At 35.2% G+C, this 230,686-nt stretch carries 196 protein-coding genes, 3 tRNA genes, 2 other RNA genes and 1 pseudogene; 112 read left to right on the forward strand and 90 right to left on the reverse strand.

The features are described 5' to 3' along the window. Positions 1–505 precede the first annotated feature (505 nt). On the forward strand, positions 506–1,456 hold the full coding sequence (locus DSM00_RS07395; RefSeq protein WP_128757406.1) for a LysR substrate-binding domain-containing protein: 951 nt from the start codon (positions 506–508) through the stop codon (positions 1,454–1,456). A gap of 52 nt (positions 1,457–1,508) precedes the next feature. Here the strand turns inward: DSM00_RS07395 and DSM00_RS07400 are convergent, their stop codons facing one another. The 3 genes from DSM00_RS07400 to DSM00_RS07410 all read right to left on the reverse strand — a co-directional run bounded on the left by DSM00_RS07400 (position 1,509) and on the right by DSM00_RS07410 (position 3,175). Beyond that, positions 1,509–1,706, reverse strand: coding sequence for a hypothetical protein (locus DSM00_RS07400; RefSeq protein WP_128757407.1), 198 nt, complete (start codon positions 1,704–1,706; stop codon positions 1,509–1,511). 136 nt (positions 1,707–1,842) lie between these two features. After that, positions 1,843–2,643: a TIGR00266 family protein gene (locus DSM00_RS07405; protein ID WP_128757408.1), complete on the reverse strand. Its 801-nt coding sequence runs from the start codon at positions 2,641–2,643 to the stop codon at positions 1,843–1,845. A 64-nt stretch (positions 2,644–2,707) separates the two neighbouring features. Then, entirely contained in the window at positions 2,708–3,175 is a 468-nt protein-coding gene (locus tag DSM00_RS07410) for a DUF4442 domain-containing protein (RefSeq protein WP_128757409.1), read from the reverse strand. A gap of 143 nt (positions 3,176–3,318) precedes the next feature. Between DSM00_RS07410 and DSM00_RS07415 the strand changes: the two genes are divergently transcribed. From DSM00_RS07415 to DSM00_RS07455, 9 genes are all read left to right on the forward strand, one after another. Then, complete coding sequence (locus DSM00_RS07415; RefSeq protein WP_128757410.1) at positions 3,319–3,828, forward strand: DUF4870 domain-containing protein; 510 nt, start codon at positions 3,319–3,321, stop codon at positions 3,826–3,828. Between the two features lie 68 nt (positions 3,829–3,896). Beyond that, positions 3,897–4,241 carry a PadR family transcriptional regulator gene (locus tag DSM00_RS07420; protein ID WP_128757411.1) on the forward strand — a complete coding sequence of 115 codons (345 nt, stop codon included), beginning with the start codon at positions 3,897–3,899 and terminating at the stop codon, positions 4,239–4,241. Then, positions 4,234–5,967, forward strand: coding sequence for a PspC domain-containing protein (locus DSM00_RS07425; RefSeq protein WP_128757412.1), 1,734 nt, complete (start codon positions 4,234–4,236; stop codon positions 5,965–5,967). Before DSM00_RS07420 ends, DSM00_RS07425 begins: the two co-directional genes overlap by 8 nt. A 25-nt stretch (positions 5,968–5,992) precedes the next feature. After that, the gene (locus DSM00_RS07430) at positions 5,993–6,727 is read left to right on the forward strand and encodes a head GIN domain-containing protein (protein ID WP_128757413.1); all 735 of its coding nucleotides are present in this window, start codon (positions 5,993–5,995) and stop codon (positions 6,725–6,727) included. A gap of 80 nt (positions 6,728–6,807) precedes the next feature. Beyond that, entirely contained in the window at positions 6,808–7,719 is a 912-nt protein-coding gene (locus DSM00_RS07435; RefSeq protein ID WP_128757414.1) for a geranylgeranylglycerol-phosphate geranylgeranyltransferase, read from the forward strand. A gap of 31 nt (positions 7,720–7,750) precedes the next feature. Beyond that, positions 7,751–8,332 carry a Maf family nucleotide pyrophosphatase gene (locus tag DSM00_RS07440; protein WP_128757415.1) on the forward strand — a complete coding sequence of 194 codons (582 nt, stop codon included), beginning with the start codon at positions 7,751–7,753 and terminating at the stop codon, positions 8,330–8,332. 150 nt (positions 8,333–8,482) lie between these two features. After that, complete coding sequence (locus tag DSM00_RS07445; RefSeq protein WP_128757416.1) at positions 8,483–10,981, forward strand: PIG-L family deacetylase; 2,499 nt, start codon at positions 8,483–8,485, stop codon at positions 10,979–10,981. 108 nt (positions 10,982–11,089) lie between these two features. Further along, a complete protein-coding gene (locus DSM00_RS07450; protein ID WP_128757417.1) occupies positions 11,090–12,817 on the forward strand; it encodes a sodium:solute symporter in 1,728 nt (575 codons plus the stop codon). After that, the gene (locus DSM00_RS07455) at positions 12,817–13,788 is read left to right on the forward strand and encodes a Gfo/Idh/MocA family protein (RefSeq protein ID WP_128757418.1); all 972 of its coding nucleotides are present in this window, start codon (positions 12,817–12,819) and stop codon (positions 13,786–13,788) included. Before DSM00_RS07450 ends, DSM00_RS07455 begins: the two co-directional genes overlap by 1 nt. Before the next feature lie 50 nt (positions 13,789–13,838). On the opposite strand, the gene DSM00_RS07460 is transcribed toward DSM00_RS07455, so the two are convergent. After that, the gene (locus tag DSM00_RS07460) at positions 13,839–14,678 is read right to left on the reverse strand and encodes a DUF2911 domain-containing protein (protein WP_128757419.1); all 840 of its coding nucleotides are present in this window, start codon (positions 14,676–14,678) and stop codon (positions 13,839–13,841) included. A 279-nt stretch (positions 14,679–14,957) separates the two neighbouring features. Here DSM00_RS07460 and DSM00_RS07465 point away from each other — a divergent pair, with 279 nt between their 5' ends. Genes DSM00_RS07465 through DSM00_RS07475 form a run of 3 tightly spaced genes read left to right on the forward strand, consistent with a single transcriptional unit; the run spans position 14,958 to position 17,503 of the window. Beyond that, complete coding sequence (locus DSM00_RS07465) at positions 14,958–15,467, forward strand: SRPBCC family protein (protein WP_128757420.1); 510 nt, start codon at positions 14,958–14,960, stop codon at positions 15,465–15,467. Between the two features lie 3 nt (positions 15,468–15,470). Then, a complete protein-coding gene (locus DSM00_RS07470; protein WP_128757421.1) occupies positions 15,471–16,169 on the forward strand; it encodes an SDR family NAD(P)-dependent oxidoreductase in 699 nt (232 codons plus the stop codon). A gap of 29 nt (positions 16,170–16,198) precedes the next feature. Beyond that, positions 16,199–17,503, forward strand: a complete 1,305-nt coding sequence (locus DSM00_RS07475) for a cryptochrome/photolyase family protein (RefSeq protein ID WP_128757422.1) — start codon at positions 16,199–16,201, stop codon at positions 17,501–17,503. 22 nt (positions 17,504–17,525) lie between these two features. Here DSM00_RS07475 and DSM00_RS07480 read toward each other — a convergent pair whose 3' ends face one another. Continuing rightward, positions 17,526–18,212 carry an ATP-binding cassette domain-containing protein gene (locus tag DSM00_RS07480; protein WP_128757423.1) on the reverse strand — a complete coding sequence of 229 codons (687 nt, stop codon included), beginning with the start codon at positions 18,210–18,212 and terminating at the stop codon, positions 17,526–17,528. Continuing rightward, positions 18,190–18,489 (reverse strand): hypothetical protein, encoded by a 300-nt coding sequence (locus DSM00_RS07485; RefSeq protein ID WP_128757424.1) that lies wholly within the window; start codon positions 18,487–18,489, stop codon positions 18,190–18,192. The genes DSM00_RS07480 and DSM00_RS07485 overlap by 23 nt, the downstream gene beginning before the upstream one ends. 122 nt (positions 18,490–18,611) lie before the next feature. Between DSM00_RS07485 and DSM00_RS07490 the strand changes: the two genes are divergently transcribed. Next, entirely contained in the window at positions 18,612–19,133 is a 522-nt protein-coding gene (locus tag DSM00_RS07490; protein WP_128757425.1) for a 5' nucleotidase, NT5C type, read from the forward strand. Between the two features lie 78 nt (positions 19,134–19,211). Here the strand turns inward: DSM00_RS07490 and murA are convergent, their stop codons facing one another. The 3 genes from murA to DSM00_RS07505 form a co-directional block, all read right to left on the reverse strand. After that, complete coding sequence (murA, locus tag DSM00_RS07495) at positions 19,212–20,525, reverse strand: UDP-N-acetylglucosamine 1-carboxyvinyltransferase (RefSeq protein ID WP_128757426.1); 1,314 nt, start codon at positions 20,523–20,525, stop codon at positions 19,212–19,214. Positions 20,526–20,543: 18 nt separating this feature from the next. Then, positions 20,544–21,182, reverse strand: a complete 639-nt coding sequence (locus tag DSM00_RS07500) for a DUF4290 domain-containing protein (protein ID WP_128757427.1) — start codon at positions 21,180–21,182, stop codon at positions 20,544–20,546. A 120-nt stretch (positions 21,183–21,302) separates the two neighbouring features. Beyond that, positions 21,303–21,593 carry a DUF493 family protein gene (locus tag DSM00_RS07505; protein WP_128757428.1) on the reverse strand — a complete coding sequence of 97 codons (291 nt, stop codon included), beginning with the start codon at positions 21,591–21,593 and terminating at the stop codon, positions 21,303–21,305. Between the two features lie 136 nt (positions 21,594–21,729). Here DSM00_RS07505 and DSM00_RS07510 point away from each other — a divergent pair, with 136 nt between their 5' ends. From DSM00_RS07510 to DSM00_RS07530, 5 genes are all read left to right on the forward strand, one after another. After that, positions 21,730–22,272 carry an AAA family ATPase gene (locus DSM00_RS07510; protein ID WP_128757429.1) on the forward strand — a complete coding sequence of 181 codons (543 nt, stop codon included), beginning with the start codon at positions 21,730–21,732 and terminating at the stop codon, positions 22,270–22,272. Continuing rightward, a complete protein-coding gene (locus DSM00_RS07515; protein WP_128757430.1) occupies positions 22,263–24,170 on the forward strand; it encodes a RecQ family ATP-dependent DNA helicase in 1,908 nt (635 codons plus the stop codon). Before DSM00_RS07510 ends, DSM00_RS07515 begins: the two co-directional genes overlap by 10 nt. Next, entirely contained in the window at positions 24,163–25,122 is a 960-nt protein-coding gene (gene fmt / locus DSM00_RS07520) for a methionyl-tRNA formyltransferase (protein ID WP_128757431.1), read from the forward strand. The genes DSM00_RS07515 and fmt overlap by 8 nt, the downstream gene beginning before the upstream one ends. 185 nt (positions 25,123–25,307) lie before the next feature. Then, positions 25,308–25,580, forward strand: a complete 273-nt coding sequence (locus tag DSM00_RS07525) for an HU family DNA-binding protein (protein WP_128757432.1) — start codon at positions 25,308–25,310, stop codon at positions 25,578–25,580. Positions 25,581–25,692: 112 nt separating this feature from the next. Further along, on the forward strand, positions 25,693–26,253 hold the full coding sequence (locus DSM00_RS07530; RefSeq protein WP_128757433.1) for a YqgE/AlgH family protein: 561 nt from the start codon (positions 25,693–25,695) through the stop codon (positions 26,251–26,253). A 5-nt stretch (positions 26,254–26,258) separates the two neighbouring features. Here the strand turns inward: DSM00_RS07530 and DSM00_RS07535 are convergent, their stop codons facing one another. Further along, the gene (locus DSM00_RS07535; RefSeq protein ID WP_128757434.1) at positions 26,259–27,098 is read right to left on the reverse strand and encodes an aminotransferase class IV; all 840 of its coding nucleotides are present in this window, start codon (positions 27,096–27,098) and stop codon (positions 26,259–26,261) included. Positions 27,099–27,150: 52 nt separating this feature from the next. Next, positions 27,151–27,543 (reverse strand): START-like domain-containing protein, encoded by a 393-nt coding sequence (locus tag DSM00_RS07540; protein ID WP_028375975.1) that lies wholly within the window; start codon positions 27,541–27,543, stop codon positions 27,151–27,153. A 175-nt stretch (positions 27,544–27,718) separates the two neighbouring features. On the opposite strand from DSM00_RS07540, the gene DSM00_RS07545 reads away from it, so the two are divergent. The 4 genes from DSM00_RS07545 (at position 27,719) to DSM00_RS07560 (ending at position 30,525) form a co-directional block, all read left to right on the forward strand. Further along, a tRNA-Met gene (locus DSM00_RS07545) sits at positions 27,719–27,792 on the forward strand. 362 nt (positions 27,793–28,154) lie between these two features. After that, positions 28,155–29,303, forward strand: coding sequence for a mechanosensitive ion channel family protein (locus DSM00_RS07550; protein WP_128757435.1), 1,149 nt, complete (start codon positions 28,155–28,157; stop codon positions 29,301–29,303). Positions 29,304–29,602: 299 nt separating this feature from the next. Then, a complete protein-coding gene (locus DSM00_RS07555) occupies positions 29,603–29,836 on the forward strand; it encodes a hypothetical protein (protein ID WP_128757436.1) in 234 nt (77 codons plus the stop codon). Between the two features lie 230 nt (positions 29,837–30,066). Further along, positions 30,067–30,525, forward strand: coding sequence for a GNAT family N-acetyltransferase (locus DSM00_RS07560; protein WP_128757437.1), 459 nt, complete (start codon positions 30,067–30,069; stop codon positions 30,523–30,525). 2 nt (positions 30,526–30,527) lie between these two features. Here the strand turns inward: DSM00_RS07560 and DSM00_RS07565 are convergent, their stop codons facing one another. From DSM00_RS07565 to DSM00_RS07620, 12 genes are all read right to left on the reverse strand, one after another. Beyond that, complete coding sequence (locus DSM00_RS07565; protein WP_128757438.1) at positions 30,528–31,418, reverse strand: transglutaminase family protein; 891 nt, start codon at positions 31,416–31,418, stop codon at positions 30,528–30,530. After that, the gene (locus DSM00_RS07570; protein ID WP_128757439.1) at positions 31,418–33,976 is read right to left on the reverse strand and encodes a circularly permuted type 2 ATP-grasp protein; all 2,559 of its coding nucleotides are present in this window, start codon (positions 33,974–33,976) and stop codon (positions 31,418–31,420) included. The genes DSM00_RS07565 and DSM00_RS07570 overlap by 1 nt, the downstream gene beginning before the upstream one ends. 16 nt (positions 33,977–33,992) lie before the next feature. After that, positions 33,993–37,340 carry a transglutaminase family protein gene (locus DSM00_RS07575; protein WP_128757440.1) on the reverse strand — a complete coding sequence of 1,116 codons (3,348 nt, stop codon included), beginning with the start codon at positions 37,338–37,340 and terminating at the stop codon, positions 33,993–33,995. Between the two features lie 261 nt (positions 37,341–37,601). Next, a complete protein-coding gene (locus DSM00_RS07580; RefSeq protein ID WP_128757441.1) occupies positions 37,602–38,621 on the reverse strand; it encodes a threonine aldolase family protein in 1,020 nt (339 codons plus the stop codon). A gap of 26 nt (positions 38,622–38,647) precedes the next feature. Further along, positions 38,648–39,454 carry an SDR family oxidoreductase gene (locus DSM00_RS07585; RefSeq protein WP_128757442.1) on the reverse strand — a complete coding sequence of 269 codons (807 nt, stop codon included), beginning with the start codon at positions 39,452–39,454 and terminating at the stop codon, positions 38,648–38,650. Next, entirely contained in the window at positions 39,448–40,515 is a 1,068-nt protein-coding gene (locus DSM00_RS07590) for a type III polyketide synthase (RefSeq protein ID WP_128757443.1), read from the reverse strand. Before DSM00_RS07590 ends, DSM00_RS07585 begins: the two co-directional genes overlap by 7 nt. Continuing rightward, positions 40,491–41,192 (reverse strand): methyltransferase domain-containing protein, encoded by a 702-nt coding sequence (locus tag DSM00_RS07595; RefSeq protein WP_128757444.1) that lies wholly within the window; start codon positions 41,190–41,192, stop codon positions 40,491–40,493. Before DSM00_RS07595 ends, DSM00_RS07590 begins: the two co-directional genes overlap by 25 nt. Beyond that, positions 41,189–42,313 carry an NAD(P)/FAD-dependent oxidoreductase gene (locus tag DSM00_RS07600; protein WP_241652371.1) on the reverse strand — a complete coding sequence of 375 codons (1,125 nt, stop codon included), beginning with the start codon at positions 42,311–42,313 and terminating at the stop codon, positions 41,189–41,191. Before DSM00_RS07600 ends, DSM00_RS07595 begins: the two co-directional genes overlap by 4 nt. A 106-nt stretch (positions 42,314–42,419) precedes the next feature. Next, entirely contained in the window at positions 42,420–43,124 is a 705-nt protein-coding gene (locus DSM00_RS07605) for an OmpA family protein (protein ID WP_128757446.1), read from the reverse strand. 86 nt (positions 43,125–43,210) lie between these two features. Then, entirely contained in the window at positions 43,211–43,693 is a 483-nt protein-coding gene (locus DSM00_RS07610) for a lipocalin family protein (RefSeq protein ID WP_128757447.1), read from the reverse strand. A gap of 24 nt (positions 43,694–43,717) precedes the next feature. Beyond that, a complete protein-coding gene (locus tag DSM00_RS07615; RefSeq protein ID WP_128757448.1) occupies positions 43,718–43,876 on the reverse strand; it encodes a DUF1328 family protein in 159 nt (52 codons plus the stop codon). Between the two features lie 145 nt (positions 43,877–44,021). Next, a complete protein-coding gene (locus tag DSM00_RS07620; RefSeq protein ID WP_128757449.1) occupies positions 44,022–46,031 on the reverse strand; it encodes an alpha-ketoacid dehydrogenase subunit alpha/beta in 2,010 nt (669 codons plus the stop codon). 152 nt (positions 46,032–46,183) lie between these two features. Here DSM00_RS07620 and DSM00_RS07625 point away from each other — a divergent pair, with 152 nt between their 5' ends. From DSM00_RS07625 to DSM00_RS15525, 7 genes are all read left to right on the forward strand, one after another. Continuing rightward, a complete protein-coding gene (locus DSM00_RS07625) occupies positions 46,184–47,134 on the forward strand; it encodes an isopenicillin N synthase family dioxygenase (protein WP_128757450.1) in 951 nt (316 codons plus the stop codon). Between the two features lie 3 nt (positions 47,135–47,137). After that, complete coding sequence (locus DSM00_RS07630; protein ID WP_128757451.1) at positions 47,138–47,470, forward strand: translation initiation factor; 333 nt, start codon at positions 47,138–47,140, stop codon at positions 47,468–47,470. Between the two features lie 10 nt (positions 47,471–47,480). Further along, complete coding sequence (locus DSM00_RS07635) at positions 47,481–48,437, forward strand: DUF1835 domain-containing protein (RefSeq protein ID WP_128757452.1); 957 nt, start codon at positions 47,481–47,483, stop codon at positions 48,435–48,437. Then, positions 48,418–49,290 (forward strand): nucleoside phosphorylase, encoded by an 873-nt coding sequence (locus DSM00_RS07640; RefSeq protein WP_128757453.1) that lies wholly within the window; start codon positions 48,418–48,420, stop codon positions 49,288–49,290. Before DSM00_RS07635 ends, DSM00_RS07640 begins: the two co-directional genes overlap by 20 nt. 70 nt (positions 49,291–49,360) lie before the next feature. Continuing rightward, positions 49,361–51,412 carry a polyphosphate kinase 1 gene (ppk1, locus tag DSM00_RS07645; protein ID WP_128757454.1) on the forward strand — a complete coding sequence of 684 codons (2,052 nt, stop codon included), beginning with the start codon at positions 49,361–49,363 and terminating at the stop codon, positions 51,410–51,412. 3 nt (positions 51,413–51,415) lie between these two features. Beyond that, entirely contained in the window at positions 51,416–52,267 is an 852-nt protein-coding gene (locus tag DSM00_RS07650; RefSeq protein WP_128757455.1) for a substrate-binding domain-containing protein, read from the forward strand. An 87-nt stretch (positions 52,268–52,354) separates the two neighbouring features. Beyond that, positions 52,355–52,516: a hypothetical protein gene (locus tag DSM00_RS15525; protein ID WP_164916310.1), complete on the forward strand. Its 162-nt coding sequence runs from the start codon at positions 52,355–52,357 to the stop codon at positions 52,514–52,516. 71 nt (positions 52,517–52,587) lie between these two features. Here the strand turns inward: DSM00_RS15525 and ung are convergent, their stop codons facing one another. After that, positions 52,588–53,253: a uracil-DNA glycosylase gene (ung, locus tag DSM00_RS07655; RefSeq protein ID WP_128757456.1), complete on the reverse strand. Its 666-nt coding sequence runs from the start codon at positions 53,251–53,253 to the stop codon at positions 52,588–52,590. A gap of 140 nt (positions 53,254–53,393) precedes the next feature. Between ung and DSM00_RS07660 the strand changes: the two genes are divergently transcribed. The 3 genes from DSM00_RS07660 (at position 53,394) to DSM00_RS07670 (ending at position 56,743) form a co-directional block, all read left to right on the forward strand. Then, entirely contained in the window at positions 53,394–55,568 is a 2,175-nt protein-coding gene (locus tag DSM00_RS07660) for an endonuclease MutS2 (protein ID WP_128757457.1), read from the forward strand. Then, positions 55,569–55,967: a thiol-disulfide oxidoreductase DCC family protein gene (locus tag DSM00_RS07665; protein WP_128757458.1), complete on the forward strand. Its 399-nt coding sequence runs from the start codon at positions 55,569–55,571 to the stop codon at positions 55,965–55,967. It begins immediately after the preceding gene. A 113-nt stretch (positions 55,968–56,080) separates the two neighbouring features. After that, the gene (locus DSM00_RS07670) at positions 56,081–56,743 is read left to right on the forward strand and encodes a haloacid dehalogenase type II (RefSeq protein ID WP_128757459.1); all 663 of its coding nucleotides are present in this window, start codon (positions 56,081–56,083) and stop codon (positions 56,741–56,743) included. On the opposite strand, the gene DSM00_RS07675 is transcribed toward DSM00_RS07670, so the two are convergent. The 3 genes from DSM00_RS07675 to aroC all read right to left on the reverse strand — a co-directional run bounded on the left by DSM00_RS07675 (position 56,723) and on the right by aroC (position 60,725). Further along, a complete protein-coding gene (locus tag DSM00_RS07675) occupies positions 56,723–57,847 on the reverse strand; it encodes a lamin tail domain-containing protein (RefSeq protein WP_128757460.1) in 1,125 nt (374 codons plus the stop codon). The genes DSM00_RS07670 and DSM00_RS07675 overlap by 21 nt on opposite strands. A 141-nt stretch (positions 57,848–57,988) precedes the next feature. Continuing rightward, a complete protein-coding gene (locus DSM00_RS07680) occupies positions 57,989–59,434 on the reverse strand; it encodes a dicarboxylate/amino acid:cation symporter (RefSeq protein WP_128757461.1) in 1,446 nt (481 codons plus the stop codon). A 226-nt stretch (positions 59,435–59,660) separates the two neighbouring features. Then, positions 59,661–60,725 carry a chorismate synthase gene (gene aroC / locus DSM00_RS07685; protein ID WP_128757462.1) on the reverse strand — a complete coding sequence of 355 codons (1,065 nt, stop codon included), beginning with the start codon at positions 60,723–60,725 and terminating at the stop codon, positions 59,661–59,663. Between the two features lie 158 nt (positions 60,726–60,883). Here aroC and DSM00_RS07690 point away from each other — a divergent pair, with 158 nt between their 5' ends. Next, positions 60,884–61,708, forward strand: coding sequence for a UDP-2,3-diacylglucosamine diphosphatase (locus DSM00_RS07690; protein ID WP_128757463.1), 825 nt, complete (start codon positions 60,884–60,886; stop codon positions 61,706–61,708). A 90-nt stretch (positions 61,709–61,798) separates the two neighbouring features. On the opposite strand, the gene DSM00_RS07695 is transcribed toward DSM00_RS07690, so the two are convergent. After that, on the reverse strand, positions 61,799–64,126 hold the full coding sequence (locus DSM00_RS07695; RefSeq protein WP_128757464.1) for an ATP-dependent helicase: 2,328 nt from the start codon (positions 64,124–64,126) through the stop codon (positions 61,799–61,801). Between the two features lie 197 nt (positions 64,127–64,323). Between DSM00_RS07695 and DSM00_RS07700 the strand changes: the two genes are divergently transcribed. From DSM00_RS07700 to DSM00_RS07730, 7 genes are all read left to right on the forward strand, one after another. Further along, positions 64,324–64,869, forward strand: a complete 546-nt coding sequence (locus tag DSM00_RS07700) for a DsrE family protein (RefSeq protein WP_128757465.1) — start codon at positions 64,324–64,326, stop codon at positions 64,867–64,869. Positions 64,870–64,878: 9 nt separating this feature from the next. Then, the gene (locus DSM00_RS07705) at positions 64,879–66,159 is read left to right on the forward strand and encodes an amidohydrolase (RefSeq protein ID WP_128757466.1); all 1,281 of its coding nucleotides are present in this window, start codon (positions 64,879–64,881) and stop codon (positions 66,157–66,159) included. Positions 66,160–66,328: 169 nt separating this feature from the next. After that, positions 66,329–67,942 (forward strand): FMN-binding glutamate synthase family protein, encoded by a 1,614-nt coding sequence (locus DSM00_RS07710; protein WP_128757467.1) that lies wholly within the window; start codon positions 66,329–66,331, stop codon positions 67,940–67,942. Positions 67,943–67,945: 3 nt separating this feature from the next. Then, the gene (locus tag DSM00_RS07715; RefSeq protein ID WP_128757468.1) at positions 67,946–68,464 is read left to right on the forward strand and encodes a DUF7935 family protein; all 519 of its coding nucleotides are present in this window, start codon (positions 67,946–67,948) and stop codon (positions 68,462–68,464) included. Positions 68,465–68,597: 133 nt separating this feature from the next. After that, positions 68,598–69,116 carry a DUF3124 domain-containing protein gene (locus DSM00_RS07720; protein ID WP_128757469.1) on the forward strand — a complete coding sequence of 173 codons (519 nt, stop codon included), beginning with the start codon at positions 68,598–68,600 and terminating at the stop codon, positions 69,114–69,116. Positions 69,117–69,203: 87 nt separating this feature from the next. Continuing rightward, positions 69,204–70,664, forward strand: coding sequence for a potassium/proton antiporter (locus DSM00_RS07725; RefSeq protein ID WP_128757470.1), 1,461 nt, complete (start codon positions 69,204–69,206; stop codon positions 70,662–70,664). Positions 70,665–70,764: 100 nt separating this feature from the next. Next, complete coding sequence (locus DSM00_RS07730; protein ID WP_128757471.1) at positions 70,765–71,163, forward strand: hypothetical protein; 399 nt, start codon at positions 70,765–70,767, stop codon at positions 71,161–71,163. Between the two features lie 5 nt (positions 71,164–71,168). Here DSM00_RS07730 and DSM00_RS07735 read toward each other — a convergent pair whose 3' ends face one another. Both DSM00_RS07735 and DSM00_RS07740 read right to left on the reverse strand, forming a co-directional pair. Next, a complete protein-coding gene (locus DSM00_RS07735; protein WP_128757472.1) occupies positions 71,169–72,092 on the reverse strand; it encodes a patatin-like phospholipase family protein in 924 nt (307 codons plus the stop codon). Then, positions 72,092–74,161, reverse strand: a complete 2,070-nt coding sequence (locus DSM00_RS07740) for a M1 family metallopeptidase (protein ID WP_128757473.1) — start codon at positions 74,159–74,161, stop codon at positions 72,092–72,094. The genes DSM00_RS07735 and DSM00_RS07740 overlap by 1 nt, the downstream gene beginning before the upstream one ends. A 111-nt stretch (positions 74,162–74,272) precedes the next feature. Here DSM00_RS07740 and recG point away from each other — a divergent pair, with 111 nt between their 5' ends. The 5 genes from recG to DSM00_RS07765 all read left to right on the forward strand — a co-directional run bounded on the left by recG (position 74,273) and on the right by DSM00_RS07765 (position 81,000). After that, positions 74,273–76,378, forward strand: coding sequence for an ATP-dependent DNA helicase RecG (gene recG, locus DSM00_RS07745; protein ID WP_128757474.1), 2,106 nt, complete (start codon positions 74,273–74,275; stop codon positions 76,376–76,378). Between the two features lie 165 nt (positions 76,379–76,543). After that, entirely contained in the window at positions 76,544–78,970 is a 2,427-nt protein-coding gene (gene pheT, locus DSM00_RS07750) for a phenylalanine--tRNA ligase subunit beta (RefSeq protein WP_128757475.1), read from the forward strand. A gap of 69 nt (positions 78,971–79,039) precedes the next feature. Continuing rightward, positions 79,040–79,762, forward strand: a complete 723-nt coding sequence (locus tag DSM00_RS07755) for a hypothetical protein (protein WP_128757476.1) — start codon at positions 79,040–79,042, stop codon at positions 79,760–79,762. Further along, positions 79,759–80,265 carry a putative signal transducing protein gene (locus DSM00_RS07760; RefSeq protein ID WP_128757477.1) on the forward strand — a complete coding sequence of 169 codons (507 nt, stop codon included), beginning with the start codon at positions 79,759–79,761 and terminating at the stop codon, positions 80,263–80,265. Before DSM00_RS07755 ends, DSM00_RS07760 begins: the two co-directional genes overlap by 4 nt. A gap of 144 nt (positions 80,266–80,409) precedes the next feature. Next, positions 80,410–81,000: a hypothetical protein gene (locus tag DSM00_RS07765; RefSeq protein WP_128757478.1), complete on the forward strand. Its 591-nt coding sequence runs from the start codon at positions 80,410–80,412 to the stop codon at positions 80,998–81,000. A 59-nt stretch (positions 81,001–81,059) separates the two neighbouring features. Here the strand turns inward: DSM00_RS07765 and DSM00_RS07770 are convergent, their stop codons facing one another. Continuing rightward, complete coding sequence (locus tag DSM00_RS07770; RefSeq protein WP_128757479.1) at positions 81,060–82,685, reverse strand: ABC-F family ATP-binding cassette domain-containing protein; 1,626 nt, start codon at positions 82,683–82,685, stop codon at positions 81,060–81,062. Positions 82,686–82,856: 171 nt separating this feature from the next. Here DSM00_RS07770 and DSM00_RS07775 point away from each other — a divergent pair, with 171 nt between their 5' ends. Then, complete coding sequence (locus tag DSM00_RS07775) at positions 82,857–84,272, forward strand: TlpA family protein disulfide reductase (protein ID WP_128757480.1); 1,416 nt, start codon at positions 82,857–82,859, stop codon at positions 84,270–84,272. A 78-nt stretch (positions 84,273–84,350) separates the two neighbouring features. On the opposite strand, the gene fsa is transcribed toward DSM00_RS07775, so the two are convergent. The 3 genes from fsa to ffs all read right to left on the reverse strand — a co-directional run bounded on the left by fsa (position 84,351) and on the right by ffs (position 86,078). Further along, positions 84,351–85,007: a fructose-6-phosphate aldolase gene (fsa, locus tag DSM00_RS07780; protein WP_128757481.1), complete on the reverse strand. Its 657-nt coding sequence runs from the start codon at positions 85,005–85,007 to the stop codon at positions 84,351–84,353. Positions 85,008–85,129: 122 nt separating this feature from the next. Then, complete coding sequence (locus DSM00_RS07785) at positions 85,130–85,933, reverse strand: SDR family oxidoreductase (protein ID WP_128757482.1); 804 nt, start codon at positions 85,931–85,933, stop codon at positions 85,130–85,132. A gap of 45 nt (positions 85,934–85,978) precedes the next feature. Next, positions 85,979–86,078: signal recognition particle sRNA small type (gene ffs, locus DSM00_RS07790), an RNA gene on the reverse strand. Between the two features lie 89 nt (positions 86,079–86,167). Between ffs and DSM00_RS07795 the strand changes: the two genes are divergently transcribed. The 18 genes and pseudogenes from DSM00_RS07795 to DSM00_RS07880 all read left to right on the forward strand — a co-directional run bounded on the left by DSM00_RS07795 (position 86,168) and on the right by DSM00_RS07880 (position 106,088). After that, positions 86,168–87,226 carry a glutaminyl-peptide cyclotransferase gene (locus DSM00_RS07795; protein ID WP_128757483.1) on the forward strand — a complete coding sequence of 353 codons (1,059 nt, stop codon included), beginning with the start codon at positions 86,168–86,170 and terminating at the stop codon, positions 87,224–87,226. A gap of 6 nt (positions 87,227–87,232) precedes the next feature. Then, the gene (locus DSM00_RS07800) at positions 87,233–88,777 is read left to right on the forward strand and encodes a hypothetical protein (protein WP_128757484.1); all 1,545 of its coding nucleotides are present in this window, start codon (positions 87,233–87,235) and stop codon (positions 88,775–88,777) included. A 475-nt stretch (positions 88,778–89,252) separates the two neighbouring features. Beyond that, the gene (locus DSM00_RS07805) at positions 89,253–90,584 is read left to right on the forward strand and encodes a hypothetical protein (protein ID WP_128757485.1); all 1,332 of its coding nucleotides are present in this window, start codon (positions 89,253–89,255) and stop codon (positions 90,582–90,584) included. 124 nt (positions 90,585–90,708) lie between these two features. Further along, positions 90,709–91,413 (forward strand): HAD family hydrolase, encoded by a 705-nt coding sequence (locus DSM00_RS07810; protein WP_241652372.1) that lies wholly within the window; start codon positions 90,709–90,711, stop codon positions 91,411–91,413. A gap of 99 nt (positions 91,414–91,512) precedes the next feature. Then, positions 91,513–92,559 (forward strand): M28 family metallopeptidase, encoded by a 1,047-nt coding sequence (locus tag DSM00_RS07815; RefSeq protein ID WP_128757486.1) that lies wholly within the window; start codon positions 91,513–91,515, stop codon positions 92,557–92,559. 196 nt (positions 92,560–92,755) lie between these two features. Next, positions 92,756–93,478: a DUF2490 domain-containing protein gene (locus tag DSM00_RS07820; protein ID WP_128757487.1), complete on the forward strand. Its 723-nt coding sequence runs from the start codon at positions 92,756–92,758 to the stop codon at positions 93,476–93,478. A 217-nt stretch (positions 93,479–93,695) separates the two neighbouring features. After that, a complete protein-coding gene (locus DSM00_RS07825) occupies positions 93,696–94,463 on the forward strand; it encodes an SDR family NAD(P)-dependent oxidoreductase (protein WP_241652373.1) in 768 nt (255 codons plus the stop codon). 3 nt (positions 94,464–94,466) lie between these two features. Then, positions 94,467–94,649, forward strand: a complete 183-nt coding sequence (locus tag DSM00_RS15655; RefSeq protein ID WP_241652374.1) for a hypothetical protein — start codon at positions 94,467–94,469, stop codon at positions 94,647–94,649. A gap of 10 nt (positions 94,650–94,659) precedes the next feature. Continuing rightward, positions 94,660–95,571 (forward strand): helix-turn-helix domain-containing protein, encoded by a 912-nt coding sequence (locus tag DSM00_RS07830; RefSeq protein ID WP_128757488.1) that lies wholly within the window; start codon positions 94,660–94,662, stop codon positions 95,569–95,571. A 1-nt stretch (position 95,572) separates the two neighbouring features. Beyond that, on the forward strand, positions 95,573–96,076 hold the full coding sequence (locus tag DSM00_RS07835; RefSeq protein WP_128757489.1) for a hypothetical protein: 504 nt from the start codon (positions 95,573–95,575) through the stop codon (positions 96,074–96,076). Positions 96,077–96,158: 82 nt separating this feature from the next. Beyond that, positions 96,159–97,073 carry a helix-turn-helix domain-containing protein gene (locus tag DSM00_RS07840; RefSeq protein WP_128757490.1) on the forward strand — a complete coding sequence of 305 codons (915 nt, stop codon included), beginning with the start codon at positions 96,159–96,161 and terminating at the stop codon, positions 97,071–97,073. A 216-nt stretch (positions 97,074–97,289) separates the two neighbouring features. Then, positions 97,290–98,348, forward strand: coding sequence for an efflux RND transporter periplasmic adaptor subunit (locus DSM00_RS07845; protein ID WP_128757491.1), 1,059 nt, complete (start codon positions 97,290–97,292; stop codon positions 98,346–98,348). 3 nt (positions 98,349–98,351) lie between these two features. After that, positions 98,352–101,480 carry an efflux RND transporter permease subunit gene (locus DSM00_RS07850; RefSeq protein ID WP_128757492.1) on the forward strand — a complete coding sequence of 1,043 codons (3,129 nt, stop codon included), beginning with the start codon at positions 98,352–98,354 and terminating at the stop codon, positions 101,478–101,480. A gap of 4 nt (positions 101,481–101,484) precedes the next feature. Continuing rightward, positions 101,485–102,810: a TolC family protein gene (locus DSM00_RS07855; RefSeq protein ID WP_241652375.1), complete on the forward strand. Its 1,326-nt coding sequence runs from the start codon at positions 101,485–101,487 to the stop codon at positions 102,808–102,810. A 19-nt stretch (positions 102,811–102,829) separates the two neighbouring features. Then, entirely contained in the window at positions 102,830–103,891 is a 1,062-nt protein-coding gene (locus tag DSM00_RS07860; protein ID WP_128757493.1) for an adenylate/guanylate cyclase domain-containing protein, read from the forward strand. Between the two features lie 124 nt (positions 103,892–104,015). After that, complete coding sequence (locus tag DSM00_RS07865; protein ID WP_128757494.1) at positions 104,016–104,573, forward strand: hypothetical protein; 558 nt, start codon at positions 104,016–104,018, stop codon at positions 104,571–104,573. A 224-nt stretch (positions 104,574–104,797) separates the two neighbouring features. Beyond that, positions 104,798–105,652 (forward strand): annotated as a pseudogene (locus DSM00_RS07870) (DUF5694 domain-containing protein). A 199-nt stretch (positions 105,653–105,851) separates the two neighbouring features. Then, the gene (locus DSM00_RS07880; RefSeq protein WP_128757497.1) at positions 105,852–106,088 is read left to right on the forward strand and encodes a hypothetical protein; all 237 of its coding nucleotides are present in this window, start codon (positions 105,852–105,854) and stop codon (positions 106,086–106,088) included. A gap of 143 nt (positions 106,089–106,231) precedes the next feature. Here DSM00_RS07880 and DSM00_RS07885 read toward each other — a convergent pair. The 3 genes from DSM00_RS07885 to DSM00_RS07895 form a co-directional block, all read right to left on the reverse strand. Further along, a tRNA-His gene (locus tag DSM00_RS07885) sits at positions 106,232–106,307 on the reverse strand. Positions 106,308–106,393: 86 nt separating this feature from the next. Next, positions 106,394–107,110 carry a bacillithiol biosynthesis deacetylase BshB1 gene (gene bshB1, locus DSM00_RS07890; RefSeq protein ID WP_128757498.1) on the reverse strand — a complete coding sequence of 239 codons (717 nt, stop codon included), beginning with the start codon at positions 107,108–107,110 and terminating at the stop codon, positions 106,394–106,396. Positions 107,111–107,266: 156 nt separating this feature from the next. Then, positions 107,267–108,442, reverse strand: coding sequence for a trans-sulfuration enzyme family protein (locus tag DSM00_RS07895; protein WP_128757499.1), 1,176 nt, complete (start codon positions 108,440–108,442; stop codon positions 107,267–107,269). Between the two features lie 140 nt (positions 108,443–108,582). Between DSM00_RS07895 and DSM00_RS07900 the strand changes: the two genes are divergently transcribed. From DSM00_RS07900 to DSM00_RS07910, 3 genes are all read left to right on the forward strand, one after another. Continuing rightward, positions 108,583–109,038, forward strand: a complete 456-nt coding sequence (locus DSM00_RS07900) for a GNAT family N-acetyltransferase (RefSeq protein ID WP_128757500.1) — start codon at positions 108,583–108,585, stop codon at positions 109,036–109,038. Positions 109,039–109,114: 76 nt separating this feature from the next. After that, the gene (locus DSM00_RS07905) at positions 109,115–109,912 is read left to right on the forward strand and encodes an MBL fold metallo-hydrolase (RefSeq protein ID WP_128757501.1); all 798 of its coding nucleotides are present in this window, start codon (positions 109,115–109,117) and stop codon (positions 109,910–109,912) included. Positions 109,913–110,049: 137 nt separating this feature from the next. Next, the gene (locus DSM00_RS07910; protein ID WP_128757502.1) at positions 110,050–111,174 is read left to right on the forward strand and encodes a lactonase family protein; all 1,125 of its coding nucleotides are present in this window, start codon (positions 110,050–110,052) and stop codon (positions 111,172–111,174) included. 112 nt (positions 111,175–111,286) lie between these two features. On the opposite strand, the gene DSM00_RS07915 is transcribed toward DSM00_RS07910, so the two are convergent. From DSM00_RS07915 to DSM00_RS07925, 3 genes are all read right to left on the reverse strand, one after another. Beyond that, on the reverse strand, positions 111,287–112,921 hold the full coding sequence (locus DSM00_RS07915; RefSeq protein ID WP_128757503.1) for an amidohydrolase: 1,635 nt from the start codon (positions 112,919–112,921) through the stop codon (positions 111,287–111,289). 102 nt (positions 112,922–113,023) lie between these two features. After that, entirely contained in the window at positions 113,024–114,772 is a 1,749-nt protein-coding gene (locus DSM00_RS07920) for a TonB-dependent receptor (protein WP_128757504.1), read from the reverse strand. 50 nt (positions 114,773–114,822) lie between these two features. Next, on the reverse strand, positions 114,823–117,840 hold the full coding sequence (locus tag DSM00_RS07925; protein ID WP_128757505.1) for a tetratricopeptide repeat protein: 3,018 nt from the start codon (positions 117,838–117,840) through the stop codon (positions 114,823–114,825). A gap of 165 nt (positions 117,841–118,005) precedes the next feature. Here DSM00_RS07925 and DSM00_RS15530 point away from each other — a divergent pair, with 165 nt between their 5' ends. From DSM00_RS15530 to DSM00_RS07940, 4 genes are read left to right on the forward strand one after another with little or no spacing between them, the layout of a single operon-like run. Next, a complete protein-coding gene (locus DSM00_RS15530) occupies positions 118,006–118,146 on the forward strand; it encodes a hypothetical protein (protein ID WP_164916311.1) in 141 nt (46 codons plus the stop codon). A gap of 35 nt (positions 118,147–118,181) precedes the next feature. After that, on the forward strand, positions 118,182–118,865 hold the full coding sequence (locus tag DSM00_RS07930; protein ID WP_128757506.1) for a cell division ATP-binding protein FtsE: 684 nt from the start codon (positions 118,182–118,184) through the stop codon (positions 118,863–118,865). A gap of 15 nt (positions 118,866–118,880) precedes the next feature. Continuing rightward, a complete protein-coding gene (locus DSM00_RS07935; protein WP_128757507.1) occupies positions 118,881–119,771 on the forward strand; it encodes a glycosyltransferase family 2 protein in 891 nt (296 codons plus the stop codon). Next, complete coding sequence (locus DSM00_RS07940; protein WP_128757508.1) at positions 119,764–120,699, forward strand: glycosyltransferase family 2 protein; 936 nt, start codon at positions 119,764–119,766, stop codon at positions 120,697–120,699. The genes DSM00_RS07935 and DSM00_RS07940 overlap by 8 nt, the downstream gene beginning before the upstream one ends. On the opposite strand, the gene DSM00_RS07945 is transcribed toward DSM00_RS07940, so the two are convergent. Next, positions 120,686–121,084 carry a sugar 3,4-ketoisomerase gene (locus DSM00_RS07945; RefSeq protein WP_128757509.1) on the reverse strand — a complete coding sequence of 133 codons (399 nt, stop codon included), beginning with the start codon at positions 121,082–121,084 and terminating at the stop codon, positions 120,686–120,688. The two genes, DSM00_RS07940 and DSM00_RS07945, sit on opposite strands and share 14 nt — an antisense overlap. After that, positions 121,071–122,237 (reverse strand): glycosyltransferase, encoded by a 1,167-nt coding sequence (locus DSM00_RS07950; protein ID WP_317127836.1) that lies wholly within the window; start codon positions 122,235–122,237, stop codon positions 121,071–121,073. Before DSM00_RS07950 ends, DSM00_RS07945 begins: the two co-directional genes overlap by 14 nt. Between DSM00_RS07950 and DSM00_RS07955 the strand changes: the two genes are divergently transcribed. Then, a complete protein-coding gene (locus DSM00_RS07955) occupies positions 122,213–123,349 on the forward strand; it encodes a glycosyltransferase family protein (RefSeq protein WP_128757511.1) in 1,137 nt (378 codons plus the stop codon). The genes DSM00_RS07950 and DSM00_RS07955 overlap by 25 nt on opposite strands. On the opposite strand, the gene DSM00_RS07960 is transcribed toward DSM00_RS07955, so the two are convergent. From DSM00_RS07960 to typA, 5 genes are all read right to left on the reverse strand, one after another. After that, the gene (locus DSM00_RS07960) at positions 123,346–124,647 is read right to left on the reverse strand and encodes an O-antigen translocase (RefSeq protein WP_128757512.1); all 1,302 of its coding nucleotides are present in this window, start codon (positions 124,645–124,647) and stop codon (positions 123,346–123,348) included. The two genes, DSM00_RS07955 and DSM00_RS07960, sit on opposite strands and share 4 nt — an antisense overlap. Next, complete coding sequence (locus DSM00_RS07965; RefSeq protein WP_128757513.1) at positions 124,637–125,737, reverse strand: DegT/DnrJ/EryC1/StrS family aminotransferase; 1,101 nt, start codon at positions 125,735–125,737, stop codon at positions 124,637–124,639. Before DSM00_RS07965 ends, DSM00_RS07960 begins: the two co-directional genes overlap by 11 nt. Beyond that, entirely contained in the window at positions 125,734–126,735 is a 1,002-nt protein-coding gene (locus DSM00_RS07970) for a GNAT family N-acetyltransferase (protein WP_241652377.1), read from the reverse strand. The genes DSM00_RS07965 and DSM00_RS07970 overlap by 4 nt, the downstream gene beginning before the upstream one ends. A 133-nt stretch (positions 126,736–126,868) precedes the next feature. Continuing rightward, entirely contained in the window at positions 126,869–127,213 is a 345-nt protein-coding gene (locus DSM00_RS07975) for a hypothetical protein (RefSeq protein ID WP_128757514.1), read from the reverse strand. Between the two features lie 127 nt (positions 127,214–127,340). Next, positions 127,341–129,134, reverse strand: coding sequence for a translational GTPase TypA (typA, locus tag DSM00_RS07980; protein ID WP_128757515.1), 1,794 nt, complete (start codon positions 129,132–129,134; stop codon positions 127,341–127,343). 378 nt (positions 129,135–129,512) lie between these two features. Here typA and kdsA point away from each other — a divergent pair, with 378 nt between their 5' ends. After that, positions 129,513–130,328 (forward strand): 3-deoxy-8-phosphooctulonate synthase, encoded by an 816-nt coding sequence (gene kdsA, locus DSM00_RS07985; RefSeq protein WP_128757516.1) that lies wholly within the window; start codon positions 129,513–129,515, stop codon positions 130,326–130,328. Positions 130,329–130,457: 129 nt separating this feature from the next. On the opposite strand, the gene DSM00_RS07990 is transcribed toward kdsA, so the two are convergent. After that, complete coding sequence (locus DSM00_RS07990; RefSeq protein WP_128757517.1) at positions 130,458–130,802, reverse strand: DUF1801 domain-containing protein; 345 nt, start codon at positions 130,800–130,802, stop codon at positions 130,458–130,460. 138 nt (positions 130,803–130,940) lie between these two features. On the opposite strand from DSM00_RS07990, the gene DSM00_RS07995 reads away from it, so the two are divergent. Genes DSM00_RS07995 through DSM00_RS08010 form a run of 4 tightly spaced genes read left to right on the forward strand, consistent with a single transcriptional unit; the run spans position 130,941 to position 135,001 of the window. Further along, positions 130,941–132,086: a hypothetical protein gene (locus DSM00_RS07995; RefSeq protein ID WP_164916312.1), complete on the forward strand. Its 1,146-nt coding sequence runs from the start codon at positions 130,941–130,943 to the stop codon at positions 132,084–132,086. A 14-nt stretch (positions 132,087–132,100) separates the two neighbouring features. Then, entirely contained in the window at positions 132,101–133,711 is a 1,611-nt protein-coding gene (locus DSM00_RS08000) for a BCCT family transporter (protein WP_128757518.1), read from the forward strand. A gap of 2 nt (positions 133,712–133,713) precedes the next feature. Beyond that, a complete protein-coding gene (locus DSM00_RS08005; RefSeq protein ID WP_128757519.1) occupies positions 133,714–134,571 on the forward strand; it encodes a universal stress protein in 858 nt (285 codons plus the stop codon). A gap of 46 nt (positions 134,572–134,617) precedes the next feature. Beyond that, the gene (locus tag DSM00_RS08010) at positions 134,618–135,001 is read left to right on the forward strand and encodes a ribosomal maturation YjgA family protein (protein WP_128757520.1); all 384 of its coding nucleotides are present in this window, start codon (positions 134,618–134,620) and stop codon (positions 134,999–135,001) included. Between the two features lie 97 nt (positions 135,002–135,098). Here DSM00_RS08010 and DSM00_RS08015 read toward each other — a convergent pair whose 3' ends face one another. Next, positions 135,099–136,304, reverse strand: a complete 1,206-nt coding sequence (locus DSM00_RS08015; protein ID WP_128757811.1) for an NAD(P)-dependent oxidoreductase — start codon at positions 136,302–136,304, stop codon at positions 135,099–135,101. A gap of 159 nt (positions 136,305–136,463) precedes the next feature. On the opposite strand from DSM00_RS08015, the gene DSM00_RS08020 reads away from it, so the two are divergent. Together DSM00_RS08020 and ssrA are read left to right on the forward strand one after the other, a co-directional pair. Then, on the forward strand, positions 136,464–137,285 hold the full coding sequence (locus DSM00_RS08020) for a GIN domain-containing protein (protein ID WP_128757521.1): 822 nt from the start codon (positions 136,464–136,466) through the stop codon (positions 137,283–137,285). A gap of 79 nt (positions 137,286–137,364) precedes the next feature. After that, positions 137,365–137,765, forward strand: a transfer-messenger RNA (tmRNA) gene (ssrA, locus tag DSM00_RS08025). Between the two features lie 538 nt (positions 137,766–138,303). Here the strand turns inward: ssrA and DSM00_RS08030 are convergent. The 3 genes from DSM00_RS08030 to DSM00_RS08040 form a co-directional block, all read right to left on the reverse strand. Next, entirely contained in the window at positions 138,304–140,949 is a 2,646-nt protein-coding gene (locus tag DSM00_RS08030; protein WP_241652378.1) for a carboxypeptidase-like regulatory domain-containing protein, read from the reverse strand. 23 nt (positions 140,950–140,972) lie between these two features. Then, positions 140,973–141,773 carry a GLPGLI family protein gene (locus DSM00_RS08035; protein WP_128757522.1) on the reverse strand — a complete coding sequence of 267 codons (801 nt, stop codon included), beginning with the start codon at positions 141,771–141,773 and terminating at the stop codon, positions 140,973–140,975. A 336-nt stretch (positions 141,774–142,109) separates the two neighbouring features. Continuing rightward, on the reverse strand, positions 142,110–142,487 hold the full coding sequence (locus tag DSM00_RS08040; protein ID WP_128757523.1) for a Fur family transcriptional regulator: 378 nt from the start codon (positions 142,485–142,487) through the stop codon (positions 142,110–142,112). Positions 142,488–142,566: 79 nt separating this feature from the next. Between DSM00_RS08040 and DSM00_RS08045 the strand changes: the two genes are divergently transcribed. The 7 genes from DSM00_RS08045 to DSM00_RS08075 all read left to right on the forward strand — a co-directional run bounded on the left by DSM00_RS08045 (position 142,567) and on the right by DSM00_RS08075 (position 149,024). Then, positions 142,567–142,911, forward strand: a complete 345-nt coding sequence (locus DSM00_RS08045; RefSeq protein WP_128757524.1) for a MerC domain-containing protein — start codon at positions 142,567–142,569, stop codon at positions 142,909–142,911. Then, positions 142,908–143,816, forward strand: coding sequence for an NAD(P)/FAD-dependent oxidoreductase (locus DSM00_RS08050; RefSeq protein WP_128757525.1), 909 nt, complete (start codon positions 142,908–142,910; stop codon positions 143,814–143,816). Before DSM00_RS08045 ends, DSM00_RS08050 begins: the two co-directional genes overlap by 4 nt. Positions 143,817–143,854: 38 nt before the next feature. Then, complete coding sequence (locus DSM00_RS08055; RefSeq protein ID WP_128757526.1) at positions 143,855–144,154, forward strand: hypothetical protein; 300 nt, start codon at positions 143,855–143,857, stop codon at positions 144,152–144,154. Between the two features lie 176 nt (positions 144,155–144,330). Next, positions 144,331–146,673 (forward strand): TonB-dependent receptor, encoded by a 2,343-nt coding sequence (locus tag DSM00_RS08060; RefSeq protein WP_241652379.1) that lies wholly within the window; start codon positions 144,331–144,333, stop codon positions 146,671–146,673. A 38-nt stretch (positions 146,674–146,711) separates the two neighbouring features. Continuing rightward, positions 146,712–147,488: a DUF4625 domain-containing protein gene (locus tag DSM00_RS08065; protein WP_128757528.1), complete on the forward strand. Its 777-nt coding sequence runs from the start codon at positions 146,712–146,714 to the stop codon at positions 147,486–147,488. A gap of 59 nt (positions 147,489–147,547) precedes the next feature. Continuing rightward, positions 147,548–148,024, forward strand: coding sequence for a DUF4625 domain-containing protein (locus DSM00_RS08070; protein ID WP_128757529.1), 477 nt, complete (start codon positions 147,548–147,550; stop codon positions 148,022–148,024). A gap of 31 nt (positions 148,025–148,055) precedes the next feature. Next, positions 148,056–149,024: a DUF4625 domain-containing protein gene (locus DSM00_RS08075; protein ID WP_128757530.1), complete on the forward strand. Its 969-nt coding sequence runs from the start codon at positions 148,056–148,058 to the stop codon at positions 149,022–149,024. Positions 149,025–149,318: 294 nt separating this feature from the next. On the opposite strand, the gene DSM00_RS08080 is transcribed toward DSM00_RS08075, so the two are convergent. Further along, positions 149,319–150,305, reverse strand: coding sequence for a zinc-dependent alcohol dehydrogenase family protein (locus DSM00_RS08080; protein ID WP_128757531.1), 987 nt, complete (start codon positions 150,303–150,305; stop codon positions 149,319–149,321). 169 nt (positions 150,306–150,474) lie between these two features. Between DSM00_RS08080 and DSM00_RS08085 the strand changes: the two genes are divergently transcribed. Next, positions 150,475–151,362, forward strand: a complete 888-nt coding sequence (locus DSM00_RS08085) for an AraC family transcriptional regulator (RefSeq protein WP_128757532.1) — start codon at positions 150,475–150,477, stop codon at positions 151,360–151,362. A gap of 23 nt (positions 151,363–151,385) precedes the next feature. Here DSM00_RS08085 and DSM00_RS08090 read toward each other — a convergent pair whose 3' ends face one another. Together DSM00_RS08090 and DSM00_RS08095 are read right to left on the reverse strand one after the other, a co-directional pair. Next, the gene (locus DSM00_RS08090) at positions 151,386–153,200 is read right to left on the reverse strand and encodes a ChbG/HpnK family deacetylase (protein WP_128757533.1); all 1,815 of its coding nucleotides are present in this window, start codon (positions 153,198–153,200) and stop codon (positions 151,386–151,388) included. 83 nt (positions 153,201–153,283) lie between these two features. Continuing rightward, complete coding sequence (locus DSM00_RS08095) at positions 153,284–154,321, reverse strand: glycoside hydrolase family 5 protein (protein ID WP_128757534.1); 1,038 nt, start codon at positions 154,319–154,321, stop codon at positions 153,284–153,286. 29 nt (positions 154,322–154,350) lie between these two features. On the opposite strand from DSM00_RS08095, the gene DSM00_RS08100 reads away from it, so the two are divergent. Genes DSM00_RS08100 through DSM00_RS08125 form a run of 6 tightly spaced genes read left to right on the forward strand, consistent with a single transcriptional unit; the run spans position 154,351 to position 162,456 of the window. After that, positions 154,351–155,676: a sensor histidine kinase gene (locus tag DSM00_RS08100; protein ID WP_128757535.1), complete on the forward strand. Its 1,326-nt coding sequence runs from the start codon at positions 154,351–154,353 to the stop codon at positions 155,674–155,676. 35 nt (positions 155,677–155,711) lie between these two features. Then, a complete protein-coding gene (locus tag DSM00_RS08105) occupies positions 155,712–157,748 on the forward strand; it encodes a cellulose biosynthesis cyclic di-GMP-binding regulatory protein BcsB (RefSeq protein WP_128757536.1) in 2,037 nt (678 codons plus the stop codon). Beyond that, on the forward strand, positions 157,738–158,622 hold the full coding sequence (locus DSM00_RS08110) for a hypothetical protein (protein ID WP_128757537.1): 885 nt from the start codon (positions 157,738–157,740) through the stop codon (positions 158,620–158,622). Before DSM00_RS08105 ends, DSM00_RS08110 begins: the two co-directional genes overlap by 11 nt. Positions 158,623–158,624: 2 nt before the next feature. Further along, the gene (locus tag DSM00_RS08115) at positions 158,625–160,520 is read left to right on the forward strand and encodes a glycosyltransferase family 2 protein (protein WP_128757538.1); all 1,896 of its coding nucleotides are present in this window, start codon (positions 158,625–158,627) and stop codon (positions 160,518–160,520) included. After that, positions 160,517–162,064, forward strand: coding sequence for a hypothetical protein (locus tag DSM00_RS08120; protein ID WP_128757539.1), 1,548 nt, complete (start codon positions 160,517–160,519; stop codon positions 162,062–162,064). Before DSM00_RS08115 ends, DSM00_RS08120 begins: the two co-directional genes overlap by 4 nt. A 5-nt stretch (positions 162,065–162,069) precedes the next feature. Continuing rightward, positions 162,070–162,456, forward strand: a complete 387-nt coding sequence (locus DSM00_RS08125; protein WP_128757540.1) for a response regulator — start codon at positions 162,070–162,072, stop codon at positions 162,454–162,456. Positions 162,457–162,757: 301 nt separating this feature from the next. Here the strand turns inward: DSM00_RS08125 and hxlA are convergent, their stop codons facing one another. Continuing rightward, positions 162,758–163,387 carry a 3-hexulose-6-phosphate synthase gene (gene hxlA, locus DSM00_RS08130; protein ID WP_128757541.1) on the reverse strand — a complete coding sequence of 210 codons (630 nt, stop codon included), beginning with the start codon at positions 163,385–163,387 and terminating at the stop codon, positions 162,758–162,760. Between the two features lie 33 nt (positions 163,388–163,420). Then, a complete protein-coding gene (gene hxlB / locus DSM00_RS08135; protein WP_128757542.1) occupies positions 163,421–164,002 on the reverse strand; it encodes a 6-phospho-3-hexuloisomerase in 582 nt (193 codons plus the stop codon). Between the two features lie 185 nt (positions 164,003–164,187). Between hxlB and DSM00_RS08140 the strand changes: the two genes are divergently transcribed. Both DSM00_RS08140 and DSM00_RS08145 read left to right on the forward strand, forming a co-directional pair. Beyond that, positions 164,188–165,030: a helix-turn-helix domain-containing protein gene (locus DSM00_RS08140; RefSeq protein WP_128757543.1), complete on the forward strand. Its 843-nt coding sequence runs from the start codon at positions 164,188–164,190 to the stop codon at positions 165,028–165,030. Positions 165,031–165,129: 99 nt separating this feature from the next. Next, entirely contained in the window at positions 165,130–165,750 is a 621-nt protein-coding gene (locus DSM00_RS08145; protein ID WP_128757544.1) for a Crp/Fnr family transcriptional regulator, read from the forward strand. Between the two features lie 11 nt (positions 165,751–165,761). Here the strand turns inward: DSM00_RS08145 and DSM00_RS08150 are convergent, their stop codons facing one another. The 8 genes from DSM00_RS08150 to DSM00_RS08185 all read right to left on the reverse strand — a co-directional run bounded on the left by DSM00_RS08150 (position 165,762) and on the right by DSM00_RS08185 (position 180,230). After that, positions 165,762–167,120 (reverse strand): alkaline phosphatase family protein, encoded by a 1,359-nt coding sequence (locus DSM00_RS08150; protein WP_128757545.1) that lies wholly within the window; start codon positions 167,118–167,120, stop codon positions 165,762–165,764. Between the two features lie 53 nt (positions 167,121–167,173). Continuing rightward, on the reverse strand, positions 167,174–170,365 hold the full coding sequence (locus DSM00_RS08155; protein WP_128757546.1) for a TonB-dependent receptor: 3,192 nt from the start codon (positions 170,363–170,365) through the stop codon (positions 167,174–167,176). A gap of 252 nt (positions 170,366–170,617) precedes the next feature. Next, positions 170,618–172,438: a sodium:solute symporter family protein gene (locus tag DSM00_RS08160; protein ID WP_128757547.1), complete on the reverse strand. Its 1,821-nt coding sequence runs from the start codon at positions 172,436–172,438 to the stop codon at positions 170,618–170,620. Between the two features lie 313 nt (positions 172,439–172,751). Next, positions 172,752–174,185: a CBM96 family carbohydrate-binding protein gene (locus DSM00_RS08165; protein WP_128757548.1), complete on the reverse strand. Its 1,434-nt coding sequence runs from the start codon at positions 174,183–174,185 to the stop codon at positions 172,752–172,754. 46 nt (positions 174,186–174,231) lie between these two features. Further along, positions 174,232–175,590: a RagB/SusD family nutrient uptake outer membrane protein gene (locus DSM00_RS08170; RefSeq protein ID WP_128757549.1), complete on the reverse strand. Its 1,359-nt coding sequence runs from the start codon at positions 175,588–175,590 to the stop codon at positions 174,232–174,234. An 18-nt stretch (positions 175,591–175,608) separates the two neighbouring features. Continuing rightward, a complete protein-coding gene (locus DSM00_RS08175; RefSeq protein ID WP_128757550.1) occupies positions 175,609–178,701 on the reverse strand; it encodes a SusC/RagA family TonB-linked outer membrane protein in 3,093 nt (1,030 codons plus the stop codon). Positions 178,702–179,104: 403 nt separating this feature from the next. Further along, positions 179,105–179,329, reverse strand: coding sequence for a tautomerase family protein (locus tag DSM00_RS08180; RefSeq protein WP_128757551.1), 225 nt, complete (start codon positions 179,327–179,329; stop codon positions 179,105–179,107). Between the two features lie 25 nt (positions 179,330–179,354). Beyond that, positions 179,355–180,230, reverse strand: coding sequence for a DUF808 domain-containing protein (locus DSM00_RS08185; RefSeq protein WP_128757552.1), 876 nt, complete (start codon positions 180,228–180,230; stop codon positions 179,355–179,357). Positions 180,231–180,431: 201 nt separating this feature from the next. Here DSM00_RS08185 and DSM00_RS08190 point away from each other — a divergent pair, with 201 nt between their 5' ends. Next, positions 180,432–181,292 carry an SdiA-regulated domain-containing protein gene (locus DSM00_RS08190; protein WP_128757553.1) on the forward strand — a complete coding sequence of 287 codons (861 nt, stop codon included), beginning with the start codon at positions 180,432–180,434 and terminating at the stop codon, positions 181,290–181,292. 175 nt (positions 181,293–181,467) lie between these two features. After that, positions 181,468–185,070, forward strand: coding sequence for a ShlB/FhaC/HecB family hemolysin secretion/activation protein (locus tag DSM00_RS08195; RefSeq protein WP_164916313.1), 3,603 nt, complete (start codon positions 181,468–181,470; stop codon positions 185,068–185,070). A gap of 82 nt (positions 185,071–185,152) precedes the next feature. Here the strand turns inward: DSM00_RS08195 and DSM00_RS08200 are convergent, their stop codons facing one another. The 17 genes from DSM00_RS08200 to DSM00_RS08280 form a co-directional block, all read right to left on the reverse strand. Further along, positions 185,153–186,034, reverse strand: coding sequence for a sulfate/molybdate ABC transporter ATP-binding protein (locus tag DSM00_RS08200; protein WP_128757554.1), 882 nt, complete (start codon positions 186,032–186,034; stop codon positions 185,153–185,155). Then, positions 186,031–186,702 carry a molybdate ABC transporter permease subunit gene (gene modB, locus DSM00_RS08205; RefSeq protein ID WP_128757555.1) on the reverse strand — a complete coding sequence of 224 codons (672 nt, stop codon included), beginning with the start codon at positions 186,700–186,702 and terminating at the stop codon, positions 186,031–186,033. Before modB ends, DSM00_RS08200 begins: the two co-directional genes overlap by 4 nt. Beyond that, positions 186,699–187,103, reverse strand: coding sequence for a TOBE domain-containing protein (locus DSM00_RS08210; protein ID WP_128757556.1), 405 nt, complete (start codon positions 187,101–187,103; stop codon positions 186,699–186,701). Before DSM00_RS08210 ends, modB begins: the two co-directional genes overlap by 4 nt. Further along, on the reverse strand, positions 187,096–187,866 hold the full coding sequence (gene modA, locus DSM00_RS08215) for a molybdate ABC transporter substrate-binding protein (RefSeq protein ID WP_128757557.1): 771 nt from the start codon (positions 187,864–187,866) through the stop codon (positions 187,096–187,098). The genes DSM00_RS08210 and modA overlap by 8 nt, the downstream gene beginning before the upstream one ends. Before the next feature lie 216 nt (positions 187,867–188,082). After that, complete coding sequence (locus DSM00_RS08220; RefSeq protein ID WP_128757558.1) at positions 188,083–188,805, reverse strand: DsbA family oxidoreductase; 723 nt, start codon at positions 188,803–188,805, stop codon at positions 188,083–188,085. A gap of 228 nt (positions 188,806–189,033) precedes the next feature. Beyond that, the gene (locus tag DSM00_RS08225; RefSeq protein WP_128757559.1) at positions 189,034–190,083 is read right to left on the reverse strand and encodes a flavin monoamine oxidase family protein; all 1,050 of its coding nucleotides are present in this window, start codon (positions 190,081–190,083) and stop codon (positions 189,034–189,036) included. 134 nt (positions 190,084–190,217) lie between these two features. Beyond that, the gene (locus tag DSM00_RS08230) at positions 190,218–190,751 is read right to left on the reverse strand and encodes a hypothetical protein (RefSeq protein ID WP_128757560.1); all 534 of its coding nucleotides are present in this window, start codon (positions 190,749–190,751) and stop codon (positions 190,218–190,220) included. A gap of 76 nt (positions 190,752–190,827) precedes the next feature. Next, complete coding sequence (locus DSM00_RS08235; protein WP_128757561.1) at positions 190,828–191,568, reverse strand: hypothetical protein; 741 nt, start codon at positions 191,566–191,568, stop codon at positions 190,828–190,830. Between the two features lie 81 nt (positions 191,569–191,649). Beyond that, positions 191,650–192,648 carry a DUF3078 domain-containing protein gene (locus DSM00_RS08240; protein WP_128757562.1) on the reverse strand — a complete coding sequence of 333 codons (999 nt, stop codon included), beginning with the start codon at positions 192,646–192,648 and terminating at the stop codon, positions 191,650–191,652. A gap of 21 nt (positions 192,649–192,669) precedes the next feature. After that, on the reverse strand, positions 192,670–193,848 hold the full coding sequence (locus tag DSM00_RS08245; RefSeq protein ID WP_128757563.1) for an AIR synthase related protein: 1,179 nt from the start codon (positions 193,846–193,848) through the stop codon (positions 192,670–192,672). Positions 193,849–193,932: 84 nt separating this feature from the next. After that, positions 193,933–195,456, reverse strand: coding sequence for a carboxypeptidase regulatory-like domain-containing protein (locus tag DSM00_RS08250; RefSeq protein WP_128757564.1), 1,524 nt, complete (start codon positions 195,454–195,456; stop codon positions 193,933–193,935). Positions 195,457–195,460: 4 nt separating this feature from the next. Continuing rightward, the gene (locus DSM00_RS08255) at positions 195,461–196,897 is read right to left on the reverse strand and encodes a CsgG/HfaB family protein (protein WP_128757565.1); all 1,437 of its coding nucleotides are present in this window, start codon (positions 196,895–196,897) and stop codon (positions 195,461–195,463) included. A gap of 6 nt (positions 196,898–196,903) precedes the next feature. Then, positions 196,904–197,311: a curli assembly protein CsgF gene (locus tag DSM00_RS08260; RefSeq protein WP_128757566.1), complete on the reverse strand. Its 408-nt coding sequence runs from the start codon at positions 197,309–197,311 to the stop codon at positions 196,904–196,906. 1 nt (position 197,312) lies between these two features. After that, on the reverse strand, positions 197,313–198,089 hold the full coding sequence (locus DSM00_RS08265) for a CsgE family curli-type amyloid fiber assembly protein (RefSeq protein WP_128757567.1): 777 nt from the start codon (positions 198,087–198,089) through the stop codon (positions 197,313–197,315). Positions 198,090–198,098: 9 nt separating this feature from the next. Beyond that, a complete protein-coding gene (locus DSM00_RS08270; protein ID WP_128757568.1) occupies positions 198,099–198,572 on the reverse strand; it encodes a hypothetical protein in 474 nt (157 codons plus the stop codon). Positions 198,573–198,725: 153 nt separating this feature from the next. After that, positions 198,726–199,967, reverse strand: a complete 1,242-nt coding sequence (locus DSM00_RS08275; protein WP_128757569.1) for a hypothetical protein — start codon at positions 199,965–199,967, stop codon at positions 198,726–198,728. 422 nt (positions 199,968–200,389) lie between these two features. Continuing rightward, positions 200,390–202,573, reverse strand: coding sequence for a glutamine synthetase III family protein (locus DSM00_RS08280; protein ID WP_128757570.1), 2,184 nt, complete (start codon positions 202,571–202,573; stop codon positions 200,390–200,392). Positions 202,574–202,774: 201 nt separating this feature from the next. On the opposite strand from DSM00_RS08280, the gene DSM00_RS08285 reads away from it, so the two are divergent. Next, complete coding sequence (locus DSM00_RS08285; RefSeq protein ID WP_128757571.1) at positions 202,775–203,791, forward strand: glutamine synthetase beta-grasp domain-containing protein; 1,017 nt, start codon at positions 202,775–202,777, stop codon at positions 203,789–203,791. A gap of 60 nt (positions 203,792–203,851) precedes the next feature. On the opposite strand, the gene DSM00_RS08290 is transcribed toward DSM00_RS08285, so the two are convergent. Then, positions 203,852–204,805, reverse strand: coding sequence for a calcium/sodium antiporter (locus tag DSM00_RS08290; RefSeq protein WP_128757572.1), 954 nt, complete (start codon positions 204,803–204,805; stop codon positions 203,852–203,854). Between the two features lie 91 nt (positions 204,806–204,896). Beyond that, a complete protein-coding gene (gene folP / locus DSM00_RS08295) occupies positions 204,897–205,724 on the reverse strand; it encodes a dihydropteroate synthase (protein ID WP_128757573.1) in 828 nt (275 codons plus the stop codon). A 147-nt stretch (positions 205,725–205,871) separates the two neighbouring features. On the opposite strand from folP, the gene DSM00_RS08300 reads away from it, so the two are divergent. The 9 genes from DSM00_RS08300 (at position 205,872) to DSM00_RS08340 (ending at position 213,967) form a co-directional block, all read left to right on the forward strand. Further along, positions 205,872–206,420, forward strand: a complete 549-nt coding sequence (locus DSM00_RS08300) for a DUF1599 domain-containing protein (RefSeq protein WP_128757574.1) — start codon at positions 205,872–205,874, stop codon at positions 206,418–206,420. A gap of 8 nt (positions 206,421–206,428) precedes the next feature. Then, positions 206,429–208,141 (forward strand): BT_3928 family protein, encoded by a 1,713-nt coding sequence (locus DSM00_RS08305; RefSeq protein WP_128757575.1) that lies wholly within the window; start codon positions 206,429–206,431, stop codon positions 208,139–208,141. Continuing rightward, the gene (locus DSM00_RS08310) at positions 208,138–209,214 is read left to right on the forward strand and encodes an ABC transporter permease (RefSeq protein ID WP_128757576.1); all 1,077 of its coding nucleotides are present in this window, start codon (positions 208,138–208,140) and stop codon (positions 209,212–209,214) included. Before DSM00_RS08305 ends, DSM00_RS08310 begins: the two co-directional genes overlap by 4 nt. Before the next feature lie 197 nt (positions 209,215–209,411). Further along, positions 209,412–210,161, forward strand: a complete 750-nt coding sequence (tpiA, locus tag DSM00_RS08315) for a triose-phosphate isomerase (protein WP_128757577.1) — start codon at positions 209,412–209,414, stop codon at positions 210,159–210,161. A 9-nt stretch (positions 210,162–210,170) separates the two neighbouring features. Continuing rightward, positions 210,171–211,007, forward strand: coding sequence for a 50S ribosomal protein L11 methyltransferase (gene prmA, locus DSM00_RS08320; RefSeq protein ID WP_128757578.1), 837 nt, complete (start codon positions 210,171–210,173; stop codon positions 211,005–211,007). 25 nt (positions 211,008–211,032) lie between these two features. After that, positions 211,033–211,308: an ATP-dependent Clp protease adaptor ClpS gene (locus tag DSM00_RS08325; protein ID WP_128757579.1), complete on the forward strand. Its 276-nt coding sequence runs from the start codon at positions 211,033–211,035 to the stop codon at positions 211,306–211,308. 173 nt (positions 211,309–211,481) lie between these two features. Continuing rightward, entirely contained in the window at positions 211,482–212,351 is an 870-nt protein-coding gene (locus DSM00_RS08330) for a M57 family metalloprotease (protein ID WP_128757580.1), read from the forward strand. Between the two features lie 138 nt (positions 212,352–212,489). After that, positions 212,490–212,563: transfer RNA gene (locus DSM00_RS08335), tRNA-Arg, on the forward strand. A gap of 249 nt (positions 212,564–212,812) precedes the next feature. Next, positions 212,813–213,967, forward strand: coding sequence for a porin (locus DSM00_RS08340; protein WP_128757581.1), 1,155 nt, complete (start codon positions 212,813–212,815; stop codon positions 213,965–213,967). Positions 213,968–213,980: 13 nt separating this feature from the next. On the opposite strand, the gene DSM00_RS08345 is transcribed toward DSM00_RS08340, so the two are convergent. The 6 genes from DSM00_RS08345 to DSM00_RS08370 all read right to left on the reverse strand — a co-directional run bounded on the left by DSM00_RS08345 (position 213,981) and on the right by DSM00_RS08370 (position 225,508). Further along, positions 213,981–215,717: an ABC transporter ATP-binding protein gene (locus DSM00_RS08345; RefSeq protein ID WP_128757582.1), complete on the reverse strand. Its 1,737-nt coding sequence runs from the start codon at positions 215,715–215,717 to the stop codon at positions 213,981–213,983. A gap of 185 nt (positions 215,718–215,902) precedes the next feature. Next, a complete protein-coding gene (locus DSM00_RS08350) occupies positions 215,903–218,722 on the reverse strand; it encodes a M16 family metallopeptidase (RefSeq protein WP_128757583.1) in 2,820 nt (939 codons plus the stop codon). An 84-nt stretch (positions 218,723–218,806) separates the two neighbouring features. Then, positions 218,807–220,153: a RagB/SusD family nutrient uptake outer membrane protein gene (locus DSM00_RS08355; RefSeq protein ID WP_128757584.1), complete on the reverse strand. Its 1,347-nt coding sequence runs from the start codon at positions 220,151–220,153 to the stop codon at positions 218,807–218,809. Positions 220,154–220,163: 10 nt separating this feature from the next. Further along, entirely contained in the window at positions 220,164–223,631 is a 3,468-nt protein-coding gene (locus DSM00_RS08360; protein WP_128757585.1) for a TonB-dependent receptor, read from the reverse strand. A gap of 86 nt (positions 223,632–223,717) precedes the next feature. After that, the gene (locus tag DSM00_RS08365) at positions 223,718–224,881 is read right to left on the reverse strand and encodes a FecR family protein (protein WP_128757586.1); all 1,164 of its coding nucleotides are present in this window, start codon (positions 224,879–224,881) and stop codon (positions 223,718–223,720) included. Positions 224,882–224,983: 102 nt separating this feature from the next. Then, entirely contained in the window at positions 224,984–225,508 is a 525-nt protein-coding gene (locus DSM00_RS08370; RefSeq protein ID WP_128757587.1) for an RNA polymerase sigma factor, read from the reverse strand. 224 nt (positions 225,509–225,732) lie between these two features. On the opposite strand from DSM00_RS08370, the gene DSM00_RS08375 reads away from it, so the two are divergent. The 4 genes from DSM00_RS08375 (at position 225,733) to DSM00_RS08390 (ending at position 230,622) form a co-directional block, all read left to right on the forward strand. Next, positions 225,733–227,364 (forward strand): dihydroxyacetone kinase subunit DhaK, encoded by a 1,632-nt coding sequence (locus DSM00_RS08375; RefSeq protein ID WP_128757588.1) that lies wholly within the window; start codon positions 225,733–225,735, stop codon positions 227,362–227,364. 15 nt (positions 227,365–227,379) lie between these two features. Further along, complete coding sequence (locus DSM00_RS08380) at positions 227,380–227,610, forward strand: hypothetical protein (RefSeq protein WP_128757589.1); 231 nt, start codon at positions 227,380–227,382, stop codon at positions 227,608–227,610. Between the two features lie 78 nt (positions 227,611–227,688). Then, positions 227,689–230,118 (forward strand): DUF4982 domain-containing protein, encoded by a 2,430-nt coding sequence (locus tag DSM00_RS08385; RefSeq protein ID WP_128757590.1) that lies wholly within the window; start codon positions 227,689–227,691, stop codon positions 230,116–230,118. Between the two features lie 51 nt (positions 230,119–230,169). After that, entirely contained in the window at positions 230,170–230,622 is a 453-nt protein-coding gene (locus DSM00_RS08390) for a Na(+)-translocating NADH-quinone reductase subunit F (RefSeq protein ID WP_128757591.1), read from the forward strand. The last annotated feature ends 64 nt before the right edge of the window (positions 230,623–230,686 follow it).

Genomic DNA, 230,686 nt, shown 5'->3' on the forward strand with positions numbered 1-230,686 from the left:
ACCATTATTTAACCCCGCAAGCACTTTCTTAAACTAATTTTAATATTTTTACAAAACAACTGTAAACCAATACCTTAAAACTCAAAATAATTTTAAAAGATTCTTAAAAGGCACTCCTATATAGCACGAGGAGAATTCTTGCAGGGCTTACAAAGCATCAGAAGTTCGAGATTTTCTGATTCCACTCGATCAACGACATCTCCTAACCCCATTAATTCGTGATTTTATAATCTGCAGCTAAATATGTGCAGATATCTTCAGTAATTGAAGTTCTATTAAACATCACTCCTATATATACATCAACTTATAAAAAATTAGCATTCTATTACAAGAAGAAATTCCAAACTAAACCAAATCGAAAGGTAAAATTTAAGGAAGTAATTATAGGACATATAATCTTTCAGTATTAAAACCTTTTAAGCACAACAAGGAAATTAGATAATAGTAGAAGATTTATTAAAGAAAATCATTTGGTCGTTTTATTTTTGAAGTGTAAATTATACTTATGACCATCACACAACTAAAATATGTTCTGGCTGTTGCCGAGAATCAGAATTTTACTAAAGCCGCAGAAAAAACGTTTGTAACGCAGCCCACTTTAAGTATGCAGATACAAAAGTTAGAAGATGAGCTTGACATTATAATATTTGACCGTGGTAAAAAACCCATAGAACTTACAGATGTAGGTCGTAAGATTGTAACTCAGGCTAGAAATATTGTTAATGAAGCCAATCGCATTACTGATATAGTAGATCAGCAAAAAGGATATATAGGTGGTGAGTTTAGGCTAGGTGTAATACCCACTGTAATGCCTACTCTGCTACCCATGTTTCTTAGAAATTTTATTAATAAGTACCCGAAAGTAAAATTAAAGATTGAGGAATTGCCCACAGATACTATAATAGAGCGACTTGAAGATGGGCATCTAGATGCTGCAATCGCCGCAACTCCACTTAATATAGAATCTATTAAAGAGCGACCTTTATATTACGAACCTTTTGTAGGTTATATACCATCAAATCACGAATTACATAATACCGAAAAAATTACCATAGAGGATTTAGATTTAAATAATATGCTATTGCTGGAAGATGGTCATTGTTTTAGAGATGGAGTTATTAATCTATGTAAAGCCAATAGAAATTATGAGGATGATACATTTTCTTTAGAAAGCGGAAGCTTTGAAACTTTAGTACGTCTTGCCAATGAAGGTTTAGGCATGACTCTTCTACCCTATTTACATACCTTAGAAGTTAAAAGTGAAGAAAAAAAGTATCTGCATATGTTTAAAGATCCTGCACCTGCTCGTGAAGTTTCGTTACTCTATCACAAAAGTGAGTTGAAAATGCAGATAATAGAATCGCTGCGGAATACAATTGCTGGTGTGGTTAAAGGAGCTATAACCTTCCAAAATGTTCAAATTATAAGTCCGTTACCACAAAAATTCAAGTCCTAAAATATAAAAAGGCTTCCTAATAGGAAGCCTTTTCTTTTAGAGCTCTCTCAATCTACGATTTTAAATAAATCATACATTGGTTTAATTCTGGATTGGTTTTGGTTATTTCTTGAATCCAGACTCTTAATTCCTCTATTTCGTAAGGGAGTAAACGTTTTGCTGCTTTCTGTAATTCTTTGCAAAAAAGTACACTGTCAAAACTTACTTTTTTTAAGATCGTCTTAGTGTACTCAAACATTGCTCTTGCCATATTTGAATCAGTTTAGGTTAGAAATTTTTTTTAAGTAATTTTTAATCAATAAGCAGTTTCTTGTGATTTTGTTTAAAAATAATCTATTAAATTAAAATATTTTGTTAAAAATAAACAAATACTATAATTTATTGAATTAAAATCTATTATCTCCATCTAGCAGATCTCCTATTCCACCTAAAATACTTCCTTCTCCTTTGTCTTTTCCTCCACCTTGTGGAGCTGAAGCCCACACTCGTTTAGCTAATCTGCTAAAAGGCAGAGATTGAATGTAAACTGTACCCGGACCCGTTAATGTTGCAAAAAACACACCTTCTCCTCCGAATAAAGTATTCTTTATACCTCCTACAAATTCTATATCATAATTAACAGTATGATCAAACCCTATGATACAACCGGTATCAACCTTTAATTTTTCGCCAACCTGTAATTCTTTAGTAAATGTTGTACCGCCAGCGTGAACAAAGGACATCCCGTCGCCATCAAGTCTTTGCATTATAAAACCTTCACCTCCAAAAAGACCTCTACCTATTTTTTTTGAAAACTCTATTCCGATCGAAACTCCTTTTGCAGCACATAAGAATGCATCCTTCTGACATATAAACCTTCCGCCATTTTTATTCAAATCAATAGGAATGATTTTACCAGGATAGGGAGATGCAAAACTTACTTTACGCTTTCCTATTAGATTATTATAAAAGACTGTCATAAACATACTTTCACCAGTGAGCAATCTCTTTCCGGCTCCAAATATCTTATTTAAAAGCCCCGTATCATTTTTAGAACCATCACCAAAGATCGTTTCCATCTGAATACCATCCTGCATCATCATAAAAGTACCCGCTTCAGCAATAACGCCTTCTTGAGGATCAAGCTCAATTTCTACATACTGCATTTCCTCTCCAAAAATCTGGTAATCTATCTCGTGTGCTGTCATAAATTTAAATTCTTAGTTAGATATACTAATAGGTGTCGTTCCTCAGAAAAATGTTACAAATCAATTAATGTTTTGCATTTTGCTTTGCCTTTACTGTCCATTGAAAATCAAATGTACTTACTACAACCCCATCCTCATTTGTACCTATACTTTGCATCCAAAAGGTTTGTCCTTCACCTGTTCTAATTGTGTTTTGAATAGCATCTGCAATTTTATCACCATCATTACAGGTAAATGTTATTCTTCCGGAAGCCTTCTTTGTAAATGACGCTTTATTATTAGCCACTAACATCGAAATCTTATGACCACTTTGTCTTATTTGATTAATTACCATACTTCCTGTACTCAACTCAGCTGCCATTCCTTGTACAGCCCAAAACATGGAATTAAACGGATTTTGATTGATCCATTTGTGCCTTACAGTTGTGGAACTTGATCTTTCAGAAATTGATTTTACCCGAACGCCACAAAGCCAAGCAGATGGTAACTTAAACATTATAAACTTGTTGAATTTGCTCGCAGTTAGTGACATATATTAGATTTTATTCATCAAAGTTAGACTTATCAAACTACATCTGAAATTTTCTTTTTTGTTAAAATAAAGTTAAATTTAGGTACTATGTAATGCAAAATACCTGCCTTTATATATATATTTGCATAAGAAAATAATAAGCAATGAAAACTAGCATTACTACCTATCAAAAAAATGTAGCGACTTTTATACATCTATCAGTCTTTACACAATTCATTTTCCCATTAGGAAACTTTATCGCTCCCCTTTTGATATGGGCTGCTTTAAAAAAAGAATCTATATATATTGATAATCACGGAAGAAGAGCTCTTAATTTTCAAATGAGTACTACACTTTATGCCATTACACTTGTTCTTATAGCTATTCCATTTGCTATCTGGCATCTCGTTAATGCATCAGAAGAACTTAATCTCTTCAATCAATCCTATGAAAGCTTTGTTGTGCCTGCAGATGCTGTGGGACTAATTATGACAGCTCTAATATTTGGAATATTGCTATTAGCATTATGCGTTATTACACTTTTCTGTGTAATATCTGCAGCTGTGAGCGCGAGTAATGGTGAAGAATATAAATATCCACTTACTATAAACTTTTTAAAACCGCTTAGTCTTTCTGAAAAGGAGAGCCCTTTAGATTCATCAACTAAAGCTTAAGCAAAATTATTTCACCTAATGGTGAGTCAAAAAACGAACAGTTATTAATCGATTAACAATGAGAATCTATGAAGATTGAAAACACAAAAGCGCAAATGCGTAAAGGTGTTCTGGAGTATTGCATCTTATCTATTTTAAAAGATGAAGATGCTTATGTAGCTGAAATTCTGGAAACCCTTAAGGACGCCAAATTACTGGTTGTTGAAGGAACAATTTATCCGCTATTAACCAGACTTAAAAATGCCGGTTTATTAAACTACAGATGGGAAGAATCTACTAGTGGTCCGCCACGTAAGTACTATGGCCTAACTGAAACTGGAAAGCTCTTTTTAAACGAACTATCATCGACCTGGGATGACTTGCAGAAAGCCGTTCAACTGGTAACCAATCAAAAAGCTAAAAACAATGAATAAGACAGTAAATATAAATCTAGCAGGATTATTTTTTCATATAGATGAGAACGCTTACGGAAAGCTGCAGCGTTATCTAGACGCCATTAGAAAGTCTTTTACAGATGCTCAGGGACGTGAAGAAATCATACAAGACATAGAAGCTCGCATAGGAGAACTTTTTAATGAACGTGTTAAAAACGAGCGTCAGGTAATAGGTCTTACAGAGGTCGATGAAGTAATAAATATTATGGGGCAACCCGAAGATTATCGCCTGGATGAAGATCTTTTTGAAGATGAACCTCAACCTACTTATGCTTCTAACACTTCTAAAAAATTATATAGAGATACAGATGCATCTTTTATAGGAGGAGTTTGTTCTGGATTAGGACATTATTTCCACATTGATGCTATATGGATACGCGTTGCACTTATTTTGCTCACCATTTTTTCATGGGGTGGCTTTATTTTAATCTATATAGCTTTTTGGATCTTTGTACCCGTAGCCCGCACAACAACAGAAAAACTCGAAATGCGGGGAAAGGTTGTGAACATAGACAATATACAGCGCAAAGTGAAAGAGGGCTTTGATACTGTTGCAGACTCTGTAAAAAATGTTGACTATGTTAAATATGGCAATCAAGCTCGTAAAGGAGCAGATTCTCTAGCTGGTAGTTTAGGGAAAGTTGTTATGTTCTTCCTCAAATTATTTGTGAAATTCATAGGTATATTTTTAATTCTGGTAGGTGGTTCTACGCTTATAGGTCTCTTTGTGGGTCTGTTTACAGCTGGTACATTAGATTTTGTTGATGGTACAATCGCAGATTACGTAGGGATGGTAAATACTACAGGAGCCCCACTCTGGGTGCTAATACTCGTAACGTTTGTTGCTGTAGGTATACCATTCTTTATGTTGTTTTACTTAGGACTTCGCATCCTTGTAAATACTTTAAAAAGATTAGGTACAACTGCTAAATTAACCCTACTCGGATTATGGCTAATCTCTCTAATTGTGCTAGCTGTTTTAGGAATACGCCAAGGAATTGCGGCTGCAGTTGACGGAGAAGTACTCATCACAGAAGTAATACCAGTTTCTAAAACAGATACACTGCGGGTAAAAATGGTTACCCAAAATCAATATGGCGCAGATAAGTATCACAATTCAAGCTGGAAAATACGTACAGATGCCAATGGTAATAAAGTAATATATAATAGAGATGTTAATCTAAGCATTCAGAAAAGTGATTCTCCAGATGCCAAGCTTATCATTAAAAAGAATGCTCAGGGAAGTTCGTATAGTGATGCTCAACAACTTGCTGGAAATATAATTTATAGCTATAAATTTGAGAACAATACTTTATTACTTGATAATTACTTTATTACAGACTTAAAAAACAAATTTAGAGATCAAGAAGTAGAGTTAATATTAGCTATCCCTGAAGGAATCTTGTTACTAACCGATGAAAACATTTCTTCCTATCATAGAAGTCGCTATTCAGATTTACTTGATCATGATTTTATAGGAAGTCACATAATAATGAGATCCAATGATCTGGAGTGTTTAGACTGTCCTGAGGATGTAGAAGATGATTTTGATGACTGGGAATATTCTGAAACAACAATAGACACAACAGCTACAGATGGCATTTATGAATATAAAGCTAAAGTAAAACCCAGTAAAGATGGAGTTAATGTAAAACGCAACATTGACAAGGACACCGTGATATTCAGAAAAGATTCAATAAATTAATTTAATCAATCAAATAATCAACGTTATGACAACATTAATCAAACTATTGGTAGGTATTTTTACCGCATTCTTATTAACATCTTGTAATTTCAATTTTGAAATAGGTCAAACTAATGGCAATGGCAATGTTGTTTTAAAAGATTTAAATTTATCTAATGAGTTTACAAAAATCAATGCTAGCAATGGATGGGATATAATTCTGAAAAAAGGAGATAAACCGGGAATTGTAGCAGAGATGGATGACAATCTGCTTGAGTATTTAGATATTAATTTTGATGGAAATACTTTACGCATAGAAACTTCAGATAATTCAAATATAGGTGAAGCTACATCTAAGAAAATCGTGGTCACTTACACACAACCTATTGAAGAAATTAAAGCAAGTAGTGCATCAAGTATTACAGCTTTAGAATCGTTAACCGGTGATCGTATAAAATTTGATCTATCGAGTGCCGCTACCGTAAAACTACCTGTAGAAATTCGTGAAATAATTGCAGATGCTAGTAGTGCGGCCACCCTTAATCTTGAAGGAGAAGCACAGACGGTAGAATTGGATGTAAGCTCTGCAGCAACTATAAATGCTAAAGATCTAAAATCTGAATTTTGTGACGCTGAAGCTTCAAGTGCAGGTAGTATACGTATTTATGTTTCTAAAGAAATTGCTTCAAAAGCCTCTAGTGCCGGAGATATAGACTATTGGGGTACACCACAAAAAGTAGCGGCAGTAGAGAGTAGCGGCGGGAGTATTAGTAAACAATAAAAATCATCATTCATCAATTAATCTTAAAAGCCACGCGAAGCGTGGCTTTTATTATATTTGGCATTTCTTAAAGCCTAAAATTGATTTTACTAAAACTTATACGCTACAAGAACTTACTGTTGATTATCTTAACACAAGTATTGGTTCATTATGGCTTTCTAAAAGCATTGAATCTACCTGTTGCATTAACATCATTTAATTTTTTCCTACTTATTACTGCTACCGTCTTAATTGCTGCTGCGGGGTATGTAATAAATGATTTAAACGATATTGATAGCGATATCATTAACAAACCAGATAAATCATATATTCCTTCCACGATCTCAGAAAAATCAGCTTTTAATTATTACCTAGTTTTAAATATCTCTGGTGTTGGTATAGGTTTCTTTCTATGTTCCCGCATAGGCCTTTCTAATTTCACAACCCTATTTGTTCTTATATCTGCACTACTCTATGTTTATGCGAGCTTTATAAAACGGGTTATATTTATAGGTAATTTATTAGTAAGCGCCCTCGTTGCTTCTTCTATTTTTATTCTAGTCGTATTTGACTTACTTCCCCTATTAAGAATCAATCAGGATGAGCTAATGATTCCTTTTAATATTTTACGAGATTATGCTGTTTTTGCCTGCATGCTAAATTTCTTAAGAGAAATCGTCAAGGATATAGAGGATGCGAGAGGTGATTATGCTGTTGGGATTAATTCATTACCAATCGTTTTAGGCTTAGAGCGCACTGTAAAAGTAGCAGGTTATATAGGGGTTGTCTACATATTTATATTAGTAGGATATATCTATGTATATCTTCAGGAAAATATCTGGTTATCACTCTATTTAGTTGTTGCTCAAATAATTCCGTTAGGACTTTTCTGTATAAAAGCACGGTATGCAGACAAACAAAAGCATTATTCATATCTATCTGGATTACTAAAATTTATCATGTTAATGGGTATTCTATCAATAGGAATACTTACTCTAACCTTAAAGTACTAATTCGCTTTATATTTAAAAACATATCATTTATATGCTAAAAGATTCACTTCAATCAAAACATCTCATACTTGCTTCTCAATCACCGCGGCGACAAGAACTTTTAGCTGCTTTGGGTGTCGACTTTGAAGTACATTTAAAACCTATAGATGAAAGTTATCCAGACGGACTAGCTCCATTCGAAATCGCAGAGTTCATCGCAATGAAAAAGGCAGCTGCTTTTGTTCCTGAGTTGAAAGACAATGAAGTACTAATAACTGGAGATACATTAGTTTTTAAAGAGAATATGGCCCTAGGAAAACCTACAGATGCTACCGATGCAAAACGAATGTTGAAGTTATTGAGTGGTACAAGTCATAAGGTTATATCTTCAATATGTGTTACTACCTCAATGCAACAATGGGTTACCCATGATACCGCTACTGTTTACTTCAGAAATTTTACAGAGAATGAAATGGATCATTATATCAAAACATTTCGACCATTCGACAAAGCTGGTGCCTACGGCATTCAAGAATGGATAGGTCATGTGGCATTAGAGAAATTAGAGGGTTCTTATAATACGGTAATGGGTTTACCTACTCAAAAACTTTATGACTTGCTTCTAAAAGTCTAAATAATTATTAAGAAATATATCTAATCCTCCTAAGAAATTATCATGGAAATTCACGATGTAATTTCTGTTAAAGAAACTCTAAAGGAATCTGCTTAGATACCGTTTTACCTATCTTTGAAACTACCTGTTCTAACTTAAAATTTTTATTTCATGCGCTTTTTAATCGCTCTTATTTGCTGCTTAACTTGGCAGCTACAAGCTCAAAAACCTAAAAAGCCATCTTCTTCAGAAATTTACGAACAAATCAAGGGTTTAAATTTTCTAGGATCAGCTTTATACGTTGCCGCTCATCCAGATGATGAGAATACCGCAATGATCTCTTACCTTGCAAATACCCTTCACGCACGTACTGGCTACTTAGCACTTACCCGTGGTGATGGTGGACAAAATTTAATTGGTCCAGAAATTCGCGAACTACTCGGTGTTATACGTACGCAAGAATTACTAGCAGCTCGCCGTACAGATGGTGGCGAACAACGCTTTACACGAGCAAATGACTTCGGATACTCAAAAAATCCCGAAGAAACTTTGGAATTTTGGGAGCGCGATCAGGTTTTAAGTGATGTGGTTTGGGCTATACGTAATTTTAAACCAGATGTAGTAATTAATCGTTTTGATCATAGATCTCCAGGCACAACTCACGGTCATCATACCACATCCGCTATGCTAAGTGTTGAGGCCTTTGAGTTGGCAAATGATATTACACGTTATTCAGATCAATTAGAACTTACTGATGCCTGGCAACCAAAACGTCTGTTTTTTAATACCTCCTATTGGTTTTATGGTAGTCAAGATGCATTTAATAAAGCCGATAAAAGTAATTTGGTTAAAGTTGATGTGGGTAGTTTTTATCCTGCGTTTGGTTTAAGTAATACTGAAATATCTGCGCTAAGCCGCAGTCAGCATAAATCGCAAGGATTTGGCAATACAGGAACCCGTGGAAATCAAATAGAATATCTCGAACTCTTAAAAGGAGAATATCCTCATAACGGAAACCTCTTTGAAGGTATAGACACTTCGTGGAATCGGCTTTCTGATGGAGAAGCTGTAGGAACAATTCTAAATGCTGTAGAAAAGAATTATGATTTTAAAAATCCTGCTGCTAGTTTACCAGATTTATTGAATGCTTATCAACTAATCACCAAGCTAGAAGATAAGCACTGGAGAGAATTAAAAAGTTTGGAAATTATCGAAATCATTAAAGCATGTGCCGGACTCTATATTGAAACGGCAACTTCACAACAAACGGCAACTGCTAACCAAAAATTAGCATTACAAATAGAGGCTATTAATCGGAGTGAATATCCTATTACATTAGAATCTATTACCCTTCTACCTTCAGAAAAGACAATAGCAATTTCTCAAAACTTAAATTTTAATACCCGTTACAGCAAAAGTGTTGAGATTATTTTAGCAGAGGCAACGCTTACCACAGCATATTGGTTAACAAAAGAAGGTACAGAGGGAATGTATGCTGTTGCAGATCAGCAGTTAATAGGTCTCGCGGAAACACCTAAAAAAAACAAAGCAATTTTCAATTTTAGAATTGATGGTATGCTAATACCTATTACCACAGATCTAATTTACAAATACAATGATCGTGTAAATGGTGAAGTTTATGAACCTTTTGAAATCGTACCAAAAGCTTCTGTGGAAATTAAAGAGCCTGTTGTGATATTTCCTACTACAGAATCTAAAGTAATAACTACCAATATTACCGCGTATACTTCAAATATTAATGGTATCGTCTCGCTACAAGTTCCAGAAAACTGGAAAGTTTCTGAACCTCAAAAAATAAGTATATCAAATAAAGGGGAAACAAAGAGTCTAAAATTCACTATTACCCCTCCAAAAAATGCTAGTGAGGGCATTTTACAACCGATTATTAAAATCGATGGGACTGATATATCTACTAAAGTAGTTACAATAGATTATGATCACATTCCCTTGCAAACACTTGTACTCCCTTCTAAAAATAAACTAGTACGTCTCGATATTGCAAAAAAAGGTGATTATATAGGTTACATTGCAGGGGCTGGTGATGCAATACCTGAAAGTCTAACTGAAATAGGTTATCAAGTTGCTCAATTGAATGTTTCAGAAATAACAAAAGAGAAGTTAATCCAATTTGATGCGGTAGTTATGGGTGTAAGAGCTTATAATATTCTGGACGAACTTAAGTACAAACAATCGCTACTACTGGATTATGTAACAAATGGAGGTACAATGATTGTACAATACAATACGTCTAGAGGTTTTGATTTTGAAAATTTAGGTCCTTATCCATTGCATCTAAGTAGTGATAGAGTTACAGACGAACGGGCAGAAATTACAATATTAGATCCCAATGCAGAGATTTTGAATTACCCGAATAAGATAACTTCAAAAGATTTTGAAGGTTGGGTTCAAGAGCGTGGCTTGTATTTTCCTAACCAGTGGGATGCAGCTTATAAGCCCATATTATCAATGCATGATAAAGATGAGGAATCCAGTGAAGGTAGTTTACTTATAGCACAATACGGGAAAGGTCATTATATTTATACCGGACTCAGTTTTTTTAGAGAACTTCCCGCTGGTGTATCTGGAGCGTTTAGACTTTTTGCTAATATGCTTTCCGTAGGAAAAAATAATCAAGAAATTAAACCATGATAGCACCCAAAGAAAATAAATGGTCTAAATACTATACCCTTGTTCTCGTACTGAATGCGATTTATATCATTTTGTTTTTTGTATTAATGAATTATTATACCGCTTAGAATGCAAACTATAGATTGGATAGTTCTAGTTGCTACGCTCGCTTTTATCGTGCTTTTTGGGGTTTATAAAACTCGTGGTCGTAATAATGTCCAAGATTATATACGTGGCGGAAATGAATCAAAATGGTGGACGGTAGGTTTATCTGTAATGGCCACGCAAGCTAGTGCTATTACCTTTTTATCCACACCGGGTCAGGCTTACAATGATGGATTAGGTTTCGTTCAATTTTATTTTGGACTTCCTATTGCTATGATTGTGATTTGTATATTTTTTATTCCCATCTATTACAAACTTAATGTCTACACAGCATATGAGTATTTAGAAAGTAGGTTTGATAAACGTACCCGTTCATTAGCGTCAGGATTGTTTTTATTATCTCGGGGTTTAGCAGCAGGTATAACCATATTTGCTCCTTCTATAATTCTCTCTGCTGTTTTAGGATGGGATCTCAACACATTGAATATAATAATAGGCTTACTAGTTGTAATCTATACAATCTCTGGTGGTACTAAAGCAGTTACTGTAACACAGAAACAGCAAATGGGGGTTATTTTCCTGGGAATGTTTGTTGCTTTTTTTCTTATAATTAGTTATTTACCACAAGATATCAGCTTCAATAATGCTTTAGAAATCGCAGGTGCTAGCGGCAAGCTTGATGTTCTCGACTTTTCATTTGATTTTGATAATAGGTATACCTTCTGGAGTGGTATTTTAGGTGGTACATTTTTAATGCTTTCGTATTTTGGTACAGATCAAAGCCAGGTTCAACGTTATTTAAGCGGAAAGTCTTTACGAGAAATGCAACTAGGTATGATTTTCAACGGTATCTTAAAAGTACCAATGCAATTCTTTATTTTGCTGGTAGGTGTAATGGTATTTGTATTCTATCAATTTAACCCTACTCCATTAAATTTTAATCCCGCAGCTACAAAAGCTGTACAGGGAACTCCGTTTGAAAAAGAATACAATCTACTTCAGGATGAACTAAATGAGTTACGCTCTGATAAATCAGAACTAAGCTATATGGTTTCTCAAAATCCGAATACGCCAATTATAGCTGCTAACGGATCAAACAGTACAGCCACTGAAGCATTAGCTAGTCTAAATGAAGAAGAAAAAAACATACGCGAAAAAGCCCGAATGGTCATTAATCAGGCAGATCAAAATGTTGAAGTAAATGATAAGGACTATGTTTTTATCCATTTTATTTTGAACAATCTTCCGAGAGGTTTGATAGGTCTTCTTCTGGCTGTAATATTATCTGCTGCTATGTCATCTACAGCTTCTGAACTAAATGCTCTTGCGGCAACTACAACAGTTGATTTTTACAGGCGTAATCTTAATGAGGAAAAAGAGGAAACTCATTTTGTAGATGCTACCAAGTGGTTTACGCTAAGCTGGGGAATTTTAGCAATATTAATCGCTTGTACGGCTAACCTTTTTGACAACTTAATTCAGCTTGTAAATATTATTGGGTCGATATTCTATGGTACAATACTAGGAATCTTTATGTCTGCCTTTTTTATAAAACGCATTCAGTCTAAGGCCGTTTTTATCGCTGCTATTATTACTCAGCTAATCGTGATCGCACTTTTCAGTTTAGATAAATTAGAGTATATAAAATTACCTTACCTATGGCTCAATTTCATAGGATGCATTCTGGTTATAATAATAGGACTGGTTTTTCAAAGTGGGTTTAAGAACACAAAATTAGAAACACCTGAATAATGAAGATGATACGTTGGGGAATTATAGGTCTTGGTAAAATAGCAAATAGTTTTGCTACAGATATGCAGCAGGTAGATAATTCTATAATATATGCCGTGGCTTCGAGATCGCAGGAAAAGGCAAATGACTTTGGGGCTAAATATAATGTTGCTAAATGTTACGATAGCTACGAGGAGTTAGCCCAAGATCCGCAGGTAGATGCTATCTATATCGCAACGCCACACGTGCGTCATGCTCAAGACACCTTACTCTGTTTAACACACAATAAAGCGGTTTTGTGCGAAAAACCTTTTGCTATGAATTTACAAGAAGTAGATTCTATGATCGCAAAAGCTAAAGAATATAATGTTTTATTGATGGAGGCATTGTGGACCCGATTTATGCCCCATTTTAAATTTGTAAAGGAAGAATTAGAAAGTGGTAGATATGGCAGAGTCAAATCGCTCCATGCAGATTTTTCATTTAAGGCACCCGTAAATCCTGATGGGAGACTTTACAATAAACTTCTTGGAGGTGGATCTCTTCTTGATATAGGTATCTATCCTGTTTTTTGCGCATTAGCTCTTCTGGGAAAACCAGAATCTATTACTGCAAAAGGTAAAATAGGTAAGACACAAATTGATGAAGAAATAGAAATTACTTTTAATTACAAAACAGATACACGCGTATTTCTATCATCAAGCATTTTAAAAAATACGCCTACTACAGCTACATTAGTTTGTGATAATGGGATAGTATTCTTACATAGCAGATTTCATCAAACCGATAAAGTCACCACACTTTTAAATGGCGTCAAGGTTGAGCATGACTTTAGTTATAATGCTAAAGGCTATACTTTCGAAATAATGCATTTTGCAGACCTCTTAAGAACTGGCAAAACTGAAAGTCCGTTAATGAGTTTTAAGTTTAGTAGGATGCTAATACAAACACTAGATGAAATTCGGGAATTAATCGGGTTGCATTACGTATAAAAAAAAGCCGCAAATCTTAAGATTTGCGGCTTTTTTTTAGTTTCAGATTATTATAATGCTCCCCACTCTTTAAGAGAATCTGTATTCATTTTAATATAATCTGAATTGCCTGCTTCTTTTGCTCCAGCTAACGATTTTTTTGCTGCCTCGATAGCTGCTTTTTTATCACCTGCTTTTGCTAAAACCAAAGATTGCTGACGTAGTTCCCAGAAACGTGGATTCTTGTTCATACTCATAGCCTTGTCCATCCACGTCTTTGCCTTATCAATATCTTTTCCGCTATTTAAATAATATACTGCGGCGTTAAAATAATCTCCAGATGCAGGTCCTGATAAAGTTTGATCTATACTTGCCAACACCTCTTTATCGGTTAAAACATTAAATTTTATAGGAACAATAGTGTTAGCCCAGAGAATACTTAAAACCGCACTATCTGTCATAACATCATCGATCACAATTGTAAAAGTCTCCATCTCCATAGGCATATCTACGGTTTCTACCATAGTTCGAAGAGCCACTTTACTATCTTCAAATTCGGTCAATAATGGATTTGCATCATCTGTATAGAAAATTACTTCCCACATATCTTCACCTGGAATAGTATAAATACTATAAGTTCCTTTTGCCAATTCTTTATCTGCTATTACAACCGGCTTATCTACTGTAAACTTCGTTGTGGCATTAGCTCCTGTTCTCCATATTTTTCCATAAGGGACTAAATTTCCAAATACCTCACGTCCTCGCATATTAGGTCGAGAGTAATCCACTTTAACTGTTGTAAGTCCTACAACTTGTTCCATCATTGCATGTGAACTAGCAGACGGAGTTTGTATTTGTGCTTGAGTTGCTAAACTAAAAGCGATAAAACAGACTAGCATAATTTTTTTCATCTTATTATAATTTTAATGTTATCGTATTATTAATCAATACATTGCCTTTAATAAAAAACTACCACAAGATAATTTATTGACGCCTCATAAATGTTAAGAAATTACTAATTAAAGATGTAGTGTTCCAAGGAAGAAGTAGGAAAGGAATGATCCAAAATTAGATAGATAGGTACTCTTTAGTTTTGTTTAACTTAATTACCTTTAACTTAAACAATATACCTACTATCTTTACCACTCAGCCTGTTACTAGAGGCGTCATAGACTTCTATAATTCATCTTATGAAAATTTATAATCTACATAGCAAACAAAAACTCCCTATAACTCTTGATCAAGCCTGGGATTTTTTGACAGATCCTAAAAATTTAGAAAAGCTAACTCCTTCTGGAATGAATTTTAAAGTATATTCTGGAGCAGATCGAAAAATGTATGCCGGCCAATTATTACAATATACAGTTACCCCTTTTCCGGGATTTAATACAAAGTGGGTTTCAGAAATTACAGCTGTCAAAGAAAAAGAATATTTTATAGATGAACAGCTGTATGGTCCATATGCTTTTTGGCATCACAAACATTTTTTATCAGAGATTCCTGGAGGAGTGTTAATGGAAGATACGGTAGATTATAAATTACCATTAGGCTTTCTAGGTAGGTTAGCTTATCCCATACTAGTAAAACCTAAATTAGATTCAATTTTTAAATATAGACAAGAACAACTTCTTAATATGTTTGGACCATATATTGAAAGTAAAGATGATAAGGGAATAACTAAACAAGATATACTCAACTAAACTATGAAAAAGAATGTATTACTTATAGGAGGTTCTCACGGTATTGGCAAAGCACTAATAGATTTAGTACACGATGAATATAATATTTATGTTGCTTCAAGATCTGGCGAAGATTTAAATACTGCTGAAATAACCCATATTCAATATGATGTACTTGATGGTGATTTAGATACTACTAATCTTCCTGATCAGTTAGATGGTTTTATCTACTGTCCTGGCAATATTAATTTGAAACCATTTAAAATGCTATCTGCAGATACCTATGAAGATGACATGAATCTCAACTTCTTCGGATTAGTAAAGTCATTGAAAGCGGTTACAGACCGATTAAAAAAATCAGAACAAGCAAGTCTTATTTTTTTCAGCACAGTGGCGGTTAAAGTGGGTATGCCATTTCATACTAGTGTTGCTGCATCCAAAGGTGCTATAGAAGGTTTTGCAAAAGCATTAGCTGCTGAGTATGCCCCATCTTTTAGAGTTAATGTTATTGCTCCGTCACTTACAGACACCCCTCTGGCAGAAAAACTCTTGGCAAATGATAAAAAACGTGAAATGATGGATGCCCGTCATCCTTTAAAACGTGTAGGCCAGCCGAACGACATTGCTAAAGTAGCAGTATTTTTACTTAGCGACGATAGCAGTTGGGTTACCGGTCAGGTATTAGGAATTGATGGCGGAATGTCTACCTTAAATGTGAATTAAAATTTATCTATAAAAAATAACCAATTACTATGAATTCTGTTTCCATTTTTTGGTTCCGAAGAGACCTAAGACTTGATGACAATGTGGGTTTCCTCGAAGCTTTAAAATCAGATTATCCAGTACTTCCTATTTTCATATTTGATAAAGAAATTCTGGAGAAACTTCCTAAAAATGATGCGCGTGTAACTTTTATATATGAAACTTTGCAGAAAATGCGTGATCGTTTGCAAAATGATCATACTAGTTCTTTAGCGTTATTTTACGGAAAACCCATAGATATATGGAAACAAATTTTAATAGACTATGAGGTTAAAGAAGTATATACAAATAGAGATTATGAACCCTATGCAAAAAAAAGGGATGAAGAAATAAGTTCTTTGTTTGAAGAAAAAGATATCGACTTCAAGACCTTTAAAGATCAGGTGATATTTGAAAAAGATGACGTGGTAAAAGGAGATGGAGAACCCTATATCGTATATACACCTTATAAAAATAAATGGCTGGAAACTTTTAATAAAGACAACGATTTAAAAATTCATTATACCAGTCAACATCTCAACAATCTTGTTGAAAATAGTAGATTACCAAATTTGACTTTGAGTGACATGGGGTTTGAAACGGCCTCTCTAAAAGTTCCAGATTATGATGTTACCCCTACTCTAATTGATAATTATGAAGATACACGCAATTTTCCTGGGCAAGATGGGACTTCAAGATTAGGGCCTCATTTACGTTTTGGTACCGTAAGCGTTCGGAAAATGATTAAAAAGGCGCTTGCTGAAAATAATCAGGTATTTTGGAGTGAATTGGTTTGGCGTGAATTTTTTATGCAGATTCTCTACCATTATCCTGAAACGGTGAATAATGCTTTCAGAAAAAAATACGATCGTATAGACTGGCGTAATAATGAGGAGGAATTTGAAAAATGGAAAACCGGTACTACGGGATTTCTTTTAGTAGATGCCGGGATGCGCGAACTCAATACTACCGGTTACATGCATAATCGTGTGCGTATGTTAACAGCGAGCTTTTTATGTAAACACTTATTAATAGATTGGCGCTGGGGAGAGACTTATTTTGCTGAAAAGCTATTAGACTACGAGCAAGCAAGCAATGTAGGAAATTGGCAATGGGCAGCAGGAAGTGGCGTGGATGCAGCTCCTTACTTTCGCATTTTCAATCCGATGACTCAAGTGGATAAATTTGACAAAGAAAGAAAATATATTCAAAAATTTATTCCTGAATACGATAATTCAGAATACCCTGAGAAAATGGTAGATCATAAAGAGGCTCGTGAGCGTTGCTTAAAAATATACAAACAAGCACTTTCCTAATTTTATTTTAGCAGAACAACTATCAAAAATCTCCCAGAATATAATTATGTTTAACTAAGTCACTTATATTCTCGATAGGAATTAGTTTACCCGTATGTAAAATCAACTTTCTATCTGAAAGCTTCCAAACATCTTGATAATAATGGTCTGTGATTATAATTCCTTTTTTTTCTTTAAGCGACAACAGGAACTCATGAATTAGTTCTTTGAATAAGGGCTCTACCATAGAGAAAGGTTCATCAAGGAGTAAGAAGGGGTGCTTTAAATTCCCCAGAATTAAAACCTCCAGATATCGCCTCTGCCCTAGCGACAATTCATTTACTTTACGTTTTGCTATATCTGCCATACGAGGTGCTGTAAAAATTAAATTTTGTTCCTCGCCATTAAAATAATTTGGAATTATATCCCAAACTCTCACAGCCTTGGGCAAAAAACTGAACTGGGGCAAATATCCTATCAATCCTTTAGAGATTATGGTGTTCTTGTCCCAACACGTTCGTCTTAATGGAAATCGTGATTCATTAAATTTGATACAGCCTTCTTGTGCAGTAATAGTACCAAATAAAATTTTGAGAAATGTACTTTTACCAGCTCCATTACGACCAAACACTCCTATAATTTCTCCAGTTTGAAGTTTAAAACTGCACGAATTAAGCAATTTTCGTTCTCCATAGTTTTTGTGCAGATTAATAACTTGTAGGAGCGCCAATTGATAGAAATTTTGAAATGAGTAAAACTATTAGAATCAATAGTGGAGATAGTATAAAATTAATCAACCAACATTTAGCTAGAAGTTTAGCTTTCGTATATCCTAAATTATAATAACCATAAAGTTCATCTTTCTGAAAATAATTATATGCAAGAAATCCTATAGGTGTTCCTAAAATTCCGAAGAAAACAATAGCGATAATACTATTCCCAAAGAATAAGGTTATCACTAAAATTAGTAATGCGTAACTGGTGACATCTTTATAAAACCTCCACATAATTTAGTTTCTACTTAAAAATAACAATTACAAAGAATATCTATCCTACGATAGTAGAATTATATACTCCCGGAATAGCTATCTAATAAACAAGCCGTATTTTGAACACTTAAAATTATTATATGACCCTATTTATAGATATGGACGAAGTCATCGCTGACACGTACCAAGCACACATCGATTTATACAATACAAAATACTGTGCAACTCTTACTAAAGAACAATGTTTAGGTTCTGAGGTTTGGCAAATGGTTCCTGAAGAACATCAAGCTTATATACGTAATCACGCAAATGAACGAGGTTTCTTTAAAGATCTTGCTGTGATAGAAGATAGTCCAGAAGTACTAAGAGCTTTACAAGATAAGTATGAGCTTTACATTGCATCTGCGGCAATGCAGTTTAAATCTAGTCTTGAAGATAAGGCAGATTGGTTAGATAGATACTTCCCTTTTATACCTTGGGAGAACCGTATTCTATGTGGTCACAAACATATATTAAAAGGCGATATCTTAATTGATGACCGTTCATACAATCTTAAAGCATTTGATGGTAGAGGAATTCAATTTTCATCTCCTCATAATTTCAATACAAAAGGTTTTGAAAGAGTAAATACGTGGAGAGACGTTGCAGACTTGCTTTTATAATATGATCAAAAGAGCTAAAAATAAAAATCCCGAAAATAAATTTCGGGATTTTTTATATTATACATTCTTGTGTTAGTGTTAGGCTGTTCTAATAATTTTAGCGCCTATTGCTCGTAAACGTTCATCTATATTTTCATAACCCCGATCGATCTGTTCAATATTGTGAATAGTCGAAGTACCTTTTGCGCTAAGAGCTGCAATAAGTAATGAAATACCCGCTCTAATATCTGGTGAGGTCATTGTGGTTGCTTTTAAACTAGATTTAAAATCGTGACCTATAACGGTTGCACGATGTGGATCGCAAAGAATAATTTTTGCTCCCATATCTATAAGTTTGTCAACAAAGAATAAACGGCTTTCAAACATTTTTTGGTGAACGAGTACTTCCCCTTTAGCTTGAGTTGCTACTACTAAAATAATACTTAGTAAATCTGGTGTAAATCCAGGCCAAGGCGCGTCACTTATAGTCATAAAAGATCCATCAATAAATGTTTCAATTTCGTAACCATCCTTGTGAGCAGGAATGAATATGTCATCCCCTCTACGTTCTACAGTGATTCCTAATTTTCTAAAAGTTGCCGGAATTATACCTAAATCATTCCAACTAACATTTTTAATGGTAACCTCGCTTTTTGTCATAGCAGCCAGACCTATCCAAGATCCTATTTCAATCATATCTGGTAATACACTGTGCTCACAACCTCCCAGTTCTTCTACACCTTCAATAATTAGCATATTAGAACCTATTCCACTGATTTTTGCTCCCATTTTATTCAGCATTTTACACAATTGCTGAAGATAAGGTTCGCAGGCTGCATTATAGATTGTAGTTTCTCCCTTAGCCATTACTGCCGCCATGACTATATTTGCAGTACCGGTAACAGAAGCTTCATCAAGTAACATAAAGGTTCCTTTTAAACCATCTGGAGCCTCAACGCCGTAGAAACGCTCTTCTTTATTATATCTAAATTTCGCACCCAGTTTAATCATACCCTCAAAGTGGGTATCTAATCTGCGTCGTCCTATTTTATCACCTCCTGGTCTTGGAATATATCCTTTACCAAAACGAGCTAATAAAGGTCCCACAATCATTATAGAACCTCGAAGTCCGCCACCCTCCTTTTTAAAGCGTTCACTCTCGAGATATTCTAGATTAAGAGCATCACTAATAAAAGAGTATTTGCCTTTTCCTAATTTTTGAATTTTAACTCCTAGATTACTTAAAATATCTATAAGCTTATTTACATCAACAATATCTGGTATGTTATTTATAATAACTTCCTGTGGTGTAAGTAGCACTGCGCATAAAATTTGCAATGCCTCATTTTTTGCACCTTGAGGTTGGATAGCCCCTTTAAGTTGATGACCTCCTTCTATTTGAAATGTTCCCATTAAAGAAATAGCTGTTTTTTAATATCTTTTTTTACCTCCACTACGCGCAGGTTTTTTACGATAGCTAGAAGATTTATTTGTTTTTTTAGGACGCATAAGTTTTTGCGTATCTCTAAGGTCTTCCTCTTTTTTAGCGAGATTTATACTACCGTCACTTAATTCAAAGAGATGCTTAAAAATAACCTCATCATCTACAGTGTCTTTATTCCAGTTTAGGAAACACTTTTTCATATGATTGGCTATAGTAAATTCTAAAGCCTCACGCATTTGTCCTTTTTCCCATTTAACAGCCACATCAATCATACGCTTGATATTGTTTCCGTAGAAGCGATACTTCGGGTAATTTTGAGGGTATTCTAATGGTTCTGGATGCTCTTCCAGCTTTTCGCGAGAAGGTTTTTCATATGGAGATTCTACATCCAATTTAAAGTCGCTCATTATAAATAATTGATCCCAAAGCTTGTGTTGAAAGTCTGGAACATCTCTAAAATGAGGTTGTATATTACCCATTACAGCAATTATACTACGAGCAATAATATTTCTTTTTTTTTCGTCTTCTTCGGCGATTGCCTGATTAACCATCTTTTGGAGATGACGGCCATATTCAGGTATTATGAGCTTTTCACGCTCAGTATTATATTCTAATTGATCTATCAATTGTAAAAATTTAAGTGAAGTGTGGTCTGTAAACAAAACCTTGTGGCAAAGTACTAAAAAATGTACAAATCTCTAGCCTACCTAGCCAAATTAACCCCATTTTATAAGGATTTTCAATAATTATAATGAAATAACACCTTCCACGACAGCTACTTCCCGATACTTCGCAATTACTGCATCTGGATTTTTCATTCTTAAGTTTATTGAAACACTTGTGTAGGTCCCTTTGCTAGAAGCTTTTGTACTAATCACTGCTCCCATATTATCAAAAATTTGTTCGATTTGATTTATCTTATCTGCATCAGAAGGAACAATAAATTTATATAAATATTCTGCTGGCCAGTTGGTAGTCTCTTCCAGTCTGCCTTTCAGCTTTGCGTAAAATTCGTCAGAATTTTTATCTGTACTCATAATTGTGTTTTTCTATCGCAAAGATACCATTCTACAACTAATTTTTTAATCGAGTTCTATTTGAGTATTTTTACCAACATCATAAATAAACCTCACACTATCTAATTTACGTGTTTATTTAAATTGAATATAATCGATGACAAAACGTATTGTTCTTATTGGAGGCCCCAGCACCGGAAAAACCACACTTCTTAATGCGCTGAGGGCAAAAGGACACACCTGCTTAGATGAAGTTTCTAGAGAGGTTACTAAAGCCGCTCAAGAACAAGGAGTTGATCAGCTTTTTCTAACGCAACCGTTGCTCTTTAGCCAGATGCTATTAGATAAAAGAATAGAGCAATATAAATTAGCTCCATCATTAAATAAGGACCTTGTTTTTATAGATCGCGGCATTCCAGATGTAACCGCTTATATGGATTTTATAGGTCAAGAATATCCGGAAAATTTTAAAAGTGCCTGTTTGGATTATAAATACGACCACATTTTCATCCTGCCTCCATGGCAAGATATTCATACTACAGATCAAGAACGTTACGAGAGTTTTGATGAGGCTCTGAATATTCAGAATGAATTAGTCAAAACCTACAAAGCATTTGGGTACTCACCTATTGAAGTCCCTAAAACAAGTGTGGACGAACGGGTAAATTTTATTTTACAAAATCTAGATATATGTCGCTAACTCCATTAGATGTTTTAAAAAAATATTGGAGTTACGATACATTCAGACCAAAGCAGCTTGAAATAATCTCGGCTGTATTAGATAAAAGAGACACTTTTGCTTTATTACCTACAGGAGGCGGCAAGTCTATTTGTTATCAAGTACCCGCTCTTATTAATGAGGGAATTGTACTTGTTATCTCCCCTCTGCTTTCTCTCATGCGCGATCAAGTTACCCAGTTAATACAACGCGGTATAAAAGCGCTATACATTCCGGGAGGTATTCATTATAATGATCTTGACACACTTTTAGACAATTGTATCTACGGAAATTACAAATTACTCTATCTCTCTCCAGAACGATTACAAAATGAACTCGTTCTTGCCAGATTAAGGCAAATGAATATTTCGTTGATTGCAGTCGATGAGGCTCATTGTATATCTCAATGGGGTCACGATTTTAGACCTGCATATCGTAATATAGCTTCTTTTAGAAAAGATTTTTCAGATATTCCTTGTATTGCACTTACTGCTACTGCTACTAGAAATGTTCAAAAAGATATAGTCGATCAACTTGCTATGCACGAAGCAGTAATTATTAGAGATTCCTTTGAACGAAAAAATTTAGGCTACTTAATACTTCAGGAAGAAAATAAATTTGGCCGATTACTACGTATTTTTAGAAAATATACGGGTAGTGCCATAGTTTACGTTCGAAGCCGTAAAACAGCGCAAGAATACTCTTCCTTTCTAAAAGCCAATGGGATTAGTTCACATTTTTATCACGGCGGTCTTGGCAATGGAGAGCGGCAGCTTTATTTTGAAGATTGGTCGAGTAATAAAGTACAGGTTATGGTTGCTACGAGTGCATTTGGGATGGGTATCGATAAGGCAGCTGTTAAGACCGTTGTACACGTCGAATTACCAGAAAGCCTCGAAAGCTACTTTCAAGAAGCCGGCAGGGCTGGTAGAGACGGTACTACTGCAAGAAGTATAATTTTATACACTCCATCAGACGAGCAAAGGCTAAACAATCAATTTTTAAATGTTTTACCATCTGTCGATTACGTTAAGAAAGTATATAAAAAATTAAATAGCTATTTCCAGATTTCATATGGCGAAGGGGAACAAGAAACCTTCCGCTTTGATTTTATGAATTTTTGTAATGCCTATAATTTTAAAACCCTTATAACCTTTAATGCTTTACAACTTTTAGATCGTAATAGCGTATTAATATTATCGCAAGAATTCTATAGAAAATCTACCCTTCAGTTTATAATAAGTCCGGTGAATCTCACCTATTATTTAATAAAAAATCAGGGTATTGATACTGTGGTCAAAAGTATTTTGAGAACCTATGGAGGTATTTATGATCAGCCCTTAGCTATTGATCATACTGTTATTGCAAAAAAAGCTGGCGTTAATCTGGGTTTTATACACACAATTTTACTTCAGTTAGATAAAGATGACATCGCTATTTATAACCATACAAATTATGATTCTGCCGTTACCTTTCTGGTACAGCGTGAAGATGATCTGACAATTAATAAAATTGCGAAGCATATAAAAGCGCAAAATACGCGTAAGATTAATCAAGTAAATAGTATAAAAGAATACCTAAAAACCGCTACAGTTTGCAGAAGCATTCAACTTCTTGACTATTTTGAGGAAAAGCAAGTGGTTCCCTGCGGAATATGTGACGTTTGTATTAATAGAACTCGCAATACACAAAAGCCAAATAAGAAATTGATTGAATCTAAACTATTAGATTTACTGAAGCTGAAAGAACACACATCATTATCGCTTTCTGAGGCCTTAGCGCCATTACCCGATTCTGCGATCATAAATGCACTAAAAAATCTTCTAGCGACACAAAAAATACAGATAACATCTTCAAATACCTACAAACTAAATGAGTGATTTACGAATTGTTTTTATGGGAACACCAGACTTTGCCGTTGCAGGCTTACAGAAACTGGTAGAAAACAAATATAATATCGTCGGGGTCATTACTGCTCCAGACAAACCTGCAGGACGCGGACAAAAATTACAGCAAAGCGCCGTGAAAAATTATGCTCAAAGTCAGAATTTAAAGGTGCTACAGCCTACAAATTTAAAAGACACATCGTTTATTGAAGAATTAAAATCTTTAAATGCCAATTTACAAATAGTTGTTGCCTTTAGAATGCTTCCTGAAGTGGTTTGGAAAATGCCCAAATTAGGGACCTTTAATTTACATGCTTCCTTATTACCAGATTATAGAGGAGCAGCTCCTATTAATTGGGCAATAATTAAAGGAGAGACAGAAACAGGTGTGAGTACTTTTTTTATAGATGAAAAAATAGACACAGGAGCTATAATTCTTCAAGAAAAATTATCAATCAGCCCTGAAGAAAATGCCGGTAGCCTCCATGATCGCCTTATGCATATGGGTAGTGATTTAATTTTAGAAACTGTAAAATTAATAGAAAAAGGACCCATTGAAACCCGAATTCAACCTAAACAAGAACAAATTCACACTGCTTACAAACTTGACCGTACTAATACCAGAATTGATTGGAATTGTCCTATTGAGGAAATACACAATTTAATACGCGGTTTAAGTCCATATCCGGTAGCATACACGCACTTTGTTAATGGAGATGATAAAGAACACCAATTAAAAGTATACGCTGCCTCAAAAGCTTGTAATATCGATTTAGTTTCAAATGGGACAATTGGAAAGATAATTACAAAAGAAAATAAATTGTTTGTTGCAGGTATTGATGGATGGATGGAGTTATTAGAAATTCAGCTTTCGGGAAAGAAAAAAATGCAGGTAAAAGATTTACTAAATGGATTTACCTTTGATCAAAAAGCCAAAATGCTCTAAACCCGCATGATTGTTGATGTTAGTTAAAATCTGTCAAAATATGGAATCCTTGTCAACAAAATGTTAAAGTTATCAACATAAAAGTGAATTTCCTGCGCTATTACTTGCGTGAACGAAATATCCGTCTAAATTTGTTAGAATAATATATAAAAGTTTAACCGAGATTTAATTTTAAAATTTACATTATGAACAAATCAGATTTAATCGATGCAATGGCAGAAAGTGCTGGAATTACAAAAGCAGCAGCTAAAAAAGCATTAGAATCTTTCTTAGGCAATGTTGAGAAATCTTTAAAGAGCGGAGATCGCGTTTCTTTAGTAGGTTTTGGATCATGGTCTGTATCTCAGCGTGCAGCTCGTGAAGGAAGAAATCCACAGACTGGAAAAACTATTCAAATTGCAGCTAAAAATGTTGTTAAGTTTAAAGCAGGTTCTGACTTATCAGACGCTGTAAACTAATTACATAGCTTCTAAATATTTTTTAAAGGCCCTTTTAAAAGGGCTTTTTTTATTTTTCTTATTTTTTTGTTAATTAAAATAAAAAGTTTAGATTAGTTTAAATATTTTATTTATGACTACTAACAAACCTGAAAAAGGCAATTTACTTATAGCGGAACCGGCTATTATAGGCGATGTTTCTTTTAACAGGTCTGTTGTCTTGCTCGCAAACCACAGTGAAGAAGGATCTGTAGGCTTTATTTTAAACAAACCGTTGACATTTACCCTCAATGAATTAATTCCCGAAATTGAGATTGAGATGCAAATTTATAATGGCGGGCCCGTAGAACAAGATAATTTGTACTTTCTACATAAGGTGCCGCATCTTATTCCTGATAGTATAGAAATTGCGAGCGGCATATATTGGGGTGGAGACTTTGAAACGGTGATCGAATTAATCACATCAAATAAAATTAATGCAGAAGAGATTCGCTTCTTCTTAGGTTACTCTGGATGGGATTGTGATCAACTAGATGACGAATTAAATGCCAATTCCTGGATAGTTGCCGAGAATATTTATGACAAGGAAATTATAAATAAGTGTTTCCCTGAATTTTGGCGTGAAAAGATGATTGAATTAGGTGGAGACTATATTATTTGGTCGAATGCACCAGAAAACCCGAGTTATAACTAGATATGTTATCCTAAACGCGCTTTAGCGTTTAACTTACCCAGCAAGTTCTTTGCTACTAGATTTGTATATAATTTTTTTCTGTACTTGGTTATGGGTTGTATTCCCATAATCGAATTAGTAATAAAAAGTTCATCTGCTTTTTGAAGCTCAAAAGGTGATATAGGAGCCTCTTCAAATGTATAAGTATCTATCTTCTCGAGAATATCAATAAGCTGTTTTCTTACTATTCCTCGCAAACAACCTTCAGTTAAAGGTGGCGTTTTTATGTGATTATCTTTTACTAGGAAGAGGTTTCCATTTAAAGCTTCTGCTATGGTTTTATTAGTATTAATGAGTAAGCAATTAGCCAAATTATTTTCTTTAGCAAAAATACTTCCAGTAACATGAATTAACTTATTCGCAGTTTTTAATGTGCTTAATAAATCGGCATTTAGATAATGATCTTTGTACAAATCAACTTCATAACTTGCTTCGTTCATTATAAAAAACGGATCGTTTAACTCACTTGCAAATGCATAGAACGATACATTGTTATCTTCAGGCAGATACTTACCACCTGCATTACGAGTAACAGTTAGGCGTACACTAGCAGATTTATCTTTAAGATTAGAAGCATTGATTGTTTTTAATAATTCGGCCTCTAGCAGTTCTAGTGTAAAATTCATAGGTATCTCCATACGCAATATGCGCATAGAAGCCATAAGTCTGAAATAATGATCTTCCCAAAAAGAAATTTTTCCACTACTGTATCGTACAGTTTCAAAAACAGCATCGCCATAAAGCATACCTCTGTTATAAGAAGAAAATTCAGGTTTATCAGTAATTATTCCATTAAAATTAATCATAAAAAAAGTCCCTTTTTTGAGAAGGGACAAATATACTATTTACGACTTGTTTCTAGTTAGAACCTATGATATGTTTCAGCTCTGAAATTTGATTTTCCCAGAACATTTTGCCTTCATCCTCTTCCCCAGGCTCTGCAAAGTCTGTAACTATAAGTGAAACATCTTTTGTGATCTCATCAACAACAATACGTAATTCAAAATAGTACAGGTTTTCATCCTCTACATCGTCCATCCATCTGAACTTTATACGCTCATCACTTTTCTTACCTAAGAGTTTTGCCTTTTCTTCACTCCCATTCCAAATAAATGTATAATATTCTCCACGTGAGTTCACATTGTCAGCAAACCACTCAGACATTCCTGAAGGTGAAGACATATATTGATACAAAAGTGACGGTGAGGCCTGAATAGGAAACTCGATTTCAAATTTTATTTTTTCTTCCATTTTCTTTTATTCGGTTGGGTCGCCAATATAAATATTAATTGTTCAGTAAAAAAGAAAGCAGTAATTTTTTATTTTATATTTAAGAAGCTTGCAGAGTTCGTAATTGTTATTATATTTGCACCCGCTTAGCAAATAGCTGGCGAATTTATTAAAATTATCTTTTAGATAGAATTTTGGCGAGGTAGCTCAGTTGGTTAGAGCGTCGGATTCATAACCCGGAGGTCGGGGGATCGTGCCCCCCTCTCGCTACTAAAGGCTTCACAGCAATGTGAAGCCTTTTTTTATTCCTTTAAGAATACCTTAATTTACCCTTGTATTAAAAATAAATGGAGATAATATTAATCAAGATTTATCATACCTAATAGACGTTCTTCAAGCTTACAAATCCTTATTGAACTCTCTTTTCTTACTTAATCCACTGTTTTAAGTGAGCTATTCTGAAGCAAATTCGATAATTTAAGCACTAGATGAGAGTACATCTCACGAAAATTGAATCTCTAAATTTGACTCAACAGAAGTTATTAAACTTATTTTTGCTTTGTTTTTTTGTACAATTTTTGATTTTACAAAAACATAGAATCTTCAAGTGATTCTCACCCTAATATATTTATATGAATGAATTCTGGACTGCCAATCGAGAGGCAATAATCTACGCATTTATAGTCATCGCTATAGTGCTATTTCTTCGGTTTATAACCAGGCAATTACATAAATGGCTTGAAAAAAGAGCACTGGCAAAATTCCCCAATGAAGATCCAGCAACAATACATCTTACGCAAAAGATACTTAATGCGTTATGGTTTGTTTTGGGAATAATGGCTTTAGGTTTCATATTTATAGACGAGGATCACTACATCACTGCACGCGAAAACTTCTTTTTAGTTTTTTACTTAGGCATAGTGGCCGTTCTCACATTAGTGGCCGCATCTCTGGTACAAACATGGTTTAGGAGAAATATTAAGTTACGCATTGAAAATAATGAAGATATAACAAGCTATAAATTTCTAAGATATATAGCCATTTTTGCAGTTTACTTTCTTGGTGTTATCCTTATGCTTATCGCATTTGAATCTATGCGGAGTTTTGCTGCCACCGCACTAGGTGGTGCAGGTATAATTGCCGTAGTAGCAGGGGTTGCTTCCCAAGAAGCTTTATCTAATTTAGTAGGAGGACTTTTTATAATCTTCTTTAAACCATTTAAGTTAGGAGATATTATTAAAGTAGATGAGTCTATGGTAGGTACAGTAACAGACATTACCTTAAGGCATACTATAATACGCAATTATGAAAATAAAATGATTGTGATTCCTAATGCCATTATTAATAAAGAGAAACTAATCAATTACGATCTGGGAACCCCTATTTGCTGCCAGTGGATTGAGATTGGAATATCATATAGTAGTGATATTGATTTGGCGAAAGAAATTATGCGTGACGAATGTGAGAATCATCCTAATCTAATAGATAATAGGAGTGAATTAGACAAGTACAACAATGTACCTAAGGTTGCAGTGCGTGTAATTTCACTCGGGGACTCTGCTGTAGTTATTAGAGCTTGGACATGGGCAAGCAATTACAATCAAGCTTTCTCAATGAAATGTGATCTTTATGAAAGTATTAAGAAGAGGTTTGACAAAGAAGATATCGAGATACCCTTTCCACATCAAACTGTCGTATTCAAAGAAAAACAAATCGATCGATTTAAGAATACTTCTCAAAATGAACGTTCAAATAATGACGATAAACAGTACATAGATTGATAGCATTTCTATTTAATCTCGAAACTAGCTTTAAAAAATAAATATAAAAAGTGCATTATAATTCTAATGCACTTTTTTACACCCTTATATCAAATATTTCTCGCTCCAATTATAATTAATAATAATTTAAGATTTCATTAATAATTATGCGTAATTGAAAAATAAGCTTAATCGGTTTAGTTAAAAAATTAACATTAATTAACTGAAAATCAAATAATTTACCCAACTATAATGTTTGAGTTGATAAACATCTGTTGTAATTTTAAGTCTCCAAAACGGTTAACTTAATACTACAACTAATGAAAGCGACATTTGAAATAATTGAGAACAATATAAATTGTACGCAAGAGGTTATTAAGCAATGCCTTAATAGAATTATGGAGGTACGAGTTTTAGAAATTAATTTAAATCAAAATACCATTTCGGTTGATTATTTTCGCCCTAGTGTTTATGAGCGCATTAAGAAAGAACTTTATTGTCTGGGACTCTCTGTAGGAGAACATATTGTTTTCACAGAATTACAAGAACATTAATAGTTCAATTTGTAATATTCTCGTGATCAAAGCACCACACTCCAAGTAAATTCTTCTACTGAAAATCAAAATTTTATTACTGTACACATATTAGTTTTGATGATTTTTATTTGAAATATCATCAGTTTCAAATTCGATAATTCGCGATAAATAATTAAGCTAAATCTTGAAATTCGTTGTCAGGAAATGTATCTTTCAAGTTCAACCAACCGTATTGATCTTTTAGAAATATGCTTAACCTCATTCGTACAGACTCAAAAAATGCTGATTTCTTAAAATTAATAAAGGAATTAGATGAAACTCTTAAACTTACCGATGGTGACGATCACGCGTTTTACAATCAATTTAATTCGTTAGATAGAATAAAAAATGTAATTGTAGCTTATGAAAGTGGTATCGCCGTAGGTTGTGGTGCTTTTAGGGAATATGGGCCCAAAAGTGTAGAGATTAAAAGAATGTACACCAGACCTTTGTATAGAAAAAGAGGCTATGCAAGTCTTATTTTAGAAGCCTTAGAAAATTGGGGATTAGAACTGGGATATACGAAGTGCATTTTAGAAACCGGAATTTTTCAACCTCCGGCAATTGCACTTTACAAACGTAGAAATTATGATATTATTCCTAATTACGGTCAGTATAGTGGTGTAGGTGGTAGTATGTGTTTTATAAAATATTTGTCGCCCTTATAATCTTAAAGAACTCTTGAGATATCTACTTCTACCTTAAGTTTACTTTTTCCGCTGCCATAAACAACTCCTTTTAATGGTGGCACATCATAATAATCACGACCCCAGCCTACTACTATATGTTGATCTCCGGGGATTTGATTGTTTGTAGGGTCAAAATCAACCCATCCAAAGCTGGGAATAAATATCGAAAACCAAGCGTGACTCGCATCTGCTCCGACTAATTTTTCTTGTCCTGCTGGAGGTATTGTTTCAATATAACCACTTACATATCGTGCTGGTAACCCCACTGATCTGATACAGGCAATGGCTATCTGAGCAAAATCTTGGCATACTCCTTTTCTATTTCTCATCACTTCATTAATAGGAGTCGATACACTCGTGAAGCCGGAAACAAAATCAAAATCTATATATATACGTTGCATTAATTCTTCCGCAGCTTCAAATATGGAGCGATTGGGTTTAAAACTTTCTTTTGCATAATTAGAAATAGCTTCGTCTGTCTTTTTTATGAATATAGACTCTAAAGCAAATTGTTTTGCTTCTAATATATCTGGCTCTGTCTTTAATAATGATTTCTTAGCTTGATCTAAGGATATCTTTGAACAAGCATCTGATCTAAAATCATTCTTAAATTGCTCATATTCCCGCCGTATTTTACTTACAGTTGTAACTTTTAATTGGGTATGCTCTTTTTGTATTGAAAACCGAGTGATATAGTTACCAAAAAAATCTACACGCTCTGAAATTTCATCAGCTTCGGGGCTTATGTGAATTTTATACTCAAGCAATTCTTGCCCCAGTGAGCGTCTAGACTTCAACACCGCAATATTATGACAATAACTTACGGGCGCATCATAATCGTATTTTGTGGTATGCGAAATAGAATAGAGCATTATATAGGAAAATTTTGATCTACTAACTGACTTTGTTTATAGGTATGATTAAAATAGGTATTGGATATTGATTGTGAAGTCTTAAACAAAAGGTCGCTTAATTTTTCTAATAAATTATCAAGTTCTTCTCTAAGCAAACCATCAGTATTGGAATTTGCCAATGCTTCTGAACTTGCCAGACGCAGACTTGAGAAAGCCTCAAATACAAATTTTTCGTAATTCATAAACACATCAGATTTTTTTGAATGTGGTAAACGAGCAATATCTTTTTGTAACCTGCCTAGATGAAAAGCTAAAGATCTGGGATAGTGTAAATCCATTAGCAATAAACTTATAACCGGTTCGATACGTATATAGGAACGATAGCTGTATCTGTAGATATTAAGACTTTCGTGACTACTTAAAAGAGATTCTAAAATTTCATATTCCGTTTGACTAGATTGTTTAATTACCAGTAGAGCACGACATTTAGTTATGGTAAGCATACCTTGCTCCAGTTGCAGTCCTATAAAGTATAAAAGTAATCCTTGATCTACCATGATACTTTCTTCAATAAGTCCCATAAAAGCAATTAACCGAGTAATTAGCTGATTTAAAGCGCGAATCAATTTAGTAACCGTTAGGTTTTTTTCAATTTCCAGATTACGCCATATCTTCTGAATATTTTCAAATACCCGCCACATATCACTACTCCATAAATTGCGTATGGAATAATACGAATTGTTAAACATACTCATCGTATTAGCCAAACTTCCTACTCTGTTTCGGTCTAATAGTACTGCTGTCAACTCATCAAGAATTTGATCACTTGATAATTGAGTTGTGTCAGATTTCATAAACCCCGGAAATGTTCCGGTTATTTGTGTGACCGCCTTCAATAGAACTTCTAATTTTCCATTGGTTATATTCTGTTGCGCATGTGCTTCAGGAGCATTTATTTGTTTAAGAACCATTCGCAGAAATCGCGCGTTCACAAGTGTACGCCCTACATACCTTCCTGCCCAATACAAATTTTCAGCAGTTAAACTTGGCAAGTCATCAAGACCACTTACTGAAACTGCAGACTTTCTATTCCAGTTAAAACTCGGTTGCTCATCTGTTTTAGAATTTCCTATAATCCAAAAATCCTTACTGGTGCCGCCGCGTTGATTTGAAACTCTAATGTTATCCCGCTCTGGGGCTACGCGTACCAGACCACCGGGCATAACATTATACCCCATTTTACCGGCAATTGCAAAGGTCCTGGCAACCATATTACGGGGTTCAAAATTCCCTTTACTATAATTAGGAGTTGTAGAAAAACTTATATGTTCTTGAGCAACAAAGTGGTAGGGTTTCTTTTCTATTTCTATTCTTAATGCTTCTAATTCTTTAGCTGAAAGTAATTCTCCAAAGTGAATGTGTTCTCTATTTGTCCGATCTATAGGCTTAATAACCAACTTGTTTAAATTCTCAAGCACAAAATTGCGTTCTTTTTCTTGACCACACCACCAAGATGCGATTTGCGGAAGGTTTAATTCTTCCTTCAAAAAAAATTGACAAATAGCAGGCATAAAAGGTATTAACCCCGGGTTTTCAAGAATACCGCTACCTATGGGATTTACTACTGCTACGTTTTGCCGTCTAACAACATCGAGCAAACCTGCCACACCCAGATGAGAATCTTCGCGTAACTCTAAAGGATCTGCAAAAACATCATCTACTCTGCGCAAAACCACGTGTACGCGCTTAAGACCCTTGAGTGATTTCATATATAACAAACCGTCTCTAACAACCAGATCATTGCCTTGCACTAATGGGTAACCTAAAAAAGATGCTAAATAAGCGTGTTCAAAATAGGTTTCATTATGAGATCCTGGTGTTAAAATAACGATGTTGGGATTTTCGATTTTTTCGGGAGATGCTTCAATAAGTAGCTCGTTAAATTCTTTAAAAAATTCAGACAGCCTTTTAATATTCATATCTGCAAAGACATCTGAAAAAACACGATTGGCTGTAGATCTATTTTCTAAAGCATAACCCATACCAGAAGGTGCTTGGGATCTATCATTTACCACCCACATTCTACCGTCACTACCGCGCGCCAAATCTGCGGCATATAGTAATAGATGTCTATCTATTTTGTAATGAATTTTATCACATTGCCTTAAAAACCCACGATGACTATAAATCACCTCGTGCGGGACAATACCTTCTTTAATTAATTTACGGTCTCCATAAATATCTTTAAGAACTCTGTCTAAAATATCTGCCCGTTGCTTAAGTCCTTTTTCAATAAGTTGCCATTCCTTATAATCTAGCAAAAACGGAACTACATTAAGATTCCACGGTCTATTTAGTCCGTTTGGATCATTATAAACATTGTACGTTACACCATTTTCTTCAAGTAACCAGTTTATATCATTTTGTCGCTGTGTGAGACCATCAACACCTATATCTTTAAAATTTTCTAATAGCTTGTTCCAATCCCCTTTAACATCAAGATCTGCTGTAAACATCTCGTCATAGGTATTGTCTGTAAAGTATTTTGAAAACCAAGCATTTTTAGCTTCGGCCATAGTTAGGGTTCTATAGTTATTTCTTTCTCAAATCTAATAAGTGTGGAAATTCGGGATTTACAGGAATTTCTTTAAAGTTGAAGGCTTTTTCAGAACTTGTTGTTTTAAAGCTTCGTGTAACTGTCCCGGTAACCGGCTCAGTTTCGGAAGGATTAATTGTGCCTTGCGTGTGCCCCATCTCCCAAAATCTATTAATGCGTCGAGATTCTGCTTCTAAGCTGTTTATAGGATAAGTCTCATAACTTCTTCCACCGGGATGAGATACAAAATATGTGCAACCACCTATTGATCGCTGATTCCATAAATCTACCACATCAAATACTAAGGGCGTATCTACTCCTATTGTAGGATGTAATGCCGACCAAGGATCCCACGCTTTATACCGCACTCCGGCCACATATTCTCCTTTTACTTCAGTTTTACTGAGCTGAACTTTAACCCCATTGCAACTTACTACATAACGCTCATCATTAAAGTTTGAGATTTTTATCTGTACACGCTCAAGTGAGGAATCTACGTAACGTGCAGTACCTCCTCCTGTCATTTCTTCACCAAGCACATTCCAGGGTTCAATAGCAGCTCGCAATTCTATCTGCATCTCTTTAATATCTACGAGACCATACAACGGAAATCTAAATTCAAAAAACGGATCAAACCAATCCAATTTAAATGAATAACCTGCAGTATTTAACTGATTTACGATATCTTTTATATCTTCTTTTACATAGTGCTCCATTAAAAATTTATCGTGCAATTGTGTACCCCACCGAACTAATTTATGCTTATAAGGCTCTTTCCAAAACCAAGAAACCAGTGTGCGCACCAGCAACATTTGCATAAGACTCATTTGTGGATGTGGAGGCATATCAAAGGCGCGTAATTCTAAAATGCCTAAACGTCCCGATGACGAATCTGGTGAATACAATTTATCTATACAGAACTCAGCACGGTGTGTATTACCCGTTATATCTGTGAGCAAATGCCTAAATAATCGATCTGTTAACCAGTAAGGAACCTCTTCTCCTTCCGGAATTTGATTAAAGGCAATTTCTAATTCATAAAGATTTTCAGCTCTACCTTCATCTACTCGCGGCGCCTGACTGGTAGATCCTATAAATCCTCCAGAAAACAAATACGATAATCCTGGATGATGCTGCCAGAACGTTAACAAACTTCTTAGCATATCTGGTCTTCGTAATAACGGACTATCGGCAGGTGTTGTCCCTCCTAAAGTAACATGGTTACCGGTACCGGTATGCTTGCCATCAAGCATAAATTTTTCAGTACCTAAACGGCTCCTTTTTGCTTCCTCATACAACGTAAGGGTCGTTTTTGTTAATTCACTCCAGTTCTTAGAAGGGTGCACATTTACTTCTATCACTCCAGGGTCTGGCGTAACTTTTAAAACTTCTAACCGAATATCTCTTGGAGGTTCATAACCTTCAATTAAAACAGGCACACTAAGCGCCTTTGCTGTAGTTTCTATCGAGGCAATAAGATCTAGAAAAGTTTCTGCATCATCAAGTGGCGGTAAGAAAAGATACAATCTCTTTTCTCGTACCTCAGCACAAATCGCTGTGCGTGCAAATGGATTCTTCTCTTTCTTATCTGCATTATAATCTATCTTACTTTTAGAAACTTCTGTTTTTTTATTTCGTCTTTCACTTAAAGCTTCACCGTAAGCACCAAAGGGTTTGCGTTTATCAAATAAATCTGGTTCTGTAATATCCTGTGAAGGAGTTTCTGGATTTTCAATTAGGGAATTAAGAGGTAATCTATAACCAACAGGAGAATTGCCAGGTATTAAAAACAATTTTTTCTGTCTAAATTCCCAAGCATTGGTAACCCATTTACCTCTAATATTTGCTAGTGGCATAACATGCCCTATTTTTTTATCAAGTCCTTGTTCTAGTATTTTATTAAGTCTGTTACGTACTGATGTAGCGGTATCATCCCCTTTTAGAGGATCTACGTCTATGGGCAATCGCCCCTCTTCCCACATAAAATAAAATACATCTTCATACGCCGGCATAATATATTCCAAACGCACCCCTAGATTAAGGGCCAGATCTTGTAGAAACTTTTTAGTAATACCCTGCGGAAGCTCATATTCTTTAGTAAATGATGCCATTAGCCCTTGATCCTTCCAGATAGGTTCACCATCTTTACGCCAATGCATCCCAATTGCCCATCGCGGAATAGGCTCACCTGGATACCATTTTCCCTGAGCGTGATGAAACATTCCTCCTTTAGCAAATTTATCTAGTAGCCTTTTTGATAAATCTTCGGAAAGTTTACGTTTTTCAGGTCCGTCTGCTGCAGTATTCCACTGTTCAGACTCCATATCATCTATAGAGACAAATGTGGGTTCACCCCCCATAGTTAGTCGCACATCGTTATCCTGTAATTCCTGTTCTACATCATAACCTAGTTCATATATTTCTTTCCATTGGCCTTCTGTATAAGGCTTTGTAACTCTGGGAGATTCAAAAATACGCGTCACCGAATTATCAAACTCAAATTCAGTTTCAGCAGGATCAGAAAACCCAACTACCGGAGCAGCACTTTCAAAAGATGGTGTGCACGCAAGGGGTATGTGACCTTCACTTGCTAAAAGTCCTGAAGTAGCATCAAGACCTATCCATCCCGCTCCGGGGACATACACCTCAGCCCAGGCGTGTAAATCTGTAAAATCTTCCTCGGGACCAGAAGGACCATCGAGTGATTTCTCGTCTGATTTAAGTTGTACTAAGTAACCCGACACAAATCGTGCTGCCATCCCGAGGTGACGTAGTGATTGTACAAGTAACCAGGCAAAATCCCGACAAGAACCCAGTTTTTTTTCTAAGGTTTGCTCACACGTTTGCACGCCTGGTTCCATGCGTACAGTATAGTCTAGATATTCATTAATGTGCCTATTTATGCCTATTAAAAAATAAATAGTTAATTGCTCTTTTGTATCTATAGTCTTTAAAAAAGAGACTAATTGAGGTCCGCTGTCTGTAATCTCAAGATAAGGAAGCAATTCTTTTTTTAATGATTCTGAATATTTAAACGGAAAATTTTCGACAGCTTCTTCAACAAAAAAGTCAAAAGGATTAATCGTTTTTAAATCGGCTAATATCTCAACATCAATAGATAATTCATCTGTTTTTTCAGGAAAAACTACACGTGCTAAATAATTTCCAAATGGATCCTGCTGCCAGTTAAAGAAATGATTTTCGGGTTTAATTTTTAAGGAGTAAGCCTCAATAGGAGTTCTGCTATGTGGAGCAGGGCGTAATCTAAATATATGTGGCGAAAGCGAAATACGTTTATCATACTTATATTTTGTCTTATGAGAAATAACGACTTTTAACGCCATAAAATGCTGTATTAATATATATTAAGTAGCCTAACCTAAGTTAGCAACCACATATTAAATATAGCACACAGATACTAAATTACTGCCAAAAGGCTCAAAAAGTGTTTACTCCATTATTACTTTTCAACAATTATTATTTTATCCTATTATCAAGCTTATATCATCAATCAAAACAGAATAATATTATTAAAAACAACAAAAGCAGAAAGAGGTAGGATACCCATTCTGCTTTTATAAACTACTAGCCTTACTCGTCAACAATTAATATGTATTTAAAAACTCGAGAAATCTTTTATGCATTTGGTCTGTATAATCATAATGAGTTACTATACGCAACTTACCTTTCCCTAAGGCACTAATATGAATATCTTCATCTTGTAATTTTTGGATGAATTGTAACTCGTTTGCATTGGCATTCAGATTAAAAATTAAAATATTTGTCTCTACAGGCTCCACATGCGCTACGTCGGGATGCTTCATCAAGGCTATTGAAAGTTCCTGAGCTTTTTTATGATCTTCATCCATTCGCTGCCAGTTATGCTCTAATGCATAAAGACCTGCTGCCGCTGCAAAACCTACCTGACGCATTCCCCCACCAAGTACTTTGCGTACCCGCATTGCTTTATCCATAAACTTTTGCTTTCCTACAAGAACAGATCCCATAGGAGCGCCAAGACCTTTTGATAAGCATACAGATATCGTATCAAAAGCAGCTCCATAATCTTTAGGAGATTCATCGGTTACCACAAGAGCATTCCATAAGCGTGCGCCATCAAGGTGAAAACCTAAACCATTGTCTTCACATACTTTCTTTATTTTAAGGATCTCTCTAAAATCATAACAAGCACCACCACCTTTATTTGTCGTATTTTCTAAACAAACTAAAGAGGTTAATGGACTGTGATAAAAGTCTGGAGGATTTATACTTTCTTCAACCTGATCTGCGGTAATCATCCCACGATGACCATCAAGTAACCTGCAAGACACACCACTATTAAAAGAAACTCCTCCTCCTTCATAATTATATACGTGCGCATACTTATCTGCTATTAACTGCTCGCCAGGCTGTGTATGAATTTTAATTGCTGCTTGATTAGTCATACTTCCGGTAGGAAAATATAAAGCACTATCCATCCCAAAAAGTTCTGCAATATGTTCTTCAAGTCTATTAACGCTAGGATCTTCTTTATAAACATCATCCCCCACTTCGGCTTGCATCATTGCTTCAAGCATTCCTTTTGATGGCTTAGTCAACGTATCGCTACGCAAATCTATTCTCATAGTATATATTTTAAATTTTCTTGTATTTATCTTAAGTGTTCGCCCCCATCTACTGGAATCACTGTACCATTAATCCAGTTTGCTTCAGGCTTTGCCAATAGGTAAACCACATTGGCAACATCTTCTGGTGTTGTTAATCGTTTTTGTGGATTGCGCTCTAATGCTTGATCTATTAACAAATCACTTCCCGGAATAAGCTTTAAACTTTCAGTATTTGTAACTCCTGCTTGTATGCAATTTGCTGTTATAAGTAATGGTGCATATTCATAAGCCATACTGCGTATTATAGCTTCAAGCGAAGCTTTAGCCATAGATACCGCAGCATAATTAGGTAAAGGTTTTGTGCTTCCCTCACTCGTAAAGGTCAATATTCTGCTATTTTTTTCAAATAATTTTTCAGCTACAAAGGCTTTTACCCAAGTATAAAGACTCACAGCCATTGCATCTGCCGTAAGTAGAAAGTCTGTACCGGTGAGGGTTGCTATACTTTTATCTGTACTATAGATGGGTTTTAAATTTCCTTTAGCGATGCTGTGTAAGAGTAATTTTAAAGTAGCTTGCCGGTCATTAAAAAAACGAATCACATCTTCGATGGTTTCCTCCTGAAGAGCATCTTTATTAAAACAACTAATTTTTACTCCAAGTTCTCGAAGCTTATCGCAAGCAGCATTAAATTCTTCAAGTTTACTTCTTCTTGTACGATGTACGATACAAATATTCAACCCGTTCTGTGCAAGTTTTTTAACTGAAGCAAAGCCCAAGCCACTACTACCTCCTAAAACAAGTGCCCATGAATTTGAATGTGGTTTTGTATTAAATTCAAAATTTACCATTGTAACAATATACGTTGTGCAGAAAATCCAGGTCCAAAACTAAGCATTAGTCCGTATTCTCCATTTTCAATCTCTCTATTTAAAAAACGTTCTAATACATACAACACCGTAACACTACTCATATTGCCGTACGCTCTCAAAACTTCTTTAGTGTCATCGATATTTTTACCCATCTCACCAAAGAGACCTTCAACGGTTTGCACAATTTTCTTTCCGCCAGGGTGAAAAATCAAATGATTTATATGTTCTATCGAAAGATCATTATTTTTTAAAAACGGATTTATTAATAAAGGAAAGTGCGACGCAATAGTTTCTGGCACACTCGGGTCTAAGATCATTTTTAATCCGGAATTTGTGAGTTTAAATCCCATCATATGTTCTGCATCATAAAAATGATACATTCCTGTATCTTTTATCCTGGGACCACTATCTTCTTCTTTAGAGGATAATAACACACAAGCACCGCCATCACCAAATATCGCAGCACTCACGATATTTGCCATAGAATAATCATCTAGTTGAAAAGTAGCTGTGGGACTTTCTACTGCAATAACTGCCGCACGTTTACCAGGATTGGCTTTCAAAAAATCATTAGCATATAAAATTCCAGAAATTCCTGCAGCACAGCCCATCTCGGTGACCGGAAGCCTTACAATATCTTGCCTCAGCTTCAATTTATTAATAAGATATGCGTCTAACGACGGAATCATAATGCCAGTACAACTTACCGTAATGATATAGTCTATACTTTGTGCATCCCAATCCGCTTTTTCTAGGGCATCTTTTAAAGCGGTTTCTCCAAGTTTAATAACCTCTCTAGAATAAATTTCATTTTTTTCTTCAAAAGAAGAAGCTGTAAACACCTCTTCCGGAGCCATAATACTGTACCGCTTATCTACGGCAGCATTAGTAAATATCTTCTTTACCTTTCTGCGAAAGCGCTCCTCCTGATTTTCTAACCAACTGTCTAAAAGTGGCATTATATCCTGAGTTTCCCTATGATATTGAGGAATCGCTTTACTTACACTAGTAATTTTTACTTCTGTTTTTCTAAAATCCATAAATATCTAAAAGCCCATCGCCAGTTCAATTTATAAGACGCGACTTTGAGCTTGCTTGTAAACATTAATAATTCGTTTTTATTAAATGCCCGTTCAATAGATATCAATCCATCGTGGCGGGCTATATGCGTTTTCATAAATACAGTACTAAAGCCTTTAAACAGAATATGGGCAATTTTGGAACGATGTAAGTCATTAATTACCACGCCTAACTTAGAAAGCTTTAGAAATTGTTTAAGAAATACAAGAATTTCATCGTTTGTAAAATGATGCATCGTAAGTACAGAGATAATAATATCACATTGAAAAGAGGTACTTTCTAATTGTAGAATATCTTGTTTTTTATATACTATTTCAGGATAGTCTTTAGATTGTTGTCTTGCCAAATCAAGACTCTTTTCATTAAGATCTAGTCCTACTAATTCTACCTGTATACGTTGTGCACGCATATGGTTTGCAATTTTTCGAAGCATCGCACCATCACCACAACCTAGATCTACAATTTTATATTTCTCCTGCGGAAATTTATTTATAAAATAGCGAATTCCCTCAACGGTAATGTGTTCACCTCCCAGCCATTTGTTGACTAATGTAACATCCTTTAGAGCAGATTGAAGTGTTACACGATCAAGTGTAGGGTCATCCATCAATTCTGGAGTAAGCTTTCTATTTTTCAATTCTTTACAGGTTTGCCGTGAGTAGCTTTAATTATATATTTTAACAAAAATGGAAAGTTCTGTATAAGCTTAAAACAATAGCGCGTCGCTAATCTATTTTGAAATAGTGTTTGTAGCGCACTCCCAATTCGTAATCGGGAATTAAATTCTTTTTTCCAGCTTTTTTCATAATTTCTTTCTAGTTGTGATCGACTCCAATTACCCGTATCAAATTTGATGATATGCTCAGATAATAGTTGAGCACCTCTTACAGCCATAGCCATCCCATTACCACATAGGGGATGTATGAGACCTGCACTATCCCCACACATGAATATATGATTTTCTATAACCTTCTTTTGATCGAAAGAGATTTGACTTATGGTTAATGGCTTTTCAAATAGCGGTGTAGCCTCCTTAAAAAATGTCTTTAATCTCGGATTTCTTTCTAAGACATTCTCTTGAAAATTTATAAGGCTAGACCGTTCCTTAAAAGCATCCAGGTGTGTTATATAACACACATTTATTCTGTTCTTCTCCACACTAGAAATACCGCAATAGCCACCATCAAAATTATGTAAACTCACGGTATTACTATTTACAGATCCTGAGTAATGGCCTTTAACAGCCAGCCACGGAGTCTTTAAAGTTATAAATTTACGATGGAGCGCTTTGTCTAAATTAGACCTTTTCCCATAACTTCCGATAACTAAATTCACCTCGTATTCGTTACCTAACAAGGTCTGAAGGCTGAAAATTTCGTTGTTTTTTTCTACAGATTGCACTTGTTCTTGCACTATTCTTACATCTGCTTTTTTGGCTGCAGCCATTAAATTATAGTCAAGCAAATATCTACTTATACTAAAACCTCCTAGAGGAAGTTTGGCTTCAATGGGCTCACCTTGAACGGTTGTGAATTCAAAATTCGTTATTGGCACTGCTCCCCATTCAAAAGGATTTATTCCTAAAGTAATCCAATACGGTAAAATTTCATTAGAAATATATTCTCCGCAAACTTTATGTTTGGGATACCTTTCTTTTTCAAAAAGAAGCACCTCAAAACCGGCCTTACTTAGATGCAAAGCAGCTGTTAAACCAGCAAGTCCACCACCAATAATTCCTATTCGTTCTATTCTCTTCAAAGCATATTGAAGATACTCATTCCGGCGCATAAAAAAACCTCATTGTAAATTTATTTACAATGAGGTTTATATTTTAATTCACACAGAAGTGTGCACTAACTCTTTTTTATTGACCTTCGCCAGCTTCTTTAATAGCTTCATTCTTCATCTCTTGATTAGGAACAATTGCTAACGTAACACGACGGTTTTTAGAACGACCTTCTGCAGTATTATTATCATACTTAGGTTGCTCCTCACCATACCATTGCGTAGTAAATCTACCAGCACTAATACCTTGTGATGTTAAATAGTTAGTCACAGCTTGTGCTCTATTTTTAGACAATGTCATATTGTATTCTGCGGCACCACTGCTATCTGTATGACCTACTACAAGTACGTTAGTTTGTGGGTATTCTTTCATTACTGTAGAAAGACCATTTAAAGTTTGTTGAGAGGCTGCATTGATATCATATTTTGCAGTAGCAAAATAAACACCACTGTTTTCATCAAAGTTTACGATAATACCATCATCAACACGTTCTACTTGTGCTCCTGGAATTTCTTCTTCAATACGTTTTGCTTGGTTATCCATACGCTTACCGATAACATTACCAGCAGCACCACCTACAACACCACCTATTACAGCACCTAATGCACCACCATCACCTTTGGTACCTACGTTGTTCCCTATAACAGCACCTATAATAGCACCACCAGCAGCACCTATTACACTACCTTTTTGCTGATTATTAGCATTTTTTGTGGCTTCACAGCCTGTAAGCATAGTAATAGCAATAGCTAATACCGAAACATTTCTTAATATAGATTTCATAATTATTGTATTATTAGTTAGCATAAAAATAATGCTTTCAGTTTAAGTTAATTCACTTAAATAGAAAGCATTATATTAAATTATTATTATTCAGAAATTTTAGAAAAGTTCATCACGATTGTGAATGGTTTTCCATCAACTTGAACGGTTTGTGTAAAGGTTAATTGGTTTTCTGATAAGTAATTGATGTTAAGTCTAAAACCTGCATTGTTCATTGTAGATTTCATCTTAGCATCTGTAGGCTTTAATAAAATATCATATGATGTTGTACCTTCTTGTTCTGGAATACTCCATACAAAGAAACGCTGACCATCTGAACATGTACTACCTGAAATTTCATAATTACCAAAATTGTTATTTGGTATAAATCTCCAAGTGCTTCCTACAAAACATTCTGAAGATGCGTCTCCAAAAAGAGTTACATCATAAATTCCTGTAGCGTTGTTGTAATTGATATTGTCTAAATTCCAATAGCCTTTAAGAGTTTTTCTAGACTCCTTTACAACCTGACTAGATCCGCAAGATGCAAGAACTAAACAAACTAAAACCAGTGTGATTACTTTTTTCATAATTGAATTTTGGTTTGTACTATATTATCTAAACAATCTTGATAAAAGACTAATTAAGAATAATACTATAAAAATAAAGAATAAGATTTTTGCGATGCTCTCAGCTCCTGAAGCTATTCCACCAAATCCGAATATTGCTGCGATTATAGCAATGACGATAAATATAACTGTCCAACGTAACATAATTTTTGATTTTTTTGGTTAGTAATGATTCAAAAGTAATGTTAGCCTAGAATGTGTTTCCATTTATTAATAGTGTTTAACTAGAAGCTGTTAAAATCAGTTAACAAATTTTAATGCACATTTAGATTTCAATAAAATTTTAACATTAATAGGCAAGTACTTCGAGTAAGGCCTCTTTAATTTTTCGCTTGGGTAAATAAATCTCTTCCAGCGCATTTGCAAATGGAATGGGCGTATCAATACTACTTAAACGCTTAACTGGGGCATCTAAATAATTAAACAAATCTTCTGAAATACGTGCCGAAATATCGGCCATTATCGTCCCAAAAGACGAATCTTCAGTAACCAATAATACCTTGCCAGTTTTGTGTACTGAAGCTTTTATTGTCTCAAAATCTAAGGGAACCAGCGATCGCAAATCAATTACATCTGCCCGCACGCCCTCTATAGTTTCTAACATTTCAAGGACCCAATGTACCGATGCTCCATACGATATAACTGTAATTTGATCTCCAGTTCTAATAACCGATGCTTTACCTATTTCTAATGTATAATAGTCCTGAGGAACCTCTTGCCGATATGTCCTATATAATGCTTTGTGTTCAAAGAAAAGCACGGGATTAGGATCTTCTATAGCCGCAGCTAACAATCCCTTAGCATCATAAGGGAAAGCTGGATATATAACTTTTAAGCCTGGAGTGTGTGTAAACCAAGCCTCGTTAGTTTGGCTATGAAATGGCCCCGCTCCCACTCCTGCTCCACAAGGCATACGTATTACCACATCTGCAGATTGCCCCCATCGGTAATGTGATTTTGCTAAATAATTTACAATAGGATTAAATCCGCTGCTCACAAAATCTCCAAATTGCATTTCTACAACAGCTTTAAAATTATGTATGGCCAGCCCCATTGCCACCTCAACAATTGCCGATTCACAAATAGGCGTATTGCGCACCCGTTCTTTTCCATAGGTGGCTAAAAAACCTTCTGTAACCTTAAAAGCTCCTCCATACGCTGCGATATCCTGACCCATAATCACAAGGTTATCAAATTTGCTCATACTCAAATCGAGCGCTTGAGAGATTGCATCTATAAATCGTATTTCTTTAAGAAAGGAATCACTAGGATGAATTATTTTTGAGGTATTCTGAGCATAAACATCGTTTAATTCTAGGGCTTCAGAAGATTCAATTTCGACTTCAGAAAATGTCCTACTAAGAGCTGCATCAATTTCTTCTGCAAATTCAGAATTTATAAGTGTGTCATTTTCCGCAGATAAAATATTCTCACGCAGTAAAAATGATCTATAATTTGCTACAGGGTCTAAGTTTTGCCAATGAGATAATAAATGCTTGGGAACATATTTAATACCACTGGCTTCTTCGTGGCCACGCATTCTAAAAGTTTTAAACTCTAATAATACGGGTCTGGGATTCTCCCGCATAGTCTGAGCCACACGGCTTACCAGATTATAAACTTCAAGTATATTATTTCCCTGTACGATATGACTTTCAATACCATATCCTTTACCCCTATCTGCTAAATGCTCACATCTGTATTGCTCATTTGTGGGTGTTGAGAGTCCGTATCCATTATTTTCTATGCAGAATAAAACCGGTAAATCCCATACCGCTGCAACATTAAGTGCCTCGTGAAAATCCCCTTCACTAGTACCTCCTTCACCAGTAAAAACGGCTGTGATTTTCTTTTCATTTTTTAATTTATGAGCTAGAGCTATCCCATCTGCAACGCCAAGCTGCGGACCCAAATGCGATATCATTCCTATAATCTTATATTCTTGTGTTCCAAAATGGAAACTGCGATCTCTACCTTTGGTAAATCCATTTGCTTTTCCCTGCCATTGACTAAATAACCGATCTAAAGGCACATTTCTTTGAGTAAAAACTCCCAGATTGCGATGCATAGGCAAAATATACTCATCAGATTGCAGTGCGGCAGTTACTCCTACTGCAATAGCTTCTTGCCCGATACCACTAAACCATTTCGTTATTTTTCCCTGGCGCAGTAGTAAAAGCATCTTCTCTTCAATCACCCGAGGTTTCAATAAATCTCTGTACAATTTGATAAGTACTTCATCGCTATGAGCATACCGTTCAAATTCTAAAACATCGGAAAGATTGCGAGTTGATATCATATTTCATTTTTGGTATTTTAAAAGTAATTAATATCTCTGTTGTAATCAGAAATTATAATGCAGGCTTATTTATTTAAGTTTAGTTATAATTTTTTGGTTATCTATTATGTTATATTTGAAAGTCAAATGTTTTATTGAATTCACAATTAGTTATGAATAATATTCCAAGTGTAGATCTAGCAGATTTTCTTAGTGAAGATAAAAGTCGCAAATTAAAATTTGTTGATGAGATAGGTAAAGCCTACGAAGAGATCGGTTTTGTATCCTTAAAAAATCATTTTCTTGATGATGCCTTAGTTGATGATTTGTATTCTGAAGTTAAATCATTTTTTGATCTTCCTGAAGATATCAAACAAGGCTATGAGATAGAAGGTCTGGGTGGACAACGGGGTTATATATCTTTTGGTAAAGAGCACGCTAAAGGAAAAAAAGAGGGAGATTTAAAAGAATTTTGGCACTTTGGCCAAGAGGCTGAAGCAGATGCAAATCTTATAGAAGAGTATCCTGAAAATGTAACTGTAAAAGAGTTAGAAAATTTTAACGAGACTGGAATGCAAGCTTACAAAATGCTTGAAAAAACTGGAATCTACGTTTTAAGAGCTTTAGCTTTATATCTTGAATTGGATGAATTTTATTTTGACCATTGGGCAAAAAATGGAAATAGCATCTTAAGACCTATTCATTATCCTCCTATTACAGAAGAACCTAAAGGTGCTGTACGTGCGGGTGCCCATGGCGATATTAATCTCATTACACTTTTAATGGGTGCTTCGGCAGGTGGTTTACAGGTTTTACGCAAAGATGGAGAGTGGATTGATGCGATTCCTAACGAGGACGAACTAGTGATAAATGTAGGTGATATGCTGGAGAGACTTACTAATAATAAGTTGAGATCTACAATTCATCGTGTAATTAATCCTCCTAAAGAGCAGTGGGATACACCACGTTATTCTATTCCATTTTTTATGCATCCGCGTAGCGAAATGCCTCTTAATTGTCTAGAAGAATGTATCGATGAGGAGCATCCAAAAGCTTTTGAAGATATTACTGCTGGAGAATTTTTACATCAACGTCTTGTTGAAATCGGATTGATCAAAAAATAATTTATGGACCTTTCTGACCAACTGAAAAATCTATTTCCAGATCACACGCCCGAGGAGTCTAATCATACCGACGATTCTAAGGATTTAGGGATCTGGATGCAAGAAGATCCGTTATTATGTAAATACGAAAAAAGAAAAGGAAAGCCTATTACAATAATAGAAGGATACACAGGAGCTGATAGTGATTTTAAAATTCTTGCTAAAGAATTAAAAACAATGTTAGGTGTAGGTGGTAGTTTTAAAAAAGAAAAAATAATAATTCAAGGTGATTACCGCGATAAAATAATGTCTTTCTTAAAAGATAAAGGCTTTAAGACAAAACGGGTAGGCGGTTAATATTAAAGCTATGGGAAATTCTGTATTGCATATCACAAATGGTGATAATTTAACTACACGTCTAGAAAGTTTAAATCTCAAAGGTGACATTATTGTTTGGAGAGAGATGCTATGCGAAGGCCCCACACCAGTTGAAGTAGGATCTCAGAGTTTTTTTGAATCCCGAAAAAAATTTCTTAGTGAGCAATATAAAATTTCACCATCAGATTATGAAGAGAAATTTGAACACGAACTTGGGAAATTAGCAACCTTACAAAATTATGAAAAGATCGTTCTCTGGTTTGAGTTCGATCTTTTTTGTCATATAAATATGCTGGCCGCCATAAGCTACTTAATGCAACATCATAAAACAGCACCTATTTATATGGTCTGTAGTGGTTGGGTAAAAGGTCTTGCTCAACTTAAAGCGCTTTCAGATCTCACTGATGAACAACTGGCCATGCATTACACAAATAAACTTGCGCTAACGCAAGATGATTTGACTGTAGCGAATCATATATGGAAGCTTTATTGTGAAGAGAAACCAATCGAACTGAAAGCAGAAATAAGCAAAAAATCTAATTTTAATTACCTGTCTAGTTGTATACGTGCTCACATTGAGCGATTTCCTAATATTAACTCCGGATTAAATACGCTCGAAACAAATATTCTAAAACTCATTGATTTGCATCAAATTACAGGTAAAAGTCAGTTATGTGATTATGCACTTAATTACCAAGGGTATTATGGTTATGGAGATGTGCAAATTGAAAATATGATTAAAACCCTACGCCCATTTTATACACAAAAGAATGGTGTTTTACAGTTAACACGACAGGGTAATCAGGTTTTAGAAGGTGCAACAAATTTCTACTCAATTTTGAAAAATGATTTTCAATTTGGAGGTACACGAAAATATGATTATCTGTATGACCCAATAAATCATAAACTTATTAAACACAGTGAGAATGCAACTTCCACAATCTGAATTAATACTTAATAAAGATGGCAGTATCTACCATTTAAATCTTTTACCAAAAGAAATTGCAGATACTATAATCACCGTTGGCGATCCAGAAAGGGTTGAAAGCGTGACCCGTTTTTTTGATAAAATTGAGGTTAGCAAACACAAAAGAGAATTTAAAACGCAAACGGGCTATTATAAAAATAAACGAATAACAGTTATATCTACGGGAATAGGAACAGACAATATTGACATTGTTTTAAATGAGCTTGATGCCCTAGTTAATATTGATTTGAAAACACGTCAACTCAAAAAAGAATTGACTTCCCTAAATATCATACGTTTGGGTACGAGCGGCGCAATACAGCAAAACATACCTATAGATTCAATTTTAATAAGTAAAAAAGCACTTGGGTTTGACGGGCTCTTTCATTATTACGAGTCTAAGCATTTAAGAGATCTGGCATTTGAAAATGCATTTGTAGAGCAAACACAATGGGATGAGGCTAAAAATTATCCCTATTGTGTGCCGGGGGATTCAGATTTAATCGCACATTTTGATAATGAAAACACCTATAAAGGTGTAACTGCGACAAACATTGGATTTTATGGTCCACAAGGACGGAAACTAAGACTTGAACTCGCAGATAATGCGTTGAATACTAAGATTGAAAATTTTCAATACAATTCAGAGAAAATCACAAATCTGGAGATGGAAACATCAGGCATTTATGCATTGAGTTTATTACTAGGTCATCGTGCAATTTCTATTAATGCTATAATGGCAAATAGAATTAATGGCACCTTTAGCAAACAAGGATCAAAAACCGTTGAAAGTATGATCATACAAGCACTAGACCGAATCGCGTTACTATAAATTTCTTTTAACAAAAGCTTAATTCAGACCGTAGTAGGCTTTCGTATTTTTGATAAAAATACGATCATAAATGAATTCAGAAATAGCTGATAACTTAAAACATAGAGATTTAAACTGGCTAAGCTTTAATGCTCGAGTTTTACAAGAAGCACAAGACAAAAAATTTAATCCGCTCTTTGAGCGAATGAAGTTTTTAGCTATTTATTCTTCTAATCTTGATGAATATTTCAGGGTACGCGTAAGTCAGTTAAGGCAAATTAAACGAGTAGAAAAAAGCATTCGTAAAAAACTTGCGTTAAGACCTAATAAAACTGTTAAGGAGATCATTGCCCGTGTAAAAGAGCAACAAGAGATTTTTGGAGCCATCTTCAACAATAAAATAAAACCAGAATTAGCAGCAAACCATATTGTGCTTGTTGCTTCCGAAGAATATACAGAAGTTCAGAAACAGATTGCTAATGTGTGGTACGTTTCTCATCTTAAAAACATAGTTAATCCCTTTCTATTCAATCCTGCAACAGAAAGTGAAATCTTCCTTGAAAATCAAAGCCTCTATTTCTGTGTTACCTTTTCTGATTCAAAAAAAATAGGATTTGTAAAATTACCTACAGATACTAATGATCGTTTTGTAGAATTAGGAAAACAAGATGACACCTATTCTATTACTTTCCTGGATGATATTATAAGACACGAAATTGCTACTATATTTGATTCACAGTCTATCGATGGAGTTTATGAAATCAAACTCTCTAGAGATGCAGAATTATATATCGATGACGAACTAGATGGTATACTAGCAGAGCGTATATATAAATCCTTAGAGCAACGTCAAGAAGGACAACCTACACGTTTACTCTATGATGCAAGTATGCCAAAAACAGTTGCTAAAAAATTACGAAAGCTTTTGAAGCTTGGCAAAATAGATATGATGCCCGGAGGTCGCTATCATAACTTTAATGACTTCTTTAAGTTTCCAGATCCTACAAATAATAAAAATCTTCATTATGAAGATAAGCCGGTAATTAAGCATAAAGCCTTAGAGAATGCAACAAATTATTTTGATGCTATACGTAGTAAAGATCATTTAGTGCATTTTCCATTTATGAGTTTCAACTATGTAGAACGCTTTGTAGAACAAGCTGCAAATGACAAAGATGTTACTCACATTAAAATATCATTGTACAGGGTTGCAGATGAGTCTGCACTCACAACCTCGTTACTAAAGGCTATTGAAAATGGAAAGCTTGTAACCATATTTATAGAGGCCAAAGCACGTTTTGATGAAGAAAATAATATTACGTGGGGACGCAAATTTGAAGAAAAAGGAGCGCGCGTAATTTATAGTTACCCACGTATTAAGGTTCATTCAAAAATTCTAATGGTAGAACGTACCGAAAATGATAAATCTAAACGATACGCTTATATCGGGACCGGAAACTTTAATGGTGATACTTCTAAAATATACTGCGACCACGGCTTATTTACTGCTAATAACAAAATTGCCAAAGAATTAAGCAGGGTGTTTGAAGTTCTTGAAGGTAAGCTTATTGTGCCCAGAAATAAACATTTACTTATTTCTCCATTTACTACAAGGCGTACGTTTGAAAAACTAATTCATTCAGAAATTGAAGCAGCTCAGGCTGGTAAGACGGCAAAGATTACCGCAAAAATGAATAGCCTTGAGGATAAAGATATCATAGAATTATTATACAAAGCGAGCCAGGCAGGAGTACAAATTCGTCTAATCATTAGAGGTTTTACTTGTTTAATACCTGGAGTAAAAGGACTAAGCGAGAATATTTACATCACTTCCATTATTGATAGATATTTAGAACACGGTCGTATTTATCTGTTCCATAATAGTGGCGATGAGCAAATGTATATAGGTTCTGCAGATTGGATGACTCGCAATCTAGACAGGCGTATAGAAGTTTTAGTTCCTATTTACGATGAAAATTTATTCACTGAATTGAAAGACATATTTGCCCTGCAATTGAATGATAATTGTAAAGCACGTATTCAAGACGCAGAAGAGCAGAATTTGTATGTTGAGAAGTTAGATGGAGAAGCAGAGATACGTTCTCAATATGCTATTTATGATTACTTAAAATCAAAAAACTAACAAATGACTAAAATTACAATAGGTGGTGTTCCTGAGCATTTTAATTTACCTATACATCTATGTATTGAAGATGGCCTCTTCAAAAATGTGGGACTCGATATAGAATGGGTAGAGTTTCCGGGAGGTACTGGAGCGATGAATTTAGCTCTTAGAAATGGAGAAATTGATATTGCTATAATTCTTACTGAAGGTATTGTCAAAGATATCGCAGCAGGAAATGAATCTAAGATTATCCAAAATTATGTATCAACACCTTTAATTTGGGGAGTTCACGTTGCGGCTAATAGCCCATTTAATACATTAGACGATCTTGAGGATACCAGACCTGCAATTAGTCGGTTCGGTTCTGGATCTCACGTAATGGCTTATGTTCAGGCAAAAAAAATAAATTGGAATACCCAGGCCATAAATTGTGTTGTAGTAAATAATCTTGACAATGCTATTCAATCTCTCAGTAAAGGAGAAGCAGATTACTTTATGTGGGAACATTATACTACTAAACCACTTGTTGATTCAAATATTTTTAGACGGGTAAGCGACTTCCCCACCCCGTGGTCTAGTTTTGTTGTTGCGGCAACATCAAAGGCTTTAGCTGATAAACAAGATGCCATCAGTTCTTTTTTAGAAGTTCTTAATACTAAGACATCTTCCTTCAAAAACATCAATGAGGTAGATGTGCTTCTAGCAAAACGTTACAATCAGAAATTAGAAGATATAAAAACTTGGCTTTCAAAAACAGAATGGTCTCAGGACCAACTTCCTCATAGTGAAATTGAAGATGTACAAAACCACCTTCTAGAACTCGATATGATAGATAAAAAGCAAGACGTTAGTTTTTATTTAACTATCATTTAATGAAACTTTTATAAGTAGTTAATTCGGTAAGTAAAAAAAAAGGCCAATCTTTACGCCATATTAATTTATTAATTAAACAATTCAATTATGGTTACGTTTCTAATCGTTTTGGGATGTTTGCTATTTATTAATTTAATACTATTTAAATTTAGTGTAGCAGGCGGATCTAAAGTTGAGAAATCGCAAAAGCGTGTAGCCCCTAAACAAACAGCCTTAAATCAGCGAGTAGTTCTAGAACAAGCTTCTTAATTTATTCCTGATTTTTTTCAAATCAAACTTTTAGAGAAAAGGCTCAACTTAACCAGTTGAGCCTTTTTTTTTTACCATTCAATTGTCGATTTTCCTTTTTTAGACAAATAGGCGTTAGCTTTACTAAAATGTTTATTCCCGAACCAATGGCCGCGATTAGCACTCAAAGGAGAAGGATGACCACTCTCTAAAATCAAATGTTTGTTTTCATCTATTTTTGTTGCTTTCTTTTTTGCATAACCACCCCACAATAAAAATACTACACCTTCTCTTCGCTGTGATAAAATAGAGATAACAGCATCTGTAAAAGTCTCCCATCCTTGTTTTTGATGAGATCCGGCTTGATGTGCACGTACTGTCAAAGTTGCATTCAGTAGAAGTACTCCTTGCTTTGCCCAGCGCTCGAGATTGCCACTATTAGGTATAGGATTGTTTAGGTCTGCAGCTATCTCTTTAAAAATGTTTACCAGCGAGGGCGGCACTCCAATTCCTTCAGGAACTGAAAAGCACAAACCGTGCGCTTGACCAACTCCGTGATAGGGATCTTGACCCAAGATTACTACTTTAACATCATCAAATGGACAAAGGTCAAAAGCTTTAAAAATTGCTGCTCCTTTGGGATAGCAACTATGTGTCGTATATTCTTCTTTTACAAATGTTATTAAGGATTTAAAATAAGGTTTATCAAATTCAGGTTCTAATATAGCTTTCCAGCTGGGATGTATGTCAACGTTCATGAATATCTTAAATTTGTATAGCTCATTCTGTAATTATTGATCACAGAAACAGACTCAATCAGTATTGAAATTACTTATTAAATTTCAGTATAAAAATAAAAAAAACTTAAGTTATCTCCCGCCTTAAAAGGGGCATTACTATGATAAAGATTCATCCTAAAACACTTGCTGATTTAGAATTTCATACGGTTTGTGCTCAAGTAAGCGCATTGTGTATTACAGATAAAGGGAAAGTAAAGGCCCTTAAACTTACGCCGCAACGCAGTTTTAAAAAAACCTTATTTGCTTTAAATCAAACGCAAGAATATATAAGCTCAGACACACACGAGACACCCATTCCTAACCACGGTTTTGATGCGCTTGATCACGAACTTAAAATGTTAGGCATAGAAGATACTACCCTAGAGGTAGGAAGCTTTAGAAGAATTGGTAGTTTGTCTGAAACTGCTAATACACATATAAAGTATTTTAGAAAATTTCAATCTTATTATCCGTCGCTTCACAAAACAATTGATGATACGGAGTACACATCGGCATTGACCGATGAGATAAATACCATTGTAGATCGTTTTGGAGAAATTAAAGATGACGCTTCTCCTTTGTTATTAAATACAAGAAGAGCAATAAATGTCGTAAAAGGTAAAATTAATAGTAGCTTTTCTTCGGCACTATCTCAATATGCATCATACGGATACCTTGATGAAATAAGAGAATCTATAGTAGATAATGTGCGCGTACTTGCCGTTAGTGCTATGCACAGGCGCAAAGTAAAAGGCTCCATTTTAGGTAATTCTAAAACCGGGAGCATTGTTTATATTCAACCCGAAGCTACACAAAATCATCAACGCGAACTTAATAATCTTCAGTATGATGAGCAGGAAGAGGTCAAGCGCATTTTAAAAGGTTTAACAGATTTTGTAAGACCATTTAGCCCCTTATTAGATGATTATCAAAACCTTTTAAGTACAATCGATGTAATTTCAGCAAAGGCAAAATATGCTAAAAAATTAGATGCTGTCCTACCAAAAATTACTCAGGATCGAGAGTTACAGATTAAAGATGCTTATCACCCGTTGTTATTTTTAAATAACAAAAAACGAGGAGAAAAAACCTTTCCGCAGGATATAACATTAGATGAGCAAAATAGAATTATTGTTATAAGTGGTCCTAATGCGGGTGGTAAAAGCATTACTTTAAAAACGGTAGGTTTACTACAAGTGATGCTTCAAAGTGGGTTGCTTATACCTGTGCATGAATATTCTAGATTTTGCTTGTTTGATAAAATATTGACTGATATCGGAGACAATCAAAGTATAGAAAATCACTTAAGTACCTACAGTTACCGATTGAAAAACATGAATTATTTTCTTCGGAAATGTGATGAAAATACACTCTTTCTAATTGATGAATTTGGTACAGGTAGTGACCCCGAATTAGGTGGTGCCCTTGCGGAAACCTTCTTAGAAGTTTTTTATGAGCGCGGTAGTTATGGGATTATTACAACGCATTATGCAAATTTAAAAATGATGGCTAATGAGACTGAAGCTATTACCAATGCTAATATGCTTTTTGATTCTCGTACCTTAGAACCACTATATAAACTACACGTAGGTGAAGCTGGTAGTTCATTCACATTTGAAGTGGCACAGAAAAACGGAATTCCGTATTCCCTGATAAACCGATCAAAGAAAAAAGTGGAACGCGGCAAAATTCGGTTTGATAAGAGTATTGCAGATCTTCAAAAAGAACGTAGTAAACTGGCAAAAACCACTACCTCATTAAAGTCTAAGGAGCAAGAAGCTGCTAAGGAGAAACAAGAGCTTTCTAAAATTAATACTAAGATACAAGAGAAGTTAGAGAGTTACCAAGAGTTATATGACAGTAATCAGCGTCTCATTTATTTAGGGCAAAAGCTAGATGATATAAGCGATAAATTCTATACTAATAAGAATAAAAAATCTATGCTCGACGAATTATTCAAAGTGGTGCAAATAGAAAATTCGAAGCGTGCTAAACAAAGTGTAAAAGAAAAACGCGCTCAGAAAGCACGAGAAACTCGTATTAAACAAGAGGCTGAGAAAAAGGTTGAAGTTATACGAGAAAAAAAGAAAGAGCTTAAACAAAAAGAAGTTCAGCTAGAGAAAGAAAAGCCTAAAGTAACTTTAAAAATAGGTGATCGGGTACGTTTACCAGATGGTCGAGCGGTAGGTACAATTCATAATATTGAAAAAGGAAAAGCAATCGTGGATTACGGGATGTTTACAACTAATGTAGATGTAGAAACCCTTGAACTCGTGCAACGCGTAAAACAATAGATGGAATCAAAAATTATATTATTTGATGGCGTTTGTAATCTCTGCAATGGAGCAATTAATTTTATTATAAAGCGTAATTCTAAAGCTACTTTAAAATTTGCCTCACTTCAATCTGATACCGGCAAACAGCTACTCAAGGAGTATAACATAGATTCGCTTAAAACAGATTCTATAGTTTTGATAGATTCAAATAAAGCCTTTTTAAAATCTGATGCTGCACTACATATTGCCAAAGACCTGGATGACGCTTATCCCCTGTTCTATAGTTTTATGATAATACCGGCTTTTATACGAAATTCTATTTATGATCTTATAGCCCGTAACCGCTATAAATGGTTTGGGAAAAAAGAAAGTTGTATGATCCCTACTCCAGATCTCAAATCAAGGTTTCTAGATTAAATAATCCCAAATTTTGCAAATTTGTTACTAAATTAAATACAACAAATAGTATACTATTAAAGAGGTTTGTAAATTATGTGTTGTTTCAAAAGTTAATCTGTAAACACTATTTTATGAAACCAAAACTTATCCTTTTTGATGTAAATGAGACCTTACTTGATCTAAAACCACTAGCCAGACGTATCAATGCTTCTTTAAGCAGTGACCTTGCATTTGACCTTTGGTTTAGCTCACTTTTACATTATTCACTTGTTGAGACAGTAACTGGCCATCACGAAGATTTTAGTAAAATTGCACAAGCAACATTTGAAATGACTGCAGCTAAGTTTAAAAAGGTAATTGCAGAAGATGAAATAAAAAGTATTCTGGGTATGATATCTAAGCTACAGCCACATCAGGATGTAGTTGAAGCTTTAACCATTTTAAAAAAAAGAGACTATATCTTGGTAGCTTTAACAAATGGGAATCCTCAAGTTGCAACTGATCAAATTAAAAATGCTGAGTTAACCTCATATTTTAAAGCGGTGTACAGTGTTGATGAAGCGCAGGCTTTTAAACCAAATCCCAATCCTTATTCTTATGTATTGGAAAAATTAAATGTAAAACCTGAAGAAACACTTATGGTTGCTGCTCATGGCTGGGACATAACCGGTGCTCAGCGTAGAGGTCTACAGACTGCATTTATAGCGAGAGAGGGTAAATTTAAATACCCTTTAGCAGCTGATCCAGAATTTGATTGTAAAGATTTACTGGAGCTAGTTGAACGTTTGCCCTAAGTTTATAGTGTCTATAGTACTTACAACACCGGCATTCCAAACAAAATCTGCATATTCATTACCAATCCCCACTAATTGTAGCGAGAAGCCTTCTGCCATGGTTATTGTTTGATCAACTGGTAACTGCGTAGAAGTCATTCCCATTGCTGCACCTTGAGTAGCGGTAACAACTCCTTCATAGCTTAAAAATTGAATAACGGTACCCACAGGATTTACGAGTGCTATACCTTCTGCATCATTTTGCAACGGCACAGATATCGTTAATGTGCCTAACCCAGCTTGTTGATCAGGGATACTGCCTGTAATGTTTGAAGAGTTAATTATAGTTCCGTTGGAGCCATTATAGTGTATAATAGAATAGCCTGTAAGATCAACACCCGCAGATCCTGCTATTTCCACACGTTCATCTTCATCACCTCCTATATTATCGTAGTGTATTTCATTAATCCATAACTTAAGGTCATCATCAATAATTGTTAAGTTAAATACAGAATTTAATCCAATAGTAGGTGCTCCAGAACCACCACTAGCATTTGTAATAGTAAAAGTAATCAACTCATTACCTTCTACTAAAGCATCGTTAGTAAGATTAAAAATAGACGTAGCATTAAACACAGCCGTATTTTCAGGAATGGTTAATGTTTGAGATAAAGTCTCGTCTAAATCAGAATAATCAGATGCGGAAACTGTAACCGTAATCGGGGTTGTGAGTGAAGGATTTGTAATATTAAATTCAAGATCTATAGCTCCTGAATTTTCCCCAAATTCTGTAGATGTGACTGTGTAGGCTACTTCGGTAGGTTGTATAGAATTTTGTAAAAGATGTACATTCTCCCAGAAAACACCATTCCACACTTGAAGACCAAAGATAGAAGCATCAGGATCGCTTACGAATATCATGAGACCAGAGTCAGCTCCTTCAGCAGTGATAAGATCACGCTGCGCAACTGTAACTCTTGGTGGCATAAATCCTTTGTAAGTGCCATCTGAGGATTGGCTGCTTACTTCAAGCATAGCAGAATCACAAGGATCTGTAGTTCCTATTCCTACTTGGGCATTGGCGATTAATGTTCCTGTAAAAAATAAAAATAATAGTCTTTTCATGCTTACTCATTTTTTGATTTAATGGGGTAAGTGAAGGCGTTGATATTAATCAACACATAGATTGAGGGACCCTCAAAATATAACTATTATTTTAAATAAAAAACGTAATACTCTATAAATTAATCATTTACAAGTAATTTTTTATTCTTCGACATCAAATGCCTCGTCAGGATGTTTGTTAGGATTATAATTAAAAAGCCCTTCTCCTTTTGCGATCACCGAAGAAACTGTAGCATCTCCTGTAACATTTACTACAGTACGACACATATCTAAAATACGGTCTACAGGGAAGATAATTCCAATCCAGGCAGGATTTAAACCTACCGATTCTAAAACTATTATAAGCATTACCAGACCAGCACTTGGTACCGCAGCAGAACCTATAGAGGCAAGTGTAGCCGTAAGAACTATGGTTAATTGCTGCGCTATTGTAAGATCTATCATATGCAACTGAGCTAAAAATACCACAGCTACCGCCTGATACAAGCAAGTACCATCCATATTTACGGTCGCCCCTATAGGTAACACAAAGCTTGTAACCTTTTTATCTACACCAAGATTATCCTCAACACACTCCATAGTTACTGGTAGAGTTGCAGCACTACTAGAAGTTGAAAAAGCCAATGTTTGTGCAGGACCCATAGCTTTAAAAAACCCGAAGTAAGACACCTTCCTTACAAATATTTTAAAAATGATAGGATAAATTACAAATATCATTAGCGCTAGACCCAGTACGACGGTTAAAGAATACCAACTCAATCCTTTAAATATCTCGACAACCTTGCTAATATCATTTCCGGCCATCTGGCTCACAACACCTGCCAGCAATGCAAATACAAAAAACGGTGCAGCTTGCATAGTAAGGTCAACCATTTTTAAGAAGATTTCCATAATACCGTCTACCGCACGTGTTACCGGAGCAGATTTTTTGGGATCTATAAATAGCATACTTATACCGAAGAACAAACCAAAAAATATTACTTGTAACATCAGTCCGTTATCTGCTAAAGAAGCAAAGAAATTATCGGGTACAATATCTACTAATGGTTGAAGAGGCCCCGCATCTTTTGCTGCATTAGCAGTCTCCATCTTATCACTTACCGAAGCATCTTTTAACTCACTACGGGATAAATCAGATATCTCTCTGGCGCGCTCCATAAACTCAGGATCCTGGAGATAATTTATTCCGTCTTTAATTTTATACCCTTCATCAGCCGCCCATATTTCATAACTAATACGGTTATCTATACGACTTTGATCATCAACTAACTTTCCGGGCTGTATTACATTTACCAGAAGTAAACCCATACTCACAGCCAGTACTGTAGTTAACAAGTAAGCTAACAAGGTTTTACCTCCCATTCTTCCTAAACTGGCAGGATCACCAAGATTTGCAACTCCACTTATTATAGAAAAAAGCACTAATGGCACTGCAATTAGCTTCAGAAGATTTATAAATATTTTTCCAAAGGGTGCGATCCAGTCAATTGTAAATTGGCTCCATCCCATTTGGCTTGAAATTAAGGCCCATAAAATACCAAGTACGAGACCTATAATAATCTTCCAATGCAATGCTAGTTTTTTCATAAAATAATAGAGGTGTTTTTCCTTATTGCGAAAGATAAACAAAATCCTTATTTAGAATAAGCCCGCAACGACTTTTGATGCCGTATTGTTAGTAAAAAGCTAAAATTGTAGAGAAAAAAATAAGCCCGCAAATAGGATTTGTATTGGAGAGTCTTAAAAAATAGAATAAACCAAAAAAAACGCCACACGAAAGTGTGCAGCGTTTTGTAAATAGTATAGTACTATATTAAATTTTTGATGCTTTATTTATAAGGAAAAAATCTGCTAATACTAGAGCAGCCATTGCCTCAACGATAGGTACGGCACGGGGCACAACACAAGGATCATGACGTCCTTTACCTTGCATTTCTGCAGCGTTTCCTTCTTTATCGATAGTAGGTTGATTTTGCATTATGGTAGCTACAGGTTTAAATGCAACTCTAAAATAGATATCCATCCCATTACTAATTCCTCCTTGAATACCGCCACTAAGATTAGTAGTCGTACTGCCATCTGCATTAAAGAGATCGTTATGCTCACTTCCTTTCATTGAAGCTCCATGGAAACCACTACCATACTCAAAACCTTTTACAGCGTTAATAGAAAGCATCGCTTTCCCTAATTCAGCATGAAGTTTATCAAATACAGGTTCACCTAGGCCTACAGGTACATTTTGAATCACACACATAACTGTGCCTCCTATAGTGTCACCTGCTTTGCGTATTTCTTTAATTCTGTTAATCATTTTTGTAGCAAAAGCCTGATCTGGACAGCGCACATCATTAGATTCTATCTGTGAAAAATCAAGTTCCTGATAGGGTGTAGTCATATGGATTTCTCCGACCGAATCTACAAATGCATTAATTTTAATACCTTTTAAAACCTGTTTAGCTATCGCTCCAGCAGCTACCCGGCTTGCTGTTTCTCGTGCGGAAGATCGTCCTCCTCCTCTGTAATCGCGCACACCGTATTTTTTATCATAGGTATAATCTGCGTGAGAGGGACGATAAGTATCCTTTATATGACTGTAGTCGTGAGACTTTTGATTTGTATTTATAATATTAAATCCTATTGGAGTACCCGTGGTTTTTCCTTCAAATATTCCAGAAAAAAACTGAACACTATCCGGCTCTTTACGCTGGGTAACAATTTTTGATTGTCCCGGCTTGCGACGTTCCATATCATGGTGTACAGCATCTAAATCTAATTCGATCCCTGCAGGACAACCGTCTATAATGCCTCCTATAGCTTCTCCATGTGATTCCCCAAATGTCGTTAGCGTAAATAGTTTACCAAATGTATTCCCAGCCATATCAAAAGTTTAATTAGCGAAATTAAAATGTTTTAGTTAAAAAATCGCGTGATAAAGCATCTAATTAACCTGCTAAAATCGATTTATAAAAAATAATTTAATATTCAGATAAAGGTGTAGTAACACCTGTGGCTTTTATTTGTTTAAAATAATAGTATTTGAAACGTAACGTAGAACTTGTTATCCTTTCTGATGTTCATTTAGGCACTTACGGCGCTCAGGCAAAAGAACTCGTAAATTACCTGCAAAGCATAAAGCCCAAAACTCTGGTGCTCAATGGTGATATTATTGATATCTGGCAATTTAGAAAGCGATATTTTCCTAAATCTCACCTGCAGGTTATTAAAAAAATTATTTCGCTTGCCGCGAAGGGAACTCAAGTGTATTACATTACAGGGAACCACGATGAAAAACTGCGTAAGTTCAGTCCGGTAGAATTCGGTAATATTTCTGTAATTGATAAACTGGTATTGAATCTCGATGGAAAAAAAGCGTGGATTTTTCACGGTGATGTGTTTGACGCTTCAATACAGCATACTAAATGGATTGCCAAGTTAGGCGGTTGGGGTTATGACTTTCTAATTGTGCTTAATAGTTTTATAAATTGGTGTCTCGTAAGCCTTGGAAGACCCAAATATTCCCTTTCAAAGAAAATAAAAAACAGCGTAAAAAAAGCAGTAAGTTTTGTAACCGATTTTGAAGAAACTGCAGCCGAACTCGCTATAGAAAATAAATTTGAATATGTAATCTGCGGCCATATTCATCAACCACAAATGCGTAAGGTTATAAATACAATAGGTAGTTGTTTGTACCTCAACAGCGGGGATTGGATTGAAAATCTAACTGCTCTGGAATATCACGATAAAACCTGGTCACTCATGGAGTATGAAAAGCAAAATCTACCCATATCACAAGATGATGATTCTGTAAATACCGAAATAGATCCTGTTGCTTTATTGGCTTCGATTAAAATATTTAATTAAAAAATCCCAAAACCTAGAGGTATGGAATTTTTAAAATTGTTTGTTCTTATATAAGATACTAAAATCCTTAAAGGGTTGCGTACAACTTCACTATTCTAAAATCTTCAGTTTAGCAAAACGCAATAATAACTTTTTAATTCCGCCAGTTTGAAATCGTATTTCAGCTTTTTGATCCTGACCTATTCCTTCAATTCCTAATACTTCTCCGTGACCAAAACGATTGTGTTCTACCCTGCTTCCCGCTTTTAAATTTCCATTTAAATCATCTGTTTGCAATGGAGGTGTGCTTGATCCTTGAGGCCGTAATTTTCTTAGTTTCTGAAGCTGGTCTGCAGAGGGTTTTCCCACTGTAGGAGCACTACCTGCAATAGGTTTCTTTAATCGAAGTTTACTTTTATCTGGTTCCCCAAAAATATCTGTATCTACTAATGGTTTGTATCTGTAAGACTCCATTGGTGTTTGAATATCTAGGAAAGATTCATCAATTTCTTCTATAAATCGACTAGGTTCAGCATCTATTAATTTCCCCCATCGATAGCGTGATTCGGTATACGTTAAATATGCTTGATGCTCGGCACGCGTTAAGGCTACATAAAACAATCTGCGTTCTTCCTCGAGTTCACTTCGCGTATTCATACTCATTCCGCTAGGAAATAAATCCTCTTCCATTCCTACAACAAAAACATACGGAAACTCTAATCCCTTAGCTAAGTGTATCGTCATCATAGACACGCGATCTACATCATCGACCTCTTTATCGAGATCTGTCGCTAAAGCAACATCTTCTAAGAATTCTGCAAGTGAACCGGTCGCATCTGCAACTTCTTTCTGTCCTTCTACAAAATCCCGAATACCATTAAGTAACTCTTCAATATTTTCTATACGTGCGATTCCTTCCGGGGTTCCATCCTTCTTTAATTCTTGAAGTAATCCGGTTTTTCGTGCAACTTCTTCCGCAGTTACAAAAGCATCAGCGTTTTCAGCGGTGATCTGAAAACTCTTAATCATATTTACAAAATTATAAAGCTTGTTTTTTGTGCTGTTATTAATTTGTATCTCGATGTGCTGGATATTTTCCATCACTTCAAAAATTGATTTATTGTATTGCTTAGAAGCAATAACAAGTCGATCTATGGTAGTTGCTCCTATTCCTCGAGCGGGAAAATTAATAATGCGCTTTAAGCCTTCCTCATCATTGGGATTTGTTAATACGCGCAAATAAGCGAGTACATCTTTAATCTCTTTACGTTGATAAAATGATAAACCACCAAAAATACGATAGGGAATCTCTCGCTTACGCAAAGCATCTTCCATTGCACGAGATTGGGCATTAGTTCTATATAAAATGGCAAAGTCACTTGGCTTAAGCTGCTTATTCATTTTTTCTTCAAAAATGGTACTTGCAACGTAGCGCCCTTCTTCCCCATCTGTAAGTGATCGATGAACAATGATCTTAGGACCATTGTCATTTGCAGTCCATACAATTTTATCCAACTTCGTTTTGTTATGCTCAATAACCGAATTTGCTGCCTCCACAATATTCTTTGTAGAACGGTAATTTTGCTCCAGACGATAGACTTTTACATCCTCATAATCCTTTTGGTAATTTAAAATGTTATTGATATTAGCTCCACGGAATGCATATATACTCTGACTATCATCACCTACTACACAAATATTTTGATAGCGGTCTGCAAGTGCTTTTACAATTAAATATTGAGAATGGTTTGTATCCTGATACTCATCTACTAGTATATATTGAAAACGCTTTTGATATTTTGCAAGAACCTCTGGGAATCGCGCTAAAAGTTCGTTAGTACGTAGTAATAAATCATCAAAGTCCATTGCACCTGCCTTAAAGCAACGGTCTACATATTCCTTGTATATATCACCCATTCTAGGCTTTTTAGCCATTGCATCAGCTTCCATCAATTCCGGATTTTGATAATAGGCTTTTACCGTTATCAGACTGTTTTTAAAAGAAGATATACGACTATGAACTTGTTTGTATTTATAGATATCCTTATCCAATCCCATTTCTTTTATAATAGCAGAAATAAGCCGTTGAGAATCCTGACTATCATAAATAGTGAAATTAGGAGGAAAGCCTAAATGATGTCCTTCAATACGAAGAATTTTAGCAAAAACGGAGTGAAAAGTTCCCATCCACAAGTTTTTTGCCTCACTGTTACCCACGATAGTACCTATACGCGTTTTCATCTCGCGGGCAGCTTTATTGGTAAATGTGAGTGACAATATATTAAATGCATCTACACCTTGTTGCATTAAATATGCAATACGCATAGTAAGTACGCGTGTCTTACCAGAACCCGCACCAGCTATTACCATCATTGCACCATCTTTTTGTAAAACCGGTGCACGCTGTGCGTCATTTAATCCTTCTAAAAGTGCCTCCAAAACAATTGATTTTTTAAGAAGTGAAAATTAAGGAATCTTGGCTTTTTAGAGGAATTACTAGCCATATAGTTATTAAGAAATATCGATTTGTTCTAAATTTAAGAGCATTGCCATTAATTGCTATGCAAATTTGAAATGCGAATCATTAAACGTAGCTTTAGATGAATTTTCAATAACTTTAAGCTAACCTACAACTTATGCGCTCCAGATTTCTACTTGTCTTAACACTATTACTTTGCTCATTTCTCAATACTAGCTTCGCGCAAGAGAAAATTACTGGTTCGTTATTGAAAGAGTTTGGTGAAACCTATACTGTCCCTCAACCCGACATTCCTGTAGACACAACAGCAACCTATAGAGTGGTTTTTGATATAGCAAAATCTCCTGAAAACCCAGCTAAACTTAATCCCTATTTTAATACCGTTGCGCGTTTTTTAAATATGAATACTTCAGCAGGAGTTACCCAAGATCACCTTAAGCCGGTACTCGTAGTTCATGGAAGCGCGGCATTTGGATTATTAACTAATCAATATTATAAAGAAAAATTCGGTGTAGACAATCCTAACTTAAAGCTTCTGGAGCGGTTTCACGCATTAAATATTCCTATTGTACTATGTGGTCAAACTGCCGGTTCACGCGGTATTACTTCAGAAAAAAGATGGCAACATACACAAATGGCATTATCGGCTATGAACGCACTTGTTTATTATCAAAACCTCAATTACGCTTTAATCTCGTTCTAAACTTACATTATGAAAAAACTCAACATTCTCATTTTTATCATCAGCATAACCGCATTTGCACAATCACCGGATGCTTCAATAATGAAGGCTGCAGAATCTATCGAAGACAAAGTAATTAACTGGAGGCATGAAATTCACAAAAATCCAGAATTAAGTAATCGTGAATTCAAAACTGCCGAAAAAATTGCAGAACACCTCAAGTCATTAGGAATTGAAGTAGAGACGGGAATTGCCAAAACCGGAGTTGTAGGCGTACTAAAAGGAGACAATCCCGGTAAGGTTGTCGCCTTGCGAGCAGATATTGACGCTCTCCCCGTAACTGAACGAAACGATTTACCGTTTAAAAGCACTGTTACGGCAAATTTTCTAGGCGCTGAAACCGGCGTTATGCATGCATGTGGCCACGATACTCACGTAGCCATTTTAATGGGTACTGCAGAAATTCTTGCACAACACAAAGATAAAATTAATGGTACTGTAAAGTTTATTTTTCAACCGGCAGAAGAAGGTCCACCTCCGGGTGAAGAAGGTGGTGCTTCCCTAATGATCAAAGAAGGTGTTTTGAAAAGCCCCGATGTCGATGCTATTTTTGGATTACACATAAATAGCGGAACCCCGGTAGGGCAAATTAATTATAAACCGGGTGGCATAATGGCAGCTGTAGAACGATTTGTCGTTAATGTAAAAGGAAAACAGACTCACGGTTCACAGCCTTGGGGTGGAGTTGATCCGATATATATTTCCTCAAAAATTATAGACGGTTTTCAATCTATAATAAGCAGAGAATCTAATTTACTGGTAGAGCCTGCTGTAATTACTGTAGGAAAAATTACGTCTGGTGTACGCTTTAATATAATTCCTGAAAGTGCAGAACTCATAGGTACGGTAAGAACTCTTGATCCTAAAATGCGCAAGCTTATCATACGTAGAATGACTGAAATGGCAGAAGGTCTTGCCAAAGCATATGGAGGAAGCGCAACGATAGAATTTCAAAGTAATACGGCAATAACATATAATGATGAGAAGCTTACTGAACAAATGCTGCCTACTTTAAAGCAGGTTGCTGGAGATACTAATGTAAATCTGGTTAAAGCAACTACTGGAGGTGAAGATTTTAGCTACTTTCAAGAAAAAGTGCCCGGCTTCTACTTTTTTCTGGGTGGTATGACACCTGGCAATACAGAGGCGTATCCCCACCATACTCCAGATTTCATGATAGACGATGAGGGTATGTTGCTGGGTGTAAAAGTTATGAGTCAGCTTACTCTTGATTATTTAAATAAAAAATAACTCAGTACCAGAAGCTACACTACTTTCATTTTAAACATATAATGAGAAATGAAGCTAGAACGATCTCTTTATTGCAAAAATCACAATTTACCACACTAAATTTTAAAAAAGCATCAATATAGATGCTGATGAAAAATGTAAATTTGGCGTTTGAAATTCAAACTTTTTTATGAACGATATTTTTTTATTTCTATCTAATATACAGTGGTGGATTTATATTATTCTAGCATTAGCAATTATTGCAATTCGTGATGTCTTTTTCAATAAGAAACATATAATCACCCACAATTTTCCAGTAGTAGGTCATATTCGATATATGCTAGAAAGTATTGGCCCAGAAATCAGGCAGTATATCGTTGCTAATAATCGCGAAGAACTTCCATTCAATCGCATCGAACGCGGTTGGATTTACGCATCTGCAAAAAATGAAAATAATTACGAGGGTTTTGGTACAGATCAAAATATTTACGAAGCCAATTATATTTTCATTAATAACGCAATGATGGCGTTTAAAGCTCCTCTAGATCATCCCAATTCTAAGAACCCGTATTTTTTACCCTGTGCTAAAGTCATGGGGTTACATAACAAGCGTAGAAAACCATATAGACCTGGATCTGCGATTAATGTTTCTGCAATGAGTTTTGGGTCTCTATCTGCTCGTGCAATTGCTTCCCTCAATAAAGGTTGCAAATTGGCTCACGCGTATCACAACACCGGTGAAGGCGGATTTTCTCCATATCATAAACAAGGAGCAGATGTGATCTTTCAAATAGGAACTGGATATTTTGGAGTACGAGATGAATTAGGTAATTTTTCTATGGAAAAAATGGTGGCTTTGGTTGAAGCAAATCCAGAAGTAAAAGCTATAGAAATAAAACTATCGCAAGGAGCTAAACCCGGTAAAGGTGGTGTACTTCCTGCATCAAAAATCACACAAGAGATTTCTGAGATTCGTCACGTGCCTATGGGTAAAGATGTTATCTCTCCTGCTACCCACGCTGCATTTGAAGGCGTAGATGGATTATTGCAATTTGTAGAAGATATTGCGGAAGCTACAGGATTACCCGTGGGCATAAAGGCTGCAATAGGAAAATTACAAGATTGGGAAAAACTCGCTCAACTTATGGCGAAGTCTGGTAAAGGACCAGATTTTATTCAGGTTGATGGTGGCGAAGGCGGAACTGGAGCTGCACCTCCCAGCTTTGCAGATCACGTTTCTTTACCATTTGTTTATGCCTTTAGTGATTTATATAAAATATTTAAAAAGCACCACCTTACTGAGCGTATAGTTTTTATAGGCAGCGGAAAGTTAGGTTTACCTGCAAAAGGTGCAATGGCATTCGCAATGGGTGTAGATGTAATCAATGTGGCTCGTGAGGCTATGCTTTCTATTGGGTGTATTCAAGCTAAAGCCTGTCATAATAATACTTGCCCCAGTGGCGTTGCTACACAAAATAAATGGTTGCAATCTGGAATTAACATTGAAGATAAAGCAGTACGAACAAATTTCTATTTTAAAAATTTTAGAAAAGAATTAATTGAGATCACACACGCTTGTGGCTATGAACATCCCTGCCAATTGACGACAGAAGATGTAGATTTGACTCTAGGGGATAAAAACCTAACTCAAACACTTGCCGCTTGCTTTACCTATCATAAAGTTGAAGTTCCATTTGCAGGAATGAATGAAATTCTGGATTGCAAATATCTTGGTGGAAATTATGATAAAGAGACTGCCGGCAGAAAAAACAAAGTTGAAACTAAGAAAGAAGTGCGTTATTAAATTATGAATGATATTTTAGATTTTTTTATTCCGGTATTGCCTGCCCTTGTCGTAGGTGGTCTGGCATATTATTTTTTTGATGGCTTTCTGAAAAATGAAGATAGGCGAAGACGATTTATACTGCATAAAGAATTTCAATCAGAAACACTTCCGCTGCGCTTACAAGCATATGAAAGACTTACTTTATTTCTTGAACGAGCAAATCTTATTCAATTATTAATACGCGTTAAACCTACCTCATCAGATAAAAAAAATTACGTTGACTTGCTTATATCTCAAGTTCAGCAGGAATTTGATCACAATTTATCGCAACAGATTTATATGTCTGATGAATGCTGGAATATTATTAAATCATCAAAGAATACGTTAATTGCACAGCTTAGAAAACAAGTTTTAAATACAGAGACGACCTCTGCCGATGCACTACGTGAAAATCTAATAACCAGTTATTCTGAAGCAGAAGATCCAATATATGTCGCACTTTCTTATTTAAAAACGGAGGCTAAAGAACTATTCAGTTAGAACAAAAGCTATTATTTTGGAGTAAAGATTTTTTTGTGCAGTTTGCTTTGCTTCAAATTATAAATCAAAGAAATTAGTGAGGTTGCTCACTTTAAGAACACATTGCTAAGTTTGTTATGCTATTTTTGATACTATGAAAATTATACACTCCCTTTTTGTAGTTTTTCTTTCAGCTATATTTTCGAGCTCGTGTACCGAGCAGAAAGAAATGAGTTCTGTAAATCCGGTAAATTGGCAAAAACGAAGTGCAGAATTACCCACAAATGACTCTCTTACTAAAGCAAAGTCTTACTTAGGGATTTATTCAGAAATTTATAGTACATCAGAACATAATACCCACGATCTTACTGTTACTGTAAGTTTACGCAATACAAGTGCAGAAGATTTTATATATCTTACCAAAGCAGCGTATTATAGTACTTCAGGCGAACTAATACGTACTTATTTTGATTATCCTATATTTATAAAACCTCTAGAAACGGTAGATATAATCATTGAAGAATCTGATAATACCGGAGGAACAGGTGCTAATTTTATAATAGATTGGCTTGATGATTCTGAGCTTACAGATCCTATTTTTGAAGCTATAATGATCTCTACACGTGGCCAACAAGGACTTTCATTTACCACGCAAGGAAAAAGAATTCAGTAATCTTCAGCATATAGAATTAATAGTATTTACATTATTTTCAACCGACTTTAGGCATTATGTCTATTTTTACGAATTAAAGCTCTCAACGTGAATATCACCATTGAAAATATTGTTTTAATAGGCTCTTTACTACTTTTTATAAGTATTGTAGTAGGTAAAACCTCCTACAAATTTGGGGTTCCTACTCTTCTTCTCTTTCTAGGTATTGGTATGGCCGCGGGATCTGATGGTATAGGTGGGATTATATTTGACGATATGGAGATCGCTCAATTTATAGGTATCGTTTCCTTAAACTTCATTTTATTTTCTGGTGGTCTAGATACGCATTGGTCAAGCGTAAAACCCATTCTTAAACAAGGTCTTCTGCTTTCGACTCTCGGTGTGCTTTTAACAGCAGTTACATTAGGCTTATTTGTTTTTTATTTAACCGACTTTACAATCTATGAAAGTCTATTATTAGGATCAATCGTATCGTCTACAGATGCAGCTGCAGTTTTCTCGATATTACGCTCAAAAAGTCTAGCTCTTAAGACCAATTTGAGACCTACTCTAGAATTAGAAAGCGGAAGTAACGACCCGATGGCCTATGTATTAACGATAGCCTTTTTAACGCTGGTCATTAATCAGGATCAAGGTATACTTTCGGTGATTCCCCTTTTACTACGTCAAATGATTGTGGGTGGTGTTGCCGGTTTTGTCTTCGGAAAACTGAGTAAGCTCATCATAAATAAAATCGAACTCGGTTTTGAAGGTTTATATCCCGTTCTCGTAATCGCATTAATGTTTATAACATTTTCTGCGACAGAATCTATAGGCGGAAACGGATTCTTAGCAATTTACATATGTTCTGTTTATTTAGGTAATCAAGACCTCATACATAAACAGACCATTCTCAAAATGTTTGATGGTCTTGCATGGCTAATGCAAATTGTTCTCTTCCTTACGTTAGGTCTTCTCGTATTTCCTACTCAAATTGTACCCTTCTTTGGGATAGGCATTGTGGTATCTCTATTTCTAATATTTATAGCCCGTCCTGTTGGAGTTTTTCTAAGTCTCGCCTTTTTTAAAATGAAATTGAAAAGAAGGTTTTATATATCTTGGGTTGGTCTGAGAGGTGCGGCGCCTATCGTATTTGCAACATACCCGCTACTAGCAGGTATAGAAAAAGCAAGTATTATATTTAATATCGTATTCTTCGTATCGGTTACTTCTGTTTTAATTCAAGGTACAACACTGGGTATTGTTGCAAAATGGCTCGGTGTGGCATTACCAGAATCTAAGGAAACTAATACAGATGTTGCTCGTTTTATCTCTGAAATTCCTAAAACAGCGATGAAAGAAATTGTTATAACGCCCCGATGTTACGCTGTAGATAAAAAAATTGTTGAGTTGGGTTTTCCTAAAACTGCAATTATTGCTATGATTAAACGCAATAATAAATACTTAACACCTAATGGATCTACGGTAATTAATAAGAATGATACACTCGTTGTTCTATCTGAAAATGAAGCAGGCATTGAAGAAGTTGAAGTATGCTTAAATAGATGATTTTGAAGGATTCAATACTTTTTTTTTCAAATAGCGAAAGATAAAATTATTAAACTTACGCAACCTCTTTCTAATTCTTACATCTGCTTTAAAATCACAAATGAAATTAAAATTCATTTTATTGGCTATTGTAGCATTTCTAGCATTGCAATGCTCAACTACTAAAGATACTGAAAATCAAGATTGCGAGAGCATTGCAGAAGCTGTCGTGATTGATGTTAAAGGTCAAACAGAAACCGAGGTAAATAAAGACTTAATTTTAGAAGTATTCTTTCCGGTTACTAATGGCTGCGGTTTGTTTAACAAATTTATAGAAACCATAGATGGAAACACAATAACCGTAAGTGTTGAAGCAATTTACAAGGGTTGTATTTGCACGATGGATATACCTACACGGATAGCTTCATACACTTTTACGCCTGCTGAAGCCGGGCTTTATGTGGTACGTTTTAAAAGTAGTTCAGATACATTTATCGAAAAGATCATTACGGTTAATTAACCTGCTTAATCAGTTTCAGTAATTTCTTTCAATTTATTATCTTGCGCTTGTTTGGCTTTATCTTCAGCATATTCCCAGCCTTGCTGCCACCAGTTAGTCATTAACTTTTTATTGAATATAAGACTGTTCTCTGTAAGCTTAGATGGAGTGTAATATAGATTAAGTGGTACATCTTTATTAATTGCTGCAAGTTTCCCCACAATTACGTCGTGATACTCTACTTGATCCATTAAAAATCCAAATAGATTTACCATTAAAGAAAACGGATTTTTACCGAGAACCTTATTGTATTCCATATTTTCAGATTCAAGAATAATGGCGTCAACCTCTGTTGCTCCTCTTCTAATAGCTTCACGTATGGGTACAATACAGCCAAAACCACCATCTGCGTATTCAAATCCCTTTTTATTAACCAAGCTCATAAAAGGGACGTAATTACAACTTATCCAGATCCATTCGCAAAAATCTTCATATTCCCAATTACGAATTGATTTATACTCAACGGTATTTTTTGTGAGATTTGACACAGTCACTACAACATCTGCAGCAGTTCTTTTTATATGCTCAAATTCACTTTTAGAAAGATTTTTTTTAATGTTTTTCAGTAAATTTTTACTCTCGCCAAAAGTGCGTTTGCGACGCATAAACTGCCAGACTGTATTCCAGTAATTTATAGAAACGTATTCCCGATCGCCTTTAGACTTAATGTTAAAAGGGTTGACATTAAAAATGGTATTTTGATTGACGTTCGTATAAACCTCGTATGCCCTTTTAATATTATTATTTGCAAGCTGTGAGATTAGCAAACTTCCGGTAGATGTTCCTAAAAACAAATCATATTTATGCCCTAGCTCCTCAATAAGATATTGAGCAACTCCCCCGGCATATGCGCCTTTACTTCCTCCACCAGATATTACTAATGCACGCATTAAACTAATTTTTCAGCTAAAAATTTCCGTTGCTTTTCATCTTTTAGATCAAGCTTTTTAAGCTCTTTCTTCCATTCTGGATCTTTCAGCAACATATTTAAAATATTCTTACACGATTCTGAAAATCTCCAGTTTATATGAAAACAGCCATCCACCAAATTTTCTAAACTTTTAGGTTCAAAAAGTTGAAGTTGGTATAATTTCTCAAATGCATTTTGGCGCGTAGCATAAGAATTTCGATTTCCTGTAAATCGGGTAAGTCTAAAAAAGTGATCGCGTATAAAAGCTTCTTCATAATCTAAGGTTGAAATAGCCAGCGCTAACCAGGTAATTTCGATATTGTGATCAGAAAAACCTTGAACTCCTTTCATTTGGTTCAAATACTTGTGACGATCTGATGGAAAAGACGACCATAAATTAAGTAATGCCTGTTCTCGTGTTATGTAAGAATCATCATTGAGCAAGCGTTCATAGTTAGTCTTCATCTCCAGAGGGACTTTCTGAACCGTACGTGCAATCGCTTGTCGCACCCACGGATTATTTGTGTAAAAAGCGCGTTCATATATTCGCGATGCAGCTGCGGGTGATACATCTGCTAATTGATAAACAGCTTCCTGACCGGTATATTCATCTGGCAAGGCAAGTAAATCCAGTAATTTATTTTGCTTTTGACTAAAAGGAACATTACGCAATGCAACGACGCGCATATATTTTTGAATGATTGGAGATTTTTTCAGAACTTCTAAAGCTGCTTTGTCTTGAAAAGCCGTTTGTTGCAACCAGTTTTTCTCAAATTCGATAAGATCCATTCCGCTTGACTTGCGCATCTCTTTTAAGAAATCTTCGGTACTTGCGTTCTTATATTTAAAGTTATTAAGGTAACTCTTAATACCTGTTCTAAATGCCTCATCCCCTATTTCCTCACGTAAAATATGTAATGCCCAAGCACCTTTCTGATAAAATGTTAGAGAGCTTGCTTTGGGATCTAATAAACGTTCCCCTTTGCCTTTATCGCTTAACGCCTTTAATTCTTCCGCAGATTTATAAAGTTGCCAGTAGTAATAGTCGTCACCAAAAACTTTTCGTTCTGCAAGAAGTGCATAATACGTAGCAAATCCTTCTTGTAACCAATGATGTGTTCCTGAGGTTGCCGTTACATAATCGCCAAACCATTGATGCGCCAATTCGTGTGCATTTACACTCACATAATTACGATCTATAAAGCCGTTTCTATCTACAACAAATTGATCACTAAAGATAGTCGCCATGGTGTTTTCCATTCCAGCATATAAGAAGTCTTTTACAGGAACTTGTCGATAAACTGGCCACGGAAACTTAACACCTATTTCCTCTTCTAAGTAATTGAAAATTTCTTTGCTGTATTTATAGGTACTTAAAACCTTCATTGAGTCTGTAGGATAGTAATACAGCTCCATAGGAATACCAGAATCAGATACATATTTAATTTTGCGGTAGTCTCCCATTACGACGGCAACCAGGTAACTAGACATAGGCTCTGTCATCTCAAAGTGCCAAATAAACTTCTCGCCTTTCTCTTCTTTCTCAATAAGAACGCCATTAGAAACTACTTCCTGCCCGGGATATGCTATTATAGAAAGATCAAACTCAATCTTATCATTCATATCATCAATACTGGGTAGCCAGTTAGATGTATATTTTCCTTGACCTTGTGTCCATATTTGCTGAAAACCTCCATTATTTACAAAATACAGCGCCTTATCGGGTTTTGCAGTATATTTTAGGAGTAGTGAATACGTTTCTCCTTTTAAAAAGTTCTTGGTAAATATCATACGCCCGTCATCTGTATGCGTACTTATAAGTTTACCGTTAAGGGTAGAAGAATATTTAGTGATATTTTTTGCATTCAGATACACAAAATCTGCATCGTCAAGCATTTTAAATTTTACTTCTAATTCGCCGGTAACTGTACCATTGGGATAATCAAAATCTAACAGGGCATAAATGCGTTCAAAGTCAACCGTTTCGGTCTGCTGGCTATAAAATACACTTGTAAAGCAAGCGAAAAAAGCCGTAAATATCAATTTCATAAAGTCATACTATCTTATAGCCTGCCAAATTAAGGATTTGATTTCAAAACCGCTCACTTAAGGACAAAGTAAAACGCGAATAAAATAGTTGGGTTTTATATCTTCGTCATCATGAACTCCGGCAAGCTACAAACCCCTATAGATTATCTCAAAGGTGTAGGACCTAACAGAGCTACTTTACTACGTTCTGAATTAGGAATTCATACATATCAGGACTTTCTTAATCTATTTCCTAACCGGTATATAGATAAAACGCAGTACTATAAAATTGCACAGTTACAACCTACAAGTGCAGATGTACAAATTATAGGCAAAATAACACATATAAAAACGGTTGGGGAAGGAAGAGCTAAACGACTCGTAGCAACATTTATCGATCAAACCGGATCTATGGATTTAGTTTGGTTTAGAGGTCTTAAATGGATACGAGAAAGTCTAAAAATTAATATTCCATATGTGGTTTTTGGAAAAGTGCAACGCTTTGGGAGTGCGTATTCTATTGCTCATCCAGATCTCGAATTGCTAGAAGAACACGAAAAAAGTTTACGCATCGCAATGCAACCTGTGTACCCTTCTACTGAAAAATTGAGTAATCGAGGCATTACCAACCGGGTTGTTAATGTACTTATGCAAACTTTATTTCAGGAAGTGCATAACGCAATTGACGAATCATTATCAAACTCTATTTTAGATACCTTAAAGCTTATTCCGAAGAAAGAAGCCTATTTAAACATCCACTTTCCGCAGAGTCAAGAAAGTTTAGCCAAGGCACAGTTTCGGTTAAAATTTGAAGAACTTTTTTATATTCAACTCCAACTACTCGTAAAAAATAAACTACATAAACAGAAAATTAAAGGCTATCCTTTTGAACAAATAGGAAATTACTTCACCAAATTCTATAATGAGCATTTACCTTTTGAACTTACAGAAGCACAGAAGCGTGTAGTTAAAGAAATACGCAATGATCTGGGCAAGCCAGCACAGATGAATCGTTTACTACAAGGAGATGTGGGTAGTGGTAAAACCATTGTTGCTCTTCTAACGATGCTTATCGCTATAGATAATGATTTTCAGGCTTGCTTAATGGCACCAACTGAAATATTAGCAATACAACATTATCAAGGACTTAGTGAACTTTGTAAGGACCTTGATATAAATATAGCATTGCTTACGGGATCATCGCGTACTAAAGCCCGAAGGATTATTCACGAAAATCTGGAAAATGGTTCTTTAAATATTTTGATAGGAACGCACGCGCTGCTGGAGGACAAAGTAAAATTTAAGAATCTAGGTCTCGCCATTATCGATGAGCAACATCGCTTTGGAGTAGCACAGCGCAGCAAACTGTGGCATAAAAATAGTTTGCCTCCGCATATTCTTATTATGACTGCAACACCTATCCCCCGTACTTTGGCTATGAGTGTGTATGGTGATCTTGATGTCTCTGTAATTGATGAATTGCCTCCAGGTAGGAAAGCTATTAAAACGGTTCACCGCTATGATAATAATAGACTGAAGGTTTTTGGTTTTATTAGAGATGAAATTAAAAAAGGTCGTCAGATTTATGTGGTTTATCCACTTATTCAAGAAAGCGAAGCGCTGGATTATAAAGACTTAATGGACGGTTATGAAAGTATAAGTCGGGAGTTTCCTATGCCAGAATACCAAATTTCGATTGTTCACGGCCAGATGAAACCTGCTGATAAGGATTATGAGATGAATCGCTTTGTGAATGGAGAAACACAAATAATGGTTGCAACAACTGTGATTGAGGTTGGTGTAAATGTACCTAATGCATCAGTAATGATTATCGAGAGCGCAGAGCGTTTTGGCTTGTCGCAATTACACCAGCTGCGAGGGCGTGTGGGGCGTGGTGCAGATCAAAGTTTTTGTATTTTAATGACTGGTCATAAACTATCTGAAGATAGCAAAACCCGTTTACAAACTATGACTAACACAAATGATGGTTTCGAAATTGCCGAAGTTGATTTAAAACTGCGGGGTCCCGGGGATATTATGGGAACCCAGCAAAGCGGAGTACTCAATTTAAAAATTGCAGATATTATAAAAGACAATGAAATAATGAAAATTTCACGCAACTATGCATCTGCGTTACTTAATGAGGATCCACAGCTATTAAAAGAAGAAAATCTCCCTATACGCCAGATGTACGCGCAGTTGATGAAATATAAAAATATATGGAATTATATATCCTAAGTGATTGAATCAATGCTTTGCTTTCGACAAGCGTGATCGTCATAATCTTTGAAATTTCCTGATATTAAATTAGATAAAAAGGAACAACTATACGCGTATTAAACGCAACTTCGTGCTAAAGAAAACAGCTTAAATGCTATATTTGCCCTTTTAAAATTAAGGGGAATGCAAATAAGCTACAACTGGTTAAAACAGTTTATCAATATTGATTGGAAAGCCGAAAAAACAGGCAATTTACTTACAGATTTAGGTCTTGAAGTAGAAGGTATAAATGCTTTTCAGAGTGTAAAAGGTGGACTACAAGGTATTGTAGTAGGTCACGTTTTAACCTGTGTGAAACATCCTAATGCAGATCGCCTTAAGATTACAACCGTTGATATAGGAACCGGAGAACCCATTCAGATTGTTTGTGGCGCACCTAACGTTGACGCCGGGCAAAAAGTACCTGTAGCTACTGTAGGCACTACACTTTATGATGAAAAGGGAGAAGCCTGGAAAATAAAAAAAGGCAAAATACGTGGCGAAGTGAGCAACGGGATGATTTGTGCTGAAGACGAATTAGGTCTTGGGAAAAGTCACGACGGTATTTTGATACTTGATCAAGATCTTACACCCGGCACAAATTTATCTGAAATTTATGATATTGAAGATGACGAGGTTTTTGAAATAGGCCTAACTCCTAATCGCGCCGATGCAATGAGCCATATGGGAACTGCGCGCGACCTTCGGGCAGGACTCATACAAATGGGAGTTAACAGTGAATTTATAACGCCTTCGACCAGTGCTTTTAGAATAGATAATCGCACACAAAAAATAAGCGTTCAAGTTCTTAACCAAGAGCGCGCTCCGCGTTATTGTGGTATTACAGTAAGTGGAATCACAGTTAAAGAATCACCCACTTGGTTACAAAATAGACTTAAAGCAATAGGTCTAACTCCTAAAAATAATATAGTTGACGTTACAAATTATGTGCTTCACGAACTCGGTCAGCCGCTTCACGCATTTGATCTTTCTAAGATAAGCGGTAAGCAAATAAATGTAAAGACCGTTGAAGCAGGAACCAAATTCACCACTCTGGATGGTATTGAGCGCGAACTTCACGAAGAAGATTTGATGATTTGTGATTCTGAAAAACCGCTTTGTATTGCAGGTGTGTTTGGTGGTGAAAATAGTGGTGTAACTGAAGAAACTACGGGCATATTTCTAGAAAGTGCTTATTTTAATCCGGTGAGTGTACGTAAGAGTGCAAAACGCCACGGACTCAATACAGATGCTTCATTTAGATTTGAACGCGGAATAGATCCTAATTTAACTGAATATGCATTGATACGTGCGGTTCTCTTAATTCAGGAAACTGGTGGCGGTGAAGTAACAAGTGATGTAATTGATATCTATCCTAAAAAGATTGAAGATCACCAGGTATTTCTAAATTTTGAGCGCGCAGAAAAATTAATTGGAGAAGAAATTTCTAAAGAGACTATAAAATCAATATTATCATCTTTAGATATTAAAATTAACAACATTACAGAATCTGGTATTGGTATGACAATTCCTGCATATCGTAATGATGTCACTCGTGAAGTAGATGTTGTAGAAGAAATTCTACGAGTTTATGGGTATAATAAAATCAAGTTTAAAGCAAAACTTAATGCTTCAATATCAAAAAGCAGTCGTTTTGCAGATCATAAAGTACAACAGGTTATTGGAAACCTACTTGCAGATCAAGGCTTTAATGAAATTCTCAATAACTCATTAACTAATCCTGAGTACGCTGTTTTAAATGATGCATTTAAAGCAGATTACAGTGTGAAGATGCTTAATCCGTTGAGTACAGATCTTTCTGTAATGAGACAGTCTCTATTATTTTCAGGCTTAGAAGTGCTTGCTTTTAATACAAACAGAAGACAGCCAGATTTAAAACTGTTTGAATTCGGAAAGAGTTACCACAATTTCCCGGGAGGAAGAGAAGAGCACAAACATCTGACTGTATTTTTAAGCGGTAACAATAATGCAGAAAGCTGGAACGCACCTCAGAAACCTGCTAGCTTCTTTAATTTAAAGAGTACGGTTGAAACCGTTTTATCTCGTTTAGGCATATCCGATTGGTCTGTAAAGCCGGTTAAAAACGCTCAGTTTTCTGAAGGATTAAGCTATACTATAAACAAAAAAACTGTAGTAGAATTTGGAGTAGTAGTAAAGAACATACGCAATCATTTTGATCTTGATCAGGAAATTCTATTTGCAGATTTTAATTGGGATGTTGTACTCGAATTAATCAAACAAAATAAAATTAGTTTTAAACCTATACCTAAAAACCCTGCTGTTCGTCGTGATTTCGCATTACTACTTAACAAAGATGTTTTGTTTGATGATATCTATCAAGAAGCGCATAATGTAGAAAAAAATCTATTAAAAAATGTGGCTCTATTTGATGTTTACGAAGGTGCAAATCTACCTGAAGGTAAAAAAAGTTATGCTGTGAGCTTTACACTACAGGATGAAAATAAAACACTAACAGACAAAGAAATAGATAAGATAATGCAAAAACTTCAGCGACGTTTTGAAGATCGATTTGAAGCGACGCTACGGTAATACTTTAGCATTTACCATCTTGTAAATTATTGATGTATTAGTTAACTTTAAATGCTAAAAAAAAAGAAAATGCTATTAAAGAAGACTAATATTCACGATAAATTACTTCGTGAACAGTTTAGAAAATCAAAAGGAGATTTAGTTATTAATTGGGTGCATCAATTTCTAAAGAAAACTCCTTCACAAAACGAACGTATCTTAGAAAATCTTGCTGGTGACTTGATTGAAGATTTCAATGATTTTGACTTTGATCTTTTAGATACTGATCGCATATTTGATGAGAGCAGTATAAAGAAAATCTGTATTAATTACAGATTGAGATTCTTAGATTCTAAATTGTTTAAAGGTACTTTCCCCCAAGAAGCCCTTACAGAAATAAGGCAACTGGAACAAGAACATAATTTACAATTACAGGGGTTTAAAATAATGGCTCCATCAAAAATGTTTGTACTTAACAAAACAGATGATCCTTTATTATTTGCGCCAATGGGTAATGGGTATTATTATTTAATTCATAAATGGGGTAATGACTTACATCCATTGCGTAAATTGATGATGTGGCCCTTAAAAAATTTTGAAAATTTAATAGTTACCATCCTATTATCTAGTGTGCTAGCAACACTCTTAGTACCGGACGGATTATTCTCACCTAAACAAACATTTAGTCAGGATCTTATGGTATTCTTTTTTATGTTTAAATCTATTGCAGCTGTTGTTCTATTTTACGGTTTTGCATTAGGTAAAAACTTTAATAATGCCATCTGGAAATGCAAATTTGATAAAGCAATATGATTAAAGATTCTAACTACGAGCGTGTTTACACGGGATCAGAACTAAACGTAAAATTTCTTCAAAATCACTTAAAAGAAGCCGGTATTCATAGCGTAGTACGTAATGATGGCGAAAGTGCAATACGTGCAGGTTTTGGCACTAATTATGTTAATCAGGCATTGGTATTTGTAGAGAAAGAAAATCTGGTAAAGGCTAAACATATGGTCGAGAAAATCTTTTCAAACACCGAATTATCTGATAGCGAATTAGAGGAGCAAGCTACACAAAGCAGACTTGAAGAAGAACCAGATGTAACCGAAAATACAGACACGCTTATTCAAAAAGAAAAAAATCCAAAGCGCTCTGTTTTGAATCTAGCATTAAATGCTGGTCTTTTGCTATATTCTTTATACCGATTATATCCGCTCACTCAGGGGGAAGAATTACCCACTTTTAGAATAGTTCTTAGTGGATTTATCGCAGTATTCTGCGGCTACACACTTATAAAGCATTTAAGGAGTTAATTTCTAAAATGCTTCAATCACTTATACAGTTTATTTATACCCTAGGATAGAATCATACGCTTCATTAAATAAGTTTAAAATTCAGCGCAACCTATTTCGTTGTTGATCATCTAAAGATTAATTAATAATCTTAAATCTCAACTAATGAAAAAATTATCTTTCGTTCTACTTTCTTTAATTGCCCTTACAACGGCTTGCTCTACTTCAGATGATACAAATTACGTACCTGTTGTAAGTTCGTTTGAAGTATCTGACCTTATTACAATCCCCGAAGCTAGTGAAACCTATAATGTAGATGATACATTATTCGTAGAATTAAATGTTCCTGTTTCTCTTGTAGCAGATAATGGCACACCTATAAAACTCGATTCTCTTGTTCCAGATGCTCGTTTTTCTGAAATATTTTTGTTTAGATATGAAGAAGATGATATTGAACGTAAATCACCAATCCCATTTACCAATACGAATGTATTTGTAAGTGAAGGTCAAGGTAGACTTGCTGCCGAAGGAGTTGTTCTAACTGCGATAAAAGAGGAAGACACTTACAAACTACGCGCAGGAATAAAATTAAAAACTGCAGGGAGCTACTTTTTAGCACCTTACAACCAAAGTACTACAGACTCATTTTATGCTATTCTCCAAGACTCAAGAACTTTAGATATTGTAGAACTTAAAACAACTATTGCAGGTCAAACTCCCTCTAATAGATTTAGTTATGAAGTAGTATCTCAATAACAAAAAAAAGCCGCAAATTGATTTAATCAATTTGCGGCTTTTTTTTATTTAAGGCTTTACTATGCCTCAACAGTATACATTTGTTGACGTTGCTCTTTAATTTTTGGATCATTCATATAGTCATCAAAACTCAAATAGCGATCTATTGCACCATTAGGTGTAAGTTCTAAGATACGATTACCTACTGTTTGAGCAAATTCGTGATCACTCGTAGTAAGTAAAATCGTTCCTTTAAAGTTTTTCAAACTATTGTTTATAGCTGTAATTGACTCCAGATCTAAGTGGTTTGTAGGCTCGTCAAACATTAAAACGTTTGCTCGTTGCATCATCATTCTACTCAACATACAACGCACCTTTTCTCCCCCTGATAGTACATTTGAAGTTTTCAATGCTTCTTCACCAGAGAAAATCATCTTACCAAGAAATCCGCGAATATGAACTTCCTCACGCTCTTGTTCGGTTTTTGCATATTGACGTAACCAATCTACTAAAGTAAGATCATTTTCAAAAAACTCCTGATTATCTACTGGGAGATAAGATTGATTTGTAGTTACACCCCATTCAAATTTACCTTCGAGTGGCTTTTGCTTTCCATTTAAAATCTCATAGAAAGCTGTAGTAGCACGGCTATCTTTAGAATAGACTATAAGCTTATCACCTTTAGCAAGATTTAAGTTGACATTTTTGAAAAGGATCTCTCCATCTATAGAAGAAGCTAACTTTTCTATGTTAAGAATCTGATCTCCCGCTTCACGCTCACGTTCAAATATAATTGCAGGATATCTTCTGCTAGAAGGTCTAATATCATTTACGTTAAGTTTCTCTATCATTTTCTTTCGAGAAGTAGCTTGCTTACTCTTTGCTACGTTCGCACTAAAACGACGTATAAATTCTTCAAGCTCTTTTTTCTTCTCTTCAGATTTTTTATTCTGCTGAGCACGCTGGCGCGCCGCAAGTTGAGAAGATTCATACCAGAATGTATAATTACCGCTAAAATGCGAAATTTTACCAAAGTCAATATCAGAAATGTGTGTACAAACCGAATCTAAAAAGTGACGGTCGTGAGACACCACAATTACACAATTCTCATAGTTTGCTAAGAAATTCTCAAGCCAGTTAATTGTTTCATAGTCAAGGTCGTTAGTAGGCTCATCCATAATCAAAACATCAGGATTGCCAAATAATGCCTGCGCTAAAAGTGTACGTACTTTTTGCTTACTATCTAGATCTTTTACCAAATTATAATGATGCTCTTCAGAAATACCCAAGTTAGAAAGTAAAGCTGCAGCATCACTATCTGCATTCCAGCCATTCATTTCTTCAAACTTCACCTGCAACTCCCCTATTCGATCTGCATTTTCATCTGAATAGTCTGCATATAAAGCATCCATTTCAGTTTTAATCTTATAAAGTGGATTATTCCCCTGTAAAACAGTATCCAAAACTGTGTACTCATCAAAAGCATAGTGATCCTGCTCTAGAACAGACATACGCTTTCCAGGTTCAAGATGCACATTACCGCTGGTAGCATCATCCTTTCCTGAAATTATTTTTAAAAATGTAGATTTTCCTGCTCCGTTAGCTCCGATAATTCCATAGCAATTTCCTTGAGTAAATGAAATATTTACTTCGTCAAAAAGAACTCTTTTACCGAATTGAACAGATAAATTTGATACTGATAACATAGATTAAACCCAGATTTTTTAATGATTTGCAAAAGTACAGCTTATAACCTAAAACAAGAAATATTAACTTTTATAATATATGTTTTAACTTCTAATTAACAAGAGACTTCGAGCAGCAAAACTACATTTGGCGTATTAACCTAAATTTCTCCTATAGACTAAAAATTACATATGAGCTTTAAGCTAATTATGGCATTCTTTTCTATACTACTTAGTATAGGATGTGCTAAAGACACTAAATCTTCAAGATCTGGCACGTATTTAAGCGGAGAAATTGTTAACCCAACTTCAAATCACATTTTATTACGCAAGAACAATATCCTAGTTGACAGCATTCCTCTTGATCAAGACAATAAGTTTTTCTATAAATTAGAAAACGTAGATAATGGTCTCTACGAAATTTTTCACAACGAAGAACAACTAATTTATTTAGAGAGTGGAGATAGTTTACTACTTCGTGTAAATACTTTTGAATTTGATGAGACCTTGACCTTTAGCGGTTATGGTGAAGCAGAAAATAATTTGATGATTCAATCTTTTCTTCAGAATGAGCAAGAAAACAATTTGATGATTCGTGGTGATATTTATCAAACCGATCCTGATACTTTCAATCAAAATATTTTGAAACTGAAACAAGAGCGTGAGGCCTATTTAGAAACTTTTCTCGAGCGTAATGAAGTAAGTGAAGAATTTGAAAAGATCGCAAGAGCCATAATCAAATATGACTTTTGTGCTCGTAAAGAGGTATATCCTACTTCACACTTTGGAGAAGATCGCTTAAAATATATGGACTCATTACCTAGTTCATTTTATGATTGCCGGAAAGAGGCAGACTTTAATGATGCATCATTAATAAATCTATTCTCATATCAGCGTTTTCTACTCAATTACTTTAATCACGAGGCTTATAAGGCTTATTACAAGTCTGAACCTTACAATCCGCAATCCTTCACTCATAATTTGCATAAGCTACGTATTATAGAGACTAAGATTAAAGATGAAACCGTAGAGAGCTTTCTTTTAACTCGTACAATCAAAAATTATCTGGCAAATAGTAATGATAAAAAGGGCGGAGAAACACTTTACGACATTTATATGGATCGTATATCTTCTAAAAATGATAAAGCGGAAATCGAAAAGCTTTATCAGGCAAATAAGAATATTGAGACTGGAAAACGAATTCCTGAAGAGCGTGTAGTTAATGTTAATAATGACACACTAAATTTAAGAGACCTTATAAAAAAACCAACATTCATATTATTTTGGTCTAATTCAAAAAAATCTCAAGCCAAACGTTCACAGGCTCTGGCAGAATCTATAATACAGAAATATCCACAATATACCTACTTATCAATTAATGTTAATGATGATTATACAGACTGGATAAATACCATAAGACGTTATGATTTTGATCCATCAAAACAAGTTCAGTTCACTGATAGTTATAAAAAAATAACACGTGATCTCGCTATGAATTCACTACTGAAAACCTTTATTTTAGATCGCAAAGGTTTTATCATTAATGCCCACGCAAATATTTACAGTTCGAATTTTGAAAACGAACTGGTTCAGGGTCTTGAAAAATAACAGATCTTTTTACTTGTAATAAAAAAAATCCTGCTCTATGAGCAGGATTTTTTTATTTATTAAGTCAAACAGTATTAACTACTGATTTCCTTTGTTGTAGTCTGCTAAGAATTTCTCTAGACCACTATCTGTAAGTGGGTGTTTAAGCAATCCTTCGATCGCAGATAATGGACCCGTCATAACATCAGCACCTAATTTTGCACAGTCAATAACGTGCATCGTGTGACGTACAGAAGCAGCTAAGATTTGAGTTTCAAATGCATAATTATCATATACCAGGCGTATATCTGAAATTAAACCTAAACCATCTGTAGAAATATCATCAAGACGACCTATAAAAGGTGAAACATAAGTTGCTCCCGCTTTTGCCGCTAATAATGCTTGTCCTACTGAAAATACAAGTGTACAGTTTGTACGTATTCCTTTATCACTAAAGTATTTTAAAGCTTTAATACCATCTTTAATCATTGGGATTTTAACTACGATCTGATCGTGTAAAGCTGCTAGCTCCTCACCTTCTTCGATCATTCCTTCAAGATCTGTAGAGTTTACCTCTGCACTTACATCTCCATCTACAAGATCACATATAGCAACATAATGCTTCAATATATTATCTCTACCTGTGATGCCTTCTTTAGCCATCAATGAAGGATTAGTAGTTACACCATCTAGAACTCCTAGTTCTTGGGCTTCTTTTATCTGGTCAAGATTTGCTGTATCAATAAAAAATTTCATGTAAAGATTTTTTTGAATTATCAATTGTTTTGAGTTCCAAATTTACGCAATTAAAACGTCTTTATTAGAAAGAAAGGTATTAAACAATAGCATCTAACTCCTACTCAAAATTAACTTCTTGCCTATAATTTATAGTGATTTAAAAGCAATCGCTCATAGATTTTACCCGGTAAAACTCCTTTAAGAAAAATAGATATTTTCTGCATAAATGCACCTACCTTATAATTCACATCAGGATTAGGTGTTTTTATAATTTTATAGATGGCTTCTCCCATAATATCAGGATTTAATCCTTGATCTACATGCTCATCCATTAAAGCTAAAGATTTTCCGTAGTTATTTTCATAGGGAGACGTTGGAGATAGTGGCGCGTGATATCGACCCGAAGCAATGTTTGTGGCAAAGTCTCCCGGCGCTACATTACACAACTTAACATTAAACTCTTTCAGCTCCATGCGCAATGCTTCAGTAGTAAGACCTAGCGCTCCTTTTGTAGCTGAATAAGCACTTCTATAAGGAAGACCCATAAAGCCCGCAATTGAAGTCACATTAATTATAAGTCCAGATCTGCGTTCCCGCATTGCTGGCAAGATTTCTTTTATCAATGCTAAAGGACCAAAGTAATTCGTTTCAAAAATAGATTTAAGTTCGTCTTCAGGAATTTCTTCCAGAGGTCCGGTAATACCTTTTCCAGCATTATTAATAAGAACATCTATACGTCCTTCAATTTTTAAAACTTGAGCTACTGAACTTTTAATTGTAGCACGATCTGTAACATCAAGCGCAATAAACTTAACTCCATTTTCTTCGGGTTGTTTGGGCGACCTACTGGTTCCGTAAACTGTAAATCCTTTTGAAACGAGATAATGTGCGGTAGATTTTCCTATTCCGGAAGATGCTCCTGTGATCAAGATAACTTGAGACATAAATATAATTTAGAGCGGGGAAATTACGTAAATATAAGGCATAAAAAAAGGCAAGCTACCTACATCACACCGCTGCGACCATCTACCCTTGCTGCGTTCCCGCCCTGGGGGAGTTCGACAGGAGCTGGTTGTGTAGGACTTGCCAGCTGCAAATATACAGTAATACTCTAGCAAACCAAACGTTTTTTAAACTGAATTTAATGAATTATCTTGACCTCAAAATTTAAAGATCCTATGCGTATTTATAACCTTCTCGCTCTCTTTGTTTTATCTGTAATTACATGGTCATGCGGTAACGGAAAAGATTTAAGCAAAAGCTTTTCAATTAACACAGATAAGCCTGCTCAAACCTTAATTAATGGTGAATCATTAGCCATAAACTTAAAATCTAAAGGCACAATTGAAGTTGATTCTGTGGTGTACTACTTAGATAATACACGGCTGGGTTCTAAAAAAAATTTATCTTCTTTAACTACCCCAATTTCCTCTGTTAAGTTAGGTTTAAAAGAACTAAAAGCTGAAGTTTTTGCCGAAGGAAAGTCTGCTTTTATTACTATGCCTGTAACTTTTGTTTCAAAAGAAGCTCCGGCACTATATACTTATGAGGTAGTAGACACTTATCCACATGACGTAGAATCATATACGCAGGGACTCGAATTTTATCAAGATACATTATATGAAAGTGTAGGTGAGTATGGCCATTCTGGATTATTAAAAACAGATTTGAAAACCGGAGCGATCTTAGAACGTATTGATCTTGATAAATCTGTTTTCGCCGAAGGCTTAACAATTATAGATTCAAAGATTATTCAGCTCACTTGGAAGTCTAATCAAGGTTTTATATACGACTTAAGTACATTTAAAAAAGAGGGGTCTTTTCAATATAATAAGAGTAAAGAAGGCTGGGGACTCTGTAATGATGGAAAAACAATTTACAAGTCTGACGGTACCGAAAAAATATGGATGCTCGATCCAAAAAATCTTAACGAGCTTGATTACATTCAGGTAGTAGATTCAAAAAAAATACGCTCTAAGTTTAACGAGCTTGAATGGGTAAACGGTAAAATTTATGCAAATTCTTATCAGTTTGACAGTATCTCAATTATAAATCCAGAAACAGGGGCCATTGAGGGTGTAGTTGATCTTAGAAGTTTAAAGAACGAAGTCAAATCTATAAAAGATAATGGCAATGAAGTTCTTAATGGAATCGCATACAATGCAGCTACAGACAAGTTATACGTTACCGGTAAGCACTGGGACACAATTTTTGAAATCAAAATCATCAAAAAATAATCGACTTTGAGAAAATACCTTTATGTATGCATTGCTTTTTTATCGGTGATATTGGCAAGTTCTTGTCGGGAAGATTTTGAAGCAACGTTAAGTAATGGTAGATTAGAATTTTCTAGAGATACGTTATTTCTTGACACGGTGTTTTCTAACACAAGTAGCAGCACCTATTCTTTTAAAGTATACAATAGATCAAATAATTTAATTACCATTCCACAAGTAGGTTTAGCTCAAGGCGAAAACTCCAACTACAGATTGAATGTTAATGGTAAAGCCGGTAAAATTTTTGAAAATATAGAAATTCTACCTAAAGACAGCATATTTGTTTTTGTTGAAGTAACCGTTGATGCTTCCATTATGGACGCTAACGACTTTTTATATACAGATGAGATTGAATTTGATAGTGGTATAAATCTTCAAAAAATCAATCTTGTAACTCTTATACGTGATGCTATATTTCTATATCCGTCGCGTAATACTGCTGGTATCAAAGAAACTTTAAATCTGGGAACCGATGAAAATGGACAACCCGTAGAGATTGAAGGTTTCTTCTTAGAGGATGATGAATTACAATTTACAAACCAAAAACCCTACGTAATTTATGGTTATGCTGGTGTAGCTAGCGGAAAAACACTTCAAATTGATGCTGGTGCGCGTATTTATTTTCATCAAAATAGTGGAATCATAATAGCAGATGCGGCTCACCTCCAAGCAAATGGAACAATTAGCACAGATCAAGAAGCTTTAGAAAATGAAATTATTTTTGAAGGAGATCGGCTTGAACCACGTTATAAAGACATACCGGGACAATGGGGAACCATCTGGTTTACTTCTGGCAGTACTGGAAATCTCAATTATGTAACCATAAAAAATAATGAGATTGGCATATTGGCCGAAGGATTATCTCAGACTCAAAGTGCTGCTGTCAGCATACAAAATTCACAGATTTATAATTCTGCGTTTGTGGGTATGTATAGTATCAACGGTTCAATTTCAGGTAAAAATGTCGTAATAGGGAATTCTGGTTTATCAAATTTATGGTTACGTCAAGGTGGCTCATATAATTTTATTCACAGTACGTTTGCCAATTATTGGACACAAAGTTTCAGGAATACCCCAGCGGTACAAATTGATAATTACCTAGAAGTTGGCGATGGACTTCAGGTAGCCGATTTAACAGAAGCCAACTTTATAAATTGTATTATTTACGGGAATAAAAATCTGGAATTGGGATTTCAGAAAGTAGCTACTGCAGAATTTAATTTCAGGTTTGAAAATTGCTTAATTCGCTTTGAAGATCTCTTTAATGATTTTACAGAAACTCCAGAATATCAATTTGACAATAAAGAATTTTATACTGCGATTCTTTTAAATGAAAATCCGTTATTTAAAGATACAGCAAACAATCAATATTTTATAAATGAGCAGTCGCCTGCTAAAAATGTGGGAAGCATCAACGGCTTTCAACAAGCACCTGTAGACCTTCTGGGAAATTCCCGAACAGAAAGTATAGATTTAGGCGCGTATCAAACCAGTTCATTTGAGCTGAACTAAGTTTATTTCTCATAAATACTGCCACTTAGGTTTAAAATATTCAGATAGCATATCTATGCATTTCTTCATTTTTGGCGTGCAATCTTAGTTCGTCGCACCACTTTAAATTCTGTTAATTTTTTCTTAATAAAATAGTTTCAGTTTTTTCATCTTACGTGCTATCCAGTAGAAAAGAATAAATCTTTAATTAGAAATAGAATTTAATCAATCAAAATTACTTGAAATCAGCTTTTTACGAGATTATTAATAACAAATAAAACTGCAATCTCAAAATAGTTTTCTATCAAAAAAATCCCCTTTTAGATTAAAATCTTCCTTTTTAAGGTAAACGACACACTTCTACCAAATATAATTTGCTCAGTATCAATTAGTCTACATTTGAGTATAACATACTTCAATTTTGGAACATTTTTATCGTCTCCATTTTGAGAAAACAACTTAAAAACCCAATCCCTATAAATAAAACTACCCAATAATGAGAAAACTGGTGTGTATAAGTTTACTATTTGTAGCTCACTTTATTTCAGCTCAAAAATCAAGTCATTTAGAGGGACAGCTTAATATCTCATTAGCAGATGAAAGTATCGAAGGCGTCTTTACTCTTTCTAATCTTCCTGTAAACACGCAAACGCTATCGTTTAAGCTTAATGAGCATATAAAAGTAAAAACAATCGAGTTAAATGGTGATCGTATCGCTTCGAGTAAAGTACCTCAAAATTGTGAAGATTGCCTCATCTACACTGTAATCGTGGGATGTGAGGTTGTTATTACTCCGCAATCTGAACTGAGGATTACCACAGAAGGAAAAATAAAAAAAATAGACGATCCTAAGGAAGTTAAAAAATATAAAGGAGAACTTGTTTACTCCAACGGAATACTACGAGCAGGCACACGTAACAAATGGTATCCTGAGGTAATGAAGCGTAATAGTAATGCTGCAGAATATCTAGACCCTTTTAATTATACATATGCGATTACTGCAAACTGTGAGGATTGTCAAAGTATATATATAGGTAAAGGAGAGCCCAAACCGAGCGGATCTTTATTTGAAAACACCCGTGTAGAAGGTGATATGATTTTACTTGCGGGAAATTTAAATTTTCAAAAAGGGAAGTACGCAAACTACATTAACGTTGATGCAGACAAGATTCCAGATCTAGAAGAACGTTTTGCAAGAACACGCGGCTACTTAGAAAATATTACTCAGGTAGATGACCCTAATAGTAAAATCGTTTATGCTCAGGCAGAGTCTCCTATTTATGGTAATGAAGTGGTTTATAATACGGTACTTAACACCACAAAAAATGTAAATCCTAATAAAATTGATATCACCATTGAAGAGGATGAAGCTTATTATTTTTTAGCAAATGCTTTTAAACCAGAAGATAATTTGGATAAAATGCTCTTGCAATCTTTAGCAAAATATGTCAAATTAAAATATATTGAAGAAAGCAATCCTCAACAGTATGAGAAGTTAACTTCATACGTACAGGGACAGGCGGTTGCCAGTACACAGGATACTAGAGAATCTACTAATCAACCAGAACTACAAGCCTTACTTATTACTCCAGAACAGTTTTTAGATATGGAAAAAGAAATTGGTAAAGATAAAATGGCGGTATTCATTCAAGATGTATTTAAAAACTTACGTTCTGGAAAAAGAAGTATGCAAGTGCTTGTAGACAGTATGAGCGGCATAGAAAATCCTTCAGAATATTTAGAAAAAATCGAACAAGATTTTATCAAACAATTTGAGATGCGTGCCACCGCTCCTCAAGGAGAGGAAGTTTTATCGGGGTTGGATTAATTGCTTCGTCAAAATCACCTGTTGAAATATCTATTAATGCTTATCTGATTCGTGAATTTTATTTAGAAAATTGTCTTGTAGCAAAACCAGTTACCTTTGTATAGGAACTTTATAAAACTACATTTTGAATAATTCTACTTATAAAAATAAGCTTGCAGTCAAGGCACTCATTTTTGATATGGATGGTACTATGATAGACAACATGATGGTGCATCATCGTGCCTGGCAAAAAAAACTGAAAGATTTGGGTTTAGAGATGACCCTAGAAGATGTAAAGCGTGATATACACGGAGTAAATGAAGAGATTCTTCTTCGCCTTTTTGGCGACAAATACTCTAAAGACGAGATGGCTCAAATTGCTCGATCAAAAGAAGCTGATTATAGAGAATTGTACGCTCCTGAAATCAAGCTCCTAGATGGATTGAAAGAATTTTTGGAAAAAGCTAAACATATAAATATACCTATGGGCATTGGCACCGCCGCTCCTAAAGAAAATGCTGATTTTACAGTTGAAGCACTGGGTTTAGCTAGCTATTTTAAAACTGTAGTGCATAGTGATATGGTGCAACGTGGCAAACCAGACCCTCAAGTATTCGAGTTGGTTGCAAATGATTTGGGAATTAAACTCTCAGACTGCGTGGTGTTTGAAGATAGTCCTACGGGAGCTCAGGCAACAGCAAATGGAGATTCAAAATCTATAATCTTAACAACTACGCATACCGAGCAGGAGTTTGAGCATATTCCGCAGACATTGCACTTTATGAACAATTATGAGAATATTGCGATATCCAAAGAAAATGACGCAATATTTTATTTACACTATACATAACCAGTAATTAGTTGTTAGAATTTAGCTAAAATTTAACCAATAGCCTAAAACACATATTTCAAAAGTGTATTTTTAAGGTCTTTAAAATTTAAATCTTTTATGAAAAAAACTATTTTGATGACCAGTTTACTGGCAAGTGTGTTGCTGGTGAATTGTGGTCCTAAAATGAATGACAACACAAAAGGCTCAAGTCCAGACGGTGTATCTATTGAAGATGTAGATCCTATGGCTTATGCCAATAGCATTACTGCAGAAGAGCTAAAAGAAATGCTATATGTTTATGCTTCAGATGAATTTGAAGGGCGTAATACTGGCGAACCCGGACAAAAGAAAGCTGTTGCTTATCTTAAAGAGTTTTACCAAAATCAAGAGATTGCTGCCGCTTTAGACAGCACCTATTTTCAAACAGTTCCTGAAAGTTTTTTTAGAGCTGGTAGTGGCATAAAAGCTTCTGAAAATGTAGTTGCATATATCAAAGGAAGTACAAAACCAGAGGAATATGTTATTATATCTGCACACCTTGATCACGTGGGAATGAGTGATGATGGCGAGGTTTATAATGGAGCAGATGATGATGGTTCTGGTACTGTAGGTTTACTCGAAATTGCAGAAGCATTTAATAATGCAGTAAAAGGAGGCCACGCACCGCAGCGTTCTGTAGTATTTTTACACGTAACTGGTGAAGAAAAAGGCTTGTATGGTTCTCGATACTATGCAGAAAACCCTATTTTCCCATTAGCAAATACAGTTGCAGACCTTAACATTGATATGATAGGCCGAGTAGATGATGCTCACAAAGACAATGAAAATTATATTTATCTTATAGGGTCTGATAAACTTAGTACAGAACTTGACAGTATTTCTACTGCAGTTAATGAGAAGTATATGAATATAGATTTGGATTATACGTATAATGATGAAAATGATCCAAATAGATTTTACTACCGATCAGATCACTATAATTTTGCTAAAAATGGTGTGCCAATAATATTTTATTTTAACGGTGTTCACGCAGACTATCACAAAGTATCAGATACGCCAGATAAGATTAACTACCCAATGCTTCAAAAAAGAACGCAATTAGTATTTTTAACTGCTTGGGAGCTCGCTAATCGTGCAGACCGAATAGTTGTTGATAAAAAATAATTACACCATATTAATGTACCAAAAACCTCTTACTCTTAAGAGGTTTTTTTATGCGTATTCTCCAATATTAAAGAGATTAAAAATGACTCAACGTGTTTTAAAAAAGTATAAATTCGTTTGCTTTCTTATAAAATATACAATTACGTGTACGCCTTATTAATACGCCTATGACTCAAATAGTACTCTTAAAATTCTAATGCATTCAGCATTTAGATCTTTAGCAATTGTCATTTTAATAATGACGAATGTAGCACTTAGTGCGCAGAAAAATATTGAATCTCAGCAGTTGTTATGGACAGGATACTCCTTAAAAGTACAAATTGATGAGACTTACATGTTACGACAGGAGCTTGAAGAGCGTACCTATTGGTTCCCGTGGAGACAACACCAGTTTATTTCCAGAACCATGCTTGAGCGCAAATTAAATAATGGCTGGAGCACAGCGTTAGGCTTTGTTTATTTGCAGCAAGCACAACCGCAAGATCCAGAAGTAAAAGATTTTAAAAATATATTAGAATTGCGTCCTGTAGCAGAACTCGCTTATACGCACGATATAATTCCCAAAGTTACTCTAGGCCATCGATACTGGACAGAATTTCGGTTTTTTGAACAATCTAATGGAGATTATGACTTCGGAACTATTAGGGCACGATACAAAATAGAACTTCGCTACGCTCCTATTTCACAGCTCACATTTAAGGCTTTTGAAGAATTACATGTAAACATCGGTAATAAAGTTGCCCAAAATATTTTTGATCAGAACCGAATAGGAATTAGTGCTCAGTATATGTTTTTAGAAAATATAGGTGCTGAACTGGGTTATTTTAATTGGTATCAACAACGATCTACAGGAGTCGATTTTTACGATCGTAATATTGTTCGGTTTACAATACATCATAAGCTGAAACTTAAAAACTAATTACATTTTTTGTATTAAACGAAAACATTATAAAAAATACTTACGAATTAATCATTAAAGAAATAAAAAGCCATCATAACAGCCTGTAGTATTGTTGTAGCTATGATAGTTTGTATGCATTACTAAAAAGTATACAACTTATGAAAATGTGTTTACTAAGGAAAAATCCATTAGTGCGTCCTTTGTCTTATTCTTTTAAACCTAAAAAGTAAACGAAATGAGTAAAACAAAATTTGGCGCTAATGGTTGGACACCAAGTAGAATAAATGATCTTAAAGGTAAAACATATCTTATAACTGGTGCAAACACCGGTGCAGGCTTTGAAGCAAGTAAAATACTTTTAAGCAAAGGAGCAGAAGTAATTATGCTTAATCGTAATACTCAAAAATCTAACGATGCTATAGCTAAGTTAAAGTTAGAGTGTGGTTCAGATTCAAAAGTATCTTTCATTAAAATGGATTTAGCATCTCTGGCATCAGTGCGGGAAGCAGCTGCACAAGTTAAAAGTGAGTTTCATAAAATTGATGCTCTTATTTGCAATGCAGCTATTGCTCAAGTACCTACTCAAAAATTCACAAAAGACGGTTTTGAAAGTCAGTTAGGTGTAAATCACTACGGGCATTTTCTATTGTGCGGCTTGCTTTATGATTTATTAGATCAATCTAAAGGTCGTATAGTAGTTGTAGCCAGCGAAGGATACAAAATGGGGATTAAAACTATACAATTTGATGATATGAACTGGGATAAAAATTATCATCCTAATAATACGTATTGTCATAGTAAGTTAGCACAGATGCTGTTTGCCTATGAGTTGCAAGATAAAACGGCAGCGGCGCAAAGAGACGTAAAAATATATGTATGTCATCCGGGTGCCTCTGCCACTTCTCTTATTAAAAATAGTGGTAGTCTAAAGTCTAAAATTATATTTGGGATAATGTCGATGACACCCCTAGTCCAATCTGCAGAAAAAGGCGCTTATCCTTAAATTATGTGTGCTACTGAATCTGAAGAAAATTTAAATCAGAAAGCATACTATGGTCCTACCGGCAGAATGCAATGGACGGGTCCTGTAGGTGCTTGTGATTTAGAATCTCACGCTCAAGACAAAACAACAGCGATTAAACTTTGGACAGTATCAGAAAAAGAAACTCAATTTAAATGGAATCTTTAAATTAGTTAAAATGAAACACTTTAAGACTTTATCTTCTTACTTAGAATACCTAGAACTTCCGGGTCCAGAACACCCTATGCTGAGTATATATTCCGCCAGCGGCGATGGATTTCTACCATGTCCTAAAGCGAGTTCGCCTCCTATTACAAATAATTGCTACTCGATAAGTTTAAAGAAAATTGTAACCGGTGATTTAAATTATGGAAGAACTAAATATGATTTTACGAATGGCGTTTTAATATTTCTAGCTCCGCGGCAAGTATTGCAGTGGGATAACAGCGTTGTATTTGAACAAAAGGGCTTTTCAATAAACTTTCACGAAGATTTCATAAAAGGTACAGAACTGGTTCAGCAAATTAAAAAATATGGTTTCTTTTCCTACTCTGCAAATGAAGCATTACACCTATCGCCTAAAGAAGAAAGGCAAATAGAAATGATCGTTGAAAATATTGAGATAGAATATCATAATAACCAAGATGAATTTAGCAAAGATATTATCATTTCTCAGTTAAGTACTCTTTTAAAGTATGCTAATAGGTTTTACGAACGACAATTCTTAAACAGAAAAGAACTATCCACCAGTTTGCTTGAAAAATTTAATAGTCAATTATCTACTTATTTTGATGCCGGAAAATTGCAAACTACAGGAATTCCCAGTGTAGAAGAATTGGCTGTACATTTAAATGTCTCCCAACGTTATCTTAGTGACACCCTCAAAAATGAAACGGGAAAAACCTCAACCGAACACCTACAGTTGTATCTAATTAATGAGGCAAAAAATATTTTATTAAAACCCCACAAGAGTATTGCTGAAGTCGCTTACGAACTCGGGTTTGAGTATCCTCAATATTTCTCAAGATTATTTAAAAAGAAAGAAGGTATTAGTCCTACCGAATACAGAGAAAAATATAAAATGAATTAATATGCAGATTTTAAAATTAGCAATCGAGTGGGCAAAAGCTGAAGTTTTTTCGTCCAGATTTTTTATAGCGTTTGGCGTTCTTTTTGTTTCGGCGAGCATAGGATTTTGGCAGCTTGGCAAAACAGAACTCGCCAAATCATACATTTATCCTATGTTGATCGCAGGAGCCTTGTTGTTAATAGTAGGTATTGGTATTTTTTACGCAAATAAATCTCGAGTAACCAGCTTTGCAATAGCATACAAAGATAATTCGTCTAAATTTATTGATTCAGAAATTAAAAGAACAGAAAAGTCGATGGGAGAGTATAAAACCATTGTTTTTAAAGTTATACCTGTAATAATTATTACCGCAGCATTATTGATTATTTTCATAGATAAACCACTATGGAGGGCAATTGGGATTACTACGATAGGTATGATGATCATCATTTTACTCGTAGATAGTAATGCAAATGTGAGGCTTGAAACATATCATAGCTATCTACTACAGGAGAAACGCCACTAAAAGATTCTGGAGATAACAATAATCTGATTCTATTACACGATTAAATTGCTGGTATATTTATTTAAATCCTTCAAACTATATTTTGCAAACAAAAACCATTAGAAAACATACAATAAATGAGTTGATCGAGATTATGGGTGATAATCCCCAGAGTGATGATTTACACGTTCATATTTCTAAAAATAGATTTGAGGAAATCCCGATTACCTATCCATTTAGAACAGATAATTTTTCAATATTATTTGTTGTCTCTGGAAGTTTGAAAATTCAATTAAATTTAATCAATCATACTATTCAAAATGGTGAGATAATACCTATAAAACCAAACGCCGTTGTTCATCTTCTCAAAATGACAAATGATTTGGAAATTATAGCTATCGGATTTAGTGCAGGATTCATTATTAAAAATTCGTTCACAAAAATGGAATTTGGCGCAATTGATTTCTTTACAAGAGAAAACATCCCAAAGTTAAAACTAGATTCAAAGGAGAAAGAAACATCCGTTTTTTTATCAAATCTTTTAGAGCGCTACAATGGTCAACAGAATGATGAAAATAATTTCAAAAGTGAATTAATTAAATATACGTTTGGCTTATTAGCAATTCACTATTCTTCAATTTTCAAAAAAAATCATCCCAACTTAGAACTATCACTAACTAGAAACGAAGAACTTGCTCTTCGATTTTTCAAGAATTTAAATTTAAATTTTAAGGGTGAGCGATCTGTTAAATTTTATGCAGACAACCTATCTATAACTTCAGGGCATTTGTCAAAAGTTCTTAAAGAGGTATCAGGAAAAACTGCTTCGCAAATTATCGATGATACAGTAATTTTAGAAGCAAAATTATTATTAGGCGATCCTTCACTATCAGTAGCTGAGGTGGCTCAGGAGCTAAAATTTAGTGATCAATCATTTTTTGGTAAGTATTTTAAGAAACATTCTGGTTATGCACCTACTCAGTATAGAAATATAAAATTAACACAGACCAATAACTAAATTTACACAAAACGCAATGTACTGTTTTTCAAATATATAATATTTTTAGCAATATTGATTATTTTTAAAAATAACCTAAACAGACCAATCACACCCTTTTTTAGACCTTTACTTTAATTACAAATATTAGCATTTTTGCAGTGTAATTTTTCATACTTAATTTTGGCCATTTCGATTTGAATGTATGTAAAACCTCAAACACTTAAATAAAAATAAATGCTACGTAAACCCCTTGTATTTTCTGTTATCATAGGATGTATTCTTTGCGCTTGTAAAGAGAAAGATACAACCAGAGAAATATCTCCTGTCGCAGTTAAAACGTTGACCATAGGAGAAACAACAAACGATAAAACGACTTCTGAAACTTATCCGGGAACCATTAAAGCGGCAACATCGGCGCAATTAAGTTTTCAAGTATCTGGAGATATTAAAAGTATACGAGTAAACAGCGGTGATTATGTGAGAAAAGGAGAAGTTATTGCGGCAATAGATCCTACAACTTACGTGGAGCAGTATGAAGCTCAAAAGGCACAGGCAAATCTGGCTGAGGAAAATTATAAACGCATCAATGAGGTTTATTTGAAAGGTAGTATTGCTGAAATTAGAATGGTGGAGGCCCGATCTAATTATAAACAAGCTCAGGCCGCAGCAAATGCAGCGTACCAAAACGTAAAAAAAACAAAGATTATCGCTCCATTTTCTGGTTTTATAGGAGCTAAAATGAAAGAAACTGGTGATGTTGCAAGCCCCGGTATGCCTGTGATGGAGCTTTTAGAAATAGATCACGTAGAAGCCGTAATTAGTCTATCTGATCAAGAAGTAAATACCTATAAAGTAGGTGATAGTGCTTCTGTATATATCAGTGCTTTAGATAAAAGTGTTATAGGAACTATTTCTGAAATCGCAATTCAATCTGGCTCTCGTAGTCCCGTGTATCAAGCAAAAATAAAAATCCCAAATCCTGATAAAATTTTGAAGCCGGGTATGGCGTGTCAGACACAATTAAATCCTTCAGAGACTAATAGCCAAGAAGAAACAGCCGTAAACCTCATCATTCTTCCAGCAGAAATCGTCTCGATAACAGATGACGGACAGAATTTTGTTTATACTGTTAACACCGCTAGTAATACAGCACAACGCAAGACGGTACAAATAGGCACTCTTTATAATAATGGTATATCTATAGAAAAAGGTCTTCAACCTGGAGATATTGTTATCACGTCAGGATATCATAAACTCACAAATAATACCCCGGTAAAGGTTTTAAATAAGTAGTCTATGAAAAAGAAAGGCAACCTTATAGAATGGGGAATGAAATACAAAGCGTTCCCCATAGCGCTAGCATTTACATTGTTAATTATTGGCCTCATCGGACTTTTTAATATGTCTCGAAATGAGTTCCCAGACTTTACTACTCGTACAGGTCTTGTAATAGGTTCATTTCCCGGAGCAAATGCAGAAGAAGTTGAGACCCAACTTACATCAAGATTAGAAGAATATCTTTTTACTTTTAATGAAGTTGATAAGACAAAAACTTATTCCTATTCAAAAAACGGAATGAGTTATATCTACTTAGAAATTTCAAATAGAATTAGTAAGGATGAGACACAGCAATTTTGGAATAAGCTAAAGAATAATCTTTTTGTTTTTCAGCAACAGTCATTGCCTAAAGGAGTTCGAGGAGTTGCTGTAAATAGTGATTTTGGAAATACGGCAGCTATGATCTTATCTGTTCAATCTGATACACGTCCTTATAAAGATTTACAATTACACGTAGAGGATATTATTGATGATTTAAGACAGATTGAGGATATGGCTAAAATCACATATTCTGGTGGTCTAACCGAACAAATAACCGTATCTGTAGATCAAAATAAATTAGCGCAATACGCGATTAGTCCGGCAATGCTAAGACAAAGTTTGCAAACTCGAGGTACTATATTGCCAGGTGGTACATTAGAAAGTGAGCATTTTGACCGTCCTATACACTTAGAGGCATTTTTAAACAATGTTACCGATGTAGCACAACACATCGTCAAATCTGAGGAAAATGGTAACGTTATTCGCTTAAGCGATATTGCTCATGTTAAACGCGAATATGAGGACCCTGATTCCTATATTGAAACTGGAGGAACCAAAGCAATGATTATTACTTTAGAAATGGCTAAAGGCAATAATATTGTGCAGTTTGGAGAAGAGATTACAGAACATCTAGATCGTATTAAAGAAAATTTACCAAGTGATATTGAAGTTAAAACCATTGCAGATCAACCTGTAGTAGTAGATCATTCAATTAGTCACTTTCTAAAAGAGTTTGGCTATGCACTTTTAGGAGTTATTATAGTCTGTATATTACTGTTACCCTTTCGCGTAGCATCCTTAGCAGCAGCTACCATTCCTATAACGATTTGCGCCACACTCGCTGTTATGTATTTATTGGGTATGGAGCTTAATACGGTTACTCTTGCAGCCCTGATTGTAGTATTAGGTATTGTGGTTGACGATCCCATAGTGGTAATAGATAATTATGTAGAAAAGCTAGATGAAGGGGAGACCCGATGGGAAGCAGCATATCATAGTGCGGTAGAATTATTCCCTTCAGTATTTACCGCAACGTTGGCCATTTCAGCAACATTCTTTCCACTTATGTTTTTTATGACTGGAACAGCAAAAGACTTTTTGAGCACATTTCCATTCACGATCTCAATAGCTTTATTCCTTTCGCTGGCAATTTCAATACTTCTTGTACCATTTCTAAATACGGTATTTATCAAAAAAGGACTTCATTCTGAAGAATCTCAAAATGAAAAAGAGAAGAAAAAATCACTACTAGATAAGTTACAGGAATTTTTCAACAAAAGTGTTGAGAAGGCAATGAAGCATTACAAGATTACTGTATTTATGGGTATTGCTTCTATCCTACTGGGAATGTTTCTCTTTTCAAATGTAAGCCAAGAATTGTTTCCTATTGTTGAAAGAAATCAATTTGCAGTTGAAGTAAACCTTAGTGATGGTAGTAATCTGGAGGAAACAGCGTCTGTTGTGAAAGCATTCGAGAAAGTGCTTGCAGAAGATGAAAGGATTCTTGATTATACCAGTTTTATAGGTGAAAGCTCACCGCGTTTTCACATGGTTTATGCCCCTAATTTGCCTGCAAAAAATTATGCGCAAATTTTAGTTACCACAGCTTCAAATGAGGCTACAGAAGAAGTTTTAAAAGAATATGATTTAAAGTATTCTGAAATGTTTCCGAATGCATATCTGCGAATGAAGCAACTTAATATGGTAGGCAAACCGGCTCCTATTGAAATAAGACTTTATGGTAGTGACATTTCAGAATTAAAAAAATATGGCGATCAGATTATTGATATAGCCCGCAAGACACCTCAAACAATATGGAGCAGAAGCAATTTTGGCGAACTATATACAACGGTAAGTATAGATATTAAAGAAAAACAGGCAGCCCAGACCGGACTTACTAAAGAAGATATAGGGAACACCATTGCCATGAATATGGAAGGTTTACAAGCCACCCAGATTTATGAAGATGATTACGCCATAAATATAAAAATCAAATCTGAAAATCAAACTAATCAGAGTGTTTCTGATCTGATGCAGCTCTCGATTATAGCGCCAACTACAGGTGCGGTTATACCTTTAAAACAGGTAGCAGATATTACTCCAGATTGGGAACAAGATCAAATTGTACATCGTAACGGGATGCGCTGCTTAACTATACGTGTCGATATTGAAAAAGGAGCAGTTGCAAACGTAGTTCAGGCAATAATCACTCCTAAAATTGATACCTTAGACATACCTGATCACATTAGAATTAATTATGGTGGGGAGCACGAATTATCTGAAGAGAATTTATTACCTATGGGTATTTCCTTACTAATAAGTGTTTTACTAATTATTTTAATTCTGATATGGCATTTCAAATCTATTAAGCACGCGGCGCTTAGTTTTATTACTATGCCATTAAGCATTCTGGGTGCAGCATTAGGATTATTACTTATGCAATATCCTTTTGGCTTTACTTCCTTTTTAGGAATTCTTGCTCTCTGCGGTATCGTAGTTAGAAATGGCATCATACTTATTGACTATGCAGATGAGTTACGCCAACACCATGGAAAGAATGTGCTTGAAGCGGCGATCACCTCTGCACAGCGTAGAATGCGTCCCATCTTTTTAACATCGTCTGCTGCAGCAGTAGGCGTTACTCCAATGATAATTAGCAGATCTAGTCTTTGGGGACCTTTAGGTACAGTAATCGCCTTTGGCCTGCTAGTATCGATGGTACTTACACTTTTTGTATTGCCCGTACTCTACTGGTTATTTTTTAGAAATGATGATACTGTGCCCAATGAAAATTCTACCGAAGAATTAAAAACATTAAATAAATAGATAGATGATCACTACAAATCATTCGATATATAAGATTATAGGTATTTTATTTTTTCTAACCACTTTAACTGGGAATGCTCAAGAAAAAAATATTAAGCTTGAAGACTTGAAAAAATCTGCGCTAGAGTATAGCAATACAATTAAAAATGGTGTTTTACGCGCAGAAAAAGCTGAATTTGCAAGACAGGAAGCATATTCAAAATATTTTCCTGAAATTGAAGCTTCCGGGTTTGCGTTGTATGGTTTTAACGATCTCGTACCGCCTATTCCACAAACTCTCCCAAATGGAATAGATAACATCTATTCACTTGGTGCAACAGCAACACAAGCAATTTATGCGGGAGGAAAAATAAGACTGGCCAATAAACTTGCACAAATTCAACTTGAAAGCCGTGAACTAGCTACTGAAGAAGCTATTGATTCTGTTATTCTCACTACAGAAACAAAGTTTTGGCAATTAATCGCACTTCAAGAGCAGCAAAAAACTATTAATGCTAGTAAGATTTACCTTGCCAACCTTTTAAAGCAACAGCAGGACTTATTAGATGCAGGTCTTATTGCTAAAAACCAGCTGTTACAGGTTAAAGTGGAAAAAAGCAGTCTTTTATTAAAAGAAAATGAACTTTCAAATAAACGTAAAATTGCTCTTCTTGATTTGGCCGTTTATACAGGAATTACCTACGATACCAGCTTAGTGGCTTTAAATAAATCTGATTTACAAGTAATAGCTCCTAGTTTGAAATATAAAAACCCCGAACTAGACTTACTTAATAATAACAGATACCGCCTTCTAGAAAAACAAGTTAACGCCTCGCAATTAAAAGTTGAAAATGAAAAAGCAGATTTGTTACCTCAATTTGCCGTGGGTATTAATGCTTCAACGTTTGATTCATTTAATTATGACTTCAACATTGGAGTGCAACCCATTGCTTTTGCAACACTTTCAATTCCAATCTCTGCCTGGTGGGGTGGCGAGAAAAAACAATTGCTACAAAGTAAGATTGATATAGAAATTGCAGAAAATAAATTTAATGATGGTAAAGATCAACTTACATTAAGTATTATGAAAAGTTGGTATGACCTCCAAAATGCATATAAACAAATACAATTTGCTGAAGATAAATTAATTTATGCTGAAGAGAATCTCAAAACACAACGCGATAATTATGATAGCGGCTTAAATAACATTACAGATTTACTGGATGCTCAAAAGACAAAACAAGAGGCTGATAGCGATTTTATTTCTGCATTTGCAAATTATCAGCAAAAAGAAGCTACGTATTTGTATGTAACTAATCAACTACAATTACCGAATATTGGAAAAAGTTAATTGTGTTAAAATATAAGAGATGAATAAAAAAGCACTACTAGAAGATATCTTGTTTGTAGTATTTTTAATTTTAGTAGCCTGTGCTTTTATATATTCTAGATTCGCAGGATTAGAAGATCTAGTTATTCATCCTTCTCATATTATTCCTTTTGATAAAGAATATTATTATTTAAAAACAAGTTGTGTTGCCCTATTTCAAGGTTTAGCCATTTTAGGATTTGAAAAAATTGTCTCAAGAAAACTACCTTCGTTAAGCATTTGGAAGAAACGAATTTTCTGGATCATTGGTGTTTCAGCATTAACTCTACTAAATATTATTATTGTTAATATAACATACGATATTCTGTTCACTGAATATACTTTTACTGAAGCACTTGATGTTGTCGTAACATTATTTCAAACAGACTTATTTTTGTTATTTACAATATATTTATTTTCTTTTAGTGCAATACTTTCATTCTTAAAGCATTTAAGGGAATTATTTGGTCAGCCAGTCTTACTTAATTACATCACTGGAAAATACGAAACTCCAATTGAAGAATATAGAGTTTTTATGTTTTTAGATCTCAACAATTCTACACAATTAGCAGAGGAGCTGGGACATTTAAAATATAGTAGTTTATTAAATAATTGCTTTAGAGATATTCTTAAGGGATTACAACAAATAGATATAGAAATATATCAATTTGTAGGTGACGAAATTGTATTTACCTGGAAATCTAAGAACGATTTGAATAATAAGGCTTTTAAAATATTTGAAATTGTTGAAAAACATTTCTATCATAGTAAAAGGGAGTACTTAAAGCACTTTAACGTAATTCCAAAATTTAAGGCCGCGGTTCATATGGGTGCTGTATCAGCAACCATAATAGGTGGGCAAAATTATAAAGAAATGGCATACCACGGTGATGTTCTGAATACGACTTCAAGACTTTTAGAGCATTGCCACATACATAAAAAAAATATTGTCGTTTCTGAAACTTATATAAAGAACCAAAGGACCAGTATAGAGTCGATAGAATATTTGGGCAGTGTTCAGTTAAGAGGAAAACAAAGTTCTTTAAATATTTATGGTATGTAATCTATTTATAGTTTACATATCATTATCGTAAAAATAAATTAAGTTAAAATCAATTTTATTTTTTTTCCAGAGGTATGACTTACTTTGCATATACACTAACGTGCTAAAATATGCATTTGTCAATATGAAAAAATCACTACTTAGTTTATTACTTATTTTATCTTTTACACCATTTTATGCGCAGGAAACAATCACTGTAAATACCGAAAAAGTTTGGCGAGTTAATTTTTTAAATCCAGCAACAGAATTAGAGTTACCTACTGGGGAATATTCGACATTTTCATCAGCTATAGGAATTGGTTATAATGGTGGCTATCCCGATTTAACTTATGGCGGAAATGGATTCATATATATTATAAGTCCGTTTGTAGATATACAGCAAAAATGGTTTTATAATCTAAACAAGCGCATAAGTAAAAACAAAACCATTGATAACAATTCGGGTAATTTTGTAGCGCTACGATTTATAACACGTGGAAACTCTATAGCAGAAAATGTATCGCGTACTTCAGATTTTGATTTTGCCGTAGGTCCTACCTGGGGAATTCAAAGAAAATATGGTGAAAATTTCCATTTATTAGTTGACATAGGCCCTCAATATTATTTTGACACCAATGGTAACGGCAATGTCTGGCCATTAATGATACAGCTCAATCTAGGATTTGACCTTCGTAAAAAGTAGCGCATTCTTAGCCTTGTTATGATATACAAATATTGAGATAAGCTTTTTGCTCTGTAGCAAACAAAAGGTTTTAGAAAACAGGAAAATCTTTACAGGAAGCGTAAGCTATACTATCCTCCAACTTACATCAACCTCCTATTATTTTAAAATTAAAACAAGAATAAGCGTATATTAATCAGCGAATTAAACTATTAAAAATGGTGAAATCTGATTATGTGAAACAAATGATATTTCTTTTATGTGTTTTTTTTATCTGTTGTACAGAAAACAAACCTTTAGAAAAGAATAAGGAGAAAACGGATACTTCTGAAAGTGAGAAAATTCAAGTTCTAAACGTTGGTAGTTTTCATTTTGGAGATACTCCTGATGCACATAAAACGGAGTTTGATGAAAGTACAGAAGCTGCACAGCAAGAGATTAGAACTATTTCTAAATTATTGGCGCGTTTCAAACCCACTATAATATGTATTGAAAATTTACCGGAATACAATACTGAAATTAACGCAGCTTATCAAGAATATCTCAAAAATCCCATAAACCTAACTTCTAAATATGGAGAGAGTAGTATGATAGGTTTTGAAATAGGAAGACTAAGTGAAGTCGATTCAATTTATGGTATTGACAATCATATGGGATATAATTATAGTGTAGGAGATTTTATTGAAAACAGTCCAGATTTAAAAAACGCTGTAGATCCTGCTACCTACTTACAACTTACAAATGAACCTTTTAAAGAATTTCCTGCCTTAGCAAAACGCGAAGCTAATTCTGACAATCTCTCTTTATTAGAAAAATTTAAATTGATTAATGAACCGGTTTATCTCGACTACTCCATTACAACAAATGCAGACTAGTTATTATATGTGGGTATAGAAGACGGTTTTGAAGGGGCCGATAATGCGGCATTGTTCTATCACAGAAATATGAAGATTTATACTAATCTCAATAGAATTCCTATGATTAAAAAAGATCGAGTATTTATCATAATGGGAACCGCACATACTGCTTTTTTAAGGGAATTCATAAATCGAAGTCCAAAGTTTGAGATGGTTAATACCTTAGAATATCTTAATGAATAGTTAAATTCCAACCACTAAATTTTTTAAAGAAGTTAAATTTTCGGTGATTAAGCATAACTGAAAATAAGAAATTGTTCAAAATAGGATCAACTTATTTTTGTCACTAAGTAATTAGTATTCAAAATATTTAGCTTTATTTACGTGCTTTATTTTACGCACGCAAAAGAATTTAAAAAAATGAATTAACGCTTAGCCTACTATGAAAATTAAAAATTTAATCTTCTTATTTACGACTTGTCTCTTTGTAAGTTTTACCGGTACAAATGGGAATGTGCGATCAGAAGCATCTACCACAGTTTATGTATGTGGAAAGAGTACTATTTACCACCCTACTAAATCCCATTCGGCATTATCAAGATGTACATCAGGTATAACCACCTGGACCGAATCTAACGCAAAAAATGCCGGTAAGAGAGTGTGTAAATGCAGGAATTAATTAGCATTCGAATAAAGATCTTTAAAACTTACGCTTAAGATGTTATAGCAAATCAGCAGAAGTACCTTCAAGTATTTGTGATGCATTTTTAGGAATAACTATAACGAAAAAATCCCTGCATTTCTGCAAGGATTTTTACTTCCGGGTGGAAGATCGGTCTCGAACCGACGACCTCCTGAACCACAATCAGGCGCTCTAACCAACTGAGCTACAACCACCATATAAAAACATAATTCGCTAGCGATTTATGCGGGTGCAAATGTAAGGCAAATACCTAATATGCGCAATACATTATTGTAAAAAAATTAAATCAAATCGAATATAGAGTCCACAGCGGGATAACGTTCTGTTGTAAAACCCTCTGCATATTCTGTTCCTATTAGTCTTCCTAGATCCTGAGCTCTGTATTTAATACTTTCCTGAAAGTTTTTACTACTAATGGGTGTATTGTCTTCTCCAGTGTTAGGATCATAAAATTGCGATCTATAGGCAAGTACAGATTTCATTTTTACATCCATAAAACCGCTAATATCAACTACCACGTCTGGCTTCAAATTTTTCCATTGTATATAATGATAAACTTGTTTAGGTCGCCAGGCTTCCTGAGATTTCCCGTCTAAGGTTGTTTCAATCTTTTTTAATCCGCTTAAAAAGCAAGCATCACTTGTAAGCTTACTTCCCTTACCGTGATCAATATGCCTATCATCTATAGCGTTACACAATACAATTTCAGGTCGGTATTTTCTTAAAATCTCAATGATACGCAGTTGCGAATCTTTATCATTAGCAAAAAAACCATCTGCTAGTGCTATATTCTCACGAATGCTTAACCCTAAAATTTCGGCAGCTGCAGCTGCCTCTTGATCTCTAATTTCTGCAGAGCCACGTGTTCCTAACTCGCCTCGCGTAAGATCGAGAATACCACATTTCTTTCCGCGGCTAATTTCTTTTGCCAATACACCAGAACAAGACAACTCTACGTCATCGGGATGTGCACCTATGGCTAATATATCTAATTTCAAAAGTTTGCTTTTATAATTTCATTAAGTCGTAACAGATCTCAGAAACTAACCTTCTTATTGAAACCTGCCAAACTTCCTACGATATCTTCTAGTTACTAGATTTCTGAAGATAACTACTTCTTGCTTATTCTAAAATCCAACCAGCATTCTTAAAATCTAAATACTGAAATTCAAACTATCTTTCACCACTTTTTCTAGCGCTTGTTCTAAATCTGAAATTAGATCTTTTCTGTCTTCAATACCTACAGAAAACCGCAGCAAACCATCATTTATCCCCTGATGTTTACGCTCTTCTGCACTTAACAAAGCGTGTGAGGTTTTTGTGGGAGATAAAATGGTAGACTCTACTCCTGCCAGACTCATGGAAGGCTTTATTAGCTTTAATTCTTGTAGAAATGTAGCTGTATTTAATTCGTCTGCTAACTCAAAAGAAAGCATACCTCCAAAACCGCTCATCTGTGATTTTGCCAAATCATAATCGGGATGAGATTTCAATCCTGGATAATACACTGCTTTAATATGTTCATTAGTCTCTAACCACTTTGCCAACTTCTTAGCGTTTTTATTTTGTTGTTTTACGCGCAAAACAAGTGTTTTCAAACTGCGTTCAAGCATCCACACACTAAAGTCGCTCAAGCTGCCGCCCAAATTTTTAGCTTTATGCCAAATTTGCTCTATATGTGCATTAGATGCGGCTACTGCTCCTGCTAGAATATCACTATGCCCACCCATATATTTAGTAGCACTATGCAAAATTATATCGATCCCATAGGCAGCCGGATTTTGATTTACCGGTGATGCAAAGGTGTTGTCAATCATCGTTACTATTCCCTTAGCTTTTGCTACCTCGGCAATCATTTGCATATCGGTTATAGTCATTAACGGATTTGATGGCGTCTCAATATATAAAACCTTTGTGTTTGATTTTATTGCGTTTTCAAAATCCTCACGGGCAAGACCCTCAGTAAACGTATATTCTATCCCCATTTTTGAGAATTCCTCTTCGACTAAATTAAACGTACCGCCATAGAGTGTTTTTTGCAGAACTATATGATCGCCGGTATTTAGAAATGCTAACAAGGCTGTGCTCACAGCAGCCATACCGCTGCCAAAAATCATCCCTGCTTCTGTACCTTCAAGAGCTGCTATTTTTTTTCCTAGCATTTCTTGATTAGGCGTATTAAAATATCGCGGGTAACGTTTTACATCCACATCTTCATACGCGTAAGAAGTTGACATATATAATGGTGATATGGCTCCCTTAAACTGGGTATCTTCCACTTCACCCACGTGTGTACATATTGTATTTTTTCCGTATTTAGAATTGGTCATGGATTCAATTTTTATTAAAAATCTAATTTACAAAAACCAACCTTAAAAAAGAGAATTTGACCCTCGCAAATACTGCTTGATTGCTTATTAATATTACCAGTAGGTGTCATAACTTTGCGATCTAATTAAAATAATTATTTGTGAATTTTGACACCTATAAACCAGAATATGCAGCAGCATTTAAAGCGCTAAATATTCACTGGCTAGAACAGTTTTTTACCGTAGAGCAACACGACCAGAATGTGTTAAGCAATCCGGCAAAATATATAATTAACACCGGCGGAGATATCCTAATTGCTAAATTAGAGGGTAACGTTGTGGGTGTTGTGGCACTGATGCCCGACGAAAATGGTGTTTTTGAATTAACTAAAATGGCTGTAGATTCTAATTACAGAGGTCAAAAAATAGGTCAGCAATTACTTCAGTTTACCATCGATTTTGCTAAGAAAAAAGGTCTTGATTCTTTAATTCTATATTCAAGTAAAAAACTTGAAAATGCCATTTACCTATACCATAAATTTGGTTTTAAAGAAATTCCGTTAGAGCAGCCTAATCCGTATTTACGTGCAGATATAAAAATGCAGATTAAACTTTAAGCTTTACAATTTCTTTAGTAAGACTATTGCCTATTTCTTGCTTTCTTTACTAAACAATATTTAAAAAAAACTGAAAATGAGAAAATTAGTACTTACAGTGTTAACAGCTACATTAATATTTAGTTGTAAAAATGAAAACAAATCAGATGCTAACTCAAATATGGATGAGATGGCAGTAACAACAGATTCCACTGCGGTAGAAACTGAATTTAACATCACTCCTATTGAACATGCAACGGCTGTATTTGATTTTGGCGATGCTGTATTCTACATAGATCCTGTAGGAGGCGAAGCTGCCTTTGAAGGGCAACCTAAACCTAATATAATTCTGGTAACAGATATTCACGGAGATCATTTAAATGAAGAGACTCTCAATGCTGTCGCAGATTCTACAACTACCATTTATGCTCCTCAGGCTGTAATTGACGCTTTAAAAACCGATCTTAAAAATAGAGTGACACCTATTGCCAATGACGAAACTAAATCTTGGGATGGTTATGAGCTTACTGCTATACCTATGTATAACCTGAGAGAAGAAGCAAAACAATTTCATACTAAAGGCCGCGGTAATGGGTACGTTATTGAAAAAGACGATATGCGTGTTTATTTCTCTGGAGATACAGAAGACATTCCAGAAATGCGCAATCTTAAAGATATCGACAAAGCTTTTGTTTGTATGAATTTACCTTACACTATGACTGTAGAACGTGCTGCAGATGGTGTGATTGCTTTTGCTCCTAAACAAGTTTATCCGTACCATTTTAGAGGTCAGGATGGATTAAGCGATACCGATAAATTTAAAAATCTGGTCGATGCTGCAGATATTGATACCGAAGTAATTATGCTAGACTGGTACCCCAATAAAGCTGAATAATTTGCATAACTCTTAAATCCCGATACCTGTATTGGGATTTTTTTTGCTTTTTATTCTTACTGCTGCGTAAGGCTAAAGAAATACAGTAATTTTAGATTTCGCATAAGCGGAAAATCAAACCAGAAATATCCCTTTATATGAAAACAATCGTATTTGCTTTGAGTTTGTTCAGCATTATATCTTGTAAAAATACCGAAACAAAAACCGAAACTTCCGTGACTCAATCCACCACAAGCGAAAACAAAGACACCTCATTTTACATTGGCACGTATACTGATGGAACGAGTAAAGGCATCTATAAATTAGCATTAAAAGAAGATGGTAGCTTTACCGAGCCTGTTCTGGCAGCCAAAGCCTCAAACCCGTCATTCCTTGCATTTAATAAGAATAAAGATATTTTGCTGGCCGTTAATGAAAATGACCCCGGCACAATAGAATCATTTCAGGTTAACGGCGATACGCTAGTGCAAATAAATTCAAGCAATACCGGGGGAGCACATCCTTGTTACGTAACTACAAATAATCAAGATTATGTCTTAGTTGCTAATTATAGCGGTGGCAATGTAGGTTTATTAAAACTGAACGAAGACGGTAAATTAAGTGAATTACTAGATCTGGAGCAACATATAGGCAAAGGAACTACAGACCGTCAGGAAGGCCCGCACGCACACTCATCTTGGTTTATTCCAGATGGTAGCGGAATTATATCTGTAGATTTAGGAACTAATCAATTATGGTTTTCTTCAATTAATACCGAAACTAATAAACTCGACCCCAACCCTACTCAGAAATTAGATTTTGAACCGGGAGCAGGTCCTCGACATTTAGTATTTCACCCAACTAAAAATTACGTGTATGTTCTTAATGAACTCAATAATACTATAAGCCAAATTGAGAATAAAGATGGAAATTATACGGTTTTAAACAACACCAGTATTCTTCCAGAAGACTTTAAAGACTTTTCTAAAGCGGCAGATATTCATATCTCTCAAGATGGGAAGTTCGTCTATGCTTCTAATCGTGGTAACGACAGCATCGCAATTCTTGAGGTATTAGAGAATGGCGGCTTAAAGCTTTTAGCAAACGAACCAACACGAGGTAAAGATCCACGTAATTTTCAGATTACACCAGACGAGAAATTTATTGTTGCTGCAAATCAAAACGGTAATAATCTTGTTTCTTACAAAAGAGATTCAGAAACCGGTTTACTTACTTATGTTGCTCAAGTAAGTGCTCCTGCTCCTGTGTATATTTTATTTTAAATACTACATCAACAAAACTCATAATAACGTTATTTAGTCTGTCGCATAGCTTTAAAATAAAAGCACCCTTTTGATTATCAAAAGGGTGCTTTTATTTTAATTTCATTATAATCTATTTTACCTTCTTACCGCCTAACCATGTTTGGCTTACTTTTAGATTCGGAATTAAATCTTCGGCAACAGTCATAATATCTTCATCCATAAGAATAAAATCTGCAAACTTACCGACTTCTATACTTCCTTTTTCTTGATCTTCAAAATTAGAATAGGCTGCCCAGATTGTCATCCCACGCAATGTTTCTTCACGCGTTAAAGCATCTTTCATTTGAAAACCATTCTCAGGATACTGCTTTAAATCTTTACGTACTACAGCAGCGTAAAATGTGTAAAACGGACTTACCTGTTCTACAGGAAAATCTGTGCCAAGTGCTATTACGCCAGATTCTTGAAGTAGTTTTTTGTAAGCATAAGCTCCTTTCATTCTGCGTTCTCCTAATCTATCTTTTGCCCAGTACATATCACTGGTGGCGTGAGTAGGTTGTACAGATGGAATAATATTATCATCAAAATAATCAAAGTCCTCCTGTGCTATTATCTGTGCATGTTCAATCTTCCAGCGCTTATCGGACTGTCCTTTTAAAGCTTCGGTATAGGCTTTTAAAATCACAGTATTTGCAGAGTCTCCAATCGCGTGCGTATTCATTTGAAAATTAGTTTTCGCCAGTTTCTGCGCAAGATTGTACATACTATCTACCGGTGTCACTAGAGCACCATAATGATCTGCACGATCAGAATACGGTAATCGTAAAGCAGCTCCACGAGATCCTAAAGCGCCATCGCCATAAACTTTTACAGAGCGTACATTCATTTTATCTGTTTTTAGAATGCCACTATTTAGAAAATAATTTACATCCTCAGGCGTGTTACTTATCATCGCATACATACGCATATCCAGACCACCAGCTTGCTGTAAGCTATCTATAAGCAGAATCGTATTTTTATCCAGACCTGCATCATTTACCGTGGTCAACCCATAATCAAAACAGTATTGCTGCGCATCTTGTAAAGCTTTTACTTTTTGATTACGTGTCATTTGCGGCATAATTGCTGTAATCAAATCCATAGGATTGTCGATGAGTATACCAGTAAGACGATTGCCTTCACGCATTATTTCTCCACCTTCAGTTTTGGTAGATGCATTAATATTTGCCAGATCAAGTGCTTTTTGATTTACTAAAAGTGCGTGACCATCTATGCGCTGAAGTGCAACTGGTGTATCCGGAAATAACGAATCTAGCTTTGCTTTGTTTGGAAACTCTTTTAGTTCCCAGTCATTTTGATCCCAGCCTCTACCATAAATAAATTCTGAAGGATTTTCCTTTTGAAAAGCAACAACGCGTTCTACAACCTCATCAAAGCTCTCTGTGCCTACGAGGTCAACATTTTGTAACGATTGCCCAAATCTAAAAAAGTGGCAATGCGCATCAATTAATCCAGGTAATATCGTTTTTCCTTTAGCATCTAAAGTTTCTTTTGCTGTATATTTTGCAAGTAGTGAATCTGTGGCTCCTACAGCTATAAATTTTCCATCACGCACAGCAAATGCTTGTGCTTTAGAAAATTCTGAGTCTACGGTATAAACCTGAGCATTGATCACCAGTAAATCAACTTCCTCTTTATTAGCAGTTTCGTTTTTACAACTAATTACAAAAAACAGACTTAATAAGCCTAACAGAAAAATACGCATAACATTAAATTTTCAGCGAAAGTACAAATTAACTAGACATATTTTAAAACAAAAAAATCTCCCTGTTGAGGAGATTTCTTTGTTTTAAATGCTGCATAAAAGCTACCAGTCAAATCGGTAAGTTGCACCGGCCATACCTTGTATTCCTTGTACAGGATAATTAATATAACGTTCGTAATTATTTCCTAGAGCATTATTTACGCGTGCGAAAAAAGATAGTTGATCACTAAAGCGGTATCCCACGTGCGCGTTTGCATCAAAATAACTTTCTAGAGTTTCAACCGCAAGAGTATTTTGTACTGTACTTGTCATAACACTCTCTTGATCTTTTCGCTCCCCTACGTAGAATAGCGTAATCCCCGCAAACCAGTTTTTATCTATCTGGTAGTCTGCAAAAAATGATGCTTTAAAATCGGGTAAATTCCAAGCCTCTTCTGAAAATTCGGTCTCATAGCTAAAAACTTCTCCGTTAACACGCATTTTTAAATTGCTGTTTACATCAAAGTTTAGTTCTCCAAATAACGAAAGCGTACGTAAATCATCATTTACAATCCCAAATGAATTTCCAAACTGATAACCTTCCGCAGCCGAAGCATTTGCCGCATCTGCAGATCTTGGGTTATTTTTAATTAAAAGTCTATTATCCTGAGATAAGTAGCTGGCTCTTAAATTATAACTCATAGCACTACTTAGTTTTCCTTTTATTCCCGCATATAAATCAAATTTCTGATCTGTAGGAGAAATTGTATCTAAAGTAGGTGAGATGAATGGATTTTCTGTTGCCAGATCTTGATAGGTATTTTGCTTAAGGTCTCCTTCTAGACCACCGTATATAATAAAGTATTCATCAACTAAACGATACGAAGCACGAACACTAGGATAAACTTTTACATCGGTTTTTGAAGCATTAGGATCAAAATCTGCTGCAACATTTACCCCAAGGTCTAAAGTAAGATCTTCTTTTAATATTTGAATACTTGGATTTGCTCCTAAGATTAAATGGCTGTACTCTAAAGATTCAGAATTATTAAAGTTTCGGTCAAAGTTTCCGTTTACATAATCTAATTTCAAATCTAAACTTAATTTCTGCTTAGCAATAGGAACCATAAAATCTGGTGCCACAACTGCACGTATTTCACTAGATTCAAAAGAGTCTCCAAAATATCCTACCTCAGCAGAAGCGCCTTCAAAAAATCCTTCATTAAATTCTATAGAACCACTTAATCCCGCATTATAAAAACTATGAGAAGGGTCTATAAATTGAACTATAGACTGGGTTTGCGCAACTTGAGCATCCAGACCATACCAGTTATATAATTGATGTCCTAGATCTAAATCTGTACGCCAGTTAAAGTTGTTTGTACGAGAACTGTAGTTTAAATTTAAGTCTGTATCATAGAATTTGTCATCAAGAACCACATCTTCGATTCCTCCCTGAGACGAATTATGATTTAGATAGATCCCAAAATTTGAGTTTCTATCGATCTCAAAATTGGTATATAGTTCTGCAAGCGCACTGGTGTACGTACCAAAACCCAGTGTCACATAGTTATCATATAACTTTATAGGTTTGGCTTTCTTTACTGCTGTAGCCTTACCTTTTGCAGGAGCAAATGTTGAAGCTACGGGTACGCTGAATATACCGTAGGTAACTTTTTTCTTAGCCGTATTTACAGAGTCGTTTAATGCTGGTGTAGCTTTAATTTTAAATGCATCACCTATCTCTGGAGTGTAAGGCTTAACAACATTTACGACTTCGGTCCCTAAATTATCTTTATCCTGAGCCTGCGCAAAGCTTGCTGCTCCCAGAATTAAACTTAAAGTGAAAATTGATTTTATATTTCTAATCATGATTGATTGTTCTAATTAAATTGATTCAACAAAGATCTTTTATGCTGAATTTAATTATCTCCTAGAGATGAATTGGTTTTAGACTCTGCAGCTTTAATACGTGCTAATTCTTGTTTTGCCTCTGCCACAACATCTTGATAGGTAGTAAAATTTTTAATCACACTATCTAAAATGTAGGTCGCCTGGTAAGCATCTCCTAATTCATAGAAGTTCTTAGCCATTAATACAAGACCTTTTGCACCATATTCTTTATAGCCACTATAATCTTTAGCTAATTTCTGAACCTGAACGTTAGACCCTTTATAGTCTGCTTTCTTATTTTTAAAGAAGGCATCATAGTACAAAGCTTCAGCGGCTAGCTCACCGGTTGCTATTTTTAAAACTTGAGCATAAGCCTCAGCAGCACGACTCTCATTATTAGTCTTCATCGCACTGCGTGCAATAATAACCTGAGCATCACTTTTTACCTTATTATCAATCTTAGAATTTGATAAAACTTTCTCTGCATAAGACACAGACTGCACATAATCTTTAAGCTCATAATGCGACTTCATCAAGTTGCTTTGAGCAAAGATGGTGTTTTGAGGAATGTCTGATTCATTTTCTAAACGCTGTAGTACAGGCACAGCTGCTGCATAATTACGTTCACTTAAATAAACCTGCCCTAAACGTGCCAGCGCTTGCTCTGTGAACTCGCTACGCTCTTTGTCTATTACATACTTATAATGAGGAATTGTTTTAGCAAATTCGTCTTTTCCAAAATACAACTGACCTAAATAGAAATGAGCTTCCATAGCACGTTGTCCGTTTGGATACTCTCTTAAGTATTTTTCAAAATTTTGTATTGCAACGGCATTATTGCTATTTACAAATTGCTTTTCTGCTGAAGAAAAAGCTGCATCATCTAATTCTGAATCTTCTACAGAAATATAATCAAGTCCATTAGCCCAGCGCCCGTATTCTTCAACCTGTCCCATATCTATATAGATAAGTTTTGCTGAAGCAACAGCCTGAACTCCTTCTGGTGTTCCCGGGAAATCCTGCGCTACCTTTTTAAATAATGTTAGCGCTTGGCTGCTACGATCTGTATTGTCATAAATAAGTGCTTTTTTAAGCTGTGCTTTAGCGGCAAATTTACTCTTAGGTATTTCGCGTACCAGTCTGTCATAAGCTTCAATTCCTTTTTCATTATTACCGGTTGCTACATATGTATTTCCTAACTCATATAATGCATCATCGCGGTAACTTGATTTTGGAAATTGAGATGTAAAACTTGTAAGTGCTTCAATTTTTTGAGCATTGCGATCTACAAAACCATAACTAATGGCTTTTTGAAAAGTTGCATAATCACGATCTCCTCCCGGCATTTCTATTGCAGCATTATACGCTTCCATTGCTGGCCAATATTTACTACTTATAAAATAGCTGTCTCCAAGGCGCATATAAGCATCTACTTTGCGACCACTATCTGTTGATCCAGATTTTGTATAATTCTCAAAATACTTAATCGCTTGATCATAATTTTTCTTTTTAAAGTAGGCATAGCCCAGGTTGTAACCAAGGTCTTTATATTCTGGTAAGGAACTAGCAGCATTACTTTGCTCAAATTGCTTAAAAGTTAGAAGTGCATCATCTATATTATTTAATGTGTACTCACTCTCTGCCTTCCAGTACAGTGCACGGGCTGTAAAACTTGCAGTACGCGGATCTTTCAAAGATTTTTCAAAATTGGTAATTGCTTCACTGTAATTGCCATCATTAAATAATTCTATACCGCGGTAGAAAGCAACTTTTTGATAGGCTTCTTTATCTTGAAAATTGCGATTATTTTCAATCAACTCCATCGCACCTTCATAATTTTTAGAAGTGATATAAGAATCGATTAAAAGAGACTCTAAAGTCTGACGCTCTGTAGTATTTGGGTAAGCCTCCAGATAGTTACCTATCGCTTGCGGCGCCGGCTCATAAGCATTACCTATTTCATAACTTAACTTGGCATAGTTAAGTCCGCTATCTTCTTTAATTTTTGGAACAAAATCCATTTGATACGCATTACGAAAAGCGTTAAGTGCTTCTTGCTTACGATTTGTCTGTAAATAGGCATCAGCAAGATGGTAATATGCATTTTGCGCAACGCTATTTTTACCATCTACAATTTTATTAAACTCTCCTATGGCGCTTTCAAAATCACCTTGCTTATAGTAAGCATAACCTAGCTGATAGTAATCTGTATTTGACCAGCGACCACGTTTGCCCTTGTATTCTTTTAAGTAAGGAAGTGCTTCGGAATAGTTCCCTAGGTTGAAATAGCTCTCCCCAATAATCTTATTTAATTCTGAAGCATCGATTCGGGTAGCACTTGGCAACTGCTCTTTTGCTAAACGTATTGCCTCTTCAAAATTACCTTGCTTAAAATTTAAATCAGCCTTAAAATAACTCAAGTCTTCTCTGGTACCTTCTTCTGCTTCTACTTGTTCAAAAAGCTGACTTGCCTCTTCATAGTCATCATTTTCATAAGCCATAAACCCTTCATAGTATTTTGCCTGAGGTCCATATTTTGTAGAGTTACGTACACGACTAAAATACTCTTTAGCTTCTTCCGGGCTATTCGTTTTTAAATGAACATAACCCATATTAAAGTTAAAACGCTCTAATTCTACATAACTAAGACGATCTAGATCTACCTGCTCGTACCAGCGTTTAGATGCTGCGTATTTCCCATTTTCAAAATAATATTCGGCTACATCAAAATATGCAGCATTGCGTTTAGTGCTGGTAGGATAATTTTCAACAAATTTCTCCATAGAGGCGTCTGCTCCACTTTGATTGAGTCTTACGGCTGCATTAGCGATATAATACGCACAATCTCCCTCAATGGTAGGGTCTGTGGTTTCTTGCTTAATTTCTCCAAAAAGAGCCTGAGCAGCCAGATATTGTTTGCTATTGTACAGGGTTAAAGCCTTATTATACTTAGCAAGTTCACTTGTAAATGCCTCAGACTGCTGTGCAGTGACTGCGGGTAACGTAACCAGCGTTATTAATGCCAGAAGTACATATTTCTTAATCATAAAATGGTTGTGTTTAATTTCAGCTAGTAGCGATATACCAGCATTACCTGATTTATGCAACTATAATGAGTAACGCTACAAAACTAGGATAATTATATATAGAGTACAGTTCTTCAAAAGAACTTTACGTGCTTATTTTCTTATAGTTTTCAACAACACTTTGCTGTGGCAACTACTGTAATCAAATCAAATAGTTATTGTACTTTTGATTTCGGTTTACAACTCGCATTTAGAACAATGACCTCATTAACAACTGCGGTTTACGATGCAAAGTCTGTTTTAATTACCACTTGTAAAACCAGTTAATCACCACGAGTTGTGGGTTTTATTTATTGCTATTTATGTCAACACCGGTACTGCAACTTAAAAATGCATCAATTTTTCAAAGAGAAAGTCTTATTCTTTCAGATATAAGTCTATCTATTAACAAAGGGGAATTTGTTTACCTCATAGGTAAAACCGGAAGTGGGAAAAGTAGTTTCATGAAAACTCTTTATGGAGACTTACCACTTCAGCAAGGTGAAGGAACGATTGTAGATTTTGATCTTGTCACATTAAAAGAAAAGCAAATCCCTTTTTTACGCAGAAAACTGGGCGTAGTTTTTCAAGATTTTAAATTGTTGAATGATCGCACGGTTAAAGAAAATTTGAAATTTGTTCTGAAAGCTACAGGATGGAAAAACCAAACCGAAATGGATTCTAAAATTGATGAAGTTTTAGACAAAGTAGGTATGAAAACTAAAGGTTTTAAATTTCCTTATCAGCTTTCTGGTGGAGAGCAACAACGTGTGGCTATTGCTCGTGCTTTATTAAATGATCCCGAACTCATATTAGCCGATGAGCCTACCGGAAATCTTGATCCGCAAACATCTGTCGAAGTTATGGGTGTTTTGCAAGAAATCAACAAGAATGGAAATACAATCCTTATGGCAACACACGATTATGCTTTGCTTTTAAAATATCCTTCTAAAACTCTTAAGTGCGACGGAAATAAAATTTTTGAAGTCGTACAAAAGACCATTTAAAGCTATCTTGTAGGTATGTTATCTATACTCATACCTGTTTACAATACATCTGTTTTTGAGCTGGTTTCCAGCATTTCTAAAATGGCTGAAGCATTGACTATCGCTTATGAGATAATTGTGATAGATGACGCTTCTACCGCTTCTGAAACGCTTGATGCTAATGAATTTTTATATGAGCTTAAAAACTGTTCCTATATAAAATCTAAATCAAACAAAGGCCGAACGGCTACAAGCGAGTTGCTTGCAACAACCGCCGCTTATGAGTTTCTTTTATTTTTAGATGCAGATATACTACCGGCTTCTCCCCAATTTTTAAAAAATATAATAGACAACCATAAACAGGCTTCGGTAATATTTGGAGGTATTCAATATGAAAAAACACCTCCTGAACCACAAAAAATGCTACGATATATTTATGGTATAAAACGAGAAGACAGATCGTTTGAAACCCGTAGAAAGCAGCCTCACCTCTCCATTACTCCAGCTGCTCTCTTTATCAAAAAAGACCTGTATTTGAGTTTAAAAATACCTGTTCACAATAGTTACGGACTAGATATATTACTTACATATAGATTAAAACAAAAGGAAGTACCTATTCTACATATTGAGAATCCTGTGATACATTTTGGTATCGAAGATTCTGAAGCCTATCTGCAGAAAACATATGAAGGCTTGCAAACTCTTGCACATCTTGAAGAACAAAACTTAATTTCTGAGACCTACAGACCCATACAACGCATTGCACGTAGGATGCAAAAATCGGGATTGTCGAGAGGATATCTGAAATTGTTTGAGCGTGTACTAAAAAAAGCCGAAAAAAATCTATGCTCTCCAAGGCCTTCTTTAAAACTTTTTGATTCGTACCGGCTGTATTATTTTTTAAAAATAAAGCAGGATAATGCCTAGAATCACCGTTGTAATCCCGCTGTATAATAAACAGAATTATATCTGTGATACCTTAAAATCTGTTTATGCGCAGACCTATACCAATTATGAAATACTCATAATTAATGATGGTTCCACAGATTCAAGTTCACACTACATAGAAAAAATAATCGACAAAAGAAATACCCGAATAATTCATCAATCTAATCATGGACTATCGAATGCCAGAAACACTGGAATTAAATTTGCAAATTCTGAAATTATATGCCTGCTTGATGCAGATGATTTGTGGCTGCCCACACACCTTGCTCAAATTATAGAATTGGTCACAGATTTTCCTGAAGCTAAAATATACGCCACTGCCTATTTGGAATTTTATAGAAATGGTAAATCCCTAAAACCAAAAACTAATATACGTTCAACCCTATCCAAATTTATAGTCCAGGATTTTTTTGAAAGTAGTTTGTATCAACCTTTTATTACACCAAGTAGTTTTGCATTTAAAAAGGAAATTATTGATCAAATTGGAGGCTTTGACACCCAAATCACCTACGCAGAGGATACTGATTTTTTTATACGAGCAAATTTAAATTTACAGCTCGCTTATTTTAATAAACCTTCGTGTTATTACCGATCAGAAAGTGAAAATCAAATTACAAGAAGTACTCTAAGTTCTAAGAAAGCTCCTGACTTTTTAAAATACAGATTGGAAAATCCTAACCATCAATCTTTGAGAAGGTATATAAATTTACAGTATTACTACCTCAGCAATTACTGCAAAATTGAAGCTGCACATTCTCAATATAAAGAAGTCTATAAAAATATTGATTTAGAATTGCTCAATTACAAGCAACGCTTTTTAATTAAAGCTCCAAAATGGCTACTACAATCTTTACGATTTGTAAAGCAAATTTTGCTTGATAAAGGAAAGCGAATTACGACCTTTTAAATTTTAAGTACTCTTTATAATCTCGTATATAATCTTCTTCTTCAAAAGCGCCACTGGCTAAAACCAAACAAATACCTCCACTCGAAAAATTATCTAACTCCCTCCAATAACCATTTGGTATTAGTAGACCTTCATTGGGCTTATTAAGTGTGAAAATTTCAACGCTTATTCCGTTTTTAATTTTTACATCAAAACTTCCAGATAAAGCAATAAGCAAAGCAGACTGTTTGCAATGTGCATGACCACCACGGGATGCGCCACTAGGGACATCATATAAATAATAAACCCGTTTAAATTTAAAAGGAAGCGAATCTTCTTCTATAACCGATAGGTTTCCGCGTCGATCTTCGATTTTAGGTAAAACAATGCGTTTAGGAGTGCTCATAACTATGCTCAAGAAACTGCTGCCAGTCTTTACTAACTGTTGCAGTATCAAATTTACGAATACTGTCTCTAGAAACGGCTTTTAATTGCGTACGAAGTAATTCATTTTCGGCAAGAGTATTCATAGCAGCTGTAAGCGCTTCAAAATCCTGATGTGGAACGAGAATTCCATTTGTGCCATCTATAAGTTCAGCAGGACCTGTGGGACAGTCTGTCGCAACAACCGGTGTTCCGCAGGCTAAGCTTTCTAGAATAACTCGTGGAAAACCTTCATAAGCACTGCATAAAACAGTGAACAATGCATTAGACATAAATGCTTCTGGCGATTCAATAAAACCAGCAAATTTCACATTATTCTCCAGATTAAGGGTTTTTACTAATTGCTGAAGTTCGGTAAGCATCTCACCTTGTCCCAGAATCACTAAATCAATTTTTAAGTGAGGTAATTTACTTTGAGAATAGGCGGTTATCAATTTATCAAATTGCTTGACTCCGCGTTCTAGTCTTCCGGAAGCGACTATAAATTTAGAATCGATTCCTGCTGGCATAGGATAGTTCTTCGCATAACTATTTAAATCAATACTATTAGGAATGACGTGGATAGCATGAAAGCTGTAAATATCCTTAAGCACTTTACGCGTAGCCTCTGTGAGAACGACCAATTGTTCGTTTTTAAATAGGATCTTGGATAACAAATTATTCTTCGGAAAATAATAGTTTAGAAATGAACTTCTCACCATATAAACCGACAAAATATCTAGATATAAAAAAAGCTGAATAAGCAATTCTTTAAAAAAACTTCGTCGCATTCTAAAATCCAGAACTACCTGAATTTCATTTTGTTTCAGGTATTTTTTGAAATATCTAAGCCGCTTTAATTTATTAAATACATCATTTCTTTTATTCTTCAGCAAGCCTAAATTCACCAGATGTCCGCTATATGGATAACCTATATTATCTGTGATCGTACAGAGATGTGTATTGTACCCCAGATTATCTAATGTAGTAGACAGTAATGCTGCAGAACGCTCTGCGCCTCCTCCTGCCAGAGACTCCGTGAGAATACATATATTTTTAAGCTTTGGTTTCAGAGAATGTGTATCTTTTCGAGCTAAAAATAACGCAAATAATGAGAATTCTGCTTGTAGGTGAATACAGCAATTTACACAATAGTCTTAAAGCGGGACTACAGCATTTAGGTCACGAGGTAACTTTGATAAGTACCGGAGATGCTTTTAAGAATTATCCCTCAGATGTAAAACTGAAAGCAAAATATGTAACAGGTTATTCGCTTCTTAATTTTTACAGAAAAGCACTATATAGATTAACGCGATTAGATATTGCCACGCTTGAAATAGGCTATAGATGTCTTGATTTTCTGGTAGATCAAAAACCCTACGATGTAATCCAATTAATTAATGAGTACCCTATTAAAACGCCCTATTTTATAGAGCGAAATATCATAAAGAGATTACGATCACTCACTAAAAGATTTGCCATATTGGCCTGTGGTGATGATTATATCTCCTTAAGTTATATAAATAATCTACCGTATCATCCCATTCTTCAAAATCCCGATATAGAATTTCCGTATAGTGAGCGATATATTTCTAACGATCACAAAAAATATCACGACTTTGTTTTTCAACAAAAAAATTTAATAATAAGTTCTGATCTCGATTATCATCCGGCGTACTCAAATGTCCCTGACTATTACGGGTTAATTCCCAATCCTATCCAACTGGATAAATTTGAGGATTCACTACCTGCAACAACAGGTAAACTTGTCATATTTCACGGTATTAACGAGGTTAATTATTATAAAAAAGGGAATAATCATTTTGAGCAGGCGCTGCTAAAAATTAAAGAGAAATTTCCCGATCGTGTAAAAATAATTTCGGTTTCTAATTTGCCCTATTCCGAATATTTAAAGTCCTATAATGAAGCCCATATACTTTTAGATCAAACCTATGCGCAAGACCAGGGTTATAATGCTTTGGAGGCAATGGCGCAAGGCAAAGTAGTATTTACTGGCGCCGGATCCTTGTTTACCAAGCACTATAATTTGCCGCTTAACAGTGTTGCAATACATACTATACCTGATGAGGATAAAATTGCCGCAGATTTAGAAAATTTAATATGCAACCCAGAATTAATAAGGGAAATAGGAAAAAATGCCCGAAAATTTATAGAGGATAATCACGATTGTAAAAAGATTGCGCAGCAGTATATTAACGCGTGGTTATCTATAGATATAAGCACTTAAATTAATGAAGACCTACTAAACAAAGCTTTTCTAAAAATAAATAGTAAGAGAATCAAATAAAGGACATAACTTATTAAATGTCCCATTGACGCACCTACAAAACCATACGTTCCTATTAATTGCGTACTGGTAATATAGATTATACTTAGTGATATAATTTGTGTGATTATAAATGTCCAAAATCTATTTTTAGCTAGAAGCTGATAAGCAATAACCAGACTTGCTACTTTAAAAAAGTCCCCTGAAAGTTGCCATATGAATATAGACTGCATCTCAAGAAATGAAGCATTAAATACAATTTTAATTAGAAGTGTTTTAAAGATGTAAATGATGATTAGACCAATCCCGAATACTGGTAAAATAGTTTTATAAAAGTTGAAAATTTCGATCCTAAAATCTTTATTCGTTTTTATTTCAGATAATTTTGGGAGTACATAGAGTGTCATTAATGTTGTTGCAAACATCATATAATAATCAGACAACCGTAGCATTGCGTCCCAGTAACCGGCTTTTTGAATACCGTCTACTTCGATTATCGTTTTACGAATACCCATATAAATATAGGGTGATGTAACCGCAGAAAATAAAGTCATTACTCCGTACGAAGAAAACTTTTTTAAGATGCGGAAATCGATTTTTTTAGCAAAAATTAGTTTTAAGTGACTTGCCTTTTTAATCAAAAATAAACCAGCAATAATTAAACTTATAATCCCGGAAACTACAATTGCCAACAACGCTCCAAATAGATTGTAATTGATAATTAAAACTGCAGATAGGCAAACTCCAAGCAGATTAGTAATCACATTTATATAAATTACCTGCCTATACTTACCTAAGCCATTTATAATATTCAGTACAAGTGCATTTAAGGATAATAAGGGTAACCCAACACCTACAAGCTTTATAATTGTAGCGTAGTTGTACGTGTTATTAAACACATACTTATCCAGTTCTACTGCATATACAATAAGTAAAATCCCAACAAGTATAGAAGCGATTAAACTCATTTTCAATGCTGTGGAAATACTAATTTTTAACTGGTTTTGATCTTTTTTATGCTCGGCTACATATTTAATGACTCCATTACTGAAACCCAATTGTCCAATACTTTGAACCGAATTGAGAAAGTTGCGAAGATCTCCTAAAACTGCCATACCCGAAGCACCTAAATAAAAAGCGATAAGTTTTGACATGATTAGTCCGCAACCTACACGGATTATAATTCCGAGGCTGTTAAAGGAACTTACTCTAAGCAATGTATTTTGCGTGAGTAACCGACTTAAAAACCTAAACTTCATATGCGTTTAATGCAGCTATAATTAAGGTTATATCGCGTTGACTTAATGAGGTATTTAATGGAATACTTATACACATATCAGCTAGTTGCTCTGCAATCTCAAATTTCAAATTTGAATACGATTTTAGCGCAGGTTGTTTGTAAGCAACTACAGGATAATGAATTGCATAACCGATCTCCAATTTGTTTAAATGAGAAATAAATGAAGTTCTGTTTTTTACTCTTACTACAAATACATAAAAAACGTGGCTTTGAGAATAATCCCAATAGGGCAGTTCGATATGAGGGTTTTTAATTTCATGGAAATACCGTGTAGCTATAGCCATACGTTTTCTATTGCTGTTTTCTAAATCTCTTAGTTTAAGGTTTAGAAATTGCGCCTGAATCGTATCTAATCTTGAATTAAAGCCTAAATATTCATTCGTATTAAGAGAACTCCTTCCATAGTTTCTCAATTTTAATACTAGTTCAGCCAATTGCGGATCTGATGTTACACTAATTCCTGCATCTCCCAGAGCACCTAAATTTTTTGTTGGATAACAACTAAAAGCAGCTGCAATTCCAAAACTCCCGGAATACTTGCCATTCAATTTTGCTCCGTGGGACTGACTCGCATCTTCTACCAATATTAAATTATGAGCTTTTGCAAAAGCCAGAATCTGACTTACAGGCTGCATTTGTCCGTATAAATGCGTTACTATAACTGCCTTAACCGTTTTTGATACGGGTGGTATTGTATTTAAATCAATATTGAAAAACTGTGTTTCAACTTCAACAAATACAGGCTTCAAACCTGCCTGAATAATTGCCAAAACGGTAGCTGTATATGAATTAGCAGCTACTAAAACTTCGTCACCAACGTTTAGCTTTTTCTGTATTTTAAGACCTTCAAAAATGAGCCTTAAAGCATCAAGTCCGTTTCCTGTTCCTATAGCAAAAGGAACCTGACAATACGAAGCAAAGGCTTTTTCAAATTCTAAAACAGAATCTCCTAATATATAATTTTCGGTTTCTAAAAAAGTCGCAAAACAAGCTTTAAACTCATTGTAGTAAGGAGCATTTACTTTCTTTAAATCTAGAAACGGAATCATACAACAACACCTTTGAGTAAGTTATGATTTGAAGTAGAAACCATATATGTACGCTGAACACGGGTGCGGGCACCGAAACCTTCTTTCCAGAATTGAAGACCACCATTGAGTTTTCTACCCATCTCTTCATTTGAAGTACCAAAATCAAAATAGTGTTTATCTTTAAAAACAGAATGTATAAGATGATCAAAGAGAAAGTCTAAACTTCCTAGCTTTTGACGGTCTTCGTTTGCCGAGATATATTGCATATGAGCAACTGTAGCCGTTTCAAAAATTGTGGCTCCCGCAATACATTCGTTTGTAGCGTTTATAACATTAAACTGTCTGATAGAATAAGGAAATTTATTGGCAAGTGTACTAATTTCATCTAGTGTATGCACCGGTGAAGTATCGTGACGCAACTGAAGATTTGGAATTAAAATAGTGTTCCAAAATGCAGAAAAATCTCGAGTTTCAATTATACTTAAATTAGAATTACTTGCTTTTCTAATACCGTCCTTACGTGAATTGTGAAACGGTATTGGGTTGCGTAAATCAATAACTGTAGCGGTTTCTACCTTCACTAATTGCGCTTCAGTTAAGAAAAGTACATAATCAAGTTCATCTGCGGGGAGCTCTTGGTAAAATTGCGGCATAATCTTCAAATAAAGTCTATGTATTCCGCCTTGAGCTAAAAATTTAAGTACTTGCTCAAATATATTCATTACCGTTTCCAAACGAATTTCTGCATCAAGCACAAGACCTCCATAAGAAAGACCCTGATGAGAATATAAGGTATCCTCTAACTGGTTGGCCGGTAATACCGCAAGTAGTTTATCCTCCTCATAAACCATTAAGCTATAGTCGCTAAAACGATCTTTATGGTACTCCATAAAATCACGCTGAAATAGAAAAGAGGTGTTTTTAGAACCTTTGTAAGTACCATTAAGCGATGCTACAAAACGATCCCATCGCGATTTGTAAGCAGCAGTATATTTTATGATCGTATAGATTGGCAAGCCTAAAGTTTTAAGACAGGCTAAAGTACAAAATTTGAAAGGAGCTACAGCACCCTAAGTGCGTTCACTAGACATTTATAAATTAAAAAAGCATCTCACAGAGATGCTTTTTTAATTTATTTTTAGAGCTTGTTTATTCAACAGTTATTGAATATTTTTCTACTGAGGTGGTAAAATAGTTACCATCTCCTATCGAGCCTTTATTTGTGATTTCTAAATAATCTTCACCTTTAAAATTAGTACCGGGAATATATTTTATAGTAAAAGCATCTACAAGAACCTCACCGTTTTTTGGAGCCACTGAAACCTCTCGACCACCCTCAACAGGAGCAGTATCGCGCGAAGCTATTAGCAAAGTATCATTTACCTGTACCTGAAGTTCTGCACTAGTAGTAGGAAAATCATCATTGGACTCTGAGCAACTATTAAGAGAACCTAAAGCTAATGTGGATAATGCTATTTTGTATAGAATATTCATAAAGTGATTATTAGATTATATAAACAAGATACAAAATCATTTACATGGTTGCGTCTAGGTAAAAACTAAATTAAAAAAAAAGCACTTCCGTAAGGAAGTGCTTTTAAATATAAATTAAAACGTAAGATTAAATCTTGTTACGTTTACGATCATTTTCATTTAACCATACTTTACGTAAACGCAAGTGGTTAGGAGTTACCTCAACATACTCATCTTTCTGAATGTATTCTAATGCTTCTTCAAGAGAGAATTTAATTGCAGGAACAATCTTAGCTTTATCATCTGCACCAGATGAACGTACGTTAGACTGCTTCTTCGCTTTAGTAATGTTAATGTTCATATCATCTTGACGTGAATTCTCACCAATTACCTGACCTTCATAAATATCTTCACCTGGAGATACGAAGAACTTACCACGATCCTGTAACTTGTCGATAGAATAAGGAATTGCATTTCCGTTTTCCATAGAAACTAAAGAACCACTAATACGTCCTGGAATAGTACCTTTAAAAGGCTGATATTCTTTAAAACGGTGTGCCATAATCGCTTCACCAGCAGTAGCTGTAAGCAATTGATTACGTAAACCAATGATACCACGTGATGGAATCATAAACTGGCAAATCATACGCTCACCTTTAGCTTCCATACTTAGCATCTCACCTTTACGCATAGAAACCATCTCCACAGCTTTACCGGAAACTGAGTCTGGTAAATCTATTGTTAGCTCTTCTATAGGCTCACATTTAACACCATCAATCTCTTTAATAATAACTTGAGGCTGACCTATCTGTAATTCATAACCTTCGCGACGCATTGTTTCAATTAAAACTGAAAGGTGTAATACCCCACGACCAAAAACCATAAACTTATCTGCACTACCGGTTTCTTCAACACGTAATGCAAGGTTTTTCTCAAGTTCTTTCCATAAACGGTCTTTAATATGACGTGAAGTCACAAATTTTCCGTCTTTACCAAAGAAAGGAGAATCGTTAATTGTGAAAAGCATACTCATTGTAGGCTCATCAATAGCAATTGTTTTAAGAGCTTCTGGGTTTTCAAAATCTGCGATAGTATCCCCTATTTCAAAACCTTCAATACCTACAAGTGCACAAATATCACCTGGAAGAACTTCAGGAACTTTTAAACGTCCAAGACCTTCAAAAGTGTGTAGCTCTTTAATTTTCACTTTTTTCACAGAGCCATCACGCTTTACTAAAGAAACCTGCATACCTTCTTTAAGGTGACCTCTTTGTAAACGACCAATAGCTATACGACCTGTAAAAGAAGAAAAGTCTAAAGATGTAATAAGCATTTGAACAGTACCTTCTTCGATTTTTGGCGCAGGAATGTGTTCCATAACCATATCAAGAAGTGGTTCTATGTTTTCAGTTTGATTTTCCCAATGATCACTCATCCAGTTGTTCTTAGCAGAACCATAAACGGTTGGGAAATCTAGTTGCCATTCTTCAGCACCTAATTCAAACATTAAGTCAAAAACTTTCTCGTGTACTTCTTCTGGAGTACAGTTTTCTTTATCCACTTTGTTGATTACAACACAAGGCTTAAGACCTAAGTCAATAGCTTTCTGCAGTACAAAACGGGTTTGTGGCATAGGACCTTCAAAAGCATCTACTAATAAAAGTACACCATCAGCCATGTTTAATACACGCTCTACCTCTCCACCAAAATCGGCGTGACCAGGAGTATCTATAATGTTGATTTTTGTACCCTTATACATTACTGAAACGTTCTTCGACGTAATAGTAATACCGCGTTCGCGCTCTAAGTCATTGTTATCCAGAATAAGATCTCCTGTGTTTTCGTTTTCACGAAACAATTGACAATGGTACATGATTTTGTCAACCAACGTAGTTTTACCGTGGTCAACGTGAGCGATAATCGCAATGTTTTTAATTTCCATAAGATGGCCTTATTTTAAGGGCGCAAAGATAACGTTAATTAATGGATTTTTAAGCACTTATTTTCAATTATAATCCGGGCGACTTGCTGCTGATCAAAATTCTTCTAAGAAATTGAAAATCAGTCATAAGCAGCAACCGGGCTATTCGCTATATCTTTTTGGGTATCAGTGGCACATTATACGCAAAAGGCGTAAAATGTTCTGAGTAACAAAAAAGGATGTCGCTGCTATCCCTGCCGCAAGGCTTCTATTTGTTATTAATACATATACTAATTGCTAATCACTCTCTTCATTAATGAATACTGTACGAACTTTGTAATTTGTATGTTTCATTTCAAATTTTCAAAGCTTTATCTTTACCTCTTTAAAACCCAAGCGATGAAACTCTCAAATATTCCAAAAATAAAACATACCGATTCTAATAACTTCTTTCTACTTGCAGGGCCTTGCGCCATAGAAGGCGAGGAAATGGCATTACGTATTGCAGAAAAGATTGTAGGAATTACCGATAAATTGAATATTCCTTATGTATTTAAAGGAAGTTTTAAAAAGGCAAACCGCAGCCGTCTGGATAGCTTTACGGGAATTGGTGACGAGAAAGCTCTAAAAATTCTGCGCAAAGTTTCTGAAACTTTTGATGTGCCTACGGTAACAGATATTCACATTAATGAGGATGCAGCAATGGCTGCAGCCTATGTTGATGTTTTACAAATACCTGCATTTCTGGTACGTCAAACCGATCTTGTCGTAGCTGCTGCTGAAACGGGTAAAGTAGTAAACCTAAAAAAAGGTCAATTTATGAGTCCCGAATCTATGCAACACGCCGTGACCAAAGTAACCGAAACGGGCAATGAAAACGTATGGATTACAGATCGCGGTACCATGTTTGGCTATCAAGATATGATTGTAGATTTTAGAGGCATCCCTACGATGCGTCAATATGCTCCTACTGTACTTGATGTAACCCATAGTTTGCAACAACCCAACCAGACCAGTGGCGTAACCGGTGGTCGTCCTGCACTTATAGGCACTATGGCAAAAGCCGGTATTGCAGCAGGGGTAGATGGTTTATTTATAGAGACACATTTTGATCCTAAAAACGCTAAGAGTGACGGGGCAAATATGCTTGACTTAAGTTTACTCGAGGATTTATTGACCAAGCTCGTAGCTATTCGTAAAGTGGTTGCCGAGTAAAACAGAATGTATAGAAATGAAAAATCCGTGTGGAAATTAATTCTACACGGATTTTTTGTATTTGTATTCAATCTTTTAATCTTCTCGCTAGGCTCGAAGTCATCAGTATTCAATAAATGATTCTAAGAACTACAACTTATTTTTCAGTTGCTTTAAAAACCCAATAACTATTTCAGTATCTATATCTTCAACATTGTAATACCGCAGTGAACATAAATTTTTACGATTTTCTCCGGCTGTTAATTGATTATTGGGATCATCTAGTAAAATACCTTTAGGAAAACTAAGCTCTACAAAGGTTTTTCTAAAATTCAAAAAGCAAAACATTTTTCCATTTAAATAATAAAAAGGCAAATGCCATTTGTAAAGTAACACAGCTTCCGGGACAGTGTGTTCTATAAGCACCTGCAAATCGAGCAAAAGACTTTTATAGGGTTCGGGTTTTAGTAGAATATAGTTTTCCGCAGGGTTCATAGAAATAATAGTTGTAAATTAAAAGAGATTTATAATGTTAAAGTTAGTAACCCTAAATAAATATTAATTGTTATGCTTTACGAAAGTTTCTAACATAATCGTCCTATTTTGCCCGATTAAGCTACCTAACATTCAAAAATGTATCAAATTTTAAAGCCCTCTACACTCTTTAAAATTTTCTTTACCCTACTCATCCCATTTGGATGTTTTGGGCAGGAAAATGAGAAACCACAACTTCAATTAGGTGGAGCATTCCGTGTGAATTATGTTTATTCTTCTTGGAAAGAAGAACAAAAAACAAAAGGTGGAGAATTTGGTTATGATATGTTTAGAATCAATGCTAAAGCTTCCTATAAAAATATTTTCTTAAATGCCGAATACCGATTTTATTCTGAAGCTTTTGGTGGTAGTTTCTTAAAACAAGGATGGGTGGGATATAAATTTAACGAGCATAATGAACTCCATGCTGGCCTGGTCTATGTGCCATTTGGAATTAAACAATACAATTCACATAATTGGTTTTTCAATATTACCTATTACGTTGGTCTCGAAGATGATCACGATATGGGATTGAAGTATATACATACAGATGATAATTGGGAATATGCTTTTGCTTTTCAAAAAAATGCTGAAGAGTTAAATTTTGGGGGTGATGTAGAAAATAGCTCCAGCAGGTATTCTTATGATGTTGTGGGGCGCAACAAAGAAACCAATCAATTTAACGCAAAGCTGGTGCGTAAGTTTGGTCAACAGGCTAAACATAGATTGGGATTTTCTGGACAATATGGTAGTCTGTACAATATTGACACAGATAAAAACGGAAGCCATTATGCATTAGCGCTACACTACGAAGTAGATTGGAAAAAATGGAATTTCAAAACCGAAGTAATTACCGTTTCTCACGCTCCTGAAAATGCTTTAGGAGAACCCAATAACAGAATTAAAATGGGAGCTTATGGCACTCCATATGAGATTGCGAGCGATTTTAACATGTATACCGCAGCTGTTTCAAAAACAATTAATGTTAACTGGGGACCTATTTCGCAAATCGAACTTTACAATGATTTTGGTTATATGCAGAAAAAGGAAAAAGAATTTACAGACTCTTTTCAAAATGTCACCGGACTTCTGGTTACTGCAGGGCAGGTCTATACCTATATAGATTATGCCGCAGGATACAACCATTCTTGGCTAGGCGGAAACTTTGTAGATGATTTTGCAGTAGGTAATCCCGATGCAAAATGGGAAGCTCGGTTTAATATAAATGTTGGTTACTACTTTTAATGAAATAAAAAATTATGGCAAAAAAAATTACACGCAGTGACGAAAGGAAATCCATCTTTGGCTTACAGGTCAACGGACCGGTGTTTTTTACCTCAGCAATAATCATTGTTATAAGTATAACGCTTACCATATTATTTGAGAAAAAAGCGCAAAAAATCTTTAGTGACATTCAGCATGCCGTTGCAGAAAAAGCAGATTGGTTTTTTATACTATGCATTAATCTGTTTTTGATTTTTCTGATTTATCTCGCTCTAAGTAAATATGGGAAACTAAGAATAGGTGGTCAAAAAGCAACACCCGAATTTAAAACAATGTCATGGTTTGCTATGTTGTTTAGCGCAGGTATGGGTATAGGATTACTGTTTTTTGGCGTTGCAGAACCTGTAACTCATTTAACAACCCCGCCTACCGCAGCTCCTAATACGGTAGCCGCAGCGCAGGAAGCGATGAATTTCACCTTTTTACACTGGGGGTTTCACGCATGGGGTGTTTATGCGCTGGTAGGATTAGCCTTATCCTATTTTACCTATTCCCGCGGCTTACCCCTTACCATTAGGTCTGTTTTTTATCCTTTTTTAGGAGATAAAATACACGGAAGGATTGGAGATGCAATTGATATTTTTGCAGTTCTTGCAACACTTTTTGGACTGGCAACCTCGCTAGGCTTTGGTGTACAGCAAATTGCCAGTGGTTTAAATCATGTTTTTGGTGTTCCCGATGGTACGCTTACTCAGGTGTTATTAATCGCCGGTATAACATTAATAGCAACCACCTCTGTAGTTCTGGGAGTTGATAAAGGGGTGCGTATTTTGAGTGAATGGAATATGCGTATTGCTGTGGTTCTATTATTATTAGCTTTAATTCTAGGTCCTACAATATTTATATTCCGATCTTTTGTGGAGAACACGGGAAGTTATTTATTCAACTTTTTAAAAATAGCAACCTGGAGTGAGACCTTTGAAGGATCTTCCTGGCAAAATAACTGGACCGTTTTTTACTGGGGCTGGTGGATAGGCTGGTCACCTTTTGTGGGTATGTTTATTGCACGAATTTCAAAAGGTAGAACTATTAGAGAGTTTATTCTAGGCGTATTATTAGTTCCTTCTCTGGTAACATTTTTCTGGATGTCAACCTTTGGAAGTGTGGCTATTCAACAGGCATTAGGAGGCGATTCTTCTATTGTTACTGCAGTACAAGATGATGTAGCGACGGCACTTTTTGTATTTTTTGAAGATTATCCGCTCTCGATGGTTATTAATATTGTTGCTGTTATACTTATCGCAGGATTCTTTATTACCTCATCAGATTCAGGATCTTTAGTGGTAGATAGTTTGACAACAGGCGGTAAAATTGAAGCACCCGTAGGACAGCGTATTTTTTGGGCTATTACTGAAGGTACTGTAGCCGCTGTATTGCTTATAGGTGGCGGTCTAGAAGCATTACAAACCGCAACTATAGTCACCGGTTTGCCCTTTGCAATTATTCTACTCATAATGTGTTACTCCCTATTTATTGGCTTGCGGGAAGATTATCAAAAATTAGAGAAGAAAAAGTCCGAAAAACAAAGAGACGACTACGAAGATGTAGTTAAAGAGATTGTAGCACGTAGAAATAAAAATGAATAAAGATGGAAAAAGTTAAAAATTTATTGGTTGCACTAGACCTTTCATCAATAGACAACCATTTAATTGAGTACAGTTCATTTCTTGCTGAAAAACTAGCAATTGAGAATGTGTATTTCGTACATAATATTAAAAAATACGAGATTTCAGATCTTTTTGAAGAAGAATTGCAGAACGTAAATCTCGATCAATTAATTGGTGACGAGCTAAATGATAAAATTGATAGCAGATTTACCGCAAAGGCAAACTGGGAAGTTCTTATTTCTGAAGATTCAAATACAGAATCTTTAATTCATTATATCGCCAATAAATATCAGATAAATCTGGTCTTAATCGGAAATAAAACTACAAAAGATGGTACAGGTGTCGTAACCACAAAATTATTGAGACTACTAAAATGCAGTATTCTTACCGTTCCTAAAACTGACGAAATTAATCTTGATAAGGTATGGGTGGCTACTGACTTCTCGAGCCATTCACGCAAATCATTTTTCTTTGTTGAAGAACTTCGAAACAAAATAACTATCAAACTAAATTCGATTCATATATATCACATCCCCATTCAATTCTCTCCATATGTTGTGGGTGATGCAGCTATTACCAAAATTGAGACCCATTTAAAACAAAAAGCTGCCAAGTTTTTTAAGAAACTTGCCGTAACTGAACCAGATGAATCAGAATTCTTGTTTGCTAAGGATAAAAGTATAGGTCAGAAATTCTTGCTAGAAATTGAAAAGCGCAAACCCAATCTTATTGTGCTATCTGATAAAGGTGGAAGCAATATCTCCTCACTTTTAATAGGTAGCCTCACAGAAGAGCTTTTTAATGAAAGTTTAAGCTCTCCATTACTAGTTGTAAAATAACAGCTTAGATTTATAATATGAGTAATCCTTTTAGCTTAAAATTCTAATGTTGAAACGTAATACACGTCTTGCTTATATCTTAGGGTTTGTTTTTTTATTAATTATAGAAATTACGATCGCAACCTTGCTAAATACAGGTTTTATACGTGAAAATCTTGGCGATTTTTTAGTTGTTATTTTAATTTATTGCCTGGTAATGGCAGTTTGTGATTTTTCAGTAAAAAAAGGGCTATTAATTACACTAGTTTTCTCGTATGCTATAGAGATTTTGCAACTTTTAAAACTACCTCAATACTTTCCAGCTCAAACTGAAAAGTGGGCAGTATTAGTATTGGGAAGTTATTTCTCGTGGATAGATATACTAATGTATACTTTCGGGATGATAACAATATGGACTATAGAATATCTTAAGCAACCTAAAGTACAATAGTTCTTTAAAGATAAAATTAGGTCTCATCTCACCCAGATAGATAGGTAAGATGAGGCTCTTTCTATTCGCATTAGGAAGTTTTTAACTTGTTACTCTCCTATTCTTTTCCGTCAACATAATCTTGCAAGTAACTATATTGCTCAGTTAGCTTTCCGTTTTGAGTCATACGGGCACGTTTTAAAATTCCATCTTTATCATTATTAAAAAATGCTGGTAATACGTGTTTAACAAACATATCTCCAAAACCTTCACTAGCATCTTTAGGTAATTCGCAAGGCAAGTTATCTACCGCCATTACGGTAATTGCACCTTCAGCATCATAAGCCACTTCACGTTCAGCTTGAGCATCATACCCATAAAACGGATTTGCAATTGTAGATGCTCTCAGTGTAGAAGCTACGGGGCCATCGACATCGCAAGAAATATCAGCCACCACTTCAATTTTAAATTTACTTGTTTTAGCATCTTCTCGTGTAAACAAAAATGGTGCTCCATCTCCATAATAATGCCCTGCAATAAACAACTGAGTAACTTCTGCAAATCGCATAAAATTAGATTCGTACTCAGCCGGGTTTTTAAAGAAATGACTAGCGACAACTGCTGATCCATTTTTTTGCTTTACATAATCTGCTACTCCTAATTGGCAATAAACCGGCATATCATATTCTTCACTCAAATAGTCCTCAACGGAAACTTTTTTAATACCCATCTCATCCAGAATTTCCATAGCCCCGGCAGTAACTTTCCCGGTTCCTGTGAGCGCTATTTTTAGGGTGGGTAGTTCGATTTTTGCTAATTGCTTATGCAATGCATCTACGGTGTTAAGACTTGATGCCGCGGGCAGATCATATATCTTATGTTTCTTTCCATAAGCTCGAAACCCATTATATGCACCTACTAATCCGGCATAACGGCCAAAACCTATGAGGCGTAAACCTGTTTCGTCTGTGACAAGTTCGTGATCATATAATTCAATATTTTTATCTAAAACAGCACGTAGTAAATCACGGTTATAAGGCTGTTTTTTGATTGTATGACTAAAAAAGAAGTACTTCTTATTAGAAATTAAGTCTTCTATTGGCACCTCTTTAACTCCTAAAAAAACATCAGCTTGAGAAACATTGGTTTTCACTTCAAATTCGGCCTTCTCATACGCCACATCTGGAAATACCCGTATAGCACTAGATTCTACAATAAATCGTGCTTTAGGGAATAGCTGTTGAGCCTGAGTCATCGCAGTAGGCGACAAAACCGCGCGGTGATCTGGTGGTGTTTTTCCTTCCTTTAATAATGCAAATTCTATTTTAGCCATCGATAGTAGTTTTGAACTTCTAATTTACAATTTTTAAACCTTCTGTAACTGCTTGTTTTACAGGCTAAGCTAGCATAAAACCTCAAAAGTTTTAATAGTTTATTGAGATTAAAACGTTAACATTTTTCGTATTTTTACAAAAAATAAATTATGAAATTAAAACTCCTTATGCTAGCTGTGCTGGCGGTTACAACATCATGTAGTGCTCAAAATAAAATTAAAGGCGACAAAGATGTCATGTCTATAGTGGGTAAATTAGAATCTGGAATAAATACTATTGAAGTAGGTGAAGGAATCGAACTTGAACTTGCCCAATCTCCTAACAACAGTTACATTTTAACTACAGATAGAAATCTGGTAACTGTTATAGATTTTAAAGTTACAGACAGTGTTCTTGTTATAAAGCCCAATATGCGAATTACTGCGGCCAAAGAATTGAAAGTTTATTTAAAATTAGACAATCCACAACATATAATTTTAAAGAAAGATGCAGAATTTGAATCTCCTGGTCTACTTGAAGTAGCAGACTTTAGTCTTACTGCATACGACTCATCAAAATTTGAATTCAAATTAAATAGTAGCAATACGTCTTTCAATTTAATGGGGAATTCTGGCGGGGATTGCAGGTTAAATACAAAGAAGTTTAACTTAAAAATGGCCGATCGTACAGATCTTAAAGGCGATTATAATGCTGAAGAAGTAACTTTTACCCTTGCTGATAATTCTGAATTTTCTCCCAGAGGTAAAACCAATACGTTACAACTTACATCTTCTGGAAAATCTGATTATAATGGTTCAAGATTTGAATCTAAAGATGGTTATGTGACTTTGAGTGGCCGTACCGAAACAGAGGTATATGCTTCAAATAATTTAAAAGTATATGCTCAGGACAAAGCGCGGGTTAAAGCATATGGAAAAGGCGATATTAAAATGGAAGCTCTCAAAGATGATGCTTCTATTGAAAAGAAATAAAACATTAATTCTCGATAGTTTGAATACCAAAGAACTTTAGTATCTTTGCACCCCTCAAATTATCGAGGATTATCACAATGGGGTCGATTTGGTTTTGACATCGGGTCTAATTGAGTAGTAAGCACGCCGAGCGCTGGGACAAAAGCTCGTAAATCTCATGTTTCACACTTTTTAAACGGCGAGAATAACTACGCCATGGCTGCATAATCCGAATTACAGTAGGATTACTTAATCTCATACAAGGTATGAGACCATGATACCTCTGAAAAGCCTTGGTTTACGGCGTTTCGTTTAGAGGTACCGAAAAAGTAAACATAGCTATCGCAGGGTCTTGATGTGGTAGTGAAACTTAATCGAGAATAAGGTATTGCTTGGTAGTTGCCGACCGGGTACTATTCGAAAACTAATTGGCAAATAAGCGTGTAGAAAGCTATTGAGTTGCCTGTTTGCACGGCGGTTCGAACCCGCCCGACTCCACAATTAAATACTAAATCCCTAAAGAGATTGAAATGTTAAAATCCTGCCAAGTTTACTTGAGCAGGATTTTTGTTTCAATACCTCTGAGTGTTATCGAAGTTTATTTAGTATCTGCAGAATTGGAGCTACTGCGTTGAACGGCCACAGGCCGTAGCCCGCCCGACTCCACAATCACCTATAACTGCGTTATAGGATATAATAAGAAAAGCCCATCAAATGTATTTGAATGGGCTTTTTGTTATTAATACATCCGGCCTGAAAAGACAGGAAGCTATACTTGTAAAATTGAAGATATTGTATTGAAGCTAAGCTAGTCCCCTATTTCATTTTTAAATCTTTGTAAACTTAATATTTATAAGGTTTTTTAATTATGGATATAATTGCAACATACTTACTTCTTACCAAAGTAATTTAAGAGCTTAAACAATCTGGACAAACTTCTGAAACCATAAAATTTAACTGATTAATTTGATAATTAACAGGAAGCTTAAAAGTGGGTTCCACATCTTCAATACAAGTGACAACCTTACATTTCTCAGAATTAAAGTGAAAATTTTAAAGTTGCTATCACCTGCGCGGGTCGTAATCTATAACTACTTTGCACATAATAATATTGATTAGTATAAGCATTGATAAAAGATTCGGTATTCAAGATATTTCGCCAACTGATGTTTAGATCCATTTTTGGTTTCTTAAAAGTCAACTGATATCCCAAATTCAAAAAATAATTGTCACCATTTTCAGATAACGTATTACCATAATACTCAATACTGGAGCTTAAATACTGATTGTCTTTTGGGTAGAAATAAAGATCTAGGCTATGCTGTTGATTTTCTATTTGTTGAAAATCACTATTCTCAAAACCTGATCTATACGTAGAAAAATTACCTGAATAACTTGTAATAAGCCAACTTAAAATATCGGCTTCAATAGTACCTCCTATATTGAAATTTTGTGTATTTACCTCAGCTAAAACAGTATTTAAAAGTTGCTGTCGCTTTGATAGCTTATAAGAAGTATTAAGTTTAAATGTTGTTTTTAGTTTCCTGAAGTATTTGCTGGTATTAGCGCTAAAGTTATGAGTATCATAACTATTTTCTTGAGCGACAGCATCTAGAATCGTTGTTCCGTTTGCGCCAATAGTAGAACTGTACACCAGATTATTTTCAGAAAAACTATACGAGTAAGATGCTGCTAAAAACAATTGCTTTAGCGGATTTCGATAATTCAGTCCACCGCTATAATTTTGCCGCATTTCTTCTGAAATTGGCGCGTCATATCTACTTAAGTTTCGATAGCTATTAAGTAAATATCTAAAATATAATTGCTCGAGCTCGCCAAAATTATAACTCAATTCTGCTGAAGCATTTACTTCCCAAAACGCAGAAAGCTTTTTTCTAGCATAGAAATATGGCTCAAATACCAGCCGATTTAACGCTCGTGTTTCTTCAAAATTCTTGTCTTCTAGCTGAAAACTTTTAAATTCAAAAGGTATGTTTAGACTCAAGTTCCAGGTTTCATCCTTACTTTTATAACTAATAAAGTTTTTAAAGTAAACTGAAGATTGCACAAATTGGGTTCTGTTTTTAAAATCTGTATTTGAAATCTCTTCTCCATTTTCTAGAAAAATATCAGTATCTAATTGTTGATTTTGAATGGAAAACCCAAATTTTGGAGAAATTGTAAATTTCCCAAGTGCTTTAGTAAATCCAGCAGAATTATCGGTATAAATTTTACTTGTTGATACCAGCTGCTGAAGTTCTGTATAAGGAACATTATTATTAAGAACAGCTTCAAACTGGCCCGGCTGTACCCGTAAATCCTGATTACTTTGTGTAAAACCCGTGTTTGAATTAAAGGAAATTAATTGTTTTCCAAGCGTTCTTAGCAATCGAAGCTCGTTTCTAATTCCGAAGAAAGGATTATTTAATTGTTGACTTATTTGCGTATTAGGACGGTCGATCAAACCACGTTGGGTATTCCAATACCCATTAAATTCCAGTTGATTTTTCAGGTAATTTTTATCTACATTATTTTCTAAAGTTACCTCTCCTTCTAATCTGCTTATAAATATATCATTACCCGTTTGCTCTTTTAAATCAATCGTATCGGTAGGAGTAAAATAGCGTGTTTGCGTACTCCCATCCTGCTGTTGATAATCATTAAGATAAGATATATTCACTTTAAGATCCAAATTCTCATTAATACGTTGTAAACTATTTATTGAACCTAAATGTACATTGTTATCCAACCAGCGTTGTGCAGAAAATGGAGGCTCCGATACATTTTGTATAGTAAGCCAATCAGATTTTTCGATATCAAAATCGCTCCCGGTACTGCTGGTTGAAAAATTACGAATCTCTCCCGATGCATCGTTTCCCGTATTATTGCTTTGGTAAGAAACTATTGCCTGTCGATTTTTAGCAAAAACCATAGGCGTTACTTTTGTCTCCCATAGCAAGGGAGTAGCACCCATCCCGATGGTAGCGGTTCCGCTAAAGGTTACGTCATTTTTAAGCTTGATATTGATAGATGCACGTTCTGAAAACTCTAGACTATCTAAGACTTTTATGGGCTGATGGTTTTCTAATATCTCTACTTTAGAAACTGCCTCAACAGAAAGGTTATTATTTGCAAGATTATAACGCCCTTCTAAAAGATCCAGACCTTCAATATAGTATTTCTGAATAGGCTCATTTTGATAATAAATCTGCCCGTCAGGCCGAATATCAATCCCTGGTAATTTCTTTAGAACATCACCAATAACCCGGTCATTTTTATTTTTAAATGCAGCTACCGAAAAACTTAGCGTATCACCACGTTGCTGCAAAATTTCAGATTTAACTAGTACTTCTTTTAATGATTCTGATGATGGTGAAAGCTTAACCTCTAGTGTCTGTGTTTTATTTTGAATCGTTTTTTCAAATGTATTATAACCCAGGTATGATATTTTTAAAAACAGTAAATCACTTTCATTTTTAACAGCTATTTTAAAGGTTCCGTTCACATCTGAAATTCCATAAGCCAAAATTGAAGAAATAGAATCTTTACTGATTATTACAGTTGCTCCACCAAGTTTTTCCTGCTTGTCACTAAGAATATGCCCCGAGATTTCAATCTGAGAATGGCCCACTAAACCAAAGAATAGCATTATCAGAAAAAAATAAACCTGTTTAGTATAAATCAATATTTCTTATTGATGATGAATTGTTAGTGTTGAAGTTCAATAGGATTATTTCGCTTTTTATATTTTTCGCTTAGCTCCTTTCGGGCTTTAGCTTCATCTTCTGCACTCCAACCGAATGAAATACCTGCTTTTTGCATTGTGCCAATAGGATCACGACTATAATCGTCGCGAACTTGATCAAGTTCTTGTTGAGAAATAGTTTTGTAATTATCTAAATTTAATAGTTTACCTACCGGATCTACTAATTCTTGAAATCCCGTTAAACTAAAATAATATTGATTTCTTACGTCTGAAATTTCCAAAATGAGTCCCGGTAAACCACTAAATTTATAAGGCCCGTCTAAAAATGGTAATTCTGGAGCAAACCAGGCAACATAATTTCTACCGGCAAAAGAACCAGTTGCTTTTTGAACATTAAAGCCTAATATCTCTTTGTTATCTGGCTGTATTTTCCAATCAATAATTTTTAAATCCTGTTTATATTTAAGTTCATACTGAAATATTTTTTCAGCTAAAATAAGTTCATTATTCTGGTACTCTTTAAAGATTGTATATTTAAAATCAGTCATTCGATTGTACTCATCCATCCGCATCATCACAGGATTTTCCATATTCTCTAAAGAATCTTTAACCGCTTGCCCTAAGCTTGAAAATCGTGAATAACCTTTACCTAAATAAAGAACACCTGTTTCAGATTTTATAGAATTGATATCGGTAGAATCTCCTTGATAATTTAAGTGGTAAGTAGCTTTATACGAATAGGATTTTTGTGCTTGCAAACCTCCTAAACTAAGCAGAAGCAAAGCAATTATAAATTTTCTCATATCTAATGTTCTATAGAAATATTTTTTCACCAATTCTGCTCAAAGTTTTTACATAAAGTCTAACTATTCAGCGACATCGTTATCTTGTATTTATAAAAATAAAAATTACAATACATAATAAATAATTAATTATTAGGTATTCAAAACAAATGATAGAGCAATTTCCTTAAACCTCTTCTAGAAAAATTTTAATTTATTAACTGCTTTTCTCTAAAGATTTGGGATACTTACTATATAATACAATAGTTACTAGATGATTATGACTCAGCAAATTTCACCTCTTAATTTTAAGTCCAGTTTTTTTTAAAAATAGATTTTACTTCTTACCAAAGTAATTTAAGAGTCCAAACAATCTGGACAAACTCCTGAAACCATAAAGTTCAACTGATTAATTTGGTAATTTGAAGGAAGCTTAAATGTGGGTTCCACATCTTCAACACACGTTACAACATTACATTTTTCACAATTAAAATGTATATGATCGTGTTTATGCTCGGTAGAGCAACTATGGCAATTTGCATATTTTACAACGCCGTCGATATTTGTGATTTGATGCACCGATTTTTCTTCGACCAGCCGGTCCAATACGCGATAAATTGTTACTCGATTGCATAAACCATCTGGTAAAATAGCCTGAATTTCAGCTTGTGATAATGCTGTATCTGACTCATTTATAGTTTTTAAAATAGCTTCCTTAGCAATTGTTTTTCTCATAATACAAATTTAATGCAACAAAGTTGCTTTAACAAAGAAATTATATTTACTTTCGCAACTGTGTTGCAATAATGAAATTATGCGAGAGAAATATTACGATTTGATTGGTGTTTATTCTGCCTTTTTGTGTTTAGCACACTGTATATTAGGTCCTATTCTTTTTATAGTTCCATTAGGTATAAGTCATAGTCCATTACTTGATAGTTTTTTTCTCATAGTTGGGTTATTTCCTGTTTATAAAGTAGTGCGTAGTAAATCTCCGGTATTTTTAAAGATACTACTAGTATTTTCATTTGCGCTTATCGCACTTTCTATAACCTTAGAAGCACTTTATCATCAAGAATCATTTTTAATATTTATAGGGGCTATGGGAGTCATCTCATCGCATCTTATGAATTATAATTATAAAAAGCACATATTATGAATCTGTCAAATTCTTATGATGTAATTATTGTTGGTGGAAGTTATGCCGGTTTATCAGCCGCGATGGCTTTGGGTCGTTCATTGCGTTCGGTGCTTATTATAGATGCTAATAAACCCTGCAATAAGCAAACACCGCATTCTCATAATTTTATTACTCAAGATGGTGAAGCGCCTCATAAAATTGCCCAAAAAGCAAAAGAGCAAGTACTCAAATACGACACCGTAGAATTTTTAGACGATACGGTTATAGGTGGAAATAATAACGGAACTAGTTTTACAATTCTTACGAACTCCGGAAAAACCGTTGAAGCGAGAAAACTCATACTTGCAACCGGTATAAAAGATATAATGCCCGATATTGAGGGGTTTTCTGAATGCTGGGGAATTTCTGCTATTCATTGTCCTTATTGCCATGGCTACGAATTTAGAAATGAAAAAACGGCAATTATGGCAAATGGTGATCACGCCTTTCATGTCGCCAGTCTTGTAAATAATCTTACTAACGAACTTTCTATTTATACACAAGGAGAGCCTGATTTTACTGATGACCAACTTAAAAAGTTGAGCAACAATAATATTGCTATTGTTACAGATACGATTAAGAAATTGGAACACACAAATGGCAGTATAGAAAAAGTTCTTTTTGAAAATGGAAGCTCCCAAATGGTTAAGGCTATATATGCTGCTTTACCTTTTGAGCATCACACACAACTCCCTGAAATGTTAGGTTGCACATTTGATGAAGGAGGATTTATCAAGATAGATCTATTTCAGAAAACTGAAATACCCGGGATTTATGCCTGCGGAGATAACGCTCAAAAAATGCGGTCTATATCTAGTGCTGTTGCTTCAGGGACTGTTGCCGGGGCAATGGTAAACCACGAACTCACTCAGGAAGACTTTTAAAACAATCGATAATAAGAAAAAGTTACTTCTAAGAAAATATGTCTTTACAAATTAAACAATCTCTAGCACTGCTATTCTTGGCTTCCTTCCTTATGACGAAGATGGCAGGATTTCATGTGCTAACTCACGATGATTCAAATCTAAGTGAGGATTGTGCTATTTGTCAGGTTTTTATTTCAGACAGTCAAACTTTAATAGTTCTTGATAAAGCTCAAGAATTTTCACCTACACCTGAATTTACAATTCACCAAAAGACAGATTTAGTAATTACTACAGCAATTCTAAAATCTAATTACTACTCCTATCACCTATTCTCCCGGCCTCCGCCATCTATCTAAATCTCATTTCTATTCTTGCAAAGGTTTACTAGTCAGCTATTGAGTTGCCTTATTCAAAAGGTTATTACACCTAATTACTAGTAATACCAAAAAACTATCAAGTATTCACCAGCTCCCGCAAAACCGGGAGTAACTACTAATTTTATTATTTAATCATGATTATCAGATTACTGATAATGGGACTATTCTTGCTGTTTAGTTCCTATTCCTACACGCAGCAGAGCTCCTATTTTGAAGGTTTTGTTATAGACTCCATAACCTTAAAACCTATTTCTGGTGTTACCATTTTAGGTGAAAATGTGTATGCAGTGACTAACGATTCAGGATATTTTAAAATAAAAAAAACAAAACTAGCTTCAGAAGTTGAGGTTTCCCATCTGGGTTATTTACCTGTAAAATTTACAATTGATAAAAATCAAAACAGCCCTTTAAAAATCAAATTAAAAACTATTAGCACGTCACTAGATGAAGTCTCTGTACATAGCAAAAGTGCCAATAGGTTAGCTAAAGAAACATCGACAATTGAAGTAGCTGTAGATGAAGAATACCTGCACGCCAATCGCGAGAACAGCTTAATGCAAACATTAAGAAAGATTCCCGGTGTTAGCACAATGACAATTGGATCTGGTCAATCAAAACCTACCATACGAGGACTCGGTTTTAACCGAGTAAGTGTCATTCAAAATGGAATCAAGCACGAAGCGCAACAATGGGGAAGTGATCACGGTCTTGAGATTGATCAATACGGAATTGAAGAAATACGCATCATTAAAGGACCGGCTTCCTTAATGCATGGCTCTGATGCTATCGCTGGTGTAGTTGATATACAACCTGCCAAAACACCTGCCATAAATAGTTTTGAGGGTGAAGTTAATATTCTGGGTGAGACCAATAATGAGCTACTGGCAATTTCTACAGGGGTACAAGGAAGAAAGCAAAAGTGGTACTATAGAGCTCGCTTAACCTATAGAGATTATGCAGACTTTAAAGTTCCTACAGAACGAATTAGCTACGAGAACTACATTTTTGAACTGGATAATAACAATTTACGCAATACCGCAGGTCAGGAAGCAAACGGTAGTGTTAGCATCGGCTATGTGGATGATTCTTTTAAATCAGAAACTTATATAAGCAATGTAAATGCTAAGAATGGTTTTTTCGCGAATGCTCATGGTTTAGAAGTACGCACTTCAAGTATAGACTACGACACGTCTAATCGGGATATTGATTTACCCTTTCATAAAGTAAATCATATTAAAATCGTGAACAATAGTTGGTTAGATCTTGATTCACACAAGCTCTTTTTTGATATAGGTTACCAAAATAATCAACGGGAAGAACATTCAGAACCCGTGCCTCACGGTTATATGCCTAAGCCACCTAATAGCCGAGAACGTGTTTTTACCAAAAACACCTATTCCCTTAATGCAAAAGACATTTTTAAGCTGAATGACGCCCACACTTTATCGGCAGGTTTAAATACCGAATATCAAAATAACAACATTGGAGGATGGGGATTTTTAATTCCTGCTTACAATAGGTTTACAGCAGGTATTTTCTTGTTTGATCACTACGAAGCAAATGATAATTTGCATTTACAAGGCGGCGTTCGCTATGACGCAGGTAGTTTAAAAACCAATTCGTATTATGACTGGTATAGGTCTCCACGAGATAATAATGATGGAACCACTTCTACCCTATTTCTTCAACGTGCAGAAAACAGAAATTTAAATTTTAATAGCTTCAGTGGTTCTCTAGGTATTAGTTATATACATAAGAATACCACCTACAAGCTAAATATAGGCAAGAGCTTTAGAATGCCTCTAGCTCACGAATTAGCTTCAGACGGTGTAAACTATCATATGTACCGTTATGAACGCGGAAATCTGGATCTAGATCCTGAGTCCTCCTATCAATTGGATGCTGAGGTACTCTTTGAAAGTGGGTTTCTCAGTTTGAGCGTAAGTCCATTTGTGAATTTCTTCGACAACTATATTTATCTCAATCCAACCTCAGATTATGTAGAAACGCTGCAAGTCTATGAATACACACAATCAAAGGTATTTAGAACGGGTGGTGAATTGAGTTTAGGATATAACTTTACAAAGTCTTTTAATGTAAATGCATCTGCAGAGTACGTTTACTCAAGACAAACTAGCGGACCTAAGGAAGGATTTACAATTCCCTTTTCACCGCCATTAACCGGTACACTGACCACAAATTATCAATTTGGAAATTTTGGATTTCTCAATGACCTCAACTTGACCGTTGATATGCGTATTGCTGCAGCCCAAAACGAAATTGTTCCTCCAGAAGAAATCACAGCGGGATACCGTGTTTTTAATCTTTCTATGCGAAGTAAACTCGATTTATTTAACAAGGATAAAGCAGCCCTATTACGGATCAAACTCAATAATATTTTCAACTCAGAATATTACGATCACACCAGTTTTTACAGGCTTATAGACGTGCCCGAAGCAGGTCGTAATCTATCTGTCTCCTTAACAGTTCCTTTTTAAACTATTCAATTAATCTATTAATATTTAAACTAAACTTTATGAAATCAAATTTTAAACTTTTAAGCTTTTTTGTACTTGCAGCAGTTACGCTTAGTTCGTGCAGTAGTGATGACGACAGTCCGCTTATTGAAGAAGCTCCGATAATAACTAATTTTGAATATGGCGAAGGCAGTAGTCATGGCGATGAACAAGTAGGTTATAAAGGATCAGACATTCATCTTGAAGCAGAAATAGTTGCAGAAGCTACCGTAAGTAGTATTGCACTTGATATACACGCGCACGACCTGGAACCAGGCGAAGATGAAGTAGCATGGGATTTTAAGCAGATCTATACAGATGCAGATTATCTGGTAAAAAATCCGGTCTTTCATGAACATGTTGATGTTCCTGCAAATATTCCATCAGGTGAATATCACATTACGCTTACGGTGACCGATTCTAATGGAAACAGTACCGAGATTGAAGGCCATATTCATATTATGGATGCTGTGACTACCAGTGCATTATCTATCGATGAAAGCGTTGTACGCGGAACTGACCTGCATACAGAGTTGTTTATTGAAGCGGTACACGGAGTTCACAATGTAACTGTAGATATCCACGCACATGGTCTAACTGTGGGTGAAGGAGAGCAAGAATGGCACTTTGAGCAAGTTTATGAAGAGGGATATCACGGTGAAACAAGTGTAGAATTCCACGAGCATATTGATGTGCCGGTTACCGCTCCAGTAGGTGAATATCATATGGTTATTACGATTGAAGATGAAGAAGGAAATACCAGCAAGATAGATACACACTTTAATGTAACGTTATAAAAACTCATATAGCCAAATGCCTACTTATTTAGGCATTTGGCTATACTTATATTCGACAAATGAAAAAAATAAATTTTATCCTTTTTACGGCTAGCTTGTTTGTACTTAGCGCCTGCTCCTCAGATAATGATACAATTAAAGACGAAGAGAAACCTACAATTACAATTAACTACGATGGTGGTTTTCCTCAGGTTTGTGAAAGCTTACAACGCGGAGAAACATATACATTTAGAGCAAGACTAGCAGATAATGAAGCACTCGCATCATACAGTCTGGATTTACATCACAATTTTGACCATCATACACATGATGATCAAGGAGCAACCTGTAGCTTAGATGCTAAAAAAGAGTCGGTAAAACCGTTTATTTATATGGAAAACTTTAGCCTAGATGGAGCCCGAAAAGAATTTGAAATTGAAATAAAAATTCTAATCCCTACAGATATCGATACAGGTGATTACCACTGTTCTTTCTCAGTGACTGATGAGGTAGGCTGGCAAAGTAGAACTTCCGTAGACATTAAAATTGTGAATTGATTAAACTTCTCAATAACGACAACACTTATAAATGAAAACAAAACTATTAAACTTTATCGGCATTATATTTCTATGTATTACTTCTATCTCTTGCTCTAATGACGACGATGAAGTTATTGTTCTTGAAGAACCCACAATAGCTAATATTGAAGTTGGGTTAAATAATAACGAAATTGGAGTTATTGGCAGGGACTTTCATTTCAATGCCGAAATCCTGGCAGGTGATAAGATTGACGCTATTAGTTTGAAAATACAACCAAAAGTTAGTGAAACTTATGCGTTTGATTGGTCTTTAGAGGCTGTTTGGGAGGAATATAAAGGTGTCAAAAATGCAACGGTACACAAACACTTTGACATTCCTGAAAGTGCAGCAGAAGGAATTTATGATCTTATCATCACCGTAGAAGATGAAAATGGTACAAAACTGGAAGAAGTAAAAACTATAACGATCTTTCTGCCAGAAAGTCTTCCGGTTGATCCCAAACTTGAAGAATTTTCAGTTTCAGCAAGGGGTGATAGCGGCTTTAGAATTTTATACATCCTTTCAAGAGGAGGTTATCGTGATTCTGAGACTTTAGAATATGGTGATTACAATGTTTTTATAAACGAAAACGAAACTCTAAATCCTGCTGCAACAATTAGTGGAATAAAAGACGATGGAAAATTGTACATATTACTAATAAACAAAAAACATAATCATAGACCCGAATCTATCAACAGTATCGATTTTACCAAAGCAATCGTAGTGGATGTTTTTGAACATAACGATTTGGAGCAAACTGACAGATGGACTCACGTTAATTATCTACGTCCTGAATTTCCTGATATTTCTAAACTTCTTATTGGTGCATCAGTAGATAACAATTACCCAAATCCAATTGAAATTAACAGCCTTAAAGTCTGGGAATCTGGTGATTATTACGTAGGGGTAATTTATAAAAATACAACATACCGTATGAGTTTATTTCATTATTTGGAAGTTTCAATAAATATGGATTAATCCCAAAAATAGCGTTGTATTTATTTGATTTTAATAATATATAAAACCAAACTTTCAAAAAAAAACCTAAATAATTGAACTGAATACAACAATTAATTCTTAAGAAGGTAGGATTGCGTTTAGGAAATATGAAAATAAAAGGCCAAAATACTTAAACTATTTTGGCCTTTACTATTAAACTTGATATATACAATACGTTACTTAAAACATCTCAAATTGCGCTTGTTAATCGTCTTCTCAACCCATTATTAATTAAGTTGAAGTAAACACTAATATCTCAAATTCTGAATTGATCTAGTTTTCAACAACTACTTTACCTATTGCATTTCCACTTTCTAGTCGATCATAAGCAGCACCTACATCGGTTAATTTAAAATTCTCATCATCTAACAAAGGCTTTAAATGACCAAGCTCTATAATTTCGGTAAGTTTCGCTAAAATTTCTCCGTGTTGTGATTTATTAAAATTGTGAATCATAGGAATTAGCATAAACACTACATGAAGTGATAAACCTTTGAAATGTGCTGTACTTAAGTCTAATTCACATAGTGATACTGTTGTAGCTACTTGTCCGTTTAAGGTTGCTGCCTCAAATGACTTTAATAGGTTTTCACTTCCTACTGTATCATAAACAAGATCAAAACCGGCACCGGCAGTATATTTATTTACATAATCTTCTACAGATTCTTCTTTATAATTAATAGCTGTCGCTCCGTAACTTTTAATGCGCTCCAGTTGCTTTGCTCCACCCCCAGTAGCAAAAACCGTTGCCTCAAAATACTTTGCTAATTGTACTGCCACGTGACCTACACCACCAGACCCGCCGTGTACAAGAACAGTTTGTCCACTTTTAATAGCCGCACGCTTTAAACCTTCATAAGCAGTAATACCTACTAAGGGTAAAGCAGCCGCTTCTTTCATCGAAATGGTACCTGCCTTTCTTGCAATTAATCGTATATCTGCTGCTATATAATCTGCAAGCGTTCCTTGTAAATCCCCAAGACCTCCTGCACAACCGTAAACCTCATCACCTATTTTATATGTGGTAACATCATCTGCAACTGCTTCAATTGTTCCCGCGAAGTCCATCCCCAAAATAGCCGGAGTAGCAGGCGCAAATGGTAAATCTGAACCCATAGAACGAATCATTGTATCTACAGTATTTATACTTGACGCAGCGATTTTCACTAATACCTGACCACTTTGAAGATTTGGTTTATCTACATTAGTTTCTTCAAAAGACGCTTTTTCACCGTATTGATTAATTTGCATTGCTCTCATAACTCTCTATATTTTAATGATTAAGTTTTTATACAAAGCAAAATTAAAGGCTTTTACATTCTTCAAATTGTACATATAGAGGTAATATATGTAGAAATAGAGGTTTAATTATAGTATAATAGTAGAATTTATTTCATAAAACCTAAATTTACAGCCTTAAACAGCAATTATGCAAATATTAGAAGCAAATAAACCTTTTGAAATACAAGAATTGACACTAACTGAATGGAAACAACGACCAATTAAAAATAATTTTTTTGAGCTTGTACTTGTTGTTGATGGTCATGGAACTCAATGTATTAACTATAATATATACCCGTATCAAAAGAATAATATATTTCTACTTCCGCCTTTAAAGTGTCACTCTTTTAATATAGATCTGCCATCAAAATTTGTATTTCTAAAATTTACAGATACTTTTTTCAAAAATTCTAACCGAGTATCTCTCGATCGGTCAAAATGGTTTGGAGAAGCTGCATTTATTCTTTCTAATTATAATCAATTACCAGGTGATATCATCAAAAATGACTTAGATCGAAAACACATCAATCGGCTTATAAAAATGATCTTGCAAGAATCAAAAAATTATGGCGAGCAATCTATTGCACTTGTATCTAGCCTTATGGTATGCGTACTTGAAATTCTAATACGCAATATTAAAATGGGGAGTCATTATGAAGTGGTAAGTTCTAACAATGATTTAAGAGCTACCGCAATGCTCACTTATATAAATGAGCACATAAGTAAACCAGACTTATTAAAAGTTGAAAATCTGGCTGATGCCTTTATGATGTCACCTACCTATGTAAGTGAATTTTTCAGAAAACAAATAGGCGTTTCTTTACGCGAATATATTATAAAAGCGAAATTAAAATTAGTCGAAATACGATTGCTAAATTCCGATTATACTTTAAATGAAATTGCCGATGAATTAAGCTTTACCGATGTAAGCCATTTATCAAAAACCTTCAAAAAGTATATAGGCATTTCGGTGCGGGAATTTAAAAATAATGGAGATTACAAGCTTCTTAAGAGAGCTGTCTGTACTACCGATTAATTAGAAATTTTAAGATTCAAACCTTAATTTTTAAAGCCGGGTAATATATGTTCCCAGATTAGATTGATTTCGGCTTGCATATTTTCAATCTTTGCAGTGGTTACGATAACCGCATTTAATTCGGGAAGAATTAAAATAAATTGTCCATCCATACCATCTGCCCTATATGAATTGTGTCGCGATCTCCAAAACTGATATGCATAACCCTGTAACCAGTCGCTATCTGCTTCTTTAACTACTGATGCATCAACCCAAGACGGAGCTTGCTGTATCTTTTTTGTAGTTGCACTTTCAAACCAAGCTGTATTTAAAAGTTGCTTAGTAATCCATTTGCCTTTATTTAAATAAAACTGACCCAACTTGGCCATATCTTCGGTTTTAATATAAAGTCCCCATCCACCATTAGTAATTCCTGTAGGGCTTTTGTCCCACTGTGGAGTTTCTATATATAATGGATCAAATAATCGCGTCTTAAGATATTCTACTAAACTCAATCCGGTTTCTTTCTCTAAAATAGCTGCAAGTATGTATGTGTTTAAACTATCATATTGAAATCGACTACCTGGTTTATAAACAAGAGGGGTTTTAAGATAAGCTAATTCCCAATTGGTTTCCGTAGATCGTATGTTGCTGTTTGCACCTTCTGCGTGTCCCGGACTCATCGTGAGAAGATGTTCAATAGTGAGGTCTTTCAAATTTTTTCGCTCTTCAGCATTAAGCAAATCTGGGAAGAATTTTAATACCGGATCTGTCACATTTATGCGTCCTTCTTGAATTGCAAAACCTATCGCTGTCGAAGTAAGCGATTTGCTTACCGAATGCATAATATGGTTCTCTTTAGGGTTGTGTTCTCCTAGCCATTTCTCAGCAATGACCCTTCCATTTCTCATCACTAAAACACTATGCAATTCCTGACCACTTTTTTCTACAGCATTCAGATAATTATCAAAAGCCTGCATTTCAAAATTTTCACGAATTCCCGTACTTCTCGGTAACTGGCCTTTAAGATCTTTATATCCTATGCGCTTAATTCCTCTTTTTGCGATTTCTTCGGAAACAGCATCATTAGTAAGAAATTCATAAACCGCCTGCCTATGAAAAGAAACATCTTCATAATTTGTATGATATATGGATTGTAATTCTGGAGAATCCATAGCGGGATGCTCTAAAAACATATAATTGCGGCCCGGTTTCATACTATCTAACATTGCGGTAAAGCTAGCAAGACGCTCCGATTGCGTTTTTGTCTCTCCTATATAATTTGCACCTTCAAGAGCTAAATTGCCACTATAAATAAGATTATACTCTTGAGCTAACGCATAGACAAGGTTATTAAGATCCTCATCTACTCTGGTAAATCCCATATGTATAGAAAGGTGGGTAGTCTGAGGAAGATTACGCAATATCAATTCTATCTGAGCTCGTAACTCTTCTTCCACCTCATCGATCTTCCAATTACTTTCGCTCAGCGACAAACCCGGGTAAGCAGCATGTTTAAAAATCTGTGGTAAAAAATACCCGTTTACATCTGTAAAACTTTTACCGGCAGTTAACGGTCTCCACTTCACAAGATCCCACTCACTGCTAAGCGCCAAATGGATTCCCACATCAACATTCGGATTTTCATTCAGCATTTTTACAGCTTCAGGAAACCAAGGTGCCGGTGCAAGGACTTCTATCGCGGTTACTACTCCATTTTTATAAGAATCTATTAATGCCAGATTCCCGCTATGGCTAAATCCCATATCATCACCCCTAATTATAAGTTGACTAGCCTCTTCTTGAGCAGAGAGAAATTGCGTGAATAATAAAATCGATGCGAGTAAACGGTAGTTCATAAATGCGAATATGGGTTCAGTTTATTTAAGTTGAAATGAAATAGAAATTTTCAGAAAAAGCTTTCCTACGGAAGCCTAATTCTTCAATTGATAATTTTTAAATTTAAATTCTTTATACCAAAGTTACCTTCGTATTCCCAAATAAATCCGCGAATATTCAATTCTTTCAATGTCGCGGTAACTTGATTAATGTACTCAATTCTTGATTCTTTATCTGCGTTTTCAGTAACACCATATTCTGTACACCATACCTCTACGCCGTTCTTTAATTTCCACTCATTTACAAGGCTTAACTTATCTTTTATAGCTTGATAAGTCCCTGTTTGCGGGTAATCTCTAAAATTGATTTCACCATCAGTTTTCAATGCTTTATCAGACAAGCGCGGCATCACCGCGATGCTATCTTTATAAGGAAACGGAATACCTGTTGTAGCGTATTGATTTCCCGTCCACGCAGTTCCCTGATGCGTAAATATATAAGGCTCATAAAAATGAAAACTATAAATAATGTTAGTATACCTTAAAGGCTGCATCCGGGAAAGCTCATACATACTATTAGCATTTGTCGCTCCCACCACAAGCTTGAGGTTGGGATATTTATTTTGGATGGCTTCGATAATTATAGGAGCAGATTCTTCCCACGAATTAGGAAAAACTAAGGGTTCATTTACGATATCGAGGTAAACGCTTTCGGCGTTTAAATTTTCATTTATGAGCATTAAAAACTCAATCCAATTATTAGCAATCTTAAGTGTCTGTTGCTTGTAATTGGTTTCACTTAAATCATGATTAAAATTTGAAAGTATGAGGTGAACCTTCTTTTTATCTGCATAACTAAGGATCTTATTAATAAGCTTTGCGAAAGATTTTTTCTCACTATACGAGGCCTCGTTTAAGTAATAATCAAGGTCTATAGGTAAGCGTACACGATCAATTTTTTGATCGTTCAACTGCTTTAAATCGGTTTTGAACGACTTAAAACCAAGTTCATTGTCAGAATTCCACGTTCTTTCTAACCCTGTAACATTCACACCTTGAGCTGTTAGCATAAAATTTATACTAAAAACCAAACTAATGGCGAAATAAAACCGTATAAAACCAACATCTTTTATATTAATCATTAATTTAGTACCTAATAATGTTCTAGCGTATGGAAAGATCTTTATCCCATTCCTTTTTCTCTGAAGAGCTTCGTTTACAAATGTGGAAAGCTTCAAACAAACTCATTTGGGGCTCTATTTTCTTCCTAATCTTTGTTTCAATTCTTGACTTTTTATTGATTAAAGATTTATATGTAACGTTTACTATGCTCAATCTAGCGGCACTTGCGCTAATTGTTTTGTGTAATTATACATTAACTAAAATACAACAAAAACCAATGTGGCTTCTACATATGGTTTTTATCATATTGATTTTTCTCTTTCTGTATAGTCTTTCGCTCACAAATGAAATAGGATATCATCTTTACCTACCCTTAATAGCTGTAACATTTGTAACCTTTAATAGCATTGCGATATGGCCTATCGCACATTCCGTTTTTGAGTTTGTACTACTTTGCTTACTCATTATAGGTTTGAGTTATTATAATATTATTGATTTTGACTTACTGGTAGAATCAGGGGGGTACACCGCCTTAGCAATAGCTGCTGTAAGTATTACGTTCCCATCTATAAAGTTATTAAGTCTTAAGGATGATATTACAGATACTTACAAGCAAAAACAAAAAATAAAGCAGCTTACAATTCAAAATACAGATCTGGAAAAAGAAATAGAAACCAGAACTACCCAAGTTAAAAGAAATGAGAATATCGCTAAGGTTTTTAGACACGATCTTAAAAACAAGTTAGGAAGTATTGAGTCGCTTATAGAGCTTATAGAATTAGAGGATCGTTATATTTTACAAAGTGGTCAAAACGACTATTTAAAAATGATCAAAAATTCGCTTGCAGATGCGACAGGAGAGAACACCTTTTTCAAACATTTTAATGAAGAAGTAACTCAAGAGCAAGCTGTACTCAATAGAAGCATAGTTGATTTACACGAACTTGTAACTACCAATGGATATAAGTTTTTTGAGAAAACAACTTCTCAAAACATTCAGCTTAAAACAGACCTTAAGGCAAAGAACTCGATGATCTATGTAGATAAAAACATAGCCGATGTTGCCATTTACAACCTGATGAAATATGCATTGGACTTTTCTAAAAATAATGATGTTATCGCTATTACCACACGTAACTATGAGCATCTTATAATCTTAGAAATAGTAAACAGAACTACCGGTATTTCTATGACAGAACTGGAATCCTATTTCAAAAATATCAACGATTACAATTTAAAAGAAATGCAACAGAATAAAGGTCTGGGACTAAGTATTTCTAAGAATCACATCGAACTTTTAGACGGCCATTTGCGATATAGCGCCTCTAATACACTAGGATTTGAATTTCTAGTTGAATTTACATTTAGTAGTTAACCATTCCCGAACGCCCCCACTTATTGACTTAACCTATGAGAAATAAACTATTATTCATACTTACTGTTTTAACTGTTTTTTGCGCTGTTAGCGTGCAAGCACAAGTGACTTACAAATTTTCAGATTTTGATTATCCTGAGGAAGCAGTTACCTGGGGAGCTCACAGTAAAGTAAGCTACTTTATCCCAGTTAAAGCGAGTAAACTACTCAAGTCTAACGTATTACAACTTGATTTTAAGGCTTCCGACGTATTGGATATATCAAAGAGTTTTGTCACTGTTTCTGTATCAGATATGCCGGTCGCTACAAAAGCACCTTCCGTAGAAGATCATACCCTACGATTTACAATTCCATTTACGGCAGAAGATATAAAGTCAGGATTTTTAAAAGTAGATGTATTAAGTAATTTTAATATTGATGAGTCTATTTGCGACAGCTACAATGAAGGGGTTTTCTGGATTAAACGTCTTCCTTCATCGTACATAAATTTAGATTACGATACGAGTCTGGCGCCTCCAACGGTTACCATTAGTAGTTTTATCTCCAAAGCAGATAAAATTTTACTTCCTCAAAATGCTTCTTATGAGCTTATTAGTTATGCTGCGTATATCAAGTTTTATTTTGAGCGTGAATTTGCACAACAACTCGAGGTTTTAAATATCCCAGAAACTTTTACAGCCGCATACAATAATAGCATACTTCTGGCTACATCAGATAAATTACCTGCTTCGGTACAATTATCTTCTGCGTCAAAAACTACTTCAAAAAGCAATGGATGGCTAGAACTCTATCCCTTGACTATAAATGACACAGACAGCATTAGCCAGGCTCAGGCACTTATTGTAACCGGCAGCGATAAAGTTGGTTTTAAAAAAGCTGCAGAAACTTTACTTTCAAAAGACATTATTAGCAGCGCGTATTCAAAAAGTCTAGCGGTTTCAAGCGGGATGGATATGAGTTATCCCATACTTAAAAATGACCGTCAGGTAAGTCTCAGAAAATTAGGAGTCGCCGATGAGATCACCGAAGGTATAGGCAAACTCACGAAAGATATTACACTACCTCGATCTATTTTTGGCTCTAAATTACTCGAGCTTGAATTAGAATTAAATTTCACATACCGTCCTCTTAAAAATGAAGAGAATGCCTATGTAAATATTTATATGGATGATGTTTTAAAATACAGTCATCAACTGGATAACTCGGGTCAATTTGATGAAGCGATAACTTTTGATCATCTAGAGTTAAAGAAAAACAACCTACTTCGTGTGGAATTTTATTACATACCGTCTGGCGGGTTGTGTGTTGAAAATCCGGTATCGTTTTATGCACAAATTAATTTAGATCGCTCAAAATTTAAAGCCATCTCGTATAAAGATGATGAGAATCTAAGTTTCTTTTATTTTCCTGAAAACTTTCAATCTGCTACACCTGCAATTTATTTAGACATTCCTCTAAATGCAACTCATATCATAGCATTAAGCAAGCTTGTAAATTTATTAAACCCTAATTTTAACAAACACCGCTATCTATATCCTCAAATCTTACCCTTAGATAGTTTAAAGGCAAATACCGGAAAATACAGTCCGATTATCATCTCATCTAAAGCAACTTCGTTAACTGCATTTTCTTCAGACAATGCATATTTTCAGCTTGATGACACAAACTATAAGTTCAAAAAAGAAGATTATGAAAACTACTTTAATATCTCTTATACTGACAAGATAGGTGTAAACCAACTCTTTAAAAAAGACGATTTAACCGGAATGTTCTTATTTGTTCCCGATGGGAATGCCGTAATTTTAGAACTGCTTGTAGATCAAATAGACGGTCAAACATTTAATAATACAGGAGATTTAATTCTTGCCAGTACAGATGATTCTTATTTCTTTAATTTACGAGATACGGCAAATGCGATTAGCAATCAGGAAATTCAAAACGGGTTTGATCTCTTTTGGCAAGAGTTTAGAGTGTTTATCATCTTTGGGTTGTTTATTATAATGACCGTGCTACTGATTTATATTTTTCAAAAATCACAAGAATCTAAAAACAACATTGTAGATGAAAATTAGATCATCCCTTTTTTTACTCTGCTTTAGTTTTGGTATTCTTGCTGCCCAGCATAGCAACCAGCCAGATCTGCCTGCAGACACTTTAAAAACACAAAAAGAGCGTTTAAATCCCTGGCAACAAGCATCTGGTGAATTCTTATTTTCTCCTTTTTTAAGTCACTACAGAGCAACATCTTTTAGAGACGCCAACGGCAATAAAAGCGACTTTGCAGACAATGGGAGGTATACAAACTACAATCCCAGACTTTTTGTAGCCGCTCCATTAATTTCAGATAAATTAAATGTGATAGCTTCCTTACCTTATTTTTTTAATAGGTATGAGAATTCAAATTCATCTGACTATAATACAGATTTTGGAGATATCGAACTGGGATTGAGAATGCATCTGGCAAAAATGGCCGACAATTACCTTATGGGAAGTTTAATAAGTTATATTCCTGCTTATTCAAACACCACACAGCCGGTAGCTGGTTACGATCTATTTGGCTTAGAAACCAGACTTGCTCTTGTAGGGAGTCTTAAGTTTTTAGGAGATTACAATAATTTTCATAAAGTAGAAATGGGTTTGCGCTACTTCTTCCCTAACGATCCTACGCAGTTGCGTTTTTTACTCTCTGAAGGATTTAGAGTGACCGATCAATTAATACTTATGGGAGAATTTGAAGGCTTATTTTCTTATAGTAAAAACGATGAATTTTTTACTAATAACTTACAGAATACCGAGGAGTATAAAATTATCAAAGCAACTTTTAATGTGGGTTATGAATTCACGCCAGAATTTGCGCTCTATGCTGGTGCCTTTCACGATGTGTATAATCGCAATGCCGCAATAGGTCACGGATTTCAAGTATTTAGCGTGATAAAACTCAACTAATAATGCAGCTACTCTATAGAAATGATTTATTTCTGAAATCTGGATTACTACCAGAAAGTACCTATGCTCAAATAGATAAAATGAGCAAAAGTATGAATAAGTCGTTTCTTAAAGTCACGCTTAATTATGCATTTCTATCCAGGTTAGCTTACAAGGAGCATATTCTTAAAAATAACATCAGTTTTTATCAATTTGATTATACACAGCTTTTTAAACTAAAAAGCGAATTTTCTAAAACCGATTTTGATTTTTTACTCGATCACAATCTATATCCTGTAAAACTAGAAAATGGCAAAGTAGATCTTATAATTGCAGATCCTTCTGATGACATTAGCATCTCAAAATTTAAAGAGTACTTTTTACTAGATATAGAAACTATACACATAGCCGAAGATCTCGATATTGTAAAAGCATTACACATGACTTATGGGGATGCTATTCTGCATAAAGCTGTTTTTGATTTGTATGAGCGGGATAATAAAAGCTCTGCTTTGGAAACTTTTACACTTAGGCAAGTGCTGGTATTGGGCGGGATCGGGGTTATCTTACTGACATTCCTATTTATATTTCCGGTTTTTACCATTATTAGTATTAACCTGTTTATAAACCTTTTTCTACTATTTGCTATAGGGTTTAAATTCTTACTTACCGTAGTAGGCGCCAAGTCTGAAACTATTCAGAAAATATCACCGGCCGAGTTGGGCAACTATCCTGATGACGAACTCCCCTATTACACGATACAACTACCTGTATTCAAAGAATCTGAAGTTATTTACAAACTGGCTTCAAATCTTCAAAATCTGGATTACCCTAAAGATAAATTAGATGTAAAATTATTAATAGAATCTGATGACGAGGTTACTTTTAATGCGGTAAAAAACCTCAAATTCCCGTGTATTTTTGATCCGGTTATAATTCCCTATTCGCAGCCTAAAACAAAACCAAAAGCCTGTAATTATGGGTTACATTTTAGTAAAGGAAAATACCTCACCATTTACGATGCAGAAGACATCCCAGATAGTGACCAGTTAAAAATGGTAAATGCACTGTTTAATAAGTTACCCGACAATTACATCGTGGTACAGTGTGCTCTAAATTATTTTAATAAGACTGAAAATTTCTTAACCCGAATGTTTACGCTTGAGTATTCATACTGGTTTGATTATATGCTACCGGGACTTGATGGTCTGGGAGTTCCCATTCCGCTAGGTGGTACTAGTAATCACTTTAAATTTGACAAACTTATAGAGTTAGGCGGCTGGGATGGTTTTAATGTTACTGAAGATGCAGATTTAGGAATTAGAGCCTACGCCAAAGGTTATAAAGTTACGGTGCTTAATTCTACTACCTATGAAGAAGCTAACAATGCATTTTACAACTGGATACGGCAGCGCTCCAGATGGATTAAAGGCTATATGCAAACCTATCTGGTGCATATGCGTAATCCTATGAAGTTATTTAGAGAAGTAGGATGGAGTGGCTTCTGGGGATTTCAATTTTTTATAGGAGGAACCTTTTTTACATTTCTTGCCTACCCTATTTTATTGCTTTTGTTTCTGTTTTACTTTTTCCTCACATTAGACATTAGTGAATCTGTGATGGGTTCTTTTAATACTGATATCATCAATTTCTTTAAAATAATATTTCCAGATTGGGTGATTATCTTATCGGTCTTTAATTTTATGGCCGGTAATCTATTGATGATATACATTAATATGATTGCTGTCTTCCGTAGAAAATCTTACAGCCTCATCCTTTTTGCTATCACAAATCCTGTTTATTGGCTAATGCACTCAATATCTGCCTATAAAGGATTATTTCAACTTATATCAAAGCCATTTTATTGGGAAAAAACAAATCACGGTCTTACAAAATCGCATAACCCCGATATAAAATGAAAAATGCATTTTCAATATTTATAATCGGTTTGTTTTTTTCTGCGTATTACGTGGGGCTGGGCTACTATGAATATTCTTTGGGCTTTAAATATCTGGAGCCGCTATTTATGAGTGATCGGTTGCAGCTTTTGTTTACGAATGATATTAAAACACTAGAGCTTTTTTACTTCACCTATCCGGTGATTTCTCAACTAATAACAATCCCGGCAGGATTAATAGATCCACTGCTGGCACCTATGATCACCTCTGGGATTACTGTAGGTTTTTTTGCTGCCTATATTGTAGTTATACTATTTAAGCAAAAGCTCCCTATAGTTTCTGTAATTATTACATTGTATTTTTTGTGCAGTCCGGTAATCATATCTGTCGCAACATCGGGCACATCTCTGTATTTATATCTTATACTGTATTATTTCTTTTTCCATTTTCTATTTAGATATACACGAGATTTTACAACCTATAATTTTGTAATACTTAGTTTATGTCTTACGCTATTTGTATTTCTCAACTATTCTTTTTTATGGATGGTTGTTTTTATGCTTCCGCTCATTTTTCTATTTAGTTTGTTTAATTCGCCGGGAATACAAAAGTCATATCTGGGTATTTTTACTGAACTTACTCAGAGTAGAGTTACCGCCAGAGAACTTGTTGGGAGTTCGCTTTCTACCGTATTAGTCATCGTTTTTACACCACTGGTGAGTTTGTTATTTTTTCTCACAATTAATTACTGGTTTACGGGTGACTTTATGTTTTTTAGCACTACCAAAACCGCATCCTGGGATCAGCATCCCTTTTTAGATTTTGTATTCTACAATACTTCAGAAAATTTTATAGATCTTGGAACAAGTTGGGATTATCTCTCTATCTCAATACTTGCATTGTCACCGGTGTTTCTTACTGCTTTTCTGATCGGAAGAAAAAAGTTGTTGTTTCAATTAATTATGCTTCTTGTACCGGTGTGGATATTATATTCGAAAAATTCTAACTCGGCAGTTTTACTCTCTTTGTCAGATTTTTTAATTATTACTGCAGCCGGAATCGCAGCATTCATACATTTTTTTCATACCTCATTACTGCCTGTATTTTCAAAAAGCAAGGTGCTGCACCTAATAACGTTTATCTTACTCCTCATCAATTTAGGTGGTGAGTATTTTTATTTTACGCATACATATACCAACCAGGAGCAAAATATGCTGGCTTTCTTAAAACAGGAAAAGCCTTTAAATAGTGATGCAACAGCAGATATGGCAGATTTTATAAATAAGAATTTGCCTAAAGATGCTACCATACTTACAGATAATACTTTGTTTTATCCTACAATCGCTTTGTCGCGTGATCAAGTGAAGTATGTAGATCAATTTGATCCCAATTATTACAACGCTTTACAGGCACCACAAGTTCACGCAGATTATATTTTAATTCTGAATAATTCCGAGCAACGCGATCAAAAAGACGGCGTAAAATATGTGGTAGATCAAACTGATATCGAGCTGCAAACTCAATATACAAATACACTTTTCAGCTTAATACAGATTAAAAAATAACAATTATGGAATTAGAAGAGCAGATAAAAATTCTCACCGTAGATGACAACCCGGTTAATCTTTTTCTAATTTCTACAATTGTAAAGAAAATTTGCCCAGATGCTATTGTTTACGAGGCAAAAAATGGAGCCGAAGCGCTGGAATACTATAAGCAAAACGCACCCGATTTGCTATTTCTCGATCTTAAATTACCCGATATTCACGGACTCGAGGTAGCCAAAATAATAAGAGCTACAGACTCTGGTAAGCGAACGCCTATTGTAGTGGTAAGTGCAAATAACGCTGAAGAGTCTGGATACGATGCATCATCAAATCTTATAGATGATTTTGTAGATAAGCCTATTAAATATGATTCTCTAAAAGCTATTATCGATAAGTTTATTTTAGATTAATTTAATAGTCGGTATAACCTTATTGTCTTGGAAGTAACAATCTAACTTTTCATCTCAACTGTATTTCAGTACGAGTAGACTGATAGACCGAATTTCTAATAACAGTCTCGAAAACAATTTCTCTTAAGCCTTTCAGTACAAATTCAAACTTACACTGCTGCAATTGATTCGCTCGAATATAAAGTATCATTTTCATAAAATAAACCTTACTTTTTAAATCAAAAAACCACCGGAATACAACAAAAAGCCCCCTGCAAATCAACAGATTTGCAGGGGGCTTTTGTTTTTATTGATGCTTCAATTATGCATTAAGTATATCGCGTAATTCTTTTGCTGCAGCTGCAGGATCTTCAGCTCCGTAGATTGCTCCGCCGGCAACGGCTACTACCGCTCCAGATTCTTTTACTGCTTTGATGGTATCTTTGTTAACACCACCAGCGATCGATACCGGTACACCGGCGCTTTTAGCTTCATCGATTAGTACCTGTACAGAATAACCGTCAAGAGCTTGCTCGTCTAAACCGGCGTGTAATTCCACAAATTTCACTCCAAATGCAGATACTTCTTTTGCGCGTTGCACACGGTCTTTTACACCTATAGTATCTACAACCACGCCTTTATTACGCTCATTGGCTGCTTTAACTGCGCCTTTAATTGTTGCATCATCTACAGATCCTAAAATCGTAACAAAATCTGCTCCTGCATCAAAAGCTAATCCTGCTTCTAACTCACCAGTATCTGCAGTTTTGAAATCTGCAAATACTTGCTTGTCTGGAAATGCATCTTTCATTGCACGTATTACAGAAACTCCTTCACTTTTAATAAGCGGAGTACCTAATTCTATAATATCTACGTAAGGAGCCACTTTCTCTGCAAGAGCTAACGCATCTTTTGTATTTAGTAAATCGATTGCTACTTGTAACTTAGTCATAATATGCTGTATTTAAATTATTTATTATTTGTGTTATTCTAAATTAGAATGTCTTTTATATAGTTCTTCGGCACTACTCCCATCTATTGACCACAAAGTTTGTATCAATGCATCAAAAAATAAGAGTAAGGCTTGTTCAAATAAACTGCCTGCATATTGATCAGACACCGTGTTTTCATGTGCCTGTTTTTGAGCTGCAGGGATGTTCACGATATAGTCACTTAACGCTGCCAGTTCAGAAGCTGCATCGGTTGTAAAACAAGCCACCTTTGCATTTTGGTCTTTTGCGGTTTTAGCTGCTCGTATTACTGTACTTGTTGTTCCAGAGCCAGATCCTGCAATTAATAAATCACCAGATCCTATCGCCGGCGTGGTGGTTTCTCCCACAACATAAGCGGTAAATCCTAAGTGCATCAAGCGCATTGCTGCCGCTTTCATCATCAATCCGCTGCGGCCCATTCCTATTAAAAAAATGACTTTTGCTTCTTGAATAGGATCTACTAAAGCACTTAATTGCTGAAAATCAAATTGTTCTAACAGCTGTTTGTGTTCGTTGAGAATGCTATTCATTGCCTCCTCACTCTTCTTATTTATATTTATCTGCTGTGCGCTCATAGTTTGATTTTTGTACGCTGCAAAGATATCGAGCACATTAGCTAACCGGTGTTACAATGTGATAGTTGTCTGGTACAATTTGCTAAGTATGTATAATATTTTGTTAATGATGTATTATAACGTGGTACAATATGGAAATAATCTACTCTTTGCATAACTTGTAAGTTTTCTAAAATCCCTATAGTATGCTTAGCGACAAAACTATATATATACGCGATCTGGCAAATTGCCCACCTGCCTATCTGGAAGATCCTGCCCGAAGAGAATTTTTTGAAATCGTTTGGCTCCATAATGAAGAAGCCTTGCACGAACCCTATCACGACTTTGAAACCTTGCGTGGCGATTGGATTTATTTGATTCCGCCGTATCGGGTACACCAACTCAACAAAGCTGGTAAAAAGGGCGTTTTGTTGTCCTTTAAGCAAGAATTACTGGAAGATGATATAAAAGAATTTTTACTGGATGTTTTTAGAATGTTCAATATTCAAGGAGAATTCTCGTGTTTACAAGTAACCGAAGAAAGTGAGAAAGGACTGGTCTCTATATTTAATCTGCTTCAGGAAGAATACAATCACGAGGAAGTGAATCTCATTATGATAAAGGCACTTCTAAAGGTTTTTTTACTGAAATTAATACAGTTAAAAGAACAGCATTTTACACGACAGGACATCAATGAAAAACGTATTTACGAATTTATGATGCTCATCGAACTGAATTTTTACGAGGAGCGCAAAGCAGATTTCTATGCAAACAAACTTGATCTAAGCACAAAACGCCTCAATCAAATTTTAAAAGAGAAGCTTGATAAAACTGCGGTTCAGCTAATACACGATCGCATTATTCTAGAAGCCAAAAGGCAAATAATACATAGTGAAAATACAATTAAAGAGATCGCCTATAATTTACAGTTTAAAGATCCCAGTTATTTTAGTCGGTTTTTTAAACTACATACAAACCAGACTCCAAATGAGTTTCAAGACAAAGTCACAAATCATGTGATTACACGGGATAACACCTTGTATTCCTAATTTTTCAGAAATGCAGAAATCTGTAATTCTAATTAACCTAGGATTAACCTGCACGTAACAATGTCTTTTTTTTAAAAGCCTACTTTTAAAAAAAAGGTTATGCATACATTACTTACGGCTCCCAATAATGAATACCTCAACTATAATGAGTTTTCCTTATTTGACTATTTAATTAATAAAGGTTTTGATGATCTCGATTTAAAGATTAAAACACAAACTTTTAGAAAAGGTACATATATATACCAACCTCCAGCAAACCAAGGCTATGTTTATGAAATTGTGACTGGTGCTGTGAAGCTAGGTTCCTATACCGAAACCGGTACTGAATTTGTACACGATATTATACACACAGGAGACTATTTTGGGAATTTAAAGTATTTAAACAATCAGTTCTTTGAATTCTCTAAAACACTTGTGAGCTCTACCATTCGAATGTATAAACTCGATTTTTTTAAAGAGATTGTTCCTCAAGATTCTTTTTTGGCAGAGTGGTTTATGTCGTACTTAGTGAAGCGCTGGTGCCAGAGTGAGAAGAAAATAAAAATTATCAAAGAGAAAGATTTGCAGCATAAAATAAAGAGCTTGCGATCGCTATATAATCTACCAATTATTGATGCTGATAATGAAACCTATAATTTGTATGACTTACTAACCCAGCAAGAGCTGGGGGACATTGCTGGTGCTTCACGCCAGACAATATCCCTTGCTCAGAAACTCTAAAATCAATCTTACTATTCAGAAATAATCCCGGGATGATATATCCCATCTTTAACGGCAAAGTCAAGGTTTAAAAGTTTTGAAATTAAAGGCGCTATATCTTCAAGGCCTAGCACATCAATTTCTTTAGGTGTGGTTTTTATTCCTGCACCAGAAATTATAAATCCGGTTTGTATTTGCTTGATATCAGGAAAATAACCGTGAGTTCCACCAGAACGTGCTTCTAATAAGTTTCCGGTTGCTTTACCAGACATTGCAATACCCGGCACAGGATTTATAGCCAATACGACATTAGGATCTGTACCTATATCTTGCAATTCTTTTTGTTCTACAATTCTAAATAACTTCTTAGTTGATAGCGGTAAACTGGCTAATTTTGATTTAATTGCCTGTAGAGTTTTTGTATCATTTTTATCTTTCAAATGTAGAAAGGCAGCTGCACCAGAAGTATTAAAGTATGCCTTCCACTCTTTGCGTTCTGTATCTGCATTTACAATTCCTAGTTCGCTTAACCATACATTAGGTTTTAGAGCAGAATGAATATCTACAAAACCGTGATCTCCTGTAATTATGAACGTTGTTCTATCTAGAACACCTGCGCGCTCTGCCGCTTCCTTAATTTTTCCGATAGCTCGGTCGATTGCAGCAAGTGCAAAAGGAACTTTATGTCCTTCCCTGCCCTCTTCGTGCTGAAAATGATCACTAGCAATGAGATGTATCGTCATAAAATTAGGCTTGTATTCTTCCAGAACATAAGCAGCCATCTCACCAGTACGATCTTCTCTGTTTAAATAATCACCATTAAACGTACGCTCATTTAATTTACCAAGAACGGCTGTTTCCATTTCAGCAAGCAAACCTTTAGGAGTTTCATTATCTCGCATAGGTTCGATTCTTCCGTAGTCACTTTCCAATGTCCATACCTCCGGAATATTATACGTTATGGGTGCACCTACGGAAACCGGCCATATAAAACTTGCACTGGTTAAACCCTTCGCTTTAACCGCGTCCCAAAGGGTGGGCGTTTGTATTAAATTATATTCCCAGTACCACTTTTCTGAAGGCATGTCGTATTCAAACGGACTATTATAATAAATACCGTGTTTTGCCGGTAAAGCTCCTGTAACTAGTGTGGTATGTGATGGGTAGGTAACAGAAGGAAAAACACCTCGCACACCACTAGCCGTAACACCGTGATTCTTCAGGTCTTTCATATTAAGCACCGGCCATTTTGATTCGTTGTAAAATTCTGGTCTAAAACCATCTATCGATATCAAAATTACGTGATCGCTAATGCGCTCTTGTGCCTGAATGGAATTTGTAAACAACGTAGAACCTGCTACTACAAGCAGAATAGATTTTAATAATCTCATAGGTATAGTTTAAAAAGAGGCTGCTGTACTTGCAGCCTCTGATATTTTATTTATTAATTGAAAGAATAGCGCATACCTAATTGCAACCTCCAGGGTGTACCATTTATGGGTTCGGTTCCTGTTCCTGTTTGTACTCCGTAGGTATAGCCTTGTGTGTTAGAATCAAAGCCATTTATACGCATAAGATCCCGATTGCCGTAATTATTATCATTCCCCCAATCTTTATTTAAAAGATTAGCAAAATTGAACACATCTGCAGACAGTTCTAGCGCGTGTGTTTTCGCTCCTTTAAACGTAAACTTCTTTTGCAAACGCAAATCGATTGTTGCAGAAAACGGATTTTTACCACCATTACGTTCTGCAAAACCGCCAAAACTTTCCCGCAGATATTCTTTAAAGCTAGAGGAGGTCTCAGGATCTGCTAATATTTGGTTATACGCATCACGGATATCTTGTGGAGTTGCGGGATCGTTGGGATCATAAATGTAAGCAATATCGTTACTCAGGTTAAAGTCACCATTTGCACTGGTATTGCTAGCCGTCATCAGACTGTAACGGGTACCCCCAGTTCCTGTAATGGTAGCTCCTAATACAAAACCTTTCCAAGTAGGGGAAGCACCATTTATAACAAACTTGCTTCCAAATTGATTGTCTGAATATCCGTAATTCAACGCTCTGGGATCTCCTGTAACCGGTAGAAATGTCGATGTGTTTGCTACACAGCAATTGTAAGATGAATTATCTTTTGCTCTGTTTACAGTAACACTTGCATTTACATACCCGTCATCGCCAAGACGTGCAGATCCTTCAACAATTAAAGAAGCATTATCTAAAATTCCATCTGGTCTTAAGACTAAAGTTCTCCCCACCTCATCAGATATTCTTGAATTTGTCCAGTCTGTTCTGCCATCTTCTCCTATAGTAGCAGCAGGTACAAATACCGGTCTTCCTTCTGGAGTAACAAAATAAGGTGTAGTTACCAGGTTTGTTTCCTGATACACATAGTTGTTTTTAGTATGACTTATAAGCGCATTTACGCCCAGACTATATCTATTCCCAAAGAAGTGCGTATAGCTTAGGTTTCCTTTAAAAATGGTAGGCACTTCAAAATCATCTGCTACAGCATTTATTGTAGAAAAAGCTGAAGCTCCTGCCGGAATTCCCGGTACTGTATCAGGGTCTTCACGATACCCCGGAAAATTAGGAACGGGCACATTAGCACCACTAACATCTATGGCTCCAAGTAACGTACCGCTGTTTTGGATGTTATTTACCTGTGCATAATAATGAGGCTGTGCAGTAAACATACCTCCTCCTAATTTTAAAATGTCTTTATTTTTTCCTTTTACATTCCACGTAAGTTGAAAACGAGGCTGAATATTATCATAATCATTAGGTCTCTCATCGGTGCGTATTCCTAGCTCATTAAATACAACCGGATTAAACTCTGCTGCATCTTGAAAATAAGTTGCATCCCAGCGTACACCTCCGGTAAACTCTAAATCTGGTGTAATATCAAAATCTACCTGAGCAAAAAGAGAAAGATCTAAAACAGTCTGCTTGACAAGAGGTAACCCTTGAAGAGGAACTTCGCGTGCGTAACGAGACGGATTTAGATTTGCAAAATCATCTAACGAATCAAAGAAGAATCGGCCATTTTGTTCATTAGAAAGTAAGGTTTCTAACGAGGTAATCATATTATCTGTACCAAATGTGAAATCAAACTTACCTGCATTCACATAGGTAATGTTGCTAATCTGAAATTGGTTTTCGACATTAGTTTCCGGTGTGTAACGCTGTCCTCCTAACTGTACACTTTGCGTACGGTTTGAACCATTAGGCAATTCTGAAGATACCTGAACTATTGCGCGGGGTATATTTGAAGATGGTAATTGCGAACTAGGCGTGTATGCTCGTTCTGCATGCTGATATTGAAATTTAAGTTCGTTAGTTACTTTAGGCGAAAATACAGAACGTAACGAAAGGAATGTACTGTTCTCCTGAGATTCAAAATCAGAATAGGTTTCTGCAATTTCAATATTGCTGTTATCACTCACGCTCATTGGGTTTTCCCACTTATTAAATAAATTTCTAAGGGTAAGCGTGTGCTTGTTATTAATCTGCCAATCGAGACGTACAAATAAATTATTGGCGTGTGTTTCTCTATCAAATTGTCCTATTTGCTGTTGATTGCCCAACCCGTAGCTATCTCTACCTATCTGTAAGAAACGATCTAAATTTGCTTGTGTAATGCCCAGACGATTTGCATCGTCATCACTTTGTATATCTGCAATACTCAACGGATTTCCGGCATCTTGACGTTCATAAACTAAAAAGAAATGCAACTTGTCTTTTACAAGCGGACCTCCTAAACTCAGACCATATTGCGAATTATAAAAATCGGCTTCTCTTCGCTCGCCTTGTATATTGTAATTACTTTGTAAAGCATCTGCCCGGTGATAGAAAAAAGTGCTTCCTGTAAATTCATTGGTACCCGATTTTGTTACCGATGTTATTGCTCCACCTCCCTGACGTCCTTGAGTAACATTATAATCATTTGTACTTACTTCAAATTCACGAATGGCTTCTAGTGATATGGTATAAGGCCCTTGGCCTACTTCACCCGCTGTAAGCTGGTTTCTAAAGTTAACCCCATCAATAGTTACGTTTGTAGATGATCTACGCTGTCCTCCCAAATTTATAGAACCACCACCCTGAAGTGGAGATAGACTGGTTAAGTTTGTAAAGTTTCTACCTTCAGTAGGAAGGTTTTTTATTTGAGTACTGCTTATTTTTGTAGATGCTCCTAATTGATCGATACGCTTTGTAAGATTAGTCGCTTTAATCGTTACAGCATCTAGTGAAGTAGATTCTTCTTGTAATATAAAATCAAGTACAACAACATCACTTAAGTTAAGTGTGATATTTTCTTTTACTACCTCTTGAAACCCCATATACTTGGCATTTACTTTATAAGGGCCACCTAAAGGTAATTGATTTAAAGAGAACTCTCCGTCTTCATTTGCAACTGCCCCAAATACAAAACCGGTAGCTGTATTTGTTACTATAATTTCGGCTCCCATAAGCGGAATACCGGTATTATCTAATACAGTTCCTTTAATTTTTGTGTTAGTAGATTGGGCTAACAAGTTTGATGCAAACACAAGCAAAAACAGGGTTGTGCTTAAAAATTTGATTAAAAACCGATCTTTAAAAAAAGTGCGGTGACTGGTAATTTTTTTCATTTGTGGATAGTTGAATTAATTACCGGCGAAAGTAAATTAGCAACTTTTCCTCAAATGTTAGTTTTTAACATGAACGCATCACTTAACGCAGTTTTTACTTTTTAGTAACAGAGCAATTAACAGCAGTGTTCTATGCAAACATCAAATTGAAACGTAAACTAAGAAAAAAGTCTCATTAAAATAATGAGACTTTCTAAGTAATAGTAAAGGGTATTCGCTTAGTTGATATCGATAGCAGATTGACTCTAAATTCTAAAAAATACTGGATTTAACGCGTTTCCAAAGCTTGACTAAAATAAGAATGGAAATAAGGGTAAGGGCTGTAAGAATAGTTGCCTGGGTAAAATATCCATATATCCAATATCCGGTGCTAAAAAGGGCTCCGTATATAGTGATACAACCTACTAATGTGGCTAATATGCCGGCAGGTACAGACCATTTTTGAGTATTCATAATTAGTGTATGGCCTTGTAATTTTGCTCTGTTTATTATACGCTGCCATCCCGGTCCGCCGGGTTGCGTTTGTTTGTAGAAATCGAATAAAGTTGTGTCTTTTTCAGGTTTGGTTAAAAAAGTAACCGCAACCCAAACAACCGTTGTTAATAATACCACTAATGGATACGTTGACCAGTTAGGCAGCAACCCATCTTCTTGGTTGGTACCAAATAACACCAAACCCAACGGACTAAAATTAAATAAAATTGAAATTACTCCAGATGAGAACATCGCAGAAATTTCGCTCCACGCATTAATTCTCCACCAGAACCAACGCAGAATAAAAATTAACCCTGTACCTGCACCAAACATCAAAATGATATTAAATAATTGATACGCATTTGTAAGTACTAGCGCCAGCGCTGAACTCACCACCATTAATAGTACGGTAGAAATTCGCCCAACGTTTACCAGCTCTTTTTGTGAGGCTTCTTTTTTTACATAGCGCGCATAAAAATCATTCACCACATACGAGGACCCCCAGTTTAAATGCGTCGATATAGTTGACATGTATGCGGCAATTAGAGATGCCATTACCAATCCCAATAATCCGGTAGGTAATTTGGTTAGCATTGCAGAATAGGCTAAATCGTCTCCTAGTTTGTTCTCAACAATATTTGGAAATGCTTCGTGGATACTCGCGATATCGGGATAAACTACTAATGAGGCTAAGGCAACTAAAATCCACGGCCACGGGCGTAAAGCATAATGCAAAGCATTAAAAAAGAATGTCGCTCCTATAGCGTGATTTTCATCTTTTGCAGCTAGCATACGCTGTGCGATATATCCACCACCACCAGGTTCTGCTCCGGGATACCACGCACTCCACCATTGTACTGCAAGCGGAATAATTAGAAGTGTAATTACTAAACTAGTATCGTTAAAATCTGGTAGAATATCCAGTTTATCAATAACAAGTGGATGGGTCATTAATTCGCCCATTCCGCCTACTTCCGGCAAGTTAACGCAGTAGTAGGCTGCTCCTATTCCGCCAGCCATAGCGGCGAAAAAAAGAATGAAATCGGTATATACCACTCCTTTAAAACCGCCAATTGTACTAAAAATAACAGTAACTAATCCCGCATAACCAATAGTTTCTAACGGACTCAACCCCAACATAATTTGACCGATTTTTATCGCTGCAAGTGTCACCGCACTCATTGCGAGTACATTAAATACCACACCTAGATAAATTGCCCTAAACCCACGTAAAAACTTAGCTGGTTTCCCGCCATAACGCAGTTCGTAAAACTCGATATCTGTATTTACGCCAGATTTTCGCCACAGCTTGGCATAAACAAAAACGGTAAGTAAACCCGTAATTAGAAAAGCCCACCAAACCCAGTTACCACTTACTCCCTGATTCCGAACAATATCAGTAACCAAGTTAGGCGTGTCTGTAGAAAATGTAGTAGCTACCATCGATATTCCCAGCAACCACCACGGCATATTTCTACCCGATAAAAAATACTCAGAAGAACTTTTACCAGATTTCTTTGCGACTAGCAGCCCAATAATTAAAGTGATTGCAAAAAAGCTGATGATAATAGCATAATCAAGTATTTCTAGAGCTACCATAAAATTTATGTGATGGTTAAGGGTTAATGTAATTCAATAGGAAAAGATATCTCTTTTAGGAATAATATCGCACCGAACTAACCATTTCTGCTTAAAACAACAACTAAGATTATAGAATAACTCCTTATTAATAAATGCATTAACCACTTATATAAATTGCAATTTATAGTTCTATTTAATCATAAATCTATAGGTTTAATGCAAATGAGATTCTAGAAAAATTGGTTTTAAAGAAGTTAATAAACAGAAATCGCCTGCATTAAATAACAATTAGGTTATAATGCAGGCGATTTTCAATCTACGAAGCTTGGTTCTATAGAATGCTAATAGCAATGTTAAATGGGTCCAGACTTGCACCCGCACGATCACGAGCAGATAAGGTTAAACTATCTTCAGTACCTGATCCATTACTGATATAAACCAAATTCTTTGAATTGATATCTAATTGAGTTAACCGATCTCCCACTTTAAGAATAGTTGCTCCGCGTACGAGCCAACCATTGTGAGGGATTTGCTCTACTGTAAATATAATGTCTGCAGGAGCTGCGCCATCAACCTCGATATTCTCTTCACTAAAAACGTATGTTTCTCCGCTAGTTACTGAAAATCCAGAATTTGTAATAAGATCTAAACTAGTATTTCCTGATGCGATTGTTGCAATAAGCATCGGAGCTTTTAAAGCTGTAGTTTCTTTGGAAGCAAACTCATCAGTTTCATCAGAGCCAGCTTGTCCATCTAATACGAATGAAACGCTTTGCCTCTTTTCAAGCGCATTAAAAAAGTCTGTAACATCAAAGGCAAATTTGCTAACTTTTGTCGTAGTTAAACTAGCTATAGGATTTCCTGCCGGTAAAGTTGCAGTATTAAAGGTAAGACTAGTCTCATTCCATAAAGTGTCTGCAACCGAGAATAAATTCATCTTAACCCCTTTGGCTGCTGTAAAACTTACAGCCATATCAAGCCGAACATCGGTAATTACTCCTTCTTTATCAAATTCGTTTAAGTCAAACATCATATAGGCTTTTCTATCAAAGTCTCCATTGCCCGTTACATTTTTGACTTTCATTAAAACATCTCTACCATAATTTACCCCAGAACTTGCTCCACCATTAATATAGGTATCGTGCTTTGGATAGATCGTATCGGTTTTAACTGATGGATCTGGAATGTTTAAATTATTTGAAGGTGCTGAAAAATAAACAATAGAACTCACTACGTGCATAGCGCCATTTGTAGGTTCTAAATTTGAAGTAACAATCGTCCATTGTTTTCCCGTTCCTTCATTAATTAATCCTTGATAATTAGAATTATGAGATAAAAACATAATTTGGTCGTTTTCAGTATTGTAAGCAATAGGATTATTACTTTCAGACAGATCAGGATTTGTAAAAAGTACTATGTCATTTACAATATGATATCTCAATGTATTTCTCAAAATTGGAACCGGTACTTCTTCTAAGCTTTCGTAGGCATTTTCGGTTAAATATTGATTGAATGCATTGTTTGTAGGAGCAATAAATGTTTTTGAATCCATCGCAGCGTATATAGATTCTAAACCTACTCGTGTGATCGCTGCTTCAAGCATTACTAGAGAATCGTTTTCTTGAATAAATTCCCAGGCTGTCACGCCCAACTTTGCAGTAGAGCCAGAATCTTGGTATTCAAAATTCTCTTGAATTTCACAACCGTAAATAAGGCACATACAAATGCCTAGTAGCATAAAGTAACCCGTTTTAATATTTTTCATTACTTAAATTTCATTAATTAAACAGTGGCTTGCAGCCGAATAAATACTATCGGTAAAATGAATTCTGTTCCAGATTGGGATTTCTGTTTATTGCATCTTCGTGAATAGGCCAAACCAGATTTGCAGGATCACTTAATCCATTTATGGGTTGCATAATTTCTATGGCTCTATTTGTTCTTACCAGATCAAACCAGCGGTGACCCTCAAAAGATAATTCGATTGAACGCTCATGAAATATTGCAGAATCTACATCCCCATAGTTTGCTATAGCACTTGCCTGATCTAGATTTTCTAAGCCTGCTCTTGTTCTAATTCTATTTAACAACTCTAGAGCTTCATCAGTTTGCCCAAGTTTATTTAATGCTTCTGCTTTTAAAAGAATAATATCTGCTAAACGAGCCAATACTATATTATTTGAGGAAGGATCTGCGCTTTCATCACTAAAACCTTCTCCAAAAAACTTCCATATTTTACGTGTGGTTACAACTGTAGTATCGTAAATTTTTGATTTTCTAAGGTCGTTATCTTCAAACGAATTTTTAAACCGCTCACTTGGGTAATAATCGCTATCAGATCCCAAAGCATACAATACGCGAAGCGCATTTGTTTGAACTTCGTTGTAACCTACTTCAAATATACTTTCATTAGAAAATCCTGTGGTAAAAATTTTAGACCAGTCTGCCATACTTACCAGAGAATATAAGCTGTTATTCAAAACAAGGTCTGCAGTAGCATTTGCATTTTGATAATCTTTACGCCACATATATACTTGAGTTAACAGCGCATTTGCACCTCCTTGGGTAATAAGAACGCGATCCCGTTCTCCTCCGTAACTATCCCGGCAATTTTCAGCTGCATATTGCAGATCTTCGACAATTTGATCTAAAACAAGTTCTTTGTCTGTCTTTGGCACAAACAACTCTTGATCTACACTTTCATAAGGTTCTAATATTAAAGGTACATCTCCCCAAACCCGTACTGCATAGAAATACGACAAGGCTCTTAATGCTCTTGCCTGACCCACGAGTTGTAACCCAAACTCATCTACAGAAACTTCAGGAACATATTTAATTGCATAATTTGCCCGACTAATTGTTTCATAGAGCGAACTCCATTGAGCAGAGTTCATAGTCTTATTAAGCGTATTTTGCCTTAATGTTAGCGGATCGCCAGAGTGATTTGTTTCTATAGCATCTGCTCTGCCTTCGCCCCAATACGCAAAATTAATACGATAATTAGATTGCAGGGATTCATAAATACCGTAAACACCTGCTTGTGCATCACTTGTTGTTTTATAAAATCCTTGTGCAGAAAAACTGCTTTGAGGATCCTTATCTAAAATATCTGAACAGGAAACACTGAGCAATACAATAAGACCAAGTATAATTTTTTCTATTTTTTGCATCTCTTTTATTTTTACCTCTTAAAATCCGAAATTCAATCCTAAAATAACTGTACGACTTTGAGGGTAACTTCCCTCGTCAACTCCTGCGCGTAATCCACTATATGAATTTACATCAGGATCAAAACCTGTATATTTTGTCCAGGTAATTAAATTAGATCCTGTGATATACGCATCGAGTTTTGAGAGTCCGAGTCGACCTACTAAGGCTTCTGGAAAACTATAATTAAGGTTTATATTCTTAAGTTTTATATAAGATCCATCTTCTACCCAGCGGCTTTGTATACGGCTATCGCTTTCTAACGGATCATCACGTAAAGGTCTTGGAAAATCAGTTACATCTCCTTGCTCTCTCCACCTGTCTAGTGCATCTGTAGAAAGATTGTTATAACGTACCACAGAGTTACGCTGGTGATTTATTTCGCTGTAAATATCATTGCCGTATGAGAACTGAAAGAAAATACTAAGACTGATGTTTTTGTATGAAAAATTATTAGTGATCCCTCCAAAAAAGTCTGGTGTAGCATCTCCTATAATCTGACGGTCATTTACATCTATAATATTATCACCGTTCACATCTTCCCAAATAGGATCTCCACCCTGAAAAACTGCTCCTTGAGCACCATTAGTAACTGCGTTTACATTATCCTCATCGCGAGAATAAACTCCGTTGAATTTATAACCGTAAAATGTGCCAATAGGTAAACCTTCTTTCAAGATATGATACTGCCCATTTTGAATATATCCATTAATCAATAACTCATCAGGAAGGTCTGTAACCTTGTTGCTATTAGAACTTATATTGAAGTTTGTATCCCATTTAAAGTCACCAATAAAATTGCGGGTGGTAAGTGTAAACTCAATACCTTTATTTTCTATACTACCAATGTTTTGGGTAATAAATGAAAAGCCGGTAGTTCTAGGAATAGGCACATTATATAAGAGATCTTCAGTGAGTTTTACATAATAATCTGCTGTTAAACTTATTCTGTTATTCCATAAGGAAATATCTAAACCGGCATCGTATTGCGTAGTGGTTTCCCAAGTGAGACCTGCATTAGGCATTACAGTAGGAGCAGCTCCTGAATAGTCTAAATAATTTACTCCCACAGCAAATTCTCCCTGTGAAGTATAATTTCCTATAGCCTCATTACCGGTTTGACCAGCGCTAAAACGCAGTTTAGCATCATTGATTACCGCATTATCCTGAAGAAAATTCTCATCAGAAAATCGCCATCCTACAGAAGCTGAAGGGAAATAACCAAATCTATTGTCTGCACCAAAACGAGATGAACCATCTGCTCTAAGATTTACTTCTGCCAGATATTTACCTTTATAATCGTAAGATACTCGCCCAAAATAGGACAGCATAGAATGCTCTGTTATAAAATTGGCTTCTTGACCAGAAATTGTTCCTGCACCATTAAGTGTTGTAAGATTATCACTTGGAAAAAACATACCATCTAAACCAGTTTGCTCATTTTTCCAATTTTGAAAACTGAAACCTGCCAGCGCTGCCAGGTGGTGATCTGTTAATTGCTTATCAAACGTTAAATAGGTTTCATTACCCCAAGTTAAGTTTGTTAAAGATCTTACAGAACCTGTATTATATCCCGGTCTGTAATCTAAAATAGAGGGTATAAATTCATCCTCTTTCATAGAAACAAAATCAAGATTTACATTACTTCTTATTTTTAAGTAATCTGTAAATTGATATTCGGCATACTCATTTCCAATTATGCGGTTTGATTTATTGAGATGTGTAGCCAATTCAGCAAGACCCACGGGGTTTCTTTTTCCGAATTGATAGCCGTTTAATGATCCATCTGGTAAATACATCGAATAAGTAGGCGGACGAATTAATAATTCGCGCACCAGACTTAAATTACCAGAACCGCCGGCATTAATTCTATTGTTAATTGCATTTGTATACGAGATACTTTGACCAAATTTTAATTTATCGGTTGCATTAAAATCTACATTAAGTCTAGAAGTCACACGCTTGTAATTATTATTAATAATCACACCATCTTGATCAAGAAATGACGAACTCCACGAATATTTTACATTTTCTGAACCGCCGCGAACCGATAAATCAATCTTGTATTGGGGAGCTATGCGCAGCAACTCGTCTTGCCAATCTACATCGCCATTATTTATCGGACTCAATGAATCCAATACCGAAAATATGGGCTCCACCGGATTAGCCATATTTCTATACGAGTCAAGAATTACCTCTCGATACTGACTTGCATTTAGTACGCTTAGCTTTCTGCTTATTTCACTTACGCCGGTAAAAACATTCAAATTAATTTGTGCCTTACCCTCTTTACCTCTTTTTGTTGTAATTAAAACTACACCGTTTGCTGCTCTGGATCCATAGATAGCAGTAGATGCTGCATCCTTTAAAACCTCAATAGATTCTATGTCTCCAGGATTTATATCTGCTAACGGATTTAAGCCGAAATTTTCAGAACCGTTAAGTGAAGAAAGACTGTTAGATTCTATGGGTACGCCGTCTACAACATATAACGGATCATTTCCAGAATTTAGAGAAGAGTTACCACGCACGCGTATGGTCATCGCACCTCCGGGAGCTCCAGAATTTGAAGTAACTTGAACTCCTGCAGCTCTACCTTGCAATACAGATACCGCATCCTGCTGGTTTGTTTGCTCAATCTCTTCACTACCTACAGAAGCAATGGAACCTGTGAGATTGCGTTTTTTCTTAGTTCCATAACCCACAATGACCAATTCGTCAAGCTCATTTGCAATAGGACTAAGAACAACATTTAAGGTTGTTTCAGAAGATACTGTAATTTCCTTTCGCTCAAATCCTAAAAAAGAAAAGCTAAGTACCGTGCCAGGAGTTACTTGATCTATACTATAATTCCCATCAAGATCTGTGGTTACACCTCTAGAGGAATCTTTTAAAATTACATTTACACCTACTAACGGTTCTCCAGTTGTAACATTGGTAACCGTCCCTGAGATTGCTATCCCTTGCGTATAAGAAATACTTGAAATTAAAAAAAGTAATCCTACCAGAACTGACTTAAAGAGAAATAATTGTCCCCTAAGTTTTATCTGAGGTTTTGTATTTTTTTTATTCATAATTAATTTTCAATGATCATTATATAGTTACTAAACAAGCAATTAAACAAGGGGTAAAATTAGATTTAAATTATTCACAACTATCTAAAGAAAATGTGAACACTTCCATAAAAGCAGATTATTAAATAATTATGATAATTAATTACTTTAATTGTACAGATCGTATTTCAAATACTCTAATCATTCAGAATAATTAGAAATTAGCGAAACTTGAAGATGACGAGAAGCACTCTTGTAAGCTAGGTAAACTCTATTATTGATATTTATATTTCAGCTTTATCAATATGCTCTTCTTAATTTGTAGCATAAGTAACCCGTCTTACTTTCGAAAAAAGAAAGAGAATAAAATCTGTTTAAATAAGATTATTTTTAAAGGATAGAAGATTGCGAAATTATGGGTTTTCTAATACGAATATCCCGGCTTTTTAGTCAGTTTTTCTAAGTTAGGTAAAATTTCAGGTTGATATACTGTTTCATTCCAATCTTCTTTTGAGACTTCCTCTATTGCGATAGAAATTGATGCTTCAGATTTACCTAAAGATTGCTGTAATGCCTGAGATAAAGCTGTGGTTACAGCTACTCTTTCTTCTTCAGATAATGGAAAGCTTTTTAGTACTATATGGGGCATTTCAGTATATTTTAATTAAAATAATTTATGCTTTTATAGACTTCCAAGCTTTTTTTCCTCCCATTACAAAAAGTAAAACCAGAAAGCCAATTACAAGTCCCAGTAAAAATTCGACTAGCATACTTGGAAGACTTTCCAAGAAATCGTGAAAGAAATGGATATTATGAGAAAAAATTCCTCCAGAGACAAGTAGCAATGCAATGGTACCTATAACTCCCAGACTCTTAATAACCCACGGCAGCGCATTAACAAGTAATCTTCCTATTTTATCTGAAAAGCTGTTATCTTCTTCATTAAGAGCAATCAACTTTGCTCCAAATTCGTCCATTCTCACAATTAGGGCTACAATTCCGTAAACCCCTATAGTAGCTATAAGTGCGATTATGCTCACAACTATGATTTGCATGGTTAATTCTTCTTCAGCTACAGTTCCTAATGCGATTATCACAATTTCAACAGACAATATAAAATCAGTAAGAATTGCAGATTTTATCTTTTCCTTTTCACGACTTAAAATCTCTTCTTCTGAAAGTTCTTCGAGCGATGGTTTTTCAGATTTATGCACGTGCGGAAAGATAAATTCATATATTTTTTCTGCTCCTTCATAGGCCAGATAGAGTCCGCCTAAAATTAAAATGACCGTAATAGCTGTAGGAACAAATGCGCTAAGCACAAATGCGACTGGAAGTATGATGATTTTATTTAATAATGAACCTTTCGTAATTGCCCATAGTACCGGCAATTCTCTTGAAGACATAAAACCTGATGCCTTCTCTGCATTTACCGCCAGATCATCTCCTAGAATTCCTGCTGTTTTTTTTCCGGCGACTTTACTCATTACTGCAACATCATCCATTAAGGTTGCTATGTCGTCTAAAAGCGCAAAAAATCCTGAGGCCATAAAGCTATTATTTGGTTAGACCGGCAATATAAGTTGCCCTTTTTAAAAATCGAATTAAATATTTTATAATTTATATGAAATATATGCGTTGAGACTTCTTGTGAAAACCTAAAGTTTAAAGTTATTTTAAAGCCGCTATGCTATCGCTATTGATTTTATAGCTTTACTCAGTTACCCATAGTAAAAATTGAACCCCCTATTATGAAATATCTTGCGCACTACGTTATTATTGGCGCATTATGCTTTTCTGGCATTTTGTCTTATGCATTTTATAAAAAATCTATTTCTGAAGAAAAAGAGATACTTGAAAATGCAACTTACAATCTTGTGAAAACCTGGGAACTTCCAGAATTACTTAATGAGGTGAGCGGTATTGCCTGGGTTAATGACTCCATCCTTGCCTGCATTCAAGATGAAGAAGGGGTAATTTACAATTACAATTTACAAACAGAAGAAATCGTCTTTGATGTACAATTTTCTGAAGCCGGAGATTATGAAGGAGTTGCTTTAAATGATACTGACGCTTATGTACTGCGCAGTGATGGGCGTATCTATGAGGTCCTAAATTTTATGAGCGATTCGATAAGCGTAAGCCATTTTGATACACCTTTTAACGAAGACAACAATCTGGAAAGTCTTACTTATAATCCAAAAACTAAAAATCTAATTACCGTATCGAAAGATGAAGATCTAAAGGAAAAGAATTTTAAAGGACTTTATGAAATACCTATAGCAACCAAAATTCAAAAAAACTCACCCGTTATAAAAATTGATATGAATGCCGAAGCTTTTGCCTCTTTTCAAAAGAAAAAGGCAGAGAAAACGTTCAACCCATCAGACATTGCCATTCATCCAAAAAGCGGGGATTATTATATTGTAGATGGTAAAAACCCAAAACTTCTAATACTTAGCGCAAACGGAACATTTAAAGATTTACACCAACTTAATAAGTTTCATTTTGCGCAACCCGAAGGAATAACTTTTAGTCCTGACGGTAAACTATATATTGCTAATGAAGCTGCAAATGGAGTAGCAACTATTATGGAAGTCACCTTAGATTAGCTTGCTAATGATAGTTCATTAATCTATAATTTGCCAACTAAATAGTATAACATAAGGTAGTAGACAATTAAAAATTCTTAACACTTCATTAAAACAGTGTTATATAGGGTTAAAAGTTAATAAGCATAGAAAATTTTAATATACTTTCGGTTTTTAAAATTTTCACGACCTCCATATGATTCAGAAATACGCACCTGCACCAACCGCATTTGTAAGTAAAGCCAGTACATTATTATTTCTTTTAATTGGTATAAGCCAGTTTGGCTTTGCTCAAAACAAAGAAATTGAACAAGTTTTTTACTTTACCGGAAATACAGAACTTCAAACCGGAAATCCTGCACAAGATGTTTTAAAAGCTATTACTGCTATGTCACAAAATGACAAAAAAGCAACCTTTGTAGCGCTAGGAAATATCACTAAAAACGGATACCCTCCTAAAAAAGATAAACGAGCAAAAACTGAAGAACTTCTTCAACACAGTTTAATGCAACCCCTTGAGAACTTTAATGGCAATCTTATTTTTATGCCGGGTGAAAACGAATGGAATAAAAATGGCCACGAGAATCTTGATGATATGGAATCATTTATTCAAGATAACAGCAAAGTAAAATTTTGGCCTAACGATGGTTGTCCGCGAGAAATAGAGGACTTAGGTACAAGCAATACGGTATTGTTAATGGTAGATTCTCAATGGTTTCTTGAAGATTGGGATGATCACTTATATATTAATAACAAATGTGACATAAAAACCCGTGAGGACTTTATTGCAAAATTCAAAGATGATCTTAAGGATGAGCAAAACAAGACTGTAATTGTTGCTATTTACCATTCGGTATCTACAAATTCTCGTCAAAGTTTATTAGAAAGTATAGGTGGCACTAAGAAAGAAGATTTTCATAGTAACCAGCGTGAAAAATTAGGTGGTGTTTTAGAAACACTTGCAGGTATGTTTCCTGACGTACTATTTGTATCAGCAAGTGACCGAAACTTACAGTATTTAACACACCACGATGTGCCTCAAATTATCAGCGGAGCGGCTTCAGCAAAACTGGATAATGTACGTAAAGTAGATGATGGCGAATTTGCTGCTAAAACAAACGGTTTTGCAAGACTTACAGTTTATAAAGATCGTAGTTCTCAAGTAGAATTTTTTGCTACTTCACAGAATGCAACCGAAAAATTATTTACTAAAAAAATAAGAAGTGAGCGTATCGATCCAGATACACTTACCTATCCTGATATTAATAGATTAGGAGCTACTTATAAAGCTTCAATCTATACAGAAGAAGAAACTAAAAAAAGCGGATTTTACCGTATGTTATGGGGAAATCATTACCGTGACTTATATAGCAAAGAAATTGAAGCTCCGGTTTTAAATCTCTCAAAACTACCAAACAATGTGCATGCCATTTCAGAAGGTGGTGGAAATCAGTCTCGCTCGTTACGTCTTATAGATGACAATGAGCATGAATACACTGTACGTGAAATACGTAAAAGTGCAGTACGCTTTATTCAGTCAAAAATTAAAGATCATTACGTTGAGGATTTTATGCAAAATACAATTGCAGAAGATATCGTTCAGGATTTTTATACCACTGCACAACCTTATGCCCCTTTTGCTTTGAATCCCATTTTTGAGAAACTGGATATTTATAATGCCGAGCCTCAAATTGTGTATTTACCAAAGCAAAAAGAGTTAGGTATTTACAATGAAGATTATGGCGACAAACTATATATGTTTGAAGCGCACGCAGGGGATGAAAACAAAGACTTCAAACGTTTTGGCGAAGCCGATGATATCATAAGTTCTAAAGATTTATTAGCTGAAACACGTGAGTCTAAAAAGACGCAAGTTGATGAAGGAAATTATCTGAAAGTAAGATTAATGGATTTTGTTGTTGGTGATTATGACCGTCACTACGATCAATGGCGTTGGGCAGAATACGAAGGAGAAAACGATACTAAAACTTACAAAACTATAAGACGTGACCGTGATCAAGCATTCCCAAAATATGACGGATTAATACTGTCTGTTTTAAAAATGGGTATGATCGACTTTAGATCTATGGAAAAATATGATGGTGACGTAAATAGTGTAAAGTGGATGAGTAGATACGCCTATCCTCTTGATCAGGCATTCTTAAAAGAAATCACCTGGGAAGAATGGGAGGAGCAGGTAAATTTTATTCAAGAAAATTTAACTGATGAGACGATCGAAGCAGCTTTCAAAACTTTACCTGAAGCAGCTCAAGATGAGAGCATCAGTTCTATAAAAAGTAGTTTAAAAGAGCGCCGCGATAATCTTTTAAGTATTGCAAAACGCTATTATGAGTATTTAATGAGTCATCAAATAATTACGGGTACCAGCGAAAAAGATGATTTTTTAATTACAAGAAAAGAAAATGGAGAAACTACAGTTAAGTTGACCACTTCAGAAGATATAGTTTTTGAAAGAACTTACAATAAAGACTTAACTAAAGAACTATGGATTTATGGCCTAGACGATGAAGATACTTTTAAAATTACTGGTACTGGAGATCATTACATTCCGCTTAAAATATTAGGTGGCGAAAATAATGATATATATGATTTTGAAAATACAAAACGTGCTAAAGTGTATGACTATAAAAGTAAGAAAAACACTTTTGTAAATGATCGTATAAATAAATGGCTAGTTGATAGTTACACCATAAATAACTATAATGATGCTTCTCGTAAGCTTGATGCAAATACGGTTTTTCCTAGTATAGGTTTTGATCCTGACGCTGGATTTAAAGTAGGTGTTAAAGATACCTATACAACCTATGGATTAGCTAACAACCCGTTTAAAACTCAACATTCATTAACTGCTCAATTTTATTCTGCAACTAGTGGATTTGAGTTTATGTATTCGGGTGAATTTGCTCACGTATTTTATAATTGGAATTTTGCATTAGATGCACGCTATACAAGTCCGAATTTTGCTATAAATTATTTTGGAACTGGAAATGATACCGAGTATAACGATGATATAGATCGCGATTTTAATCGTGTGCGTATCAAACAATGGAGTGTTTTTCCATCTTTAAAATATAGAAAAGATAATGTGCAAATTAGTTTAGGTGCCGGTATCGAAGCATTAAATGTAGAGTATGATGCTGATGGAGTTACAGGTGTAACTAATATTCCTATAAATTTTAATCCTACAGATGATGTTTTTAATAATCAAACCTATGCCGGTGCAGAAGCTAGTTTTCAGTACAAAAATAAAACAGGTGAGATTGCATTTATAAGACGTGGATATCAATTTGACTTAGTTGCTGGTTATAAAACCAGTATTGATGAGTATAATAATGAGTTCACTTATTTAAAACCTACTCTATCTGTAGATTTCCCATTGCACCCAAGCGGTATGGCAGTATTAGCTACCAAAGTAGGCGCACATATGAATTTTGGAGGTGATTATGAGTTTTACCACGGTGCAACACTAGGTGGAAATCAAAGTTTACGAGGCTTCCGTAATGAACGCTTTAATGGTGAGACTGCTTTTTATCAAAGTACCGATTTACGTGTAGGTCTTTCTGAAATAAAAACAAATTTTATACCGCTTCGTATCGGTGTTTCAGCAGGATTTGATTATGGCCGTGTGTGGGTGGATAACGACAATTCGCAACAATGGCACAATAGCTATGGTGGATCCGTTTTTATAAATGGATTCAAAGCACTTACTGCAAATGTGGGTTATTATATGAGCGATGAAACAAACCGATTAGTATTTACTTTAGGTTTTGCATTTTAATTGATTACGAATCCAAAAAAAGGTCCTGCTTTTGCAAAAGCAGGACCTTTTTATTTTATAGTATTTTGAGCGGACATGTAAATTATCTAGCCCTCAATTTATAGAGTAAGGGATTAAAGGCTTTTGAAACTACAAGCACTTTATCACCCACATCAAGATTTTGTGCTTCTTCGGGTTGCACCACAACCTTGACCACTTCGGTGTGAATACGAACGGTTACAATACTTATCAACTCTTCGTTACTCACTTTAAGAACCTCACCAGTAAATTTAAATTTCCCACTAAGCTTTTGATTGATAAACACATGTTCTGGTGTCCCTTGATTTATAATTTTCCCATCTTCTAAACAGATAACCCGGTCTGCAAGTTTTACAATTTCGCTTACATCGTGAGAAATAAGAATCGTAGTTAATTTAAATTCCGAATGAATTTGCTTGAGATATTCCTGTAATTTATATCTAATGGTGGTATCTAACGCGGCAAGTGGTTCATCGAGGAGTAAAATTTCTGGTTGCTGTACCAGAGCACGAGCCAGAGCCACACGCTGTTTTTGACCACCACTTAAAGTCTCGGGTTTGCGATTTTGCAATTGACCTAATTCCATTAATTCGATGAGACTGGTTATTGCTTTGGCTCCATACTTTTTAGTTTGTGCGAACTGTAAATTTTCTAACACGGTCATTTGGGGAAATAATGCATAATCCTGAAAGACATAACCTACTTTTCGCTTTTGAGGTGTCAGATTTATTTTTTTGGACTGGTCAAACCATACTTCATCGTTTACTATAATCTTTCCGGCATCTGGATTGAGTAATCCACTTATCATACGTAGAGTAGATGTTTTACCCACTCCTGAAGCTCCGTATAATGTTACAAATTCGCCTTTTTCAATATCAATTTTCAGTTTTAAAAGCATCTCGCCTTCTGCCGCCTGAAGTTTTTTATTAAGATCAATTTGTATCATTTAATGATGCCTTTTAAGAGGTTTCCGTTTACGAGATAAACCACAAGAAGTATAGAAAATGTGATAGCAAAAAGTATGAGTGAGTAATAATTGGCTGCATCATAATTAAGTGCTTCTACCTCATCATAAATTGCAATAGAAGCTACTTTAGTTCTACCTGGTATGTTTCCTCCTATCATCAAAACGACACCAAACTCCCCTACTGTATGTGCAAAAGATAATACTATACCGGTAAGAATTGCAGGTTTTATCTGTGGTAACTGAATTTTGAAAAGTGTTTGCCATTTAGACTTTCCCATAACATATGAAGCTTCGGTAATCGATTTTGAAATGGAGCTTAAGCCAGATTGTAAGGGATGTACCATAAATGGTAAGCTATAAATAACGGAAGCTATTACCAGACCTGTAAAAGAAAATACCAATTTTAATCCGAAAACAGCATTGAGCCAAGATCCTAAACCCGAATTGGGACTAAATGCGATTAAAAAGTAAAAACCTATTACGGTAGGTGGTAATACCAGTGGCATACTTACCAATGTTTCTATAATAGGTTTGAAACGAGATTTTGTATGACTTAACCAGAATGCAACAGGCGTTGCGACCAGCAGTAAAATTAAGGTAACTACCAGTGCAAGCTGAAAAGTAAGGGTTAGCGGTTCCCAATTCATAAACTACGTAGCATTACTTCGTTTAACTTTATCATCGCGATCACCTCGTCTTCAACTTTTAAATCAAGAGCCACAGCAGCTGCCGCACTTATAATAGCCGTAAAAATACCTGCATCAGACTTTAGATCTAATTTACAGAGTAAGTTTCCAATTTCTAAATGCGTAATAATTGCAGGTATTTTATTTTGTAAACTAATACCACTTTGATCTCCTAAACCTATTATTACTTCAGTTTCTTTAAATAGGATACTCACCTTTGCATTACTCTTCAAGTAGGAAGCCGTTTCCGGAGTATCAATGACAATCGCTTTCATTAATATATCTGAAGTAACATCAATATCAACTATTGATAAGTTTCCATTTACGTGGACCGTTTTTATGAACCCTTCAAAATTATTCATCTACCGAATATCCAAAATCTTTGAGAATATTTTGTCCTTCCGCAGAGAAAAGATAAGAATAAAAAGCCTGAGCATCTTTTTCAGATTTCTTATCCCTTTTTAAAATAACTACACCCTGAGCGATAGGATCGTATAAACCTGGATCGATAACTGCCCAATTGCCTTTGTTTTTAAGATTAGTAGATTTTACTACTGCTAAAGCTGTAAAACCTATATCTGCAGCGCCAGAAGTTATAAATTGATTAGTCTGAGAAATACTTTCTCCAAATACTAATTTATGACTAATGCTGTCGTATAATTTTTGAGTATTTAAAACAGCAATAGCTGCGCTCCCATAAGGTGCTGTACGCGGATTAGCAATTGCTATATGATTTATAGTAGAATCTGTAAGCATACGTAACAGTGGTAATGAATTATTATTATAAGACCAAAGTACCAATTTGCCGTAGGCATATACTTCTGGTTTTTGTTGCGCAAAACCTGCTTCATAAATTGCCTGTGGGTAATTCATATCTGCTGCTACAAATAGATCATAAGGAGCGCCCTCTTTAATTTGGGCAGTTAACTTACCTGACGAACTTATAACAAGTTCGCATTCAATTCCTGTTCTAGCTGTAAAATCTGCTGTTAACTGCTGAATAGCAAATTGCATATTTGCCGCTGTGGCTATACGTAATTTTTTATCTGAGTGTTGGGTACAAGAAAAAAGACTGCCTAAGCAAATAGCTAAAAGTATAAGTGCAACCTGAGATCGCCCGTTCATATAGTTTGTTTAAAGAGCATTCAATATATAACTACAATTTAAATAGAATCGTTATTTGACGCGAATTCTATTTAACAAATAAAATAGTAGGTTTTCATCCAAATACCTAAATCAAAAAAACAGCAAGGATTATCTGATAGTATAATTTCACGAGGTTTCTACATAAAAAAACTTCCATATTAAAAATATGGAAGTTTTATAAGCTTTTAGTAGCAATTAGCAACAATCGCCATAAGCATCACAACTTTGGCCTTGCATTACATCAAAAGCTAATGTGTCCTGGCTTGCGTACCATTCGCTATATGCTTGATCTAAAACATTACTGAATTGCTCCTCTGGTTGAGCTCCTGATACAGCATATTTTCGGTCAAAAACGAAAAAAGGTACACCATTAACTCCAAGTTTTTGAGCTTCTGCTATATCTTGTTCTATATAAGGCAGAAAATTCTCTTCACGTAATTCAGTTTGAATATCTTCTTCTGTTAACCCCACTTCAAGACCTAGCTTAACAAGAACATCAGTAGCATCAATATTAAAACCTTCAATAAAATAAGCTTTAAGCAAACGTTCTTTCATTTGATTCTGAAGTCCGTTATGTGCAGCTAAATGTATTAGCTGATGCCCTCTTTGTGTATTGGCAACAACCACCTTATTGTAATCAAAATCAAGTCCTGTAGATTTTGCATATGCGGTAACATGCTCAATAGCATCTTGTGCCTGGCTGTCTGTCATCCCTTTGCGCTCTTTTAAATACTGAAGACTGTTTATTTTACTATTCGTTTTTAGATCTGGAGCAAGAGAAAAACTTTTCCAGATTACTTCTATATTATCTCGGTGTGAAAACTGTTTTAAAGCCTTATCAAAATTACGTTTCCCAATGTAGCAAAACGGACACATGATATCACTCCATATTTCTACCTTCATCGTGTTTGGTGTCATTTTATAAGTTTATAATTACCGTTATATAGTCGGAAAAAATCGATGTAAATTACAAAATATCACTTCTGATTCGGCAAAATGGAGGTTTCTATATATCATTGTTTCCATCGAAACTAAAAATATTAAGTCGAAACAGTTATAACGAAAATTGAAATTTTAATCAACCCACTTTGTCTGTTATGCTTCTTTTAGCCCGCCAAAGTAGAATTTATGAGGATGAATTTATTTCTAAATGTCTTCGCTCTCAATTAGCTTTTGAGCAGTTATATTTGCCGCGTATACTGCTCCATCCATATAACCCGGGAACTGAGGACTGGTTTCAGAGCCGGTTAAATAAAGTCTGTCGTCAAACAGAATATCATTATAAATAGGATTCCCATTATTTTGATGTGGAAATAAAGGGGTGTGGGAAGGTTCATATGTAAATGCCTCGTGTGCCCAGATACATTCTTTGTAGGATATAAATTGGGTAATTGCCTCACCAAAAACAGCAATTAGCTGATTTAAAACGCGCGACTGCCGTTCTGCCGGATCCAATACCATATAGGAACCATTCATAAAACCGCATAAAGCATATTTAGATCGCTTATGATCACAGTGATCGTAAAACTCTGTAATAGGCCCAGTATTACTAAATAACGTTCCTGAAATTTGTTGTTGCTCCCAAAATGGCTCTTCAAACGTAAGCGCTACTTTTATAGAGTCTTCCATCCACGTGTGTGTATGCTTTGCAGTTTGGCAAACTAAATCTGGTAAGCAGGGCATAAAATCAATACGGTTTACGATTAATTTTGGAGGTAACGCGAGAACTATTTTGCTGGCAGTAAAAGTTTCATTGGCAACCACTTCTACTTTATCAAGATGAAATTTTATCTCTTTTACTGTTTGATTGAGTAGAAGGTCTGCTTTGTTAAGTTTGTTATATAATGCGTTAATCAAAGTTGAAGAACCACCTGAAATTCGATAGCTCGCCGGTTGACTTGGTATTTGAATAGATTGCGCAGGCGATGTTGACAAAGGCTGAAAAAAAACCGTTCCTGACATATACTGCTCAAAATATTCTAAATCTAGTTCGTTAAGTAGATCTTTCAGATTTACGTGCTGCTCCCCAAACCAGGTAGCGCCTAGCTCAACCGGGGTGTCTAACTGGTCATAGGAAGTATGTATTCTGCCACCCACACGCTCTCTAGCTTCAAGAATTTTAAACGCAATTCCCTTTTGCTGTAAACGATATGCGGTTAATAAACCGCTCAAACCTGCTCCAATTATTAAAATCATATTCTAAAAATAAGTAAGGTAATAATTATTATTAGCTTGGGTAAAAAGTAAATTTAAACCAACGGCAGAGTTAGAATTCAGGCTTTAAAATAAATTTAAAATAAAGGGATTATTGCTTGGGGTGATAATATGCGTCACTTAGATTTCCCTTCTCCTTTGAAGTTCTGTGAATTATTTTTAAAGAGAATATTAAATGTAGTTAGACTTCCATAGATACGGGTAAGGTATTGCTGTAAATCTACTTTTTCCTGATCGTCTAGATTTTTACTCGAGTTTATCTTTTGCTCCATAACTCGTATACGATCTCTCACCATAACGATTTTATGAAAAAAAGCATCGATTGCTATTTCCTTGCTGGCAAGATTGGGGTCACCAGGATTTAAAGTGATAGATCCTCCCTTCCATTTATCTGCTATAGGAACAATTTCAGATATATCAGAATATTGTTTCAGTAAATTTCTCAAGGTGCTTTCAACTTCATAAAAAGACACACTATCAACCTCATCTTCAACGGCCTCAACGGTATCAAATTCCGAGTCCAGCTCAATAGTTTCTAAACCACTATCAATAAATGTAACCCAATAAAGTTTTGATGTTACATTAGTCACTACTCCCATTCCGAATTTTTCGTGCTTAATTCTTGAACCTATTCCAAGTAAATTTTTCATTTAATTGTATTTATTCTACATCGAATATAAAATTTTTATAGGATAAACAATTATGTAGAAAAGTGAAAAGAGATTACTACAGTTTCTTATCAATCATATTGAATTGAAAATACTCTTCTTTAATACTCTCGTAATTAAGACTGTAATGAATGTACATACCTAGAGCACACAAAAACAAAAAGCGGTCAAAAAAATAAAAAATTTCAAAATTGAAATAATAAGCAAATAAGGCTGCAATATCTGAGAAAATAAATGCAAACGCGAAGAATGTATAAATCAATGACCTGGAGCTATTATATTTATTGTTGTAGGCTATGGCTTCTACTCCTAATAACATCATTGATGCACCGTATAGATATAATAAAATAGGCTCGATACCATCGTGGAAAGTATAACTCACCATATTCATTATAATATACAAGGTATACGTATTTGCAGCAACCAGAACTGAAGTTATTAAAACTATACCTGGCTTAAAGCTTATTTCAGAAATCTTTGGTAACCGCTCTAAAACTATGGTAACATATGCTAATGTGCCAAATATTAAATACAGCTTGTAACCCCAGGATTCTTCATAAAACTGAAAAAAGACATCCTTTATGCATAAAAAGAGTAATGCTGAAAATATCCAGAAACTGTAATATTTCTTCTTTATAATAAAATATAAGCTGAATAAAATAACAGTTGTGAGGCGGGCGAGTCTACTGGTTTCTAAATCGGAAAATCCTATAATTAGAAGATTGACAGCAGTAGCCAATGTAATTAGAAGTACAAAATAAATGTTACTTCTAGTTTTTATAGAATTAAAGATACTCATGAAACGATTTATCGTGTAAACGAATTACTTGTTAAACTTACGACAAAACAGAAGGTAGAGTTTTAGGTTTTCTAAAGTAATTTAAAAATCAACAATAACGCCTATCCCTAATTGTTGTTTCCATTGTGTTCTAGCACCCATAGTAATCTCTTCACCATCAATGTTTGTTTCCGTAATTTTGATGTCATTATCATACTTTAAATGAGATCCTAATCGGGCAAGAACAAAACTATTAACCTTAAAATTTAAGTTCAATTCCCAATCTACATCAATATTTCCAAAGCTATTTAAATAATCTGTATAGAGGTTTATTGAATTTGTGAAGTTTATATTCTCCATAATGGTAGCCTTAAGCACACTTTGTAAAAGAATACCAAGCTCGCTATTTACTTTCTCTCCATTCTTTATAATATTCCCATCTGCATCGCGCACTGCAGGTGTTACCCCAAAAGAACCATTATTTGCAAGCTCCTGATCTAAAACAAAAGTAGATTTATATGTAAGTGGGGATGCGTAGATAGATAAATTCTCGATATATTTCCCGTATTCACCACCTACACCCAGAAATACATAACCCGGAGCCATAAATTGAGAGATAGGCACGCTGGTGTCTGGATATTTGTACCCATTTGTAAATTGAGATGCAAATCTAAATTTAGCAGAATAATACCAATTTGATAATGTATCTTTCCTATAACCATAATCTGAAGTAATTTCTAGAAAATCATCGGTTTTGCGTAGTTCGCGTCCTTCCTGACTGTTGATACCAAATCTACCTGAAAATTTATTTCTCCACTTGGTATTATTGTCACTATAATTTCTTTCTACCACAAGTTCTGCTAATCCCGAGATAGAGTTACTACCTCCAGAATTCCAATTAACAAAAGCAACCTCACTAAGATCTAAGCCAATACGATTTGATTCTGACCAGTTTGTGGGTTCTACAATAATAATCTGTTCAGTTAATCTCTTTACTAAATTCTTTTTAATAGGTAAAGGAAAAGCCACGTGTTGAGCAGCTGCATTTTGACTACCAATAAAACCTGAAATTATAAATAAGGAGAATAAAAATTTATACAAACCGAAATTGTTTAATTACTGTTAATAGGTAAACGTGCCAACAGTACTTTTAATTGTTAACCTTTTTGAATCTGCAGATTCTACGCGTCCAATAATCTTGGCCTCAATATTAAAAGACTTTGAAATATCTATAATTTGCTGAGCTAATTGAGGATCTACATAAAGTTCCATACGGTGCCCCATATTAAAGACTTGGTACATCTCTTTCCAATTTGTACCACTCTCCTCTTGAATTAATTTGAATAGTGGAGGTAATTCAAAAAAATCATCTTTTATAATATGTAAGTTTTCTACGAAATGTAAAATTTTTGTTTGTGCACCTCCGCTACAGTGAACCATACCATGTAAAAGATTCTTATCTACATCTTGTAGAATTTTTTTAATCACCGGCGCATACGTACGTGTCGGAGATAAAACCAGTTTACCGGCATCTAAAGGTGAATGAGCTACCGCATCTGTTAATTTTTTTGACCCGCTGTATACGAGATCTTCGGGAACAGCGTGATCAAAGCTTTCTGGATACTTTTTTGCAAGATATTTTCCAAAGACATCGTGACGTGCCGATGTAAGACCATTACTTCCCATCCCACCATTATATTCCTTTTCATAAGTTGACTGTCCAAAACTTGCCAGACCTACAATAACATCACCAGGCTTGATGTTCTTATTGTCTATAACATCCTCCCGTTTCATTCTCGCAGTTACTGTAGAATCTACGATAATAGTACGTACAAGATCTCCCACATCTGCAGTTTCACCCCCAGTACTATTAATAGTCACACCGTGATTTTTGAGATCTTCAATTAATTCTTCGGTACCGTTAATTATAGCAGAAATAACTTCTCCAGAGATTAGGTTTTTGTTTCTACCAATGGTGGATGAAAGCAAAATATTATCTGTTGCTCCTACACATAGTAAGTCATCAACATTCATAATTAAAGCATCTTGTGCGATCCCTTTCCATACTGATATATCCCCAGTTTCTTTCCAGTACATATAAGCCAGAGAAGATTTTGTGCCAGCACCATCTGCGTGCATAATTAGACAATGCTCCTCGCTTCCCGTAAGATAATCGGGTACAATTTTGCAAAAAGCCTGCGGAAACAGTCCTTTATCTACATTTTTAATAGCATTATGCACATCTTCTTTTCCTGCGGAAACTCCGCGATCTGCGTACCTCTTTGAAATCTCTTGGCTCATTTTTGTCAGTTATTTTGCAAAAGTAAGAAATAAAAACGTCCTGATATTTCAGGACGTTCTTAAGGTTGATTAGTTATTCAAAAATTATTCTTCCCAGTCGGGCATAAAAGCATTTGTAAATAAAATATTATCTGAGGTATATTCGCTCAACGGACTAACCAAAACATTAGGTACAGAATTAATATTACTTGGTTTTCTAGTAAATATGATTGCTCCTTCAGAAGGGGACCATCGTGGTTGTATATCATTAGATCCACTAACTGCTCCATTATCAAACAAACGCTCGACACCGGTATTTAAATCATAAATGAAAATTCTATTAGCAAATTGCCGATATTCATTATTTTGAGAGCCGGAAGTATCTTTAGAATATAAAAGTTGGGTCCCATTGGCATTTAAATCAATTCCCTTTACAGCACCCATCGCATTTTGAAAAATCACACGTTCTTCAGTTCCAGATGATAATCTAACGGTATAAACTCTCACATTATAGCCATCACTATTATTTGTTTTTAAAGCAATTAAATTATCGTCGAATTGGGACACGCTAACCTCGGATATAAAACTACCATCGGTTGTTTTGTAAATTAAAGTACTTCCTCCACCATCAGGGTTTATACTATACAGTTTATCAAAATTAGGATAATACAGCTTACCTCCATTTTGAGCCCACGTATAGTCTATTTCATCAATTCTAAAGCCATTTACAGGAATGGTGCTTGTTACTTGCTTAACACCTGAACCGTCGAGATTCATAGTATGCAATTGAGTGGCACCATTAACCGTTCTAAGAAATGCTATTTTTGAAGTTTCGTTATTTTTATGAGGTCTAAAGCTATTAAATGATTCAGATGTTAGTTTAAACTCATTAAAGTTAACTTCAGCATCTTCTTCATTACTTGCATCTTTTTTATTGCCTGAGTAAATAACACTATTGCCATTAACAGACTTAACATAGAAATAATTATTCTGCGGTGTGCTATTTGTGCTAAATTGGCTCACTGTACTTTGTACTTCACTGCTATCATCTGAAGCACTTACTTGCCAAAAATAATTTGTACCTAAATTAAGATTCTCAATTGTTACGGTCGTATCTGCAACCACCTCTCTAGATATAATTTCATTAGTTGTACCGTTTCTTAGTTGAAATTTATAAGTTATTTCATCGGTATCACTTTCTGAAGAAGACCAAATAAATTGGATATTAGGTTCTAAGTTTGATGCACCATCTGTGGGAGTCAACAGTTCCGGAACTAACGGTTCTATATTATTAGTTTTACTTACTTCTAATTCAAAAACTACACTACTCGTCTCATTATTAAGTATGGATACAGCTTCAAAAGCATCCGCATATATATCGGATTCCGCTTGCACTGAATATTCTCCTACACTTATTGTTTCTATAACAAAATTACCAGATGCATCTGTAAATACTGTACTTGATGCGGGACTAGTTACAATTTTGATGTTTTCGAGTGGTGTATTAGTAGTTTTTGCAACAACGGTACCCGTTAGACGGCCAACTCCATTCTCCTCGATGGTATCTTCACTGCAACCTGCAAGAATAATAAGTGTGCTAATAATTAAATAAAATATTTTATTCTTCATCTGTTTAATTTTTTGGGGATTTTACTTGAGAATCATCACTTAAACCATCCTTCTTTTTATTTGTGAAATTGAAATAGTATTTGAGTCCCACTCCAAAATTGAAATAAAAATCATCACGCTTGCCATTAACGAGATTGTCTACCTTATCTGAAAATGTAATATTGTGTTCCCCCCAAATACGCATTCCTATTCTTGGAGAAATAGCATATTCTATCCCGGCGCCATATTGAACTTTAGCATCTGTTTGATCAGCATCGAGTCCTAAAAATCCATCATTTTCAAATCCGAATAGAATTCCGCCTCCCCCATATATATAGGGAGACAATTTATCATTACGCAACAATCTAAACTCTGCGTTGAGATCTATACTTGCAAAACTTTCTTCAAAAGTACTACCCGTTTTAAATCTCATATATGCGCTGTTCACATTTAAACTCACGACCTCACTCAAACCAAGATTGTATCCTATTTTAGCCATAGGCCCAAAATGTGTATCACTATAATCTGCGTCAAGTAAAGAAGTCCCTAAGGAGAAATTAATTGAATTCTTAAATTTTTGCTGAAAGAAAATTCTATTATAGATACCTGTAGATTCTGCTATTTCTTTTTCTGCATTATAATTAGCAACGACCTCCTCGTTAACCTGATTGCCACCTTTTGCTGACCAAAATCCGCCTTCTATACCTTCAACAATTAGATCGTGAACTGCTTTCTCTACAGCATCTTTTATAGCTAATTGTACCGGCTCATTACGTGTAATTCCCATCTCAGTTTCTAACAATCTTTGAAACTTCACAAAGCGAAAAAGACTGGCGTCTAAAGCTTGAGATAATATGGTTTTAGATACATATACAGTTTTTAATATCTCACCATTGCTAGTTGATACCATTCTCAGGTATACCGTTATTCGATCTTGACGGTATTTTGCTGAACCTCCAAGTCCAAAATATCGCGCTCCTACTCCTCCGGTTATAATATTTGTATCATAAGATACGATACCTCCTTCTAATATAATTCCGGCATATTTAAGGGGTGGTAATGGTGGCTCGTTAGGATTAAGATTTTTAATATATTCCTGTTTAGTGTTCCGTATAATATTTCGTTCCGTAGAAAGATTACTTAAATTTTCACGTTCTATAGGAATAAACCAGCCACTATCTTCTAAAGCTTTTAAGAGAATTGCTGTTGAGCCTTGGGTTACTGCAGTACTAAATGTACTTCCGTTTTCCACTGCTTTATATTGCCCTGTTTGATCACTAAAGTTGTAGACAGCAACTTCTACCGGGGATTGTGCGGGAGGTAATCCCAAAAGAGTTTTTGTCGATTTTGAATACTCTCCTAATCGTGCGGGAGTTTGATCAAATGGTTGATTAAAGTATGCTCCACACGATGAAAGTAGAAACACACTCATTAAGTAAAGTTGTAATTTGTAATACTTCATAAATGATTATTGATTTGGGACAATTACCTGGGTTTGTTCTCCAGTAGATGTATCTAGAATATTAATTACTAAGCCTTCTTCACTTTCAAAGACTTCCACAGCCAGAGAACCATAAGTGAAGGTTCCTTCTTGATCAAAGTTGCCAATCCCATCGATTTGTTGTTGAAGTAGTGTTCTTGAAATCTGACTTAACAATTGACGGTTTAGATTATCACCAAACTCTTCTAATTCCGATTGTTGTTCAGATTCATTTCGAGGGGCGGTATGACCATTTTGTGCCGAAGCCGAACTTAGCATCCAAGTATAATTAAAAGTATCTCCCCCAAATGCTGGATTTATAGGCTTATACGAAAACTGTTGAGAGAATACACTTGCAGAGCTAAATAGCAATAAAAAAAGTAAACATTTTGTCATATTAATATCTTATAAATTCATTTTTTCGCTGATCAAGTTCTTGGAGATAGGCAATTGATCTATTTAATGCGATTGACGCATTTCTAATTAAAAATGCTTTTCTGGGTTGAGCAAAAAATTGCCAAACTAATTGGTCTGCTACAAATACAGAAATACGTGTGTTTATTCCTCTACCAGGAACTTCTTCTATTAAGATATCTTTAGAGGATCTAATTTGTTTATTAAAATATTCAGAATAAAAATATCGGTAAAAATCTTTGCCTGCTTTGGTAATTGTATTTTCAAGAACGAAACCATCCATGACAAAACCATCTGAAGGTGCCGCTTGATCTTCATTTGACACAGCCATCTGAGTATCCTTTTTAAGAGCGCTTAAATCGGTTTGCCCTCCATTTTCTAATACTATGCGGTCTTGACCGAGTGGCTTATCATCAAGGTCATAAATTATGAGAACTATAATAGTTTTATTACTTACACTGTAATTTACAGTTATAGAAGGGAGAATTAACTTCTGATGAGCCTCAATAAAGATCCGATCAGATTTATTTTCTTTGGTAATTTGTCCATCAGATTCTGTAGTAAAAAGTAAGAGGTCATACTTTAAATTAAAGTCTGTATTTGTAAGGTTTTCAGCTGTACCTATAAAATTATAGAATTCACTATTTTTTTCAATTAATACTTCTGCTTTAATTTCTTTATTTATAAACTGACTAAATCCCAATAAAGGGATTAAAGTAATACTAAATATAATTAGGTATTTGGGGGTACTTAAAAACATTTTATTCTATTAATTAATACTTCTCACAATAAGATTTGGCGAAGCTTCAGTTTGCGAAAATTTTAAAGTTTTAGTAAGTTCGTTCGCATTATCTCTTATAAAATTTAAATTATTTCCTTGTTGCGAAAGTTCAAGTGATACATCAAGTGATACATTATTAATATTATCAATAATTGTATTTGAATTTCCTCGCTGTTTAATATTAGCATAAGCTGTTCTAGCAGTATAGTCAAGATTTGTAATATTGTAGCTACCATCTTGTAGTATTGTTATGGAACTATTTGCAGTATTAGTATTGACTGTTGAATCATTATATGATCCTATTTGGGTTAGAAAAACTGAATTTCCTTGAATATTTTTTAAGTTGACATTTGATTCAAATGCTCCTCCTAATGACTCCATTAATGCTTTAGGATCTGTATTAGATTGATTGGGATCTATATAAGTTTGGCTAGTTATAACTGGTAAAGTAATTAATGACAATAACATATAATTTAAAAAACAGAAATTAAGTTTGCATTCTCGAAGTTTGATTGTATGTATCATATTTAATTTATTTACAATTATTTAAATAAGAAAGGGCGTGTTTTGATGCACACCCTTTTCTCTTTTTAACTACTAATATTCTTCAACGTATTAGTAACCTGATGGTGTCATTTGAGTTTCAGGAGTCGTATCTAAACTTCCTTGACCTGCAAAATTTTCTTGTAAAGTTGTTATAGAATTATTTCCGCCACCACCTTGAGTGTAAGTTGCAGAATGACCATTACCAAACTGAGATATTATAGCAGAACCCTGAGACCACTTTTGAGTTAAATTAATTTTATGGTCAGAACCTTCTTGATAAAGATCTGCATATTGGCTATAACCTGACTGATCTACATTTACCATGTTGTTATCTCCAAACTGGTGTACAAATGCTTCTTGACCTCTAGTCGTTTGCTTAACAGTTGCTTTGTTATCAGATCCATCTTGAAGAACTTCAGAGTAACTACCCGGATCACCATAAGGATCAATACTTTCTTGAGTAACATTAGCATTGTTACCAGTAGAACCCATTTGATGTACAATAGCCACATCTCCACTTCCTGATGTCAAATCAACGTCATCCCCGGTTTGAGTAACTTTTGCAGTGTTATCATCAGAATCTTGGTAAACATAAGCCTCAGCATAATTATTATCCTGCAACACTGTTGCTTTATTGCCTTGAGTCTTAATTTGTTCAACAATAGCTAAGTTATCCATACCAGTTGTGCTTATTGTAGCCATGTTTTTAACACCGGCAACTGCGTAAGATTCCTGATTTACACGAGCTTTATTTCCAGTACCAGTTTGGTCTACATCCGCCTCGTTTCTAGGAAAATTTGCATTAGGTGCAGAAGGTTGATTTGGCTTTCCTACTTGGGTAACTTTCGCTTGGTTGCTATCACCTGTTTGCATTACATCTGCCTTACTCTGGTCATATGTTTGCTTTACTGTAGCAGTGTTACCTGTTAAAACATCAGATGATCCAGATTGAGTTACTTTAGCCCAGTTTCCTACCGCTGCCATACCTGTACCTTGAATGATAGTAGACTTGTTTCCAAGATCATCCTGATCAACATAAGCCTTGTTAAAAGATCCTCCTTCCTGTGTTGCAGCAGATACGTTTTTCTCACCTACTTGATCAACTTTCACAAGGTTACTTGCACCAAATTGAGTTGACACAGAATTATTTGCTGTTCCATTTTGTGTAAGATCGGCATTGTTCATTGTTCCTGCTTGATAAGCATGTCCAACGTTTGAACTTCCAGTTTGGGTACCTGTAGAGGTATTTTGCTGTGCAAAAGCAACAGCCCCGATCATTAGCGCTGCTGCGCTTAATACTACTTTTTTCATAATAGAAAGTTTTAAATTAATAATATATAGAATGGTTAATAATATACTTGGCAAACAATATTCGGCTTAGATCAGAAGGGGTAAGATCAATAAACCAAATTCTAACTATATAAGGGATTATAGCCTGCGTAGAAATCAATTTTCATCATCCTTTACTCTTTCAACGCAAGGCTAAATTAGGAAAAACTAATGTGCTGATTTTATGAATTCTATAACTTTTCGATGAAAGTACAAGTAGACTATAACGATGTAGAATCTGAAGCCTTGTAGATAAAGGCATCCCCAGCAAAAAGGGAAAAACACCCTTTCTAATATCAAAAAAATATGTGTAGTCTTTTACCTACATCATTTGTAGGTAAAAGATAATTATGTAAAGTTAAATTAACGTTTTAGACTCATGGATTTGTGTCTGAAACTCTAAATTATCTCAAATTGAGTAATTCTCTGTTCTTTGCAAGAGGCCAAAGCTTATCTTCTACTAATAATTCTAATTTATCTGAAGCATATCTAATTTTGTTAAAATATGGAATTACTAATTCGTTATACGATTTAGCTCTATCCTTTATATCTAGTAGATTTGCTTCTTTTCTTACAGCTATCATCTCTGTGATTGCCTCGTTAACAATTTTTAAATAAGAAGATATTTGCTCAATTATATTTAGCTGTTCACTGGCCATAGTTTTATAATCTCCTTCAAAAATTTCTTTTAAACCTTTTACATTCTTAATCAATAAATTTTGATATCTTATTGATGTAGGAATTATATGATTGCGAGCCATATCTCCCAGGACTCTACTTTCAATTTGAACTCTCTTAATATATTCTTCAATTTCAATTTCATGTCGTGCTTTGAGTTCGATAGAATTCATAACATCCATTTCTTCAAATAAGGATAATGTCTGCTTAGCTAATTGAATATCTAAAGCTTGTGGTGTCGTACGATTATTGCTAAGTTTACGCTTTTTTGCTTCAGCTTCCCATTCCTTACTATAACCATCTCCTTCAAAGCGTATTTTCTTTGATGCTTTAATATACTCACGAAGAATATTGAAAATAGCATCATCCTTCTTCATACCCTTACTTTCTATAAGTGTATCAACTTCGACTTTGAAATCTTTTAATTGCTTTGCTACAATTGTATTTAAAACAACCATTGGCTTTGCACAGTTGGCTGTTGAGCCGACTGCTCTAAATTCAAATTTATTACCTGTAAAGGCAAATGGAGATGTTCTATTACGGTCTGTATTGTCTAACAAAATTTCGGGGATCTTACCCACAACATTGAGTTTTAGATCTGTCTTCTCTTGCGGAGATAATTTTCCATCTGATACTTTTTCTAACTCATCAAGTACCTTCGTTAATTGTTTTCCGATAAAAACAGACATTATTGCCGGTGGTGCTTCATTTGCCCCTAATCGATGATCATTGGAAGCAGATGCCACAGAGGCTCTTAATAATTCTTCATGATCTTGAACTGCTTTAATTGTATTTATAAAGAATGTAAGAAACTGGAGATTCTTCATAGGAGTACTACCGGGGCTCAACAAATTGACTCCGGTATCTGTTGCCAGTGACCAGTTGTTATGTTTTCCGCTACCGTTAATACCTGCAAATGGTTTTTCATGAAATAAAACCTTGAGTTTATGTCGGTCAGCTACACGTGCCATTAGATCCATAATCAATGAATTATGATCGACTGCTAAATTTGCCTCTTCAAAAATAGGTGCCAACTCAAATTGGTTTGGTGCCACTTCATTGTGTCTGGTTTTTACCGGAATTCCAAGAAGCATACACTGCTGCTCTAGATCCTTCATAAAATTTAAAGCTCTAGAAGGTATGGATCCAAAATAATGATCATCTAACTGCTGTCCTTTTGCAGGTGCGTGACCCAGCAAGGCCCTTCCTGTTTGCATAATATCTGGTCGGGAAGCTGCTAATGCCGCATCAATGAGAAAATATTCTTGTTCCCATCCCAAAGTTGCAGTCACTTTAGTTACCGACTTATTAAAGTATTTTGCAACTTCTGTAGCAGAATTATCAATGGCATTTAGCGCTCTTAGTAATGGAGTTTTGTTATCTAAAGCCTCACCTGTGTACGAAACAAACACAGTAGGTATACACAAAGTCGTATCTAAAATAAATGCTGCAGATGTAGGATCCCAGGCGGTATAACCGCGTGCTTCAAAAGTATTGCGAATTCCACCATGTGGAAATGAGGAAGCGTCTGGCTCTTGTTGAACCAGCTTTGCACCTTCAAATTTTTCAATGGCACTTCCATCAGACAAACTTTCAAAAAAGGCATCGTGCTTTTCTGCTGTTGCACCTGTTAGAGGTTGAAACCAATGTGTATAATGAGTTGCTCCTAAACTAATTGCCCATTGCTTCATTCCGGCAGCAATACTATCTGCCATCAATCTATCAATCTTAGAACCTGTATTTATTGCATCTTGAACAGCTTCAAAAGCATCACTAGAAAGAACCTGACGCATAGCTTGTTTCCCAAAAACATGCTTACCATAAAGTGCAGATCTGCGCTCATTTTCTTCAATAACTACTGGTTTTCTTGAAAGACTTTCTTTCAGTGCAAAAAATCGTAAAGTATTCATTTTTGGATAGATTTTTATGAATTCGAAAATTCTAAGCGGTAAAAATATATAATTTCGTAATACACCCCTCTATAGGTAGGGGTAAATTAAATTTATTGAATAGATTTCTAATTAAGACCCCCTAAAACAAGAATGCTAGATATTAAAGATTTGTTATATTTGTAATTAGTTTAATTCAAAAAATTTAAAATTAATTTTATTATGGGCAAATCAAAATTAGAGTATATCTGGTTAGATGGTTATTCTCCAACTGCCAATCTAAGAAGTAAAACCAAAGTTGAAGATGATTTTAGTGGTAAACTAGAAGATTGTCCAGTATGGTCTTTTGACGGTTCTTCAACGAAGCAAGCTGAAGGTGGATCTTCTGATTGCCTATTAAAGCCCGTAGCAATTTATCCTGATCCTGCACGTAGAGATGGTTATTTAGTAATGACTGAAGTTTTAAATGCAGACGGTTCTCCGCATGAATCTAACTACAGAGCACAGATTGATGATGATGACAATGATTTCTGGTTCGGTTTTGAGCAGGAATATTTTATTATGGATAAAAGCACGCAATTACCTTTAGGATTCCCGGTAGGTGGTTACCCTGGTCCTCAAGGTATGTACTATTGTTCTGTAGGTGGTAAAAACACACATGGAAGAGCGTTTGTAGAGGAGCACGCAGATTTATGTATTGATGCCGGCCTTAACTTTGAAGGTATCAATCAAGAGGTTGCAAGTGGACAGTGGGAATTCCAACTTTTTGCTAAAGGCGCTAAGAAAGCCGGTGATGAAATCTGGATTGCCCGTTATTTACTACAAAGACTTACTGAAGATTATGGATACTATATAGAATTTCACCCTAAACCAATTAAAGGGGACTGGAATGGTTCTGGTATGCACGCCAACTTCTCAAATACAACGCTACGTACTGCTGGCTCAAAAGATGTTTATGACACAATTTGTGAATCTTTTAGACCTCTTGTTAAAGAACACATCGAAGTTTATGGTGAGTTCAATGATCAACGTTTAACTGGTAAACACGAGACTGCATCTATAAGTGATTTCTCTTACGGAGTATCAGACCGTGGTGCTTCAATACGTATTCCTATTATCGCTGTAGAAAAAGGATGGAAAGGATGGTTAGAAGATCGTCGTCCAGCTTCTAATGGTGATCCTTACCGTATTGCAGGTAGAATTGTAAAAACTGTAAAAGGAGCAGAAAAGCATCTATAATTTGCCTTCTGAAAATATAATAAATGCCCGCTTTATGTGGGCATTTTTATTTTTAAGGCCTTAACTAAAAGCCATTCCTATAAATACACAGTATGCTGCAAATAATATAAATCCCTTCCACCTGTTTAGTTCTAATTTCAGGGGAAGTAATCCTAACGGCAATAATAGTAATGCAAACCCTAGTAACCAAAACATATTTGTATCTAGTATTTGAGGATCAATAACCTGTATAGGTGTTATTAAAGCAGTAAGTCCTAATACCGAGGCTATATTAAAAATGTTAGATCCTATAAGATTCCCAAGCGATATTGCTTTTTCTTTTTTGAGAGCTGCAATGATAGATGCAGCTAATTCCGGAACACTGGTTCCTATAGCTATAACCGTTACCGAAATCGCATAATCACTCACCCCTGCCATTTCCGCAAGGTCTTTTGCTCCACGCACCAGCCATTCAGATCCAAAATATAATGCTAAGGCTCCTATAAGTAGCCATACCGTAATTTTAAAATAAGAAGTGGTTGAAAGGCCAGCATCAATTTCGTCGTTCTGACCTTCTTCTGTGGGTTTAGCATTTTTAGCTCTGCGTATAAGAACTATGAGATATATTACTAGAGAAGCTAACAAGACAACACCTTCAAGCCTTGAAATTTGATTGTCATTTACCAGAGCGAGATAAAGGCCCAAAGAATACAAAACCATTACCGGCCAATTAAACCTAAAAAAATCGCGGTCAATTCCAAGAGTAGAAATAATTGCTGTAAGACCTAGTACTAAACCAATATTTGCAATATTACTCCCTATAACATTCCCCAAGGCAATGTCTGAATATCCTTCTAAAGCCGCTTGTAAACTTACCAGTAGTTCTGGAGCAGAAGTTGCAAAAGAAACTACCGTAAGTCCGATTACCATTTTTGAGAGGTTAAGTTTAAATGATAAACCTACCGATGCACGAACAAGAAACTCACCTCCAATTACTAGAAGTGTTAGACCTAATAAAATAAATACTATACTCATTTACAATTTTTAAAATCGCGAAGATACATAACCGCTTACTAACACTTTTTTGATCTGCGATGCTTTTCAAATAACTAGCTTACTTATATTTTTAACCCTTTAATGCATCTAAAAGTTTTACAGTCTCAACTGCTTCCTTCACATCGTGAACTCTTAATATAGAAGCTCCTTTTTGTAATGCTATTGCATTTAAAACTGTGGTTCCGTTAAGGGCATCTGCTGCTGAAGTATCAAGCGTTTTGTAAATCATAGATTTTCTAGAAACTCCTATTAAAATTGGTACATCTGCTATTTGCAGCTTTTCAGTATTTCTTAATAAATCAAAATTATGAGAGATTTTCTTAGCAAATCCAAATCCCGGATCGATAATGAGATCGTTAATGCCATAAGATCGGGTAGTAGCTATGCGCTCGCTAAAATACAAAAGTACCTCTCGCACCACATCCTTGTAATCTGCAAATTCTTTCATTGTTTGAGGAGAACCCTTCATATGCATCATAATGTAAGGAACTTGATAATCTGCAATTGTTTTGAGCATTTGATCATCAAGAACTCCTGCAGATATATCATTAATGATCGCCGCACCTGCTTTAATTGCCTTTTTTGCCACTTCAGCTCTAAAAGTATCTATAGACAAAATGACTTCTGGAAAATTCTTTAATAATAATGTTACTACCGGAAGTACACGTTCAAGCTCTTCATTTACCGATATATCTGTCGCGCCGGGCCGAGAACTATATCCACCTATATCTATAAATGTCGCACCATCGGTAAGCATTTTTTCCGCTAGACCTAAAATTTCTGAGTCATTTTTAATCTTTCCGCCGTCATAAAAAGAATCTGGTGTTATATTTAAAATACCCATAACGCGAGGTATTGAAAGATCTATGAGTTTTCCTTTACAGTTAATGCTTTTCATGAATTAGAACTATGTTTTTTTAGATTGCGTATTTTAAGCGAAATTTACGGAAAATGAATGAGCCTAATTCCTGAGGAATGTTTCAGAATTAAAATTTGCAGGCTTTATTCCTTATTAATTAGTATCCTTGGGATTTAATCTATATAAATGAAGCAAACTTCAGCGCAATACGATAATGTTATAACCACTTGTCGTAATCTATTTTCAAAAAAAATGAGTGACTACGGAAGTGCCTGGCGCATATTGCGATTACCATCGCTTACCGATCAGATTTTTATAAAAGCGCAGCGTATACGCGGACTTCAGCAGAATGAAGTGCATAAAGTTAATGAAGGAGAAGCTTCAGAATTTATAGGCATAATTAACTATTCTATTATGGCTTTAATTCAACTCGATAAAGGTGTTGTAGAACAGCCAGATCTAAGCCTTGATGAAGCCTTAGCAAGTTATGACCAGCAAGTGGCCATAACAAAAAATCTTATGGAGAATAAAAATCACGACTATGGTGAAGCTTGGCGTGATATGCGCATAAGCTCTTTAACAGATCTTATTTTACAGAAGTTACTGCGTGTGAAACAAATTGAAAATAACGAAGGTAAAACCCTAGTTTCTGAAGGTATAGATGCAAATTATCAAGATATGGTAAATTATGCCGTTTTCGCGTTGATATTAATGGAGGTAGATTCCGCTAAATAAAGAAAACATTGAAAAAACTAATTGGAGTAATTCGAATTTTTGTAGGTATTCTTTTTATAATATCAGGGTTTATTAAACTCAATGATCCTGTAGGTTTCTCTTTTAAGCTACAGGAATATTTCTCTCCAGATGTTTTAAACATTGAGTTTATGAGTCCGTTTGCATTGGGGCTGGCCATAATCCTGGTTATTGTAGAATTGGTTTTAGGGGTTGCCCTAATTATAGGGTATTATAAAAAAGCTACTATGTGGCTTTTGCTATTAATGATTCTCTTTTTTACGTTTCTCACATTTTATTCGGCATATTTTAATAAGGTTACAGATTGCGGTTGTTTTGGTGATGCACTTCCACTTACTCCCTGGCAATCATTTTCTAAAGATGTAGTCTTACTTATTTTAATTCTTATCTTATTTTTTAATTTAAAATACATCCAGCCATTCTTTTCAAATTTTGGCAGATCAATTGTGATCTTCGCTACTTTTATAGGTTGTTTAAGCTTTGGGTATTACGTGTTAATGCACCTTCCTGTATTTGACTTTAGGGCCTATAAAGTTGGAGTAAATATTAAAGAAGGAATGACTGTTCCTGAGGATGCCGAGAAAGCTATTTTTAATTATAATTGGAAATTTGATATCAACGGTACAGAGAAAATAATCACAACTCAAGGAGAATATCCTGCTTCTGAAGGTACATTTATAGAAGTAGATACCGAAGTAGTATCTCAAGGTTACGTCCCTCCTATTCATGATTTTACTATTGAAAGAGACGGTGAAGATTATGCTGAAGAGTTTTTAAGCGCTCCTAATGTTATAGTAGTAATCGCCTACGATTTAAATAAAACCGAATGGAATGGCTGGCTTGTTATAAAAAAACTGACCAATGAAGCTATTAAAAAGGGATATACAGTAATCGGCCTTACCTCGTCGGGTGAAGCAGAAGTTAATGATCTATTAGAAAAGCAAAATCTAAACTTTGAATTTTACTTTACAGATGCTACTGTTTTAAAAACGATTGTACGCAGCAATCCTGGAATTCTGAAGTTAAATAAGGGTACTATTCTTCAGAAAAAACATTGGAACGATGCGGAAGAAATTGAACTCCAAACTATATCTCTTACTAATGCCGATATCGATTTTGATTTAAAAAACCGACTTGATAGTATTGCAAAATACGATCAATTGTATCGTCCTTTACTTCAAGAAACAGACCTCGAAAAACGGGAAGCACTCGCTCAAAAATTAGGGCTGACTAAAGAGGATTATTCCGGTGATCTATGGAAAAAACAACGGCTACTCGATACGAGTAATTTAAAAGTCGTCAAAAATATATTAGATAACTATGGGTATCCGGGTAAATCAATTGTAGGCGAACCTACAAATCTTATTGCCATAGATGTTATTGAACATAATCCCATTCACATAGATCAGTACCTCGACTTATTTAAAGAAGCCGCGGCTAAGGGAGAGCTGCCAATGACGCGTGTCGCTGCATTAGAGGACAAGTATCTTATGCAGCAACATAAAGAACAAATATATGGTACGCAAGCACAGATAACCGCAACTAATGGTTTTTTCATATGGCCTATTAAAGAACCTGAGGGGGTAAATGGGAGACGTGCAGATGCTGGTTTTGATCGTACTATCGAGGAATACGCAGCCGAATTAATGGGTGAAAAAACTACCTACAAAGTTTTAAAATTATCTGATATTAAAACACTCTGATTTCCTTTTTCTTAAATAAAGTATGGTATGCCCTGTTAACCCTTTTTGGGGTGATAACAGTCGTTTTTCTATTATTTACAGTACTTCCCGGAGATCCCGCGCGTATGATGCTTGATCAAAATGAAGATCCCGAGCAGCTTGCAATTATTAAACATAAATATGGTTTTGACAAACCCGTAATTACGCAATACATCTATTATCTCAATGATTTGTCTCCGCTTTCATTGCATTCAACAAATTCCAAAAACTATACAAGTCTTAAAACAGGAAAGTACACGTATACCCCATTAATCACAGTAAATAAATACAATCTTGTTATTAAAGAACCCTACTTAAGAGAATCTTTTCAGAAAACCGGCAAAACAGTTGTAGATGTTATTTCAGAAACCTTACCAAATACGATTGTACTTGCTTTAAGCGCAATTAGTCTCGCTATTTTTCTAGGTATATTTTTAGGTATCGTATCTGCAAATGCTAGAGATACCTGGCTAGACAAAATCATCCAAGTTATTAGTACTTTAGGAATGAGCGTTCCCAGTTTCTTTAGCGCTATTCTTTTTGCATGGCTGTTTGGGTATGTACTTCACAAGTTTACAAATCTCAATATGACGGGTAGTTTATACGAGATGGATAATTTTGGTGAAGCAATAACCATACAATGGAAAAATATAATTTTACCGGCCATTGTTTTAGGTATACGTCCGCTGGCAGTAGTAATCCAGCTTATGCGCAATTCACTTCTGGAGGTTTATAATCAAGAATATATACGTACTGCACAAGCAAAAGGATTAAGTAAATGGCAAATAGTCTGGCGCCACGCTATAAAAAATGCATTAAATCCTGTGGTAACAGCAGTCTCTGGATGGTTTGCTTCAATGCTAGCCGGAGCTGTATTTGTTGAATATATTTTTGGCTGGAATGGTCTGGGCAAAGAAATTGTAGATGCGTTAAACACTTTAGACCTTCCTATAATAATGGGATCTGTTTTAGTTATTGCCACAATGTTTATTCTGATTAATATCCTTGTCGACCTTATTTATGGTCTTTTAGATCCTAAAGTCCGTATTAAGTAATGCAAATGTTGTAGAATAGATAGACTAACGTTATTTTTATATCTTATCATTTTTCTATATTTCTATCTCTTTATTTGAGATATTTCCCACGCTGATACGTACAACCAATTTCATATTCTGGAAGTGACTATTGTTAAATTAGCTACTGAACAATGATTAAAAAAGATATAAATACAACAACTACAAACCTATATACCATGAGAAAAAATATCGTAGCCGGTAACTGGAAAATGAATACCGATCTAGCCGAAACTCAAGATCTTATTTCAGGATTAAAAAAAATTGCAAAAACTTCTAATGCTGAGGTTATTATTGCTCCTCCTTTTGTTAATCTATACAGCGCATTTGAGTCTGTAAAAGGCCTAGACATTACAGTTGCAGCACAAAATATGCATCAATCAGACTCAGGAGCTTTTACTGGTGAGATAAGTGCTAGTATGTTAAAAAGTATAGGCGTTAACACGGTAATTTTAGGGCACAGTGAACGTAGAGCTTTTTTTAACGAGAAAGAAGATTTGCTTGCAGAAAAAGTAAATACTGCACTAGAAAATGATATGACAGTTATCTATTGCTTTGGTGAAGAACTAAAAGATAGAAAGTTTAGCGAGCACTTTGAGGTTGTACACAAGCAAATTAGCAATGCATTGTTTCATCTAGATGCTTCTGCCTGGGAAAATATTGTATTAGCCTATGAACCTGTTTGGGCTATAGGAACTGGAGAAACAGCAAGTCCAGATCAGGCTCAGGAAATGCACGCATATATACGTAAAACAATTGCAGATGAGTATTCTGAAAATGTTGCCGAGAAAGTTACCATTCTTTATGGAGGAAGTGTTAAACCTAATAATGCTGAAGAAATTTTTTCTAAACCAGATGTAGATGGTGGTTTAATAGGTGGTGCTTCTCTTAAGGCTGAAGACTTTATGGCTATTGTAAACGCATTTTAATATATATAAATGGCTGAAGCATATTCTGAATACGAGTTCAAAGTAAATCCAGTAAATCCCGGGGCAGAAATTCTCATTGCCGAACTAAGTGAACTTGATTTTGAAAGTTTTGATGAGACTGAAGATGGCGTTAAAGCCTATATTCTTTCTGCATTAGATAAAACTGATTTATTAAAAGATATTTATTTACTCCAAAATCCGGAATTCGAAATCAGTTACTCGGTGAACCTTATAGAGCCCGTAAACTGGAACGAAGAATGGGAAAAAAACTTCGAACCTATTGAAGTTGATGGTATTTGCTCTGTAAGGGCTCCTTTTCACCCTAAACCCGATACCGAGTTTGATATTGTTATTGAACCAAAAATGTCTTTTGGTACTGGTCATCACGAGACCACACATTTAATGATTAAGCATTTGCTTAAACTGGATGTAGAAGGATTAAAAACGCTCGATATGGGATGTGGCACCGGTATTCTGGCAATCTTGGCAGCTCTAAAAGGTGCACGACCTGTAGAAGCTATAGACATTGATCCTTGGTGTTATGAAAACACGATGGAAAATGTAGCCCGCAACGGAGTTGAATTTATTGAAGCATTTGAAGGTGATGTTAAACTAATTGATGGTAAACAATATGACTTGCTCATTGCTAACATCAATAGAAATATACTTTTAGCAGATATTCCTACCTACGCAAGTTGCCTCACTGAATCAGGAACTCTATTACTCAGCGGTTTTTATACTCAGGATATTCCGGCAATTACAGAAGTTTGTAATCAACACGGTCTAAATTTTATCATGAATTTTGAAAAAAATAATTGGGTAGCTTGTAAATTTGTAAAAAATTAATATACTGAATTTAAGCTTTTTGCATATGAGCACTAAAGAAAAGGTACAAGAAGAAGTTGACGTCCTCGAAGCGGAAGATAGAAATAACGAAATCATTGTTTACAATGATGATGTAAATACATTTGATCACGTTATAGAAACATTAATACACGTGTGTGAGCATACTCCTATACAAGCAGAACAATGCTCACTTATTGTTCACTATAAAGGTAAGTGTACGGTAAAAACCGGCAGCTATGAATACCTCGAGCCAAGATGTAGTGCTCTCTTAGATGCTGGACTTAGCGCCGAAATTATTTAGAAAAAACAGAATTTTAATATAAAAAGCCTCCTTGTTCAGGAGGCTTTTTTCTTATAGATAATTCGGTAGATAAATGGATTTAGTCGATTAAATGCAATTATTTAACGTTTAACGGTATTGTTTATCAGATATTTTTTAATAGTTTTCAGAAATCATTAATAAATATCAAATCTATGTTATCAAACACATTTAAAAAAGTAGCCCTTTTTGGGTTAGGTTGTTCTTTAGTGCTTGCCTCTTGCTCTGAAGATAAAACCGAAGAAGTTGTAGCTGTTACTGAAACCGCTGCAGAACTCGAAGTATCACAAGCGATCCTTGATCAAGTAGAAACTTTGGGAATGAATACCAGATATGTAAAGTGGGATTCGTTCTTTTTCCCCGACGGTACTTCAGAAATGCGCTTATTTTTAGAAGATGACATTGTAGTTACTCCAGAAGAGTTGACAGCTATGGTAAATCTTGAGAGTGCAGAGAAAGGTGTAAAAGGCACAGACAAGCAGTACAGAACATCTGCACTGGTTAGTCAAGGCCGCACAATTACAATTGTGGGTTATACCGGCGGTAGCCAGGCTCTAAGTTCTAAAGAACGTACAGCACTACAAATGGCGGTAGATAACTACAATAATTTGAGTGGTGTATCTATAACATTCAACCTAACCTTTGGTACGAGTTACCAGAGCCGTGATATGGTTGTTTATAACAATACCGTAAATAATCCTTCTGGAACTGGTGGTAGTGCCGGGTTTCCAAGTAATGGATTACCTTATAAATATGTACAAATTTATGGTCTTGCTAATTATAGTACAGACGTTGTAGAGCATGTACTAACACACGAAATAGGTCACTCTGTAGGCTTTAGACATACAGACTGGTTTAGCAGACAAAGCTGTGGAGACAACGTAAATGAAGGTGGAGATGCAAATCATATTCCGGGAACCCCAACTGGTTATGATTCTACCTCTATTATGTTATCTTGCTTTAGCTCAAGTGCAAGCGGAGAATTTAATGCTAATGATATTACGGCATTAAATAACATGTACTAGAAAGATTTAATTCCCCTAGAAAAGCCATTTAAAAATTAAATGGCTTTTTTTTAATTTATTCTTGTAGATATCTAAAAAAGACTTATATTTGCACCCGCAAAATGAGACAAATATATGGTTCAATTTTGCAAAAATAAAGGCCTTGTGGCGCAACTGAATAGCGCACCTGATTACGGCTCAGGAGGTTCCAGGTTTGAATCCTGGCAAGGTCACAAAAACCACACTTTCTAAGTGTGGTTTTTTTGTTATATATACTTCATATCACAAGATATCTGAATATTTGCTTAGTCACTGTTCGGTTATTATTTCCAATTAAATTTTTTTATCCTTCAGAGTATTGTAAGTATTGCTTTCAATAAATTTTAGTATTTTCCTCAAAATGCCCCAAACACTATACATTGCTGCAAGAATGAATCAGTTTCCGTATACAAATCAGAAAGAGCAAATCCTTAAAAAATACTATGTCAAAAATCGTATTCAATCTTATATTACTATTTACAGTTTCGGTAATGGTTGCACAAGAAGATGATAGTCCGGATGAGCCTATAATCCCTATTAATAAAGCGGGTTTACTAAAAAATATAGATATCACATTTGATATGCGTATGGATTTTCAGGCATATACATTTAGGGGTGGTGATAATTATTACAACGGTTTTCAGTTTGAAAACGGATTTACTGCTCTGGGAATTGCTGCTAAAATAAATGATAAGCTAAAATTTAATTTCAGAAATCGGTTTAATAAAGATAGTGATGTACAAAGTCTCGATCGATTAGGAAGTAACATCGAACTTGCCTACATAGATGTCAAATTAAGTAACTCGCTTAATATGTATCTGGGTAAAATGACCGCTTTTTACGGAGGTTATGAGTATGAGTTTATAGCACGTGATGTTCTTGAATATAATGATATATATGGTAATGCACTCGCCTTTGTTACTGGAGCTGGCTTGTCGTACAAAGCTTTTGATAATCATAAATTTGGAGTACAAATATTAAATTCCCGTACAGCCTTATATGAGGATCTTTATGGAGATATCATTTCTGAAAATATACAAGAACCAGACTGGCCGGTATCATTTGTGGGAAACTGGCGCGGAAGTTTCTTTGACGGAAAACTTGAAACCATTTACAGTTTAAGTCATTCTACGGAAGTAAAAGATCGTGGCACAACGTTTTTCACTTTAGGTAATAAGTATGAGAATAAGAACCTGACTCTTATGTATGATTTTCATTACAGCTATGAAGAAATTGATACAAAAGGCATCGTAACAAGCGTAACCAGTGATGAAGTAATTGCAGAAAATGTGACGTATATCGAAAACTGGTTTAGAGGAAAGTATCGTATAAATCCTAAGTTTGAAGGTTTGCTGACCTTGATGACAAGTAGCGCCTACGACAATGCCGAAACGGGAAAAGACCATATAAGAACAAGCTATGGGATAATCCCAACCGTTTATTACAGTCCGTTTAAAGACCTCAACGTCAAATTTTACTTTGCCTATATCGGAAGATATTACGATTATTCGGATTACGCCATTAACGAACTCGGAGCTTCTAGTTTTAATAAGAATGAAGTGCGTATAGGTTTTATAGCACCGCTACTTCTGCTATAAAAGATAGAATTTATTAAATGCGAGCTTGATAGGTAAACAAATTATGATAACGCCCCTCAGAAGCGATAAGTTCGTCGTGTGTACCGCGTTCTGCAATTTGACCATTTTCAATTACCAGAATCTGATCTGCTTTTCGAATAGTACTTAAGCGATGAGCAATTACAAATGTAGTTCTACCTTTGGTAAGTGTTGCAAGACTTTTTTGAATTAACGCTTCACTTTCAGTATCCAGATTTGAAGTGGCTTCATCCAGAATTAAAATTTTAGGATTTGCTAAAACGGCTCTGGCAATTGCAATACGTTGTCGCTGACCGCCAGAAAGTTTAACTCCACGCTCCCCTATTAAGGTGTCTAGGCCATCTTCAAAACGATCTGTAAATTCATTAACATAAGCTGCACGTACCGCAGCCTGTAACTCCTCTTCGGTCGCTTGAGGTCTTGGAAATAAAATATTTTGCTTAATACTTCCTTCAAAAAGAAACTCATCCTGTAAAACCACACCTAGGTTTTTTCTGAAACTATTTAAATCTACTTTAGTAATATCGTGACCATCTACAGAAATAACACCCTCTTGCGGATTTAGAAATGTTGCTGCTAAACCTGCTATAGTACTTTTTCCCGAACCAGAACTACCTACTAATGCCACAACTTCCCCCGGTTTTGCTTCAAAACTTATATTATGTAAAACCTCTTTATTTTCTTCGTAAGAAAACCGAACATTCTCAAAAACTATATGACCTTTAAAGTTTTCCAAAATCTCTGTACGCAGATCCGCATCAGCTTCCGGAGTCATATTCATGAGTTCCTCGGTGCGATCAAGACCTGCCAAGGCTTCCGTTAATTGGCTTCCTATATTACTCATTTGTACAATAGGAGCAATCATTAACCCCAAGAGAAAAGTAAACGTAAGAAAATCTCCTATTGTAAGCTGGTCTGTCATAATTTGATAACCGCCTATTCCCATAATTCCAGTTGTTGCCAGACCGAGTAAAAAAGTAGATGAACTGGTCATTAATGCAGTTGCGGTTAGACTTTTCTTTACATTCTGAAAAAGACGTTCTACACCCTCCTCAAATATTTTATTTTCTTGCTCTTCAGCATTAAATCCTTTAATAACACGTACACCTCCTAAAGTTTCGGTAAGTCTACCGGTTACTTCCGCATTTATCACCCCTCTATTTCTAAAAATGGGACGTATCTTTTTAAATGCCTTTAGTGCAATCAATGCAAACACCGCTAATGGTACTAGAGTAAAAAGCGTCATTGTCCAACTAATACGCAATAATAAGAGAAGCGAAACAACTGCGGTAACCGTACCACCTACTAGTTGCACTAAGCCTGTACCTATAAGGTTACGTACACCCTCTACATCACTCATAATACGAGAGACTAATTCTCCTGATTTTGTATTATCAAAAAAGCGAATAGGAAGAGATAGCACCTTTTTTTGAACTTGAGCACGCAACTCTGAAATCATATACTGAGCTTGTACGCTTAGAATTTTTGTTAAAAGAAACGAGGTGATAGCCTGAATTAAAATTGCAAAACCTACAGCAGCCACAAGTAGTTTAAGTAGATCTACTTTTTTATTGGGGATGATATCATCCATTAGATATTTTAAAGATAACGGAGCAACAAAACTAGCTGCTTTGCTAATCACGATTAAGATTAAACCAATAAATACCAGCTTTCTTCTGGGCCAGATAATCGTTTTAAAAGCACTTAAAATGCTTACTTTTTCTTTTGACATATAGCTATTGTTTGGAGCAAAAGTGCTTTATAATTTTATTTCCATCCTACAAGTATTTGATGTTACGTAGAACGTCTACTTAATAGTCGTTATACTTAATGAATATTATCAGATTAAAGAGAACTATTAAAAAAAAGAAACCCCCACGTTATCGTAGGGGTTTGTAATTCCAGTAGGATCTTAGCCTATTCTTCTGGTAGTAAAATAAACTCCGCATAATTTGATTCGTCAAAATAGGTGCGAGCTGCTTGCATAAAAAAGTCAGAATCAATCTTAGCAATTTCTTCCTCATAATTTAAAAAGCTGTCATACTCACGACCTAGCTCGTATGCTTCTCTAATTTTTGAAATCCAGAATGAATCATATTTTAAAAACTCTTCTGTATTGCTTAATTCAGCTTCTTTGATTTTAGCTACATTTTCTTGAGAGACTCCGTTTTTCTTCATCGCATTAATCTCCTCAAAAACCTTCTGTTTTAGTGCTTCAACATTTTCTGGCGCACACGTAAACCGTACTTCCATTCTGTACCAGTCATAAGGTCTGTCTGTCGTGAAACCACTTACACGCACACCATAAACACCACCCATATTTTCACGTAATTCTTCAGTAAGCCTTATTTTTAAAACCTTTGCAAGAAGGTTAAGCTTTTTCAATTTTTCTGGTGAATAATCGAGGGTTCCGGTAAAACGCATATCTACCTGAGCTTTATCATCTATTCCTTTTTTAACCGTTTTTTCTATTTTACCTGTAGCACGACGTAATCCTATATCTCTCCAATTACTTTTTTCTTTTACGTTAGAGGGCAAGCTAGCGAGATAAATAGTTGCTAATTCCTTAATTTGATCAGGATCAAAATTTCCTGAAAGTATAAACGTAAATTCATTTGCATTAGAAAAACGTTCTTTATAAAATGCAAATACCTCATCGAGATTAAGCTCTGCTTCTATCTGCTCTTCCTCAAGTGGAATTGCTCTTAAATGATTATTCATCATTGTTTTTGCAATTACTTTTTCAAAGTAAGAACCAGGATTGTCATCAGAATCTTTGTAAAGCGACATTAAACGCTTTTTATGAGAACCAAAGGTATTAGCATCTTTATTAGGCGCTGTAAAGTACAGATAAATCATTTGAAACATTCGTTCTAAATCCTCACGGTTACTACTTGCAGAGATTAGCTCATCGTAATAATTTATATATGGAGTTACAGATACATCCTTACCCATATTTAATTTCTGTAGCTGTACATTCGAAATTCCATTTACACCACTTTCAGAAATAATTCGCCCAGCTTCCCGTGCAGATACATACATCTCATCTGGAGCTACAGAACTACCTCCCGGTCTAAAACCACGCACAGCAATCATATCGTTTTGAAAGGTTGTAGGTTTTACAATAACCGTTACACCATTTTCAAATTTCCAGGTAGTAACATCAACTTTCTTATTATAGGATGTTTTACTCAATTTACCTGCTTGAGGTTTAGTTTTCATTAAAGCCACATTCGCCATATTATCTACATAAGGCTGTAATTTTAATGTTCTGGCTTCATCGAGAATGTCTAGAAGTTGTGCTTCTGAAAGAAGTTTGTTAGCATTCTTATCGGCCGCATTTAATATAACAGCGACATCAGTAGAATTTACCCAAGTATTAGCAATTGCATTTACTTCTTTTAATGTAATTGTAGGTAAGATCTGCTCATAAAAATTAAATCTAAAATCTTCACTAACAACGGGATCTTCAAAAGTGAAGTTATCTATTAATGCTTCAACATATACGCGATTAGGTATTTTATCAGATTCGGTTTTAAACAGAGTTGCATTCTGAAGAACTTTTGCTTTATATCGCTCCAGCTCTGATGCTGTAAACCCAAATCGTTTTGCACGCTCGCTTTCAGCAATTACCGCTTTAATACCTTTTTCTATGCCGTTTTCTTTTAAATCTGCTCTTAAATAGTAGCTGTCCTTATTTCCTAAGAAAAATCCTATTCCTGCAGTTGCACTTAAAAATGGCGCATCGCTATCCTGAGTTATCTCACTTAAACGCTCCCGTAACATTCCAGAGTATAAAATTTCTAAAAGTGACGTTTTATAATCCTTATAACTCAACGTCTTTTCGTGCTCTTTTTTAAAGTAAAAGGCTACAGTAGTTTTTTGAGTTTCCTCATCTGTAATTACTTTTGCAACCGGTTTTTTTGACGTTTCAATTTTATAGACGGTACGATCTTTTGCCTCTGAAACCACGTCAAGATCACTAAATAATTCTTTGACCTGAGCTTCTGCCTCTTTTGCATCAAAATCTCCAACAAGAACAAGAGCCATTAAATCTGGTCTGTACCAGTCTCTATAAAAGCGCTTCATTGCATCGTAATCTGAATTCAGTATAACATCAAGACTACCTATAGGAAGCCTACTTGCATATCGTGCATTATTTGTAATAACCGGTATAGATTGATCATACATTCTAGATGCTGCACCACTACGCGCTCTTAATTCTTCTGCTACTACTCCACGCTCATTATCGATCTCCTCATTAGAAAATGTAATACCTCCTGCCCAGTCTTTTAATATTTGCATGCTGGTATCAAAAATCTCCTGGTCATCTGTAGGTACAGTAAGTTTGTAAACAGTCTCGTCAAATCCTGTATGTGCGTTTAAATCTGCACCAAACTCCACTCCTATACTCTGCAAATAATCGATTAGTTCATTCTTTTTGAAGCTGTCTGTACCATTAAAAGCCATATGCTCCACAAAATGAGCTAATCCTAACTGATCTTCATCTTCCAGAATTGAACCTGCATTTATTACAAGTCGTAATTCTGCTTTATCTTCTGGTCTTGAATTTTCTTTAATATAATAGGTTAACCCATTATCTAAAGTCCCTTTTATTACAGAAGGATCCAGAGGCAGCTGCTGCTCCAGATTAGAAAAATTGGTTTGCGCTTGAGTAGCTACTGTACCGCAAAGTGTTAATAACGCGACACTAAGTGTCTTTACTAATCGAATCATATTTATTTTTTAGGGTAAAAGGATTGCCCGCAGCAATTGCAAGCAATCCTGTAATTAGGAATATAGTTGGCTAATCCTCAAGTATTAAAAATTGTAACCTGGGTTTTGGTTTTCGAAGTTTATAAACTCATTTCCTTCAATCTCAGGAAGTGGTATAGGAAGTATGTATTGATCTACACTTGTAATTGTAGGTTTTAACTCCATTGCTTTATCAAAACGAATTGCTGCAAACCAATCTGCCCCATTTTCAAAAGCCAGTTCTTTTATAATTTCTTCAAAAATTAAATCCAGTACTTCTGCTGTGGTGCTCGCAGTAGCATCATCATTTCCGGCTCTATTACGTATTACATTTAGGGGTGTAAGGCTCGCTTCAACACTAGCACCACTTCTGGCAAGTGCTTCAGATTTTATTAGATATATTTCTGAAAGTCTCATAAAATACGTGGGTCTATAGGTAGCCGTATTATTGGTTTTCAGAACCGTTAATCCGGAATAGGTAATGGGTTGTCTGGGATCGCCAGTCATTAATTCTGGAAACCAGGTTGTACCAGCTCTACCAGTATAAAAGCGCTTTCTGTTGTTTTGATCTGTATCAGAATTTTCATCTCGATATAATTGTAATATTATTTCTGATGACGAATAACCTTTACTAAAAGCTTCGGAAAAAGTAGGCTCTAAAGATCTTGCACTATTATTAATAACAAGATCTGCAGCTGCTGCAGCGGCTTCATATTCGCCCATATAAAGTAAAACTCGTGCTTTCAATGCTTGAGCAGCTACTTTAGACGCTCTGTAGTTCACATTAAAATCTGGAGCATTTGCAATAGCAAAATCTAAATCTGAAAGTATTTGTGTATAACATTCTTCTACAGTATTTCGAGCTTTACTTCGCGTCACAAAATTTACAGGCTCTGTTCTTAAAACAATACCTAATTCACTTGATCTATCGTAAAATTGACCAAAATAACGAAGTACATCAAATGTAGTCATCGCTCTTAAAAAATGAGCTTCACCTATAATTTCTGATCTTAGTGCATCACTAATTTCAGTATCCGGAAGCTTTTGAGTAAGATCTATACTATTATTTGAAGCATCCATTACAGCGTAAATAATTTTCCAGAAACTATTTACATTAGAATTATCAGATTGCAAATCATTTTCTGCAAACTCTCCATTTGCTGTACCTCCACCGGCTGTACTCATCGTACCTATAAGAGCACTTGGTATTAATTCTGAATACATATAATAATGAGAAACTGTATAGGAAACCATTTGTCCATATGCTCCATTGAGGAGTGCTTCTGCATCATCACTATTTTCAATAACATTATCTGGAACCAGATTGTTAGGTGGATCTTGATCTATTGCATCTACAATCTCACAAGAGACCGTAAGCAAAGCCAATAAACTATATATAATATATTTTTTCATGATTTATATTTTAGAATCTTAAGTTAATACCTAAGGTATATGCACTTTGTAATGGATATCTGTTTGTATCTCTACCAGACCCTGAGATATCATTATTAAATAAGGTTCCGCCCTGCGGATTTGCTCCTGGATAATTTGTTATTGTAAACAGATTTTGAGCAACTCCGTAAATAGCTAAGCCATTTATAAACGAAAAACGGTTTAAAAATTCTTTTGAAAACTCGTACCGTAGATTAAGCGTATTTAACCTCAAATAAGAGCCATCGTGAACATAAAAACTAGAGATGCTGCCATTACCATTGGGATCACGATAAACTGATCTCGGTACATTAGTAGGGTTTTCTGGTGTCCACGCATTAAGAACATCTGTTATTTTGTTTTCAGCAAAAAACGAACTTTGGAAATTCACATTTCGTGTCTGTGCAAACCACAATAAATCATTTCCTATTGAATAACTAAATTGTGCAGCTAGAGAAAATTGCTTGTATCTAAATGTACTTGAAAAACCACCATACAGGTCTGGTTGCGCATCTCCTATAACCTCCTGATCAAATGAAGAAATTATGCCATCAGGAACTCCATCTGGTCCAGAAATATCTCTGAACCTTATGTCACCAGGAGCAGTCTCATCATCTTGATATACACCTGCAGGTGCACTTGCATTAAGCGCATCGATAACAGCCTGATCTTGAAAAATACCATCTGCTCTATATCCGTAAATTAAACCTATAGGACTTCCTTCTCTAAGGCGCCCACCATTACCGGGTATACCAGTTACAAAACCTTCATCATCCTTGTAATCGTCGGCAATTTTTGTTAACTGATTTTTATTTTTTGTAGCGTTAATACGCAGATCCCAGCTAAAATCTTTTGATCTTATTACCGCTAGGTTTAACAAAAGTTCAAGTCCGGTATTCTTAGTTTCACCCACATTTGCAAGTATTGAACCGGCACCGGTATTACCGGGAGGAATTACTGGGAAAATAGCATCTTTAGTATTTTTCTCATAATATCCAAACTCTCCTGAAATACGATCATTTAAAAATCCGAATTCTACACCAAAATCAAGTTGCTGCGTAGTTTCCCACTTTAATTTATCGTTTCCTAATTGCGTTAAGATTACAGCACTATTAGCTCCATAGGTATACGTCTCATAGAGTGTACGCCATTGATATGCGCCAAAATCTTGTTGCCCCGTAGTACCTAAACTAGCTTTTAATTTTAGGTTATTAAGTGTTTTATTACCTTGTAGAAAGGCTTCTTCGGAAGCTCTCCAAGCTACTGCAGCGGCAGGGAAAAAGGCATATTTATTCTCCACGGCAAATTTAGAAGATCCATCTACTCGACCTAAAACGGTTAATAAATAACGATCATCATAATCATAATGAACTCTACCAAAATAAGAATGCAATCCAGATCCCTGACTTGTAGATAAACCACCATTGCTCGAGGTAGCACTACTTACATTACTTAAAACGCCATTGCTAAAACCTTCACCAAAGGCTTTGTTATAAGACGAACTCACTTTTTCAAAAGTGGTACCTAAAACACTTTCAATACTGTGTACATCATTAAAGGTTTTAGAATAAGTAAGATTCGAATTCCATTGTATAACAGAAGACTGTGTTCTACTGTCTTGAGCATACCCATCACCATCTCCTTGTAAACGGCTCCAGCCTCCTCGAGATAAATATTCTGGATAGTAGCTATTTTGATTTCCTGTATTATAATTTACAGAAAGTCTGGTTTCAGCCTTCAAACCATCTATTAATTCTAGTTGAGTAAAGAATGTTCCTAAAAATAGGAAAGTTTTATTTGTATTAATAGCTTGAGATAATGCTACAGGATTTTCAAAGTTACTTCCTGTTGAAAATGAATAATTTCCATCTTCATCCAGTACAGGTAAATCTGGTCTATATATATAAATACGATCAAAAAGTCCTGAGTCTGTAGCGTCCTGATCTGAGTATGTGGTTTGCAGACGTGTACCAAAAGTCCATTTATCTGTCGCTTTTGTATTTAAATTTAAATTTAAAGTATATCGCTTTCTATTAGATCCTTCAAGGGCTCCTTGCTCGTTTAAAGCAGATAATGAGGACGAATATTGAGTCGTTCCATTACCACCGCGAATACTCAAGTTATAGTTTGTTGAAACCTGATTAGAAGGATTTAATTCTTCTTCCCAGTTTGTATCTGCTGTTCCAAAATAAGATCCATCTCTCACACTTTGAGAAAAAGCATCTGTACTTGAGCTGTTATTCACAGCGGTAAGCCAAACTGCTTTAAACTGTTCTGCATTTAAAACATCAAGTGTAGGTGTATTTTGTACAGTAGTTGATGCGTTAAACTCAAATTGAGTTTTTCCGTCTTTGCCTCCCTGTTTAGTTGTTATTACGATAACTCCGTTTGCAGCTCTGGAACCATAGATTGCTGCTGCAGATGCATCTTTTAGAACCGTAATAGATTTAATATCACTAGGATTAATATTTCCTATTGGGGTACTTAAGCCTTGATTATCTAATTCTTGCCCTAGATTACTACCTTCAGTTCCTCCAATAGGAATATTACTTTCAGATACTACAGGAATACCATCAATCACATATAAGGGCTGGTTAGATCCAAATAAAGAAGTGGTCCCTCGAATACGAATTTTTGATGCCGATCCAGGTTGGCCATTGGGCGAACTCACATTTACACCGGCAACTAAGCCTTGTAAACCCTGGTCTACATTTATAGTAGGAGATTGATTCTGAAAACTTTCCATATCAACAACTCCTACAGAGCCTGTGATGTTTTCTTTTTTAACCTCTCCATAACCTATGACTACCACCTCACTCATCTCTTCAAGTGATTCTTTTAAAGTCACATCTATCTGGGTACGATTTCCTACTTGGGTTTCAAATTTTTCAAAACCTACATAGGTAAATACTAAGGTGCTTTCACTACCAGCATTAATACGATATCTACCATCAAAATCTGATGCACTACCACTATTAGATCCCTTTATCTTTACAGTCACGCCGGGAAGCGGCACACCTTTGCCATCTTTAATAACACCGGTAATTTGTGATTGCACTGTAGAACTAGCAGATTCTATACGTGTACTTATAGCAACATCTGCCGATGGCTTGAGTACAATAAGATTCTTTCTTATTATATAATCTGTGTTTGAAGATGCTAGAATTTTATCAAGAACTACTTGAATGTTTTCTTCATTCACATTTATATTCAGCAATTTATCTGCGCTTAATGTTTTCACATTATAGATAAATTTAAAATCGGTGATCGATTCTATTTTTTGCAATACCTGCTCAACGCTGGCATTGCTGAGATGGAGCGTAACCTTATTCCGCTGGGAATAAGAATTTGCCTGCAAACTGAATAAGGATACAAAAAGTAATAGCGTAGTGATTTTCATCGCTAGAGAATGTTTGTGTAAACGAGACATTATATGCCTCGTACAAATAGGGATTTTCATACATTTACGTTGTTAGGTTAATTAATTTGAACTAGTTGACTTTACATTTATTAGATCAGGGAATGTTGGCGCATTTCCTGATTTTTTTATTTATTCGTTATCGTAATTAAAGTATTGGTGCGTGTAAATTTAAAAGGAGCATCCAGAGCAAAAGCTTCTAGGACCTCATCAATAGTTTCTACATCAAAGCTGGCATTAAATTGATCTGTCTTAACACTGGTATTTTTATTAATGATTGTCACATTATATTTACGTTCTAGCTTCTGAAGAATTTCAGTAAATGTGGCTTCTCTAATAATTAATCTTCCTTCTAACCAAGCTACATGTTCCCAGATATTCGCATCAGCTACCAGTAGAGAACCTGCTTTAATATTAAACGACCCTAATTGATTAGGTTTTAAATAAACCGAAGGATTTTGAGTAGATTTCTCATTATACATTTTTACAGAACCCTCTACAAGTGCTACTGTTACCTCTGCATTTTCGGTATAAGAATTCACATTAAAAGAAGTACCCAATACCTCAACATTTACACCCTGGGTATTTATAACAAAGGGCTGATCTTCCCGCTTGCTTACATTAAAATACGCTTCTCCATGTAAGGTGATCAATCGTTTCTCTCCACTTTTAAAAGCAATAGGATAGGTAATACGACTACCAGCATTAAGTCTTATAGAAGATCCATCTCCAAGCTTAAGTGTGAACATTTTACCGTGCGGTACGTTTAACGTATTGTAAGTAATGTCTTCAGAATTAAGTATTGGCTTATAAATAAGTGTGTCTGCATTTTGCGAAGCAATTGCTTCCCCTGCCGAGTTAAAGAGCTGTTTAGTAGATTCGGTTTTTATAAATTCAACTTTTCCATCACCCGTTTCTACACTTAGTGAATTCACTGTACTAGAAGAATTAAAATCTGATGCAAATGGCTGATAATAAAAGTTGAGGAGTATACAAATACCTGCAACTGCAGCGACGGCAGCATAACGATAAAAAGATTTTCTGCGTGAGGTTTGTAATGGAATGACCGCTTTTCGGTCTTCGACTTTAACTAAAACTTCTTCCCAGGCAGATTCAACATCTAGATTTTGCAATGTATGCAAATCTGTTCCTGCTGCTTTTAATTCTTTCAGCTTATTATAAAACGCTTTGTTTTCTGGAGTTTTATTTATCCACTCTTCAATCCAAATACGATCTTCTGGACTAATCCTTCTGTTGAGATACTTTAAGAGTAAGCGTATTTCTTTCTTCATAGCAGCACCAATTAAAATCAGGTTCTACTAGTAAGAGTCATAAATATTTCTTTGGGGTGACGTGAATTGCGAAAAAAATTATAAAAAAGTAAAATTTAACATTTAAACATCAAACAATATCCATAATATTTGAACATAATTCATTGATTCACGCAAAATTCTGTACGCTTTTTTTATCTGGCTTTTTAATGTGTTCTTGGAAATTTCTAAACTTTCTGCAGCTTCAGAATATTTGTAACCGTGTATAACACACAGTTCAAATGCCTTTCGACATTCGCTAGGAAGCAAATTCAGTTCTTTTAAAACTAGTACAGATTCTTCTTCTTTAATTAGTTGTGACTCTTGGGATAGATTTTTAGAAGCTAGACGTTCTTCAGCCTTTGTAAGTGATTCTGTAACGGCATTTTGCTTCAAAAATTTTAAGCAACTGTGGTAAACACTTGTCTTTATATATGCCTCCAGATTATTGATGTGGGCAAGCGAATCAGCTTCTAGAAGTTTTACAAAAACATCCTGCACAACATCTTTTGCATTGTCTTTATCTAGAACATAACTGTAAGCAAAGATGCAAAGGCTCGTGTAATTATCTTGAAAAACAGATTTTATTTCTCGCGTTGAGGTATTCAAAAAAGTTAGGGCTTCTTTATGTTAAAGGCTAAATATAGTTTAGTTCTCGCAAAAAGTAGATCTCTATTCGAATTTTTACGAGGAATGCAATGAATACCGCAAAGTAATGAGCGTTTACATTTTTAAAACAGCCAATACCATTAAATCAAAAATGACAGGCTTAACATTTTATTTGAAATAATATCATTTCACATTTGGTAACTTCTATTTTTAAATATAATCTGATGAAATCCTTTATAAATAATCCAAAAGAAGTAGTTAATCAAGGCTTGGAAGGCCTGCTTACAAATGCTAATCTTACCTATCTTGATAGCTTTCCTGAGATACGTGTAATTTTAAAAACAAATATTGATAAATCTAAAGTCTCAGTCATATCTGGTGGAGGTTCTGGTCATGAACCTGCTCATGCAGGATTTGTAGGAGATGGTATGTTAAGTGCTGCTGTATGCGGAGATATATTTGCATCTCCTTCAGTAGATGCCGTATTAGCAGCAATTCTTGCTACCACTGGTGATGCAGGCTGTTTATTAGTCATTAAAAATTACACCGGAGATCGACTTAATTTCGGACTTGCAGCAGAACAAGCTCGAGATATGGGGATTCAAGTTGAAACTGTGATCGTAGGTGACGATATTTCTCTTGGTGAGGATGTAGAACAACGTGGTCTGGCAGGAACGCTCTTTGTACATAAAACTGCTGGTGCTCTTGCACAAGCTGGTAAATCTTTATCGGAAGTAACAGCTATCGCTCGTAAAGTGGCAGATAATACCTATTCTATAGGATTGTCGCTTGAAGAAGGTCAAAAATTTCAAGATGTCGAAGAATCGCGTTTTGCAGAAGATGAAGCAGAATTAGGCTTAGGAATACACGGAGAGCCTGGAGTAGATAAAATAAAAATGGCAACTGCAGATGAATTAATGAATCAGGCTCTCGACAAATTATTAGAATATTTACCCGAAAAACAATCCCAAAACTATGCACTGCTGCTTAATAATTTAGGAAGCGTTACGCCACTAGAAATGAATATTTTATTGCGTGCTTTCAATAATTCTGATTTAGCTAAAAAAGTATCGTATCTAGTGGGTCCGGCAGCACTAATGACTTCGCTTAATATGAAAGGATTTTCGGTAACAGTATTAGAATTAGATGATGAAATTACAGAAGCGCTTCTAGAAAATGCCGCCCCGGTTTCCTGGTCTATTGCATCTTATGGAAATAAAAAAGCTGTCGAATCTCCAGAATTGCCAAAAATGCTTCAGTATGATTCTTCTTCTAATGCTGAAACATTAAAATCTTTAGAGAATATCTTAGATGAATTAATTAGCACCGAAAAAGAACTCAACGCCATTGATGAAAAAGTAGGTGACGGTGATGCCGGCTCAACCTTCGCTACAGGTGCAAAGAAAATCAAAGAGTTATTAGACAAACTTCCACTAGATGATCCCGGGAAGTTATTAATAACAATTGGTCGCATTTTGGCTCGAGAAACCGGTGGATCTAGCGGTGTACTTCTATCCATACTTTTTACACGAGCTGGTAACGCTTATAAAGAAAATACTGACCTGGGTAAATCTTTAGTTGCCGGACTGGAGAAAATGAAAGAGTTTGGTGGCGCATCAGAAGGTCAACGTACTATGATCGATGCAATGCAACCTGCTTTTAACGTGTTGAGCGATAGTGGTTCTTTAAAAGAGGCTACGAAAGCTGCACGAAATGGAGCCGATAAGACTAAGGAAATCACTAAGACTGAATTTGGTCGTTCGTCTTATTTGGGTGAAAATTCTCTAAAAGGAATTCCTGATCCCGGTGCTGAAGCTGTTGCACGTGTTTTTGAGCGCTTGACAAGTACCAACTAATTAAAAACTTTTGCTATGCTGCAATTAAAGATTGATAATTCTCAAGACTATTGGGTTTTAGAAGATCGAGTTAAATCCCTTCTGATACCTTCAGAAATCTGTATAGATAACTCCGTGACAGTTCCGCAGGTGCTTGATGATAATAAGTTGGTCTCTGGCGTAGAGGCTATAAATAAATATCTCGATGATTTAGAAAGCTTTACAAAACAATGGTATGCGTGTCGATGTGATATGTTTCCGCTGTAATCCTTTTAAAATTATAAAGCGTAATATTTACATTTAATACTGTATTTTTAGCATTCATTTGCTAAAAATACAGTCATTATGCGAACTCCACTTTTATTCATCCTTTTAATTATATCTACTACGGTTCTGGCTCAGTCACGATCTATTATAGAACTTCACACTGGATGGAAATTTAAAAAAGGCAATTTTGAAAATGCATACCAAATTGACTTTAATGATACTGGTTGGCAAAATGTAACCGTACCTCATGATTGGGCTATTTATGGACCATTTGATAAGGAAATTGATAAGCAAACTGTAGCTATCACACAAAATGGTGAGACCAGCGCTACTGAAAAAACAGGTCGTACTGGATCATTACCATTTATTGGGAACGCCTGGTATCGCAATACATTTGAAATTCCTGAGCATACAGAAAATAAGAAAACGCTCCTCCTTTTTGAGGGAGCTATGAGTGAACCTCAAGTCTACCTCAACGGTGTAAAAATTGGAGAGTGGGCTTATGGTTATGCTTATTTTTATTTTGACATTTCTAAACATCTTAAACCGGGTAAAAACACACTCGCAGTTAAACTTTCTAATGAGTCATTTTCTTCACGATGGTATCCTGGAGCGGGACTTTATCGCAAAGTAAGTTTGATCACAAAAAATGCTCAGAGTATAGATCAATGGGGAACTTTTATTACTACTCCTTTAGTGACTGAAAAGGAGGCTAAAGTCAATATTAAGACAGCTGTAACGGGTAGTGATCTCAAAATGGTCACCAGTATTTATGATAAAACTGGAAAAAGGATAGCCAGTGATTCTACTTCTACACTATATAATTCTAAATTTGAACAGAATATTAAAGTGAATAATCCCAACTTATGGAGTCCTGAGAATCCATATTTATATACATCAGTTTCTCGCTTATATGTCGGAAATAAACTCACAGACGAAGTAAAAACTACGTTTGGAATACGTAGTATTTCCTATTCTTCTGAAAACGGTTTTCAGCTTAATGGCAAAACGCGCAAATTTAAAGGCGTTTGTCTGCACCACGATTTAGGTCCGTTGGGCACTGCTGTTAATAAAGCGGCTTTAAGAAGGCAAATGACAATTTTAAAAGATTTAGGTTGTGATGCCATTCGCAGCGCACATAATATGCCCTCCTTTGAGCAACTTGAACTCGCCGATGAAATGGGATTTTTATTTTTAGCTGAAAGTTTTGATGAATGGAAAAAGCCGAAAGTTGAAAATGGGTATAATCGATTTTTTGATGATTATGCAGAAAAAGATATTACAAATTTAGTACGAGCTACTCGCAATCACCCATCAATTGTAATGTGGAGTGCGGGCAATGAAGTGCCAGATCAATATGGAAGTGAAGGTGTAAAGCGGGCAAAATGGCTGCAGGACATCTTTCATAGAGAAGATCCTACACGACCGGTTACCGTAGGTATGGATCAGGTAAAAGCTACTATGGAATCTGGCTTTGGAGCTATCTTGGATATTCCGGGACTTAATTACCGCGTGCATTTGTATGAAGAAGCCTATGATAAGTTTCCGCAGGGATTTATACTGGGATCAGAAACCGCATCTACAGTGAGTTCTCGCGGAATTTATAAGTTTCCAGTTAAAAAAGCGAGTATGAAAGAATATCCAGATTTACAAAGTTCATCTTACGATCTGGAGTATTGCAGTTGGTCAAATTTACCTGAAGATGATTTTATTTTGCAAGATGATAAGCCCTGGGTTATAGGTGAATTTGTATGGACAGGATTTGATTACTTAGGCGAACCTACACCCTATGATACAAGTTGGCCTGCACGAAGTTCTTACTTTGGAATGATTGATCTTGCCGGTATTCCTAAAGATCGTTACTATCTATACCGCAGCCGCTGGAATACAGAAAAGGAAACTTTACATATCTTACCACATTGGAACTGGGAAGGACGTGAAGGCGAGAAAACGCCTGTTTTTGTTTACACAAACTATGATCGCGCAGAATTATTTGTGAATGGTAAAAGTCAGGGAATTCAAATTAAAAATGATTCTACACCACAAACGCGTTATCGCCTTATGTGGAATGAAGTCATTTATGAGCCCGGCACATTAAAAGTCATTGCATATACTCAAGATGGATCTGTAGCTGCTGAAAAAAAAGTTGAAACTGCCGGTAAACCTTACGCTATACAATTAGAAGCTGACCGTAAAACTATCACTGCCGATGGTAATGATCTATCATTTGTAACGGTTTCTGTCGTTGATAAAGTGGGGAACATTTGCCCTACTGCAACTAATCGCTTAAACTTTAAAGTTACCGGCAACGGAGAATTTAAAGCAGTTGCCAATGGCGATCCCACTTCACTAGAAGCATTTCATAAACCAACTATGAAATTATTTAGCGGTAAACTAGTCGTTCTAGTTCAAAGTGACATTACCAGTGGTGACATACGCCTAAAGGTTAGTGGAACAAGTTTAAAATCTGCGGTGTTAAAACTCAAAAGTACACCTATCAATTATTAAATGAGCTTAACTCCTTTTTTGTAACTTTATAAAAAAGAAAAAAAGTCAGCTATGAAAACATCTGCACGCTTAGAACAAGCTATTAGTAAGCTTTATACGGCATTTCACAACAATACACTTAATCCTGAGTGTTGTAAAAGTTGTGCTGTAGGTAATATACTTGATAATACAGATACCTGGAAACATCTTACCGAAGGACACGGATCTTTAAATCTCACTTATGTGGGTAAAGTAAATGAGGCTTTTGGTCGTAAACTTAATGGTTATTCACCCTTAGAATTGCTTAAAATCGAGGCTGCCTTTCTTAGTGGTTGCGGCTACAAATTGCCACTTTCGCGAAAGAACCGTGATTCTATAAACCGCAGTTCAAAAGAGGTCATGTTTAATGGAATGTGTGCTGCCGTTGCTATTCTATGCGAGCTTGATGACGTTGCAAATGTTATGGATTTTTCAAAATTATTTGATTTTAAAGAAGATAAACCTGTTTATGAGCTTTCATTTTAGTTTGCTATAATTTAATTTTCTTTTACCATCTGGCTTGTGGTATTTTCTTCCATTACTTTTATCT

Source organism: Leeuwenhoekiella aequorea, assembly GCF_004104375.1.
Lineage (GTDB): Bacteria > Bacteroidota > Bacteroidia > Flavobacteriales > Flavobacteriaceae > Leeuwenhoekiella > Leeuwenhoekiella aequorea.

Coding starts and splice junctions, on each gene's coding strand:
- DSM00_RS08010 (WP_128757520.1), top strand. CDS start 134,618: ATGTTGAAACGTAATACACGTCTTGCTTATATCTTAGGGTTTGTTTTT.
- DSM00_RS07430 (WP_128757413.1), top strand. CDS start 5,993: ATGACAACATTAATCAAACTATTGGTAGGTATTTTTACCGCATTCTTA.
- murA (WP_128757426.1), bottom strand. CDS start 20,525: ATGGGAACATTTCAAATAGAAGGAGGTCATCAACTTAAAGGGGCTATC.
- DSM00_RS07490 (WP_128757425.1), top strand. CDS start 18,612: ATGACCCTATTTATAGATATGGACGAAGTCATCGCTGACACGTACCAA.
- DSM00_RS07455 (WP_128757418.1), top strand. CDS start 12,817: ATGAAGATGATACGTTGGGGAATTATAGGTCTTGGTAAAATAGCAAAT.
- DSM00_RS07400 (WP_128757407.1), bottom strand. CDS start 1,706: ATGGCAAGAGCAATGTTTGAGTACACTAAGACGATCTTAAAAAAAGTA.
- DSM00_RS07830 (WP_128757488.1), top strand. CDS start 94,660: ATGAAACACTTTAAGACTTTATCTTCTTACTTAGAATACCTAGAACTT.
- DSM00_RS08150 (WP_128757545.1), bottom strand. CDS start 167,120: ATGAGATTATTAAAATCTATTCTGCTTGTAGTAGCAGGTTCTACGTTG.
- DSM00_RS08365 (WP_128757586.1), bottom strand. CDS start 224,881: ATGAAGAAAGAAATACGCTTACTCTTAAAGTATCTCAACAGAAGGATT.
- DSM00_RS07735 (WP_128757472.1), bottom strand. CDS start 72,092: ATGCGTGCATTAGTAATATCTGGTGGAGGAAGTAAAGGCGCATATGCC.
- DSM00_RS08280 (WP_128757570.1), bottom strand. CDS start 202,573: ATGAATACTTTACGATTTTTTGCACTGAAAGAAAGTCTTTCAAGAAAA.
- DSM00_RS07865 (WP_128757494.1), top strand. CDS start 104,016: ATGAAAAAATCACTACTTAGTTTATTACTTATTTTATCTTTTACACCA.
- DSM00_RS07815 (WP_128757486.1), top strand. CDS start 91,513: ATGAAAAAAACTATTTTGATGACCAGTTTACTGGCAAGTGTGTTGCTG.
- DSM00_RS07785 (WP_128757482.1), bottom strand. CDS start 85,933: ATGTCTCAAGTTATCTTGATCACAGGAGCATCTTCCGGAATAGGAAAA.
- DSM00_RS08145 (WP_128757544.1), top strand. CDS start 165,130: ATGCATACATTACTTACGGCTCCCAATAATGAATACCTCAACTATAAT.
- fmt (WP_128757431.1), top strand. CDS start 24,163: ATGAGTGATTTACGAATTGTTTTTATGGGAACACCAGACTTTGCCGTT.
- DSM00_RS08345 (WP_128757582.1), bottom strand. CDS start 215,717: ATGTCAAAAGAAAAAGTAAGCATTTTAAGTGCTTTTAAAACGATTATC.
- DSM00_RS07675 (WP_128757460.1), bottom strand. CDS start 57,847: ATGAAAAGACTATTATTTTTATTTTTTACAGGAACATTAATCGCCAAT.
- DSM00_RS07730 (WP_128757471.1), top strand. CDS start 70,765: ATGAAATTAAAATTCATTTTATTGGCTATTGTAGCATTTCTAGCATTG.
- DSM00_RS07420 (WP_128757411.1), top strand. CDS start 3,897: ATGAAGATTGAAAACACAAAAGCGCAAATGCGTAAAGGTGTTCTGGAG.
- DSM00_RS07525 (WP_128757432.1), top strand. CDS start 25,308: ATGAACAAATCAGATTTAATCGATGCAATGGCAGAAAGTGCTGGAATT.
- DSM00_RS07935 (WP_128757507.1), top strand. CDS start 118,881: ATGTTATCTATACTCATACCTGTTTACAATACATCTGTTTTTGAGCTG.
- DSM00_RS08095 (WP_128757534.1), bottom strand. CDS start 154,321: ATGATTAATATAAAAGATGTTGGTTTTATACGGTTTTATTTCGCCATT.
- DSM00_RS08075 (WP_128757530.1), top strand. CDS start 148,056: ATGAAAACAAAACTATTAAACTTTATCGGCATTATATTTCTATGTATT.
- DSM00_RS07565 (WP_128757438.1), bottom strand. CDS start 31,418: ATGCTCTATTCTATTTCGCATACCACAAAATACGATTATGATGCGCCC.
- DSM00_RS08100 (WP_128757535.1), top strand. CDS start 154,351: ATGGAAAGATCTTTATCCCATTCCTTTTTCTCTGAAGAGCTTCGTTTA.
- DSM00_RS07475 (WP_128757422.1), top strand. CDS start 16,199: ATGAATTCTGTTTCCATTTTTTGGTTCCGAAGAGACCTAAGACTTGAT.
- DSM00_RS08080 (WP_128757531.1), bottom strand. CDS start 150,305: ATGAGAGCAATGCAAATTAATCAATACGGTGAAAAAGCGTCTTTTGAA.
- DSM00_RS08065 (WP_128757528.1), top strand. CDS start 146,712: ATGAAATCAAATTTTAAACTTTTAAGCTTTTTTGTACTTGCAGCAGTT.
- DSM00_RS08330 (WP_128757580.1), top strand. CDS start 211,482: ATGTTATCAAACACATTTAAAAAAGTAGCCCTTTTTGGGTTAGGTTGT.
- DSM00_RS08285 (WP_128757571.1), top strand. CDS start 202,775: ATGGGCAAATCAAAATTAGAGTATATCTGGTTAGATGGTTATTCTCCA.
- DSM00_RS08190 (WP_128757553.1), top strand. CDS start 180,432: ATGAAATATCTTGCGCACTACGTTATTATTGGCGCATTATGCTTTTCT.
- DSM00_RS07450 (WP_128757417.1), top strand. CDS start 11,090: ATGCAAACTATAGATTGGATAGTTCTAGTTGCTACGCTCGCTTTTATC.
- DSM00_RS07610 (WP_128757447.1), bottom strand. CDS start 43,693: ATGAAAAAAGTAATCACACTGGTTTTAGTTTGTTTAGTTCTTGCATCT.
- DSM00_RS08195 (WP_164916313.1), top strand. CDS start 181,468: ATGATTCAGAAATACGCACCTGCACCAACCGCATTTGTAAGTAAAGCC.
- DSM00_RS07620 (WP_128757449.1), bottom strand. CDS start 46,031: ATGATATCAACTCGCAATCTTTCCGATGTTTTAGAATTTGAACGGTAT.
- DSM00_RS07575 (WP_128757440.1), bottom strand. CDS start 37,340: ATGGCGTTAAAAGTCGTTATTTCTCATAAGACAAAATATAAGTATGAT.
- DSM00_RS08055 (WP_128757526.1), top strand. CDS start 143,855: ATGTCTTTACAAATTAAACAATCTCTAGCACTGCTATTCTTGGCTTCC.
- DSM00_RS08170 (WP_128757549.1), bottom strand. CDS start 175,590: ATGCAAAAAATAGAAAAAATTATACTTGGTCTTATTGTATTGCTCAGT.
- DSM00_RS07835 (WP_128757489.1), top strand. CDS start 95,573: ATGCAGATTTTAAAATTAGCAATCGAGTGGGCAAAAGCTGAAGTTTTT.
- DSM00_RS08360 (WP_128757585.1), bottom strand. CDS start 223,631: ATGAAAATCCCTATTTGTACGAGGCATATAATGTCTCGTTTACACAAA.
- DSM00_RS07425 (WP_128757412.1), top strand. CDS start 4,234: ATGAATAAGACAGTAAATATAAATCTAGCAGGATTATTTTTTCATATA.
- DSM00_RS07585 (WP_128757442.1), bottom strand. CDS start 39,454: ATGGTAAATTTTGAATTTAATACAAAACCACATTCAAATTCATGGGCA.
- DSM00_RS07465 (WP_128757420.1), top strand. CDS start 14,958: ATGAAAATTTATAATCTACATAGCAAACAAAAACTCCCTATAACTCTT.
- DSM00_RS07515 (WP_128757430.1), top strand. CDS start 22,263: ATGTCGCTAACTCCATTAGATGTTTTAAAAAAATATTGGAGTTACGAT.
- DSM00_RS08275 (WP_128757569.1), bottom strand. CDS start 199,967: ATGAAAAAAGTAGTATTAAGCGCAGCAGCGCTAATGATCGGGGCTGTT.
- DSM00_RS07440 (WP_128757415.1), top strand. CDS start 7,751: ATGCTAAAAGATTCACTTCAATCAAAACATCTCATACTTGCTTCTCAA.
- DSM00_RS07940 (WP_128757508.1), top strand. CDS start 119,764: ATGCCTAGAATCACCGTTGTAATCCCGCTGTATAATAAACAGAATTAT.
- DSM00_RS07860 (WP_128757493.1), top strand. CDS start 102,830: ATGAATAAAAAAGCACTACTAGAAGATATCTTGTTTGTAGTATTTTTA.
- DSM00_RS07715 (WP_128757468.1), top strand. CDS start 67,946: ATGAATGATATTTTAGATTTTTTTATTCCGGTATTGCCTGCCCTTGTC.
- DSM00_RS08355 (WP_128757584.1), bottom strand. CDS start 220,153: ATGAAAAAATATATTATATATAGTTTATTGGCTTTGCTTACGGTCTCT.
- DSM00_RS07920 (WP_128757504.1), bottom strand. CDS start 114,772: ATGATTAGAAATATAAAATCAATTTTCACTTTAAGTTTAATTCTGGGA.
- modB (WP_128757555.1), bottom strand. CDS start 186,702: ATGAATTGGGAACCGCTAACCCTTACTTTTCAGCTTGCACTGGTAGTT.
- DSM00_RS08090 (WP_128757533.1), bottom strand. CDS start 153,200: ATGAACTACCGTTTACTCGCATCGATTTTATTATTCACGCAATTTCTC.
- DSM00_RS08140 (WP_128757543.1), top strand. CDS start 164,188: ATGCTTAGCGACAAAACTATATATATACGCGATCTGGCAAATTGCCCA.
- DSM00_RS08070 (WP_128757529.1), top strand. CDS start 147,548: ATGAAAAAAATAAATTTTATCCTTTTTACGGCTAGCTTGTTTGTACTT.
- DSM00_RS07915 (WP_128757503.1), bottom strand. CDS start 112,921: ATGCGTATTTTTCTGTTAGGCTTATTAAGTCTGTTTTTTGTAATTAGT.
- DSM00_RS07825 (WP_241652373.1), top strand. CDS start 93,696: ATGAGTAAAACAAAATTTGGCGCTAATGGTTGGACACCAAGTAGAATA.
- DSM00_RS08255 (WP_128757565.1), bottom strand. CDS start 196,897: ATGAAGTATTACAAATTACAACTTTACTTAATGAGTGTGTTTCTACTT.
- DSM00_RS07665 (WP_128757458.1), top strand. CDS start 55,569: ATGGAATCAAAAATTATATTATTTGATGGCGTTTGTAATCTCTGCAAT.
- DSM00_RS07540 (WP_028375975.1), bottom strand. CDS start 27,543: ATGGAAGAAAAAATAAAATTTGAAATCGAGTTTCCTATTCAGGCCTCA.
- fsa (WP_128757481.1), bottom strand. CDS start 85,007: ATGAAATTTTTTATTGATACAGCAAATCTTGACCAGATAAAAGAAGCC.
- DSM00_RS07820 (WP_128757487.1), top strand. CDS start 92,756: ATGCATTCAGCATTTAGATCTTTAGCAATTGTCATTTTAATAATGACG.
- DSM00_RS08210 (WP_128757556.1), bottom strand. CDS start 187,103: ATGAATAATTTTGAAGGGTTCATAAAAACGGTCCACGTAAATGGAAAC.
- DSM00_RS08160 (WP_128757547.1), bottom strand. CDS start 172,438: ATGGTAGCTCTAGAAATACTTGATTATGCTATTATCATCAGCTTTTTT.
- DSM00_RS07650 (WP_128757455.1), top strand. CDS start 51,416: ATGACTAAAATTACAATAGGTGGTGTTCCTGAGCATTTTAATTTACCT.
- DSM00_RS08005 (WP_128757519.1), top strand. CDS start 133,714: ATGGAAAAAGTTAAAAATTTATTGGTTGCACTAGACCTTTCATCAATA.
- DSM00_RS07975 (WP_128757514.1), bottom strand. CDS start 127,213: ATGAATATTCTATACAAAATAGCATTATCCACATTAGCTTTAGGTTCT.
- DSM00_RS07605 (WP_128757446.1), bottom strand. CDS start 43,124: ATGAAATCTATATTAAGAAATGTTTCGGTATTAGCTATTGCTATTACT.
- pheT (WP_128757475.1), top strand. CDS start 76,544: ATGCAAATAAGCTACAACTGGTTAAAACAGTTTATCAATATTGATTGG.
- DSM00_RS08375 (WP_128757588.1), top strand. CDS start 225,733: ATGAAATCCTTTATAAATAATCCAAAAGAAGTAGTTAATCAAGGCTTG.
- DSM00_RS08350 (WP_128757583.1), bottom strand. CDS start 218,722: ATGATTCGATTAGTAAAGACACTTAGTGTCGCGTTATTAACACTTTGC.
- DSM00_RS07710 (WP_128757467.1), top strand. CDS start 66,329: ATGAACGATATTTTTTTATTTCTATCTAATATACAGTGGTGGATTTAT.
- DSM00_RS07660 (WP_128757457.1), top strand. CDS start 53,394: ATGATAAAGATTCATCCTAAAACACTTGCTGATTTAGAATTTCATACG.
- DSM00_RS08340 (WP_128757581.1), top strand. CDS start 212,813: ATGTCAAAAATCGTATTCAATCTTATATTACTATTTACAGTTTCGGTA.
- DSM00_RS07910 (WP_128757502.1), top strand. CDS start 110,050: ATGAAAACAATCGTATTTGCTTTGAGTTTGTTCAGCATTATATCTTGT.
- DSM00_RS07415 (WP_128757410.1), top strand. CDS start 3,319: ATGAAAACTAGCATTACTACCTATCAAAAAAATGTAGCGACTTTTATA.
- DSM00_RS07965 (WP_128757513.1), bottom strand. CDS start 125,737: ATGATTCCGTTTCTAGATTTAAAGAAAGTAAATGCTCCTTACTACAAT.
- hxlA (WP_128757541.1), bottom strand. CDS start 163,387: ATGACTAAGTTACAAGTAGCAATCGATTTACTAAATACAAAAGATGCG.
- DSM00_RS08290 (WP_128757572.1), bottom strand. CDS start 204,805: ATGAGTATAGTATTTATTTTATTAGGTCTAACACTTCTAGTAATTGGA.
- DSM00_RS07855 (WP_241652375.1), top strand. CDS start 101,485: ATGATCACTACAAATCATTCGATATATAAGATTATAGGTATTTTATTT.
- DSM00_RS07630 (WP_128757451.1), top strand. CDS start 47,138: ATGGACCTTTCTGACCAACTGAAAAATCTATTTCCAGATCACACGCCC.
- folP (WP_128757573.1), bottom strand. CDS start 205,724: ATGAAAAGCATTAACTGTAAAGGAAAACTCATAGATCTTTCAATACCT.
- DSM00_RS07395 (WP_128757406.1), top strand. CDS start 506: ATGACCATCACACAACTAAAATATGTTCTGGCTGTTGCCGAGAATCAG.
- DSM00_RS07410 (WP_128757409.1), bottom strand. CDS start 3,175: ATGTCACTAACTGCGAGCAAATTCAACAAGTTTATAATGTTTAAGTTA.
- DSM00_RS07625 (WP_128757450.1), top strand. CDS start 46,184: ATGAATAATATTCCAAGTGTAGATCTAGCAGATTTTCTTAGTGAAGAT.
- DSM00_RS07795 (WP_128757483.1), top strand. CDS start 86,168: ATGCGTATTTATAACCTTCTCGCTCTCTTTGTTTTATCTGTAATTACA.
- DSM00_RS07615 (WP_128757448.1), bottom strand. CDS start 43,876: ATGTTACGTTGGACAGTTATATTTATCGTCATTGCTATAATCGCAGCA.
- DSM00_RS08385 (WP_128757590.1), top strand. CDS start 227,689: ATGCGAACTCCACTTTTATTCATCCTTTTAATTATATCTACTACGGTT.
- DSM00_RS07770 (WP_128757479.1), bottom strand. CDS start 82,685: ATGTTATCAGTATCAAATTTATCTGTTCAATTCGGTAAAAGAGTTCTT.
- DSM00_RS08325 (WP_128757579.1), top strand. CDS start 211,033: ATGAGCACTAAAGAAAAGGTACAAGAAGAAGTTGACGTCCTCGAAGCG.
- DSM00_RS07510 (WP_128757429.1), top strand. CDS start 21,730: ATGACAAAACGTATTGTTCTTATTGGAGGCCCCAGCACCGGAAAAACC.
- DSM00_RS08020 (WP_128757521.1), top strand. CDS start 136,464: ATGAAATTAAAACTCCTTATGCTAGCTGTGCTGGCGGTTACAACATCA.
- DSM00_RS08225 (WP_128757559.1), bottom strand. CDS start 190,083: ATGATTTTAATAATTGGAGCAGGTTTGAGCGGTTTATTAACCGCATAT.
- DSM00_RS07460 (WP_128757419.1), bottom strand. CDS start 14,678: ATGAAAAAAATTATGCTAGTCTGTTTTATCGCTTTTAGTTTAGCAACT.
- DSM00_RS07845 (WP_128757491.1), top strand. CDS start 97,290: ATGCTACGTAAACCCCTTGTATTTTCTGTTATCATAGGATGTATTCTT.
- DSM00_RS08105 (WP_128757536.1), top strand. CDS start 155,712: ATGAGAAATAAACTATTATTCATACTTACTGTTTTAACTGTTTTTTGC.
- DSM00_RS07705 (WP_128757466.1), top strand. CDS start 64,879: ATGAAAAAACTCAACATTCTCATTTTTATCATCAGCATAACCGCATTT.
- DSM00_RS07700 (WP_128757465.1), top strand. CDS start 64,324: ATGCGCTCCAGATTTCTACTTGTCTTAACACTATTACTTTGCTCATTT.
- DSM00_RS08220 (WP_128757558.1), bottom strand. CDS start 188,805: ATGACACCAAACACGATGAAGGTAGAAATATGGAGTGATATCATGTGT.
- DSM00_RS07895 (WP_128757499.1), bottom strand. CDS start 108,442: ATGACCAATTCTAAATACGGAAAAAATACAATATGTACACACGTGGGT.
- DSM00_RS07535 (WP_128757434.1), bottom strand. CDS start 27,098: ATGATTAATTTTAATGGAATAATTACTGATAAACCTGAATTTTCTTCT.
- DSM00_RS07550 (WP_128757435.1), top strand. CDS start 28,155: ATGAATGAATTCTGGACTGCCAATCGAGAGGCAATAATCTACGCATTT.
- aroC (WP_128757462.1), bottom strand. CDS start 60,725: ATGGCTGGGAATACATTTGGTAAACTATTTACGCTAACGACATTTGGG.
- modA (WP_128757557.1), bottom strand. CDS start 187,866: ATGAACGGGCGATCTCAGGTTGCACTTATACTTTTAGCTATTTGCTTA.
- DSM00_RS07995 (WP_164916312.1), top strand. CDS start 130,941: ATGTATCAAATTTTAAAGCCCTCTACACTCTTTAAAATTTTCTTTACC.
- typA (WP_128757515.1), bottom strand. CDS start 129,134: ATGGAAATTAAAAACATTGCGATTATCGCTCACGTTGACCACGGTAAA.
- DSM00_RS07955 (WP_128757511.1), top strand. CDS start 122,213: ATGAGAATTCTGCTTGTAGGTGAATACAGCAATTTACACAATAGTCTT.
- DSM00_RS07720 (WP_128757469.1), top strand. CDS start 68,598: ATGAAAATTATACACTCCCTTTTTGTAGTTTTTCTTTCAGCTATATTT.
- DSM00_RS07570 (WP_128757439.1), bottom strand. CDS start 33,976: ATGGCCGAAGCTAAAAATGCTTGGTTTTCAAAATACTTTACAGACAAT.
- DSM00_RS07470 (WP_128757421.1), top strand. CDS start 15,471: ATGAAAAAGAATGTATTACTTATAGGAGGTTCTCACGGTATTGGCAAA.
- DSM00_RS07555 (WP_128757436.1), top strand. CDS start 29,603: ATGAAAGCGACATTTGAAATAATTGAGAACAATATAAATTGTACGCAA.
- DSM00_RS08035 (WP_128757522.1), bottom strand. CDS start 141,773: ATGAGAAAATTTATAATTGCTTTGCTTCTGCTTAGTTTAGGAGGTTTG.
- DSM00_RS08155 (WP_128757546.1), bottom strand. CDS start 170,365: ATGAAAAAAATTACCAGTCACCGCACTTTTTTTAAAGATCGGTTTTTA.
- DSM00_RS08060 (WP_241652379.1), top strand. CDS start 144,331: ATGGGACTATTCTTGCTGTTTAGTTCCTATTCCTACACGCAGCAGAGC.
- DSM00_RS07530 (WP_128757433.1), top strand. CDS start 25,693: ATGACTACTAACAAACCTGAAAAAGGCAATTTACTTATAGCGGAACCG.
- DSM00_RS07485 (WP_128757424.1), bottom strand. CDS start 18,489: ATGTGGAGGTTTTATAAAGATGTCACCAGTTACGCATTACTAATTTTA.
- DSM00_RS07775 (WP_128757480.1), top strand. CDS start 82,857: ATGAGCTTTAAGCTAATTATGGCATTCTTTTCTATACTACTTAGTATA.
- DSM00_RS08115 (WP_128757538.1), top strand. CDS start 158,625: ATGCAGCTACTCTATAGAAATGATTTATTTCTGAAATCTGGATTACTA.
- DSM00_RS07670 (WP_128757459.1), top strand. CDS start 56,081: ATGAAACCAAAACTTATCCTTTTTGATGTAAATGAGACCTTACTTGAT.
- DSM00_RS08200 (WP_128757554.1), bottom strand. CDS start 186,034: ATGATACAAATTGATCTTAATAAAAAACTTCAGGCGGCAGAAGGCGAG.
- DSM00_RS08250 (WP_128757564.1), bottom strand. CDS start 195,456: ATGAAGAATAAAATATTTTATTTAATTATTAGCACACTTATTATTCTT.
- hxlB (WP_128757542.1), bottom strand. CDS start 164,002: ATGAGCGCACAGCAGATAAATATAAATAAGAAGAGTGAGGAGGCAATG.
- kdsA (WP_128757516.1), top strand. CDS start 129,513: ATGAAACTCTCAAATATTCCAAAAATAAAACATACCGATTCTAATAAC.
- ppk1 (WP_128757454.1), top strand. CDS start 49,361: ATGAATTCAGAAATAGCTGATAACTTAAAACATAGAGATTTAAACTGG.
- DSM00_RS07925 (WP_128757505.1), bottom strand. CDS start 117,840: ATGATTAAGAAATATGTACTTCTGGCATTAATAACGCTGGTTACGTTA.
- DSM00_RS08230 (WP_128757560.1), bottom strand. CDS start 190,751: ATGAAAAATTTACTTGGAATAGGTTCAAGAATTAAGCACGAAAAATTC.
- DSM00_RS08050 (WP_128757525.1), top strand. CDS start 142,908: ATGAATCTGTCAAATTCTTATGATGTAATTATTGTTGGTGGAAGTTAT.
- DSM00_RS07960 (WP_128757512.1), bottom strand. CDS start 124,647: ATGAAGTTTAGGTTTTTAAGTCGGTTACTCACGCAAAATACATTGCTT.
- DSM00_RS08040 (WP_128757523.1), bottom strand. CDS start 142,487: ATGAGAAAAACAATTGCTAAGGAAGCTATTTTAAAAACTATAAATGAG.
- DSM00_RS07905 (WP_128757501.1), top strand. CDS start 109,115: ATGAGAAAATTAGTACTTACAGTGTTAACAGCTACATTAATATTTAGT.
- DSM00_RS08390 (WP_128757591.1), top strand. CDS start 230,170: ATGAAAACATCTGCACGCTTAGAACAAGCTATTAGTAAGCTTTATACG.
- DSM00_RS07850 (WP_128757492.1), top strand. CDS start 98,352: ATGAAAAAGAAAGGCAACCTTATAGAATGGGGAATGAAATACAAAGCG.
- DSM00_RS15525 (WP_164916310.1), top strand. CDS start 52,355: ATGGTTACGTTTCTAATCGTTTTGGGATGTTTGCTATTTATTAATTTA.
- DSM00_RS07755 (WP_128757476.1), top strand. CDS start 79,040: ATGCTATTAAAGAAGACTAATATTCACGATAAATTACTTCGTGAACAG.
- DSM00_RS08165 (WP_128757548.1), bottom strand. CDS start 174,185: ATGAAAAATATTAAAACGGGTTACTTTATGCTACTAGGCATTTGTATG.
- DSM00_RS07930 (WP_128757506.1), top strand. CDS start 118,182: ATGTCAACACCGGTACTGCAACTTAAAAATGCATCAATTTTTCAAAGA.
- DSM00_RS08380 (WP_128757589.1), top strand. CDS start 227,380: ATGCTGCAATTAAAGATTGATAATTCTCAAGACTATTGGGTTTTAGAA.
- DSM00_RS07505 (WP_128757428.1), bottom strand. CDS start 21,593: ATGAGTACAGATAAAAATTCTGACGAATTTTACGCAAAGCTGAAAGGC.
- DSM00_RS08175 (WP_128757550.1), bottom strand. CDS start 178,701: ATGAATAAAAAAAATACAAAACCTCAGATAAAACTTAGGGGACAATTA.
- DSM00_RS08180 (WP_128757551.1), bottom strand. CDS start 179,329: ATGCCCCATATAGTACTAAAAAGCTTTCCATTATCTGAAGAAGAAAGA.
- DSM00_RS07445 (WP_128757416.1), top strand. CDS start 8,483: ATGCGCTTTTTAATCGCTCTTATTTGCTGCTTAACTTGGCAGCTACAA.
- DSM00_RS07405 (WP_128757408.1), bottom strand. CDS start 2,643: ATGACAGCACACGAGATAGATTACCAGATTTTTGGAGAGGAAATGCAG.
- DSM00_RS07805 (WP_128757485.1), top strand. CDS start 89,253: ATGAGAAAACTGGTGTGTATAAGTTTACTATTTGTAGCTCACTTTATT.
- DSM00_RS07990 (WP_128757517.1), bottom strand. CDS start 130,802: ATGAACCCTGCGGAAAACTATATTCTACTAAAACCCGAACCCTATAAA.
- DSM00_RS07880 (WP_128757497.1), top strand. CDS start 105,852: ATGAAAATTAAAAATTTAATCTTCTTATTTACGACTTGTCTCTTTGTA.
- DSM00_RS07635 (WP_128757452.1), top strand. CDS start 47,481: ATGGGAAATTCTGTATTGCATATCACAAATGGTGATAATTTAACTACA.
- DSM00_RS08110 (WP_128757537.1), top strand. CDS start 157,738: ATGAAAATTAGATCATCCCTTTTTTTACTCTGCTTTAGTTTTGGTATT.
- DSM00_RS07760 (WP_128757477.1), top strand. CDS start 79,759: ATGATTAAAGATTCTAACTACGAGCGTGTTTACACGGGATCAGAACTA.
- DSM00_RS07580 (WP_128757441.1), bottom strand. CDS start 38,621: ATGAGAATAGATTTGCGTAGCGATACGTTGACTAAGCCATCAAAAGGA.
- recG (WP_128757474.1), top strand. CDS start 74,273: ATGAACTCCGGCAAGCTACAAACCCCTATAGATTATCTCAAAGGTGTA.
- DSM00_RS08125 (WP_128757540.1), top strand. CDS start 162,070: ATGGAATTAGAAGAGCAGATAAAAATTCTCACCGTAGATGACAACCCG.
- DSM00_RS08260 (WP_128757566.1), bottom strand. CDS start 197,311: ATGACAAAATGTTTACTTTTTTTATTGCTATTTAGCTCTGCAAGTGTA.
- DSM00_RS08300 (WP_128757574.1), top strand. CDS start 205,872: ATGAAGCAAACTTCAGCGCAATACGATAATGTTATAACCACTTGTCGT.
- DSM00_RS15655 (WP_241652374.1), top strand. CDS start 94,467: ATGTGTGCTACTGAATCTGAAGAAAATTTAAATCAGAAAGCATACTAT.
- DSM00_RS07740 (WP_128757473.1), bottom strand. CDS start 74,161: ATGAAATTGATATTTACGGCTTTTTTCGCTTGCTTTACAAGTGTATTT.
- DSM00_RS08045 (WP_128757524.1), top strand. CDS start 142,567: ATGCGAGAGAAATATTACGATTTGATTGGTGTTTATTCTGCCTTTTTG.
- tpiA (WP_128757577.1), top strand. CDS start 209,412: ATGAGAAAAAATATCGTAGCCGGTAACTGGAAAATGAATACCGATCTA.
- DSM00_RS08185 (WP_128757552.1), bottom strand. CDS start 180,230: ATGGCCTCAGGATTTTTTGCGCTTTTAGACGACATAGCAACCTTAATG.
- DSM00_RS07765 (WP_128757478.1), top strand. CDS start 80,410: ATGAAAAAATTATCTTTCGTTCTACTTTCTTTAATTGCCCTTACAACG.
- DSM00_RS08265 (WP_128757567.1), bottom strand. CDS start 198,089: ATGTTTTTAAGTACCCCCAAATACCTAATTATATTTAGTATTACTTTA.
- DSM00_RS08000 (WP_128757518.1), top strand. CDS start 132,101: ATGGCAAAAAAAATTACACGCAGTGACGAAAGGAAATCCATCTTTGGC.
- DSM00_RS07680 (WP_128757461.1), bottom strand. CDS start 59,434: ATGAAAAAACTAGCATTGCATTGGAAGATTATTATAGGTCTCGTACTT.
- ung (WP_128757456.1), bottom strand. CDS start 53,253: ATGAACGTTGACATACATCCCAGCTGGAAAGCTATATTAGAACCTGAA.
- DSM00_RS08085 (WP_128757532.1), top strand. CDS start 150,475: ATGCAAATATTAGAAGCAAATAAACCTTTTGAAATACAAGAATTGACA.
- prmA (WP_128757578.1), top strand. CDS start 210,171: ATGGCTGAAGCATATTCTGAATACGAGTTCAAAGTAAATCCAGTAAAT.
- DSM00_RS07560 (WP_128757437.1), top strand. CDS start 30,067: ATGCTTAACCTCATTCGTACAGACTCAAAAAATGCTGATTTCTTAAAA.
- DSM00_RS08120 (WP_128757539.1), top strand. CDS start 160,517: ATGAAAAATGCATTTTCAATATTTATAATCGGTTTGTTTTTTTCTGCG.
- DSM00_RS08245 (WP_128757563.1), bottom strand. CDS start 193,848: ATGAGCCAAGAGATTTCAAAGAGGTACGCAGATCGCGGAGTTTCCGCA.
- DSM00_RS08235 (WP_128757561.1), bottom strand. CDS start 191,568: ATGAGTATCTTTAATTCTATAAAAACTAGAAGTAACATTTATTTTGTA.
- DSM00_RS07945 (WP_128757509.1), bottom strand. CDS start 121,084: ATGAGCACTCCTAAACGCATTGTTTTACCTAAAATCGAAGATCGACGC.
- DSM00_RS07590 (WP_128757443.1), bottom strand. CDS start 40,515: ATGGATTTTAGAAAAACAGAAGTAAAAATTACTAGTGTAAGTAAAGCG.
- DSM00_RS07640 (WP_128757453.1), top strand. CDS start 48,418: ATGCAACTTCCACAATCTGAATTAATACTTAATAAAGATGGCAGTATC.